The organism is Pedobacter metabolipauper (genome assembly GCF_004362715.1).
Taxonomy (GTDB): domain Bacteria; phylum Bacteroidota; class Bacteroidia; order Sphingobacteriales; family Sphingobacteriaceae; genus Pedobacter; species Pedobacter metabolipauper.
In genome coordinates, this window is sequence record NZ_SNYC01000003.1 from 249,601 (window position 1) to 480,286 (window position 230,686).

Genomic DNA, 230,686 nt, shown 5'->3' on the forward strand with positions numbered 1-230,686 from the left:
GATATTTAAATTGAGATCATTTATTTTCATTGTAATTGATCTTTTACCAAGGCTAAGCATAGGTTGATTTTGAATCATTTATAAAGACGGAGATATTTAAATTGAGATCATTTATTTTCATTGTAATTGATCTTTTTGTCCGGGCTATGCAGAGAATGATTTGAATCAATTAAAAAAGAAAAAAAAATTTAAATTGAGATCATTTATTTTCATTGTAATTGATCTTTTTGTCCGGGCTATGCAGAGAATGATTTTGAATCATTTATAAAGGCAGAGATATTTAAATTGAGATCATTTATTTTCATTGTAATTTGATCTTTTATCAGGGCCAAACAAAGAATGATCCTGGTTATTATACCTGAATAACTTTTCCTGGTGTAATGGCATAAAAGCGGTCGCCTTCTTCTGGCTTTAGCATCTTTAATCCTGTAAATACACTAAAGGCTGGTAATACTGAACAATGCTCGCCGAAATAGAAGCAGGGAAACTTTAATTGCTGCTTTGCCTTTCCATAGATCGCCACACCTGGGTGTATATGGCCGGATATGTTGTAATACTCATCAAACACGGTGGGCTTATCATGTATAAACCGGAATGGTTTACACAACAGTTCTTTTTGGTGTACCTCAATGTTTAAGTCCGCATAGTCTGAATTTTTAAGCGCATCATGATTGCCCTTAATCAGGATTACGCTTAATTCAGGAAAGTTTTTTCTCCATACTGAAAAGGCGAGTGCATCACTGTTGATCTTGTTGTGAAACATGTCCCCGGTAACCAATAGTATTTTGGGTTTAAATTCTTCCAGAAGGGAACTGAGCCGCTGCAGGTCTGTCGTGCCGACAGTATCCGGCACCTGGATGCCCGATTTTCTAAAATGTGCTGATTTGCCAATGTGAAGGTCGCTGATGATCAGCATGTGTTCCCTTTCCCAGTAGATGGCCCTCTCTTTACTCAATACTAAACTTTCCCCGCTGCAATTAACGATCATTCTTCTTCCTGGTATTATTCTTTCTGGTATTTATTCTTTTTGGTATTTATTCTTTTTGACGTTTCTTTTTTCTGCTTCAGCAGTCATTCTTTCAATTCTCTGGCTCAGTTCTTCTGAGCTTAAGGTATCCCTTAAACTATCTACCTTGATCGGAAAACAAAGCGGGGTATAACTTTGTGCTTTGACAATGATCACCTTACTGGCTTGAATCCGGTGCAGGGCAGCTGCTAACCTGGGCTCTTCTATCTGCTGGTAAAATGCTTCATCATATGCCTGGCGCAATAATAAGTTATGTTTGTCATAATCACTAAAAACGTTGAAAAATAATGCTGCTGACGATTGCAGGTGTTTATTGGCGATATACTTTCCTGGATAGCCTTGAAATACCAATCCAGAGATACAGGCTATGTCCCTGAATTTGCGTCGTGCCATTTCTGTGGCATTAATGCTCGCTACAATATCTTCCGACAGGTTTTTAGGGGTAAACAGGTCTTTAATATTTTCCTCGTCCAGTGGTATTTCCTGTTCACTGAGCAGCTCAAATCCATAATCATTCATGGCTATTGAAAAGCTGATCGGCTTGATGCGGCCTAGCCGGTAGGCAATTAATGAGGCCATAATTTCGTGCACCTGACGTCCTTCAAATGGATAGGCAAAGAAATGATATCCATCCCGGGTATGGATCAGTTCTATTAAAAATTCATCACTTTTGGGTACATGCGATACCTTGGCCTGGCGCTCAAATAAAGGAAATATGATATCCAGCTCTTCATCGTCATGCGCTTTGTCCAGCGTCTCATTGTATTTCTTTCTCAGGATGCTGCCCAGGTTTGCTGTTAATGAGATACGGCCACCCATCCAACTCGGACTGATTGCTTGTTTGAGCTTACTTTTTCTTACCAGTGCCATCATATCTTTGATCATGATAAATTCCAGAACCCTGCCTGCAAGCGTAAAGCTATTGCCCGGCTTAATGCGGGCAATGAATGATTCTTCTACCATCCCCACAAATCCGCCACTGATGTATTTTACCTTAATCATTGCATCACTTACAATGGTTCCGATATGCAGGCGGTGACGCATCGCGATCTGCCGGCTCTCTACCTTCCATAGTCCGTCCACTTTTGTTACTTTACTAAACTCGTTATAGGCGGTTAGACTGTCGCCACCTGTAGTTATAAACTGCATGATCCAGTTCCATTCCTGCGGTAAGAGTTCTCTGAATGCATGGGTTTGTTTTACCTCAAAAAAGATCTTTTCATCATCAAACCCATCGCCTACGGCTAAAGTAACCAGGTATTGGATGAGGGTGTCGAATGCCATGACCACCGGTTCGCGGCTTTCTATATCCTGTGTTCTTGCGGCTTCTTTTATCGCTGCTGCCTCAACAAGTTCCAGTGCATGGGTAGGGAGGAAGTAGATCTTTGAAGTTTCGTAAGGGGAGTGACCGCTTCGGCCTGCACGCTGTAAAAATCGTGCAACGCCTTTTGGTGATCCAATTTGGACCACGGTATCTACCGGCTTAAAATCTACACCCAGATCCAATGATGAGGTGCTTACCACTGCTTTAAGGGCCCCGGTATGTATGGAATCTTCAATCCAGTTTCTCAGTTCAAAATCTATGGATCCGTGGTGGATGGCGAGCAGACCCGCCAGGTTCCCATCTTTAGCCAGCAGGGTCTGGTACCACATTTCTGCCTGGCCGCGGGTATTGGTAAATATCAGCGTCGTTTTACTTTTACGGATAATGGGTAATAGCTTGTCGGCTAATTTAAAACCTAAATGGCCTGCCCATGGCAGCATGTCGATATGATCTGGTAATATAGATTTAATGACGATCTTCTTTTCGATATCGGATCTTATGATTGTTTTTAACAGATCTTCATAGGGCACCAGTACATCCATGGCTTGCTCCATATTGCCAATTGTTGCAGAAATGCCCCAGATCCTTAACAGGCGTTCCGGATTCTTTTCATTTATAAGCCCTTTGATCCGAGATATGGCCAGTTCAGTCATTACGCCACGCTTACTGCCCAGCAGTTCATGCCATTCGTCTGCAACGATACATTGCAGTTGTTCAAAATAATTAAAGGTGCTTTTTTGTGCGAGTAAAAGGTGAATGCTTTCGGGTGTAATGATCAGTACTTCCGGCATTTGCTTTTTTTGCTTTAACTTTTCATTTTGTGTAGTGTCGCCATTGCGTACGCCTACGTGCCAGTCTAATTCCAATTGTGCACAGACTTCTGTCATGGCTCGGGCAAGATCTTTGGCCAGAGAACGCAGCGGGGTGATCCAGATCAGTTTTAAACCTTCCGGTTTCTTCTTTTTTGAGCCTGTTGTTTTCTTTGCTGGTTTTATCTTTTCAAGGTCTGCCCTGGTATTCAGTTCGTCGATTATTACGGCCAAAAAGATGGAAAATGTCTTGCCAAAGCCTGTTGGGGCATTTACCAAGCCGGAATATCCTTCTGCATAGTACTGCCAGGCATCGGTTTGAAATTTAAAAGGTTTCTTGCGGCTAAGCTTAAGCCATTTAATAACCTGTTTATATCCCTTGCTTGTTTCTATTCCCATATTCAGCGTATTCCTATCCGGTTGTTAAAGCGTATCCCTGTAAGGTTATTAAAAAGTAGATTGCAGCAATTGTCTCAAGTCGTCAAGCGTATTGATCTCATCGGCTTTTTTATCTTTCCTCCATCTTGCAATCCGTGGAAACCTGAGTGCCAAACCTGCTTTATGTCTTTTGCTTTCTGCAATCCCTTCAAATGCAATTTCAAAAACCAATTCTGGTTTTACGGTACGTACCGGTCCGAATTTCTCTACGGCATTCTTTTTTACAAATGCGTCTACTTCTTTAATTTCTTTATCTGTAAGTCCGGAATAAGCCTTGGCTATGGTAATCAGCTTTTCGCCATCCCGTACGGCAAAAGTATAATCTGTAAAGAAATTGGCTCTTCTGCCGCTCCCTTTTTGCGCATAGATCATTACCGTATCTACCGTATAGGGATTAATCTTCCATTTCCACCAGTCGCCGCGCTTCCTGCCGGAATGGTACAGGGAGTCTAGCTTTTTTAACATAATGCCTTCACTGTTGATCTCTCTTGCACCCTGGCGGATCTCTGCCAGTTGTTCCCAGTCGTTGAATTGAATGACTGGCGACAGGAGCACTACCTCATTGTTTTTAAGGCCTTCAATCACTTTTACCAGCAATGACCTTCGTAAGTTAAGCGGATCTTCTCTGAGATCACGTCCTCCGTGTTCCAGCAAATCATAGGTATAAAAGCCTATTGGTGCATCATTTAATTGTGATTTGTTGATGGTTTTACGGTTTAGCCGCTGCTGTAAAATGCTAAATGCCTGTACTTTTCCATCTTTTATGGATAAGATCTCTCCGTCCAGTACGGTACCATCCTCTAGTTCATTTAACAGGAAATGCAGTTCAGGGAATTGATCGGTTACCAGCTCTTCGCCGCGTGACCAGATGAAGAGTTCGCCATTTCGCTTTACGATCTGTCCGCGGATGCCATCCCATTTCCACTCTGCCTGCCATGCGGTAGCAGGCCCTAAACTTCCGGGTTCTGCTTCAAGTGCATAGGCCAGGCAAAAGGGGTATGGCCATGAATTGTCTGTATTTACATGGGCTCCGGCTATCAGGTCCAGATAACTGATCTCCGATGGCTGCCATTTACCCATAATGCTGTGCATGATCTTGCTGCTTTCGGTATCGCTTTGTTTGGCCAGGGCGTTAACCAGCATTTTATTGGAAACACCAATCCTGAAATTTCCCGAAATAAGTTTGTTGAATACAAAGCGTTCCTGAGTTTCCAGGCTATTCCAGGCATTTAGGATAAACTCTTTTTTAGCGTCGTCATCCTTTCCGTTAAGCAAAGCAAGGTCAATGATCCATTCATGCAGTTTGCGGTTGCTCAGATGCTCTGCAGGAGGTAATACAAGTGCAATGGTTTCACTGAGGTCGCCTACACTGTGGTAGCTCTCAGCGAAAAGCCAGTCGGGGATGCCGCTTAGTTCGATAGCCCAGTGTTTGATTAGCGCAGTGGCCACCGGGCGCCTGGGTTTTTTACCGGTAAACATCGCAATGACATAGGGTTTGTCCAGATCATCTGCTTCATTAAAATAATCGACAAGGGCAGCGATCTTATCATTCGTCTTATTGCTCATTTCCAATTGCTGGATCAATTCTGTAAAGCGCCTCAAGTGGTTTCCTCCTTATCGGTTATGTGACCCGGTACAACATTCCCTATACCATCTTGTACAACTTCTGCTTTTTCTTCTTCCTCTTCGTTTCCGTATTGTGTTTTTACCTCTTCCGAATCGATACCTATACTGTTCAGATACTTAGAAAATGTAGCGGTATAGCCATGTGTTACAAATACTTTTTCTGCTTCTGTGGCCTTGATGGCTGATAGCAAGCCGGGCCAATCGGCGTGATCGCTCAATGCAAAGCCGGCATCTGCACTTCTCCATCTCCTGCTGGCCCTTACCTGCATCCATCCGGAACATACGCCGGTAGCTGCCTGGGTTAGGTTTTTGATCCATCGTCCTTCTGCAAGGGCAGGGGGTACGATTACAATTCCTTTTTGTAATTGTTCCTTTTTCGTTTCTGGTGTAATGCGGATGGTTTCAGGAATTTTGACTCCGGCCCGGATAAAGCCTTCGTTGAGGTTCGCGATAGAATTGTGGACATAAATGTCACTATATCCATCAAGGCCATTGATGAGCCTTTGTGCTTTTCCAAGGCTATATGCTACCAGTACGCTGGTTTTATTTTTATCATGATTGTCAGCGATCCAGTCTTTAATCTGCGAGAAGATCTTTTCCTGGGGTGCCCATTTATAAATGGGCAGGCCAAATGTACTTTCCGATACAAAGGTATGGCATTTTACAGGCTCAAATTCTGTGCTGATGCCATCGTATTCTACCTTATAATCACCAGAAACTACACAAACTTCCCCTTTGTATTCGAGCCTGACCTGTGCAGAACCAATGACATGCCCTGCGGGAAAAAGGCTGATCTGTACCCCGTTGATGGTAAGTGTTTTGCGATAAGGCAGGGTTTGGATGTTCAGATCTGCTCCAAGCCGCTGATCCAAGATGGGCTTGGTAAGGTCATGGCACAGATAGGCTTTGTTGCCCCATTTCACATGATCTGCATGGCCATGGGTAGTTACTGCTAAATTAACAGGCTGCCAGGGATCAATATAAAAATCACCCTGTTTACAATAAATTCCTTTGCTGGTAAATTTGATCAGTGCCATGGATGATTAACACCATCCACGCACATAAAGTTTTGCGGAGACTATCTTCGCATCAAATCTTTTAACCGAAGTAATCTCGACTCGTTTTTATTGAGATCATTGGTTACATCGTTCAGCAGGTCTTTTAAAAATTTATCGTTTGATATTTCTACCAGGGATGTAAAGATGCTGATGATCTTTGTTTTTTCTGCTTCAAAAAGTTTCTTTAAGCCTTTGGTAAAGGCCAGGCGGGTGTTGTTCTTTAAGGTATTACGAAGTTCAACATCATATTTGATCGCAATGTTGCCTGTTGTTAGAATGTATACAATGTCTGCAACTCCGATGGGCATTGAACTGAGTACATAAGATTCATAGGTTACCTTGTTCCTGGTTGATGAGGTAAAGAAATCTTCTATTTCATTGTAAGTAGTCAGTACTGTTATTGTTCTCTCCAATTCCCCTAAAAGTTCATTGTAATACGCTTCGTAATCCATAATTATATTTTGTAATTGCAAAGGTACGCTTAATAAAGCCTGTATTTGTTATTAATGATTTTAATACTTCGGTATTGGTTAAATCTTTTCTATTTTTACCCGGACACGATGTTGATATGCTTTTTACCATTAGATTTATAGGGATACTTTTTTTTGTTATTGCAGGTTTTCAAGTTTCTCTGGCACAGGGTAAATTTATAATAAATGGCGTGGTTACGGATTCGGCAACCGGAGAAACCTTAATTGGTGCAAGCATTAAACTGACCGGTAAATCAACAAGCGGCTCTGTCAGCAATTCATATGGCTTTTACTCGTTGAGCACCGATCCTGGTAGTTATGAACTTTCTGTTAGCTTTGTTGGCTACAAGACAGTTAAGCAACCCATTGATGTTAATAAAGATGTCCGGATCAATTTTGTTCTGGAAGAAGATAACCGCCTTAATGAGGTTGTCATTTCTGCTGTAAAGCGAAATGAGAATGTAAGCAGTCCGCAGATGGGCCTTCAAAAGGTAAATGTCAGAGAAATTAACAATATTCCTGTGCTGCTTGGGGAGCGCGATGTGCTTAAGACGCTGCAGCTGCTTCCGGGAATAAAATCTGCCGGTGAAGGAAACAGCGGGTTTTATGTGCGTGGCGGCTCAACCGATCAGAACCTGATCCTGCTGGATGAAGCCCCGGTTTATAACGCGTCGCATCTACTTGGCTTCTTCTCTACCTTTAATTCTGATGCAATAAAAGACTTAAGTGTTTATAAAGGGGGGATGCCTGCTCAGTATGGCGGCAGACTGGCTTCTGTGCTTGATATTAAGATGAACGATGGTAACCGTAAGGGCTTTACTGCCGAAGGGGGCATTGGCCTGATCTCATCCAGGCTAAAAGTTGAAGGCCCAATTGTTAAAGATAAAGGTTCTTTTATGATCAGCGCCAGAAGAACCTATCTGGATGCATTTTTAAAGCTTTCCTCCGATAGCTCCATCAATAGCAATACGCTGTTCTTTTACGATGTAAATGCCAAGGCCAATTATCAGATCGATGATAAAAATACCCTGTTCCTTTCGGGTTATTTTGGAAGGGATAAACTGGGGATCTCTGATTCATTTGGCTTTAACTGGGGAAATGCAACGGTTACCATGCGCTGGAACCATTTATACAGTAACCGCTTATTCTCAAATACCTCACTGATTTACAGCAATTATAATTATGTGATCCAGAACCTGATGGAAGAGAATAACTTCGAAGTGAACTCCGCTATTAAAGATTTTAACATCAAACAGGATTTTGAATACAGCATCAGCAATTCTCATAATTTAAAGTTCGGCATCAATGCCATTCATCACACCATTGATCCCGGCAATCTTACCTCAACAGCGGCATCAAGTGTTAATGAAACTGATTATGAGAACAGAAATGGTTTGGAGCTTGCTGCTTATATATCTGATGAGTGGACAGTTAATGAGAAGATGAATGTTGTTTACGGACTCCGGCTAAGCAGTTTTTCTTTACTTGGCCCCGGAAATTTTAAAACTTATGATGCCGATGGGAATACGATCAATACCACTCCGTATGGTTCTGGCCGGTTTGTAAAGAACTATTTTAACCCTGAGCCACGTATCTCTGTCAGTTATCAGTTAACGGGTTCCAGTTCTATAAAGACTGCTTATACGCGGAATGTTCAAAACATTCACCTGATGTCCAATTCGACGTCTACATCACCAACTGATCTTTATATTATGAACAGCAATAATGTAAAGCCTGAAATTGCTGATCAGTTTGCTGCGGGATATTTTAGAAATTTTAACGACGATAATTACGAGTTTTCTGCTGAGCTTTATTACAAATGGATGCAGAACCAAATTGAATACAGAAGCGGAACTGACCTTCGCGGAAATGGGAACGTTGAGGCTGACCTGCTGTATGGTGATGGCCGTGCGTATGGCATCGAACTTTTTATTAAAAAAAGATTTGGCAAGTTTAATGGCTGGGTTGGTTATACGCTGTCCCGTACTGAACGTAATTTTGATGCAATTAGCGAAGGACAATGGTTTTATGCAAAGCAAGACCGGACGCATGATCTTTCTGTTGTAGGAATCTATAAAGCCAGTGCACGGTGGACCTTCTCTTCTGTTTTTGTTTACAATACAGGAAATGCGGTTACCTATCCGAGTGGAAAATACCAGATCAACGGACGTACCGCTTTTTATTATTCTGAAAAGAATGGCTACCGTACGCCGGAGTACCACCGGTTGGATGTATCTGCAACACTTGAAGGAAAGCCCAATAAGAAATTCTATTCCAGCTGGTCTTTTGGGATCTATAATTTATACAACCGCCAAAACGCATTTTCCATAGATTTTAAGGATGATCCTGATGATGCTTCCAAAACCCAGGTTGTTCGTACTACCTTGTTTGGGATCATTCCTTCTGTAACCTGGAACTTTAAATTTTAACCCATGAAATTAACCCATCGCTTATTTATAATGGCCGGCATACTCATGCTGATGTTTACCGGGTGTGAAAAGGTAATTGACCTCGAACTGGACAATGCGAAACCCCTGGTAGTGATTGATGCGGGGGTAAGTGACCAGGTAGAAAACCAGATTGTAAGGGTATCGAGAACGTATAGCTTTACCGAACCTAATAAATTTAATGGGGTAGAAGGAGCAAAGGTTGTTCTAACAGGTGCTGGCAGTAATCCAATTACCTATACTGAGATATCTCCCGGAGTTTACAGAAGCACACGGTTTCGCGGCAGGCCTGGAATAAACTACACACTAAATGTTACGGTGGATGATGTAACGTATACCGCAAGTTCGATAATGCCGGCTAAAGTTGTCCTGGATTCTTTAAGCTTTAGAGATTTTTCTTTTTTTGGTGAAACAAATACCTATGTAGCTGCTAATTTTATTGATCCAAAAGGCATTCAGAATCAATACCGGTACATTATGAAATTAAAGGATAAACTGGAAGAGGATGAGGTGAGTGACGACCGGTTTAACGATGGAAATAACGTAAGTAACGTAATTTTCTTCGAACTTGGAGACCTCGTTGCCGGCGATGTTGTTGAGGTTGAATTTCAATGTATTGACAGAAATGTATATACCTATTTTTACAGCCTTAACCGGAATTCTGGCGGTGGCGGGCCTCCTGTTGCCCCATCAAACCCGCCCTCAAATTTCAACAATGGTGCCCTGGGTATTTTTAGTGCATATACGTCAAATAAGAGAATGGCTGTAATTCAATAGCTTTATTTAGAAGCAGACTACGGACCATTTTCGCTGCCATTCTGAGCCTGGTGCCAGTTCTATGATGCCTTCCTTGTTTTTAAGGTCCTGATTGTGATCGATGCCATCTGCAATTCCGCACCAGGGCTCTAAACATACAAAATCTGCATCTTTCGCTGCCCAGATGCCAAAGAAAGGAAACTGCTCAAACTGAAAGGTAAGCCCATGATTGTTCTTTGTGTTCTTTATAGAGATAAGATTGCTTTTTAAGTTTTTAAATACCAGCGCGTCCTCATAAAATAATTCATGTTTTAACGGTAAGGTTTTGTTGGTTAATTTTATAGTCATGGTTTCATTGTCGATCAGGTCGCCTTCAATCTTATGATAAACCAATTCATCATCTGTATTAAACTCCAGAAAGTAATCTGAATATTTAAGCTGTTCTGTGGCTGGAAGGGCAAATGCCGGATGTCCGCCAATGGAAAATAACAACCCATTGGTGTCATCTGGATTGGATACGGCATAGGTGCAGGTTAATGTGTTATCTTTTAACGCATAACTGATTTTCAGGCTGAATTTAAATGGATAGATCTTTAGGGTTTCCGGAGTATGTCTAAAGGTAAAGCTGGCTTCAGTTGTGCTTACCTGCGTCACCTGAAACTCATGATCCCTTGCAAAACCATGCCTGCTTAACTGGTACTTCTGATCTTCAAAATAATAGGTGTTATTTTTTAATCCCCCTACAATGGGGAATAATACCGGGCTATGTTTAGCCCAAAAATCAGGATTACCATCCCATAGGTATTCTTTGTCATTCTGCTTGCTTTTTATACTTTGCAATTCTGCACCTTTTGATGCAAAAGATACTTTTAGATATTCATTTTCAAGGTTAATCATAGATGTGTGTTAAATTGCTAATGTAAATAAAATCAGATAAACGATTTAAATATCTTTTGCATAATTGTATTTTATTGTATAAGTTTATTATCTGTAAAATTTAGATAAAACACCTCTATTATTTATATTTCCGGGAACATTAATTTACTTGTGCTGTATTTATCTGATGGATCTTGAACAAAGACTTACTGCTGTAAATGGCTGGTTATTAAAGAAGCCAAAAGTTGCCGGCATTGTTGTTTTTTTGTTCTTTGTGCTGCTGATCGGTTTTATCAGCTATCAGCGGTACCGGATCCTAAAAGAGAATGCCCATAAAGAAATGAACAGTGTGTTAAATGTGATTGAGCAAAATATTGAACAATCGCTTAAAAACAGCTATACTGCGGCACTTACCCTTGCTTTAACCATTAACTACGATGGCGTTCCTGAAAATTTCAATGAAGTTGGCGCACAGCTGATTGATTCGAACTCAAACTTCCAGGCGGTACAGCTGGTACCAGACGGGATCATTAAATATGTTTATCCGGTTGCTGGGAACGAAAAGGCCATAAACTACAATATTTTTAATGGATTTAAAGATAATGTTGTCCGGGCAAGGGAAGCCATTAAGTCGAGAAAAATGTACTTTCTTGGGCCTGATAAATTGCAGCAAGGCGGGATTGGCCTGGTTGGCAGGCTGCCGGTTTACCGAAAAAATAAATTCTGGGGATTTTCTGCTGTTGTAATTAAGCTGGATACTTTTCTAAAAAGTGCGGGCATTTATAATGCAAAGGATAACAATTACTTTTTTCAGTTTTCTAAGTTTAATGTGCTTACCCAAAAGGAAGAATTCTTTTTACCTGGAAATACTGATTTTTCTGGTTATATGTACGAAACTGCTACTTTTCCGGACGGAAACTGGAGGCTTTACCTGGTTGCTGCAAACAGGTACGATACCTGGTACCAGATCATTTCTCCTGCATTATTTGGGCTGCTTCTGGCAGTACTCTGCAGCTTGCTCCTGGTTCAGCTGTTAAGAAAAACATTGAAACTACAAATGCGTGTTCATGACCAGGCTTCTGAACTACTGATCACTGAAAATAAATTTAAGACTATCTTTAATGAGGCCGCCATAGGTATTGCATTGGTACGATCTGACAATGGCCATTTTTTACAGGTCAATAAAAGGCTGGTTGATAGATTAGGCTATAGTGAAGAGGAGCTTTATGAGTTAAGTTTTCAATCGATCACCTATCCGGAGAGCATTTATGCCGAACTCGATGGTCTGAAAGATCTGAGGTCTGGTTTGATTAATGAACTGAAAATTCAGACGCGATATATCCACAAGGACGGAAGCATTAAATGGGCTAATGTAGTAGAAACACCCCTGATAACGGGAGTGGGTAAGGCTGAAAGCCATATTCTGATCGTAGAAGATATTACGGAGCGTAAAGCATCTCAAAAGGATCTTAGTGATTCTTTTAATTTGTTAAACGAACAAAATAAGCGCCTGATGAATTTCTCTTATATCGTTTCGCACAATCTAAGATCCCATTCCAGTAACATTCAGGCCATCACCAATTTGATCGACATTTCGGAATCCGAAACAGAAAGGCTTGAAATGATCAAGCTTTTAAAGGTAGTGTCTGACTCCCTGAACGAGACCATGATCAATTTAAACCAGGTAGTTAATATTCAAACGAATGTTAATATCGTTAGTGAACCATTAAATTTGAGGAAATACATTAATATTGCGGTATCTATCCTGAATGATCAGGTTGTGCTAACGGATGCAGATATACGGAATCATGTTCCTGATCATGTCATTGTTAATTATAATCCAGCTTATCTCGAAAGCGTTCTTCTTAATTTTATTTATAATGCGATACGTTACGCCCATCCGGATCGTTTTCCGATTATTGAACTGAGTACTTTTATAGAGAATGACCAGATTGTACTTCAAATTTCAGACAATGGAATTGGAATTGACCTGGACAGGTATGGAAATGAATTATTTGGCATGTATAAGACCTTTACAAGTAACCCGGACTCAAAGGGAGTAGGGTTATTCATCTCAAAAAATCAGATCGATGCGATGGGCGGCAGTGTCACTGTAAAGAGTACATTAAACATAGGTACCATGTTTAACATCTATTTTAAGTAAAACTGCTTCAGTTCTATGGATTCTTTTTAGCGGCCTCTGCTTCAGCTTTTGCTTTTTTCTTAAAGAAGCCCCTCAACAGGAAGTTACTTTGTAAAGCCTCTAAGTTTTCATCCAGCTTTTGGCTGCTTGTCTCCATGTTCTTCATGATCATTTTTACCTGTTCTGCTGTTTTTTGATCATTCAGCAATACACCTACCGCATTATCAGTCTGATTAAGCTTTGAAGATGCCTTATTCAGGTTTTCTGTAAGCATGGCTGCTGATCCTGCTGTCTTTTTTAATTCATCAACAGAAGCCTGCAATTTAGCAAATACAGCAGTATCGGTAAGAAGCTTGTCTGTAAGTCCGCCTTTCGTATTCAAGGTTTTTGAAAAAACATCCAGCTCTGCTGCCATCTTATTAGCAGATGCGGTAGTACTTTTCAGGTTACTTACAATTGCTTTAAAGTCGTTCGCTATTTTTTCATCTGCCAGTAAAGCACCTGCAGTGCCTTTTCCTTCAACCAATCCACGGGCTAATAATTTAAAGTCTGCGGTTACATCAACCAGGTTTTTATTGTTTACCTGGAAAGTTTTCATGATATCATCTGTAGACAGGGTGGTGTTTACCTGCAGCTGGTCGCCATCTTCAACAAATGGAAACTTTGGGGTTCCGCCGGTGATCACAATGATCTTGTTTCCGATTAACCCGTCAGAGCTGATACTTGCTGCTGCGTTCTTATGGATGTATTTATGGGCTTCTTCTTCTATGTTCAGGAACACCTGTACTTGTGAAGTTCCATAAAACTGGATCTTTTTAATGGTACCGATCTTTACCCCTGAGAACCAAACGTTGTTACCTGTTTTTAATCCCTGGATATCGTTGAATACTACGCTCACAGAAAAGCTTTTTACAAAGGCTTTTTTCTGACTTCCTAAGGTGAAGACGCCGATAACGAATATCGCTAAACCAAGGAGAATAAATGCGCCAACTGTTATTTTACGGCGATTGTCTGATGCCTGCATAATTTCTATTGAATAAAATTGTAATCGTAAAATGGTTTTACCCGTTTATCACTGGTATTAAATACTTCTTCAAACGTACCCTGGCGTTCAAATTTGCCATCCAGTAACATGGCTACACGGTTTCCTACTGCTTTGGCGCAGGTTAGATCGTGGGTAATGATAATGGAACTGGTATGAAAACGGTCCTGTACTTCATTGATCAGGCTATTGATCTCCAAACAAGTGATTGGATCCAGACCGGCTGTTGGTTCATCATAAAGCATGATCTCTGGCCGGAGAATTAATGTACGTGCTATTCCAATTCTTTTTCTTTGTCCGCCAGATAATTCTGAAGGCATTTGATTGATGGTCTGAAGCAGGCCTACTGCATCCAGCATTTCTTCTACGGCACTGTTTACTTCTCCTTTGGTCAGGTTTCTCTGATTCCTTACCAATGGAAACTCCAGATTTTCACGAATCGTCATACTGTCGTACAAGGCACTATTTTGAAAGGAGAACCCTACTTTTAAACGGAGGTCCAGCAGGTCTTTATAAGTGATCTGGTCAACGATCTGATCAAGTACTTTAACCTCGCCCTGATCTGGCGTAAGCAAGCCAACTACAATCTTAATAAGAACTGATTTTCCTGTTCCTGATTTTCCAAGCACAACCAGGTTTTCTCTTTTATAAAGATCAAGGTCTACACCCTTGAGCACGTGGTAGTTTCCGAAAGATTTAAATAATCCTTTAATTTCTATGACTTTTTCAGCTGTTGCTGTTGGTTTCTTTTGTTCCATAACGATTATGTTCTAAATAAACCAAAAAACTGAACTGAAACTACTTCTTCAATAAATATGAGGAACATACCGATTACAACGGCTGAGTTTGCGGCTTTACCAACACCTTCTGTTCCTTTTGATGAATTATATCCCTGGTAGCAGCCCACCATGCCAATGGTAAAGCCGAAAATTACAGCTTTAACGGTAGATGCTGTAATATCCAAAAAGGTAATGGATTCTAATGAGGACTGGAAAAAGGCTTTTGCACTTGTTCCTTCGCTCATGGATACGTTTAGCAGGGCACCCAGCATGCCTACCATTGCGGTATAGAACGTAAGAATGGGAATGGTAATTGTTGCGGCCAGCACGCGTGTGGTTACTAAAAACTTAAAAGGATTGGTGGCAGAAACCTCCATAGCATCAATTTGTTCTGTTACCCGCATGGAGCCAAGTTCGGCACCAATGCTGGAACCTACTTTTCCGGCTGCGATCAATGAGGTTAACAATGGGGCAAGGGTTCTAAGCAAAGCGATCCCTACGAGTGATGGCAACCATGAGGTAGCGCCAAATTCTGCTAGTGAGGGTCTGGACTGTTTGGTAAATACCACCCCAGTGATAAAACCTGTTAAAGAGATGAGGGCTAATGAGCGGTAACCAATGTCGTAACATTGTTTCATAAGCTCCTTACCTTCGTATGGAGGTAAAAAACCTTCTTTAAAAAAACGGCCTATAAATTGAAAAACATCATATAATGTTAAAAACATCCTGGATAACTTACCCGGGCCTTTAACTGCATCCTCTAAAACTACCGGGCTTTCAGCTTTGTTTCCCATGTATATCCGTTATCATATCCTTAATTTAGTAATTGCCCCCTAAAACCTGACAGCGATCTCTAGCTATCAAATTATGAGCCATGATTGCATGAAAACGCAATAATTTGATTATTTACCTCCAGGGGGACAATTTTTCTGTAAGAACTGAGTAAATGTCAGTGCCAAATGTTCTGATGTTCCTGTACCTTCATTAATTGAATGGGTTCTGTTTGGATAAGACATCAATTGGAATACTTTTCGGTTTTTTATTAATTCATTGATCAGCATTTCTGCGTTTTGATAATGCACATTATCGTCTCCAGTACCATGAATATACAATAGATTGCCTTTTAAGAACTTTGCGTAGTTAATTGGTGATCCCTTAGTGTAAGCTTCAGTAGTTTTTAAGGGTGAGCCCATGTATCTTTCCTGGTAAATATTATCATAGGTAAGCTGATTTGCTACTGCGGCAATGGCGATACCTGTTTGATAAATATCCGGATATTGGAACAGCAGGTTTAATGTGGAAGATCCGCCACCGCTCCATCCCCATACGGCGATGCGGTTTTTGTCTACAAAAGGCCAGGTAATGATCTTTTTAGCAGCCATAGCCTGATCACGGATGTTTAGTGTGCCAATCTTTTGGAAAATGCTTTTACGCCATTCTCTTCCTTTTGGTGTAGGGGTACCACGATTGTCAAGCGAAATATAAATATATCCGTCTTTAGCCATGTCGCCGGTATAAAGCCTGTTTTGTTCCACTCCCCAGGTATCTGCTGCCGTTTGTCCCCATGGTTCTCCATATACATAGAAAACAACCGGATATTTTTTTGTCTGGTCAAAGTTGTCTGGCTTTTTCATCCATCCATCCATTTCTACACCATCTTCTGTTGTCACTTTGAAAAACTCTACCTTATTCTTCTGTGGTTTGATCCTGCCAAGCTGGTTCGTTACACTTCCTTCCATCGTTAATGGGGTAAGGGTGGTAAACCGCATCCATTCTGTAAGCGGTGGAATCGTTGAACTTTGATAGGTATGCCTGGCGAAAAGACCATTTGGAGAAATGTCATAATCGTGGCTGCCCGGGAATATTGAAGAGGTTACCATTTCTAATTTTGCACCGCCACCCAGTTTGGTCTTGTATAAATATTTTTGGGTTGCATTAGAAGGGGAGGCCGTAAAATAAAGATATCCGGTTTTTTCATCGATCAGTAATTGCTGGATCACATCATAATCTCCCTTAGTGATCAGCGTTTGTTTTTTTCCGTCTTTACTGATGCGGTATACATGGTTCCAGCCATCTTTATCACTTGTCCAGATAAACTCTTTACCTTCATTGATCCAATCCCAGCCTTTAGTTGGGTCTATCCAGGCTTTATCGGTTTCTGTCAGGATATTGCTGATTGCTCCGCTGAGGGCATTGGCTACATATATTTTACTTTGATTTTGCTCCCTGTTCAATTGCTGCAGGATCACCTCATTGGTATTTGGGATCCATTCCATTCTTGGGATATAGTTTTGAATTAAATCGCCTGGAATTTTTAGCCAGCTTGTTGCTGCTGTGGCAATGTTCACAATGCCTACTTTGCAGGAAGAGGGATTTTCTCCAACCTTTGGATATTCTACAGGAATGGTAAACGGATAGATGGAATCTGTATTGTTGATCATCAGGAAGTTCTTTGTTTTTGCAGCATCCAATTGCCAATAGGCGATGGATTGTCCATCAGGGCTCCATCTGAAACCATCCCTGCAAAAGAACTCTTCTTCATATACCCAGTCAAAAGTACCATTGATCAACCTGTCTGTACCGTCTTTGGTTAACGCTTTACTGCTTTTATCATTCAGATCATCAACATAGATGTTGTTCTTGCTTACATAGGCTACTTTATTGCCATCTGGTGAGAATTTAGCGAACATCAGTGATGAGGCAGGTTTGCCTGCGCCAATTTTAATTACCTGATTAGACTTTAGGTCGGCCACATAATAGTCTCCGCGGGTTTCTTCACGCCACACCTTTTTACTATTGGTGTATATCAAAACTTTAGCACCATCTTCAGAGATCTCGAAGCTTTTGATGTTGGTATTTAGATTTGCAGATGCCAATAAACTGCGGCTTAATATAACCTTACGTTCATTTTTAGGTAGGGTAATGGATACGATCTCACCATTGCTTACCTGGTAATAAGAGGTGCCGTCCTTTGTCCACTTAACACCTTGTGCTCTGGCCTGGCTATAAATACCAATAATTAAAATTAAGCTAAGCTTAACAAAGAGGGTTTTGATGTTCATTTTTTAAAGTTCTATAAATTTCTCATATACACTTTGGAGATATGATTTTGCCTGGGTCAGTGTTTTTGAGGTTTGGGCCTCATCTTTTACATGACTATTGTACAGGATCATCTTTCCTACATTATCAAATGTAACACTTTGTTCGTTATTGATAAAGCCCATACCATTATCCCAGCTAAAAAAAGCAAATGGTTTAACATAAGGGTTAAGCAGGTTCTTGCTCCATATAAATTCTTTGTTACTGATATTTAACTGCGCTAAAAGTGTAGCTGCGATATCTGTCTGACTGCCAATGTTATTGAATTTTTTACCTTTAAATTCGTCTTTAATTACATCTCCATAAAACAGGAGCGGTACATGGTAACGTTGGGGAACATAAATATCATATATGTTCTTTGGGTACACATGACCATGATCTGCAATGAATATAAACAATGTGTTCTTATACCAGCTCTCTTTTTTTGCTGCATTAAGGTACGCATTTATACAGGAATCTGTATAATAGGCGGTACTTTTAAATTTTGCAATGTTATCTGACGTGCCAAATTTATACTGACCTGGCAGTGCAAACGGTTCATGGTTGGTGAGTGTCAGAATGGTGGAGAAAAAAGGTTGTTTTTCTGTTTTTATTTCCTGAAGCTGCCTTTTCAAGACTGCTCCATCAAATTGCCCCCAACTCGTTACCTGACCACCCTTGTAATCATTTTTATCAATTAGTTTTTGGTAGTCATGGCTCAATATAAATGCTTTGTAATTATCAAACTCAGACTCTCCGCCATAGAAGAAGGAATTGTGGTATCCATTTTTATATAAAGATTGTGCGATGGATGGTAGTTTTTGGGTCTTTTCCGGCCATTTAACAATATTAACAGCAGCCAGGGTAGGGAATCCGGAAAGGGTAGCTATAAATCCTTTGTCTGTCCTGTTTCCGGAAGAATATATTTTACTGAAAAGAACCCCTTTACTGATCAGGCTATCAAATGATGGGGTGATGCCATTCTCATTACCGAGTGTTTTGGTTAAATCGGCGGTAAAGCTTTCCACAATGAAAAGCACAATGTTTGGCCTTTCTGTGTTTAAAATGTGGATTGTTGTATCTTTTTTTACTGCATACAGGTCTTTAACCTGAAGCGCTGCTTGCTGCTTATCGAGATATAGGTAAGGATTTGACTTTGTTTTTTTTGCGGCAAGTACACTGGAGATCAGGTTCCATTCTGTATTTACTGCGGCATGATTTAGTATTTGCTCTTTAGAGAAATAAGCCATGCTCTGGTTAATTGGAGCACCATAAAAGCCACCGCGCATCATTAAAAAGGTTATTCCTATTAGCAGGATACTGATAATCCCTCTAAACCATACCGGACTTTTTTCGAACTTTATATTTTTAAGTATGATGCGGTTTTGAAGGAAAAAGCCCATTGCCGCAATTAAAGCCAGTATAGATATAGACAATGCAATGGGAGAGGATGCGCTTGATGCCAGTGCTTCGTTTGGTGTATAAATGGCAAAACCCAATGCTTTTGCGTTGATCTTACTGCCCCATTCCCGGTAAATGTTGAAATTAACTACGGAGATGAGACTAAATAATACAATCAGAATTTTATTATATACCGGAAGCCAGTTCAGGTTTACAACTTTCCTGCCATTTAAAAGCCAGTAGATGTAACTGATCAGCGGAATGATCAGCAGGTAGGCGATCATAGATATATCCAGCAAAAGTGCATGGTAAAAAGTGGCCAGGATCTCTGAATAGGAGATCCTGGCTATTTTGCTGGAATTAATGATTAAGAACAGGAACCGGTCAAGGAAGAAAAAAACAAGCCAGAACAGGATGAACCTGGCAAAGAAGAACGTGCTTTTTAACATGCCTGCAGCTTATTCTCCACCGTTTCTCATGGCTTCCATTTCTGCCATAGTTTTTAGTTCATAACCTTTAGGTACTTCTAAAGTAAATGGTCCTACCTTTTCTTCTTTAACACTTTTTAGCGTTAACACCGTTTTAATGCCTTCATTGATTGCGGTGTATTTTACAGGTGTTCCTTTAAGTTCAGCAAATTCAGGTGGAATTGCACCTGGTGAGAATTTAAGATCGGTACTTACCCAGATTTCATAGGCCGTTCCGTTATTGTCTTTGTAGGTATATTTTTCCGTTTGGTAGCCTGCAATGGTTTGTTTTTCACCGGAAGCCTTAAGGTCAACAAGTTTCATATTACCGGATTGTTTTTCCAGGTCTGCTTTGTTCATCTTTGTAGCAAACTGCTTTTGCATCATTGGTACATCGATCAGTAACAGCGCATTTTTTGCTGCTGCATCCGTAATTACTTTAACCATTGCCATTCCCATGTCGATCTCAACTTTGGAAATGGTTCCGTTAAACTGAACCTTACTTTCTGAGGGCAATACAGAGACATCGATGGCTTTTTTCTGATCCTCTGTAAGTACATACTCAATACCATAAGTAATGGTACCCTGTTCGATTACTTTTTGTGCTTTTGCGATTACAGCTGTGCCGATTAAGATAAGGGCTACTACACTGGTTTTGATGGATTTAAACATAGTTTTAATTTTTTAATTTTAATGGTACCGGTTTATTTAGCAATTGGCATAGGAAGGCAATTGTTCCCTACCAGGTAATTTTCTCTTTGTTAATGAATGAAGCTACCCCTCTTTTAAAGTCTTCGCTATCCCTTACCCGTGCATTGATCTGTACGGCAAGGGACAGGCTTTTCTCCAGCTGCGGATTTGTTGTTTGTCCGACGAGTTGTTTTGTAACCATTAACGAATTAGATGACGCTTCATTGCACAGTTTTAAAGCAAATTCCTGTACACTTTGACTAATTTCTTCTTTATCCGTTACAAAAGTGATCAACCCATATTCCAGGGCTTCCTGCGCTGTAAAAAGAGCACCGGTAAGCAGTATCTTTTTGGCAATCGTTTCGCTGGTCTTACGCAGCAGGAAACAAGATACAATTGCAGGTACGAAGCCAAGTTTTACTTCGGTATAACCATAGCTGGCCTCAGGTACTGAAAATATGATGTCGCAAATGGTGGCTAATCCGCATCCCCCGGCTATGGCATGACCTTCTACCTGGGCAATGACCACTTTTGGAAGATAATAGATTGTAGTAAATAATCGTTTAAGTCGCTCTGAATCGGCCAGATTCTCTTCGTAACTGTTTTGCTGCAGCTGCAGCAAGTAAGCCAAATCTGCACCTGCACTGAATGTGCCTCCAACAGCTTTCAATACAATTACCTTTACTTCATCGTCTTCTGAAGCTTTAAGGAATGTTTCTGTTAATAGATCAACGAGGTCAGGATTTAACGCATTACGCTTTTCCGGCCTGTTTATAGCGATGGTTGCTATCCGCTGACTAACTGAATATAAAACCAAAGGTTCTGTCATACTAGTTGGTTTAAACCAAATCCATTTATTTATTCGATCAAATATGCTTTATTTTTCTTTAAATCATAATTAAGAAGTTGAAATTTATCCATTCTAAATTTTAAAAAAGTAATGGTATTGCCTTTTAATGAAAAGAAGGATGTGGTAGTATCCCGGTTTCCATTTATGAAAATTATCTTTTGTACATGGTCCCGGTCCAGTCCGGGTTTAATAAAATAATGGAATGCCTTTCCGTTTGGGTCGAGATCTGTCATTACTATTGCCCTTTCCGCATATATAAACGCAGTTGCATGATGCTTACGAAGATTGTAAATTATCATTTTTTTCTGCTTTAAGGCTGTAACCCACCCATAACTATGGATGGACTGGAGCATTAAAAAACACATTAGGGAAATATATAGGTGCATTTTCTTAAAGGATGATAACGCAGTTGCCAGTGTTGTTAATGCCATACATAGCAGCAACAGTTCTATTTTATTGAGCCAGATAGATGATAGGTTAGCGCCCGGGAGCGTAGAGATCCATTCCAACCCGCTGTTGGTAAAGTTAATCAGCCATTCAAATGCTGGGCCTAAAAATTCAAACTTACCCAACAGGATCAGGATGCCCAGATACATTAGCAGTGCTGTTGGCAGCATAATAAACAGATTGCTAAGCAGGAAATATACCGGGAACTGATGAAAATAATACAGACTAAATGGAGTAGTGATCAATTGAGCGGCCAGTGATATCGCTGTGGCCGACCAAATCTTATTGATCCATTTATTTTTAATATAAACCCAGTTTTGAATTTTTGGCTGCAGATAGATCAGGCCAAGTACAGCGAGAAAGGACAATTGAAATCCAACATCCCAAATCAAAAATGGTTCATAAACCAGTAAGCAGAATGCAGAAAATGCGATTGTATTGTAACTGTTTGTCCTTCTTGAGCAGGTCTTAGCTATAATAAATACGGATAGCATTATGGCTGAGCGTAGAACAGATGGCGAAAATCCGGTTAGTAACGCATACATCCAGATCAATGCCAGGATCAAGAATGTTTTGATATACTTCATCAATTTACTGCGGTTTAAAAACTGTAATGCCCAGTTTATGATCAGGTAGATTAAACCTACATGCATTCCCGATACGGATAGCGCATGTATGGTTCCTGTTTTAGAATAGATGCTTAATGTTTCTTGACTTAAATCTGCCCGGTATCCCAGGATCAGCGTTGAAGCCAGTGCAAAAGCATCATCTCCTTTTATGACCTTCCGGTAAAAGCTGACCTGCGCAGCCCTGGTCTTTAGTGCAAACGCTTTGATTATATTACCTGTGTTGCTCTTTGTTTTTACGAGCTGATTCGGATAAAGGTATGCCTGGTGATCGATATGCTGTGCCGCCAGCCAGAACCTGTAATCGAATTCTGATGGATTAAATGGTGGATCTATTGTGTTTAATTTTGATGGAATGACAAGTTGATCTCCATAGATCAGATTGATGGGCTGCCTGATGTTTGTCCTGACAGCAATTAAGATCGTTCCTGTTGCTGTATTTGTCGTGATCTTTAATAATTGATCATCTTCCTGAGAACGTTGAGAACCTTGAGAGCGTTGAAAACCTTGAGAGTGTTGAGAGCGTTGATCGAATTTAGCGTTTATAGAATAATGATCAATTTGATTTTGCGTAGTGGATGGATAACTACACTGGTAAGCACAGATTACTTTTGCCTTAAACTTTAGAATATGACCTTTTAGCTGGGGTTCATCATCAACCATAACCTTTAAGTAGTTTGCTTTCTGGTGTTTATAATGATCTGCTGCTAAAGGTTGTTTATTGATCACACTACACAGACCACCAAGACTAAAAATGAAAAGGTATATGATCAGTCCGTTAATTCCTTTAAAACGGTAGGCCTTTAAACGCTTGTAAAAAATGTGCACGAATAATACAATGAGCAACAGGAATGCACATATGCGATATAACCAGGTTATCTGTTCCAGATGATCTACCGGATAAAATAGAAAGATCCCCAGGGCGAAAGGCGCTAAGATCCTTACAAACACAAATTCTGATCTTGTATAATTAGGTCTCAAAGCTGATAGCGTATTTGAAAATTAACTGCTGATTTTTTATTTCCTTTAATCTCGTCCAGCCCCGAACCAATGCTTGCTACATCACTGTATAGGTAGATCCCGTATCTTGTCCACAAGTCGATTTGCTTGTTTAACCGGTATCTTAGATTTATAAAGGTTCTGATGCCTTTTCCACTATAAATTCCTGAGCTTGCCCCATATAGCACGTTATCCTCATACGCATAAATTCTGCTGTTATACGATGGCGTTGCAAAGCAGGCTATCCGCATATTGGCAGATAATTTTGCAGACATCGGCTTATAATTTATATCAGAATAGATTAAGCACCCAATTTCATTTCTTAATTTACCTTTTTGATATTCAGAAAGTTCCAGTCGCTGCTGAAAGTTAAACTTCTTATCTAATTTCCAGTTGCATTCTATTCTTGCAGTTTGTTTTTTGACTTGTTCAAGCTGGCTGTCATCATCTGCATTCTGTTGTTTGATCTCTTTTTTATAACACAGAATAAGTTTGAAGGTCTTTGTTGGTGTATAGGCTATCTGACCCAGGGTTTCATAACCGGAAGAGGGGGAGTCTATACGGTATTTTAACCAGGGAAATTTAAAATAATCACAATATATTGAATAAGTCCACCTCTTGCTGGCTGCATAATTTAGCCCCATATACCAGCCTCTTTCGTTATTGATTTCCGAACCTTCACCAATTCCATTGCTGTAGAAATTGTGATAATCCTTTGCATAATTTCGGTAGAGCATTATCATTGACATGGTTTTCGATAAACTGATCATTGCAGCATTGACTACAGCCCATCCGCTGGTAAGACTGTGGGCTGCTTCTGCATAGAGATACATGTTTCTGTACGTATAATTATAATGAATTCCTCCGTTTGTGAGCCGGTTACCGGTAAAACCATATCGGTTATATGCTTGTGTTCCTGTGATAAATTCATGCTGATACCTTGTGTGATATCCAATTAAACCAATTTGGAGGTTATTCTTTGTGTATTGAACTGCAACTCCATAGATTAGCTGTTTCAGGGTTTTTTGGTTCTTCAATTCATTTTGAGTCCGGTGTAATCCGCTTAAAGTAATATTCTGTAGCGTTGGGTTGTGATCTTCCGTATAGGTTAAACTGGCATCCAGTTTTCTGAATGAAATAAAGGAGGTGTAATTTATGCTATTGGATATGGCTATTGTAGCTGCAGCACCTCTAAAGAAAGAAACTTCGTTGGCAGAGCTATACGGCTTTATTCCGCCGTCTTTGGCTGCAACACTGGTCACATCTGAACCTTTCCCGAATGCAAAGCCCGACCATAAAGTTAATCCTTGTCCAAATTGCAGCGAATAATCCCCTAGAATGAGCTTTTCAATCTTCCCGATATGACCAATCCCTATGTTGCCGGATATATGATCTGCACCTGTTTTTTGTGATAAAAGATATTCTCCTGCATCTTTTTCAGCAATTAGGGTTGCTGATAAGGTATTAGAAAAAGAGTACTTGTATTTAAATAATAGTTTCTCTGGAGTACCCTGGTATTTGCTTCCTGGTAAGTTTGTGAACCCTTTCTGCGTTTCCAATATTCGTCCGTACCTAAATATAAGATCATGATTTCCTTTTATAAATAGTTCTTCAGGCTGCTTTCCGGATAGTTCTGAAGGTATTTTAAGTGTAACGAACGGCAATAATCGTTTGATCGTTTCTGAGTCAAAACCTTCAATACCCTGAAGCTCCAAAAGATCCAGTAGCTTTCCATTGGTTGTGAGGTGGTTGAATAAATTGCTGATCTGTAACGCAGATAGAAATATCAGATCATTCAATTCCTGCCTGTTTGTTTTATTGAGGTTAATTGGGTTTTTTATATGATAATTAAGCCGTTCTGCGATTTCAGAAAGGTCGTAATCTTCCGGCAAGGACTCTGCAATTGCTTCAATGAGCTCTTTTACGAATACATCTTCTTCCTGTGCCCTGGCTTTTAGAAACAGGAACATCATGATCAGGAGGATTGCTATAATTTTAGTGTTTGGCATAAATCAGCCAAATCACCAGAATTTATTTTAGATGAACCAAGTATTATCCGGTTAAGTTGAAATATTTTTTTGCGCTTAGAGTACGGGTGTTTGTAGGTGTGTTATTGGTTTAAACGGAAATTCGCTATATAAAAATTTTAGAATTGCTTTTTGACGCTGTAATGGGCATAATTACTAAGCCTACCATAATAACAATTGAAATTGGTAAGAAAGACAGCAGGAGTGACACAGACCTTTTGAAAGTTAGATCTCGTCATTAAGCTTCAGTAAGAAGTCTTTTAGTTTTTCTAAAGAGGCAATGATCTTTTGGTTTTCTTTGACTTCTCCACTATTATTCTTTAAATGTTCTTTAGCTCCTTTTAAGGTAAAACCCTTGTCATCTACCAGGTGAAAGATGATCTTTAAATTGTCAATATCCTCTGGGGTAAATAAGCGGTTTCCCTTTTTGTTTTTCTTAGGCTGCAGTACATCAAACTCCTTTTCATAAAATCGGATCTGCGATGCATTTACGCCAAACATTTCGGTTACCTCACCCATTGTATAATACATCTTATTGATTTCCCGTTCCTTATAAGGCATATTTTGGTATTGATTATTAGTGGTTTATAGCTTTTATTTAAAGTAGTCAAACTTAGATAAAATTGTTTATAAATAAGGCAAAAATATCTAAGTTTGTTCACCATAAATAAAGAGAAGGATGACAGCTAAGGAAATAAGACAGGCGTACTTAAAATTTTTCGAATCAAAACAACATCACATTGTTTCATCTGCACCAATTGTAGTTAAAAACGATCCGACACTGATGTTTACCAACGCCGGAATGAACCAGTTTAAAGACCTGTTCTTAGGTGAGGCGCCGATAAAATATCCAAGAGTTACAGATACCCAGCGGTGTCTGCGTGTTTCCGGGAAACACAATGACCTGGAAGAGGTTGGTATTGATACCTACCACCACACCATGTTTGAGATGCTTGGTAACTGGAGTTTTGGCGACTATTTTAAAAAAGAAGCCATTGCATGGAGCTGGGAGCTGCTTACGGAAGTTTATAAAATTCCTAAAGATAAATTATATGTATCCATTTTTGAAGGCGATGATAAAGAAGGGCTGCCTAAGGATACTGAAGCTTACGAGTTGTGGAAGCAGTATGTTCCTGAGGAGCGCATCATCCTGGGAAATAAAAAAGACAATTTTTGGGAAATGGGTGATACCGGTCCCTGCGGACCATGTTCTGAGATCCATGTAGATTGCAGACCGGATGATGAGCGTAAGGCCGTTGAAGGTAAATCACTGGTTAATGCCGATCATCCACAGGTTATTGAGATCTGGAACAATGTTTTTATGCAGTTTAACAGGCTAAAGGACGGTTCGTTACAACCTCTGCCTGCTCAGCATGTTGATACCGGGATGGGTTTTGAACGGTTGGTTCGCGTACTTCAGGGTAAATCATCCAATTATGACACCGATGTTTTTCAACCGCTGATCCAATTTATTGCAAACCATGCAGGTATCGTTTATGGTACCGATGAAAAAACAGATATCGCCATGCGTGTTATGGCCGATCATATCCGCGCAATTTCATTTGTTATTGCTGATGGTCAGCTTCCGTCTAACAATAAGGCTGGTTATGTAATTCGACGCATTCTTCGTCGCGCAGTCCGTTATGCCTATACTTTCCTTAATTTAAAAGAGCCTTTTCTAAACCAATTGGTGCCTGTATTGGCTGAACAGTTTAAAGGTGTTTTTGAAGAACTGGTTTTACAGCAGGATTTTGTACAGAAAGTTGTTCTGGAAGAAGAGGTTTCTTTTCTCCGCACCTTAGCAACCGGTATTCAGCGCTTTGATCATTATACCAGGAAACAGGGTGAATTGCTTATGGCCGAAAATGCCATTGAACTGGAGAAATCATTTGAAGATGCATGGGTACACAGTATCCTAAAAGATCAAATGGTGATTTCCGGTGAGTTTGCATTTGAACTGCAGGATACTTATGGGTTTCCGATTGATTTAACAGAACTTATGGCCAGAGAACAACGCTGGTCTGTGGATATGGAAGAATACGGCCGTGAACTGCTTAAACAAAAGGAACGTTCGCGTGCTGCTACTGCTATTGATACGGGCGACTGGGTAATTGTGAATGGCAACCTTGAGGTTGAGTTTGTTGGTTATGATGATTTTGAAGCCGAAACTGAAATTGTTAAATACCGTAAGGTTAGTGCTAAAGGTAAGGAACAGTACCAGATCGTTTTAAGCAAAACCCCGTTCTATGCGGAAAGCGGTGGTCAGGTTGGTGATACTGGCAGGCTGGAAGATCACAGCCGGCTCTTCTTTGTTGACATTACGGATACCAAGAAAGAGAATGGTGTTATTGTGCATTATGCTGATACCTTGCCTGAAGATCTGGATGGTAGTTTCTGGGCGGTGATCGATGAAGATAAACGTTTATTGTCTCAGGATAATCATACCGCTACGCACTTATTACATGCGGCCTTAAAAAAGGTTTTAGGTACTCATGTAAACCAGAAAGGCTCAATGGTGAACCCAGACTATCTCCGTTTTGACTTTTCACATTTTGAAAAGATCAGTGAAGAGGACCTGGCTAAAATTGAGCACCTGGTTAATCAAAAAGTAAGAGAAAATATTCCATTAAAGGAACAACGTTATGTTCCTTATGATCAGGCCATTTCAAGTGGTGTGACCGCGTTGTTTGGTGAGAAATACGGCGACCTGGTACGGATCGTTACGTTTGATGATCATTATTCTAAAGAGCTTTGTGGTGGTACCCATGTACAGGCTACCGGACAGATCGGTTACTTTAAGATCATTTCTGAAAGCGGTGTGGCTGCTGGGGTAAGGCGTATTGAGGCAATAACGGCTGATAAGGCCGAAGCCTTTGTTTTATCTCAGAATAGAGAACTTAACGAGTTGAGGTCTCTGCTAAAAGGCAATAAAGATCTAACCGCTGCAGTAAGCGCACTGATTGAAGAAAATAACAAGCTTAAGAAAGAGGCTGATAAAGCGGTAACTGAGCAGTCTGCAAATCTGAAGCATGAGATTGTTCATCACCTTAAAACCATTAATGGTGTGAACCTGATCGCTACGCATGTTGACCTGCCAAACGCTGATGCGGTTAAGAATCTTGCTTTTGCAGTTAAAGATCTGGTTGATGACTTGTTTCTTGTGTTTACTACGTTGATTGACGATAAACCTGGTATCACCGTGATGCTGTCAGAAAACCTGGTTAAAGATAAAGGATTAAATGCATCAAATATTGTTCGCGAATTGGCAAAGGATATACAAGGTGGCGGAGGCGGTCAGCCTTTCTATGCTACTGCTGGTGGTAAGAATAAAGAAGGGCTGTCTGCTGTGTTGTTGAAGGCTGAGGAAATGTTGTAATTGACAAAAAAAGCGTTCTCTTCGAAGGCGGCATTAATTCCGATGAAGAATCGGAAAGAACGCTATGCCTTCTCTGAGAAGCTATTTTTGTTCCTTAAAATTTAGTAGCAGGGTAAGGAGGTGATTAGGAGATCATTTTTAGATGGTTAGTTAGCTTGTTTAGAGGCTATTTTCTAGATGATTAGTTAGCCTTGTTGATTGGTTATTCTTTAGGTGATTAGTTAGCTTGTTTAGAGGCTATTCTTTAGATGGTTAATTAGATTGTTCTTTTAGGTGATTAGTTAGCTTGTTTAGAGGCTATTCTTTAGATGGTTAATTAGATTGTTCTTTAGGTTATTAGTTAGCCTTGTTGATTGGTTATTCTTTAGGTGATTAGTCAGATTATTTTTAGCAGGATTAGGATATAATTAAAAAACCGTTAAGGTTGCAGTTTCGTTGGAACGGCAAACCTTAACGGTTTTGTTTTTTGATAGATAGTTTTATGGTTATTATGCAGCGAGTTTCTTTTCGTTTTCAATAGATAGGATGCCGTCACCTTCGATAAGGAAAGTGATCAGTCCAATTAGAACGACGCTGGATAACCAGAATTCTGAATAGGGGCTTAAAACGTTTCCAGGAAGATTTACGAAGAAAACAGCTGCGATAAGAATTGGCAGGTTGAGCAAACATACAAAGCGGGTATTGGTGCCTAAAGTAATGAACAGTCCGCCGAGGATGTGAAGCACAATGATGAGGTGAGCGATCAGGCTGATGGATACTGCTAAGCCCAATCCGGCATTTTCCATGAGATTTGTGAAAGCATGAAGATTTGAGGCGAAATTAATGCCTTTCCAAATGAGTATTAGCCCCAATAGCATTCTGAAATAATCGAGCCATTTTGGGTGATGATGATCCCCCCAGTTCTGAATTTTTGTGAGTAACTTCATAGTATTTTATATTTGGTCTAATAAATTTACGAAAAATACTTTGGTATTTCAATACTGATTTTGTGATTATATATTGCTGGCTAATGAGCTTTTTCGGATTGAATTGAAAGTTCTTTAATGATTATTTGATTTGTGTAATATTTAATATAAAGTCTATTAAAGTAGTAGACTTTATTATCTTTGCAGCCTAGATAACAATTTTGTGAGTGTAGTCAATTATTTGATAATATATGGTTTAAAGTGTATATTAGACACACAAAATGTTAACGTTTATAGGGATCGTTAGCGCTCTCCTTGATTTTTTTAGGCTGTTAATTAATGAAAGTGGGAACTTTCATTTGGGGATGTAGAATGAGTAGAAGTCTTCTTATAAGTGATGATGATCTTCTTTCTTTATTTAAGGAAGGGGATAGGGATGCATTTAAAATGATTTACGAGCGTTATTGGCAATTGCTTTTTGTTTCTGCCTGTAAAGTTCTTAAAGATGAAGATGAAGCGAAGGATGTGGTTCAGGAAGTTTTTATGTCTTTCCTGAATAGAGGGAAAGACATTGAGATAAATTCGAGCATCTCTGTTTATTTATATTCTGCAGTTCGTTATAAGGTATTCGATTATCTAAGCAGACAAAAAGTAAGGGATAATCATAAGGAATCGGTCATTAATTACGTGTCTCAAGTTAGTTACTCCACAGATAGAACGCTTATAGAGAAAGAAATCATCGCCGAAATTGAAAAGGAGATTAAAAATTTACCTGAAAAGATGCGTGAGGTGTTCGAGTTGAGTAGAAAAGATGAACTTTCTTATAAACAAATCGCTGAAACATTAAATATTTCTGATAAAACTGTGAAAAAGCAGATCAGCAATGCGATAAAGCTATTAAAACCTAAGTTTACGAATTACTATTCTTTGGTATTTGTAATTTGTTTTAAGTTTTTTTAATTTATTTCATTTTTATCTACTACCAAAGGTTCTTTTGGCCGACATATATAAAAGCGAATTCAGCTTTTGTAAAAAACCAGGATGAAAAACACTTTCTCTAAAGATCTTTTTGATAAATACATTAAAGGAAATTGTACTGCCGAAGAAAAGGCAATAGTTGAAGCCTGGTATCTTAGTGAGTTAAAAAATAGCACATATACTCCTTCTGCAGAACGGATCGAACTGCTTAAAAATGAAGTTTGGAATAATTTAGATCCTGATGCCGCAAAAGAGTCTCCCAGGTCGATAGCTCCATTGGTAAAGTGGTTCTCTTACGCCGCTTCATTTATTGTTGCCATACTGTTTGTATATCTGTATCAGGTACGGTCGCCAAAAACTGTGGTTACACAGCAACATATCGCGAAAGCTAATATTTTGTCTGCTTCTAAAAGTGAGAATAGCATGATGAAATTGTCAGATGGCAGTATCGTGATCCTCGGTAAGGGAAGCAGGCTCATCTTGTCAGATGCATTCAACAAATCTGATTCCAGAGACGTACAACTAATCGGTAAGGCATTCTTTGACATTAAGCACAATGAAGCCAAGCCTTTTATTATACACTCCGGTTCTATCAAGACAACTGTTCTGGGTACCTCATTTGATATTGATGCCGATCCGAAAAAAAATAAGGTAACGGTAAATGTAATACGCGGGAAGGTTAGGGTAGAAGACCTTGACAGCCATCAGCTGGGAGTTTTGACCCGGAATATGCAGATCACCTATGATGATGATGCAAATAAAGCCATATTAAGATCCATTGATGCAGTAAAGGAATTGTCCTGGAATAAAAGAGAAGATCTTGTATTTAATGACAATTCACTAGCAGATGCCAAAGCACTTTTACAAGAACGTTTCGGGGTAAAAATAATCGTAAATGATGAAGATCTTAACAATCAGAAGTTTACAGGGTCAATGGGAGCAGAGGAAGAATTAAACCATTTTCTGGAAAGTATCTGCTACCTGATCAATGCTAAATACACCATCAACAACAAAACAAAAGAAGTATCAATTAAACCATTAAACCAATAGACAAATGAAGAAACTTTACCCAAACCAGAAAAATTCAACGTAAAAAAAGGTAAGGAGATTAATTAATATTACGAGTATTAAGTAATCCACCTTACCTCCGGGCAACTCATTTAGAATGAGTGCTCTTTCATGTAATTCCAAGCAACGAGTTTAGTAATCACATTAAAAAACTAAAATATGAATTTTTCTGCAGAAGCAGCAAGAAACGGAGATTCTATTTTCCGGAAATACCACCACTTCTTAATTTACTGTATGCGAATAACCTTACTTATCTGCTTCGTAACAACCCTCTCACTCCAAGTTGTTTTCGCTACGGCAGCAAATGGACAAGGTATGGCGAATGTTAACGTAAGCATTGAATTGGATAATGAAGATCTGATAAGCGCCATTAAAAAAATAGAGAACAGCACCAACTTTCGTTTTCTATACAAGCCAGCCGATGTTAAAGACATCAATCATCTTAATTTAAATTTGAGATCAGTTAGTGTTGAAGGTCTAATGAAACAGCTGTTAGCCGGATCATCGCTTACCTTTAAGCAGATTGATGACCGCATTCTGATCACTAAGAATGCAAATTTGACCAGAAAGCAGATTGCTGCCAGTACCGGATCATTAGTTGTTGCGGATACCATTATTAGTGGTACTGTATTCGATGCGAAAACAAAAGATCGCATTACCGGTGCTACCATATTGCAAAAGAACACCAAGAATATGGTGCTTACTGATGGCAGAGGTAATTTTAGAATTTCGTCTTCTTTGGGTTCTGTATTATTGATCAGTTACATTGGTTATGAAACACAAGAGGTTACCATTACCCAAAAAGTATTGGAGATCAGATTGTCTGAATCTGCTCAATCTCTTAAAGGGGTAGTTGTTACCGGTATCTTTGCGCAGTCCAAATCTACATTTACAGGAGCCGCAAGAACGTTCAATGGTGAGGAGCTTTCTAAAGTATCAAATAACAATGTACTTACTGCATTAAAATCTCTTGACCCATCCTTTCAGATGCCTGAGAATCTTAATTTAGGTTCTAATCCAAACGTGTTGCCTGATGTGGTTTTGCGTGGGGGGAATACGCTTGTTGATACACGGCAGGCAACTGCTACGGCTGATCCGTTTAATTATCAGAGTGCTCCCAATGCGCCGCTTTTTATTCTGGATGGTTTTGAAACTTCACTCCAGCGGATAAATGACCTGGATATGAATCGGATTGCGAGTGTAACGATCCTTAAAGATGCAGGTGCAACAGCGATCTATGGATCCAGAGGTGCAAATGGAGTTATTGTTATTGAACAGGTTAGACCTGTTGAAGGTAAACTTAGGTTTACTTATAATGCGAGTACAGTAATTGAAGCACCGGATATTACTGGCTATGATTTGTTGAATGCCCAGGAGAAATTTGATCTGGAAGATCGTTCAGGTGTTTTTAGTAATACGTTTAATACCACTCAAAATGCGCTGGACCTGGTTCGGTCGAATCGTTTGGCAGCTGTTAAAAGTGGTGTAAATACCCATTGGATCTCTAAACCATTGCGTACTGGAATTGGGCAGAAGCATAATATTTATGCGGAAGGCGGGGCAGACGCCGTTACTTATGGATTAAACCTGACCTATGATCAAAAATCTGGAGTAATGAAAGGTTCTGACCGTACTACTACTACAGGCAATTCATTCATCTCTTACCGTCTTAAAAACTTTCAGTTCAGGAATGATCTGACTTTGTCATTTAATAAGGCAAATAATTCACCTTATGGTTCATTCAGGCAGTATACACAATTGAATCCGTATTGGAATCCTTATGATGCCAATGGAGACCTGAAGGTTTACCTCGAAGAAGTTATTGATCCGCAAACCGGTCTGAGAGTAGGTCCTAATTTAACCGATTATTATAATAACTTAAATGGTTATGTTGGCAGACCCGTAAATCCGTTGTATAATGCCTCGCTAAATATTAAAGATCAAACCACTTACAAACGGATCAGCAATAACTTTGAAACCAGATGGCAGGCAAAAGAATGGCTTCGTTTAACAGGTAGATTATCTTATACACAACAATCTGATGAATCGGATATATTCTTACCTGCTCAGCACAGTTCATTTGCAAATATAACCACTTTTGAGAAAGGATCTTACACAAAAGGTTACGGTGAAACGCAACGTATAGAGGGTTTCTTTACCGGAGAGGCAAATAAAAACTTTGGTAAACATTTTGTTTCCGGTTCAGCAACCTTTAACGTTCAGGAGAATTCTTACAACAACCAGTCATTCCGGGTGGTTGGATTCTCTAATCCAAACCTTGATGAACTGGTATTGGGAAATCAATACCCTGCCAATACAAGACCGGCTGGTTCAGAAAGTGTTTCCAGGTCTATTGGTACATTGGCACGTGTGGCTTATGCCTATGATAATCGTTACTTATTTGATGCAACCTATCGTTTGGATGGATCTTCCTTGTTTGGATCAGACAAGCGTTTTGCACCATTCTGGTCATTGGGAGCAGGTTGGAATTTACATAATGAAGAATTTTTAAAAGATAATAGTGCGGTAAATGAATTAAAATTGCGCTATACCATTGGTACCACAGGATCTCAAAGCTTTGAAAGCTATAAAGGAATCACAACGAGTTTGTATTATACGGACCGTGATTATCGTGGCGTAATTGCTTCTTATTTATTGGGGTATGGAAATAGCGCATTGGCATGGCAAAAAACGTTAAAGAATAACGTTGGCCTTGATTTTACGCTGTTTAACAGATTCTCTGTAACTGCCAATTATTTTGCAGATCGTACCAAAGGTAGTATCGCTTTCATTTCAAGCGCACCATCTTCTGGTTTCCCTGGATACTATGATAACATGGGCGATGTTGTAAATAAGGGTTATGAAGTTTATGCACGTTATAATTTAATTGCAAAGCCTGCCAACCGTAATAACTGGTCTGTGTTTACGAATCTGGCACACGTAACGAATAAGATTGAGAAAATATCCTCTACTATCCGGGCACTTAATAACCGTGCAAATACGTCACTGTCAGCAACGCCACTTCCACGTTATGCTGAAGGACAATCTGTAAATGTAATCTGGGGAGTACAGTCACTGGGTATTGACCCGGCTTCTGGTAACGAATTGTTTAGAAAACGCGATGGTAGTATCACTACTACTTATGATCCGGCAGACCAGGTTATTATTGGTGATGCTACTCCTAAGTTTAGAGGTAATATTGGAACCAATCTGGAAATTGATGGTATAGGGTTCAATATTTACCTGGCCTTTAATGTTGGTGGTGATACTTATAACCAGACTTTAGTAGACCGGGTTGAAAATGTAAATGTAAATCAGTACAACGTAGACAGAAGAGTTGCTGAAAGCCGCTGGCAAAAACCAGGTGATGTTTCCCTTTATCGTGCTATCGTAAACTATGCGGGTACAACAAGTCCTCCAATCACGTATGTGACCTCAAGATTTGTACAGAAAAATAATTTTATAGCCGGCGAAAGTGCATCACTATATTACCGTTTTTCCAATCAGCTGAATAAGCGTTTAGGACTGCAAAATACAAAAGTGACATTATTTACCAGTGATGTATTCAGATTAGCAAGTATTAAACGGGAACGCGGTTTAGATTACCCATTTAGCCGTAGCTACACGATACAATTACAGACAACTTTTTAATTGACCATATTAATTTAAGATCATATGAAACACATAAAACAACTTTTTCCAGCATACATATTTGGTTTGCTGTTGTTGTTTTCCTCTTGCAATAAATGGCTGGATGTAACACCGAAAACGCAGGTAAAAGAGGAAGCCCAATTTAGTGGCAAACAAGGATTTATTGATGCTTTATTCGGTATTTATCAAAATTCTGCCCGCCAGACAGGATACGGAAGAAATCTTACTTATGGATTGCTGGATATTTTAGCTCAACGCTATGAAAATAAGTCTATTGCCAGTACTTTATATGCTAAGTTGTCAACCTATCAATATACTGACAGTGAAGTTCAAGCAGTTGTTGATGCTGTTTTCACAAATTCTTACGGCAGTATTGCACAAACAAATTATGTGCTTAAGAATGTGGACAATGGCATTTTGGATGAAACAAGCCGCCGCATTGTAAAAGGCGAATCTCTTGGAATGCGCGCATTTTTGCATTTTGACCTGATCCGTCTTTTCTCTGATATCTATGCCAGCGGTGCAAATGCTTCCACCCCTTCCATTGCCTATTTAAGAGAATTTACGGTAACTTCAAATGCCAGGGTATCTTTGGGTGCTGCACTTGATCTTTGTGAAGCTGATCTGAAAGCTGCAGAAGAATTATTATCTGTTAATCAGAATATAGACCTTATTCCTGACAACCAGGGTAGTACAAATGCCGATCTTTTTCTTCAATACCGTCAAAATCACTTAAATTATTGGGCAGTTAAAGCTACACTAGCAAGACTTTATCAATTTAAAGGTGACAAGGTTAATGCTTTAAAATACGCTACAGAAGTAATCAACAGTCAGAAGTTTAAATTTGTTAATCAAAGTACTTTAATTGTTGATCCTGTACAGGTAACTTCTGATCTTACATTCAGCACTGAGCATATCTTTTCTATCTACGTGTCTGACATAAAATTGGCTGCTGATGATGTGTTTAAAAATACAGTAGCTGCTGGAGAATCAACCGATCTATGGTCTACAAGAACTTCTCTAAATGCTGTATACCAACCAACATTAGCAAACCATGCTTCTGATATACGTTCTACTACAGCTTCTAAAAGCTTATGGAATGTAGTATCCGAGAACATCATCTACACCAAAAAGTACTGGAATGAAAATGCCGCCAACGTAAAACAACGTTTAATTCCTGTAATTAAACTGGCAGAGATGTATTATATCGCTGCAGAATCGTCAGCAACATTAGAAGATGGTACCCGGTATTTAAATGTGGTAAGAACCAATAGGCTGATTCCTGAAATTCCTGTGCCTGCCAGCAGTGCAGCATTGGATACTGAAATTTTGTTGGAATACCGTAAGGAGTTCTATGCAGAAGGCCAGTTGTGGTTTTATTATAAGCTTAAGAATCTGGCCACCATTCCCAACGGAACAGCTACGGTTACGATGAGTAAAGCAAAGTATATTTTTCCATTACCTAATACGGAATTAGAGTTTGGATCATCCAATTAATTTTAAACCTATGATTATGAAATTGATTATAAAAAAAGGCCTTTTGATGTTGGCAGCCGGGTTGCTGTTTGCATCTTGTACCAAAGATAAAGATCTGTTGTTTAATGAGCCTACTGCTATTTATGTAGTAGCGCTTCCAGATAGTGTAGATTTTTCATTTGCTACCACGCCAACCAGTGTTATTTCTGATACCCTCTTTATGACTTACCGGATCATCGGAAATGCAGCTCCGCAAGATCGCACCATAAATCTGGTTGCAAGGGATGGCGCCACTGCAAAAGCCGGTTATCATTACAAACTGGGTCCAGCGGTTGTAAAAGCTGGTGAGTTTGCCGCTGAAGTTCCTGTATATGTTTATCGTAAAGCCGGCCTTAAAGACAGCACAGTACAGGTAATATTTGATATTAAAGAAAATGCAGATTTTAAAACGGGTTTTCCTACCAGGTTGCGGTATAAGTTAACGCTTACTGATATCCTTCAAAAACCATCCAATTGGGAAACCACCTGGAAAACTTATTTTGGAGAATATTCTGAGGTTAAATTCAGGTTCCTGCTTTCTGTTACCGGCAGAACGGTTTGGACTGGCGCTGTATATCCCGGAGACTCCCGTTTCTTAGCTGGAAGAGCTAGAAATGCATTGTTAGAATACAATCAAACCTATGGTGCGCTGATTGATGAAAACGGTGTTGAAGTATCTTTCCCTTAATTATTTATTCTTTAATTATTATATAGTACTAAGAAGATGAATTTTAAAAATAATAAAATATTAAGTGCCTTATTGCTGTTGACATTGACGTATACAACAGGCTGCTATAAGGACAAAAGCAATGATGGGCTAACCCCGATCAATACTGTACAAATAACAGATCCATTAACAGCTGGTACAGTTACCGTTTTTCAGGGTGATGTTTTAAGGTTAAAGCCAACACTTACCTTAAGTATGACTGAAAAAATGGATAAGCTGGAATTTTCATGGTTGGTTTATAATAGCAACGGACAAATCAGTTTAGCTTCTCCCAGAGCCGTAATTTCTAATCAATATGAGTTAAATTATCTAATCCAGGGAGAGCCATTTATATTGGGTGAACCTTACATTGTGCGTTTAGCAGTTAAGGATACAGAGACCGGTGTGATCTCCTATATCAATTATAAAGTTTCTATAGGTAATAAATATGGAACTGGATGGCTTGTTTTAGAAGATAAGGCTGGTAATGGAGACTTGTCGTTTATTTTCCCGGATAGCACTGTTGAACATCAAATTTATTCAAGCAGAAATACAGCCCCGTTGGTTGGTCCTAAAAAATTAGAACTTACACCATTTGTCATCACTGATGGAATATCTGATGTTGGAAAGAGACTATATATTCTGGCTGAAACCGGAAGTCAGGAGTATAACTATCTGACCATGGTTAAGAAATTTGATTACGGATTTGAGTTCTATATTGCGCCAACCATTCAGAAACCTACTGTTATGACCTGGTTAAGTACCACTTCTGGAAGTACAAGGTCTGCAAATATTGGTATCGTGATCAACAATGGCAAAGCGCATTCGAATCTTGTAGGTGGTTTTCCCGGTACTAAGAAATGGGGTGATATTGCGTTGACCCCTCAGGGGACTACCAACTACTCATTGGCACCTTATGCCGTTGGTGGTCCTGGCGTTGCAGCAATGATCTATGACAATACTTCAAAACGCTTTTATAATATTATCGCGTTTAGCAATACACCTGGGGCAGGATCTCTTACTGCGTTCCCAGCTATTGCAAATACACCCGGACAATTTGATCTGAACAATGTTGGTAAGACCATGATATTTCAGGATTCTTCTGATGTGGTACATACCTACAACTCAGTGATGAAAGGTGACGATAATCTGCCGTATTTATATCGCTATAAAACGGCAAATACCTCTACAGCTACACCTAACTTGTCGATTAGCAATATTCAGATGAACGCTCCTGGTATTTTAAACTACACTGCTGCAGCCAGCTCTACTAATACCGGCCATATCTATTACAGTAATGCCAATGTAATCTCGAGATATGAGGTTGGTTCTAATTCCATTGTTGAAACATATACTTTCCCCGCCGGTGAAAACGTGACCGCCATAAAATATGCGAAGTACAATTTTAATGACAAAGAAGCCGTTAAGAGAGCAAGATTAGTTGTTGGTACATGGAATGGTACTGAGGGTAAACTCTATTATTTTGCACTCAGTCAAACCGGTAGCATTGGTTCATATACCAAACAATTTACTGGTTTTGGAAAGATTGTAGATCTTGCCTACAAATACTAATTATAAAAATACCCCTCATCATAAACATCATGCAAATGCAAATACAAAAGATTAAAAGCAGACTTTACAAAAAAGCATGCCTTACCGTATTAAGCCCGTTCCTGATTATTGGAATGGCTTCAGCGCAGAAATCGGGAACTTATGAAGTTACCGGTAAGCTGGACGGGCTTGGCAATGAAATGGTTTACCTGACTGGTGATTACGACGGTAAGAAACTTGCCGACTCCGTTCTCGCTGCTAATGGTGCATTTACCTTTAAAGGTACTACTCCAGGTGCTCTTTTTTATGGTTTACGCTTTGGTAAAAATAAATACATGGCTTTACCGCTGGATGTGAACGAGAAGGTTCAGATCACCGGTAATATTAATAATTTAGCCGCTGCAGATGTTAAAGGGGCAAAAATGCTTCCTGTGTGGAAAGAATGGACCAAAGGATGGGGTGCTATAACTGCCCGTGCTGGTCAGCTTTATCAGATTCTTGACAGTGTGAATAAAGTTGGAAAAGATGGCGACAGATCTTATGCTGATGCTGAATTTAAAAAGCTGGATCAGCGCCTTGTAGATTCTGTAGAATCTTTCGTGAAAAAACATCCTGAATCCCCGGTTTCTGCCTATGTAATTATTGATCGCTTTATCAATTATCCAAACCCTGAAAAAGCTGCAAGCACGTATGCCGCATTAGCTCCCGCTGCTAAGAATTCTATTTATGGTAAACAACTGGGCGAATCATTAAGAATTAGCGCTAAAACCGGTATTGGCATGAAGCCAGATTTCACCTTGCCAGACAGAGATGGGAAGCCTTTAAAACTTTCTTCTTTAAAAGGTAAAGTGGTATTGGTTGATTTCTGGGCAAGCTGGTGTGGTCCCTGCCGTAAAGAAAATCCAAACCTGGTAAAAGCATACGCAAAATACCATGATAAAGGATTTGAAATTGTTGGCGTTTCATTAGATGATAAAAAGGAAAACTGGTTAAAGGCTATCGATGCCGACAAGTTAACCTGGCTTCATGCTTCTGATCTTAAAGGGTGGAAAAGTGACCTGGCTGCTGAATATGGTATTAAATCTATTCCAGCGAGTTTCCTTGTTGATGCAGACGGAAAGATCATTGCCAAAAGTCTTCGCGGTGAAGACCTGGAGAAAAAACTGGCATCCATATTTAAATAAACGAAATTACTGTTCCAAAGTACACGCCCCCAAAAAGTTAATTGCTATTTGGGGGTTTTGTACTTAATATGGTGTCCTTTTTAATTCCTCAATTTATAATTGCTCCGGTAATTAAAACATTAACTGTAATTGCTGCGGCAATTGAAAAATTAATCCTATGAAATACCTAAAGTCCTTATTTTTAATATTCGTCATTCTTTCTGTTCAGCAGATCAATGCACAAACGGCTAAATCTGCCGATCCACTAAAAGCCCATATGGACAGCTTACAAAAGGGTGTAGAGAATGAGAAAGATCCTGCCAAAAAGGAAGTTCTAGCCCTTGCTTTCATTAAAAAATTATCTGGAGAAACAAAAGAAGGTATTGCTATTCGGGATAATATCAATTTGAATGTGGCGATGGCTTATGCGAATGCAAAGAATCCGGATAAAGCATTGGCCTACGCCAGCAGCTTTGAAACTACAAGCTGGGTGGGCGAGGGGCGCTCAAGGGTTGCCCTGGCACTCATCAGGAATGGCTTAATAGATCCGGCCGGCCTGTTGCTTAAAAAAGCAATAGAATCTACTGAACCTTTTTTAAAGGTTGAGCGGACTACTGATTATGGCAAATTTGCCGCCGCCTCTGGATACCGGTATTATTGTACCGACTATGCTGATGTACTTTTCCGTCAGGGTAAATATGAAGAGGCCCTAAAGTTTATTAAAATTGCACATGCCGCTTTTCCGGAGACAAAAGGTTCTGTAAATGCTATCTATGCCCAGACTTTGGTAAAACTGAACAGGTATCCAGAAGCTTTTACCCTTATAGATGAAGCCGTAAAGCGCGGGCAGGCAACAACGGCTATAAAAGGATTGATGAAAGAAGTGTATGTTAAAGCCAAAGGTTCTGAATCAGGTTATGCAGCTTATGAAGCAGATGTTAAAAAACTGTTTGCCGAACAAACAAAAGCCCAGCTGGCTAAACAGATGTTTAAAGAAACTGCACCAACCTTTTCCTTAAAAGACCTTGATGGTCATACCGTTTCTACCGAATCACTAAAAGGTAAAACCGTTGTTCTTGATTTTTGGGCTACCTGGTGCGGTCCTTGTAAAGCCTCTTTTCCTGCTATGGCGATGGCAGTAAAGCGTTATGAAAGTGATACTACCGTTAAATTCCTGTTCATACACACTATGGAATATAGTGATCAGGCTACAGAAGAAGCAAGAAGCTATATTAAATCAACAAAATATCCTTTTCAGGTACTTATGGATCTTAAAGAAAAAGGCGTAAAAGGAAATAAGGTTGTTGACAGCTTTAAAACATCTATGATCCCTGCAAAATATGTGATCGATAAGAATGGTAATCTGCGTTTTAGAATGATCGGTTACCATGAAGGGGATGATGCAACACTGGAACAGATTACGGCAATGATTGAATTGGTCAAGTAATTAATTATAAGCAAATAAAGCATTTCTCTTCTCAGGCTGCATTAATTCCGATGAAGAATCGGAAAGAACGCTAGGCCTGCTCTGAGAAGCTGTATTTGCTTATCAAATTCTTACATTGTTAGGAGGATAGTTAAAAGCTGATTTATGATGGATTATTAGGTTCATGGTGGATTGTCAGTGTATGATTATTAGTGCGTGATTATGGTGGGGTGTTAGTGCGTGATTATGATGGATTATTAGTTCATGATGGATGTTAAGTTCATGATTATGTTGGATTGTTAGTGTATAGTTATGATGTATTATTAGTTCATAATTTATATGGAGCATTGTTATTCTGAAATTTGATCGGATCCTTTTTGTCGATTAGTAAACAGCTTCTGTCGTTTTATTTTTGTTCTTGGTAGTTGGGTGGCTTTTCGGTATGATCTGCGGCATGTGGTTTGAATTATCCTTGACAGATAACAAACACACATATTATGAAAAGAATCATTTTAGCTGTTATTTTTGGAGTAGCTTCATTAAGCAGCATCAGTACTAAAGCTCAGATTAATTTGAGTATCAATATTGGTTCACAACCACAATGGGGACCATCAGGTTATGACCACGTGGAATATTACTATCTGCCAGACATCGAAGCTTATTATAATGTTCCTGCCAAACAGTATTATTACCAGGATAATGGCAGGTGGATCCACACCAGCAGCTTGCCGGCAAGATACAGGAGTTATGATTTGTACAGAGGTTATAAAGTAGTGATGAATTCCCCTAAACCTTACTTATCTCATAACAATAATGTTAAGCAGTATAGTAAATATAAAGGCAACAATGGTAAACAAATTGCGATCCGTGACAGCAAGAAGAATAGCAATGACAGAAATCACAGCAGCTATGCAAATGGAAGAGCGCAAAGACCAGAGGTTAAAAGGAATGATGACAGAAACTCAGGTAATAATAATCAAAAAGGTAACCGTAGGGGATAGTTAAGACATATCAACTAAGTTATATTAAGCAGGTGCTGGAAGGTGCCTGCTTTTTTATTGGTAATTTATCAGCTGGTTTTATTGGTGAGCTTTTTGTTATGAGTCAATTATTTAAAAACCCAGTAGCCCAATGCCAACCAGATCAATCCCTTGATCAAAAAGAATAAAAATCCCCAAACTCCAATTCTTTTCAACCATTTTAACACGGCAGTTTTTTTATCAGGTGAAGGTTTCGTTTCCATAATACGTTATAAAAAATGATTTTACAGCTATAGCAAAAATAGGTAATTTGTAGATTAGTTGTTGGTTGTGATTAGGAAATTATTGATGGCGTATTCAAACACGATTTCGCAATAGCTCCCCCAGTGGAATTCAATTGATGGAGCCAGCCTAAACTTAAACGGTGCTTTCGGATATCAATCCAAAAGCACCGTTTAAATCAACTGATATTAAGAAGTACATCTAAGTTTAACTTATCTTATATAACGCTGTTAATCATGATCTGACTGATTAGATTAACCACGTCCTCTTCTTCCGTCATTTCTATTGTTATGGTTATTTCTTCTGTGGTTGCGACCATCATCTTTTTTTCTGTAGCTGCGGTTGTCGTTATTTCTATAGTTCTGGTTGTGAGATCTGTAAACTTTTTGTTTAACCGAATAATGCCGCCTGTCGCCATTCCAGTTGTGCCCGGCATTGTATTTTGCCTTATAGATATGGTGGCTTGCATATGGCCTTGGCTCGTTGATTACATATTTGCGACCTGAATGCAGGTTATAGCTGCGGTATCTGGATGGCAGGTTTCGGGCATGTACCCAACGGTTGCCACTGTAATAAATGAATTTTTTAGTCGGCACATAGTAATAACTTTCTACATCCGGCAGGTAATAATAATCTACATGGTCGTAACCCCGTGGTCCCCATTGTGGTTGAGAACCAATATTAATGCTCACATTGATCTGAGCTTTGGCAGGAACAGTTAAGGCCGTTGTTGCTGCAAATCCCAGCATGCCTAATAAAACTAGCTTTCTCATTTTGTATGAATTAAGGTTTCAAATGGTTATGGAACAAGCAAGGCTGCGTTTCATAACGTTAATTATTGTGTGTGTAATATTAAATTCAAACTTGGTGCCATAACTATAATTGTAGCCCCAACGCAGTATTAATAACGCACAAATGGTTATGTTTGTATTTCAAATACATGTTTAATAAAGTTAACCACTGACTATAAATGAGTACGAAAGCTCCAATTTCTCCATCAGAATTCGAATTGGTATCTGGTTTAGAAATCCACGTACAATTAAATACACAGACAAAAATATTCTCTGCAGACAGTGCCGCATTTGGTGCAAAGCCTAATGAACACATCTCTGCTGTAAGCCTTGCCCTACCCGGTGCATTGCCTAAATTAAATAAACAAGTAGTAGCCAAAGCGGTGAAAATGGGGCTGGCTTTAAACTGTACCATTAACCAGGTTAACTACTTTGACCGTAAAAATTATTTCTACGCAGATCTGCCTAAGGGATATCAGATTACGCAAGATAATAAGCCGATTTGCCAAAATGGATACCTGGTAGTTACCCTGGCAAACGGACAAGAGAAACGAATTGGTATCAACAGGATCCACCTGGAAGAAGATGCCGGCAAAAGCCTGCACGATCAGGATGATAAGTTCTCGTATGTAGATTTAAACAGGGCAGGGGTTCCTTTAATTGAAATTGTTACTGAGCCTGACATCCGCAGTTCTGAAGAAGCCTCTGCATTGCTGATTGCAATGAGAAAGCTGGTACGCCACCTGGATGTAAGTGATGGAAATATGGAAGAAGGCAGCCTTCGTTGTGATGCCAATATATCCATTCGTGAACACGGAACTACCGTGTTTGGTACCCGCTGTGAAGTAAAGAACCTAAATTCCATTCGCAATGTGCGCAGGGCGATGGATTTTGAATTTAACCGTCAGGCAGCTGTAATTACAGCAGGAGGAAAGATCATACAAAGTACATTGAATTTTGATGCCGATCAGGGCAGTACATCGCCAATGCGAAGTAAAGAAGAGGCCAATGACTACCGTTATTTCCCGGATCCTGATCTGCCGCCGATACATATATCTGATGAATGGCTGGCTCAAATCAAGTCGGAAATGCCTGCCTTGCCCGAGGAGATTGCTAAGCAGCTGGTTGATAAATTAGGCATCAATGCGTCTGAAGCATCGATGCTTGCTGATGATGCAGACCTGCTTCACTATTTTAACCAGGCCTTACCAGCGGTAACCAATCAGAAAAGTTTGGTAAACTGGCTCACAGGCTCTATAAGGGCCTTATTAAACGAACAGGAAATTATCATTTCGGCTTTTGAAGTTAGTCCGAAGCAATTGGCAGATATAATTAACCTGGTTGATGGTAAAAAGATTACCCAGCAGATCGCATTGCAGCAGCTCCTGCCAGCCATACAAAAAGCACCGGGTGCAGGCGTTAATCAATTGGCAGCGGAACTAAATCTGTTAATTGAAGAAAATGGCGATAGTCTTAGTACATTTGTAGATGAGGTATTAACCAAATATGATGCCCAGGTACAGGCCTATAAAAAAGGGAAAAAGGGTGTGTTGGGGCTCTTTGTAGGTGAAGTAATGAAGCTGGCAAAGGGTAAAGCAGACCCGCAGAAAATAAACGAACTGCTGCAGGAAAAATTAAAGTAATAAACAAAATATTAAATACCAGCCCTATGAAAACGATAGTAAAAAATATAGGTTATATACTGATACTGGGTATCGCTTTAACCGCATGCGGCGACAAGAGTAAGTTTACCATCAACGGACAATTTACCAATGCTGTGCCACAAGGTAAAGTTTACTTGTTTGACATACAAAAGGAGAGTGCTGTTGCAATAGACTCTACCGTATTTTCTGAGAAAGGAGAATTCACTTTTTCTCACAGTACTCCAGGAGTAGACTTTTTCAGGATTTCTTCTGGAAATCATGAATATATGATCATTGCCAAAAATGGAGATGTAATTAAGATAACGGCAGATCTTAGTGATAAGAATCTTGCTTACAATATCTCTGGTGCTATGGAAGCAGATAAACTTCAGGAGTTTAACACAACCAGGCATCAATATATCAGCCGCATGTCTGCAATACAGGCTCAGTTTGAAGAGACCGTAGCCGCACAACCGGATAAAAGAGAGATGATCCGCCAGCAGGTTGAACCAAAATATATCGAAGAACTACAGGGCTTAAATCAAAGCACTTTAAAGTTTGCCCAGGATAATCCACAGTCGCTTGCAGGTTTCTATGCCATCAATTTGCTAAACCCTGCTGAGTATGAAAATGAAATGGTAGCCTATTCAGATCAGATTAAAAGTTCTTTTAATGACAATAAGATGGTTACAGAATTTTTAAAGAGAATGTCGGCTTTAAAATCCCTGCAGCCAGGACATGCTGCGCCAGATTTTACGAGTACCAGTATCGATGGCAAGTCTGTCAAGCTTTCAGATTTTAAGGGTAAGTATGTATTACTCGATTTTTGGGCATCCTGGTGTGCACCTTGCAGACAAGAGAACCCCAATATTGTTAAGGCTTACCAAACGTTCAAAGACAAGAACTTTACCGTATTGGGCGTATCACTGGATAAAGACCCGGTAGCCTGGAAAAAAGCGGTGGAAGCAGATCAGTTAACCTGGAACCATGTGAGTGAGCTTAAAGATTTTGAAGGATCAACCGTAAAATTATATCAGATACAAAGTATTCCTGCATCATTCCTTATTGATCCAACAGGTAAAATCGTTGCTAAAGGGCTGCGTGGAGCAGCACTGGACGAGTTTTTAAATAAAACTTTACGATAACCCTAATTCCATGTTAATACTCTTTACGGTGTTAACAATTTGTTAACGTGGTTTTAACGCTATATTATAATTGATTACCTAATTTCGTAACAAATAATTAAAGCTATGAGTACCGTAAAACAGAAGATACTAATTGTAGATGATGAACCAGATATTTTAGAGTTAATCGAGTATAACTTAAAAAAAGAAGGTTACCAGGTTTTCTTAGCCAATAATGGTCAGGAAGGAATTACACTTGCTAAAAAGGTTCACCCGGATCTGATCATTCTTGATATCATGATGCCTAAGATGGATGGAATTGAAGCATGCCGTTTAATGCGTGCCATTCCGGAATTTAAAAATACATTCATGGTTTTCTTAACTGCACGCAGTGAAGAATATTCTGAAATAGCTGGTTTTAATGTGGGTGCAGACGATTACATCGCTAAACCAATTAAGCCAAGAGCTTTGGTAAGCAGGATCAATGCCATACTCCGTAGAAATTCAAGTGCAGATGAGGTTTCAGATAACAAGGTAGAAATTGGCGATCTGGTTATTGACAGGGAGGCTTACCTGGTTTATCAGGGTGGACAAAAAGTAGTGCTGGCAAAGAAAGAATTTGAGTTGCTGTATCTTTTAGCGTCTAAACCAGGTAAAGTATATACCAGGGAATCTATTCTAAAGAACATCTGGGAAGACTCAGTAGTAGTAACTAACCGTACTATTGATGTTCACATCCGCAAGCTTCGTGAGAAGCTGGGAGAGACCTATGTGGCCACGGTAAAAGGAGTAGGCTATAAATTTGAACTTTCATAAAGTTTTTTTGTGCAAAATTTTATCTAAGTTTGCACGAGAAAACACATCATATTGAAATATCCTTCTTTTAAAGACCTTATTCTATTCGAAAATGACGATTATATCGTTGTAAATAAACCACCCTTTGTTGCTTCTCTGGATGAACGGGGTGGTTCTGGTGAAGTAAATATCCTGCGTCTGGCAAAACAATACAGTGATGACGCACAAGTATGTCACCGGTTGGATAAGGAAACCTCCGGTGCTATTATTATAGCCAAAACTCCTGATGCCTATCGTTCTGTTGCCATGCAGTTTGAAAAACGAAAGGTAAATAAGATATATCATGCTGTTGTTGATGGTCAGTTTACGTTTAAAGAACTGTTCATTGATCTTCCAATCTTAAATGATGGTAATAAAAATGTAACCATCGATAGGAAAGAGGGTAAACGTGCAGAAACCATTTTTAACTCCATTAAGAATTACAGGCATTATACCCTGGTTGAATGCAAGCCAATTACCGGACGCATGCACCAGATCCGGATTCATTTGGCCACACAGCGTGCTGCCATTGCTGGTGATGACATGTACAGAGGTAAGCCGGTATATTTATCCAGTATAAAAAAAGGGTACCGTATCGCTAAGGATGATGAAGAACAGCCGATCATGAAACGTTTTGCACTGCATGCCCGGTTTGTAACTTTTAAAGGTCTCGATGGACAGGATATCTTTATTGATGCACCTTACCCAAAAGATTTTGCTACGCTGATAAAATTGCTGGACAAATTCGACGCTTAAAAATCCATAAACTCTTAAGATATAATAAAGCCGCTATACATATTTGTAAAGCGGCTTTATTATTTTTATAACCAGCAGGCTAATATCTTATTTATTCCTATTCAACGGTTCTTTTTAATCCAAACTTTTCAATTTTACTGTATAAATGACTGCGTTGAATGTCAATATCATCAGCAGTTTTAGACACATTCCAGCCATTTTTCTCCAGTTTAAATTTGATGAATTCACGTTCCGCATGATCCTTATAATCCTGGAAATTAGTGAATTTGTCGTAATTTACAACCGGACCTGAAGAGGCAGGGATAGTTCCGTTACTGGCTGTTGAAGCGCCAATGTTGGTACCCCCGCCAGGGTTTGCAAATGCCGTAACATCATGTTCTGTGATTACTTTATCACTTAAAATGATCAAACGTTCAATCATATTGTGAAGTTCACGAACATTACCGGTCCATGGCAGGTTTTGTAAAGCGATCATTCCATCGGGACTGATCTTTTTAACAGGCATACCATAATCCTTACAAATATCTTCGAGGAAGTTTTGGGCAATTTCAGGAATATCTTCAATGCGTTCCCTTAAGTGGGGAACGTGAATATTAATTACATTCAACCTGTGGTATAAGTCCATCCTGAAGTTACCGTCTTCGATTTCCTTCATCAGGTCTTTATTTGTTGCTGCAAGAACACGAACATTTACTTCCAGTTCCTTCTCACCGCCAACACGGCTAATTTTATGCTCTTGTAATGCACGCAATACCTTTGCCTGTGCAGAAAGGCTCATATCGCCAATTTCATCCAGAAATAACGTTCCGCCATTAGCCAGTTCAAATTTACCGATCCGTTGTTTAACAGCAGAAGTAAATGACCCTTTCTCATGACCAAAAAGTTCACTTTCGATCAGTTCAGAAGGGATTGCGGCACAGTTTACTTCAATAAGCGGGCTTTCAGCGCGATTAGATTTTTCATGTAACCAGCGGGCAACCAATTCTTTACCACTACCATTTGCACCAGTAATCAATACACGGGCTTCAGTAGGGGCAACACGTTCAATGGTTTCTTTGATTTTATTTATGGTTTCAGAGTTTCCAAGTATTTCCCTGGTTTTGCTGGCTTTTCTCTTTAATACTTTAGTTTCGGTAACGAGTGTACCTCTGTCCAGCGCATTTCTAACCGTAATTAACAGGCGGTTTAGATCCGGCGGTTTAGATATAAAATCAAAGGCGCCTTTTTTACTGGCTTCAATAGCAGTTTCTACCGTTCCATGCCCGGAAATCATAATGAATGGAAGATCAGGGCTATACGCAAGGGCTTGCTCAAGCACTTCCATACCATCCATCTTATTCATTTTAATATCGCAAAGAACAAGATCAAACTTTTTCTTCCTGATGAGTTCTAAGCCATCAATTCCATTGTCAATATCGTCAACCTCATAATTTTCATATTCTAAGATTTCACGTAAAGTGCTTCTTATTGCTCTTTCATCGTCAATTATTAACAATTTCGCCATAGGTAATGCTTCAATTTTTATTAAGGATGCTAATATATTACTTTTCTCACGTAATACGAATATGCCCCGGATTTCCCGAAGCAAAGATATAAAAAAATGCAAGCCTGTAAGCCGGGTTCTGTAATGTTAATAAATCAACATCTTCTATCATTAATCCAGTATAAATGTTGCCATTTATCTCTAACGACCTACCCACTAACATCGAACGAGCAGCCCTACATGCGTTAGCCTATTTGGTCTTTCAACTCCCGGGGTTTACCAGTTCTCCGGTCGCCCGGAAAAATCGTGAGCTCTTACCTCACGTTTTCAACCTTACCTGTGCTTAAAAGCCATCGGCGGTATGCTTTCTGCGGCACTTTCCATAACCTGGGCATTCATTCCCAGGCCTCTTCCCGTTAGGAAGCGGGATGCTCTGTGTTGCCCGGACTTTCCTCTCCGATTAAATCGCAGCGATAGAACGGCTTGCATTTTGTGCAAATGTAGGATAAATAAGCAAAAGTTGCTTTATTTTGATGGTTTAACAAATAAACAGTGATCTAACTGGCTTTAAAAATTATATTTTATTCTATAAGTAACCTTAAGTCAATAATTTTCAATATGTTTAATTTAATGTTCTTCAAATTTTATATTCGATCTCAATAGTTATGTCTGGTAAAAAAAGGGTAAACCGAAAAAATACGGTACTGAATGATACCAAAGTACAATACGAACATTTTAAGCATGGTATAAAAGTAATATGCGATTCCTGGGTGGATGCCGATTTTTATAAGCTGTTTCCAGAACTTGCTTTACTTGAAATGTTTGGCTCACAATACCGGACTTTAAAAATAATAAAAGCAGGGAACGATGTTCCTGATCATTTGTTTCAATCTTTTAAAAATGCACTGGAACAGTTATTAAATGGTGCTGGTTTTCCAGATGAAGAAGGTCAGTTATTACCGCTTAAGAGTATATTAAAGCACGGCTTAAGCCTGATGTACTACGTAGAAGACTTAAGTCCGGATGCATTTCCTGCAGCTGCAGAGATTAAAGAAAAGCTAAAAGACTATGAGTTTTACTCTGAAAACTATTGTACGATCTACAATTTGCTGGAAGGTTCATTTCTTTTTGCCAATATTGAAGTCAGCAATTTTGAAAAAGGTATTTTATGGGCAGAACATGCGCCAATGACGGATGATGAATCTTATACCCGTGAAGACCATGAAATTGTGGTTCATTATAAAAAGATACTGCCCCTAAAAATCAATTGCGATGAACATACACGCGGGGCTTTGCCTGTTGGCTGGGCCTTTAGTTCACTTCATTTTACTGAAGTGATGAAGCGGCCATCTGATATTGGATTGAAGGATATGGGGAGTGACGAGCCTGCACCTGTTTACATACAGAGCCATGCACTGTGGCAACTGGCAAACCGGCTGGATCAGCCCGCTGGTCTGATGCACTACCTGGTATTTGATGCACTTACGCGCAATGTTAAATATACCGTTAGGCACGATGGGAAAACATTGGTAGAATTTAGGCTGGTGGATAAGAAAGCGAGGTATTTGTTAATCTGTATGACCGGCGGTAAGATGCTGATCCAAACCTTTCTATTTTTAACCAATGACGGCTGTCCGGAAGGAAACCGGTTCAATGAAATTGTACGGCTCACCAAAGCAGAAAAAAACGAATATTTGCTGGATACACTTAATGGTATAAATTCTATAAAGCCTGAAGATCTTAAGCGGATTGCACACATATTTCATGATTCCGGATGTGAATCCCTGCTCAGTTTACGTGAGGCCAGACCGCTGGCACAGCATCCAATCGGAGATCGGGACTCAACCAGGCTTGAAAATCATATCAATTATTTGAAGAGTATAAAAGTCAATAATATGCATAAACGAAATAACCGGGATCAGTAATTTATCCTGAATATAATACACTATAAATAGATTTCATTTGCAAATAATTATCAATGATTTGGATTAGCTTCCAAATCATTTTTTATTTATATAATCTATTGATTTTCAAGTCAAAACAAAGTTTTTTTAATTATAAAAAGAAGGTATATCTTTAGTGTATGACTAAGATTTATCTGTTTTATTAACATTAAGAAAATGAAAAAAAGAACACCTAAACCCTGTAAAATCAATGGGCCTGTAATTCAAACTTTGAATGAGCTGGATATGTCTGCTACCTATTCTTATGCCCATTATTTAAGGTGGAGATTTGAAGAGCGTGTAGAGCTAATCCGGGGTAAGGTTTTTAAGATGGCTGAGCCGGCTACTTTACACCAGCAAATATCCTGGGAAATTGGCGGGGCATTTTATAATTATTTAAAAGGGAAAATAGGTAAGGCATACGCTGCCCCATTTGACGTGCGTTTTCCGAAAGGATCTCATGCCAACAAAGATATATTTACAGTGGTACAACCAGATCTGTGTATAATATGTGATGTACATAAAATTGATCATAAAGGATGTATTGGAGCACCGGATGTAGTGGTAGAGATCCTGTCTCCTGGAAATAACAATAAGGAACTGGCCATTAAATATGGGCTTTACGAAGAATTTAAAGTAAAGGAATATTGGATTGCAGATCCCCGGGATCAATCTATTTTAAAGTATACATTAAATGAAAATGGACATTTTACCGGGGGAGAATATTATATCCGGAATGATAAGCTAAGATCAGATCTGCTTCCTGGTTTTTGTTTACCGGTAAGCGATGTTTTTGCATTAAAAAATTAAGGATATGAAAAAAGAAAAGAATAATAAGAAAAGATCTGACCGTTACCAGGTGAAAGAAACAGTACTCCATTCATTAAATGAGATAGATGCGTCTAAAAGTTATTCTTATGCCGCATATTTAAGCTGGCAATTTGAGGAGCGGGTAGAGTTGATCAGAGGTAAGATCTATGAAATGTGTGCCCCAACAATGGATCATCAGGATGTAGCCGGAAACCTTTTTGTTAAACTGTCCGTGTTTTTAGAACAAAAGCAATGTAAAGCATATATCGCACCATGTGATGTCCGTTTTCCAACCGGATCTACCAAAGATAAAGATATTTATACCGTATTGCAGCCTGATCTGTTTGTTCTTTGTGATAAGACCAAAAGAGAACCACTTGGATGTATTGGTGCACCCGATCTGGTTGCAGAGGTACTTTCCCGCGGTAGCAGCAGTAAAGACAGAAAGCTTAAGTTTGATATATACCAGGAATTTGGAGTTCGGGAATACTGGGTTATCAATCCATTTAAAAGAACCCTGGTTAAGTATGTACTTCAAAAGGATGGGCTTTATGATGCAGGTACGGAGCTTTTGGCAGATGGCCTTTTAACTTCATCGGTATTACCGGGTTTTATGGTCTCTCTAAGGGAGGTGTTTAACTTTTGGAATTAAGTACGATCCGGTATCTTATCGTTCTGAAATATGTACGCCATATAAATAGATACCATTTACTTGTATGCTGCTGAAATACATCTTATGTTTACAATCGTGCGCTGACCAGGAATAATGGCTGGCGTTTCATTATAGCATATGTAAGGTAGTAAAAAATGAGTTATGAGTTTTTTAACAGCAGAGTGGAGAAAACTTGCGATCGTAAATTATGCGATCGACAAAGATATATTGATGCCATATTTACCAGTAGGAACAGTACTTGATCTATGGAATGGGACTTGTTATGTCAGTTTAATCGGTTTTCTGTTTAAGGCAACAAAACTATTGGGTGTTTCAATTCCGTTCCATTCTAATTTTGAAGAGGTAAACCTGCGTTTCTATGTAAAGTATAAAGATGGTGAAAACTGGAAAAGAGGAGTAGTCTTTATCAAGGAAATTGTACCAAAATTTGCACTGTCCTTCGTTGCCAATACCATGTACCGTGAGAATTATGAAGCAATGCCTATGACACACAATTGGTCTGATGCAGGTGGAGCATTAACGGTGGAGTATGGGTGGAGATATAAAAAGAATTGGCAATCCTTTAGTGTAAGATCAGAAAATGTGCCAACAGAAATTGAAGCTGGGAGTGAGGCAGAATTTATTACAGAGCACTATTGGGGATATACAGCATATAATACACTTAAAACGTATGAGTATGAGGTAAAACATCCTAAATGGCAGCAGTATAAAGTAAATGGTTATCAGCTTTCTGTTGATTTTGGACTTACTTATGGAGATAATTTCAAGTTCTTAAATCAGGAAACCCCGGTATCTGTCATGTTAGCAGAAGGCTCAGCAATTTCGGTTGAAAAGAAAAATGTAATTCATTGCTAACCTCATGCTGCATCTTTTCTTTGTCACAATAAAAATGTATAATGCTTTCAGTAATCGGATCCGGATCTTTCTAAAAAGTATGCAGCGAATAAAAGCTAAAAATATAGGTTCAAAATCCATAGCTTATTTATTTTCGTTTATTTGTGTAAGAGCGCAACTGAGGAAATATTGAGTTGGGAGATGTGAGAAATACACATAGTGAGTTTTGGGAAAAATGTGGAGGAATGTAACCCGGGAACTAAAGTTTCCGGGTTTTTTTTATATTTACAGAGCAGGTATCGCTAACTACTAAATCAGATTCACATACTTTAAACATCCAAAGTCCTTTAAGAAACTTGCAATCCTTTGTATCAAATGGCACTATTGCGTCTTATTTTTGCCATAAATTTATTTTGTCTTGTTTTTTCATGTTTCCTCTGGCCATATTTGCCAAATTCGGGATGAGTGTTTCGTCTAACCAGTAAAGAACAAAAACTAGAATGATCAAAAGTTTAAGCAAAATACTTTTCTCTACCCGTACAATGGGTACCCTGTTATTAATCTATGCACTTTCAATGGCAGTGGCAACATTTGTAGAGAATGATTATGGAACAACAGTAGCCAAAGCATTAATTTATAACTGCTGGTGGTTTGAGTGTGTAATGCTGCTCCTGGTTTTAAACTTTATTGGAAACATCAAAAGATATCAGCTTATCAAGCTAAAAAAGCTTCCATTACTGGTATTTCACCTTGCCTTTATCATCATATTTATTGGTGGATATATTACAAGATATATAAGCTATGAAGGCTCTATGCATATCCGTGAAGGAGAATTTAGCAATGAGGTCATTTCAGATGCTACATTTTTCAAAGTACAGATTGGTAAAGACGATCGGGCACTGGCTTATGATGATGTACCGGCATTATTAATTTCTAACCGCGTTCCAGCTTACTTAAAGCCATTTAAAAAAACCTTTGTATCCGAATATGACTATAACGGAACACGCGTTAAAATGAAGGTTGTCGATTTTTATGCCAGGGCACAAGATTCATTGGTGCGTGAACCATCCGGCAAACCGACCCTACACCTCGTAGTGTTGGAAAATGGGAAAAGGGTCAATAAATTCATCCAGTCTGGAAGTGTGCAGCTCATTCAGAATATGCTGTTTACTTACAATAAACAAACTACAGGAGCAATCAATATTGACGACTCAAATGGGTCACTTCAAATGGTTTCACCCTACCAGGGAGATTACATGGTAATGGCAACACAGCAAAAAATACCTGTGGCAGAAAATATTGCACAGCCTTTTAACTTAAGAAGCCTGTATACCATTGCCGGCCTGGCCTTTGTGGTTCCGGAGATGCCGCTAACTGGCCGGATCATTTATTTTGAAGGAAATAAGAACACACATGAACATGATCCGGATCTGGTTAAAGTAGAAATTACCACATCAGGTGTTACAGACACGGTTTCATTTTACGGTGGAAAGGGAATGACCAACTTTCAGCACCAGAGTGAAATCGGAGGATTAAGAATATCTCTTGCATATGGATCAAAAATATATAAGACCCCATTTGATCTTAAGCTGGTCGACTTTAAAATGGAGAAATATCCAGGCAGTACGAGTCCGGCAGCTTATTCATCTGATGTGATGATCATGGATGCCGGAACAGAAACACCCTATAAAATATTTATGAACCATGTACTGGACCGCTCAGGTTACAGGTTTTTTCAAGCCAGTTTTGATGAAGATGAAAAAGGGACGGTGCTCTCTGTTAATCACGACAGTTGGGGAACAAATGTTACCTATGTGGGTTATACCTTTCTGTTTCTTGGTATGTTTGTTACACTATTCTGGAAAGGAACACACTTTTCCAAATTAAATGAACAGCTTAAAGCCCTGTCCAAATCAAAAACACTAATCCTTCTATTTTTGCTGTTTCCTGTCAGTGCCGCATTCAGTCAGAAGATCGATATGCACGGAAAAGAAGGTGCGGAACATACCCACCAGCATGAACCTGCAGAAGATCATGCACATGATCATGGGGCGCCCGAAGTAAATATGGCAGAACTTCAGCAATTCCTAATGGCTAAAAACGTAGATGCAGCAGGGTTTGCTGCTTCTATTCAGATCAATATTGATCATGCCGACCGTTTCGGACATTTATTAGTTCAAAATATAGACGGACGGATTGAGCCTGTTAATACCATGGCACTTGAGATCTTAAGGAAATTGCATCGTAAAGACAAGTTCTATTCACTCAATGCAAACCAGTTTTTCCTGTCTATATCTACACAGCCATTTAATTGGTTCAATGTTCCGCTGATTAAGGTTGGAGCCAAAGGCGGACCAGGATTGCTTAAGGCAGTAAAGGGAAATGAAGCAGGGTATACATCCATGATCAACTTGTTGAAACTGGATACAGATGGTTCATTGGTATTCGTATTAAAGGAGGACTACTTAAAAGCATTTTCTAAGAAACCAGCAGAGCAGGATAGCTACGATAAAGATGTGATCGATCTTAATGATAGGCTGCAAGCAATGCAGCAGCTGGTAGATGGGCAGTATTTACGTATTCTTCCCGTAGCCGGTGATGTTAACAATACGTGGATTGCAATGCCTTCACTTCCTGCAGACAGCAACCTGACCATGCCCAATCCGGTAGCACGATACTTTAAAAGTATTCAGGGTGCACAACAATCTGGGAACTGGACAGCTGCAGATCAGGAACTAAACAGTATAAAAGACCTGCAAATAAAATACAGTAAAGATGTAATCCCATCTGATGCGAAGATCAGCTGGGAAATCAGCTACAATTCATGGAACATATTCTTGAATTTAATGATCACTTATGCCCTTTTAGGTGCTGTGATCCTTGCACTGGCATTTTTTAAATTATTTAAGAACTCGAAGTTATTAGACCGGCTGGTTACTTCATTGCTGGTGCTGATCAGCATTGCTGCAGCGCTTCAGGCCATAGGACTGGGTGTAAGGTGGTACATTTCCGGACATGAGCCATGGAGTAATGGCTATGAGGCCGTATTGTTCATTAGCTGGATCGGTGTATTGTCTGGTTTACTGATGTACAGGAACAGCAATGCCTTTATACCAGCAGCCGGATGTTTAATTGCGGTCATCCTGATGGGCTTTGCACATGGAGGTTCACAAATGAACCCTCAAATAACACCATTGGTGCCTGTGTTAAAATCTTACTGGCTAATGATCCATGTGGCTATCATCACCTCAAGCTATGGTTTTTTTGGCTTAAGCGCGTTAATTGGAATGGTGGTATTGGTGCTTTATTGTATTGATGGAAACAAGATTCATGCTAAGGTAAAGGCATCCATAACTGAGCTGACCATTGTAAATGAAATGTCTTTAACGGTTGGCTTGTTTTTGCTAACCATAGGTACATTTTTAGGAGGTATCTGGGCCAATGAAAGCTGGGGGCGTTATTGGAGCTGGGATCCAAAAGAAACCTGGGCATTTATTTCAGTGATCATCTATGCATTTGTGATGCACGTTCGTTTAATTCCAAATTTAAAAAGCAAGTACCTGTTTAACCTGTTGTCGTTGTTAAGCTTTTCAACCATAATCATGACTTATTTTGGTGTAAACTATTACCTCACCGGATTGCATTCTTATGCACAGGGTGATCCGGTGCCTGTTCCATCCTGGGTATATGTAACGGTTGCTGTTATCTTTGTGCTGGCAGTTGTTTCTTACAGACGTTACAAGCTTAGAAATAAATAACCATATAAATTAAAGAGCGGGAATCAGATCCCGCTCTTTAATTCTCAGATTTGATATAAGATTTGAGAATATTTATAGAATAAAAGAAGTGCTTTACAACTTAAGCAGTTAAACCAGCATACAATTTAAAATCTTCTGCTTCTGCATACGCTTTAAAGTTTTGAATGTCTTCCCGGATCATTTTCTCAAACAATCCATTAAATAAAGAAGTAATTCCTCTTCCTACACTACCCGCAGGAGGGAAGTAGTCAATCTCAATATGAAGTTCTGTTCCGGTACCATTTAAGGTATCTCTAAATTCAACCTTTCCGGCATTATCAACCATAGAGCCTTCAACAGATTGCCAGCCAATATAAGAACCTTCATCTTCCCTGGTAATTTCAGCATTCCATTTCAGGTCAACCAGATTACCCGGTGTGTTTGCAACCCAATGCGATTCTGTATCACTGATTTCGGAAATGCTTTTTAAGTGGGTCATAAATTTAGGAAGGTTTGAAAGGTTTCTCCAGAATTCATAAACCTTTTCCCGTGGTGCATTAACGACAATATCTTCGGTAATATTAATCGCTTCAGGATCGGTTGTGTCTTTTCCGAGCTGCGTATAGATCGGACACACACCAGTTGCGCCGCGATAAATTAAAAGGCCACCTGCAGCAGCCCCTTGTAAACCTAGAAAAGGATGTTTAATCAGGTTCTTCAGACTTTTATATAACAGGTAAGATCCGGCAACAACAGATAAAGCACGCTCTCCCTGGTCAATATTTTCCTTTCCTGTTTTGTTAATGCTCAGCTCTTTTAAGCCGCCAATAATTTTTGTTGTCAATTCGTTGTTCATGTTGTTGTTTTTCTAAAGAGCAAAGCTCCGGGTAAGGCAATAGATGTTTTTAGCAGTATATCCTAAATGGAAATGTTGCTGACTACTTAACAACGATTAGCCTTTCTGGTTTTTACGTATTGAAATTAGGGTATATCACCAGTCATTTTGCGTTAAATACAAGCAGGTTCTGGTATGCATATTGCAATTGATTGATTACGAAAAACAATTGAACTATTTACCATAATATTGATCATCTACCTATGACTAACATTACATTAAACACGGAGATCTGCAGCCACAGATCATGTTTAGAAGCCTTTGCGCTTAAATTTACCAATGATGTTGAAAATGCCAATGATCTGGTACAGGATACCATCATTAAAGCAATCCGTTACCATTCTTTATACAAAGAGGGAACAAATTTAAAAGGGTGGTTGTATACCATAATGAAAAATACGTTTATTAATGACTATCGTAAAAATGTACGTAGAAATACAGTGGTAGAAATTTCTGAAGATCTGTCTTCTTATCAGCTTCATAATAGTGCATCAAACAACCTTGGTGAAAATAAATTCATGATGGACGATATTCAAAAAGCACTAAGTAAAGTGCAGCCTGAATATTCAATTCCATTTCTAAGATATTTTGAAGGATATAAATACCATGAAATTGCTGAAGAAATGAACATTCCGTTAGGTACCGTAAAAACGCGGATCCATGTAGCAAGGCAGGTATTAAAAAGCCATTTAAAAATGTACAGTAAAGATTTTAGAAAAACTGCATAAAGAAAAGCGGGAGTTTTATTATTTATTCAATACATAATCAAACGGAAGTGTCTGACTAAAATCTGTCGCATACCAACGATCCGGATGCCCCGCATATTTAACAAAATCATATACCGTGATCAGTGGCAGCTGTATATTACCAAGATTTTGATTTTTATCATTAAACGCAGACACCATTGCTGTAACACGTGTTACTTCTTCCATGTCTGGATTATCCTGCCTTAGAACTGCGTAGTAGCATTTGCCAATTCGAATATGCGCATGATGGGCTTTCAAAAGATTAACCAGCTCATCGCTATGGTGATCTTCTAATGCTTCCTGCGCCTGTTTGTCCGTAGGAAAATCTTTTGCAGGATCTAATTTTGTAAAATCTGTTCTCCTGAGCAATGCCATTTCCTCTTTTACGCCATCAGGAATATAATCACCCCTCTGAATACTCGCGGCCCACATGATGGTATCCAAAGGCATTAAAGGTGGAGGTATTTCTACTATATTTTGAGCATCTGCAATAGCAGCCTGTTCAGCAGGTGTTAGTTCTGCATCGTGACGTGTTGTAAATACCGAAGTAGTCAGATACCATAAATCCCTTAGGTGCATTGGAATATGTTGAAATCCAAGCCAGTTTGCAAAAGCCAAAAGAAGAAGTAGAAATATGGAACAGCCAATGATAGTTTTTTTGAATCGCTGAAAGAAAGAGCGCTTTTTTGTCATAAAGGAATATCTAAAATTACGTAGATGCAATTTTTATGCCTTAATCAAATTGTTGTTGGTTAAAATGGTTTTTATTACTGTCTTTTCTAGGATGTATGGAGAACATCTAATTCATATCTAAAAGAAAGAATTGGATATTCCAAAAGAACATCTGGGTGTAATACCATAATTGATTACTAATACATGATCCCCTGAAAAGGGTTTAAAATGGGTTAAGAAAACCCGGATGTCATTTAAAAGTAAACGATGGATGAAGCCACATCTGTTTAGTATTTTCTTTCGTTAATTAAACAGAAGCGAGGGAGAAGGGTTTGAATTTGTGAGGTTGAGTGAGGTAGATAACACAGATGGGACGGATTGAGTGAGGAAGGATGAACCCAGGAGCTGTAAAGGATCCTGGGTTTTTTTTATTACTTAAAAATTGATCTTATGATTTTTTAGAAGTCGATAAAAGGATCACTCCGCCAATCAAAAAGATTCCGCCGGCATAAGGCGGCCAGTTTACAGATTTCTCTTTGTCTGCTGAAATTTGTATCGGTCCGGCATCAACTATTTTTTCTTGTTTTGTATACGTAAATCCGGTCCAGATGAGCATTGCCGCTCCAATAACTATCAATATAATCCCCAATGGTCTTTTCATAATTCCATAACAATTAAATGGTAGTTTAGTTCATTATAATTAATGCAGAGTTTTAAAGCGGTACCGGGCATTTTGTTCGTTTGCGAACGTTACGTTCGGTTCCGGTATTTTTTACCCGGTCTTATGTTCAGCTAAATAAAGTGTTATTTTTATAAAATCAGTCTTTTTAGTCTGTTAAACTGCGATTTTAGACAAATAAAGTAAAAAAATATTTATGGCACAATTGGTGTTTAGCTGTTCCTGCATTTAAAGAAATAAGAAGAATGAAAAAAATATACCAGATTCTGTACGTGATATTTATGCTTACAGGATGGTTTATTTCTGCCCCGGCACAAGATAACCGTCAAATTGCTGATGAAATTACAGATTCCATCATATCCCGATATAACCGCAATGATTATAAAGGAATCTACCAGTTGGCCGATACCGCATTTTCCAATCACATTACCTTTGCACAACTGGACGGGTTTTTACGTACCAACCGTAACTCTGGAGATATTCTAAAAACCATATTCTTGTCAGAAACGAATGGTAAATTCAGCTACCTGCTTCAAGGTCAAAGCAGGGATATGAAAATGAGTTTGCAGGTAACTCCGGCTAAAAAATTTACTGGCTTTGGTTTGCTGAACGTAATACCGGAACTGCTGGACAAGCCAATACAAGTTAAAACCGATAATCCATTATTAACACCACTTCAGCGTTCTGTGGATAGTATAGCCAGGGCATACTTTCGCAATCCAAATGCCCGGAGCCTGAGTATAGGCTTAATTAAAAATGGACAACGTTATGTTTTTAATTATGGTGAGGTCAAAAAAGGAACAGGAGTACTTCCTTCATCCCAAACTACATACGAGATCGGGTCCATCACGAAAACCTTTACCGGAACGTTGCTTGCACAAGCTATAATTGAGAAGAAAGTCTCATTAAATGATGACATCCGTAAATACCTGCCAGGTAAATACCCTAATCTAAGCTTTAATGGTAAACCACTTACTTTACAAGATCTTGCTAATCATACATCGGGCTTACCCGGACTTCCGGATGATATGGGTAATCAGGTGCCGTTTAACCCGCTCAATCCCGAACATAACTATTCTTCAGCACAGTTTGAAGCCGCACTCCAGCGCGTAAAAATTGAAATCCTGCCTGGCTCTAAATACAATTACTCCAATTGGGGAGTTGCCTTATTGGGGAACATTCTGGAAGGTATATTTAAGCAATCTTATGCCAGCCTGATTAAAAAATACATCACCAAACCGTTCGGGATGAAAGATACCAGGTATAACCAAACGGCACTCCAAAGCGTGCAAACAGCTGTTCCTTATGGAGAAAATGGTCTGGAAGTGCCTTTTCAGGAAGAAGGGGTAATTGGGCCAGCCGGTGGTATCCATGCCAGTATGAACGATATGCTTAACTATCTCGATCAGCAAATTAAAGAAACCTACCCGGCTGTTAAACTAAGTCATCAACCCACTGCCGGTAACGTTGGGCTCTGCTGGGGTATAAGAAATGTAAATGGGTTACGTGATATTCAACACAATGGAAGCACCATAGGCTCTTTATCACACATCTCTGCCTTTCTTGAACTGGGCAGCGGATGTGTCATCCTAAGTAACCAAAAGTCTAACCTGAATCCGGTAATCAGCAGCATTCAGAAAATTGTAATGAGAAAGGACTTATTTTAACAATCAACTATTTTATCCACCACTTTGAAGTTGGCATAATACTGTCTAAAACAACCTGTTCTCCAATCTTTGGAGTAATCACTTTGATATTTAAGACTTCTGCTTCTTTAATGACCCGGTTTATAGACTCGTCCCAGGCATGTGTAGCCAGCGAGAATTTCCCCCAGTGTACTGGAAGCAGAACTTTGGCTTTAAGATCAACGGCCGCTTTTGCCGTTTCTTCAGGCATCATGTGAATATTGGCCCAGAATGCATTGTACTGACCATCTTCTAAAATTGCAAGATCAAAAGGTCCATAAGTATCACCTATTTTCGCAAAGTGTTTGTCATAGCCGGAATCACCACCCAAATAGATCGAATATCCCTTAGTTCTAAAAATGAAAGAAGACCACAGTGTTTTATTGCGGATGATGCCACGGCCAGAAAAATGTCTTGCCGGAGCCGCAGTAAATTCAGTATCGGCATTAATAGCCGTACTTTCCCACCAGTCGAGTTCTTTTATTTGATCAGCAGGAACACCCCAGTATTCCAGGTGCGCACCCACACCCAATGAGGTTACAAATACACCAACTTTATCCTTTAACTTTTTTATAGTTTCATAATCCAGGTGATCGTAATGGTCATGTGTAATTAACAGCACATCAATCCGTGGCATATCTTCAACCTTATACACATCAGCACCATCAAAGGCCTTAGTTCCAGCATAACTAACCGGAGAGGTACGACCGCTAAAAACAGGATCTACCAAAATATTAAGGCCGTTAACCTGGATCAGGTAGGAGGAATGGCCAAACCAGGTAATCTCTGGCTTTAAAGCAGGCTGCAGTTTTAGATCACGTTTAACAGAAGGTAAGGTATAATCCGGGGTCTTACGCTCATGTGTAGCGAATAGAAAGTCCGCCATAACCCCGAAAAAAGTACCGCCTCCGGTAAATGTCGGGGTTTCGGATTGGTTCTGAAATGCGCCGTCAATGTATTGAGGAGACTTTTTAATCCGTTCCAGCCTTAATCCCGAAGGGGCTTTACCAAAAGAGGCTTGCTGTAAAAATAAAAATACTACTAAAGCCAGTACCCCAAGTATTACCGAAATTGTTATCATCGTTCGTTTAAGTATTCTTTTTAATCTCATTTTATAACCGTTGATCTTCTACAGCTGATGGGTTCAAAAGTACACTTAATTTCATTACTTCGCTTTGTTATAAAGCCCTCGTTTATTTGCTGAAAAGACCATTGTCAATAGGATTTATGATAATGGCAGATATTGGTCTGCTTAACATCGCCCTGAGCATGAAAGGCCAATGGCTTTCTATACCTGATAAAGGAATATTATTGATGCAGCAATAGCACTGATCGGACTGTATAATATAATAGTTACCAGGAACAGTTGATTAAATGGTATTTCTAAAAATGGCCGTTTGATGATAATTATAAACCAAAGTATAAATACCTGTGTTTAAAGTATAAATACGGTTTTATTCAACGATTTTGATTATACCTTGCAATAAGTCAGTACATTAGCCCTTGGCGATTAGGGCGTCAGAATTCATAGGTTAAGTTGGCATCATCTGTGTATAGTAATTGGTATACCTGATGGTTAAATAGCGCTCCATCTATCAAGCAGGATTAGAGGGGCAGAACATAATGAATTTCATCAAACTATTTTATAAAGAATTATCAGGTAAAACAGAAACAAATTTAATGCAGGCACGAATCTTTCACCGGATTTGTATAATATCAATGTTATTCATTCCAGTGGCGCTAACCGTTAATCTTTTTACAAAGATCCCGTTTGTTTCGCCAGTATTGTGTACTTCATTTTTGCTCACCGTAATTTTGTATTACAATTCCAGATACCTTGGCAACCTAAGAACCAGCGTAATCCTTTTTAGTGTAATCCTGCACGTTTTGCTGCTTCTCAATTATTTCTTTAATTCAGGTGTACAAGGACCAACGCTAGTGCTGTTCTTATTGTCTATGATCTTTATCATAGCGGTAATGCCAAATAGACAATACTTGTTTTGGGTTCCGTTAAATGCCTTTCTGGCTATCCTGTTAATTGGTATCGAATATCAATATCCATGGCTGATTAAAAACACATATTCATCCCGGATCGGCTTTTTCACAGATACGGCATTTACCTATCTCATCTCCTTAATAGGCATCTCAGTCGTCTTAACATATATTTTAAGAAGCTATCAGACGGAAAAGAAAAATGTGATTGCAGCATTAAAAAATGTAAAAAAAGCAGATGAATCAAAGGTCAAACTGCTGTCTATACTTTCTCATGATTTGAAGGCACCACTAAATACAATCGAGGGATTTTTAGAAATGCTGGTTAACTATGAACTTGAGGAAGATGAAAAAAAAGCCATTAAAAAAAGCTTGCTCAAGGAAACGAAGAACACACAAACTATGCTTTTTAACATGCTGTCATGGACAAAATCACAAATGGAAGGTGGAATACATGTTAATCTGCAGCATTTGAATTTACAGGAAGCCTTAAATGTGGGCATTGAAATTCAGCAGACTGCTGCATTAGAAAAAATGATTACATTAACAACCCGGATTGATCCGGATGTTTGTATTATTGGCGATATGGATATGATCAATCTGGTTGTGAGAAATTTACTGAACAATGCCATTAAGTTTACGAATGAAGGCGGCGAGATCCAGCTTACAGGTAAATCTGTCAAAGGCTTAGCTATGATCACGGTCAGGGATAATGGAATAGGAATAGCACCCGAAAAACAGCAAAAGTTATTCTTTTTGAATTCCGGAACAACCTATGGTACTGCAAATGAAAAAGGCGTTGGCCTCGGACTCATGCTTTGTAAAGAATTTACGGAACTTCAGGGCGGAAAAATTACTTTTAAAAGTAAGCCTGGTATTGGAACAGAATTCCAGGTATCACTGCCATTATGTGATCAGAAAGTTTACACCATACCAAATCATTTTAAGGAAGAAGCAGTTAACTAGCAGGTGTACAAAGCGAATAAACCATGGTGTAATAATAACCAGGATTTTAGTCAATGTGATGCATGCAGATTAATTTGAATTTATGTTTTGCACTTACATTTAACCATTAGGTTTGATTTGCACATCGGGTATATAAAGTTCCATTATTTATTATATTTGGGCTCTTCAATAGCTAGATCATGCATAACTCTCTGTCCGGTACGTTAAAACATAAGTGGCATTTTATAACTGGGGATCATGATAAGTATCCTTTTGAAAATAGGATGTTTCACAAAATTTCACTGATAGGGATTTTCTTTGCATTGATCCTTGCAATCCATAATTTTTCAACTACCCTGCTCTTCGCAGCGGTCATTTCCATTTTATTTGCCATTGTCCAATTTGTTCTATTTTATATCAGCAGGTTTAAAAACCAGACCTCCAAAGCAATCATCTTTACGGCAATACAAGTGAATTTGATATTTGCTGCCGGTTATTTTTATAATGCTGGTATATCCGGGAGTGTATCCCTTTTATTTTTAATGTCACTTTCCCTGCTGATCTTAGTTAGCCCGGCAAAATCATGGAAATACTACCTGACAACAAATATCCTGATGGTTATAGGCCTCATGTTGGGTGAGTATTATAATCCTGATGTGATAAAGCAGCAATATAGTACCAGATGGGAGATGTTTGGAGATCAGATGTTTACCTATATGATTGCCGGTATACTGATGTACATCTGCACTTCTCAATTGCGTAGAAATTACGATTTACAGCGTAAGTTTTCTGAAGAGAAAGCCGTACGACTTGAATTGCTCAATAAAGAGAAAGACAAACTGTTTTCTATCATTGCCCATGATTTAAATGCGCCGTTGAGTTCATTAAAACAATATTTGGATCTTCTCAACGTCATTGATTTTAGCGTGGAAGAACGAAAAGATATGGAAGTAAAGCTTGGTCTGTCGGTTGATGGTATTCAGGAACTTCTTAAAAATTTATTGTTCTGGGCCAGAAATGAACTCAATGAACTACCCGTCAATCTGCAGCCAATCGTGCTCGGAGATCATCTCATACCCACCACCCAGATGTTTACACTTCTGGCCAGTCAAAAAGGGATCACATTAATCACAGAAATACCAGAATGCATCACCATTGTAGCAGATCATAATATGATAGATCTCATTGTTCGTAACCTGTTAAACAATGCCATTAAGTTTAGTACGGATAAAGGTGTAATCAATTTGCTGGTAGAAAGATCCGGTACAAAGTGTATCATCACGGTTAAAGACTTTGGTGTAGGGATCCCTGTAGAACAACAGAAATTTCTGTTTACACGTAATATAAAGCCAAGTTATGGAACATCCCAGGAAAAAGGTACAGGTCTTGGACTGGCACTGTGCAAAGAATTTGTAACTCTGCAGGGTGGTGAGATCAGTTTTTCAAGTAAACCCGGACAGGAAACCGTATTTAAAGTAATTTTACCATTGTTTCAATAAATTAATCTGTGTTGAGATAAAATAAGTCACGAGATCAGGAACCTAAGGAAAATGGAAACTAACCTTCAGCAATTTAAAAACTCATTAAAAACGGAACAGGTACCTTTTAATCTGTCGCTTCAATTACAGGCACTTTGGTACGATGGTAAGGGCAACTGGAAAACTGCACACGATCTGATCGATCAGGAAAGTGATCGGGTATCAGCTCATGTACATGCGTATTTACACCGTAAAGAGGGAGATCTGTGGAATGCTGATTATTGGTATAGCCGTGCAGGAAAATCAAGACCAGACCTTTCATTAACAGAAGAATGGGAACAACTCGTTAGTCTTTTTCTTAAATAAATGGGAGCGGCTAATTAACTCTTTTCTTAAATAAGAGATTATCGAAATAGACAGATTAATGATTTGGATTCAAAAGTCCATAAATTTCACTGTCTAAGAACTTTCCGTTAACATAATAATCCTGCTTAAAATATGCTTCCTTAACAAAACCATTTTTGATCAATATCTGCCTGGAAGCATTGTTTTCGGGGTTAATATTGGCACTGATGGAATGTAAATTTATCGAATCGAATCCGAAGTTAACAGCTTGTACCAATGCTTCAGAGATAATTCCTTTTCTCCAGTACTCCGGGAGTAGCATATAACCCAGTTCAGCCCTGTGATTTGCTAAATCTGTTCTGTAATATCCGATGTTACCGATCATCACATCAGGCTGTTCTTTTAACACAATGGCCCAAACCAGGCTTTCTCCGTTTTTGAAGTTCTTGTTCAGCGTTTGGATAACTGCTTTAGATTCATCCACATGTTTTGGACGTACACGGTCAATATACCGCATCACCTGATCGTTTGTACGCAGTGCATAAAGTGCTGCTGCATCAGATTCGTTTTGCCCGCGTAAAATAAGCCGCTGCGTTTCAAGCACCGGAAAAAGAGGAAGGTTTAAACTTAACATATATGAATTTAAGATTTTATTAGAGATCTGCACTCATTTTTACGAATGTATCTTTCTATAAAAAGTCTTTATGTTCATAAAGCTTTGGTGATAAAGCCCGATTAAGTAAAAATTATTGATTGTTGACCTCAAAGCCACCATATGAAACCATATCTGCATTGTGGTTTACGGTTAGCTTAAGTTTCATCCGCTCAATCAGGTCTTTCGCAAAGGTAATGCTTCGGTGTATATCTGTAATCCCTCTAATTTCTATTCCGTGGGCCAGTTGCTTGAACTTATTAGGCTCAAATTTATCAATGAATTTTTGAAGATCGGTACTCATGTTTGTAGGTGTCTTTTTCATATCGTTCATTCCACTCAAAAGGAATTACCCGTTATAAGAAATTTCAGGCCCAAATGTTTTAATCTATTTCTTAATGTGGATAAAAAGCCTGTTGTTGATAAAAAATTAAAAGAATACATACCTTTAAGCCTTTAATCAACAAGACTATGAAAATGAAACTATTTTTAACCATCTTAATCTGCTGCTGCATTCAATTTACATTCGCTCAAAAAAAATCAGACTTTGTATCAGTTACCAAATCAACTGCAGCTGTGGCAGACAGCACTTTGCTGAAAATGGTAAAGGGGATCAATGAGGTAATCCGGGCAAGGGTCAAAGCTGCTTTTCCACCTGATGTCATCGCATCATATCAAGACTACGCAGTAATCGACCAGGAAGGACGCATACCTATAGACAGCCTTTTAAAATATAACATCAAAGATTTTAAGAACATCACGGTATCCTTTGGCGAGCCTGTATCGCTTTATTCAATTAAATCATTGTATGGTGTGATTATGCTGTACAGAAAGCCGACTCAATAGCATCTGCCACCTCCAGGCAGATGCTGCCTGATCTTTCTAAAAGAAAGGAAGTACCGAGAAACTAAAGTTAACGTAAGGTGCATTGCTGATTTTGTTGTTCAGAAAATACTCGTCTGAAGTTTTAGTGCGGTCAAAAGCCCGGGCAGAGAGTGGCGTCAATATGCCACCGTTCATGCCAAAAACAAACTTCTTCCCAATTCGGTATTCAACACCAATACCGGTTTTTAAATCAATGGTCGTATAGTTGGCATCATGCGGTACATTCGGCTGGTTCAGTTCAAAAAATGCGAGAGAGCCAGATAAAGACGTTCCTGCGGTCGCCGAAAGCCGGTCTGACAAACCTTTTCTAAATGCAATTTGTGAGGGCAGGTTCAAATTAAACTCCAGGTCGTTCTTAAATTTATGCCAGTAAGTAAACAATAAAAAAGCAGGTATTTTAAGCGATGGGTCAATATTTATAACCACACCAGCAGAATACCGGGTAGTAGCCGTTTGCTTAATTGGAAATAGCGCCGTACCCAGGTAACTGAGCTTCTTAATGGAACCTGCGTCATTGGTAACACCAGAAACACTTGCCATATAAAAAACGGGTTTGCCGAACAGGGAATCCCGCCGTTGAAATGAGGCGGTCAGGCCAACTGTTGATTTGTTGAAGATCACATCATCATTACTCAATCCCGGCTGGAAACTCTGCACCTCGTCTACCTTCAACCGCTGCTGAAAATAGCTGATTGATGTCGATACTGAATTTTTTCCCCATGATTTGACTGGTACATTAAACAGGGCAGTAGTGCGTACTGTACTGGCTTTGCCCTTAAACAGCGGATCGCCATTGATTTTCCCGCTGATGTCACCACGGGTAATGACATCCGTTGAGATGTTGATTTGCCGCAAAACGGGATTTCTAAGTGCAGCTTGTTCCATCTGCATTTTTCTGATGGAATCTATAGCCAGACCTTTAGATACCTCCGAAATGGACTGTGCCGAACAAAAAGTTGCAGCCAGTAAGAATACTGTTGTTGGAATCAGATAATGTTTCATCGTTGCTTATTAAGAACAGCCTACAACTGTTCAATGGCATAAAGGTCATTACTTAGTACCTTTGCAAAAAGAATAAAAGAAGTGAAATGGACAAAGCCATGGGGGGAACGGACAAATTAGCGGTTAAGCAGAATTGAACTAAGAGATCTATCTCGTGAGAAATCAATTATTCAGCGTTTGCCAGCCATTCTAAAAAAGCAGCCGTTCTTCCCTTGCTAACCGTAATCCGTTCTGTAAGCACTATAGAAAGGTTTAAAGAGAGCTTTCGCGAGAAGAAGCTGGAAACATCAATGATTGCTTTACGGCAGACCAGGAACTGACGGTTCGCCCTGAAAAAATGATTGCCAGTAAGCCTTTCCAGTTCGTCGAGGTTTTTATTGGGGTAATAGACCTTTCCGGAAAATGTATGCAGTTGAACCACATCGTTTTCCAGTTGAAAGAGTGCAATTTCATGAAGTTTTATCGGCTTGATCCGGTCCTGATAATAAACCAGAATGGAAGCGGCCTTAGCCTGATCACGATTTACAAGCAGCTGCATCAGGTTATTATATTGCTGGGGAGCTGTTACTGCAAAGATATCTTTTAGCTGACTATATTTTTTCAATGCAGCCTCCAGGGTTTGACGGGTAAAAGGCTTTAAGATATAATCAATTCCGTTTACCTTAAAAGCCTCAAGTGCATATTCATCATAGGCGGTGCAAAATATAATGGGTGCGGTAAGCTGTGCGGCAATAAAGATCTCAAAGCTAAGGCCATCACCCAACTGTATATCACTAAATATGATATCAGGCTGCGGTTCGCTTTTAAAATAAGCAACAGACTCCTTTACCGAACGCAGCTGAATAATCCTGACAGGTCTATCAATAAGCGCTATGATATTCCTTTCCAGATCTTCCGCTACAACTCTTTCATCTTCAATGATCACTATATCCATTTTCCAGTAATTTTATGCTCACCAGGAACTGGTGCTGCGATTCTTTAATGATAACCTCGTCTCCCGACCAAAGCCTGTAGCGCTCTGCAAGGTTGGCAAGGCCATTATTGGTTGATATTTCACTAATTTTTTTCTTCTGCAGGTTGTTGGTCACCACCACCCGGTCGCCTTCCTGGCTAATCCATACATGGAGCGGCATTTCTTCGGTCAGCTCATTGTGTTTAATCGCGTTTTCCAAAAGTGGTTGTAAAGAAAATGAAGGGAGATAAAATGAATTCAGACTTTCATCCGGAATCATTATCGTGCAGTTCAGTGCTAACTCAAAACGGATTTTCTGCATTTCAAGGTAATCATTCAAAATCTTTAGTTCGTCTCCAAGCTTAGAAACATTGGCCCCATGATTAAATGTCGATGCCCTTAAAAAATTAGCCAGATGAACCATATAAGTATCTCCGGTATCTGTATTTATGCGATAAAGAGATTTTAGCATATTAAGGGCATTAAAAAGAAAATGAGGCTGTATTTGCTGTCTTAAAAGCAAATTTGCGGCTTCGGCATGTGCAGCTTTGATTTTGGAAAGTTCCAGGTCAGACTGTGCCTTTTCATCCTTAAGCAGGATATGGTTGTGCAGAACAAGGATAAGCGTATTCACAACAGCACTGGAGCAAAACAACATGAAAAAATTAAACCCATCTAAAAATGACCATTTCTGATGCCCCAGTGTAGCGAAGATGGGCCAGATGATCAGATAGGCAAGCGCACTTACCAGGTAGGTAAACAGATACCGGTACCGTTTAAATTTTTTAATGTTGTTCCCAAAAATGCGTCTCAGTCTAATCACGATCAGGATATTGGCAAAGCCGATCAGTGAAATAACGAGAAATGTCATTAATGTAAACAAGAACCTGTTGTTCTGATTTTTATCCAGAAAGAGAAATACAAAGACATAACCACTCATGACGAGTGAAAGCAAGAAATTTATACGTACAAGGTTCTTAACAGGCAGTTTTACTTCCATACGGATTACATCAGGCACGCAAAATAATACAATCTAACCGATTGTAGGGCCATTAACTTACCGAAACGGACAAAAGAAGTGGCAAGTGGCCTATTTTAAATGTAAAAGGAAAATTAACTTCTATTTATGCCTGACATCAGGTAGTCAAAATTCTCAACATTAAATCACTTATTTTATTCCTCTGTAATTGAGCAGGTAAGGGGCAGTATTGCTGTTTTTGATCTTTGAAAATTCTGATGGAGTACCACATGCCATCACATTTCCTCCCTGGTCACCAGCACCCGGACCTATTTCAATGATCCAGTCGCTTTTAGAAATGATATGCATGTCGTGTTCAACTACAATAATGGTGTTACCCTGATCAACAAGCTGCTGCAGCTGCAGCATCAGCTTCTCCACATCAGAAGGGTGCAATCCTGTAGTTGGCTCATCAAGGATGTAAAGGGTATTTCCGTGCTGTGTACGCTGCAGCTCCGTAGCGAGTTTAATTCGCTGTGCTTCCCCTCCGGATAATTCGGTAGCGGGCTGTCCGAGTTTTAAGTAGCCAAGACCAACCTGCCTTACCATATCAAGTCCGCGTTGAAGTGCCGCATCAGATTCAAAAAATGCCCATGCAGCGTCTACCGTTAACTCAAGTACCTCGGCAATATTTTTATTCTTATAAGTAATTTCAAGGGTTTTTTCATTATATCTTGTTCCTCCACAGGTAGGGCAGGGTGTGTAAACGCTGGGTAAAAACAGCAATTCCACCATAACAAAACCTTCACCCTGGCAATGGGTGCACCTGCCCTTAGCCACGTTGAAAGAGAAACGGCCGGCATCATATTTTTTCTTTTTTGCCCCGGGTGTAGCTGCAAATAGTTTACGGATCAAATCGAATAAACCGGTATAAGTCGCCAGGTTTGATCTTGGAGTACGTCCAATCGCTTTCTGATCTACCTGTACCAACCGTTTAATAAAAGTTGCTCCTTCAGTAATCCTGCCCCCTAAAGTAAGAATGGGGTTATCTTGTAAATCATACTCATCTTCAGGATCCGGTGGAATGACATGCTGACCAAGCTGTTTTGAAACCAGTTCTACCAATACCTGGCTAACCAGACTGCTTTTTCCTGATCCCGATATTCCGGTTACACTGGTAAATGTACCCAGCGGGAAATCTACATCCAGTTCGTTCAGATTGTTGCGGGTTAGGCCTTGTAATTTAAGCCAGCCTTTAGGAATTCTGGGTATCTTCTCCTCTTGCTCCTGGTTCCCGTAAATAAAATGCCTGGTCTTAGAAGATTCAATATTTCTGAGCCCTTCCGGAATTCCGCTGTATAAAATATGTCCGCCATTTTCACCTGCGCCAGGGCCAACATCTACAATCCAATCGGCATGGCGGATTACATCAATCTCATGCTCTACAACAAATATAGAATTACCTGCATCCTTAAGTTTGTCCAATGCGCGAAGCAACGAACGGGTATCAGCAGGATGCAGACCGGCAGAGGGCTCATCCAAAACATATACCACACCAAAAAGATTAGAACGGATCTGTGTAGCAAGGCGCAATCGCTGCAGTTCGCCTGGCGACAAAGTGGGTGTATTTCTTTCCAAACTCAAGTAACCAAGCCCTAAATCCAGCATCACATCCAAACGTGCAACAAGATCTTCAGCAATGCGACTGGTAACGACGGCCTTTTCAGGGTGCTCTCTTTTTGTTTTACTGCTTAACCGATAACCCGGATCGGTATACTTTTTAAACAAGGAATGTAATTTACTTAGCGGCAGCCGGGAAAGTTCAGTAATGTCGAGTCCATCGAATTTGATAGAAAGTGATTCTTTTCTTAATCTTTTGCCCTTACAAAGCGGACACTCACTGCTAAGCATAAATTTGCCTGCCCGCTTTTTCATCAACTGGCTCTGGCTATTTGAAAACGTTTGCATCACATAGCGTTTTGCACCGGTAAAGGTACCCATGTAATCAGGCTGTATCTTATTTTTAATTGCTTTTTTTACCTGATCCGCAGTGTAACGCGGATAAACCGGAACAACAGGCTGTTCATCTGTAAATAAGATCCAGTCGCGGTCTTTTTTAGGCAAGTCCTTCCAGGGAACATCTACATCAAAACCCATCGTGATCAGAATATCTCTCAGGTTCTGACCCTGCCAGGCGGTAGGCCAGGCGGCAATTGCTTTTTCCCGGATGGTTAATGAATCATCAGGTACCATTGACTGCTCCGTAACTGTATATACACGGCCTAGCCCGTGACATTCCGGACAGGCACCTTCAGGAGTATTTGGAGAAAATGACTCTGCATAAATGATGGATTGCCCTTTCGGATAATCACCAGCCCTGGAATAAAGCATGCGAAGCAGGTTGGAAAGCGTAGTTACACTACCAACAGATGAGCGCGAACTTGATGATCCGCGCTGTTGCTGTAATGCAATTGCTGGCGGCAGACCTTCAATTTCATCAACCTCCGGTATAGACATCTGGTTAAAAAGTCTGCGTGCATATGGTGAAACCGATTCCAGATAGCGCCGTTGGGCCTCTGCATACAATGTTCCAAAGGCAAGAGAAGACTTTCCGGAACCAGATACACCGGTAAATACAACAAGCGCATCGCGCGGTATCACCAGGTCTACATTCTTCAGGTTATTTTCCCTGGCACCTTTAACGCTAACATATCCGGAAAATTCTTTGGACTTGGGCTCTGACTGATTCTTCATGATGCAACTGGCAAGGGAATATTAATGCAATTAAAACAGTGGTTAACAGTTATAGTTTTAATGATCTAAAATTGTATCTTAATACAAACTTTAGCAAGCTGGTTATCAGAAAGCAACTGTATTTGCCGGGATTCAAAATTGATATTTAAATTAAGCTTACAGGTTGCCTGGTTTTGTTTTTTAAAAATTAAAAACTTATATAAACCAGGGGTGTTGATTTAGAAGATGCCAGCAGGTGGCAAACTAACATTACAATAAAAGATTATGGAAACAGGTAAAGAAAAAAACAAAGATACAACGGCTAAGACAGGAGTAGTGCCGGAAGATCAGCTTCAGGGCAGCGATGCGGATTTGGCCTATAATGAGGATGCGGAATTTGAAAAAACCGCTGAAAATATAAAAGGCAAAGACAATACTTCGGATAAAAATGAAAGTACTTCAAATAAACAAAAAGGTGCAGATGCAGACACTGATCAAAGCAGCGTTTCTTAATGAATATGGAAGATCACAACCTTGAGCGATTTGTTGCAGCCCAGAAGTCAGTTTTTCAAACGGTACTGTCTGAATTGCAGAATGGAAGGAAGCAAAGCCATTGGATGTGGTATGTCTTTCCCCAAATTCAGGGTCTTGGCTTCTCAGAAACATCTAAATTCTACGCAATTCAGGATATGAACGAGGCTGAAGCATACCTTAACCACCGCGTACTTGGGCCCCGGCTCATTATGGTTTCCGAGATGATCTTAAAACTGGAAGGCACCAATGCCTACCAGATATTCGGGAGCCCGGATGATGTAAAACTTCATTCCAGTATGACACTTTTTGCATCAGTACCAGGCAGCCATCCTGTTTTCGAAAAAGTTCTAAAACAGTTTTTTAACGGATTAAAGGATTGCAAAACATTAAAAATTATTGGGCTGCTGAAACATCAATAAGTTATTGCCATTCCCGATCTGTCATCATGCTGATCAGCATTACTCCATTGCTTTTTTAATAATTTCGTTGGTTTTATCAATACCCGAAAAACCAATATGATCGTAGATCACATTTCCTTTTTTGTCGATAACGAGGTAAGCAGGGATGCCTGTAAATCTATATTTTATTTTCAACAAGTTCAATACTTTGGAGTCCATCCTGAAATGCTCTCCCGGGATTTCCCGGATCATATTTTGCCATAGCTTAACCGGCGAACTTTCATCGGTCAGATAAACAAAAGCAACATCGGCCGTTTTAAATGATGCTTTAGATGGCTCATATTGCTTCATGGCGGCAATACATGGACCGCACCAGGTAGCCCAAAGATCAATGTAGATTGCTTTCCCGTTAAACTTACTGGTAATCTCCTTAAGCAGTGCATCTGCGTCAGTTGTGGACTTACTGATCTCATGGACACGGAAATCGGCAACAGCCGTACTGGAAAGTCCATTGAGGATCTTTTTATCGAGTTTTTCGATATAAGCGCGTATTGCAGGATCTTTGATCTTCGCAATGGCAGGCAAGTCATACCGGTTTAGCGGCGTATTTTGTCTCACCATTTTCTTGGTGAAGATCCGGCTGATCGAAAGGTCAAAGAAAATGCCGGTATTGCTTCCAATAAGTGGCGGCATAACAGAGAAAAGGTCATCCATAGCTTCGTTATTCCGGAAACTGGCAGTTTCCTCTGCAAAACGTTCATCAAAATTGTCCATTGTGATCGGATCCACGCCGATCAGATCATCTTCCTTACCCGTATAATCAGCAAGGGTTGGCAACCTGATCCCCAATGGATCCAGGTTAAGGCTAATATCAGCCATTTGATCAAGCATTCTCCTTGCGCTTACAGTTGGAGACTTAACCAGAACATCAAGTTTAACGATCAACGGATCCATGTTATCTGGTAAATTTTCCTGCTGCCTGATCCAGGAAAGCTGTTGGGCCGCCACATTTTTTAACCATTGTTTATGACTGGCAGACCAGTTATCAGGGTTTCTTTTTTTGTTGATCAATAAGACTTCTTTCTCCTGATCAGATAGCCTGTAATCTGCATTCAGACGTTCCAGATTTTTATTGCTTACATACCGGATTTTAACGAAATGACGGTTTACCAAATCGGGGATCCCATTTCCATTATTTATAAAGTCTGAAAATGAACTTGTGTATAAAGATTGGTAATGATTAATATCCAATTCTTTGAGCGCGGAATATAAATGAGCATTAAAGTCAGGCAACTTTATTTTACGGTTTTGTTCCTGCTCAATTCTAAAAATTAAATCCAAGTTCGCCAACCAGTTCGCGCCTCCCGTTTTCAGGTCGATTTCGGCAAGCTGACGGGTTTTAAGAAACAGGGCTGTATTGCCTTGCAGATCTTCGATTCCTTTTTTAACTTGTTCAACAACATAGCTACGGAGCATCTCGGAAGTGGTTCCGGGCTGGTCTATAAATTCATAAATTCTTTTGGGAGATAAAAACCTATGCCTGTGGTTAGATAAATCATATCTGTAATATTGGTTATTGACGTCGGCGTAGGGGCCGGTAAAAATGATCCGTTTACTTTGATCGGTCTGGTCAAGGTCGGCATATAGCACGGTTTCTTTTCCAGGTTCCAGTAAGATCTTTCCGTTGTAAGGCGAAAATTTCCAAAACAATACTTCGGTAGCAGAAACAACAGGCACACTGACCTTAAAATTTCCTGACGGGTCAATCGCCAGATTGACCTCCACATGTTCGCCGGTTATCGGATTATCATATATCAACAGCGGTTTATCTCCTGCCTTTGGATGGTAGCCTTTCAAATGACCGGACAGCATTGCGGCCTCATCCTTAAAACGCGGAACGGGCAGGGGCTTTCCATCATCTTTGAGCGATAGAGCAGCAGCGATGACCTTTCCAGGGATTGAATCTAATTTGGCAGGTTGAGAGGCTAAAGCTAACGGAATATAAAAAACTGAAGCAGCACACAGTAACAGAACGGATCTGGAATATTTCATTTGGTTTGGTAGATAACTTATAATTATGTCGAATATACCTTAATTAAACAAATTATCAAGATATGAATTCACATTAACGATACTGCATTATTCGGGATAATTCTAGCTAATTATTTGGAATTATTCCATATAATCTACTATTTTGCAATGCGGTATCTTTATGCTGCTCAACAGGGATTATGATTAAATCAGCAATGCCATTTCTGAAGAGGCCGTTTGTCAGGCTGACCGGTTTACAGCAGGTGGATTTCACCATTGAACAATACTCCAAATTGGAAAGAAACATTTCATACGATCGTAACGGACTCCTGTTGTTGAAACTACAGATCAGCAATAGTCAATTAAGTTCAAAGCCATGAGCAGGCAGATAAAAGCAACCATTAAGAATAGAAAACTAAACTTCGGAACCGCAAAGCGTGCAGCGATCTGGATTTTCTTTATCCTGCTGGCGCTAAAAATGATGTTCTGTCTGGGTGTGTTGTGTAATCTGTTTAAAGATTAACAAGCCTGAAAATATTCATGCCGGCCAACTCAATTTGTGAACCACTCCCAAGCCTGTACCTGTTTGCTGCGTGATATAAAAGAAATGGGAATAAGAATGCCGTTATTGGATTTTATACGGATAAAAGCCATTGACTGCATTAAAAACCAAATAAGATCAGCATAGAAAATCCCCAGATGATGATCGTGGTATTGGCATGCTGCACATATAACCGCAATAGCCTCAGGGCTTTTCGCATGTGCTGTTCAACCGTATTTTCAGATATTTCCAGTTTTGCGGCAATTTGTTTGTTCGATAGATATTCCTGCCGGCTCAGTTTAAATACATGCCTGCATTTTGCCGGCAGCTTTTCAATCTGCATACCCAGTTGGCTTTCCAGATCCCTGGAGTCAATATGCTGCTCGGTAGAATGGTCAAGCTCGCTGGCCTCAAGAATAATCCGGCTTTCATATTTTTGAAATTGTACTTCCCGGCGGTAATGGTCAAGTATCTTATTTTTGGAGATCGTAGATAGAAATGCAGGAAGGTTAACGATCTGATCGGCAGAACTGCGCTTATTAAAGAGAATCATAAAAGTTTCCTGTACCACTTCAGCTGCAACCTCACGGTTCTTGATCTTGCTCATCGCAACAGCAAGAAGCCGAACTGCATGTCTCTTATAAAGCAGCTCAAAAGCACGATCATTACCACGTTGCCACGATAAAATCAGTTCCTGATCACTTATTTCTGCAGACATTTTAGTCATATTTGGGTTAACCTAAATCCATTAGAACAATCACATTCTTCTTTTTTTGCACGGGATAGTTCTTGAATTGCCGATTAGTTAACCACGAATTTAATTTTTATAAATTGCCCAACTGTCCTTGTCTGTCCTGCTCCAAATCCTGAATCCGGTTACCATATGGTTAAGAGTACCTAATTGAGCTGGCTATATCGGTTACCGGAGCCGTTTTTATAAAATTCTGTATGCCTGGGCTTGTCGTATTTAATCAAAAGTATCAAGCCTTTTACAATTGGCCCGGAAATCAATTGATCACAGCTTACACAAGCAATTCATTTTCATATTTTTTAGAGTGGGGGATAACGGTTTCAATTTCTTTATACGTCTTCCTGGTATACAGTAAACATTAAACAGAGAAAAAGCATTTAGGCGGTACTCATAAGAATAAGGCAATACTACATGAAGAATGAACGACTACAATACCTTTTAGAACGTTACCGAACCTCTAAATGCAGCGATCAGGAACTGAAAGAGATCAATGACTGGTATGAAGAGATAAATGCAGGCAGCCAGGATCTGGAAGAATGGATTGAAGAGGCAGGTGGAAGCCAGTTTCTGGCAGATCAGCTTTACAACAATTTCGAAAAGAAAAGGAACCAGTCACGAAGAATAACAGGCATTATCGGTAGTCGCTGGAAAGCTGCTGCTGCAATCTTACTGGTGCTGGGCAGCAGTATCGCATTTTATAGCTATTTACAGCAGGCAAACCCCGATGTTAACGCGCAGCAGGCCAAAGTTCTTCCGGGTAAAAATAAAGCAGTGCTGGTCCTTGCTGATGGCAGGCAGATCGATCTCGATGCGGCCGCAATTGGAATTATCGACCGGCAAAATGGAATGATGATTACAAAAACAGATAGCGGACAGCTAATCTATACCGTTGATCAGAAATACACAGCAAAGGCAACAGATAAGATTGCTTACCATACCTTAAAAGTACCTCGTGGCGGACAGTACAGGATCGTGTTGCCCGATCAGAGTAAGGTTTGGCTAAATGCCCAGTCTACCCTTAATTTTCCGGTAACATCAGCATCAACAGGCAGAAATGTACGTTTGGATGGTGAAGCTTATTTCGAAGTTACACCAATGAAGCACCAGCCTTTTTCTGTGCTTACCGGCAATCAGCAGGTACAGGTATTGGGTACGCATTTTAATGTCAAAGGTTATCCTGGTGATCATGAAATACTGACCACCCTGCTCGAAGGGCGGGTAAAAGTTAGCCAGATCACTTCAGCGCAAGGAAAAATACTACATCCGGGGCAGCAGTCAGAAGTACAAACACAATCAGACCTTATTGCGGTGCGCAAAGTAAATACCGATCAGGCAGTAGCCTGGAAAAATGGATATTTCATCTTTGATAACCAGGACATCAGGAGCATCATGAAAGTCATCAGCAGGTGGTACAATGTAGATGTGGCCTTCCATAAGGTTTCATCAAACGAACATTTTGGTGGAACTTTTTCAAGAAATGCTGACCTCTCAGAGATCCTGAACAATTTGCAGGACCTGGGTAATTTAAGGTTTAAGATCGATCAGAGAAAAGTAGTTGTTTCCCAGTTAGATTAAGCAGAACAGTTTTGAACAGATTACTTTACATATTCATTGCTTTTAGCTTGCTTCATGTGAGTTCCCCGGCCTTTGCCCAAAAAATAAGTCTTTCTGTTACCAACGCGTCCATCACCGATGTGATCTCTGAAATCAAAAAGCAAACAAATATTGATTTCCTATACAACAACAGGGCATTGAAAAATGCAAGGCCGATCAGCATCCATTGCGTAAACATGGAACTCAGACCTGCGCTGGACCTGTGCTTTGAACAGCAGCCATTTGAATATAAGATCAAAAATAACACCGTAATGATTACCCGTAAAAAAAACCGGATGCAGGCAGCAGACCCAATCCTGGAACCGTGGCTGCGCCTTCAGGGAACCGTAAAGGATTCCGTTACCGCTCAAATTCTTGAAGGCGTATCCATTTCAGTAGAAGGAACAGGAACAGGTACCAGGTCTGACGCCATGGGAAACTTTATAATCAGTGCTCCTGAACAACAGCAGGTAATAGTAGTATCCTATTTGGGATATGCTACACAGCGGATTCAAGTCAGTTCCAGGTTAAATATGGAAGTGAACCTGGTCAGGGAAGATACGCGTTTAAACGAAGTCGTGGTTATTGGATATGGAACCAGCCCCAAAGGAAGCGTTACCGGGGCCATATCAAGTGTACAATCCGCTGTTTTTGAAAACAGGCCCTTAAACAATAGCCTGGAAGCACTGCAGGGAACAATTCCCGGACTTACCGTCACCAGGTCAAGCGGACAGCCAGGAAATCAGAATTATGCCGTTCAGATCAGAGGTTACTCTTCAATCAATGGAAATATACCCCTTATTTTGATCGATGGTATTCTTGGTGATATCAATACCATCAATCCCAATGACATTTCAGAAGTTTCTGTCCTTAAGGATGCAGCAGCATCGATCTATGGAGCCCGGGCAGCAGACGGGGTAATGCTCATCAGTACAAAAAATGGACGTAAAGGTCCGCCAGAAGTTTCCTATACGATGAATACCGGAATCAAAGAACCGTCGTATCTGAGAAAGATCAGCAATACACTTCATTTTGCCGAATTTATGAATGAAGGACTTTTAAATGTAGGTATGACCGGTTTTCCCAGGGATGTTTTTGATAAAATAAAAGCCAATGCAGCCCCAGACCTAAATGGGGGCTGGAATTATGGCATCACCAGTTATCCGGGTTTTTATGGATATACAGACTGGAATAAAGCAATCTATAAAAACTCCCTGCAGCAGCTGCATAATCTTTCCGTCTCCGGCGGCACAGAGAATAACAGTTACCTGGTATCTTTAGGGTACAATCAGGACGATGGTGCAGTAAAATTCGGAGAGAACAGATCTGACCGCTATAACATGCGCCTCAATTATAATTTCCAGCTGTTTAAAGACCTGACATTTGAAAGCAGAACAAGTTTTGAAAACCAGGCCATCGTAAGTCCAACCATGCTGGCCAATGCACTGACCAATGTTACACGTCAGTTTCCTTATCAGCCGGTTTACAATGCTTTAGGACAGTTTTATGGCTACCAGGGCTATGAGAATCCAGCACAGACCCTTCAGGAAGCCGGAGATCAGCATGCCAATCATTCCCGGTTCAATACCAATCTAAAGCTGGAGTATAAGTTGCTTGATGGTCTGAAATTAACCGGACAGGCAGCTTTTAAACTTGATTATACCAATGATAATGCCATCAACAGGACGTTTACACGCCACAATTATACAGGAGAAATACAAGACATTAGAAATACACCCAACTCTGCCTATTATGCCAATGCAAAAATGCTCAACAAATCGTACCAGGTTTACTTTGACTATGACCGGCAGCTGGCTCATGATCATCAGATCACTTTAACCGCTGGAGCTTCACTGGAACAGACAAAAAACGAAGGACAGGCCATTATGGGCTATAATTTTCCCGGAAATGATATATTCACTTTAAACCTTGCAGACCGTACCAAAGTAGCCTATGCTGATTTTACCGGTAATCTCAATAACCAGGCACTTGCATCTTACTTTGGCAGATTGAGGTATGCCTTTCGGCAAAAAATGATGCTGGACCTGACTGCCCGGGCAGATGTCAGTTCTAAATTCGCAGCCAGCAAGCGCTGGAGCGCAATATTTCCATCAGCGGCATTCGCCTATAACTTGTCAGAAGAACGCTTTATCAAAACATTGAATACGTTTGATCAGCTAAAATTCAGGTTGTCCTGGGGAAAGGCAGGGAACCAGGAGATCGGAAACTTGGGCCTTTATGATTATGTATCCCTCATCTCTATCGTTACCAACGGATCGAATAATCCGCTGTCCTATCCAATTGGTTTCCCAAATGCGGGACTTGTTGGCGCGGTATCCAAACCAGCTTCTCCCAACCGGACCTGGGAAACCATTGAGAATAAGAACATCGGAATTGACGGCTCTGTATTTCGCAGCAGGCTAACCTTCTCTTTTGATTATTTCAATAAGATTAATTCTGATATGCTGGTAGACATTGCATTGCCGGCAACATTTGGCGGCAATGTGCCATCCTCTAACCAGGGTAAACTGGAAACAAAAGGTTTTGAAACCATATGGTCATGGAAAGACAACATAGCAGATTTTAAATACAGCATCTCCTTACAACTCAGCGACAGTAAAAATAAACTGGTGCAGCTCAGAAACAGCGATAGTTACCGGGAAGGCTTAAACCGTTTCAGGCAGGGTTATTCCATTTATTCGTATTTCGGATACGTATACGAAGGTATCATCAAAACCCAGGATCAATTGGATCGTTACAAGCAGCTGCTGGGCGTTCCATCCAGGATCGGTATTGGTGATGTGATGTACAAAGATGTGGATGGTGATGGTAAACTTACCGCATTCGGTGATCTGTCGAAAGGGCTGAGCGGAGATATGACCTATCTGGGTAATTTATTGCCGAGGTATAATTTTTCGTCCAATATCAACTTGAGCTATAAACAAATGGACCTGGGTATCTTTCTTCAGGGTGTAGGTAAACGAAATGTGCAGTACGAAGGGTCGATCAGTACGCCAAATGCATTTTTCTGGCCCTCTCTGGAATATTATTATGGTAAGACCTACAGTCCGGAACGGCCCAATGCGGAATATCCCCGGTATCTGCCCGGGTCAGTAGGTTATGATGACATCAGGGAATACAATTACCGGACCTCAGCGTTAACCATGCAGAATGTAGCCTACCTGAGGTTTAAAGTCATCACATTAGGGTATAGCCTTCCGGCAAGAATGGCTTCAAAGATAAAAATGAAGTCGCTGCGGGTATACCTCAGCGGACAGGATTTGTTCACCTTGTCCAAAGGTACGCTGGGAGGGAACTTTGACCCGGAAGACGGGTACCGGAATGAAGGCACCTATCCCTTTAGTAAAGTGTATTCATTTGGCTTAAACCTAAAATTTTAAAGATCATGAGTAAAATTCAAGGATTCATCTGCATTGTTTTGTTCTTTAGCCTAAGCTGTAAAAAGCAGCTCAGTACAGTTGTTCAGGACAGCATTACAGATGAAACATTCTGGAAAACACCAAATGATTTTAAATTGGCCGCCAATCATTTGTATAATGGACTGGACCGTTTCGGATTTGAAGACACCGAATCTGATATTGCGTTTAACTTTCCCAATTCAATCAGCAACGGCAATTTGCAGCCTTCAGAAACTTCGTCAGACTGGACAAACAGCTATAGCTATATCCGTTCTGCAAATAACATATTGGAAAAAGGCGCATTAAACTCCGATGCAGAGATCAAAAGATACCTGGCAGAAGCCAGGTTTTTCAGGGCCTGGTATTATTGGAAGCTATTGAGAATCTATGGAGGTGTTCCGCTAATTACCCGGGTACTGGATGTGGATGATCCGGCACTTTTTGCGGCAAGGTCAAGCCGTACAGAAACGGCAGACCTCATTTTAAAAGACCTCAATGAGGCGGTAACAGATCTTCCGCTGCAGTCTGCTCTGCCGGCATCTGATGTCGGCAGGATCACCAAAGGGGCCGCACTTTCACTGATGGCACGCGTAGCGCTTTTTGAAGGAACCTGGCAAAAATTTAGAAATGGAACCAGTGCCGGTAAGTACCTGGATGCTGCAATTGCTGCATCCGGTCTGGTTATGAACAGTGGAGGATATAGCCTGTATGCTGGAAATGCAGACCAGAGCTACCGGTATCTTTTCCTGGAACAAGGAGACGATTCCAGGGAAACCATATTGGACAGGAGATATGCGAGAGATATTTTAGGACACGATATGCCCTATCAATATGATGAAACGGGCTATAACCCGACCAAGAAAATGGCAGATATGTACCTGGATAAAAACGGTCTGCCAATTGGTAACCCAGGTTCGCTGTTTCATGGTTATGCTACCTTTTCTTCCGAGTTCCAGGATCGTGATCCACGGATGACCATGGTCATGACCATTCCCGGGACGCTCACAAACCGGGTGTTCTTTCCGGTAACTAAAATCGCCAACTGGCCGGATAAACCGCAAAGAAACTTCAATACCGGCTATATCTTATATAAGTTCATGTCAGAAGATCCATTTGCCAACAACACCGGACAGTATGGAGACGAAAGCAAGTTTGACTACGACCGCCACCTCATCCGCTATGCAGAAGTATTGCTGATCTATGCAGAAGCCTCTTTTGAAAAGAATGATGCGATAACAGATCAGGAGTTGAATGAATCTGTCAATAAAATTCGTGACCGCGTACATATGCCGCATCTCAGCAACGCATTCATAGCAGCAAATGGACTGGACATGAGGACAGAGATCCGAAGAGAAAGAACGGTAGAGCTGGCACTCGAAGGATTCAGGTATGACGACTTGCGCCGCTGGAAAACAGCAGAAATAGAATTGCGCCAGGACATCAAAGGAATTAAGATCAGGGGAGCCGAATGGGCAAGCAGGGCACCATATGGAGACCCGGCATACCTTGGAAGAATAGATGCAGAGGGCTTTCTGATCGCAGAGACAAACAGGAGATTTGATGCTGGCAAAGACTATCTCCAGCCTTTGCCAGTTAGGGAAATTGCTTTTTACACGGCGAGCGGCTATAAACTGGAACAAAATCCGAACTGGTAACCTATAAAAGAACTATTATTAAAATCACACATAAATGAAAATCAGAATCAAAAACAAACTATTCGAAATCAAATTGGGGCTCATTAGCCTTGCGTTCATTTTCTCATCACACACCTCGTTTTCTAAAAACTCAACGTTCTCAGCGTTCTCAACGTTCTCAACGCGCGCTCAATACATATCGTTGTCTGAGCGTCCGGCTATTTCAGTACGTCCGATGTTTTCTCAGCATTCAGCACCAGTTCTTACAGCAAAACCAACCGAGCCAAAGCTGGTTAATATTGTCAATTTTATCCGCTTGCTGGAGCCAAGAGATCCCAAAATTACGCAGGACGTATTGTATCAGACCGTAGTAAAACAAGTAGAATTGATGAAGCAATACAAGCTGAGTGGTACATTTTTGCTGCAATACGATGCGATGATGGATTCCAGGTATCAAAAATTGCTGAAAAGCCTGCCAAAGGGAACTTTTGAAATAGGAGCGTGGTGGGAACTTCCGCAACCGCTTATAGAAAAAGCAGGACTGAAGTGGAGAGGACGCTATGCCTGGGACTGGCATGCAGATGTAGGCTTTGCAACAGGCTACACACCAGAAGAACGTGAAAAGATCATAGACGTCTACATGGCCGATTTTAAACAGATCTTTGGATATTACCCAAAATCAGTAGGATCGTGGTTCATAGATGCACACACGCTGAACTACATGTCAGATAAATACAAGATCGTAGCTTCTAGCAACTGTAAGGACCAATATGGTACAGACGGATATACCCTGTGGGGCGGATACTGGAACCAGGCCTACTATCCGAGTAAGATCAATTCATATATGCCGGCACAAAATAAAGAGAACCAGATCCCGGTACCGGTTTTTAGAATGCTGGGAAGTGATCCGATCCGTCAATACGATACAGGCATCAGCAGCAGCAGACAAGGGGTAATCACACTCGAGCCTGTATATCCGGCTGCAGGAGGGGATGCCACCTGGGTAAACTGGTTTATGAAAGAATTTGTAGAAGGAGAATCTATGGAATTCAATTACACCCAGGCCGGACAGGAGAATTCATTTACCTGGGACGCCATGAAAAAAGGATTGGAAATCCAGTTTCCGTTACTGGCAAAGTTAAGGGACGAGAAAAAGATCAGGGTAGAAACCATGGAGCAATCCGGACTGTGGTTTAGAAAAAACTATAAGGTTACCCCGGCAACGGCTTTCACCGTCAATGATGACCTTGGAGATAGCGACAAGAAGACCGTATGGTTCAACAGCCGATTTTTTAGGGTTAATCTATTATGGGAGAACAGCAATTTAAGGATCCGCGACATTCATTTATTTGATGAAAAATTCCCTTCAGTATATACCACCCAAAAAGCAACCTCAAATGAATGTACATTCTTTACCCTTCCACTGGTAGATGGCTATCTATGGAGCAAAAGAAACAATCTTGCAGGATTACGCTTTAAAGCACTGATTGATGGCAAAGAGACCTTACTGGAAGGGGGAGATCCAAAGATCACCAATAACGTTACGGGCAGGCTGCAGGTTTCCTGGCCGCTAAAAAATGTACCGGGCAGTATTGAGATGGATCTCAATGAAGGCAGTATGGTGATGAAGCTTACCGGCAATGGATCATTAAACTGGTATCTGGATCTGACGGTTGCTGAAAATGCAAAACTACCGTTTAAAGAAATTACAGAACACCGCGTAACGGCAGAATTTGAACAAATGCCCTATGCCGTATCTGCCGCATCAGGTAAATTTTCAAACCCGGGCAACGGATCCATATTCAGGATCTCTCCGGAGAAAAACAACATCACCTTAAATTTAAAGAATGCGAATTAAAAATAGAGTAACGGTAACGAATTTTTCATTCGTCATATGATTATGAACACCATTTTAAAAGCGATGAAGACCACTATAAAAAAAGGAAAGGAGGAGTGTTATAAATAAGTAATCAAAGAATGATGACACTCAAAAAAATGACCAGGGATGTACCACCATCCCCGGTCGTTTGCTTACCAATGTGTCAAATTAAATGCCTGTCAGCAAATAACCAATTAACCAAGTAAACTAAAACAAATGTACAAATTATACCATAACTTTAATGGCATAAGTCTAGCGCCTGCGCGACTAAAAGATCTGCTTCGAGCAACACTCACTCTCCTCATATTCCTGTCGCTAAGTGCCTTTAACAGTGCCTACAGCCAATCCATTTTTCCTGTAAAAGGATCAGTAACCGATGAGCAGGGTAAACCCCTGCCGGGGGTAAGCATCAAGATCAAAAACAGCAATGTCGGGGTCATGGCAGATCCCAAGGGCAATTACCTGATCAATTCACCATCAGACAGCCAAACCATCATCTTCAGTTCAATAGGCTTCATCAGTCAGGAAGTAGAGATCAAAGGCAGGGCCCTGATCAATGTGATCCTGATAGAACAAAAAAATGACATGTCCGAAGTAGTCATTGTCGGATTTGGTCAGCAGAAAAAGATCACCACCATTGGTGCCCAGAGTTCCATCAAGCCGGAAGATCTGAAGCAGCCCGTTGCCAACCTGTCCACATTGATTGCCGGACGGGTAGCTGGCGTTGTAGGGGTGCAGCGAAGCGGCGAACCCGGATATGACAATGCAGAGATCTACATCAGGGGGATCTCTACATTTACCAGCAGCTCCCCGCTTATCCTGGTAGATGGAGTTGAAAGGTCTTTTAGTAACGTAGATCCGGAAGATATCGCAAGCTTCAGCGTATTGAAAGATGCCTCAGCTACCGCAGTATATGGGGTACGCGGAGCGAATGGGGTAATCCTGATCCAGACAAAAAAAGGAACAGCAAGCTCCCCGGTAATCACCGCTCAATACGACCAGGGTGTAACCCAATTTGTTAAACTGCCCGACTTTGCCGATGGCGTAACCTATATGGATATCGCCAATGAGGCTTACAAAAACAGTTTCCCTTTAGAAACCCTTCCCCGCTATTCGGCAGAGCGGATCCAGAAAACAATCGACGGTTCAGATCCTGATCTGTATCCAAATGTAAATTGGTTCAAAGAACTGTTCAACAAAACAGGGCAGAACCGAAGGGCAAGGATCAATGCAAATGGAGGTTCCCAGAATGCACAGTATTACCTGTCATTGGGTTACTATGATGAAACAGGCCTGTTTAAAACAGATGAACTCGCCAACTATAATTCTGCACTCAACTTTACCAGGTACAATTTTACATCTAACCTAACGCTTAATGTAACCAAAACGACCAAGGTTGAATTTGGGGCATCCGGCTGGGTCAGTAACGGAAATTATCCCGGAAATTCTACCGCAGGGATCTGGGCGGCAGCCTATGTGCTTCCCCCAATCGTTATTCCGGCAAAGTATTCAAACGGCCTCTTCTCGCAGATCAGAACCGGTGATGTCTCAAATCCATACACCTCACTCACCCAATCTGGCTATGTAACCGAATTCAGAAGCCAGCTGTGGAGCAATATCCGCGTCACGCAAAGCCTGGATTCCTGGTTAAAGGGACTATCGGCCACAGCAATGTTCTCGTTTGATAATGCCAATACCCATAGCATACAAAGAACCAAATCTGTAGATGGTTACCTGGCCAGCGGACGCGATGCGGATGGCAATTTGATACTGGAGCAAACCAGAATTGGAACAAATTACCTGGGATATGGAAGAACGAACGGCGGAACCAGGCAATTCTATACAGAGGGATCTGTTAATTACAACCGGACTTTCGGAAAACATGACATAACAGGAATGGTACTGTTTAACCAAACCGACAGACTGGATGGGTTTGCAGGCGATTTTATCAGTTCTATCCCTTACCGGTATATGGGATTGGCCGGACGTACCACTTATGCGTATGACAATAAGTACCTGCTCGAAGCCAACTTTGGCTATAACGGATCTGAGACCTTCGCCCCACAAAAGCAGTTTGGATTCTTTCCATCATTCGGGCTCGGTTGGGTCGCGTCACAGGAAAAATTCTTTGAACCTATAAAAGAAGCCATATCCTTTATGAAATTGAGGTTTTCTTATGGGGTAGTCGGAAATAGTAACATCGGCGGACGCCGATTTGCGTATATCTCAACCATTGCAAATGTTACCGGCTATGGATATGGTCAGAATGGTACAAGCAATGATCTTGGCGGACTTGATTTTGGTGATTATGCAGTGGCAGTAACCTGGGAGCGCGCCAACAAATATAATCTCGGCTTGGAGATCAAGACCTGGAAAGATGCGATATCATTAACGGCAGACTTTTTCCGGGAGTACAGAAGGGGGATCTTTCGCCAGCGCGGAGATGTACCTTCATATTCAGGAATTAGAAGTCTGCCTTATGCAAACTTAGGAGAAGTAAACAATAAAGGGGTTGATGCAACCCTGGATATCAATAAAGCAGTGGGCAGCGGATGGACACTCGGTTTTAGGGGAAACATCAACTGGAACAGGGCAATCATTATTAATGATGCCAATGCCCCATGGCCATATCCATGGCAGCAGCGGATCGGCAGAAAACTTGGACAGCGATACGGTTATATCGATCTCGGACTTTTCCAGAGCGATGAAGAAGTAGCAAATAGTCCGCTGCAGCCGGGAACCACTAAAGCAGGTGACATTAAGTACAAAGATCTGAACGGAGATGGAAAAATAGATTCTTACGATCAGGCAGAGATTGGCTATGGATCAATTCCAGAGATCGTATATGGATTCGGCCCAACAATAACCTGGAAAAACTGGTCAGTAGCAGGATGGTTTAAAGGCATCAGCAATGTAGACATCTCCTTAAATGGCGATGGCTTGCAGCCATTCAGACTTGGTGGAGAAAGAGGAAATCTACTGGCTCAGATCACAGATCACTGGACACCAGATAACCCAAATTCCAGACCATTGTATCCTAGAATTACTTATGGTAATGACAATATGAACTATGAGGATAGTTCCTGGTGGGTAAAAAATGGTGCTTTCCTAAGATTACAAACTGCCCAGCTAACCTATACCCTAACCAATAAGCCATGGCTCAGCAAGGCAGGAATATCTAACTTAAACTTATATGTAAGTGGATATAACCTGTTGACATTTAGTGATTTCAAAATTTGGGATGTAGAGTTGGGTGATGGGCGGGGTGCTCAGTATCCGCAAATGAGAACCTACAACTTCGGACTGAGGTGCGTATTCAAATAAAAAATACTTAAGATCTATAATTATGATTACAACTATAAAATCAAAGTCTTTATGGCTGCTGGCACTGGCATTTTGCATGTCGTCATGCAGTAAATACCTGGATCAGGTACCAGACGACCGCATTACTATTGAGGAGGTTTTTAGAAAAAAAGCAACTTCAGAACAATACCTTGCCAATGTTTATAACTACGTACCAGATGAATCCAATCAATGGGAATACAATGGCTGGCTGGGCACAAGCGACGAAGTCGATGTAACCTTTTCAGGCTCCGAGAACTACGACATTAATGTAGGTAACTTTAATGCTTCAAATGTTCATTTCGACAAATGGAAAAACTATTATGATGGCATACGTGCGGCCACTTATTTCATTAATAATATTGATCAGAACATAGAGATCCGTCAGCTAAACGGGCAGGAGCTTATCGATCAGTACAGGGCAGAAGCACGCTTTTTAAGGGCTTTTTATTACTTCCTTTTAATGCGCCAATACGGGCCGGTAGTATTGATGGGCGAAGAAAACCTGGCTCCGGATGCCACAGCACTGGATATGCAGAAACCAAGAAGCAGCTTTGATGCCTGCGTGGATTATGTAAGTTCTGAATTGGATAAAGCTGCAGAAGTGCTGCCGCTAATCCCGCAAAGGAATGGTCAGGCCAGTGATTTGGAATATGGAAGGGCAACAAAGGGAATGGCATTGGCAGTAAAGTCCAGACTGCTGCTCTATGCTGCAAGTCCGCAATACAATGGAAATACCGAAGTGGCCAACTTCAAAAATGCTGAAGGACAGCAATTGATCTCACAAACAAACGATCCCCAAAAATGGCGTAAGGCAGCAGATGCGGCCAAAGCAGTATTAGATCTTGGGCTTTATCAATTGTATAAAGATCCATCAGGAAATGTGCTTAAATCACTGGAAGGAATTTTCTTTCAGGGTTGGAATACAGAACAGATCTTTGTGCGTAAAAATAATAACCTTCCTTTATGGGATGTACACTGTACACCGAGGCAAGGCGGGGGATGGTGTGGAATTGCGCCGACCCAGGAAATGGTAGATTCTTATTTTATGGCAGATGGTAAGCTGCCGGCAGAATCTGCACAATATTCGGAAACAGGCTTTACAACTGTAAGCGGTGTGCAGGTCTCTAACATGTATATGAATCGCGAACCCAGATTTTATGCAACTGTAACCTATAACAACAGCATCTGGCAAGGTGGTACCATGCGTGCTCCGGCACCCATTACTTTTTATGTTTCCGGGCCAAATGGCCGTAACGGGCACCCTACCGACTTCAGTAAAACCGGGTACCTGGTGCGTAAGAACGTAGGTCCGCAAACGAATATCGGTTCAGGAGGTAACGGACAAAGACAAACGCGTCCGCTGGTATTGTTCCGCCTCGCAGAGATCTATCTAAACTATATAGAAGCGCTAAATGAAGTAAGCCCGGGCAATGCCGATATCATGATCTATTTGAATAAGATCCGTGAAAGGGCAGGAGTTCCGCAATATGGAACCGGCACCAATCCACTGCCTTTGCCATCCGGTCAGGGAGACGCACGTACAAAAATCTGGGCAGAGCGAAAGGTAGAGCTGGCTTATGAATCACATCGGTGGTTCGATACCAGAAGGTGGAAGATCGTAGCTTCAGTAATGGGAGACATGCATGGCATGGACATCAATAAGGACGGGAATGACTTTTATAAAAGGGTAGTAACAGCAACACCGCATCTTTTCAGGTTCTCTTACTATTGGTATCCGATCTCACAATATGAACTGGATAGGGGAAGACAAATTGTTCAAAACCCAGGTTGGTAATCTATAAATAGCACATCATGATGAAGAATAATCTTTTAAAAAGTCTGATCGCAATTGCATTGCTGTCAGTTCATACCGGCTGTAAAGATGAGGTAGAATTACCCGATCAGCCTTTGTCAAACTACATGCAGATCTATATGCCCCAGGCTGTAAACAGTCCGGTAAATAAAACACTAAGCGTTGCACAAGAGCCCCAGGTGCTTATATACGGTGCTAACTTTGGCGGGCAGGACTATCCGGAACAGGATATTCCAGTAAAATTTGTAGTAGATCCTGCATTGGTAACAGCCTACAACACCGCGAATAATACCAATTATGAATTATTACCGGCATCTGCCTATACCTTGAGTAGTACCGAAGCGGTGATCCCAAAGGGAAAACTAACAACAGGACCATTAAAAATAGCAGTGAAAACTACCGGCACGGATGCAGTGCCGCTTTTTAAAACGTTTCTGCTGCCGGTAAGCATTTCCGGAACAGACTTTAAAGTAAATGAAAGCTTGCGGACAACTTTATTTGTAGTGAAAGTACAGCCCAATTTTGCAGACTATCCAAATTATGACCGGACCAGCTGGAAGATCGCTGCATTTTCATCACAGGAAGCTGAAGGTGAAGGGGCAAATAATGGAAGGGCAGTTTTTGTACTGGATGGCAACATCAGTACGTATTGGCACTCTCAGTGGAAAAATGGCAATCCGGGACCACCGCATTCCCTTACCATAGATATGGGAGAGGTAAAGACCCTGCATGGCATCAATGCAACGGCACGTCAGGTTGATGGAAATGGAAAGCCAAACCAGGTCAGTATAGAAACAAGTACAGATAATGTGACCTGGAAAGTTTCCGGTGCATTTAACCTCGCTGCTACAAAGGATGCCCAAAAACAGTTTCTTTCAGCGTTTGTACCAGCCAGATATTTCAGGTTCGTTGTGATCTCTGCATACGGATCTACCAATGTGCACCTTGCAGAACTGGGCGCATTTTAATAAACTTTTAATCACTATGGTCAGTTTGATTTGTAGCGGTTAGTTGATTTGGTTAACATTGCAGTATCCCGGATGGGAACTGCAATGTTTATAATTTATGCTACGATCTTTTCATCTTTAAGGGAAAGATAACTTTCAATTGCCATTAGGTAAGACATTGGAACATGGTCACAATCTTTATTTTCTAATGGGTGCAGTCCATTCTTTTGTACTTCAATAAAAACATCGGAAGAGGAATTGAATTTCAAATAACCCAGGTCAAAGAAAAACTCCTGCACCGAATTGGAGCAATCGCGGGCCTTAACATTTAAAGGACGAACAGATAGATCTGTCTTATTAACCAGAAACCAATTTTCGTTTTTAGGCCAGGTATTTTCCATAGAAAAACTATGCTTAATCTCCAGAATGCAGAGGTTTTTATTATCTAAAAATGCGTGGCAATCAAAGTTGTGGTGTCTGGTCATTTTTCGAAAGTTTGTAGGTTGTATCTCCTTGTTATTCAAAGCATCAATTGTGCCAGATTATTAGTTTAGATGGATGCGCTGATTTTTTTACATACACATTGAATAGGATGTTATGCCGTTAACTTAGAATTCCTGAATTGATCGCTATACATTTTCAGCTGTCCTTTTAAAAACTGGCGGGCTACATGGATCCTGGTCTTTACCGTTCCCAGCGGAATTTGCATTTCATCGGCAATTTCATGGTACTTATATCCTTCAAAATACCTTAGAAAAGGAACTGAATATTCAGGCTGCAGCTTGTCCATGGCTTTGGTAATGTCCTGAAGTATAAATTTATTCTCACCATGATTCTTATCTGCACTGCGGGAAAGCTGAACGGAACTCAGATCTTCAGTAGTATGAATTACCGCACTTCTCCTTAAATCTTTTCTGTAGTCGTTGATAAAAGTATTTCTCATGATGGTATAAAGCCAGGCTTTTAGATTTGTCCCTTCTTTATACAAATTATGGTAGCGGATGGCCTTGATGAGGGTATCCTGTACCAGGTCGTTCGCATCATCCATATTGCGGGTAAATTTTAATGCAAAACTTTCCAGGCAAGATTTGTGGTTGCAGATTTCATGGTTTAAAGTGGCGTTGTTCATAGGTAGATGTTTTTCTGGTTTAATAATCAGTTTTTTATAGGTTCTTAACTAAATACAAAACATATACCAGTAATATAAAAGACGATAGTAATTATCGTATTCAAGTAATATCTATGAATACTTTAGGTGTTTATACTTGTTATTTGCGTAAAATACGTTCAAATACGCGTACAAATCCTGTTACTTATTTTCCCGTTTTATTCTTTTATGCATTATCTTTGAAGCTTCAATTTTAATTGATCAGATCTTTGTCCAAACTATCTCTATTATTCCGCAACAATTACAGAACTGCCTTTGCGGTGATCTTTTTGGTTCTCGTATTCTATTTCTCAAAGATTCAGGGCTACATTCTTTTCCATACATTCGTAGAACTGTTCTCGATCGTAGTGGCCTTTGCCGTATTCATTGTCACCTGGAATTCAAGAAGGATGCAAGACAATACGTTCTTGCACCTCGTGGGGATCTCCTATATTTTTATTGGTGGATTAGACCTGCTCCATACGATAACTTATAAGGGGATGAATGTGATCTCAGTTCCCGGATTTCCTGCAAACCAATTTTGGGTGGCTACAAGAGCGCTGGAAGCACTAACCTTACTTGCCGGACTTTTAATCATCAAAAGCGTAAAGAAACTCAACTCTGACCTGATTTTTTTAGGTTATTTTTTGGTGTCACTGCTCATTATCCTATCGATATTGGTCTGGCAGAACTTTCCGGTCTGTTTCATTGAGGGACAAGGACAGACAGACTTTAAGATCTATGCAGAATATGCAATTATAGCTGTTCTGCTTACGGCCGGATTTTTACTGATCAAAAACAAACAGAGGTTTAGCCTTCCGGTTTACCAGTTATTATTAACCTCGGTCATATTTACCATTTTAAGCGAGTTCTGCTTTGCAATTTATATAAGCAATTCCGGACCGGTCAATGAAATTGGTCACTATGCGAAGCTGATTTCATTTTTTCTGATTTATAAGGCGAACGTAGAGACCGGCTTCATCCGGCCAACAGATACCATCTTCAAGAATCTAAAGGACAGTGAAGAAAAGTACAGGACACTTGCTGAAAACCTGCCGGGGCTGGTATTCAGGTTTGATCAGGATTTAAATTGCATTTACTCCAATGGGCCGGATCAGGATGCCATGCAGTTCAGTACAGGTAATGAAGCTGCAGCAGACCGGCCACAAACCTTATCAGATCAGTTAAGGCCCATATTGTCCAGGGCACGTCAGACCGGAGTAATCCAGCAGGGCACATTCGATGTAGATATGCCAGTAGGAAAGCAGTTCTATTCGGTACAGGTAATTCCTGAATATGCTTCTCTGGAAGAAGGAGGCAGTTACCTGGTGATCTGTCAGGATGTTTCCGGATTAAAGCAAACAGAACAACAACTGCAGGCACTCAATGAAACTAAAGATAAGCTGTTTTCAATTATTGCCCACGACCTCAAGAACCCATTTGCATCGCTGTTATCTTATAGCGAACTGATCCATAAGAAGGCAGAAACGCTCGAAAGGGTTAAAATAGCACATATGGCGGAGCGGATGAATACCTCGGCAAAACAAGCCTATGCACTGCTTGAAAACCTGCTGAACTGGTCGAGGATTCAGACCGGATTGTTAAAGCCATCACCAGAAGTGATCTCCATAGCGGAATTATTTATCGAAATAGCCAGCCTTACAGCACCAATGGCACTTAGCAAGGGCGTCATCCTTCAATTGGCTGAGGGGAAAGACCTGACAATTACTGCAGACCGCCAGATGACCTCTACCGTACTTCGTAATCTGATTTCCAATGCACTCAAGTTTTCTTATCAGGGCAGCTCAGTTAAAATCGATGCGCAGGAAAAAGAAGGTTTTGTCTTATTTTCTGTTGAGGATACTGGTATAGGTATAGCTCCGGAAAACCAGGATAATCTGTTGGAAGTAGGAAATAAGTTTTCTTCACCAGGCACGGCAGCAGAAATGGGCACCGGACTTGGGCTTGTACTGTGCAGGGAATTTGTAGAGGCCAATGGCGGCAGGATATTCCTGCAAAGCGAATTTGGCGTGGGAACAACTTTCTATTTCACGCTGCCCCGTTCGTAATTTTTCCTTGCTTTATCCATAAATTTCAGATTCTAATCTATCATTTTTAAGAATGATAACCCGATTCACAGCTTAACATACTTTGCCTGGCGTATTTTGTATGAAGTGATATTGATATTTTTCAATCGCGGCAGCTGTACTAAACATTTATGATATAAATTTTCAAATAAATTTGCGCAATTAAATGATTGCATTTATATTTGCAATCAAATAGTTGCATAATGAACACAAGAAGAGATGTATTTCAGGCCATATCAGACCCGGTAAGACGGAACATCATACAGCGGCTTTCCAAAGAAACGCTGAACCTGAACGCGATAGCAGGGGAGTTTGAGGTTAGTCGCCAGGCCATATCCAAGCACATTCAGATCCTCTCAGAATGCGGACTTATCGTCATCACACAAAACGGCCGTGAGCGGTTTTGTGAAGTACAGCCTGCAAAGCTGAAAGAAGTTACGGATTGGGTGGATGAGTTTAAAAAACACTGGATGGGCAGATTAGAGAAATTGGATCACATTTTAAAAGAAATTAAAACCAAAGAACATGGAACAAAATAAAAAAGAACTACAGATTACCCACGTATTTGATGCTCCGGTTGAGCTGGTCTTCAACGCATGGACAGACCCTGAAATATTGGTAAAATGGTATGCTCCGGATGGCTGTACCATTGAGTTTAAATCACTTGAAGTAACAGAAAATGGCTCCTTTCATTCCTGTATACATGATCCCGTTCACGGCGATTGCTGGATTACAGGCGTATACCGTGAAGTAACCTTTCCAGAAAAACTGGTGTTCTCTATGGTACTCAGCAATGAAGCCGGAGAATCCGTGGGTTCACTTGATGCCGGAAAACCAGAAGACTGGCCAAAAGAGATCATGACAACGGTACGGTTTACTCCCGTTGGAGATCAAACGGAGCTAACCATTCATCAAACAGTTAATGAAGAAGAAGCAAAACAAACCGGTGCTTATCAAAGCTGGATCAAGATGTTTAATATTTTAAACAGGTTGATTTCCACATCTAAGATCTGATGCGCACTGTCTGATCTCTGATAATTTATGATTCGGCGCTGAAACTGGATAGTCACATAAAAAGCCTTAGAGAATCTAAGGCTTTTTATGTGAAATCATCAATCCTATAATTATCAATCCTTTTTAAAAAACTGCTTGGCATCGCCAACCGGAACATCAAACTGGTCTTTTTCTAAGGCCAGCAACAATTCATCGGCAACTTCTGCCGGCGGAATCCCATCGGCACCACCAATTCCAGCAGAAAATTCCGTATTTACCAGTGGGGGATACAATTCGTAGATCTGGACATTCTTCTGCGCTTCATACGTTTGTCTCAATGCAACGGTATAATTGTGCAATGCCGCTTTAGACGCACCGTAGGTAGGCAGTACTTTGTGGGCACCAAAAACTACGATTGAAGAGACATTGATCACGGCTGCGGCCGTCTGCTGTAGCAAATGCGGCAACAATAATTCCGTGAAATGAATGATACTGAAATAGTTTGTATTCATTTCTTCAGCCGCTTTTTCATGCGCGTTTGTAGTTTCATTAAGGATATACGCAAAGGCTGCACCGGCGTTATTGATGATGACGTTTACCTCAGGATGGTTCTTCTTTAATTCCGTTGCAATGCGGATCCTGTCTGCTTCTACAGATAAGTCGCCCTGAATGGCAACCGCGTTGTCCAATTCTTTTAACGCATTTTGCAGACGTTCTTCATTGCGGCCATTGATTATTACCTGATTGCCTGCGGTATTTAATTTTTTAGCGATCGCTAATCCTATTCCGGCGCTTCCGCCACTAATGAATATGGTATTCCCTGTTGTTTTCATGTGATATATACGTGTTAAAATTATGTTACTGTTGCTGGTTATTTTATACTTTTTAGTCTATTTTATAATGTGCTTTTTACTTCGTTTAAAATATACTTTTTAGTCTATTATTGGGTAAAAAAATTATACAGCGTATTGCTCCAGTTCAGCCTTCAGGCTTTTCACCAGTCCATGCATCGGTTTGATGGTATCCATCACCCTGCACATGACCATTCCGCCTTCAACTGCCGCTACCATTTTAAAAGCAAAGATCATAGGATCCAGGCGATCTGAAAATTCACCGTTATCAATTCCTTCCTGTAGTATAGCTGTAATTTCTTCCTGACCAGTTCTAAATACCCTGGCTACTTTGCTCTTCAGTCCCGGGTGATTATCATCGGCCTCTACGGCAGCGTTAAATATCGGACATCCTCCGGGGATATAGGTTTCGAGCGGGTTTTTATAGAAATCTATAAACGCAAAAATTTTACCCTTCGCCGTTTTACTTTTCAACATCCCCGCCTTTACTTTCTCAGAGATCGTTCTAAGGGATAAGTCAATAACTTGTTCAGACAAGTCTTCCTTGTTTTCAAAATGGCCATACAGGCACCCCTTGGTAAGCCTGGTAGCCTCAAGAATATCATCTATATTTACTCCAGAAATACCTTTCTCGTTATATAGCGGTAATGCAGTTTCTAATATAAATTGTTTGGTCTTTTCCGCCTTAGTGAGCATGCTGTTTAAATTGATATGCAAATATACTAAAAAGTATATTATTGAAGAAAGTACATTGACATTTGACGGTAATTTTTATCAATATGCCATTTGGCATTACTGTACGCTTACGATATAAAAATTTGATATTAAAGGATAATGAAATACTTTTTGCTGGTAAAAAAAAATATCTAAAAAGAATTCTTATTATTGTTGATTAATTAATAATAGGTATATTAGATCTTTATAGTTATGGAAGACTTACAGGAACTGATTGAAACTGGCTTGCTTGAATTGTATGTCCTCGGAGATACAAATGAGCAGGACAATCTTCTTATTGAAAAAATTGGCGCTGCTAATCCACAGTTGTGGGCAGAAGTAGATGCCATAGGTCTGGCGCTTGAAAAATATGCGCTGGATAATGGCATTGTATCCAATCCGATCATACTCCCATTTCTTATGGCAACCATTGATTTCTCAGATCGAATGCAGGCAGGCGAAACTCCGGTTATAGCTCCAATACTTCATGAAGGTGCTGTGGCCGCAGATTACCAGCAATTTCTGGAACGAAAGGATATGATCATGCCTGATAACTTTAAAGATGTCTTTGCCAGGATCCTGAGTTATACACCCGAAGCCATCACTGCTATCGTCTGGATTAGTCAAATGGCACCGCAAGAAGTACATGATCATGAATATGAAAGGTTTCTAATCCTTGAAGGTACGTGTGATATTCACATAGAAGAAGATATCTTTCATTTGGTGCCCGGAGATTATTTACAGATCCCGCTGCACAAAAGTCATCATGTGATGGTAACATCTAAGATCCCATGCAAAGTGATCCTGCAGCGCGTAGCCGCCTAAACTTTTTTATCTACTAATTTCTCTTTTACAAGGTTGTCAACGCGCTTCATCAGCAAAATGCTCAATATGGAGATCCCAACAATGGTATAGCCCACAATGTTATAGTTTTCTAATGGGGTTCCTGTTCCTTTTTGTGTTACAATAAGTCCGGCAACTGCGGCAGCAACACCACCGGCAATTTGCTGCAGCGAAGAGTTAATACTCATATAAGCACCACGGTCCTGCATTTCAGGTACTGCACTGGTTAGTGCAGAAGACGGGATCGTGCGGCTCATAATCCCCATCATCATCAGGATATTCAATACAATTACAATCCCCAGCGGGGTAATACCCATATTGGTATAAACTACACACATGATCAGCATCCAGAGAGAAGCTGCAGTAAAAATCTTAAACTTGTCTATACGGTCACTCAGCCGGCCGATTAGCGGCATGATCACCAGCGAGCTAACACCCGATACCATGAACAGCATAGGCAACTGGGCATTCGTTAAACCCAGGTTATTAACGGCAAAGGCACTGCCAAAAGGCATCATCATAAAACCGCCTAAAGATAACAAAGCGGTTGCTGTAAAGCCGATGCGGTAATTGCGTTTGGCAAGCGTATGCCACAAGTGTTTAAATGCAGATTTGTCATTTTGCAAGGCCAAATGCTGGGTAACAGGCCGCAGGCGTAGAGCGATCAGCAGCGCAATGGCAATACTTAATACAGCCACCAACCAGAATGGAGCTTCCCATCCCCATATATTAGCCAGGTATAAACCAATAGGAACACCTAAAACCTGGCTGCCGCCAAATCCCATTTGTACATAGCCCATTACCCGGCCGCGTTGCTGCAAAGAAAAAAGATCGGTAATAATGGCCAACGATATAGAACTGATCACACCACCAAATAAACCGGTAACAATTCGCGCAGCAAGCAATACCGGGTAAGTATGCGCCATTCCACAGAAAATGGTACCGGCAATAAAGCCGATGTAGAAGAACAGCAACAGTTTTTTACGGTCAAACCGATCTGCAAAACCTGCGGTAAGCAATCCGGATATCCCGGCACTAAAGGCATACGCAGACACCGCAAAACCGAAGGCCTGTGGTTTCAGTGAAAGTGATCTCATCAATATGTCGCCAAGGGGAGACATCACCATGAAATCCAGGATCACCGTAAACTGGGTGATCGCGAGTATGAATATTACAAATTTTTGATAGCCGGAAAATGGTACGGTTTCTTGTGCTTGCATGGTTTATTATGTTAATCTTTTTCTATCGTATTGAACCGCTAAGGAATCAACTATAAGCTATTTTTTTGGATACAGGATTCTTAAGGCATTAAAGACGGCTTGGTGGCTAATCGTAGCATGGTCTTCATCAGGTAAGTAATCGAAAAACACCGTTACGTTTTTAGATTTACCCTGACCGATCTTTGCAGCCAGCAATTTCGCATCTTCTTCCATGATGTGGTTCTTAGAGCCGTCTATAGAACCTTCCTTTCCAACCCCAATATAAATGGCCGTTGGATTGGCATAGCTGCTGCTTAGGATCGCAGGATCTTCTTTAAGCAGGTAACCATCTTTCCACCAGAGACTCGGACTAACGATGATATATTTATTGAACAGCTGGGGCTTCTTAAACAAAATTTCTGTAGCTAAAAGTCCACCCAATGATTGTCCTATTAAAGTTCTGGAATGATTTCCTCCATATTTTTTATCTATATACGGCTGCAACTCTTTTTCGATGAATGCTATAAAATCAGCAGAGCCGCCATTCTTTGGGATCAGCTTTTTGTCACTTTCCCTATTGCTTAATGAAGTGAAATTATATTTGCGGTTGGTGTTGGCAATACCGACGACTATTGATTTAGGAATTCTGTTGATCCAGGAGAACGTATTGAACTGAACCAGTCCGGCAATATGAATAAAATCTTCATCTGCAGCGCCATCTAATAAATAAATGACAGGATAGATTGATGTACTATCATAATCTTCCGGCAGGTAAATGTTCAAAATCCTGTCCTCCTTCAAAATGTTAGAATGCAGGGTTTCAATTTTACCCAGAACAAAATCACCGGTGTTTTTAGCGGGCAGCGTATTTTGTGCACCAACAGAAAAAGACAGGATACAAAGCACAATTAGTGCAGATAATTTCATGGGCATATTTAACAAATATAATCTTTTACTCCAGGTGCTGACCAAACATAACCATCAATTTTTTTAGTCCGTCAGGGGAGTGCATAAATTCAGTATTGTCTAGTGTTTCCCTGCCAATATCTGCAAATCTAGCAAACATCTGTCTTTCGTAATGCGCTATTGCAGATCTGATGTCCGTAAAGTTTTCGCTGGTTAAGCTTTGGCTCAATTGCAGTGCATCAAGCATGGCCATATTTACACCTTCGCCAGCATAAGGGGGCATCAAATGCGCGGCGTCGCCAATAAGGGTGATATTTGGTTGGGCATCCCAGTGTTGATCTAAAGGCATACAATATTGAGGTCTTGGAACAAATATGGTGTTTTCAGCCTCAAATAATTCAAGCCAGATACTGTCCCAATTGACATATTCTTTTTTAAACCATTCCAAAACCTGCTTATTATTTTTAAAATCTATGCCGCTATCGGTAAGCCAATTTACATCTGCATTCCAGCCCGCATAAAAATCCAGGCTACCGTCGCCTTTGGCACTAACAGATATTGTTTTTGAATCACCCAGCGCCATAATTTTCCCACCTTGTAATACGGTGTTAATTTTTTTGGCGTTCTTTTCAGCATCATAAATATTGCCTTCTAATACGGTAACACCTGAGTAAAATGGTTTAATCGGTGTAACGAATGGACGGATTTTAGATTTGGCGCCATCAGCTCCAATTATAACATCTGCAATCACCATGTTGCCATTTTGAAAAATTATTTCCCAGGTATCGCCATGTCTTTTAAGAGAAACAATATGACTGTCCCACACCACGGTATCAGGCAGCAAAGAATCCAGCAGCATATTTCTCAACGGGCCACGGTCAATTTCCGGCCTGAACCATTCATCGCCGAAATCACCTTTTGCTGTTTTTGAATGTTCATCAAAGAAAATACTTGCATGTTCATCCATAATGCGGAGCCGGTCAGCATCCGGTCTGTAATTTGCTCTAAAGGCGTCCATTAAACCAGCTTCTTCCAATGCCCTTAATCCCGATTCAAAATGCAGGTCGAGCGTTGCACCCTGTACCCTCACCTCCCTGCTTTTATCTCTTTCATAAACTTTTACATCAGCCCCCTTAAGTTGTAAAAGCCTTGCAAGTGTCAATCCGCCAGGCCCGCCGCCTATAATGGCTACTTTTTTATTTTGTAATAACATATCTTTCGTTTTTGATGACACAAAATTATAGCTACATTTAGAATTAAAATAGCCGGTATCGTTATAAAAACAGTCGTAAATGAAAATATCAGTTACTGATAAACAAGGATCAGGGATCATGCTGGAGTTTGCCCGGGCTATTGGAGCCATCATTGACGGGCGCTTTATCCGCATTCCGGAAAGTAAGGGTGCGGGCTATATTACCGGCTTTTCCTGGGGAACTGAATTGCGGATGATGCTTCGAAACTATTATCTGAACGAGGAAATTCTGATCGACCGTACCAATGAACTGGCAGAAGGGCAGGACTATGTTATTTTTTTACTGAGCGGTATTTTCCCATCCCCGTTAAAGGCAGAACATGGGATGCAGCCAGAACAGGCCAATGTATTCATTTGCAGGCAGGCCATTTCTTCGTTACTCACCATGCCTTCAAACACATTTTTCAGAAGTATCACCATTGCAGTTTCCAGGGAGTACCTGCGCCAGGTCTTTGGCAATATACTTCATCCTGTTGTGGCGAGCATCTTACAGGCCAAAGAACAGTTTGCATTTGAGACAGTTATTTCACCAGAAATGGTTAAGACGGCAAGCGAAATGCTAAATCAGTCCATGCCCGAAAGTATGGAGAGCCATTATTATAAACTGAAGTGCGAGGAATTGCTTTGCTATATTTTTACCTTGCTGGCGCAGCGGGAGGCATCCCCAACGAGCGGTATGCATATCGAGGATATCAAAGCCATTTATGCGGTTAAGCTGCGTCTGCAATCAAAACTGGATTCACCACCTGATATTGCTTCATTGGCCAGGGAAGCAGCCATGAGTGAACCTAAATTGCGCAAGCTTTTTAGGCAAACCTTTGGAAAGGGCGTTTTTGAATATTACCAGTCAATGCGGATGCAGGAAGCAGCAAGGTTGCTGAAGGAAAATAGGCTAACAGTTTCAGAAGTCGGATACCAGCTGGGATTTACGAACCTCAGCCATTTTTCAAGGGTTTTTGAACAACATACCGGCATGAAACCAAAGAAGTATTCGGTTCAGCTCCAGCATTGATTGCTAAGAAATTTAATGCCAGCCTTCGATATTGATAAATATCAATGAGTTTCGGAATTGATGTAGATAGTTTTGTCCCATTCCATGGAGGACATTAATAATTAAAACTATAAAACATGAAATTCAATAACCGAAAATCAATACAAGCCCTTATAATCCTGCTATTTATGATTTTGCCCGGATTGGGCTTTGCACAGGGCTACATCGAAGGCGTAAATATAAGTTACGAACACCTGCCAATGAAGATCGAAACGCCGCTTGGTGATCAGAAATTTACTGGCAGCAACCTTAAAATAGCGACTTCCATTCCCATTTTTTTAATCCCGAATAAATCCAAATACCTCATTGCAGGGGGCAATTTCGAAGCATTTAACTTTTCCGGTACGCATCCTGATTTTGAAGTTAAACGGGTTTACAGCATTTCGCCAACATTAGGCTATAGCACAATGGTCAGTAAAAGCTTCAACTTAACGGCTTTACTTACCCCAACCATGAATAGCGATTATAAGGAGATCAAAAGCACAGATATTAAATTCGGTGCCATCCTGCGGGGAAGCTGGAAGGTAAGTGATCATCTTACCTGGAAAGGGATCATTGGTTACCGAACGCAATTTTACGGGCCCCAGTATATCGTATTGGTAGGCATGGACTGGAAAGTCAATGATAAATGGCAGATCTTTGGCGATCTCCCGCACAACGTTACCGCCAGCTATGCGGTAAACGAAAAAGTAAACACCGGCTTCAACCTGTTTGTACAGCAGTCAACCTACCGGTTGAAGAATCAAGACCGCTACTTTGAATACAATACCGTGAATCCTGGTCTTTTCGCTGAATACTATGTTTCTTCCAAATGGGCCATTCGCGGGACTGCTGCCTATACACTGATCAGGAATATGGAGATCTATCATAAAAATGACAAGACGGATGGCTTTATTGACTTTTATGAATTGGGAGACCGAAAAGACCCCATCAATCCAGAAGTAGCCAGCGGTCTGTCTTTTAAAATAGGATTGAGTTACAGAATTGTTCCCGGCAAAAAGTAATCCTTCATCTAAATATTATCATCATGAACAGAATATTAATTGGTTTGCTCATTGGCAGCCTCCTGCTGATCTTGGATTTTTATCCGGCACATTCCCGCTTTTTACCATCACTGGAGATCTTAAAAAACCGTAAACAACTCCCTAAAACCATTACCGGTCGGATCGCCGAAACAACAGTCCCAAAAAACACCTTACAGATTTTAAAATCACCGGAGGAAGCACTTACACTCAGCAGGTTTGCCAAAGGTGGTCAGGTGCATACGCTCGCCGTTCTCGAAGACGATGGCAAAAATGTAACCGGTGTAGATCTAAGCTCTGAATTAAAACGATACGACCAGAATTCATTTGAAGTCATCAAGAACCTGGGCTTCGATGATGTGGTTAAACTGATCCGCACAAGTACAAAAAAGGTTACCGTAAAATATCAGGACCTTTTGCCTGGTGTAGCTGGCGATAAACATTTGGCCATAGGGATAAATTATGCGGAACATGGCAAAGAAACCGGACAGGTCAAACCTTTTATGTTCCCCAAATATGTGAGCACAGATCCGGCAATTCATCAGTTAACCTATACCAAGGGCTGGCTTCTGGATCATGAAGTAGAACTGGGTATTGTATTTCCGGAAGCAGTCTGTTCAACGGCCGACCTGAACCACATGCTGATCGGATTTTTAGTGGTCAATGACTTTACCGACAGGGCAACGCTTATGCGTAAAATGGATAGCCAAAACGTAACAGGAGGTAGGGGGTTCCCCGATGCCAAGAGCAAGAAAGGATTCCTGCCGACTGGTCCTTACCTGGTCGTTCCCAGGAATTGGCGGAAATTCATAAAAGAATTAAAACTCAAACTTTCGGTCAACGGGAGCGTTCGTCAAAATGGAAGCGCAAAAGACATGGTGTGGGATCTGGATAAGATCGTAGAACGGTCATTGTCGGTAAAGGGCGAAAAAAAGAGCTATTATCAGGGTAAAATGGTTAAGTTGTTTGAAGGAAACTGTATTCCGGCAAATAGCATCATCATAACAGGAACACCATCAGGCGTTGTATTTAATGCCCCAGCTAAAGGCTTTATTTTTGGTGCAGTCACTCAATATATATTTACCGGTGGATTTTTCAGCGCGAAAATGCACCCTTATATTTTACAGAAATACCTGGAAAAGGAAATGACAAATCCCCGTTATCTTAAACCAGGGGATGAAGTAAAAAGCTCGGTTAACTTTTTAGGAACGATAAAAACGAGCGTCAAAGAATAGTTGAACCTCATGCTGCTTTTAGTTATATTAGATAGGAATTCTGATATTCAGAATTGAAGTTCTCCCTTAATGAACGATAAGCTTAAAGTAAATTAAATGATAAACCCAGAGTCCCTGATAAAAATAGAAGCCTTTATAAGAATGCTCGTTCAGCCAAATGAAGAAGAGTGGTCGGCATTTACAAAGATCGTGCAGGCTAAAAAATTGAAAAAGAAAGATCTGCTATTGGAGGAAGGGCATGCATGTAATTTTATAGCTTTTATAAATCAGGGTGTGTTGCGTGAATATTCTTATCAGAACGGAAAAGAGGCAACTGTTGATTTCATGGGCGAGAATCAATTTACCAGTGATTATCAAAGCTTCATCATGCAAACTCCTTCAAAGCAATACCTGGAGGCACTGACGGATGTAGATCTGCTCATTCTAAAAAAAGAAGCCATAGATTCTTTATACAATAAGTACAAGATCTGGGAACGGTTTGGCAGATTGATCATTGAAAGGGTTTTTTGCAGTGCCGAAGAGAAACGAAAAAGAATCATTTCCACCACCCATGATGAGCAGTATCGCGATTTCGCAACTGCTTATCCGCAAATTGTTCAGCAAGTTCCTCAATATTACATTGCTTCCTATCTGGGCTTAACCCCGGAGCATCTGAGCAGGATCAGAAAGAAATGATCCGATAGCAAATCTTAAAAATATAACTTGTTTATTGTTGTCGTGATTACTATATTTGCGACAACAATAAAGTAATGTATATGAGAAAATTAGAATTTACATCTCTTCAAGTAAGAGATTTAGAGGTGTCAAAAGAGTTTTATACCAATAAACTAGGCTTTGAGCTTTCAGATGCTACAAATCCGGCAGCTTGTATTTTTAAGTACAATCAAGGCGAGGCTAGCTTTGCGATCAGAAAACCAATGGGTAATTTGGACAACAAGGAATTAGGAGTAGGTGTATCGCTTTGGTTTGCCATTGATGGAAATATGGAAGATCTGCAGACCGGGCTTTTAGAAAAAGGCGTTGTTTTGTTAGGTCCAATTCAGAATACCCCTTTTGGAAAAACGATTATTGCAAAGGATCCGGATGGTTATAACATTACTTTTTTACAGGCAAACCAATAACCATTTAGATGATAACAATCCAGCAAAGTATTGGTGATCGTGGCTTCAAAGAATTTCTATAAAAATGCTATTAGATAATGAATAAAGACATTGAATTTCACTTTAAAAGTCCGGAGGACAGCCCAGGTTATCTCCTGGGTCAAATGACCGTTTTGTGGCAACGGAAGGTCAAGCGCGCGCTTGACCCATTAGACCTTACACAAACACAATTTGTGCTTTTAGCTGCACTTGCCTGGATTTCAAAAGAAAAGGATTCGGTAACCCAGATTGATATTGCCAATCAAGGGAATGCGGACAGAATGATGGTTTCTAAAGTGCTTCGTACCTTAGAGGAGAAGAAGTTTTTGACAAGAAAGGAGCATCAAACTGATACAAGGGCGAAAATCATTAAAATGACCACATTGGGAGCATCGGTTCTTCAAAAAGCACTTTTAGCTGTTGAGACTGCAGATCTGGAGTTTTTCTCTATGCCCGATCTGGATCTTTCCGGATTTAATTCTACGATGTCAAAATTGATTTCTAAAAATAAATAATGATAACAATCCGTTACCATGATCTCTATACAGAGGTTTATACCTACCTTACCTGAATATTTTTAGAACATCAACAATCAATTGGGTATGCAAAGCGAAAAAGAACGAATCAATACACTGATTGAACTCAATGATGAACTGGAAAATTATTTCCGTAATACAATCATTCCACAGCTTTTTGTAGATGCTCACCTGATCCTCAGGAAGTTTACACCTCCGGCGATGAAACAGTTTAAACTTAAAGCTGAACATATTGGGCAGCCTTTAGCGAATGTCAAAGAAAATTTCCGGTTTCCGACCATTCTGGAAAATATCCAGCAGGTGATCGATACCAGCGAAATTCTGGAAAAGGAAATTCAAACTACTGATATGCGTTGGTACCAAATGAATGTATTGCCATACATCGTTGAAAAAGGTAATAAAACCAATGGGGTAATCATTACTTTTATGGATATTACTGCAAGGATCAAAGACCTTAAAGAGCAGGAAAAGCTCATCGCTGAACACGAATTGCTGCTGGATACGATTGCCCATGACATTAAAAATCCATTGACCTCGCTTAGCTTGACGATTGAGCTGCTTAAAAAACTTCCTGAAAAAGGGATGGCCAAGTTCCCTGTGCTGCTGGGAAATGTGGAAAATAGCCTGGTGAAAATGAAAGACATCATTTCTGATCTCGTACAAAGTCGCTGGCAAGACCAAAGATACCAGGCGCATGAAGAACTTCTGGATTTGCAAAACATTATGGAGGATGTCCGGTTAACCCTGGCACCGCAGATCCAGGATGCTAAGGCTATTTTAAAGTTCGAAGTTGGGTTATCAGAGATCACTTTTTCCAGGCGTAAGTTACGTAGCGTATTGTATAACCTGTTAAACAATGCGCTTAAATACAGCGCAGAGGAAAGGAGACCGGAAATTCTAATTAAATCCTTCCAAGAGGATGGTTACCTGGTGATTAGCGTTACTGACAATGGTATTGGTATTGAAAAGCAGCACCTGAATTCCATTTTTGAAAAATACCAACGGATAAACAGGGATATTGAAGGAAATGGTGTAGGCTTATATCTGATCAGGCAGATCCTGGAAACTGCAGGGGGCAAGATTACCGTGACCAGCCTGCCAGGTGAAGGTTCTGTATTTACCGTGTTTTTGCCGATTGAACAGGATACGAAATAACCTCATTAAACTGGAAATTTACCTGCATCTTCACAAAGGGCAAACTCTGCGACAATCCGGCCGGCCGTAGCACTTTCCGCAAAGGCAATGGTGAGATTTTTCTGGATAAGTAATTCTGCACAGGGTGCTCAAGTAAACTTCAGATTAATGCTGCAATCACCAGGGATTTTAAATTCCTGGTTTCCGCCAGTCACTTTTTTGCCTTTTGCCGGATGCTTTTGTCCATTGATCGATATTTCAATTTCGGGTATTTTACTGCGTCCCGTTTTCACAAGCATCATGCGGCATTCCAGCTCTGAGCTTCCCAGGACTGAAAATGAAACAGGCTTTCCTTTTACTGCGTTCAAATCTGCTATTGGGTAATCCACGTAAACCATGAAATCCCTGCCGGGAATTCGTAAATAATGGCGGGGTAAGATGCCGAAGGCATTTCCTGCGCCATAAACCTCTTGTCCCACAGTTCCCGATTTTAGCCAGCCATCCTGTAAATCTTCCAGGGCGATCCATAATTTAGGATCAACTTCGCCGGTTTTAGGGTCTTCTTCCAGCATATCAGGAGGAAGCATCGGAGGATAATAGTACACAGACCTGTCCACAACATATCGGATAAACTCAGCGAGTAATAATTTTACAGATGGCAATATCTCTACACCCTCAGCGTGTTTAAGGTAATCGTGGATGGCGCAAAATACCTCCTGCTCTTCATAGGCGGCAGTGTAAGGCGCATCATTTAAGGGATAAAGGGCAAAAAATTTCGGAAAATTCTTCCCGTAACCATAATTGCAATCCCAAAGCTGTGTGTTGCGGAATATACTGGCCAGGCACATATAGCTCAGGCCGAGATAATCCTTATTACCAGTGATCTTGAACAGACGGAGTAAAGCGCCAGCCGAAAACGCAGTATTATTAGCCTGATAGAAGATGTCAAATCCATATCCTTTCAGGGTCTTTGCAGCATGTTCTGCTTCAGTAAGGTATTTTCTTTCTTTGGTAAGCTCAAAAGCCTGGAGCATGACATGTGCATAAAGGCCGGCCACATCTTTCTCGCCGCCCTTACCTTCTGCTGTCTCTGCTTTGATAACTTCCAGGGTGTCCATTTTATAAAATACAGGCCATATATATTTAAAGTGCCTTGCTACCCTGATGGCGAACGGTAAGGAATTTAAAAATAACGCTTTGGCAATTTTATCGCCCTTTAATGCCAGGCGCGATAAGTTCAATAGTGGGTGGTGTAAATACCAGGAATCCATTACCATTGGCATTTTCTGTTCCTCTTCCCCCTTAAGTTTGTCTTCAGCTGCGGGAAGCCACCGCATAATGGTGCCAAGTTTTTCATTGTAAAAATCAGGCAGCCCTTCCTTGATGGTCTGCATAACCTCCAGTTTGGTGCCGCTCCACTCTACGTAATCCAGTAAGGGTAATAGTATAGCAAGTTGAACCATGATCTCAGGTGGTGTATCATAATCACTTACGTACGCATTAAAATATTTGTGCCCTGCAACCTGCGACCAGCAACCCGGACTCTCTGTCAAATCCTTCAGACCATTCTGTAGAATCTCCGGCCAGGGCTTATATTGCGTATCCGGTAGCGGCATCAGCAGATAAATCCTGGCAAGAAGATCAAGATAACAGGTCATAACCTCAGCCTCAGTTTTTGGTATAACCGTGCCGAAAGCTATAAAGGCGTCTGAAATGGTTACTTCTTTTCCGGCTTTAAGCGGCTTTTTAGACGCAGGAAGGGAAAATCCAAGTTCGGGCCATTCTCCGCCTACCGTATCCCCCAAGGAGGTTTCTGTCTGCTCACAATAGGCAGAAATGGCACTAAGGTTTTGCAGATAAAGTAACGGAGCAGCTTTAGGACGGGTAGGGCTCATGTAAATAAAGCCTGTTCTTGTACCCCACTGACTGGCATGGATTTTTCCGGTTGAGTTTTCAGAAATTCGGGTTTGGGCCGTAAAAAGCATGTCTTTAGGCCAGTATGGAATAACCAGGTCTGCTTTTGGTTTAAGCGTAGTTATATAGCGAAGTACTGGCACTGGTTTTTGTGTATCTACTAAGATAGCCACAGTCTGCCTCCCGTAAACGGTATTCAGTATCAGGGTAATTCCGCTTTCGCTTGTATGCTCATCGCTCACCGTAAATCCTCCGGGACTGTATGCGCAACGAAAATTGCAAAGTATTTTTCCTGGCAGGGTGGTACTGATCCATAAAGAATCAATGGTCATAAAAACCTGGAATAAAAAATTCTGATAATCAATTGAAAATAAAGGCTTTTCCGCTTTGGCAAGATCAGTGCCTGCCAATAGCGCCCATGGTGACAGTGAGTTCATAACAAGTGTTAAAGGTTAATTTTATGCATTAACAGGATGACTTGTTTTTTGTTTTATCGCATGAGGTTTAAGGTATATGTTCAGGAATTTTCAGGTATTGTTAACATAAATGCGTGAAATACCCGTATCACCTCAGGTAAAAATAGAACATCGCCTTAACGAGTTGGCTCATTGATCTTTTGCCGGTCACCCAATCTGAAATACTTTCCCGGTCAATCCCGGTTTCAAAAGCTATTTGCTTGATCCGTACTCCTTTTTCCTGCATTTTTTTATCAATCCATGCTGCGTTTACGACACTGGATGGTGAAGCAAGAAAGGTTTCGGTGCTGACATTAATTTTGAAGTTGGGCAGGCTTTTTCTGAATAGGTCTTCTGTTCTTTTAACCAGGGTTGCCTCGCTTGCATACTTTCCAGATGGTGTCTCTGCCTGAATGATTTCCACATCAATGGCTTTATCACTTACGGACTGGATCTTAAAACCAATGTTTGACTGCATTGCATGCCGGTCTGCTGCTTTTTTCAGTTTGATGAGTTGTTCGGTGCTAAGGTAATTTTCAAGTTGCTCTATATCCTGGATCGTGCTCATAAGGTTTGTAATTTCGTTAATATCAGAATGGCCGCAGAAGCGGCCATTCGGTTAAACTTGCGGCAGGTGGCCTGCTTTGATGTCAGCGGTTGCCGCTTTGGCTTTTTCCAGCCACTGTGGTGCCTGTTCTTTGATCTCATCAAATTTAGAATTGCCTAAGGCATCTTTCTTAGTGAGGTATTTGATGGCTTCGTAGATTGCGATGCCAACAATTGCGTTTTTTATAAATCCCATATTCGTTGTTTTTCTGTCTTAACAGCATGGAACGTGATTTGGTTTTTAGTTTTTTGGATTGTCGGTATCTCCAGAATGGACTTCCATCGGATTTGTCATAAGCGGTGCACTAAACAAAATCATAATTTTTTTGTTAATTTGACGTCGTTAAAACCATGAAAACCGCCTATGTACCTAACCAACGGAGAAGAACTGCATAAAATCATACTGAATGCACCTATTGGAATTTGTATTTTAAAAGGTAAAGATCTGGTTTATGAATTGGTAAATCCCGCATATCAGCGTATCCTCCCGGGTCGCAAGTTACTCAACAGACGGATCTTCGAAGCCTTTCCGGAATTGGCAAATACGCAGATAGAGGAAGCCATGCGCCACGTTTTTGAAACAGGTATTCCTTATGAAGTCAACAATCTGCTCATACCCGTTGCAGAATACGAAGGTGGCCAAACCCGGAACCGCTATTTTACTTTTAGCTTCCAGGCATGGCGCAATGGAAATATTGAGATAGACGGAATTGTCAATACCGTACATGAAGTCACAGAAAATATAAAAGTTCAAAACGACCTGCGCGACGCCAGGGAAATGGCCGATCAGCAAAAAAGGGTTTATGAAACTATCACTTCCGGTACGCCCGATCTGATGTATGTTTGGGACCTCAATTACCGGTTTACCTATGCCAATGCCGCCTTACTGACCATGTGGGGTAAAACCTGGGAAACTGCCATTGGCAAAGGCTTGCGCGAAAACGGCTATGAAGAATGGCATGCAGCTATGCACGAGCGTGAAATTGATCAGGTAAGGGCTACCAAAACTACGGTTCGGGGAGAAGTATCCTTCCCGCATGCCATATTGGGAAAACGTATATATGATTATATCCTGATTCCGGTTCTCAATGAGGCTGGCGAGGTAGAAGCAGTAGCCGGAACCACGCGTGATGTTACGGAACGTAAACAGATGGAATCTGCCCTGGCCCAAAGCTCAGAAGAATTACAGGCAATTAATGAAGAAATGGTTGCCACCAACGAGGAACAGGCCGCATCTAACGAAGAATTGCTCGCTACCAATCAGCAACTGGCCAATCTAAACGAAGAATTGTTAGCTGCCCGGCAAAAAATAGAAGAAAGTGAGACTACGCTACGCTTAGCCATTGATGCAGCCAATTTCGGCACCTGGTTTATCCATTCTGTAACGCGGGAGTTTATTACCGATGCCCGCTTAAAAGAACTGTTTGGCTATTATCCGCAACAAGAACTTTCCATTGAACAGGCACTTGCCCAGATCACCGATGAATACCGGGAGTTTGTGACGAATAAATTAGAAAATGCGATCTATAACGGTGGCGACTATGATGTCACTTATCCGGTCATCGGTTTACATGACAAACGCTTGCGCTGGCTTAGGGCAATAGGCAATTTAAAGGTCGATCCTTCAGGTGCCTTTTCTGCATTTACAGGTGTAGTCATGGATGTTACGGAGCAGCACATGGATGAACAGCGCAAAAATGATTTTATTGGCATGGTAAGCCATGAATTAAAAACACCGCTCACTTCGTTAACGGCCATCGTGCAGTTGAGCAATAGTAAATTGAAGCATAGTGAAGATGCATTTTTAGCCGGGGCGATGGACAAAGCCCACTTACAGGTAAAGCGCATGACCAATATGATCAATGGTTTCCTGAACGTTTCCAGGCTGGAATCTGCTAAGCTGATGATTCAAAAGACGTCGTTCAACTTAGAAGATCTGATCGATGAGGTCATCCAGGAAAACGCGGCAACCATGTCCAGCCATGTAGTGAAATTCGAACGTTGTCAGCCGGTTTTGGTCAATGCAGATTATGATAAGATCGGCTCGGTAATCACCAATTTGATCAGTAACGCGGTTAAATACTCACCCGAGCAGAAGGAAATCGTGGTCAAGTGTGAAGTGACCGGGAATGAGGCCCATGTAAGCGTACAAGACTGGGGAATGGGGTTAACATCCGGCGATAAAGAAAAAGTTTTTGACCGGTATTATAGGGTAGAAAGCAATAATACCCAGCATATCGCCGGTTTTGGCATCGGACTTTACCTAAGTGCAGAAATTGTCCGCGGGCACGGTGGTGAAATTTGGGTGCAAAGCGAAAGCGGGGTAGGTTCAACGTTTTATTTCAGTTTGCCGCTGAAAACCTAAGCTTTTCTGGATCTTAATAAAAAACTGACATCATAACGGAAATATCAACCTGGTCTTATCTATTTAAAAAGAAACCATTCATGATTTTGATAAATTCTTCCGGTTTATCTAAATGCACAACATGAGAAGCATCAATTTTTTGGTATTCCGCATTGGCAAGTAATGCCATTGCCATTTGTGCCTCGTCCTTACTCATGGCTCCATCTAAAATTCCATCTGGTCGAATCTCGAAATTAGCTTGCAGCAATAGGGTGGGGCATTTGATTTTTTTCAGTGCTTCGGCATGGTCAAATCCCCGGTTCCATTCGCCAGTATAAAAGGCATCTCCAAAATGCGGGTCAAAGCTGCTTAAGCCCCTAAAAAACATGCGCAGCATATCCGGAAGAAACCGTAATTCTACAGGTTTTCCGGGGTTAGCGTCCCTATATGTTTTTATCATCCATAGCAGTCTTGGTGCTGCTTTATCTCCCGCGTATTTAGCAATGAATGGACGACTTGCTTCGATCCAATAAGTAAGAAAATCGGTATTATTGCCTGATTCCACATAGGTATGACAAGAGGTAAAAGAATTAAAAGCTATGGTTTGTTTCACTCTTGGATATTCAGAAGAAAATAACGGCGGGTCTTCCAATAAGATCGCTTTTACCAGTTTGGGTTTATTGGCCGCCAGCCAGGTTGTAAGTAACCCCCCAGATGAATTGCCTGAAACAAAAGCTGGTTCTTTAATCTCAGTTTCCATAAATGTGACCAATATATTACCTATTGCATTGGCATTCATCGTACTGGCAGGAGCAGTTGTCTTTCCATGGCCGTTGTAATCTACCACAAAAATATGATAGGATCTGGAAAGCTCGGGCAATACCCTGCTGTAATCAAACCAGTCCATTAATTGGGCATGTAACAGCAGCAATGCCGGCCCATTGTTTGGCCCTTCCACATAGTAGAGGTTTGTCTCAGCAATTTTAACTGATTTTTCTACAAATCCGGCCTCTTTAACTTTACGGTGGTAGGGGTCTGTATAGTCCCTCACCATTGGATTGACAATCATTTTGCATCCGCTGAATCCCATGGTCAAAAGTATTCCTGCTGAGCAGAACAGAGCAAATGGAATACCGATTTTGAGATTAAATCTTTTCAACATATAAAGTCTTATTGGATGTGGAAGATAAGACTTGTATGGTTCATTTGTTCAAATTAATAAAAATTCGATCCATTGATCTGTCTTTCTGCCAGAAGGCAGCGAAAATCCAACTGCCAGTCATAGCTTTATTTACGCTGGCAATAGCAGGACGGGAAATTATCGCACATACTTTTGCCTTACCCTGGTAAGCGTTTCACGAGATACACCCAGGTAAGAAGCAATCATATGCAACGGTACACGTCTAAAGAAAGCAGGATAGGACTTGATGAAATTCTCATACTTTTCTTCGGCACTTTCACTGATGTTGCTCAGGATCCTGTTTTGGCTTACATCGAAACTTTTGGCTTCCAGTCGAGTTATAAAGCTTTGAAAGTTAGGGATCTCTTTACACAGGGCATCGAAATTTTCCTTTTTGATCAGTAATAACTCGCTGTCTTCAAGCGCATCGATATTGCCTTTTGCAGGAAGTCCCGAATTATAGCTTTCATAATCACTCATCCACCAGTTTTCAACCCCAAACTTTAAAATATGCTCAGCGCCGTCCGTACTTACCCTAAACAACCGGAGGCAGCCCTTGGCAATGAAGCAATTGTAATGGCTGATATCGCCTTCCTGCAGCAGGTACTGACGCTTACGGAGTTTTTTAACAACCGTTACGGCTTCTACCAGTTTCAGTTCCTCATTGTTGAGACCGGCTTTTTCCCTTAAATAAGCAGCGAGAATTTCAAACATTTTGAATAGCTTTTTTAACAAAGCTATTCAAAATTCTTTTCCAAAGATTACTTTATTTCATCAGGCTGATGGTTGTCATCCCACCATCTGAAATAATCTCGGTACCGAGTATGAACGATGATTCATCCGATGCAAGGAACACAGCGGCTTTACCAATGTCAGACGGTTGTCCGATTCTTCCGGCAGGTATCAGATCTACCCACATCTTTTTCACCTGCTCCACCTGGTCTTCAGGTACCAGTTTATCAAAGGCAGGGGTATCAATCGTGCCTGGCGACAGCACATTCACCCTGATTTTTCTGGCCAATAGATCCAGCGAAAATCCCTTGGCAAAGGAGATCACGGCAGCTTTAGCTGCACCATAGACAGACATTCCCGGTGCTGCACGATGTGCGGCGGTAGAACCGATCAGCACAATCGAACTTCCATCATTCAGATATGGAAGTGCTTTCTGAACTGTGAAGTAAACACTTTTTAGGTTTAGGTTCATGTATTTATCGTAACTAACTTCTCCAATCTCTGTTACTGGTCCCATTTCTGCACCTTCAACAGTGCCGCCAGCGTTAACGACCAGGGCATCTATCTTTCCGAATTTGTCAAATGTCTGTTTAAAGATCCTTTCCAGATCATCCATGCTGGTCACATCACCAGCAATTCCGATAAAATCATTTCCAAGCTGCTGAACTGAGCTGTCGAGTGTTTTTTGGGTTCTGCCTGTGATCGTACCAACTGCACCTTCGCTTTTAAAAGCGGCTGCAATACCAAATCCTATCCCGCTGTTACCCCCGGTAACAACTGTTACTTTATCTTTTAATTTCATGTTTTTATTGATTTTTACGGTTCAAATTTCAGATACTTTTGCGAGTCAGTCCAAGGACATTTGACGCAAAATTTAGGTGATAAATGTCACGGTCACAGCATCCAGGTGCATGATTCCATAATCTGCGTAACAAAATCGTAAGTTGAGTATGCTTCAATTCCGTAAAATGTTGCAGCTTTGTACAAAAGGTAAGTGTAATGCACATTAGAGTAGCAGCGCAACTGTTATAAATAAAACTATAGTCAAATGAAAATATATCATAAACTGCCGGTTATTTTTGGGGCCCTTTCACTGATCGCTTTAATAACTGCGTGCAATACCAATAAAAATCCGTCCGCTCCAAAGAAAGTACGCCTTTCAAAATTAGTTATTGATAGCGCACAGCTGGAAAGGTATAAAGTCTTTTTAAAAGAGGAAATTGAAGCTTCTGTAAGCAAAGAAGCGGGTGTACTGACTTTGTATGCTGTCTTTGAAAAAGAAAAACCCACACATCTGACCATACTGGAAATGTATGCTACTGAAGAAGCTTACAAGTTGCATATCAAAACACCGCATTTTTTGAAATATAAAAATAGCACATTGAGCATGGTAAGGGAACTGGAGCTTATTGATACAGATCCACTGATCCCTGAGTTAAAAATCAAATAATACAAGCCACCAGATCCCATTTGCACACAAATCCGGAAGAAGGGTATAGTAGATTGGCTCGAACCGGTTACTGATGAGCAGTTATGATAAAGGGGAACGGAAAAAGAATAAACGTCCTTATATTTGCAGGGTATTAAAACCACCAGCCTATGCAAATTCAATTCACCAATTACATGGACAGATTAAATCAGTACAGAAGGCTGAAGATCTCAAACCGTAATTTTTTGATCATCCTGGCCATTGTAGTGGGTATATTGGCTGGACTTGCTGCGGCACTATTGAAGGGCCTCACGCACCATATTGAGGATTTTTTGCAGTCCGGCTGGCAGTGGAAGTACAAGTATTACCTTTACCTGTTCTTCCCGCTTATCGGAATTTTCTTAACCGTGCTGTATGTCCGCTACTTTATCAGACGGTCTAAGTTTGAAACAGGCTTAACACCCTTGTTATACGCCATATCCAGGAAGTCCAGTAAGGTAGAGACACACAATATATACTCACAGATCTTTACCTCTGCAATAACGGTAGGGTTTGGCGGTTCAGTTGGATTGGAAGCACCAATTGTAACCAGTGGTTCGGCAATAGGCTCTACCGTTGGACGCTTCCTTGGTCTTTCCTATAAGGAAGTAACCATGTTACTGGCTTGTGGAGCGGCATCAGGTATTGCCGGCGCTTTTAACAGTCCGATTGCAGGTATTGTCTTTGCAATAGAGGTACTCTTACCAGAGTTTAGCATCCCTGCATTTATCCCATTGCTGCTTTCGGCTGCAACGGCGGCAGTAGTTGCGAGGTTGTTTTACAATCAGCAGCTCTTTTTTTTGGTGACTGAAGGATGGGCGGTCAATGCGGTTATATTCTATGTTTTGCTTGCCATATGCATTGGCTTCTTTTCAATTTATTTTACTAAGGCAAATTATTTTGTTAAGAATTTCTTCTATAAAATTACCCACCCTTATAAGAAAGTAGTGATCGGTGGATTGATGTTGGGACTCATGGTTTTTCTGTTTCCAACCTTGTATGGAGAAGGTTACATCACCATTAAAAACCTGTTACGGGGCGATTACGTCAGCGTCATCAACAACAGTATATTTGCGGGCTACAATCAGTTTCCGTCCCTTGTCATTCTCTTTACAGTAGTTACGATCTTTGCAAAATCAATCGCTACACTGGTTACTCTTGGAGCCGGAGGAAACGGAGGTACTTTTGCACCCAGTTTGATCATGGGGGGCTTAATGGGATTTATATTCGCTTACGCGGTAAATCTTACCGGTTTCATTCACTTAAACACGGCCAATTTTATCGTTGCCGGAATGGCAGCAGCCCTGAGTGCAATCATGCATGCACCATTAACCGGTATCTTCTTAATCGCAGAGATCACAGGCGGGTATGTACTGATGGTGCCATTGATGATCACCTCTGCCATTTCTTACCTGATCAACCGCAGTTTTCAGAAACACTCTATTTATACCAAGGCTTTGGCAGACAAAGGTGAACTGCTCTCTTATGAAGATAAGGATACCACGGTACTGAGCCAGATGAAATTACGGTACCTGATCGAAAAGGATTACCTGCAGTTGAACGATCATGATCTTCTTTCGGCGAAGATCAATGAAATCATCCATTCTAAACGCAACCTGTGTGCTGTTTTGGATGGTAGTGGTGCATTCAAGGGGTTACTGTATGTAGAAGAAGTATTCAGTGAGATGATGAAAAATCCGGACAAAGACCTGCTCACTGCAGATCATTTGCTGCATAGAACCCCGGCCCAGGTTAACGTTACAGATGATCTTAAATCTGTTCTGCTGAAAATGGAACGGGAGCAGGTATGGGTGCTTCCTGTAATCAACGCCGATCACAGTTTCATGGGATTTGTATCAAAGACCTCCATCTTTAATAAATACCGCTCCCTGTTAATGAGACAAGCAGATTATATGGATTAGCCTTTACCCTGCCGTTTGATCCGGATCTAAATCCTCTTTTGGTTCCCAAAGCTCAATGATGTTTCCTTCCGGATCAAGCACATGGACAAATTTGCCATAATCATACTCAGAAATCTCATCAACAATAGTCACATTGGCCTTTTTTAATTCGTCTACCAGCATCACGAGATCTTCCACCCGGTAATTAATCATAAATGGCTTGTCAGATGGATTAAAGTATTTGGTGTCCTGTGGAAATGCACACCAGGAGGTGGATCCTTTTTTTGATGGATCATCGGCCTGCCACCATTCAAAGGTTGTTCCGTAAGCACTGGTTTCCAATCCAAGATTTTTGGCGTACCATTCGTTCATACTTTGCGGATTATCGCATTTAAAAAATACACCGCCAAGACCCGTTACTTTTTTCATGTTTAATAAAATGTTTTTATGAACAACCTGTTAAGCAATTTCCATCTATTTTTGGACATTACCAAATTTGCCATAAAATCATATCCTTCTTTCTTAATTGAGCATCCGGTATTCATTGGGTGAATATCGTACATGCCGTTTACTTAAACGATTGCCTATACTCAACCGGTGTCTGGCTAGTCTTGTTCTTAAACAATTTGCTGAACGATTGAGGGCACCCGAAACCCAATTGATACGCAATTTCACTCACAGAGAGTGCTGTGGAAGTTAACAGATCTTTGGCTTGTTCAATCAGCTTCTCATGGATCAGTTGCTGTGTGGTTTGTCCGCTAAGCTGCTTTAAACAATCACTCAGGTATTTAGGCGATAAGTTTAATTCTGACGCCAGATAACCAGCAGTAGGTAATCCAGTATGATCCTTATTTTCAAAATAAGTGTTCAGTAATTGTTCAACTTTACTCAGCATCTCGCTATTGTTTACTTTGCGGGTAATGAACTGCCTGTTGTAATACCGGTTGCAATAAGAGAGCAATACATCAAGATTAGCAATAATCACATCCTGACTAAAATTATCTATCGGTAATTGATATTCCTTCTCAATCTGCTCAAAGATATTTTCCATGGACCGTTGTTCTTCATCAGAAAGGATCAAAGCTTCGTTAATTACATAATCAAAAAAGCCATAGCTTTTTATTTTCAGTCCTAAAGGATAGGTTCTTAAAAAATCAGGATGTATAGATATCTGCCAACCTGAAGTGGCAAAAGTAAAATCCTTATCAATAAAGTTTACTTGTTTTGGTGCAAAACAAGAAATGATTCCTTCATCAAAGTCAAATACCGTTTGCCCGTACTGCATTTTACAGGGACATTCCTTCTTTAGTGTGATCTGATAAAAATCAGAGATCAGTTTTATACGCCCCTCATTTTTTATTTTAGGAAAATCTTCAAAGCGGATAATACTAAATAATGGATGCTTAGGTTTAGCTATTCTCAATAACTGATGCTGATGGGAGATGGTCTTAAAATGTATAGTCAAATGATCGTTGCTCATATCAACTCAAATTTACACATTACATTTTTAATCTTTTCCGGTACAATTTGGCAAAGTTCCGGGTAATAAATGAATTCGGGATAAGTGCGAGCACATTTGCACCCAACCGGTTCATTCTTCCTGATACCGCAAATTGTTTTCTTTGATCCAGGGCTTTTACTGCTTCATCTGCGACTTGTTCAGGTGTTTGTGCAGGTGCATTTTTATAGTCTGAGCTAAGACCAGCTCCTTTCTCATTATCTATACCTGCTGCAGCGTTAAAATTGGTTTTGGTTAGTCCCGGGCAAAATAGCAGTACATGAACATTGTAGGGTATACATTCCTGAGTGATAGCCTGGGTAAACGAACTGACAAAAGCCTTGCTGGCCGCATAAGTAGCCATATAAGGAATCGGCATAAATGACGCCATAGACGCAATATTGACAATCGTACCACTTTTTCTATTTTGCATCTGGGGCAAAAATAAATGTGTGAGTGCCACCAGAGATGAAATGTTCAATTGGAGCAAATCCAATTCCGATCTTAACGACAGTGCTGAAAATTCTCCACCTGAACCGATTCCTGCGTTATTGATCAGCATATCTATCTCCAGGTTCCGCATTTGTGTTTCTTCAAAGATCTGTTCCGCAGTGTCAGGTTTTGACAGATCAGCTGCGATAAATTGAGCGTTGATCCCGAACCTTTTGGACAGTTGAATACATTGTTCTTCAAGCTTTTCGGCATTGCGGGCAATGAGCAAAAGGTCTTGCTTCCGTTCAGCAAGCCTGTTTACAAGGGCTTCACCAATTCCACCTGATGCTCCGGTTATTAATGTTACTTTCATTTTTATTAAAATCTATGGAACAAAGTTGCTGCAAATCATAAACTTAAAAGTATCCACATGTCCGGAGATTGTGTTTAAAAGTCGGTTAAATCAAATAACCATCCAGTTTGGACACAACTAAACACCATTTGGCAACATGGAACCTTTGCCTTTTATTGAAATTTGTATTCATAATTTAAATTCTATAAAATGCAAAAGTCAGTTAAATTTAAAAATAGAAGCTGGGATGTGGCAGCCAATCTTCATTTGCCAGATCATTTCGATGAAAACAAAAAATATGCTGCGATCATCTGTGTACATCCCGGAAGCAGTGTAAAAGAGCAAACCGCAGGTCATTATGCTAAAAAGCTAGCTGAAGATGGATTTTTAGCCCTTACATTTGACGCCTCTTTCCAGGGAGAAAGCGATGGAGAACCCCGGGATCTGGAAGATCCTGCAACGCGGGTAGAGGATATCAAATGTGCGGTAGATTACCTGACAACATTGGCTTATGTGGATGAAGACCGGATTGGTGTACTGGGTATTTGTGCAGGCGGTGGTTATGCGGTCAATGCTGCCCTTACAGAAAAACGGATTAGAGCCGTAGGAACCGTGGTCGCATCTAATTTTTGCCGCGCTTACCAGGAGGGGGAAACCGACCCTATACAAATGCTGGAAGCTGTAGGCAGACAACGCACAGCGGAAGCCAATGGTGCAGAGCCGATGATTGTAAACTGGACGCCGAAATCTCCTGAAGATGCAAAGCAAGCGGGCATTACAGAAATGGATATGGTACAAGCTGTGGAGTATTACAGAACGTCAAGGGGAGCACATGAAAGGTCTGCTAACAAACTACGCTTTACAAGTATGGGAACTACCATCGCATTCGATGCATTTAATTTGGCTGATTACCTGTTAACACAGCCTTTGCTGATTATCGTTGGAGATCAGGTAGGCGCCTTTGGTTCTTACAGGGACGGGTTTACCTTGTATAATAAAGCAGCTTCTAAAAATAAAAGCATCCATGTGGTTAAAGGAGCAAGTCACTATGATCTGTATGACCAACCCCAGGCCACAACAGAAGCGCTTGCCAAACTGGCACCTTTTTTTAAGGAGAATTTGTAAACAATTAGTGTTCAGGGAGACAACTTCTTTTTTGACTTTGTCTTTCTTAAATTTGTAAAAAGAAAAGAATGAATAGCATTGATTCCATATTGCAGTTCCACCGGTTATTATCGGTACCAGACCCATTGCATCCCATGATCAGTGTTGTTCATCTTGAAGATATACGGTTTAAAAATGATGACCTTTTAAAAAGGTTTTCTACAAATTTTTACAGCATATCCTTAAAAAAAGATGTTCAGGCCAAGATGAAGTATGGACAAAACTATTACGATTTTGATAAAGGAATGTTAAGTTTTACTGCTCCAAAACAGGTTCAGGTACTGGATTTAATAGAACCCAATTTGCCAAATAATGGAGCAGGAACAGGATACGTGCTGATGTTCCATCCTGATTTTCTCTTTAAACATCCGCTTGCGGCAGCCATCAAAAGTTATGGGTTCTTTTCCTACATGGTCAATGAAGCACTTCACCTTTCGGAAAGGGAAGAAAGGAACATTGAAGATCTTTTCCTTAAAATAGAAGAAGAATATCAGCATATCGACAGGAATACCCAGGATATTATGCTCAGTCAGATTGAGCTGTTGTTAAACTACAGCACACGTTTTTACGAGCGGCAATTTATAACCCGAAAGGTGAATAACCATGATGTCCTGTCCAGGATGGAACAATTGCTGAACGCGTATTTTGAAAGTGAAGAAACCTTAAAAGCCGGACAACCCAGCGTTGAATCCCTGGCCAATCAGCTTAACCTGTCCCCGCATTATTTAAGTGATCTTTTACGTTCACTTACCGGGCAAAGTGCCCAGCAGCACATTCAGGAAAAACTGATCGAAAAAGCAAAGGAATACTTGTCTGTAACCAATCTGTCAGTCGCTGAAATTGCGTATCAATTGGGTTTTGAATACCCGCAGTCGTTCAATAAGCTGTTTAAAAAGAAAACCAGTATCTCCCCATTAGAATTCCGGCAAAAGTTTAATTAACCGCCTGACAGAACCTCTCATTTCGAAACGATGGAGCCATGTGTTTTTAATGATGGATATGCTTTTCCCTTTCAAATAGTTCAGTTGGTGTCAGTCCGAATTTTCTTTTAAAAGAATGAGAAAAATGCGAGAGGCTTTCAAATCCAAGGTCAAGGTAAATTGCAGATGGTTTCCGGTGCTTTTTTTCTATCAGGTGACAGGCTTCTAACAACCGTTTGTCTTGTAACCATTGCCGGGGTGCCTTATCGAATATTTTTTGAAAATCACGCTTAAACGCGGCAAGGCTTCTTCCCGTGAGCCGGGCAAACTTTTCAACAGGTATATTGAAATGAAAATTGCTGAGCATAAATTTTTCCAGATCCATCTTATAAGGCGCTGAAAAATCAAACAGAAAATCCTTAAGTTCAGGCATGGTATGCAGAAGCAGCTGTACGGCCTCTTTTACTTTTAGCAGGCCTACTGCATTGGTTACCTTTTCATCCGGATGGCGCACATAAGGCATCACCGATTGAAAGAAAGCACGAAGAAAATCATTTCCGGGAATGAGGATGTTGAGGGGACCGGTGTATTTCCCCCCGATTTCTATTTGCTCTTCAAGCGCGATTTGCCGGAGCAGATCTTCTTTCAAACAAATAACAATGGTTTGATAGTCTTCGCCATTCAGCGGAGTCTTGGTGAGTTCTCCCAATTGATTCCTATGGATTAGCAGCAGCTCTCCCTGTTCCATAGAGAACCTTTCGCTGGCAGTTTCCATGGTAAAACGGCCTGAAATCTGCATAACCAGGATGTTGTGTTCCAGAAATGCGACCTTTTCCTTCCGCATAGCTGCATAATAGGAATAGAATAATACACCGGGAACAACTTCAGTTGGATTTATCATTACGTAAAGATATAAAAAGACGGGGCTTATAGACAGCCCCGTCTGTTAACGCTGCAAGTAGGTAGCGCCAAGTATCGACCCGGAAGCAAAATTCGTGTTCAGGGTATTCAACTCATCCGCATTGAAGGTGATGTCCATTGCCTGTGTGTTTTCCGGTAACCGGGATCTGCGGCTCATGCTTACCAATGGCATGATATGATCACCCTGTGCATTCACCCAGGCAATCGCCAGTTGGGTAGGGGTAAAACCTTTTTCCTTTGCCATAGCCTTTAGTACTTCAACTTTCTCCAGGTTTTTGATCAGGTTCTCTCCCTGAAAACGCGAAAAATGGTTGTGGTAGTCGCCGGCAGCAAGGGGAGCCTTCATCTCACCGGTAAGCAGTCCTTCGGCAGTATTGGCAAATGCGACTACACCAATGCCCAGTTCTTTTGCCGCAGGAAGCAGTTCACTTTCTATCTGGCGGTCGGCTAAGGAATAGCCAATTTCCAACGCAGTTACAGGATATATGCTGTTCGCCTTGCGCAGTTGATCTGCAGTAATTTCAGACACACCGAGATGACGTACCTTTCCTTCTTTGATCAAATCGGCAATAGTGCCAATCACATCTTCAAAAGGAACACTGTCATCCAGTCTGCAGGGCTGATACAGGTCAATGGTTTCTATACCTAAACGTACCAAAGAATAGTTGATGAAGTTCTTGATGGCTGCAGGACGGATATCCAGGCCAATCCATTGGCCATTGTAAAAGATTGCCCCGAATTTAACACTAATGAAAGCATCGTCCCTCCGGCCTTTGATGGCCTTGCCTACCAGCAGTTCATTGTGACCGGCACCATAGAAGTCGCCTGTATTTAAAAAATTTATACCGCTATCCAATGCAGATTGGATGGTGGCGATACTTTCACTTTCCTCATTCATCGGGCCTCCCCAAACGGAAGACATGCGCATGCAGCCTAATCCGAGTTTGGACACCAATGGGCCATTATTGCCGAGTTGTATTTTTGATATTGTTTTCATGGCTGTTGTGTTTTGAATTAACAATACAAAGATGAACGATACAGGCAAGGGCCAATTTCTTCCATGGCTCAAATTACTTGTCTGTACAGCTCAACTTATTCGGGTTAGCTTAGAGGACTGCCGTATGTTTTTTGTTCAATACACTAAAACCATAAGCGCATAACAAAAGCAAAGACGCAAGGCCGATCCAAAGCCAGTTATATCCCAGTTCTTTGGCAATGTAGAATCCCGACATGGGGCCAATCACCTGTGCAAAAGACCAGCTTAACGTATAGCCTGCAGCATATAAACCCCTGTTGTGTTCATTGCTTCTGCTGATCACCACCGTATTTATAAAAGGCAGCACAAACATCTCTCCGATAGTAAAGACAACAATGGTAAGTACGGCTGTGGCTACATGAAAAATAACAGGCGCACTGAGCAGGAGGTAAGATACGGCAAAGAAGACAGCCCCAATGATGATGAAGAACATGGGTGATCTTTTCTTCTCGATCTTGTTGATCAGGATCATTTCAAACAACGCGATGATCGCCCCATTTATTCCGATGATGATCCCGATTGCGAGTTCATCAATATGCCATTGCTCCTTAAAGAAAACGGGAACCACCCTAAACATCAAAAAAGCACAAGTGATGAATAAGGTCGTTAACAGAATAAATTGCAGGTAAAAGGCATCCTGCCAGGGTTTCAGGATGGCGATCTTTTGTTTGTTTTCTTTGGCTTGCTTCATAAAGCCGGTCACTTTTGGCAGCAATAAGAAAATGGAAAGCCCAACCAAAATGCTTACGCCACCCTCAACAACAAACAGAAGTTTATAATTGAAAGAAGCAATGATCCCCGCCAGGCTAATACCCACCGACCAGCCAATATTTACGGCAAGCCTGTTTAAGGAATAGGAGCGGGTTATGGTATCCTTTTTTGCATAGTGGGCAACAGCCGTAAAGTTCGCCGGACGAAAGGCCTCAGAGAAAAAGCTGATGACTACCGATAAAATACAGAGCGCAGGGAAATGTGTGATGGTTGAGAATAAGATAAACAATACCCCTCCAATAGCGGACGATAAGATCTGTACAGGTCTGAATCCGATCACATCCGTCAGCTTTCCACCAATTGCAGAACCTAATATTGAACCTACGCCAAACAAAGTAATGATCAATCCGGCATCGATCTGGCTTCTGTGCAGACTTTGAGTAACATATAAGCCCATAAAAGGAACCGCCATACTGCCGCACCTGTTGAACATCATGACAATACTCAAAAGCCAGGTTTCTTTGCTTAGGCCGGTAAATGATGTTTTGTACGTATGGAAGATTAGCCTGAACATGGATGTTTATTTGGTAGGCAAAACTACCAAAAAACAAAAGCAATAGACCTACGGCATTGAATTTAATTACTTTTTATGCGGTATGGCTGCCACTGGTAATTGGGATCAATCATCAATGCATCTTCGATTTTTCTAATATTGGCTTCTATCAAATTGATATTTAAGTCCTCATAATGATCGATTCTGTATTGTAAAAGCTCAGGTAACCCATCTTCTCCTTTTCTAACCAGCTCATTGATGAAAGTTAAGGCATCAGCTTTTGCATTTTCCAGTGCTAAAATTAAGCCGGCGTAAACGCGATAAGGAGATTTCTGATCTTTATTCTTTTTCGCCTCCTTAAAATCATCTATTGAAATTTCAATGATTGTGGTATCATACCGGTCTACCCGGTAGTACTTTAGAATCTGTTTACTTTTCATCATGTATTTATTATTTCACCATTTATCCGGCATTCAAAATTCTTAAATACTTGATTAGGAAATGATGCGCAGCATCACATTAATTATTGATAATCAATATGTTTTGCTGTTACACAAAACCCTACGAAAACAGTGGTTAACTTGCTATATCGGGTTAACTATGCAGTGGCAATTGAGCATGGACAGCAATATTTATAGAGGCCCACCGACTAGTTAAACGGATCGATTTATCATTTTTTAAACCAGTGATTAAAAACGGGATCGTATTTGATGATCTGATTTTAATTAATTTAAACGCAAATACATAAATGCTTAATCGACATCAATTTGAGATTGGAATTTGTTTATCTCAAATAGGAATAACGAGATCAATAGGTATTTGAATCCAAAAGTAACGAGCGGTCTCATTCCAGCTAAATTCTGTAAGACAGGACATAGTCTGAAGGCATACGTCCTGCACATGAGTGTACATTAAATCCATGTGCTATCCATGTATTTTTCATGTTCCTTCCATGTATTCCCGTAAATACTTGGAATCAACCTGGATTTAACCTATATTTTACTTGAATTCAATGTAGCCCAATGTCCAACACGTGTGCCTCCGATCTGCTGCCAAATACAACCTGATCTTACAGGTGTTCTAATGTGTTCTGAAAGGTACTTTGCCAAAGGCCGGGATGAAAATGTGATTTTCTTGTGAGTTAATAGGAGAGGTTAGGCAACAGGCAGCGTAAACCAGAACGTGCTGCCAACACCGATCTCACTTTCAGCGCCGATCAATCCATGATGCTTCTTGATAATTTCAGCGCAGATATATAGGCCAAGCCCTAAACCCGTGTATTCGCTTCCGCCATGGTTAATCCGATAGTAACGGTCAAAAAGAAAACGAAGATTTTGCGTAGGAATACCCGCACCTTTGTCAATTACAGAGACTTTTGCCATGCCGGCCTGCTGTTCAACCCTAACCTCAATCTCTTTAGAATCCGGGGCATACTTCATCGCATTGTTGATGAAATTGATCACGATCTGTTCGGTGCGGACAACATCTGCATAAACTTCCAGGGTTGGATCGCCTTGAACATTGATTTTGAAAATACCGTCACCGGATAAATTTTCACAACATTCAGTAATGATTTTTAACAGGTTAAACTTGATTTGTTTAATTTGAAGCTGATCCTCATTTTCCTTGCTGGTATTTAAGAGATCCTCAATAAGTACATATACTTTCTCCAGACTTTTGTTGGCCTGGGTAATCAGCTTGGGGAGCATGGTCTGACTAGGATTGTCCTTCATCTTATCCAGCAACTGAAGGGAAGCCTTCAAGGTCGTTATGGGTGTTTTTAATTCGTGACTTGCTATACTGATGAAATCGTCCTTGTGTTGCTGTAGTGCTTTAAGTTCCTGTATGTCTGTAGCTGTTCCAACCCATTGTCTGGTCCGGCCATTCACGTTCTTAATGGGTATTAAACGGATCAGGTGCCACCGGTACTCGCCGTCTGTACGTCTGGCACGGATTTGGAACTCCCCGCCATCAACGCTCTTGCGGAGAAAACCGAACTGATTTAAGCTTTCTTTCAGATCATCCGGATGGATCACCGAAGTAAGACCGCTCAACCGGGTTTGCGCATCGTCAAGTCCGGTATAATCGTACCAGCGCTGGTTGTAAAAATCAACTTCACCCTTTACGGTATTTGTCCAGGCAATTTGAGGAATGGTTTCCATCATGTTACGGAAACGAATTTCACTATTTGCCAAAGCCTTTGTACGGGCCGCAACCCTGTCCTCAAGTTCCGTGTTTAATTTGGAGAGTTCCTGGTTGACCCGCCTAACCTTTTCCTTTTCATCAATGAGCAGTTCGTTTGCCCTGCGCAGTTCCTGTGTCCGTTTTTCCTTTTCTTTATTCTGGAGCAGAAGTTCCCGGTTGGCAACCATCAATTCTTCTGCCTGGACCTTTGCTTTCTCATCAGAGATTAATTTTTCCCTGATGATTTCTGCGTCCTTTAGAGCTCTGTGGATTTTAGCAGAGAGTGTAAAGAGATTGCTTTTGGAAACGTAGTCGCTTACACCACTGTTAATCAGTTCAACTGCATTTTCTTCACCAATAGTTCCGGAAACAATGATAAAAGGGGTAAGCGGAGATAAGGATTGTTTGATCTGAAATGCAGTAACCGCATCAAAGGAGGGAAGGGAGTAATCTGAAACGATAATATCAGGCAGGAATTCTATAAGTGAAGTCTCATATTCATCTTGTTTCTGAACGATTTTAGGAATGAAGTTTAAGCCTGATTTTTTCAGTTCGCGACAAAGTAAATCGGCGTCATCTTCATTGTCTTCAAGAATCAGGACTTTGGAAACTTTGATCATATTTTCAGACATCTGCTTAATTGGTTTATCGCTAATTTTTCGGATGACAAGTTAATGAGCTGGCTGACTTAATATCATCCAGTAAAAGCCGATCTCTTTAATGGCATGAAAGAAGTTATCACTGTCCACAGGTTTTACGATGTAGCTGTTCACACCCAGTTCAAAACATCTTTCTATGTCGGGCCCTTCGTTTGAAGACGTCAGCATCACCACCGGAATGGATTTAAGATCAGGATCTGATTTAACGATTTCCAGTACCTGGATTCCGGATACCTTTGGCATTTTAAGATCAAGCAAAACAAGTTTTGGATGCTGTGCTTTATCCCTTTCTGAATAAATTCCCCTGCAGTACAAAAAATCCAACGCTGCCGCACCGTCCACTACGTGATGGAGCTTATTGGTAAATCCACTTTTTGAAAGCGCTCTTATCGTAAGTATGGCATCATCCGCGCTATCTTCCACGAACAAGATCTCCACATTTTCGTAATTCATATCTTTATATTTTAAATGATTTTGGTAAACTGAAATAAAACGTAGTGCCTTCATCAACGACTGATTCCGCCCAGACTGTTCCTTTATGTTTCTCTATTATTTTTTGGACAATGGCCAGGCCAATTCCTGTCCCCTCAAATTCCTGCTGAGAATGCAGGCGCTGAAATACGCCGAAAAGCTTATCGTAATATTTCATGTCAAATCCCGCCCCGCTATCCTTCACGTAATATACCATGAGGTTATCCTGCTCATAGGCGCCAATTTCAATTTGAGTCGTTGGCTTGTATTTGGAGTACTTGATGGAATTAGAAATTAAATTTACCCATACCTGTTTGATCAATGATTTATCACCACTGGCAGCTGGAAGATCATGGATGTTAAAGACTGGAATATGATCCCCTTCATCAAATACCAATTCTTCAATAACCATCTTTACCAGATCTATCATATTGGTTTCCAGAAGAATGACTTGTTTTCTTCCAAGTTTAGAGAATGCAAGCAGATCATCAATGAGTATGCCCATTTTCTTGGAATTGTTGATGATAGAAGCGAGCATTTTGTTCCCATCATCATCTAGCTTGTTGCCATAATCCTCTGCAATGATCTTGGTATATGCATTAATGGCGCGAATTGGGGCACGCAGATCATGAGAAACAGAATAGGAAAATGAGCCCAATTCTTTGTTTACGTATTCCAGTTCCCTGTTAACAGATTCTAATTCGGCTGTTCGGTCGATTACTTTTTGTTCTAAACCTTCGTTTAGTTTACGGATGTCGTCCTGTGCGTTTTTGAGTTCCTTGTTGGCTATTATTAATTCCTGGGCCCTTTTTTCCTTTTCTACGTTTTGGAAAGCAAGTTCATTGTTCGCAATGATCAGTTCAGCCGCACGCTTTTCTTTTTCTGTATTTTGAAAAGCGAGTTCCTTATTTGCAATAACCAATTCAGCCGCCCTGCGTTCCTTTTCTTCATTTTGAAAGAGCAGTTCTTTATTGGCAATGATCAGTTCAGCTGCACGTTTTTCTTTTTCGGTATTTTGAAAGGCGAGTTCTTTATTCGCGATGACCAATTCGGCCGCTCTTTGTTCCTTTTCTTCATTCTGGAAGAGCAGTTCCTTATTGGCTATGATCAGTTCAGCTGCCCGATCTTCCTTTTCCTGGTGCTGAAACGCGATTTCCCGGTTGGCAATAGATAATTTGTTAGAGTCTGTTTCTTTCATGGCCTGTACTTGTTATAGATAAATAGATCCGTACAGGATGATGAGGGTTTCTAGCGTCCTTTCTGTAAAGTGTATAAAGCTAACATAATATAACGAAACTTGGTGATTAACTTATAAGAGCCCTGTACTGGAGATGCCTGGCATCTATTCTTTTGGTACTTGCAACTTAACAGATTTAATTGGTACTTGCTGTGGCTTTTTCGCTTGTTTTTCAGTTAGCTTTTATAGGAAGTAAAAAATAAAATGTAGATCCTTTTCCTGCTGAACTCTCAACTTCAATTTTGGTGTGGTGATAACGCAGTATTTCAGCCACAAGATATAAGCCGATCCCAAAGCCGGTGGTATGTTTGGTAGCATGGTTTTCAACCCGGTAAAAACGTTCAAATAGACGTTTCTGATCTGACTCCTGAATGCCAATACCCTGATCGCGAACATAAATTTTTACCTGAGTTCCATAAGGCTCGTAACCGACGGTGATTGTGCTTGATTCCGGTGAATATTTTATCGCGTTGCTGATCAGATTGATCAATACCTGACCCAATTTAGCGTGGTCTGCTGAAATATACATTATTCCGCTATGGGAAAATTGAATATTGTGCGTGTGGCTGTTCAGTTGTATTTCCTGGATTACCTGCTGGATTAACAGGTGAAGTTCCAGACGCTCAAGATTAAGTGTGACTTTAGCTTCTTCCAATCGTGACATGTTCAGAAAGTCATTGATCATTTTGGTCATACTTTTTGCCAGGCTTTCTGTTCTGCTTAAAGCCTGGCTAAGGAAGGTATCGTCAGACTTGCTATATTTGGAAAGCATTACTTGTATGTATGACAGGATGGAGGTCAGTGGTGTTTTAAGCTCATGGCTGACCATGGAAACAAAATCATTTTTGCGTTGCTCTTCCAGTACAATCGGTGTAATGTCCCTGGTGAAGCAGCGGGTATGGATAAATTTTCCGTCTCTTGTTAACACGTTGGAGCTGATCAGCACGTGTTTGATCGTTCCGTCTTTACATTTAAGCCGGGCCCTGTAGTTGTGCAGGGTTTCATTGTTTTTTAGGCGGGAAAGAATGTCGCCAATGACATGCTGGTCTGCATGGAACTTACTGATCGGCTGCCCTATATATTCGTCTTTATCAAAGCCCAGTGCTGTGAGCTCAGCCTGGTTCGCCCATGTAATGATCCCTTCGCCATTTACCCAGTGTAAGGGAAGCGCAGCGTTTTCAATAAAATCAACAAGTTCTTCATTCACCGCTTCCAAATCCTTTATGCGGGTTTGGGATGCAGCGGCTTGTTGCTGAAGCTCTTGATAGGAGGTGATTTTCACGTTCATTAATTTGTTCAAAATTACAACTAAATAATTTAACAAAAGAAAACCGTTCTGGTACATCGTCTTTCATCTAAAGGGTTTGCCGCGTCACTGCAATTGCAGGTGCCACTGTTTTATTGACCAACTGGAAAGGCAGGACCAGTTAATGAATGAAAGGGATTTATTGTACGATTATATTGCTGGTGCCAAACTTTTTTTTAGCAAATAAGTTGTATGGCTATGGAAATTTCTGAAAACAATCAACGAACCACGATTAGAAAAAAATTATACCATTACCAAGAAAGTGACATTACATTGCTGCTGGATAAGCTGGAACAAAATAAAGCCGGTTACCGCCTGCTTTATCAGCTGCCTACCGGCGGTGGTAAGACCGTGATCTTTTCGGAAATTGCTGGAAGGTTCATCAGGAAATATCATAAGAAAGTAATTGTACTTACCCATCGTACGGAACTATGCAGACAGACATCTGCTGCGTTAAAAATGACGTCCATTCGTAACAAGGTGATTGACAGCTCGGTCAAAAAGCTGGCGGCAAAAGACGGCTATAGCTGCTATGTGGCGATGGTTGAAACCCTTAAAAACCGAATTAAGGATGGCGTGATCAATACCGATGATGTAGGTTTAGTCATCGTTGATGAAGCGCACCACAATTCCTTTCACAAATTGCTGGGTAAGTTTACCGGGGCATCTGTTATTGGGATTACTGCTACTCCTTTCAGTTCAGATGTTAACCTGCCAATGCGTAAAAACTAAGATGAGCTGGTAACCGGCGAGCCAATTCATTCACTTATCGGTCAGGGCTTTCTCGCCCGACCTATGACCTGGCGGTACGATGTTGAATTGAATACATTAAAAACAGGTATTCATGGCGATTTTACGGTAAGCACCTCCGATGAACTATACAGTTCGCAGCCTATGCTTGACCTGCTCGTCCATGCTTATGAAAGCCATGCTAAAAATAAGAAAACGCTCATTTTTAATAATGGGATATTTACTCCAGAAAAGTAGAGCAGGTATTCTCAGCCCTGGGTTATCCGATCCGCCATCTGGATAATAAGACCAGCAGCGCGGAACGGGAAGAGATCTTAAAATGGTTAAAGAAAACAAAGGGGGCGATCCTGACTTCGGTATCTATATTAACTACAGGTTTTGATGAGCCTACAATACAGAACGTGATTCTGAACCGGGCGACAACTTCGCTTACCTCATACCACCAGATGATTGGAAGGGGTTCCAGAAGGCTGCCTCAAAAGAAGACCTTTGGGATCATTGACCTGGGAAATAATACTGACCGTTTTGGAGAATGGACTGCGCCGATAGACTGGAAGCACGTATTCGAAAACCCGGAAGCTTATCATGAAATGCTGAATACCAAAACGAGTTATGAAGCGCATCAAATGCCCTCCGATATGCGAAGCAAATTCCCCGCAAGCAGGGAAATTTCCTTTGACGTTCAGTCGGCTCACCAGTCAGCTATAGAGAATGGCCAAAAGGCTAAGATCGTCATTCGCGATTCGATCCGCCAACATGCACTTATGTGTGTTGACAATAGCAGCACTGTTGCCGGGGCGCTGGAGCTGACTACCGAATTAGATAAAGAAATTGACTGGCGGATTAAGCAATATGGGAAGTGCTTGGGTAAGGTGACTAAGAATTATACAGACTGGCTGAAGGAAGATTACCGGTCAAAACTCAAAAAACTGGTACAAAAAATTATGGGGCGCAGGGTGCTGATTAAAACCGCAGTATAAAACAAATGGAACACACCTTTATGAAATTCTTATCATAGATCAATGCCGGTATGAAATGCGAATGCTACTTTTGTATCCACTTAAAACAAGAAAAATGAAATTAAAAATCACTTCAATTTTTGCATTCGTAGCTATACTTGCATTGTCAGCGTTTAAAAATGGCGCTAAACCAGTTACTTATACGGTTGATGCAGCCAAATCTTCTATTACCTGGATCGGTAAAAAAGTAACCGGTTCTCACAATGGAACGATCGCTTTAAAATCAGGATCATTAAATGTTGACGGTAAAAACGTAACAGGCGGTTCATTTGTAATTGACATGACTGCGATTAAAGATGCAGATGGTAGCGACAAGTTAGAAGGTCACTTAAAAGCAGATGATTTCTTTGGTTCGGCTAAATTCCCTACGTCAACTTTCGTGATCACTAAAGTTGCTGGTTCAGGTGCAAACCTAACCGTTAGTGGTAATTTGACCATCAAAGGAATTACTAAACCATTAAGCTTCCCTGCTTCGGTAACTACAAATGCCGATGGTACGGTTTCTGCACTTGCAGGTAAGATCACTGTAGACAGAACCAAATATGACATCAGATATGGTTCAAAATCATTCTTTGACAGCATTGGCGACAAAGCTATTGATGATAATTTTGAGATCGGTGTGAAACTGGTAGCTAAAAAATAATCTTTCCTTAATGGAATGTGGAAGGCCTGCTCATTTTTGAGCAGGTTTTTTTTTGGAGAAATTTCCAGTATTTTCTATTCGGGACTAAGATTCACGTTTATAATTTTGGTATTTGCAGGTGTTTTTTGGATGTTATAAAATTTAAAAGATTATTAGATTTTGATGTGTGGCTTTTTGATTCTATTTTAGATTATAATTAACTAAGGTTTAATATATAATGTATCCATGTTTATCATAAGGTTGAAGCCGTCATTTCTATTAGTTTTATTGTTTTCTGCAGGTTTTGCAACCGCTCAGGAACTCCCCGGGGCCTATAAGCAAGATATAAATGGTACCAAGCTATCTTTTGAAATGCAGGGCATAGCAGGCGGTCAGTTTGTTATGGGAAGCAAAAAAGGAAAAGCTGATGAACAGCCGGTGCATGCGGTTAAGGTTGATCCGTTCTGGATCGGAACCTATGAGGTAACCTGGGATATTTATGAACCCTTTTTATATAAAGATTTTGAAGCCTCTAATAACATAGGTGCGGTGCCTGCAAATGTTGATGCGGTAACCAGGCCTACCAAGCCCTATCTTGACATGACTTTTGGAATGGGTAAGGAAGGCCAGCCTGCGCTGGCAATGACGCATTACAATGCCATCCAGTTTTGCAAATGGCTTTATGTGCGGACAGGAGAATTCTATCGACTGCCGACTGAGGCGGAATGGGAGTATGCCTGCCGGGCAGGGACAGCTACCGAATATTCTTTTGGAGATGATGCATCCAAGCTTGGCGACTATGCCTGGTATGATGCGAACAGCGAAGGAAAGACGCACAAAGTTGGCGAAAAAAAGCCAAACCCGTGGGGATTGTATGACATGCATGGCAATGTTGCAGAATGGACCTATGATCAGTATCTGCCAGATTTCTATGCAGCTGTAGCTAAAGACAAGGCCGCTAACCCAATTGCCGTACCTGAAAAGCTCTATCCCAATGTGGTTCGGGGCGGAGCCTATAATGATATTGCGGCTGATTCCAGATCGTCTGCAAGGCTTCCTTCAGATCCGGTATGGAAACAGCTTGATCCCCAGATCCCTAAAAGTAACTGGTGGTTTCCTGAAGCACCTTTTGTCGGCCTAAGATTAGTGAGGCCCTTAGTTAAGCCGTCTAAAGAATTTATAGATGCGTATTACAATAAAGCACCAATTAAAGACTTTTAAACCAACATCGACGATTGAATCAATAAAGACGATTAGAACCATTAAAGATTATTAAACCAACCACATATAAACCTAAATTACAATGAATACTGAAGAAATGGGCGCCAATGAGCGCCGTGAGTTTTTAAAGAAATCGGTTCTGCTGACCGGGGGAGTCCTGCTGAACGGAATTGCGTTTGCCGGTGCCAATACATCCGTTGACGATACCATAAAAATTGCGTTGATTGGCTGCGGCGACCGGGGAACCGGAGCGGCATTCCAGGCACTGAATACCAAAGAGAACCTAAAATTGGTGGCTATGGCTGATGCCTTTAGTGACCGGCTTGAAGAAGCATACAAAAACCTTTCTACAAAATATGGCGCAAAGGTGGACGTTCCTAAAGAACGCCGTTTTGTTGGTTTTGATGCTTATAAACAAGCCATTGCGCTTGCTGATGTCGTAATTTTAGCTACGCCTCCAGGATTCAGACCAGGCCATTTTGAAGAGGCTGTTAACCAGAGTAAACATATATTCATGGAGAAACCGGTTGCCGTAGACGCTCCAGGCATCCGCAGGGTACTTGCAGCCGCTAAAATTGCTGAGCAGAAGAAATTAAATGTGGTGGTGGGGCTTCAGCGCCGGTACCAGACCAATTACCGGGAAGGGATGCAGCGCATCCAGGATGGAATGATTGGAGATATTACCGGCGGACAGGTATACTGGAACAGCGGTGGGGTTTGGGTTAAGAAACGTCAGCCTAATCAGACGGAAATGGAATACCAGATGCGCAACTGGTATTATTTTAACTGGTTATGCGGCGATCATATTGTAGAGCAGCATGTCCATAACATTGACATTGCCAACTGGATAAAAAATGCACATCCGGTATCTGTACAGGGAACCGGCAGCCGCGCCTGGAGAACGGGAAAAGATTACGGTGAAATTTATGACAATCACTCTGTAGAACTGACCTATGCGGACGGTGCGGTAATTCATAGCCAGTGCCGCCATTTTGAAGGCATTGATAACCGCGTGGATGAAAGTTTCCAGGGAACAAAAGGCCGCGTTCTTTTTGATGCAGGCGGCAATGTTGGAAGAATTTGGGATTCCAAAGGAACCGTATTGTTTAACCATAGCCTAAAGGTGAACCCCAATCCCTACCAGGTAGAGCATGATGAACTTTTTGCGGCTATTGCCAAAGGAGAATTTAAATATAAAGATGCCGAGCGCGGTGCGATCAGCTGCATGACATCCATTATTGGCCGTTATGCGACTTATTCAGGTAAAAAAATCAAATGGGAAGATGCATTAAATGCAGACAACAGCTTGTTTCCAGATGAGTTGAGCTGGACTGCCATGCCTAAGGTAGTACCTGATGCAAATGGTTTATACCCAATTCCGACACCGGGAAGAACGAAGGTGATCTAAACGTTATTCAGGTAATGTTTTTCACCAGGCCAACCTTTATTCTGGCTATACTGCTGCTGACATTTCTGTTAAAGAAGAATCAGCGGCAGTATACCATACACGGTTATGCGCAAGGTACCGACTATACGGTAAAGTACTTTGCAGCCGATAGCCTGGTTACCAAAGGTACTGTGGACAGTATTTTGCTCCAGATTGATTCTTCCATGTCGCTCTATAAGCCTTATTCCCTAATTAACAGGTTTAATGCGGCCGAAACTGGCATGGAACTCGATCCGCATTTTAGTGCCGTGATGCGTAAAGCTTTTGAGGTATATCACACTACAAAAGGTAAGTTCGACGTAACGGTGAAGCCATTGGTACAGGCCTGGGGATTTGGAGCCCAACGGGTAACATCGTTTCCGGACACTGCCGCTATTGAGCAGATGATGGCCTGTGTTGGAATGGACCGGCTAACCCTGAAGGGAAGTTTTCTTCAAAAACAAGACCCCTGTTTGCAGGTAGACCTCAATGGCATTGCCCAGGGTTACAGCGTGGATGTGGTTGCAGATTATCTTTTAAAAAAAGGGATTAAAGCTTTCGTGGTAGAGATAGGGGGTGAGATTAGGGTTAGAGGGCCAAAGCCTGACGGAACTTCGTTTAAGATCGGCATAGAAGGACCGGCAGATCATGGCCAGGAAGAACCTGTGATCAAGCACGTTGTAAACCTCAGCAAAGGAGCAATCACTACTTCAGGCAATTACAGGAAATATATTCAGCAAGGCAGTAAGCGGATATCTCACCTGATCGATGCCAAAACCGGCTATCCCTTAACCACGAGCATGATCAGTGTTACAGTCTATGCCAAAGATGCAATCACTGCAGATGGATACGATAATGCATTGATGGCTATGGATATGGATGAGGCCATCGCTTTTGTGAATCAACAAAGAGGAATGGCCGCCTATCTGGTGTACCATCTGAAAGATGGCCGGGTAGCGGATACGTTAACTGCAGGCTTTAAAAAAATAATATCAGATAAATCATTAAATTAGTTACTGACCAATTCAAACCAAACTTATGAACAGGATAGATTTTCTAAAAAATAGCTTCATGGCCACAGGTGCCCTTGTTGCGGGATCTTCGCTAACGGGATCGGCTGCTATAGATTCAGCAGGACCGCTGACTGCTGCTGGTAAAACCTTTAACCTGGATTATGCGCCGCACCAGGGCATGTTTAAGAACAGTGCAGGTGATGCTTTCCTGGATCAAATTCAATTTATGTATGATCAGGGGTTCCGTTCTATTGAAGACAATGGCTATCTGAACAGATCTATCGAAGAGCAAACTAAAATAGGAAACCTGCTTGCAAAACTCGGAATGAGAATGGGCGTGTTTGTTGTTGATGGTGGTGACAACTGGAAAACGGCTTTAACAACTGGAAAAAAGGAGTTCAAGGATAAATTTGTGGATACCTGCAAACGTTCTGTAGACGCAGCCAAGCGCTGTAATGCGAAGTGGTTAACCGTAGTTCCGGGATTTTATGAGCGCAAGCTCCCCTACGGAAATCAATTTGCCAACGTTGTGGATGCCATGCGTGCCGGTGCCGAGATCTTTGAGCCTCATGGGCTGGTGATGGTGCTCGAAACGCTAAGCGATACGCCAGAACTTTTTCTGCAGCAGACCCATGAAACCTTTGCGGTTTGTAAAGCGGTACAAAGTCCGGCCTGTAAAATCCTGTACGATATTTATCACATGCAGAAAACAGAGGGACAGCTGATTGTCAATATGGACCGATGCTGGGATGAAATTGCGTACATCCAAATTGGTGACAATCCGGGAAGGAATGAACCTACTACTGGTGAAATCAATTACAAAAACCTTTTTAAACACATTTACAACAAAGGTTATAAAGGGGTTATGGGCATGGAACATGGCAACTCTAAACCGGGTAAGGAAGGGGAGCAGCGGCTAATCCAGGCCTACCGGGAATGTGATGCCTTTATGTAGACTATTGTCCGGATGCAGGTTGTTGAACGGATGGCTTTAGTATGATGCGTTTTAAGATCAGGGACAATATGGACGAATAGACCACATAGCCTACAAAGATGAAGTATCCGGGCTGCAAGCTCGTATTGTTTTGCGTAACCGTAGATAACAACTCTTCCTGAATATTGAGATTGGAGAGCTGACTTTTTAAGATTCCGTTTAAGCCGATGTAGGTCATGGCGATTCCGACTACCATCACATCGGCCATGTCCCACTTACCCAGGTCAAAAGCCAGGTATCTGATAACCTTGTTTTCGGAATATTTGTCCCTGCCCCAAATATGGATACCCTTTCCAATCATTCGCAGGATCGGGAGGATGATCACAAAGAGCAGGATCAGTATGCCAACCACAACCGCATCGGGTTTAGGTTCTTCAATTAACGCGGTAATGATGCCCAGGATACTCTTGCTTTGAAAAAATAATACCTGGTTTGAAAATGCAAGTTTCTCTTCAAGAAGGGTAAAGTTGAGCGACTGGATACGCGCATCGACCTCTATAATGGTAGATGTGATCCCCACCAATAGCAGGATGAAAGCAAACAAAAGGGACATGATATAAAGCGTGGTATACAGACGCACCTGTTTTCTCATGAGCAGCCAGAGACAAAGGGCCAAAAGCACACAGCCAAACATGGCATACATGTACGTATAGATTTGTGTATGTATGGCGGCAAGCTGAGCACTGATCGTTTTCTCAAAACCGACGGTATTGGATACCTGGTATTTGCTGTAAATGTTTTCGCTTACCGTAGCACTCGCTGGCTTGGTATTGTCGAACGTTTCTTTTTCGAGCTGGTCAATTTTGCTGGTCGCGATGCTTTTGAGCCTTTTTTTACTGGCCGGGCTATTGACTCTGCTGATGATGGTACTGGCAAAAGTTGGTACTTGCTCATAAAGGTCATCGGCATCGACAAATGCGTTAAAAGCGAGTTTTTTCAGTTTGCCGCCAATGCTTTTCTGCGGTTTGGTAATCTCTGCTACCGCCGTACCGATCAAACCGTTTAGCTGTTTCTCTACTTTTTTCTGCAGATCCTTTTTCTGTGCTGCAGTCATTTCGAAATTAGTGACTTTTCCGTCTACGATCAGTGCGATCTTCTCGCGCCACTGATCTACGGAGAAAATGCCAAAGGTGATGTTATTGGCCACACTATAATCTTCCTTGATCTCTTTCTGCTGTGCAGATAGCGCAGCGATGTGGTAGCCGCACCAGGCCGCCCCGCAAAGCAGGATACTCAATCCGGCGATCAGCAGGATGTTGGGCAGGATCGTTTTTTTAGTGGGACTCATGTGGGGTGATGAATTTTAGTATGGTCGACAAAACAAGTCCGTATAATACAAAACTGATAAATATGATGAAACCGGGCTGCAGGGCCGTATTGTTGGTGGTGATGACAGTTAGGAGGTCGCTTTTTATATTCAGGCTTTTCAGCTGGCTTTCCAGCAGTCCGTTTAAACCGATGTAGACCATGAGTATCGCGATGACAATGACATCAGCCATGCTCCACTTGCCCGATTGAAAGGCAAAATATTTAATGACCTTATTTTCGGCAATCTTCTTTTTGCTCAGCAGGTGGATACCCGTGGCACTCAGCTTCATGATGGGGAAGAGGATGCTGAATACTAAGATTAAAAGTCCTACCAGTACCGAATCTATTGCGGATTGAGACATCAGTACCTTTACCACATCCAGGATACTTTTGCTTTGGAAGAACAGCACCTGGTTCTCAAAGATGACATGTTCCCCAAGGAGCATGAAATCCAGCGATGCGATTCGGGCATCAACTTCGATCATGGATGCCGTTAGGCCGATGGCCAGTAATATGAATGCAAACATCAATGACATGATGAAAAGGGTGGCATGCAGCGCCCTTTGTTTTCTAAAGATCCACCACAGCGAGAGCACGATGACGATGCAGCCGAGCATGGCAAATGAGTAATTGTAGGTTGCCGTTTTGATGCGAGCAAGTGAGGAGATCAGTTTCGTGTTTAATTCTTCGGTAGAGGAAACGCGATATTTTTTATAGACCTTATCCGTTGCTGCCTTGGTTGCGGCAACAGTACTGTCCAGGTATTCAGCACGTTCGAGGGCATCAAACTTTGACATCGCCATTTTGCTCATTTGCTTTTTGTTGTCGGGATTGTCGACCTTAGCAATGATTTTCGTGGCGAAGCTGGGAACTTTTGCCTTGATGCTGTCTGTATTGACGAACGTTTTGATGGCGAATTTCTTGATTTTTCCGCCTATGGTCTTTTTCGGTTTATTGACCAGAGCTTCTGCCTTATCGATCAGTGTGAGGAGGATGTCTTCCACTTCCTTTTTAAGTTCTTTCTTTTGTTGAGGTGTCAGGGTAAAATCACGAATCTGATGATTGACGATCCCGGATACTTTGTCGCGCCACTGCTCTACGGAGAACAGTCCAAACGTAATGTTATTGATGTTGGAATACTCTTCCTTGATCTGTTCCTGCTGTTCTGAAAGTTCGTGCAGCTGGTATCCAAAATATCCTTCAGCGCATAGCAGAATGCTGAGACCGAGGATCAGCAATAGTCTTAGCACATGTGGTTTCTTCTCCAAATTTGTTTGATTTTCATCATTAACAGTTGTAAGCGCTAAATGTTTATACTTTACGAACTTGTCATGAGAAATATGCCAAATAAATTAATTACGAAAATATTCGTAGATGTTTTGTAATTTAGTTCAACTAAAAATGCAGAACATTAAAATCAACACAACTCATGAAAGATTATAGGAAATTGGCGATAGTTATAGGCATCAAGGTCATTTTAATGGTGTACGGTGCAACTGCATTTGCGCAAACAAGATCGGTTCGTCTTGACAGCCTTTTTACGATGCGCAATAAAGGAGGAATGTTTAATGGAAATGTACTTATTGCCGAAAATGGCAATATTGTCTATCAACAGGCATTTGGGTTTGCAAATTTGGAGAGGAAAATTGCCAATACAACATCTTCGCGTTCGGACTTAGGTTCTGTGAGCAAGCTTTTTACAGCGGTTGCAGTATTGCAATTGAAGGAGGCCGGCCGGATCAAACTGGAAGATCTTGTAATTAAGTACCTTCCAGACTTTCCATATCCAAATATTAGGATCCGGCACTTGCTGACACACACTTCAGGGTTGCCCGATTTTCAAATCTTTGATCCCTATTATACAGATGACCCGCATCGGATACTTACCAATAAGGATGTTATTCCGGGTATAATAAAGTTTGGCAGATTGCTATTTGAACCTGGAGAAAAATGGAGTTATTCTAGTCCGGGAATGGCGCTTTTAGCATCGATAGTGGAAAAAGTGAGCGGATTGGCATTTGAAAAATATTTAACCAAATATATTTGGAAGCCTGCAGGTATGTTTCATACTTACATCAATTCGTTAAGTGCGCCGGTAAAAGATACAAACCGTGTGGAGAATTATGCTACGTCTGATTTCTTTTCTACAAGTTTATATCTTGCGGATACGATGCGGACACATATACAGTTTTCGCAGATTTCAGGTGCGTTGTTGGGCCCGGGATTGGTTGCTAGCGATACGCGTGACTTATTTTTGTTTGATCAGGCCCTGTATTCTGGTACGTTACTCAGTCAGTCTACCATGAAGGAAGCATTCACACCAATAAAATTAAATAATGGTGAATATGCGATGCCGGAACCTTGGTTGGGACAAACCCGTTTTGGCCTCGGTTGGTTTATACTGGAAACAAATCCCGCCGAAAAAATGGTACTCCATACGGGGAAACATGCAGGTATCGTCACCGTTTTTATCAGAAATCTCAGTACGCGCCAAACCCTGGTGATGTTCGATAATGCGGGGAGTTATGGATTGAACAACACCGCACTCAATGCTTTTTATATCTTAAACAGAAAGCCTCTGATACCACTTAAAAGATCACTTGCCAAATTATACGGAAGGGCACTTACTGCAAAAGATATAGACTTCGCAATTTGTCAATTTAATGAATTAAAGTCAGATACCCTGAATTACTATCTAAATGTTCAGGAAATGGATTATGCAGGTCATCTACTGCTGAATCAGGGGCATAGGAAAGAGGGTCTGGAAACACTGAAGCTACTTACGTTGATAGACCCTGCAAATTCTTTTCCTTACTACAGTTATGGCCTGGGCTTGGAACAAATCGAAAAAAACAATGAGGCGGTTATGATGTATAGAAAAGCAATTGCCGTAAATGCAAATGATAAATATGCTATAACTGCGTTAGAACGTCTTTTGAAGAAATTATAATCAGATTGTTTAACCAAAATTGCGATTGAAATCATGATGTGTATAGTTGGGGCCGGGCTTTTTGACAAACGAACTTAGGGCTTTTCAACAAAACAGTTTCTTGAATTGCGGGCGATCTTTGTTTAAAAAAAGACATGAAAAAAGTATGGTTTATTACAGGCAGTTCCAAAGGATTGGGCAAAAGCCTGACAGCAGCAGTTTTAGAAAGTGGTGATTATGTGGTGGCTACCGCAAGAAACCCGGAACAGTTAAATAATTTGGCAGAAAAATTCCCTGATCAGATGCTCGCATTACCATTAGACGTAAGTGATCATCTTCAGATCCACACCGCTGTAGTGCAGGCTTTGGCGCATTTTGGAAGAATTGATGTGCTGGTAAACAATGCCGGATTTGGCATTACCGGAGCTGCCGAAGCTTTTACAAATGAACAGGTACGCAGTCAGCTGGAAGTAAACCTGTATGCACCAATTGAAGTGACGCGTGCTGTTTTACCGGGTATGCGTAAACAACGTTCGGGACATATCCTGCAAATTAGCTCAGTTGGCGGCAGGGTTGGTAATGCGGGACTAAGCATGTACCAGGCTGCTAAATTTGGTTTGTCTGGTTTTTCTGAAGCACTAAGTAAGGAAGTAGCTCCTTTAGGAATCAAGGTCACTTCTATAGAGCCAGGTGGTTTTCGTACCGATTGGGCAGGTGCGTCTATGAGTTTTGCGGAAGATATTGAAGGATATGAGGAAAGCGTTGGCGGTATTAAACAATACCTGCAATCCGGACACTTTGTACCGGTAGGAGATCCTGATAAAGCTGCCCAGGTAATGGTTGACCTGGTGGCTCATCCTGAACCTCCTGTTCATTTGGTGCTTGGCAGCGAAGCAGCTACTATTTTAAAAAGTGCCGATGAACGCAGAAAAGCTGAATTTGAAAAATGGCTTCCGGTAAGCAGATCTACAGATCATGATGACGCTTCTGATATGTTTGGCTCGGACGAAGGAAGAAAGTTCTTGTCTCAAAAGGGGATATTTCCTAAAGATAAGTGATGATGAGCGTAGGATATTGAAATTTATTTCTCTTTAATAAAGATATTATTAAATTTATAGGGTCTGCTTGCCTTATTAAAATGAGAAATACTACTTATTCCCGAATCCTGTTATTTTTTGTCCTATTAATCATCTGCTTCCAGGGCTTTGCACAAACGACAGATTCTTCAGCATCCGATACTGTTGTGTCCAGGGAAAAAATAGATTTTGTGACCAGGATGCAAGCTTTTGCCAGGAAGTCGGCAAAGGAGAGTGCCGAGGAATTCAATGCCGACAAAGCTACAATTGAGCAAAATAAAACACTGGATGAGATTAAAAAGACCATGCAGCGTGCAAAAAGCTATCTCAGGACCAGTGTAGATACTGCCGGTACCAGGGCTCAGCTTGCGATAATCCAAAAAGACTTTGCCATTGCGGGCGACGGCGTACTGACTGGTAAAGGAACATCGCAGACCTTTAGAAATTTAACAGCTACTTCAAAAATACTCAACGAATTGCTTAGTAAGGCGATTGACCGTAAAACCAGGCTTGATCTCCATCAGCAGGAACTGACCAGCTTCCGTTACCAGCTGGATTCCCTGCTCAGCGTACCGGCACTGTTTAAATTTTCAATTGATTCAGCGGTACTGAGAACCTACATGCAGCAGCTTGTTGTGGTTGCCTACGAGGTTCATCCGGTGGACAGTGCGCTGAAACAATCCAGTCATACGGTACAAGGTCTTCTGAACCAGGTGAACATGCAGGTATTCAATTTACAGACGAGTCTGGAAGAAATTGAAGGCCATCAGAGTGCTATGGCTGAAAATATATTTAAAAGAGAATTTGAAAACATTTGGGGCGAGGTAGGTTATTACAGGCCGTTTAAGGAAATATTGGCCCAGGCCAAGGCAAAGGGTTTACTTACACTCGTGTTCTATATTCAGAATAACATTGGAAAGCTGGTTGTTCTTTTCCTGCTGGTCATTACCGCTTTTGTTTACCTGCGTTCACTGAAGAAAATTTATTTGGAGAATAAGCTCATAACGGCAGATTTTGAAGGACAGCTTGTGCTGCGCTATCCGCTTGCCTCTGCGCTGCTCATTACCATTAATCTATTCCAGTTCCTGTTTTTTTCTCCTCCGTTCATTTTAAGTGTAATTTTCTGGATCCTTGGATGTATTAGCCTCACCATTATGTTCCATAAGTTTATTGTGCGTTACTGGATGAATGTCTGGCTGATCATGGTAAGCTTATTTTTAATTACCGCCTTTGACAACCTGATTCTTCAGGCTTCCCGTACGGAACGAATTTTCATGCTTATTTTATCGCTATTGGGCACTATTACAGGAAGTGTGATCTTATTGAAGGGACGCAAGGAAGAACTCCGGGAAAAGCTGATCTTAATTGCTATAGGGCTTATGGTTGTACTCGAACTTGGTGCTGCACTGGCCAATGTTTTTGGCCGGTATAATCTTTCCAAAGCCTTATTGATCAGTGGATACTTGAATGTAGTAATTGCTATCCTCTTTCTATGGACGATTCGGTTGATTAATGAAGGCTTATTTCTTGCCTTTAATGTGTATACGAAGCAGGACCTTAAGCTTTTTTATCTGAACTTTAATAAAGTGGGCCAGAAATTACCGGTCTTATTCTATTTTCTTTTGATTTTTGGATGGGTCGTTTTATTTGGGCGCAACTTTGCAGGCTTTGATTATATCGCCGGGCCTTTAAGGGAGTTTTTTGGAAGAAACCGGGTCGTAGGTGATTATACCTTTACCATAAATAGTCTGTTATTGTTTATCGCCATTATGGGAATAGCGGTTATCACCTCCAAAATCGTTTCATTTTTTGCTTCAGATAAACACTTGCTATCTGGCAAGGACGAGAAACACAACATTCAGGGAATTGGCAGCTGGTTACTGCTCATCAGAATTTCTATTTTGAGCATTGGTCTTTTCCTGGCTGTTGCTGCGGCAGGTATTCCGCTGGACAGGATTACTATTGTTTTAGGCGCTTTGGGCGTAGGTATCGGTTTTGGATTGCAGGCACTGGTTAACAATTTGGTTAGCGGATTGATTATCGCTTTTGAAAAACCTGTAAATGTTGGCGATGTGGTTGAAGTTGACGGACAGGCCGGCACCATGAAATCAATAGGTTTTCGCAGCAGCGTAATTTCTACCTGGGATGGTGCGGATGTAGTGATGCCCAATGGAGACCTTTTAAATTCCCATCTAACCAACTGGTCGCTCGGAGGCAGCCGCCGCAGGATGTCAATTGTAATCGGTATCGCTTATGATACTGACCTCGAAAAGGCAAAAGCCTTGCTCATTGGTATCCTGGATGAAGAACCACGTGTCATGAAAAATCCCCAGTCGGTTGTACAATACGAGCACTTTAATGATAGTTCTATTGATTTGAGGATCTTTTTCTGGACAAAAAGCCTAAAGGATTCTTTTGTTGTAAAAAGTGATCTCATCATGGCAATCACTACAGGGTTCAAAATTAACAATATTGCCATCCCCTTCCGTCAGCATGACGTACATATTCACCATATAGATAACGCTGAAAATAAAGAGAACAAATAATCGGCTATTCATACCGTCAATAGCTAAATCTTTTATATTTGTTATATCTAAATATCATCCTATGAAAAAAATTTATGCCTTCTTTATTTTAAGCTTGAGCTTAATTTCCGCAAACCTTTCTGCCCAGACCGCAAATAACACGAAACCAGACCTTATTCAAAAAGTTAATGGTGAAGAAATGAAGGGTAAAGTGATCCGGATTACGGACAACGATGTTACCTTCATTTATACTGGTGAAACTGCTGAATACGTGATTAAAAAATCCGAGATCGCTAAGATTGTCCATTCCAGCGGCAGGGTAGAAGCGTTCGGATCCCAAAACCTTCCTTCCGAGAACCGGCTGAAAGACCAGGTAAGCATGTCTGCTTCTCCTGCTGATCACCACAATAAAATTGCCATCCTGCCATTTACCTATTTAATGGACAATCAACCGGGCGCAGATGCAATTGGTTATAAGGCACAAGAGGATACCTATGGGTTCTTATCGCAGCATGCTGCCGGTTATACGATCCTTGATCCCAGGACGACTAATGCACTTTTAAGTAAAGGAGGCGTAACCAGGGATAAAATGATGAACTTCACAATGAAGGAAATCTGTGATATCCTGGGTGTTGAATATGTGGTAGATGGTGTAGTTACACAGAATAAAGGCTATCAAACCAGTTCTACCACTGATGCTTCAAACACAAAAATTAAAAGAGACGGGGATAAGGATCTTAAGGGAATCTCTTCTTATGGTTCAAGTTCCAGCAATGCCGTGCAGCGTTATGATGTTTCTGTAGGCCTGCATATTTATATGGATAATAATGCCAGTATCTATAATCAAACACATAAGGCATTTTTAAGTAGTACAGATGGTTCCTACAGTAGTCCGCTGGAGTATTTGCTCAAAAGAAGTCCCATTTACAGAAAATAATCTAAACCCTATAAATCAAAGACCATGAAGCAAATTTTAGTCATCCTGACACTTTTTTTAATTTTTCCTTTAGTTACACTCGCTCAAAAGGGAAGCAATTTTTTACAATTATCCGGACAGGCGGCTATTCCTACATCCGATCTTTCTGATGTGGTTAAAACTGGCTTTGGTGGAGCACTTAAGGGAATGTATGGATTTAGCAGTAAGCCCCAATATTTGACCATTGAAGCTGGTTACAATAGATTTGCTGTCAAGGGCCTGTCTTCAAGTACATCTGCACATTATTCGGCCTTACCTGTATATGCTGGTTACCGGGCCAATCTTAGCGGGGTCATCCTGGAAACACAGGCTGGAGTTTCCTTTAACCGGATTGCAGGGTCAGGACTTGGTGGATCTGCAAGTGCGAACCAGACTGCGTTTGGCTGGGCGCTTACCGCAGGTTATATCTTTAAGGATCTTGAACTTGATGTGAGGTATCAAAGCTCGGAAGGGGATGACGATACTTATATTATCCGGTTTGTCGGCATTCGCCTGGGCTATAATTTTGCATTGTAGTATTGTCATAGTTTAACGGATATCACTATGATCTCAGAAATTTACGGGGAATATGCTGGTCTGAGGATCCGGCAAATTCCGGTCATTGCCGGCATCATCATATTAATTAGTTCCTGCCAGAATGCAAATACACCCGTTAATACGTACGGTGCTTCTGCAGATACGGTTATTGAACTTCATCAAAAGCCTTTAAGAGAAAAGGTATTGACTGCGGCGGAGCAGCGTGCATTAACTCCAGACCTGGTGATCCAGCGGTTAAAGGAAGGCAATAAACGCTATGTTGAAAACGACCTGACTGCCCGTGACCATTCGGTAATGGTTCGGAATGCCTTAAAGGGACAATATCCTAAGGCTGTAGTCATTTCCTGTTTGGATAGCAGGGTACCTGTGGCTGATATTTTTGATAAGGGGATAGGCGATCTTTTTGTGGGCCGGGTTGCTGGTAATTTTGTCAATGAAGACTTGCTCGGCAGTATAGAATATGGCTGCAAGGTTTCAGGGGCGAAGCTGGTATTGATTATAGGCCATGAGTCTTGTGGAGCCATAAAGGCGGCGATTGACGATGTGAAAATGGGAAATATCACGGCAATGCTTAAAAAAATAAAGCCTGCTGTAGCCATTTCCCGGGATTTTAGGGGAGAAAAGACGGCTAAGAATGACAAGTTCGTTGAATACGTTGCAAAAAACAATGTCTTGCAAACCATAGAAACGATAAGAGCTAAAAGCCCGATCTTAAAAGAAATGGAGGCCAAAGGAGAAATAAAGATTGTTGGGGCCTATTATGAGCTCAGTACCGGAATCGTTCAGTTTCTCTAAACTACACTTAGTTGGTTCTTAATCAGATCTTTTTATAATTCGAGTATTCTGATATGGTTTCCATAGGGGCGAGCTGGCCAAGAAATTTCACCATCAGATTCAAATCTTCGCTTACTGTGAAGTAGCGTTTTTCCTGTTCATTGTAAGTAAATTTAACGACCAGATCCAGTTTTTCTGCATTGAAAATTTTGATTTTTAGCGGTTTTTCATTGAGTGACTGCAGCTTTTCCAGTCTTTTGGTTTTGAGGTTAATGATCATATAAAGCTTGCAATCTTTCATAAATAATGCTTCGGCAGGAAGGGAGGCGGGATCTTGTTTGTAGGTAATCACCAGGTATTCTGCATTCTCCTTTTCAATCTTGTAAGTACGTTCGTCTGTCTTTGCGCTTACGGGAGACTTACTTTGATTTTTACGAAATGACTTAATGTCCGATGTACTGGGTTTTTTACCTTTTACGGAGATTACGGTCCACTGTTCTTCTTTTGGTTTTGATGGATCAAATTTGGCTAATGTAATTTTTTCCTTGTCTCCCGTTACCGAAGTATATTTATAATCAAACTTATAGTTCTGAGGCCATTCTTTGGATGCTGGGTCGAGAATGGAAGGATCAATACCGTGTTTCTTAAAGGCGTCAAGCACTACAGATTTTTGTGCGGACGACACCAGCACTGATAGATTTAGAAAGGTTAGTAAGAATAGTTTTTTCATAGGGGGTGAGTTTTGCTTTTAACCTATTTTTCTCAATAAAGTTATCAATATTTTAATTATTAACGGAAAAACAATAGCTTTAAGGTAACAGTCTAAACAACCCTATATTATGAAATTAAAAATTTTAACAGGTTTATTGATCGCAGCAGCTACCAGTTTTGTATTCACTGCTTTCCAGTCGCAGGAGAATGGCCAGGTTTATTTTATCCGTTCTACAAACAGTGTAGGATCTATGGTGGCCTATAAGGTGTATATTGACGATATATTGGTGTGTAATTTAAAAAATAAGCGGTATTCTTCACACAGTATTGCGGCTGGGGAACATACGGTATCTGTTCGGAATACGGGAATATCCAGCCATACCAAATCAAGGCCGTTAAAGATCAATGTTGCTGCCGATAAGAATAATTATCTGATCGTTGTGAACGGACCTAATATTTATCTTCAGGAATCCGTTGAATCCTCGGCCCAGGAATTATTGAAAAAAGTAGCAGCGACTAAAGAATGTCTGCCCTCAAAGAAAAAGAAATAAATACCATTTTGAAGAGCAATAGTTAGGATTACATTTTTAGCAGCACCTTGATTGAACTTCTTCTTTGTTTTGATATAGGTATCTTTCGACCGGTGTAGTTCATAATCAGGTATCCTGAATCTTCATTGAGAATACTTGTTACATGTATTTTATTGACCAGGTGAGATTGATGACAACGTATAAAACCGTAAGGACTTAATAATTCATCGTACTCGTACAGGGGTTTAGAAATGAGATGTTCCAGTCCGCTAGTTAGAAAGAATGTCGTATAATTATTTGAAGATTCACATCTGACAATATCTTTGACCAGCACCAGGTAAGTTTCTTTCAGTGTTGGTAACGCTATTTTCTGGTTATCATCTGAAGATCTCTTATCTAATAATTGAAAGAGGTTGTTCAATCTGGAGTTTTGTTTTTTGGTAGCTACCGATTGCTGGATCCTGTCCACAGTGCTTTTAAGTTCTGTAATATTAATTGGCTTTAGCAGGTAGTCCAGCGCCGAAAATTTGATAGCCATAATCCCGTAAGCATCATAAGCGGTTACGAAGACCACATCAAATTCAGGATCTTTAAACGACCTTAAAAGATCAAAACCATTTTCTCCGGGCATCTCAATATCAAGAAAGACTACATCAGGCTTAAGGTTCAAGATTTGTGCGCTTGCTTCAGCGGCCGACAGGGCTGTGGCTACCACATCGATCTCTTTGCAATGGCGGGTAAGCAAGGCCTTTAAGTTGTTTATATTGATGGATTCATCATCAACAATTATTGCGCTTATCATTTAATTATTTATCCAGTTATGAAATGTTAAAATAGCTTCTGTACCTGATTCTTTATTGAAATCAAGAACGATTGCTTGTTCTTCTTTGATTTTATTGATCGCAAGTATTCTTTCTGCTGTCAATGAAAGGCCATATCCTGAATCGGATTTTTTATCCAGCCATGTTCCATTATCCCCCACTACAATTACAAAAGTATCCTTTTTTTGACCTGGTTTACAAACAATGAACAGTTGCCCTTTATCGCCAAGAGGGGACAGACCGTGTTTGATGGCATTTTCGATTAATGGCTGAAGGAGCAATGTAGGTATTTCTATATCGGATGTGCTGAGTTTTGCAGAGATCTCTATATTCCAGGAGAAATTGAAGCGCAACGCTTCCAGGTGGATATAGGTGCGCATCATTTCAAGTTCCTGATCAAGACTATTAAAAACATGCTGGCTATTGGCCAGTGTTTTTCTTAGTAAAAAACTGAATTCCTGTAAATATTGGTTTGCCTCGTCAATACGATCGGTATTCATCAGACCCTGTATGGAACTGAGCGCATTGAATGTGAAATGTGGATTGAGCAGGGATTGTAATCTGATTGCTGCTGCTTCCATTTTTTGCTGTTTCTTTTCTGATGATTTGAGTTTGTTTTTAAAGAATAGCGTCACCAATAAAAAGCCTGTGGCTACGAACACGATCAATAGAACCATATAAGTGATCGTGGATTGATACCAATAGGGTTTTACCCGGATATAAATAAGGCGTACACTTTCTTTTTGCAGCACATAATTAAACCTCCATTCATATTCTGTATTCGCGGCTAACTTTAAAGGTTTAAAGCCGGTTTTGCTAATCTGATATTCGGAACGCTTTGTTTTTAAGTTTACCAACGTGTATTCCACTTCCAGATCTTTAAAATCGGTTCGCGCGGCAACATCGATTTCTAATGGTTCTCCCGGCGATAGGCTAAGTTCACCCTTGTGATCAGCGGAAGATGAAATGTGTAAGGGCTGGCTACTTTTGTCTTTCTGGCTGCGCAACTTAATTTCGGGTATCATCCCGGGTCTTTTAATGATATACCTCGTCAATAAAGTATTGGTATTTTTGTCCAGTATATCCACTGAGGCTTCTTGTGCGGGAAGTAAATAAATAGAAGAGCTATTTCCCTTTAAAGCGAATTCTGTTATTTTGGACTGTGCCGGCTTACCGTAAAAATTACTTTGTTTAAAGTATGCCCGGGTGTAAAATTTAGGGTACATGTTATGGAGCGCGCTTGTTGGATAGATATTTAAACTGCCCCCAACCGTATAGACAGTAACATTTTTTCCTTGTGAGATTTCTTTAATTTGATTACCGGGCAATCCTGCAGCTTCAAAGTGCAGATATGATGGTGCTGATTCATTTGACTGCTGGCCATAAACACAACTAAAATAGCTGATAAAGAATAGGGCTGGCAGATATCGTTTACGTTTCATTCTTGTTCCGGGTAATTGATTGTGGCTTCTTATCTCCAATGCAATATAAGTTAATATCCTTGTACAGACACTTATTGTTCTTTGGCAATCGCGATCATAGCTTCCAGTTCGTTGATTACTTCTGTATCTGTTGTGAACCCATTTGTTGAAAATCTAAGATTGCCATGCCTGTCGATCACGATCTTTGCAGGGATGCCTGTCAGCTTATAGGCAGCTGCGGCCTGGAACCTTTTATGATCAGTTAGATAGTTATCCATTAGCACATGCATGGGGAATTTATTCTTTTTAACATAGGTACTTACACGTGCTCTTGCTTCAGCATCCGTTCCATTCTCGCCGGTCGCGATGAATAGGAATACCACTTCAGGGTGCTGACTGCTCAGTTTCTGCATGGCCGGCATAGAAGCGATGCACGGAGCGCACCAGGTAGCCCAAAAATCAATGACTACGATCTTTCCTTGCAGATCGGCCAGGGTTACACGTTTTCCGCTCAGATCCGTCAAACTGAAATTGGGTGCTTCCTGGTTGGCAATCATTTTCTTTGCGGTTTCTGCTTTGAGTGTCTTACTGATGTTTTTTTGAAGCGCATCTAAAAAAATGGATGTACTGTCTTCGCTGCCTGTTCTTTTGATAATCAGCTTTTTAAGCTGATCATTCATCGCTAAACTCGACTTTCCAATTTTTGCCATCTTTAGCAAGAGGTCATATGCTTTGTCTTCTTGTCCAACGGATTCCAGAAGTGTGGTATAAAGTGCTATTGACTGTGGCATGAGCTCTTCCACTTGATGATCTTTTAATGCTTTGCTGATGTAAAAAAAGGCCAGCTCGTCTTTGCCATTGGCATGAAGAATTTCGGCATAACTCTGATAATAAGGGTATGCGGCCATCCTCATAAACCGGTTCCAGTCTTCTACAGGGAAATCTGCTGGTCTGGCTGTTGGATCATTTTTATAAGAATCGTATAGCCCTACTGTTTCTTTGGCTAAAATTTCTGTATAATGCCGATGTGCTCCACTCCTGAATAAGATGTCGGATCCCATATTCATAAAACTGGTTTGATTAAACTTGTTTTTGATCTGCTGGATATAGGTTTCAAACTTTGGAAAAGCTCCGTTATGGAGATAGGATAGGGCTACTTCACCGTTCATGATATCAATATGGGCTGCATCTTTTATCGTGTCCAGCTTAAAATCTTTTATGATGCGGTTCATGGCAGTCCTGCTTTTTTCCGGATCTTTTTCAGCGGCCATAGATTTCATTCTGCTTGCCAATGTTTCGGTGTTTTGAGCATTTGCATTCCATGCGACGCAGATCATCATCATGAACCATAATGTTGTTATCGTTTTCATATCTTTTCTTTCTTTGGTGCCTTAATGGCTTGTGTGATTTTATTGGTTGATCATTGAGGTCAAAATTAAATGCAGTGCAGCTAAGAAAGATGTGTTGATGTGAAGATGGGTGATCCGGGTGTGAATTTGGAACATACAGGTTCATCAAAATGAAATTAACCTTACCATTTTGATAGGGTGCGATAGGGCTAATTTATAGCTTGTAAATATTTTATTAGCCTTTTTGAAGTGTTCAGGGCTGTTTAGTAATCATATTTTGATTGTGGCTTTGCTTTTGAACCACGCGGGCTAATCAAGATTCAAAAACATGAACAATCAAATGATATTTGTGCGTATTGCTACCATAAATGATATCAAATACGTTGACGAAATAATTCGTGAAACAGCTGCCTCGGCCATTGCCAGGGGAACCGGGATTGCGAAACGTACACCGGAATCTGTTGCACAAAAAATGCGCGCTGGTAAAGCGGTCATCGCCTTAACCAGCACTGGTAAATGGGTAGGTTTCTCTTATTTCGATGCCTGGGAAGATGGAAAGTTTGTTTCCAACTCCGGCCTGATCGTTGCCCCAGAGTACCGCAATTCTGGCGTGGCCAAATCCATAAAGGACCGTGTATTCAGGATTTCCAGGAGAATGTACCCTGACGCAAAGATTTTTAGCATTACCTCTGGAACCGCAGTGATGAAAATGAATGCCCAGTTGGGCTTTCTGCCTGTAGCTTTCCCGGAAATTACCCATGATGTACTGTTTTGGGAAGGCTGTAAAAGCTGCCCCAACTATGACATCCTGGAACGTAAGAACAAATGCAACTGCCTGTGTACTGCGATGCTCTTTGACCCTTTGGTCTCTGTTAACCACAGTATCCTTCCCGGACATGATCTCTCTCAACGGTATGCACTTCAAAAAGCCATCAATGAATAGTCAACCTTTAAAAAATATACGATGAAAAAGTTATATGAACAAGCGGTAGTACTGCTTGGAAAATTAATTAAGATCCGTTCCTTTAGTGGAGAAGAAAATTTAGCAGCAGATCTGGTAGAATCGTTTTTAAATGAGAACGGTGTAGTTACCATCCGAAAATTCAACAACATCTGGTGTTACAATAAGCATTTTGACCCGGTAAAACCAATCATTCTGCTTAACTCACACCTGGATACGGTTAAACCGAACTCACAATACACCAATGACCCTTTTAACCCAATCATTAAAGACGGAAAGCTCTATGGTCTTGGAAGTAACGACACCGGAGGCTCCCTCGTTTCGCTCATCTCTGCCTTTCTTTACTTTTATGAACGTAAAGACCTTCCGTATAATCTTTGTCTGGCGGCCACTGCCGAAGAAGAGAACTCCGGACAGAAGGGCATAAAATGTATACTGGATGACTTGATGGCCATCTCTTTTGCCATTGTGGGTGAACCTACAAATATGCAGATGGCCATTGCTGAAAAAGGATCAATGGTATTGGATTGTGTTTCTACAGGTCGATCGGGACATGCGGCGCGGGAAGAAGGGGACAATGCAATCTATAAAGCCATCAGAGATATCCACTGGTTTTCAACCTATGTTTTCCCGATAGAGGAGAATCAGCCGAACCCGGTAAAGATGACGGTCACCCAAATCAGTGCCGGTTTGCAGCACAACATTGTTCCGGGAGAGTGCAGCTTTACCGTTGACATCAGATTTGACCACAGCTATAATGTCAAGGAAATTGTCAACACCATTAAAAATCATACTTTCTGCGATACCACCCTTCGTCCCAATATACTGACGCCCTCTTCAATCGACCTTGTGCATCCCATGGTGAAAGCAGGTATTGCCATCGGCAGAAAAACGTATATGTCGCCAACCAGTTCTGACCAGGGCTGGCTGGAAATGCCATCCATAAAAATGGGACCCGGTGAATCGGCACGTTCCCATACCGCCGATGAATTCATTTACCTTGCTGAGATCAGCGATGGGATTACCATTTATACAGATCTTCTGGAATCTATAATTCCACATCTTGAGAGCGTTGAGAACGTTGAGAACGTTGAGCGCGTCAAGAGCGACGAGAACGTTGGGAACACTAAAAGTATCGAAAGCGTTGAGCGTATTGAGAACATTGAACGTATCGAACGTCTTGAATGTGTCAATGTCGATCACAAACTTGCCCTGAATACTCACGAAGCTCAGCACAATCATCTGTAATAATTGTGTAGCTGCAATTCTCTAAAAATTCTTTCCGGCAGTTCCAATATGATAAAAACCCTTCCAAAATGGAAGGGTTTTTATCATTCAAAAAAGGTTGTTTTTATTTTTATTGACCGTAATTGTTTGATAATAAGCTATTTGTGTGTTTGTTGGTTGTTGGTGGCATATAGATTGGAACAGGCGGATTATAAATTTAAATATATCATGTTAACAATCGTATTATTTCTGGCCCTGCTGATACTCTGCTGGGTAGTTTACAAATCCATCGACTGGTTCGAAAAAATCTAAAAGTTATGATCGCATTATTCATTATCGCAGTCGCCGTTTTCATTTATATGATCTACGTGCTGATTAAACCCGAAAAATTTTAATTAAACACCACCATGAACACAGAATTACTTGGAATTATAGCCACTTACGCGCTTACGCTCGTAATTGCTATTCCGCTGGGCAAGTACCTGGCTAAGGTATTTGCCGGAGAAAAAGTCTGGACAGACTTTTTAAAACCTCTTGAATCCGGAATCTTTAAGCTTTCCGGAATTAACCCGAAAGAGGAGATGAACTGGAAGCAGCATATGAAAGCGCTTCTCACCATCAACCTGGTTTGGTTGGTCTACGGTTTTTTTGTCCTGATATACCAGGATAAATTGCCGTTAAACCCAGATGGAAATCCTGGAATGACACCGGATCTTTCCTTCAACACGGTCATCAGTTTTGTAGTGAACTGCGATTTGCAGCACTACTCTGGTGAAAGCGGCGTGACCTATTTAACCCAGCACGTGGTGATGATGTTCCTGATGTTTGTAAGCTGTGCCACTGGGATTGCTTCAGCAGTGGTATTCTTTAAAGCATTTAGAGATAAGACCACCGTTAAACTGGGTAACTTCTGGGACTTTTTTGTAAAATCAATTACCAGGCTGTTATTACCATTGTCGCTGGTTGTTGCGCTTATCCTGGCCTTTAACGGAACCCCAACAAGTTATGAAGCCAAAGACCAGTTTATTTCTGTTCAGGGTGATACGGTTAATGTATCAAGAGGACCTGCGGCAGGTATGATCGCCATCAAACATTTAGGTACTAACGGCGGCGGATGGTTTGGCGTGAACTCTGCACATCCATTGGAAAATCCGAACTACCTTACCAATTCTGTGGAACTGATTGCCCAGGTGATCATTCCCATTGCCATGGTGATTGCATTCGGGATATTTATCAGACGCAGAAAACTGGCCTGGATCATCTTTGGCGTGATGACCATAGGGATGTTCCTGCTCCTGATCCCGACGGTAAGTTCTGAATTGGGTGGTAATCCTGCATTAGCAAAAATGGGAATCTCTCAGACTACAGGTGCCATGGAAGGTAAAGAAGTTCGTTTCGGGCCAGCGATATCCGGCTACTGGAGTACGGTGACAACGATTATATCAACAGGTTCTGTAAACAACATGCACGACAGTACCATGCCGCTAACCGGAACCTGGCAGTTATTGGGCATGATGATCAACTCGTTTTATGGAGGCTGTGGTGTTGGGATACTAAACTATTTTATTTACCTGATCATTGCGGTATTTATATCCGGATTAATGGTGGGAAGAACACCGGAGTTTCTTGGACATAAGGTGGAAGCACGGGAAGTGAAAATTGCAGCGCTGATTACCTTGCTTAGTCCGTTTCTGATTTTGGCCGGTACTGCGATTGCCAGTTATGTGTTTACAAGTCATGGTGCGGCCGACTGGGCGGTACAACCTCAAAACTGGTTAAATAATCCGGGCTTTCATGGGTTTTCAGAAATGCTTTACGAAGTAACTTCTTCGAATGCCAATAACGGATCTGGTTTTGAAGGCTTGGGCGATAACAACATTTTCTGGAACGTATTAACGGGCTTCGTCCTGCTGATCGGGCGTTTCCTGCCGATCATTGGCCCGGTTGCCATTGCAGGTTTGCTTGGTGCTAAAAAATACATTCCTGAATCTGCGGGAACACTTAAAACAGATACTTTGACTTTCGGTCTGATGACTTTTGCCGTGATCATTGTATTGAATGCCCTTTCTTATTTCCCTGCCCTGGCTTTAGGCCCGCTGGCAGAATATTTTACCATGCTTAAATAGATTACCATGAAATCTTCATCAAATAAATTATTTGAACCTGCTTTAGTGCAAACTGCACTAAAACAATCCTTCATCAAACTTGACCCCAGGGTAATGATCAAAAACCCGGTCATGTTTACCGTAGAGATCGGTACGGTCATTATGGCTTATGTTACGGTATACTCGATCAGCCATACCGGAGAGGGATCTCCTATATATAACTTTGTTATTTTCCTGGTCTTATTGCTGACGGTTCTCTTTGCGAATTTCGCGGAGGCCATTGCTGAGGCCAGGGGAAAGGCACAAGCCGATTCGTTAAGAAAAACGAGGGAAGAAACCCCTGCCAAAGTAGTTTTGGCAGATGGTAAAACCGAGATCCGCTCATCCAGCCTGCTTAAAAAAGGCGATGTCTTTATCTGTGAAGCTGGTGACACGATTCCAACTGATGGGGAAATCATTGAAGGGATTGCTACCATTGATGAATCGGCCATTACCGGTGAATCTGCTCCGGTGATCCGGGAGTCTGGCGGTGATAAATCGTCGGTTACAGGTGGTACAAAAGTACTTTCTGACCAGATTAAAGTTCAGGTGAATACCCAGCCTGGTGAAAGCTTTCTGGATAAGATGATTGCGCTTGTAGAGGGTGCATCACGCCAGAAAACACCAAATGAGATTGCGCTTACGATCTTACTGGCGAGTTTTACCCTGGTATTTATCATTGTATGTGTAACCTTAAAACCATTTGCAAACTATGCAAATACGCCAATTACGATTGCTGCGCTAATATCGCTCTTTGTTTGTTTGATTCCCACAACTATCGGTGGCCTGTTATCGGCCATTGGTATTGCGGGGATGGACCGGGCATTAAGGGCCAATGTGATTACCAAATCTGGTAAGGCGGTAGAAACTGCTGGTGATATTGACGTATTGCTATTGGATAAAACAGGTACGATTACGATTGGTAACCGTAAGGCGACCAACTTTTACCCGGCTCCTGGCATAGATACTAAGGATTTTATTGATGCTTGTGTGATGAGTTCTCTTGCTGATGAAACCCCTGAGGGTAAATCTATATTGGAACTGGCCATTACGCAGGACTATAAAGTAATGCCTGCACCGGCAGGATCTACCTTCATCAAGTTTACTGCAGAAACCCGTTCCAGCGGTTTGGATACTTTAGATGGCAAAAGAACGCGTAAAGGTGCGTTTGATTCCATCCGGAATATGGTATTAAAAGCGGGAAACCCGTTTCCTGTAGAAACAGAAGATCAGGTTAAGGCCATCTCTAACAATGGCGGTACCCCGCTTGTGGTTGCCGTTAACGAAAAAACGATGGGCGTGATCGAATTGCAGGATATCATTAAACCGGGCATCAGTGAACGTTTTGAGCGTCTCCGTAAAATGGGTGTGAAAACGGTGATGGTTACCGGAGATAACCCGCTGACTGCTAAATTTATTGCAGAGAAAGCAGGTGTGGACGATTTTATTGCGGAGGCTAAGCCTGAGGATAAAATGAATTACATCAAAGAAGAGCAGGCTATGGGTAAACTGGTTGCCATGATGGGTGACGGTACCAATGATGCTCCGGCTCTTGCCCAGGCAGATGTTGGCGTGGCCATGAACAGTGGTACACAAGCCGCAAAAGAAGCTGGTAATATGGTAGATCTGGACAATGACCCAACCAAGCTGATCGAGATTGTGGAGATTGGTAAACAGCTGTTGATTACCAGGGGTACACTGACTACGTTCTCTATTGCCAATGATGTGGCCAAGTATTTTGCGATTGTACCGGCCTTGTTTATTGGATCTATCCCGGCATTGCAGAGTTTAAACATTATGGGACTTCATTCTCCGGAGAGTGCAATTCTTTCTGCCGTGATCTTCAATGCGATCATCATTCCGATCCTGATCCCCCTGGCGCTGAAAGGCGTGGAATATAAAGCGATTGGTGCGAGTGCACTATTGCGCAGAAACCTGCTGATTTATGGGGTAGGTGGTGTTGTTGCCCCATTTATTGGGATCAAAATAATTGATTTACTGGTCGGCTTATTCGTTTAAGCATTTAAAATTAAAGTTATGAAAAAGTACATATTACAATCTATACGCTTAACTGCAGTCTTAATGGTACTGCTGTGCGTAATCTATCCATTAATTGTTGCGTTTGCCGGCGGATTTTCTAAAGGTAACGGTGGAGGTGAGAAGATCACTAAAAATGGAAAAGTTGTGGGCTATGCATTGCTTGGCCAGTCCTTTACCCAGGCTGAATATTTTTGGGGCAGACCATCCGCCGTGGGTTATAATGCAGCAGGTTCTGCAGGTTCAAATAAAGGGCCATCCAATCCGGATTACCTGCAGCAGGTTTCTGACCGCATTGATACGTTGCTGAAATACAATCCTTCGTTGAAAAAAGCGGATATCCCTGCGGATATGGTTACTGCATCAGGCAGCGGACTTGATCCGAACATCTCTGAGCAGGGTGCAATCATCCAGATCAAAAGGATTGCTGCTTACCGTAAACTGGATGAAAAAACAGTGGCCGAACTGGTCGTTAAAAATACACAAGGCCCATTGTTCGGACTGTTCGGTCCTTCGTCGGTTAACGTGTTGAAACTGAACCTTGCCCTGGACGAATTAAAGAAATAAAAAAGAATATAATCCTCATCACAATGAATTCCGGACCGCTGCCTGACCCATTAGCGTTTGCCGACCTCAGGAACAGGCAGCTCAACGGACCGGAATCTTATTTAAAAAAATAATTACAATAAATATATGAAAAAACTATTAGTATTAGCTGCCGCATTAACCACAGGTTCTATTGCCTATGGACAGGAAGAACCTAAGATCAAAGTAACCGGTTATCTGGAAACTTATTTCGGTTATGATTTTAATAAACCGGCCGACAACAACAGACCTGGGTTTATCTATTCGCATAACCGTCACAATGAGATGAACCTGAACCTTGGCTTTATTAAGGGCAGCTACGAAAATGGAATGATCCGGGCAAACCTGGCTGTAATGGCGGGTACTTATGCCAATGCCAATCTTGCCGCTGAACCTGGTGTATTGAAAAACATCTTTGAAGCCAATGCTGGTGTGAAACTTTCCAAAACTGCCAACCTATGGCTGGATGCAGGGATCTTCTCTTCACATATTGGTTTTGAAAGCGCGATTTCTAAAGACTGCTGGGTACTGACCAGGAATATATCTTCTGAAAATACCCCGTATTATGAGTCGGGCGCAAAGATCACCTACGGAACAACTGACGGGAAATTTACTGCTGCTGCATTTTATTTGAATGGATGGCAAAGAATGACCCGTCAGAACGGGAACAGCCAGCCTGCAGGAGGTGTTCAGCTAACCTGGAAGCCAACTGGTAAGATCACTGTAAATTACAGCAATTATCTGGGAACCGAAGGTGCTGATTCTATCCGTGTAAGACGTTTGTACCATAACGTGTATGGTATATTCCAGGTTACAGACCAATTTGGTGTAACGGTAGGATTTGATTACGGAACCCAGCAAAAAGAAAAGGGAAGTGACGACCGCAATGAAGTATTGTCACCGGTTGCCATTGCCCAATATAAGTTCAGCAGCAAATGGGCCATGTCCGGAAGAGTTGAATATTATGAAGATAAGAACGGTGTATTTATTGGCACTGGTACACCAAATGGCTTTAAAACCACTGGTTATTCTTTAAATATTGACTATGCACCAATTAGCAACGCAGTATTGAGGCTGGAAGGTAAGATGTACAGCAGCAAGGATGAGATCTTTGTAAGGAACTTTAACCCGGTTGACAACAACGCGGCAGTAACAGCAAGTATCGCAGTTTCGTTCTAGTTGTTTAATTAAGGTTTAACCTATGGGATTTGCATGATTTCATGTAAGTCCCATAACTGCTTAAAAGAATGAAAATGAAGGTATTACTTCTGCTTACTGCTGGAATATTTGCATTTGGGTTATGGTACTTAACCCATAATGGATATGTTATATTAAAATGGTAAATTAAATAGATGATGGAAGAAGACGATAAAGCAGGATCTGTAAAAAAGTTCCTTGACCTGGTTAAAAAATCCAGAAGAGGAAAATTTAAGGTGTATATCGGCATGAGTGCAGGTGTAGGGAAGACCTACAGGATGCTGCAGGAAGCCCATGCACTGTTGAAGAATGGCATTGACATACAGATCGGCTATATTGAAACACACAACCGGGAAGAAACGCATGCCCTTTTACATGGGATTCCGCTTATTGAGAGAAGAAAGATCTTTTATAAAGGTAAGGAACTTGAAGAAATGGATGTGCAGGCAATCATCAATTTGCATCCCGAGGTAGTGATTGTCGATGAACTGGCCCATACCAATATAGAGGGCAGCAAGAATGGCAAGCGCTGGCAGGATGTGGCCGATATTCTGGATGCTGGCATCAGTGTGATCTCTGCGGTAAATATCCAGCATCTGGAAAGCATGAACGAGGAAATTGAGACCATTACCGGCATTCCAATTACAGAGCGGATAACAGACAAGATCCTGGAGACGGCTGATGAAATTGTTAATATCGATCTGACGGCTGATGAGTTGATAGACCGGTTGAAAGCGGGCAAGATCTATGACCGTTCAAAAATTGAGCGGGCACTCAATAACTTCTTCCAGCCGGAAAGGATCTTGCAGCTGCGTGAGCTTGCACTCAAAGAAGTGGCGCACCATCTGGAACGGAAAATAAATGTAGAAGTACCCAAACAGATCAAGTTGCGCCCGGAGAAGTTCCTGGCATGTATTTCTACCAACCACCAGACGGCAAAGATCATTATCCGTAAAACAGCAAGGCTGGCCTCTTATTACCGTTCTCCATGGATCGTGCTTTATGTGCAAAGAAGCCAGGAAGGTGGTGACCGGATTAAGCTTGACCTGCAGCGGCACCTGATCAATAATTTTAAACTGGCTACAGAGCTTGGTGCTGAAGTACTGAAAGTGAAAAGTGAAGATGTTACCGATACCATCACAAGGATTGCTGCGGAGAAGGAAGTGACCACGATTTGCATCGGTAAACCCCACCTTAACCTGTTCCAGGTGATTATGCGGACGGCCATATTTAATAAACTTTTAAAAAAGATCTCTGAAACAGAAACTGACCTTGTCATCCTTTCCTAACGCCAGCAACTGAGAACGCCGAGAACGCCGAGAACGTTGAGAACGTTGAGAACGTTGAACGTTTGAGAAGCAAGAGCATTTGAGAGCGTTTGAGCGCGTTGACAACGAACTATAATTATGAAGCGAAACGATTTTTTTAGGCCTCTCAAACACCATCACGATTTTTTTTGATTAAAATTAAGTATATACAGATGAAAATAAAAACTAAACTGCGCCTGGGATTCGGATTCTTATTCCTGGTTGTCCTCATTTTTGGAGGGTTGTCCCTTTATTATATGAACCGGATCTCGGTGAGTGCAAAGGTGGTTTTAAAGGATAATTATAAGAGTTTAAAATACAGCGGAAAGATGCGTGCTGTTCTCGAAGACCATGCCATACCGCTGGCTCCTGATAGCGAAAGGCAATTTGCGGAACAATTGCTGCTCGAAGAAAAGAACATTACAGAACCTGGTGAGCAAAAGGCGGTAGAGATGCTGAAGAAATCTTTTAAGCAAATGACTGATCCATTGGCTTCTGTTGAAGTAAAAGCAGCTGCTCTTGCTAACGCAAGGAAATTGCTAAGGGCTATAGATGATTTGAACATGGATGCCATTGTGAGAAAGAACGATGCTGCACAGCTTGGCGTTGAGCAGGCTGCAACCTACCTGATCTTTGCGGCTTCCATGTGCTTCCTGGTCCTGTTCTCCTTTGTGGTAAACTTTCCGGGTTTTGTAGCCAATCCTTTAAGGGAGTTTTCTGAAGCGATCAAAGAGATTAGCAGGAAAAACTATAAACAGCGTTTGGAGTTTAATGGTACGGATGAATTTGCTGAATTGGCGAAAGAATTCAATGCGATGGCAGCCCTGCTTAATAAATGGGAAAACAGCAACCTGGCCAAACTGCAATCGGAGAAATTAAGGATTGAGGCGATCATTGAACAGATGCAGGATGCGATCATTGGTCTCAATGAAAAAAAAGAGATCTTGTTTTTGAATCATGTAGCCAGTCAGCTCCTGAATTTAAATGAACAGGATGTTATTGGGTCGGATGTCATTGAGCTGATGAAAAAGAATGATCTGCTGAACAGGATGCTGCAAATTAACAGCAGCGATAAGCCGATGAAGATCTATGCCGACGGTAAAGAATCTTACTTCCAGCTGGAACGCAGGGAGATCATGGTTCCTGCCTGGGAAGACCAGCAGGAGCAGGTGATGCGGGAAACCCGAAAAACTGCAGGAGAGGTATACATCCTTAAAAATATTACCAGGTATAAGGAACTGGATGAGGCCAAAACCAACTTCATTGCCACGGTTTCACACGAACTGAAAACACCGATCTCGTCGATTAAAATGAGTTTGAAGCTGATGGATGATGAGCGTGTAGGAAGTATGAACCCGGAACAGAAAGAGCTTGTGCAGCACATTAAGGAAGATTGCGGACGGCTGCTGAAGATTACCAGTGAGCTGCTGGACCTTGCCCAGGTGGAAACGGGAAACCTGCAATTGAATTTTGTGAAATCCGACCCACGTAAGATTGCAATTTACGCCATGGATGCCGTACGTTTTCAGGCAGAACAGAAGTCCATCGAGCTGGAACTGATCAGTAAGAACAATTTGCCTAAGGTAAATGTGGATACTGAAAAAACAGCCTGGGTGCTGGTTAATTTCTTATCCAATGCACTTCGGTATAGTCCGGAGAAATCTAAGGTAATGATCCAGATTACAGAAATTGGAGATAACATGGAGTTCTCTGTGCGGGATTTTGGTAAGGGGATTGATGAAAAATACCAGAAGCGTTTGTTTGACCGCTATTTCCAGGTACCTACTGATGGCAATAATAAATCGGGCTCTGGTCTTGGTCTGGCCATATCCAGGGACTTTATTGAAGCCGAAGGCGGAAAGATCTGGGTAGAGAGTGCGATAGGCGAAGGAAGCAGGTTCTGTTTCCTGCTTCCCATAGTTGAATAAGATGTCTTCACTTATTTACTGTCTATGTCAGCCTTTTCGCTCTTATAATATTTTTTCCTAAACCAGAAGGCCAGATTTACCAGTGCAATAAGAGCGGGAACTTCTACCAATGGCCCGATTATACCAACGAATGCCTGACCGGAATTGATACCAAATACTCCAATAGCTACTGCTATTGCCAGCTCAAAATTATTACCAGCGGCTGTGAATGCAATTGAAGTGCTTTGTGAATAATCGGCACCCATCTTTTTCCCGGCAAAAAAGCTAATTAGAAACATAATGGCAAAATAGATAACCAGCGGAATGGCAATACGAATTACGTCTAATGGTATTTGCACGATCAACTCTCCTTTAAGGCTAAACATCACTACAATGGTGAATAGCAATGCAATCAGGGTAATGGGTGAAATAACCGGTATATACTTTTGCTGAAACCAGTGTTCTCCTTTGAGTTTGATCAAAACGTAACGGCTGACCAGTCCGGCAGCGAACGGAATGCCCAGGTATATACCAACGCTTTTTGCAATTTCGGCGACCGTAATGTCTACATTCAGACCATTAATACCAAACATCGGTGGAAATACAGTAATAAATAAATATGCATAGAAGCTGTAAAGCAATACCTGAAAGATGCTGTTAAGGGCGATAAGACCTGCCGCATATTCCCTATTTCCCTCAGCAAGGTCATTCCATACCACCACCATTGCGATACAGCGGGCAAGACCGATCAATATTAGTCCGGTCATGTATTCAGGATAACCCTGTAAAAAGACGATAGCCAATATAAACATGAGTACCGGACCAATGATCCAGTTTAACAACAGCGAAGCGCCCAGTACTTTAGTATTGCGAAAAACTTCAGCCATTTTTTCATATCTGACTTTGGCAAGAGGCGGATACATCATTAAGATCAGCCCTATAGCAAGCGGCACGTTTGTGGTTCCGCTTGAGAATGAGTTGATAAAATCCGATGAAGAAGGAATAAAATAACCAATCCCTACGCCAATGGCCATTGCAAGGAATATCCATAAGGTCAGGTAACGGTCCAGAAAGCCAAGCTTTTTCCGGTTGTTTGCAGGGGCACAGTGGTTAGCTGACATGTTAGTTCTTCAGGTTTTCGTTTACGAAGTTCTGTGTATATTTCCTGATCATTTCCCGCACTGCTCTGAACTGTTCAATTACTTCTTCTTCAGAGCCTTTGGCTTTTGCAGGATCGGGGAAATTATAATGTAGTTTGACAGCATGGGTTGGAAAATAAGGGCAGTTTTCCTTTGCATTATCGCAAACTGTGATCACGAAATCAAAGTCAATCCCAGTGTATTCATTCACATTGTTGGAAGTATGATGGGAAATATCGATGCCGTCTCTTTGCATAATCTCAATGGCCCTGGGGTTTACGCCCTGCGTTTCAATGCCTGCACTATAGATCTCAGCGGAATTACCAGCGAAATGCCTTAAATATCCCTCAGCAATTTGACTGCGACAACTATTGCCAGTACATAGTACGAGTACTTTTTTCATCTTTTATAATAAAATTTGTGTTTTTATAATTGTTAAACCACAGATATTATTGGTGCTTGTTTGATCTCAGTGATGTGATAAGATGCATCTACCCATTTCCCTTCCGCATATTGAAACTGTAAGGTTAAGCTTGGATATTTTTCTAATGTGGCTTTAAACGTCTGCCAGGTGGTTAATTCTGTATTATTCATAATATTGCAATTTAACGATTGATTTAAGTAAAAAAAGGTCAACAGCAGGTGGTCTCGCCTTTGTAAGAACCTAAAAATCCCCCAAGCTGTTCTTCCAAAAGTTTCCAGGTTTTAGGATTGATGCAGTAACAAACACTCACGCCTTCAATTGTGCCCTGGATAATTCCTGCTGTTTTCAGTTCTTTTAAATGTTGTGAAATGGTTGCCTGCGCCAAACCAAGTTCAGTCACTAAATCCCCGCAAATGCAGGTGTTTGATAGGATGATCCTTTGTAGTATAGCGATACGGGCAGGGTGCGCAATTGCCTTCAGCAACGTGGAAAGCTGGTTCTGCTCGGCGGTAAATATTTCTGATCTGGTAAGTCCCATAGTTGTATATTGCAATATTACGATCATATTATGGTAATGCAAAATAAATCCGATTTTTTGATAAAAACTATACTCTGGCTGAGGGTTATCCGGAGCAGGGTAGGAATTACTTTGCAAACCTGATCTTCAATTACTAATTTAGGGAAATCAGATCATTGGATGGCAATAACCGAAAATATTAGCAGCAGGTACAAATCTTATTCTCGTAATTTTTGTATTTTCCTGACGTTCTCAGTTTTTATAGTGGTCATGTTATCCTCCTGGACGGACGATGATGAGGTGCCGAAAGGGGAGTACAAGTTTGTTTATCCTGCTTATTTTGGAAACCGCATCCAGCAGGCTGAGGATAATCCCGCAACCAATGCAGGGGTCTATTTAGGTCGAAGGCTTTTTTATGAAGCCCGCTTATCAGCAAATAATTCATTGTCCTGCGGAAGCTGTCACATGCAGGAGAAAGCCTTTACCGATGGCCAAAAATTAAGTAGGGGTGTTGATGGTACTTTTTCTGACCGCAATGCGATGGCGCTTGTAAACCTGCTGTGGGCCAGGAAATTATTTTGGGACGGCCGCTCTGCATCTCTGGAAGGGCAGGCCAGTGTTCCTATGATCAACCCCCATGAAATGGGGCAGTCGCTTTCTGCCTCGGCAAAGAAACTGCAGGAAACGAGTTATTATCCACAGTTATTTAAGCAGGTATATGGTGATGAGCAGGTTACCGGAAAACGCATCGTAATGGCACTTGCGCAGTTTGAACGCACGTTAATTTCTGCGAATTCCCGTTATGACCGCTATCTGGAAAGCGTTGAGAACGTTGAGAACGTTAAGAACATTGAGAACTCCAAACGCATTGATAAGATTAAGTCCATTGAGAGAGTAAATAATGGCGACAACGTTGATAAAATTATCAAGAACGCCAATCTCTCTGCGGAGGAAATGCGGGGAATGCTCTTGTTTAATACCGCTCCTGATCCGGAAAAGGGAATCCGGGGCGCCAACTGCGCCCATTGTCATGGCGGTCCAAAGAACTATTTGGAACTTTTTCACAATAACGGTCTGGATCTTCGTTCTAAAGATGCCGGCATCGCCTTGCTTACAGGGCAGAAAACCGACCATGGGAGATTTAAAGTGCCTACCTTGCGAAATATAGAATTGACTGCTCCTTATATGCACGACGGAAGGTTTAACACGCTTGAAGAAGTTATTGAACATTATAGCGAGCATATGGAGCAGCCGGAATCACTAAGTGCCTTTTTACAGCACGAATCAAATATTAAAGGAGGGACTTCCTTAAAATTAAGATCCAACGAAAAGAAAGAACTGATTGCCTTTTTAAAAACCCTTACGGATTCAACCTTTATTGCTGACCCCAGGTTTTCGAATCCTTTTTTAACTGCAAAAACAAGTACAAAATGAGAAAATATCTATTTATAGCGTTGATCGGATTGTTTCAGATGGCCGTTAGTCCGGACGCTGCAAGCGCACAGGCATTAACTGAACCTGGTGTTAAGATTACCGGAGAGGTTACTGCAGCTCAGACCATTCATGCTGCAGATTTGAAACAGTTTAAACAGGTTACTGTGATCCGAAAAGACCGCGATGGTAAGGATCATACGTATTCTGGTGTTAAGCTATTTGATCTGTTATTGAAAGCCGGAGTAACACTCGGAAAGGATCTTCGGGGTGAAAATCTGACCAAATTTGCGCTGATTGAGGCCAGTGATGGTTACCAGGTTATCTTTACGCTTGCAGAACTGGACAGTGAATTTACAGACCGTGCCATTATTCTTGCTGATAGGGTGGATAACCAATTGCTTCCGGTTGCTGATGGTCCTTTCCGGATCATTGTTCAGGATGAGAAAAAACCAGCCAGATGCATTAAACAGGTTACTGCAATTAAGATTGCTTTTGCTAAATAAGATGCTGCCTTGTAAGGATTATAAAGCCAACAGGTTGATATCATTAAAATAAAATGGATGAAATTTAAAGGCAATAATGCACTGCTAATGTTAAAAGAATTAAAGATTATTTGCCTCGGTATTTTTTGCTGCCTGATTTTTCATGGCCAGCTGTATGCACAGACCTTGAGGATTGCTGTTGCTGCCAATGCCCAGGGCGTAATCAAAAAGCTTCAGGCTGATTTTAAAAAGCGTACCGGTATTGAAACGGAGGCCATCATAGGTGCGTCGGGTAAATTGACGGCCCAGATTATGAATGGTGCACCTTATGACGTATTTCTCTCTGCAGATACTGAATTTCCCGAGAAATTGTTTGCTGCCGGTTTCGGACTTAAAAAGCCAAAGATCTATGCCTTAGGCAGTCTGATTATTTGTGGAAATATACGTGGAGACATCAGCAACTGGAAAAAACTGATCATTAGTGATCAGGCTAAGAAGGTAGCCATTGCCAATCCGAAAACGGCTCCTTACGGAAAAGCTGCAGAAGAAGCCCTTCGGTTTTACAGTTTAATGGATCAGGTGAAATCCAGGCTTGTTTATGGTGAAAGTATTTCGCAGGTAAACACCTACTTGCAGACCGGCACCGTAAGTATTGGTTTTACAACAGAAGCCTTTCTTTATGAAAACAACAATAAATCTCTTAAATGGGCAAGGATAGATAAAGAAAGTTATGACGAGATTGCACAGGGAGCCATTCTGCTGGCTTACGCCAAAAAGGGAAAGCTTACAGCGGCATCCAAATTCTTCGACTACCTGTCTACCGATGCGGCAAGAAAAATTATCAGCAGCAGCGGATATCATGTACCTCTAAACCCGAAAAAATAGTATGGATCTGGAACCGATTTGGCTGAGTATAAAGCTTGCCCTGCTGACCACCTTTATTTTACTGCTGATCGGAATTCCAATTGCTTACTGGCTATCCCGTAAGCAAACCTTACCTAAATTGGTTATTGAGGCTTTTATTACCATGCCGCTGGTACTGCCCCCGTCTGTACTCGGCTTTTATTTGTTACTGGCCTTTAGCGCGAATAATGCGCTGGGCAGATGGCTGCATGAACATTTTAATGTCCAGCTGGTCTTCTCTTTCGAAGGACTGGTCATCGCTTCGCTGATCTACAGCCTTCCCTTTATGATCAGCCCGGTTAAAGCTGCTTTTGGACACTTGCCAAAATCCATTGCTGAAGCTTCTTATACAATGGGTAAATCACGAATGCAGACCTTTTTTTATGTTTTACTGCCCAACATCAGGTCTTCTGTATTTACTGCTGCGGTGCTTACGTTTGCACATACCCTGGGTGAGTTTGGTGTGGTGCTGATGATTGGCGGCAATATTCCTGGTGTAACCAAAGTGGCGTCTATTGCTATTTATGATGCGGTGGAAGAAATGGATTACGCAGCTGCAAATGATTACGCACTCATCCTGTTTGCGATCACCTTTATCATTGTATTGGCTGTATTTATATTCAATAGAAACGCCGTAAAAAGTCCTTTCGAATGATAGAGATCAATATCAATAAGCAAATTAAAACCTATAAAGGCGTTCTTGAACTGAAGATAAATACAACATTTCAATCTCAGTCTGTTACGCGGATCTCTGGTCCGTCAGGTGCAGGCAAAACGACACTGCTGAAGATCCTTGCTGGCTTGATTACTCCGGAAGCGGGGATGATCCGGGTGGACGGTTCGGTATGGTTTGATTCAGTAAAGAAGTACTCAAAACACACGCAGGAGCGGAAAGTTGGCTTTGTGTTTCAGGACTACGCGCTTTTTCCGAACATGACTGTTGAGCAGCACCTGCGTTATGGGACGGATGATCTGGCTTATATCCGTGAACTGTTATCAATAGGAGAAATGGAACCGTTGATAAAAAACTATCCGAGGCAGCTTTCTGGCGGCCAGCAGCAGCGTCTTGCAATTTTGAGGGCGCTATGTACCAAACCAGGCTTATTGCTGATGGATGAGCCTTTTTCTGCGCTCGATCAGCAGCTAAAGACCAAAATGACAGGCAGTTTGAAAACGTTGTTTTCAGCGCAGGAAACTACCGTTCTTTTAGTGACCCATAATGAGCATGAAATGAGCGAAGTTTCTGATCTGTCTTTTGAAATGGAATAACAGGAAAATTAAAATCGGCATCATAAAATAATTACATTTGTTATTGGTGTGATTTGACATTTAGTGCAGATCACGCAGCATTGTTTTAATTATGGTAACTGAAAGTACAGAACAGTTTCTTTCCGGCGGTGGAGAGATGGGTAAGTTGATCCGCTCGATGGATTGGTCAAAAACAGCATTAGGACCAATAGAATTCTGGCCGCAAAGCTTACGGACTTCCGTGAGTTTGTGTTTATCTTCTACCTTTCCAATCCTCATAGCCTGGGGACCTGAAACCATTCAAATCTATAACGACAGTTACCGGCCAATATGCGGGGCGATGCATCCGGACTCTATGGGGCAGAATTTCAGGATTTGCTGGGAATCTGCACTGGAAGTAGTGGGTGATAAGTTTACACGCGGGCAACAGGGGGAAGGTACTTATATTACCGATCAGCAGATGTTCCTGTTCCGGTATGGTTACCTGGAAGAGGCCTTTATGACCTTTTCATTTGCTCCTATACGTGATGAGTCTGGTGGAATAGGTGGTATTTTTCATCCCATTACGGAAACGACAGACAAAATGCTCAGTGCCAGACGTACCCAATTGTTGAGGGATCTGGGTGCAGCAATGGGTAAAGCGAAGACGATTGAAGAAATCGGGATTCAGACTGCAGATAAATTTGCAGGCTTTGTGGGCGATTTGCCTTTCCTGCTTTTTTACAGATATAATCCTGAAACAAATACTGCGGTGTTGATTAGTTCTGAAGGTTTGGAAGAAGCCGGACAACTTGTACAGGTACAAATTGATTTGAACGCAGCACAACCCGGGTTTTGGCCACTGGCAGAATGTGTTAAGAGCGCTGAAGCCTATATTGTTGATGACTTGAAAGGCCTGTTTGGTGATTTTAGTTGTCTGCCTTACCCTGAAGCTCCGCAAAATGCGGTTTTACAGGCCATTTACTTGTCTGGCCAGCAGGAGCCTTTTGGGTTCCTGATTGCAGGTGTCAGCTCAAGAAGAGCATTGGATGAATCTTATCTTGGTTTTTATGACCTGCTCGGCAATACCTTTAATACCGCGGTATCTAATATTTATGCCTATGAACAGGAACAGAAACGTGCGCAGGCACTGGCTGAAATTGACCGGTCTAAGACCGCCTTTTTCAGTAATGTGAGCCATGAGTTTCGTACACCACTAACGCTGATGCTTGGCCCGCTGGAAGATGTTTTACGTCAAAATCCTGAGGCCGCGATTAAGGCACCTCTTGAAGAAACCCATAGAAATGCGCTTAGACTGCTTAAATTGGTCAACAACCTGCTGGACTACAGCAGGGTAGAAGCTGGTCGCGCTAAGGCTGCTTATCAGCTGGTTGACTTTTGCGAACTCAGTGCAGATCTTGCCAGCAGTTTCCGCTCTATCATTGAAACTGCCGGTATGAAACTGGATGTAAATTATGTACCATTTGATACTCCTGTTTATGCCGACCAGCAAATGTGGGAGAAGATTGTTTTGAACCTGCTGTCTAATGCCTTTAAGTATACATTGGAAGGAACGATCAGCGTTCATATGGAGCAGGAGGGAAAATGGGCGGTTTTAAGGGTGGAGGATACCGGTGTTGGTATTCCGGAAAAGGAATTACCCCACATGTTTGAACGTTTTCACCGGGTAGAGAATACGGCAGGGAGACCAAATGAAGGTACCGGGATTGGGCTTTCACTGGTCCATGAGCTTGTGCTGCTGCACGGTGGTAAGATCTCTGTAGAAAGCACGGAAGGAAAGGGAAGTACATTTACGGTAAAAATTCCTACAGGAAAAGCACATTTGTCTGCTGATCATATATTTAAAGAATTAAAGAACATCGGTTCGGAAGCGCTTAAGGATGCTTTTTTACTGGAAGCAGCTTCCCTGCTTCAGGATGAGCATGGCCATAAGCCAATAGAAATTTTGGAAGATGCCGGAGGTTCCGGCTATGCTATTGATTCTTCATTGGTTGGAGATAAACGCATTTTGATTGTGGATGACAATGCGGATATGCGCGCTTACCTCAGTCGCCTGCTTAGCCCTTACTTTACCATTGAGACCGCTGGAAATGGACTTCAGGCACTCGAAATGATTAAGGAGTCTAATCCTGACCTCGTATTGAGTGACATCATGATGCCGGTGATGAATGGCAAGGAAATGCTTGGACACATTCGAAGTATGCACAGGACAGCAAGGCTGCCTGTAATTTTCCTGTCTGCCAGGGCTGGTGAAGAAGCCCGAATTGACGGGCTTGAAGCCGGTGCTGATGATTATCTTGTAAAGCCTTTTTCTGCTACTGAACTGCTGACCAAGATTAAAACCCAGATTAAAATAAGTGACACGCGCAACCACGCGGAAAGGCAGCTCCGCAAATTTTTTAGTGAAGCTCCTGTTGCTATAGCCCTTTATCGTGGCCCGGATCACATTATTGAAATGGCCAATGACCAAATGCTGCAATACTGGGGAAGAACGGAATCGGAAATTATCGGCAATCGCTTAGCAGATGCGGTTCCGGAACTGGAAGCCCAGGGCTTTGTAGCGATTATGGACAAGATTTTCCAGACGGGTGAACGGTTTGTATCCGGAGAAATACCTGTTCAGCTTTTCCGGAATGGAAAAACCGAGACCAGCTTTATGAACTTAACGGTAGAAGCGCTACTGGATGAGCATAACCGGATTACGGGTATGACCGCCGTTGCAGCTGATATTACAGAGCAGGTGAATGCGCGCATTGAACTGCAGAAAGCAAAGGATACATTGGAACTGGCAATGGACGCATCAGGAATGGGAATCTGGCAGCGAAATATAAAGACGGGAAGTTTGAAACTATCTGAAAAGGCGAGGATCATCCACGGTATTCCTGTAGAAATTGACCATACCTATCTTTCAAGTTCTGAGATGATTATATCTGAGCACAGGGAAAGGGTATTGAATTCTATAGAAACAGCTATAAAAAATAACGAGGGCTTTAGCGAAGATTATCAAATTGCTCCCATGGATGGCGGTAAGCTGAAATGGCTGAATACAACAGGAAAAATAGAGGTGGATGAAAATGGCGATCCTGTGTCTGTGATTGGTACCATTTTAGACATTACTGAATCAAAAGAAGATGCACTTAGGAAGGATGACTTTATTGGGATGGTTAGCCATGAACTAAAAACCCCATTAACCAGTTTAAATGGTTATGCACAGCTGCTGGAACGGAATGCGAAAAAAGGCGAAGATCAGTTTGCACAGCGTGCTCTGGAAAAAGTGGTCGGGCAGATCAAAAAGATGAGTAATATGATCAATGGCTTTCTCAATGTATCCCGGTTGGAATCTGGTAAAATAAATCTGGACAAACAACCCTTTGAGTTTAATGAATTGGTTGCAGAGGTTATGGAAGAGGTATCATCTATTTCTTCAGGCCATGAAATCCAATTTGTACCTGGTGTTGAAATTAACCTGGTAGCGGACCGTGATAAAATTGGATCAGTGATCTCCAACCTGCTCAGTAATTCTGTAAAGTACGCCAGGGAGAAAACGCCAATTGTGATCAGTTGCATCTTGGATAATCATAAAGTTGTACTGAGCGTAACAGACCAGGGAATGGGAATTAGTCCTTCAGATGTTGAACGGCTTTTTGACAGATATTACCGCGTAGAAAATGCAGGAACGAAAAATATCTCAGGATTTGGTATCGGATTGTACTTGTCTGCTGAGATCATTCGGCGCCATAACGGAAAAATTTCGGTACAGAGCGAAGTTGGTAAAGGTTCTGTATTTCAAATTGAAATACCCTTAATATAACTGGAAAAGTTTAGAAAAATATCTGGATTTCTTATAAAAGAATAGCGGGGCTGAATCTGGCGATCCACTCCCCGCTTTCTAAATTAACGCTCTCATCTATATAAACGGAAAAGCAGGAAAAAGGTTTTTATTTTTTTATTTTATTTCTGGCTAAAGCTAATCATCCAGAAAATGGCATACTTGTCTTTAAAGCTTCCAAAGTAATCGCCCCAAAACATATCTTCCATCGGCATTTCAATGGTGCCGCCTTCGGATAGGCCATCAAACAGGCGTTTCGCTTCTTCGCGGCTGTCTGGATGGAGGCACAAATGGGTGGTGTTGCCTTTAACTAGTTGATGTCCGAAGGATGGTAAAATGTCTGAAGCCATCAGAATGGTATTTGGACCAATTGGCAGCGCAATGTGCATGATTCTTTCTTTTTCATTGTCGGTTAGATTTTCTGTGCCAGGACTTTCGCCTACTTTTTTTACCATCGTAAATTCACCTCCAAATATAGATTTGTAGAAATTGAATGCTTCTTCAGCCTGACCGTCGAAGTTTAGATAAGGATTTATTATAACCATAATCTGTTTTATTTTGATTACCCTAAATTAGGAAATGTATCCTGGTGTCGTGGTGTGTACTTGCGACAAATAGCAGGGTGTAACGGGACTATTCTTCAACAAAAGATTAGGATAATTTAATTTTGTTCATTTTTATAGGTGATTTCAGAAATTTTTTCGCTAAAAATGATTAATGTTCTTTCAATTTTAATGGTTAAGGTTTAATTTTTCTAATTTTCGCCTCATGAAAATCTTTGATCACGTTTCGGGGAGTTATCTTGACCATCAAGGCGCAAGAATTTACTACGAAGTTGCTGGCAATCCGGATGGTCCGGTTCTTTTAGTTATCCATGGCGGCTTTGGTCACCTCAGAAATTTCAATTACATTATTCCTGAATTATTTAGCCACTATAAGGTGATCGGAATGGATACCCGGGGGCATGGGAAATCTACTTGTGGCGGTAATGGGTTGAGTTACGAGCTGATTCAGCAGGATGCAGAAAAGATCATTGCACTCCTTGAGGTTAAAACCTTATGTATTATGGGCTTTAATGATGGAGGTACTGTTGCGTACCGTTTGGCTGCCAAAGCCAAATTGTTTACTGTAGAAAAGATAGTGACCATTAGTTCGCGCTGGCGATTAAAAGATGCGGAAGACTGTGAAGAGTTGCTTAGAGGGATTAACTCTGGTGATTATAAGTCTAAATTTCCAGGTATCTATGATTTGTACCAGTTACAGAACCCGGAACCCGATTTTGAATCTTTTGCGGAAGACCTGATCCGGATGTGGTTTGATGCGGAACCCAGCGGATATCCGGACGAAAACGTGAATGCAATCGGTTGCCCTTTACTCATGATCAGGGGAGAGAAAGATCTTATATTGACACAGGAAAGCGGATCGGAACTGGTTGCCCTGCTAAAAAATGGAAAGCTGGTCAGCATTCCATCTGCCGGCCACCAGGTATTTAGCGACCAGCCAGAGTTGTTTAATAACGTCGTATATGATTTTTTACGTCCGGCACCTTTATCTAATAGGGTTGTTCAGTCCTAATGATCTGTTTGGATTTATTTATTTTGGGTTAATGCTACTGGCGCATCTAAAACCAAGATTGTTGCTGGCACTGCTTACTTCTCCTTTGCCGCGGCTGCCAGAGATATACCGTTCACAATAATCCGGATTACATAGAAATGAGGCACCCCGCTGTACGCGTTTAACCATTCCTGGCTCTTCCGGGTCATAACTCTCAGCCGGCCCCTTTGGGTTGTTTGCGGGACTGACCGCATAATAATCCGGCCGGTAAAAATCTGAACACCATTCCCAAACATTACCATCCATATCGTAAAGACCGTATGCATTGGCTGGAAAGGATTTGACCGGTGCGGCACCAATAAAGCCATCTTCGCCGGTATTGGTAACCGGGAATTTTCCCTGGTAAATATTTGCCTGCCAGCGCCCGCCGGGTTTTAATGCATCACCCCAATAATATTTGCGGCCTGCTTGTTTTGCCCGTGCAGCATATTCCCATTCTGCTTCTGTAGGCAAACGTTTTCCTGCCCATTTGGCGTAGGCTTCGGCATCTTCATAAGATACATGAACTACCGGCTCTTGTTCTTTTCCTTGGATACTGCTTTGTGGTCCGGATGGATGTTTCCAGTCTGCACCGTTAACATATTGCCACCATTGCAGGTAATTGTCCAGGTTAACGCTCTTTTTAGGAGGTGTGAATACTGCCGAACCTGGTTTTAGTTTATCCGCAGGCACACCAGGATAGTCTGCCGGGTTTAATGGTCTTTCCGCAACGGTTTGGTAACCTGTGCTTTTTACAAACCGGCTAAACTGCGCATTGGTTACTTCATGCTCATCGATCCAGAAATCGTTTACCGTTACCTTATGGATTGGCTGGGCATCTGTAAAATCTGCACTGCCCATTTGGAAGGTGCCGCCTTTGATGTGCTTCATGGATACGCCATCAGACCCATTTGCGGTTAGGGTATCTTTGACATCAAATATAGCCCTTGCGCGGGACGGCATTCCGTCTGACGCACAAACAGCCACTTTAGCATTTAACTTTGCATTGTCTTCCTTTTTTTTTGACGTGCAGGAAGACACTGCGATCAGCAGGCTGAAAACTATTGCGGTATGTTTTTGATTAAAGAAGGACTCCATTAAAACAAATATAAGAACCCAATGATTAAAAGCGGTTAACAGGGATCAGATTTATGGTAAATACTCATTTCTGCAATATATTTTAATCTTGTCAAAATGTTGATAATGAGATCAAAACAAAGTTTTTTTTATGTAGAGAATAGGTGATATATTTATGTAATATAGAGCCTGCTAAACCTATTCTTTATGATCAATACGTACATTACACAACAAATAAATACACGCTATCGTGTAAATACGCTGAAATTAAGTAGTGTTCATGAGGATGATGCTTCAGGTTCCTATACGTATGCACATTACTTAAAATGGGATTTGGTAGCGCGGGCAGAACTGATTCGGGGTAAACGCTATAAAATGAACGGTACGGCTTCCTTACATCAGCGGGTTTCAAGAGAAATAAATTGGGAATTATATAATTATTTAGCCAATAAACCTTATGAACTTTTTGCCGCACCATTTGATGTGCGCCTTTGCGGTAAATCTGATTCAGACCAGGAGATCCTTACCGTTGTACAGCCTGATCTCTGTATTATTGGTGATCCCTGTAAAGTAGATGAAAAGGGTTGCCTTGGTGCTCCGGATATTATTATCGAGATCTTATCAGCCGGCCATATGAAGCACGATCTGCAGGTTAAATACAAACTATACCAGGAGTTTAAGGTTCCTGAATATTGGATCATTAATCCTTTTAAAAGCTCCCTGTTAAAGTACAGCCTTAAAAAGAACGGGTTATATGATGCCGGGCAGCTGTACACCATGGTTGATGTATTCAAATCCGATCTCCTTCCGGGTTTTAGCTTAAACCTGCAGCAGATATTTAGCAGGGTTAAGCATTAGCCTTTTATGGTTTAGAATTTCTTTCTTAATTCTTTTATCGCCAGTCTGATTTTAGTTTTGATGGTACCCAGTGGAATATTTAGCATTTCTGAAACTTCAACCTGGGTATATCCCTTAAAATAAACAAGATCAAGGATCTGAAAATGATCCGGACTGAGTACTTTAACCAGATCTTTGATGCCAATGGTATCTGTATTAAATACGACTTTCTTTTGCGCATTTATTTCTTCTGTATACCCGTTCAGGCTGATGTTGCTATTGGATCGTCTAAAGGACTTAGAGCGGTAAACATCGATGGCATGGTTGCGGGCTATGGTTGACATCCAGGTAAAGAGCTTGCTTTTATTTGGATCATAGGAACCAGCATTATTCCATATCTTAACAAATACTTCCTGTAAAACATCTTCGGCTTCTTCGTCGTCCAATAATCTAACGATCATACCGTATAAAGGAGCGGAATACCGATCGTAGATCGCTTTTAGCGCAATTTGATCCTGGTTTTTTAATGCAGCTACCAGTTTTTCTTCTGTACGGAACAGTTTGTAATATGATTTCAAGTTTCCCATCTTCGAACGTTTCAAGAGTTTATGATCTATATCGCAAATGCGAATAAATCTTAAATTACAATTGAGGTCGTAGGATACCTGAATAGAATAATTTTTTTATTGTTAGTTATTTTAAATAATTACTGATTCGAAGATAGTTGTATTTTATTAATATACAAAATAATTTTTCATTATTATATTCTATAATTTTGATATTATTAATATTATTTTAGGATAATTTGTTAAGATTTATTAATCTGTCATTTTGATCCATTCTTTGATTAGATGCTGTAAAGCCTCTTTTTTGACGGTTACATCGGCCACATCCTTTATGGTTATGATCTTTCTGCCATCTTTAGTATTAATTCCGGGTAAATTACCACTGTCTTTTATTTTTGCTCCGGTAGGGAAAACGAGTGTGATCTGATCGTTACGCAGGTTAAATACCACCAGGTCCCGCTTGTATGTTTTGGGGTCGAAAGGTTTCATATCACCGGTATAAAAATAGCTGGGACTATTCCATTTGATCCGCTCATCAATTAAGGGATCTGTATTTAAGATGAGCTGACGGATGGTTTCAATGATTGCCGCTAATTCCGGAGCCAGCTTTTTAATATATAGATCAACCCCTTCCGTATCATTGATATCTTTTGTCTTTACCATATATTCAGATTTTATGATTCGATAAAAATAAGAAATAGGAACAGGTAAAACAGTGGGTGGTTATGACAAGGATAGGGGCTGATCAGGACATTATCTGCTTCTGTTTGTGGCAATAATATACACCGCTTTGGTATTTCCTTTTATCGTTTTAACTTTTCCAAAAAGCCGGTCGCTGTCGAATTTATTGAAATAGGTAACTTTAACGCCTCCAACTGTTTTTACCTTTCCCTGTGGATCATGAATGTCAAACGTATTGTAATAGGTCAGTTTGATTGCGCCAATTGTTTTCAGGTTGCCGGGCTGATCATGGATATCAAATGTATTATAATAGGTAAACTTGATGTCTCCAATGGATTTGATATTGCCGGGCTTATCGTGAATGTCAAATGTACTGTAATAATCGATCTTTAGCTTTCCGATCGATTTAAGCTTTCCAGCTTTGTCTTTATCGAAGTCGCCATAGTATTCAAATTGTTTATCTCTTGAATAATCCACGTCGTTATATTCCCGGCCGTCATAAGTGTCTGCCGAAATTAGCTCTCCAGAGCCACTGATCATTACGACCGTATTGCTATCGATAACCAATTCTACCGATCGGATTCCCTTGCCATGATCTGAAATGATGAATTTGGCGCTGGTGATGCGCTGCGCTTTACCCAACAGGCTACAGCCTATTAATGCAAAAATTAGAAATGTGTGTTTCATATTTGTGTGTGTTTACTTAACCTGTACTAAGCTATATAAAAATTGAGCCGGTTTTTGCAGGTTCAATTAAAACCATAGAATTAATAAGTAACATTTTTAAAGCTGCTTCTTATTGAGGATTCTGAGTTCTGATTAAATAAGTACACTGCACACAGATTATTAATGATTATGTTTAGTTTAGAGAAATTTTACGCCAGGCTAATTTCTATGAAAAGATATTATACAGCGTTTACGCTTTTACAATCATAGATATATTGCCGCTTATTAATCACCTCATGTTAAAAACTTTAAAACCAAACTTTTCGACTTTAGATGGTATTCGCGGCATTGCTGCATTCTATGTTGTGATTAATCATTGCAGGGGACATTTATTAATTGGAGGGGGTGAATTAGCTAAAATAAAGCCTGTTGCTGAATGGACAATGCTGGAAAAAGTTTATTATACCCTATTGCAAGCTACCGCATTAGGATCTGAGTTTGTCATTTTATTCTTTGTATTGTCTGGCTTTTCTATTGCTTATTCACTTAGAAATCAACAGGCGTTAAAAAGCTTTTATTTAAAGCGTTTCATTAGGCTTTATCCGCCATATATAGCCGCACTAATTTGGGCCGCATTTACATATCATATGATTGATAAATATTTTCATGCGCTTAACGGGGAAAGTATTTCAGTCTTTGAGGACTTTAATACAACCATTAGAAATCTATTTTACATAACAACGGGTGATTATATTGGTCAATTTTGGTCCCTAATTCATGAGGTATTCTTCTACTTGCTGGTGCCATTTGCCTTACTGAAAAAGAGGTGGTATTATATAGCCTCTGTAGTGTTATATTTAGTCGGGATATTTATTCCTGTTGATTTCCAATACTTAAATAAGTTTACAGAATTTTTATTAAAATATAATATCTATTTCACGGTTGGGGTTTATCTGTACTACAATTATGACAGCTTTAAAAAGTATTTTTTGATATCAAAGAGCTATGTCTTTTACGGGATTTTGTGTTTCTTGTTCGGTTTAGAAGTCATTTTGAATTATCTTATTGATATCAATGAGATCAGCTTTTTTATCGCATCAATTGCATCAATTCTATTGATCGTTAATTTCCTGGAAAAGAACATCACCAATATGGTCATTCGAAAATTAGGCGAAATGAGTTATACAATTTATATTATCCATTTTGCAAGTATGTATATTTTCTATCTGATCCTGCTAAAAGTTGGGGTAACGAAAGATGTTGATAAGATTATGGTTTGGTGGGTATGGCCCACTGGCGTTGTATTCTGCCTGATTACAGCAATTCCTTTTTATTATCTAATTGAAAAAAACACCAAGAAGATACTTGAGTATTTGAGAAAGGATAAACAGAGCAGTTGATTTAATTTATTTCACTCAATTACGAGATGAAGATTTAACATCTTGTTCACATTGTAGTTTTAATTTTGGGGCATGCTTATAAACGGTAGGAATGATGAAGAGTTGGTTCAGCACTTAAAAGACGGAGATGCTGCTGCCTACGATTTACTGTACGAAAAGTACTGGAAAAAACTCTACATCCAGGCTGTTAACCGTATTAAGGATGAAGAAGCCGCAAAGGATATTATCCAATCGGTATTTATCAACCTTTGGGAGCGTAGAGAAAATATTAATATCAGCAGCAGCCTGGAGCAGTTCCTGTCCGGCGCTGTTAAATTACAAGTGCTTAATTTTTTCCGGACTGAAAAAGCGGAAGGCAAGTTAATGGACCATACGCTTCAAAAACTTGAAGCTGCATCTGTATCTATCCATGAGTTATCTGATTATCTGGATCTTGAACATTTGATTGATGCAGAAGTTAAAAAACTGCCCGAAAACATGAGGCATGCTTATTTGCTGCGCCATGAACTATTGTCCACTTCTGAGATTGCCCAAAAGCTGAATCTTGCTGAACAAACCGTCTCTAATCACATTTCTGAAGCCATGAGACGCATCAGAATGCGTGTTAAAGATAAATTCCCTGAACGTTCGATTAGTTAACAGAAGCTTAACAATTATTAAAAGTAGTTTCTGCCCTTAGCGGGTACTTGTATTAAAAGAAGTACTAGTTTTGAAAGCAGATCAGTTTAAAGAGTTATTAGCACGTTATGCCGCTGGAACGGCAAATGATAAAGACAGGAAGATTATTGACTCCTGGTACGACAGCTATGACGATGATACTGCTTTAACTGAATTTCAGGATGCTGGTCAGGAATCGATGATTAAAGCACAAATGCAGGAGATTATCCAGGCCAAACGTAATACTGAAATCTTTGCTCCGAAACTGTCTCTCAGACCCTATTATAAATATGCTGCCATTGTAACGCTGCTGATCCCTGCCTTATTCTTTTCAAGGTCTATTTTCAAAAGGACCGATGCCGTTAAAGAACTGCCGGATGCATTTGATGTCTATCTGACACACTATGGTGAATATAAAAAGTTAACGTTGCCTGACCATTCTGTGGTTCACTTAAACCCGAACACTACCCTGCGTATTTCACAATCTTTTGGGGACAGGATTCAAAGGAATGTATATCTGGACCAGGGTGAGGCTTTCTTTGAAGTAGCTAAAGATCCTGCCCATCCTTTTATTGTCCACACGGCAAAACTATATACCAAAGTACTGGGTACAAAATTCGCTGTGCACACACAGCCTAAGGGGCTTACAGAAGTTAGTGTGAGCGAGGGCAAGGTAGAAGTGGGTAACAGTAAAACTGTTTTCGACGCCTTACTGCCCGGTAAAAAGTTACGGTACTACTCAAATGATAACCATTGGAAGGTATCGGACTTTTCTACAAATGCACACAATCAATGGTTTGAACAGGTGGTTAACCTGGACCATGCCACCTTTGATGAACTGGCCAGCCGCATGAAGATCATCTACGGGGTACAACTTCGTACCAATGCCGCTAAAACGGATGCTTATATATACAATATGCAGATCCGCTCGTCGAGATCATTGGATAAAACCTTAAAGATAATCTGTTCAATTCACGAAAATAAATACAGGAGGACCAGTAATGAGGTAGTGATCTACTAAAATAAAAAAACCGGATCTGCAGCAGACCCGGCATGTAATTCAACAGAAATAGCTTGAGACCCTCTTCCGTTGGATCCTAATCAATTTTATTAATCAATTATATCAAATATATGAAAAAACATTTACTGCCATTGCAGAAAGTTATGCGTTATACCCTTCTTGTTTATTCCATCATGATCGCCAGTTCGCAAATCTTATTTGCAGGCATCACCAATGGTCAGGTTCTGAATAAAAGGATAGATATTTCCTTTGAGAATGAGAACCTTTTACGTGCAATCAATAAACTGCGGACTAAGAGCGGTGTTGATTTTGCATACGACCCGGCTGTTCTTAAACTGAACAGATTTAAAACTTCCAGTCAGGATTTCGATAATGAAAAGATCGAAGTGATCCTTAATGCAATCCTCAATCAAACTAATGTGACTTACAGAGAGGAAGTTGCAGGCATCATTACCCTGGTAAAGAATCAGGATCCCGGTAAAATAACCGGTAAGATTGTAGATGAAAAAGGTATTCCATTACCTGGTGCCAGCATTAAAGTGTTAGAGCTGAATAAAGGCACGCAAAGTGCTGCCGATGGTTCTTACAGCATCAGCGCTGCTCCTGGTATTTATACCTTAACCATTAGCTACATCTCTTTTACCAGTTCTACGCAGACTAAAGTAGTGGTTAAACCAGGTGAAAGCACAACGTTAAACGTGTCTTTAACTGCACAAACCGGTACCTTAAATGAAGTGCTTGTTGTGGGTTACGGAACGCAGAAAAGAGAGAACTTAACCGGTGCCGTTGATCAGATCTCTTCTAAAGCTTTGGAAAACCGTTCTGTTTCTAATCTTGCACAGGGTTTACAAGGTATGATCCCGAATTTAAACTTAACCATGGGTGATGGTAAGCCAACACAATCGCCATCATTTAACATCAGGGGTACAACTTCTATTGGCCAGGGCGGTAATGCATTGGTTCTTGTGGATGGGGTAGAGGGTGATCCTTCCAGGATCAATCCAAATGATATTGCCAGTGTTACTGTACTTAAAGATGCAGCATCAGCATCTATCTATGGTGCCAGGGGTGCTTTTGGTGTGGTTTTAATTACCACTAAAAATCCGGTTAAAGAACGGACTTCTATTAACTACAGCATTGCCCAGTCTATTAAAAAGCCAACTACAGTGCCGGATTACGTGACTGATGGTTATACTTTTGCGAATATGTTTAACGAGGGGTGGTCTGCATGGAATGATTATTCTCAGACACCTCAGAATGTAAATAAATCCGTTAAATTCTCTCCGGCATACCTGGCTGAATTGAAACGCAGATCTGAAGATCCAAGTTTGCCCAAAGTAGAAGTGAACAGTGCCGGTGAATATGTGTATTATGATAATACCGACTGGTACAAAGAGCTTTATAAAAGCAATAACAATGCAACTGAACAAAACCTGTCCTTATCTGGCGGCAGCGGTAAAACGGATTTCTATGTTTCCGGAAGATCTTTCAGACAATCTGGTTTATTCCGTTACAATTCTGATGACTATCAAACGTATAACGTTAGGGCTAAAGGATCTATCGAATTGTATCCATGGTTAAAGGTATACAACAACGCCGATTATTCAGCTTCTAAATACCATAACCCTTTAAACGTTGGTGAAGGCGGCGGGATCTGGAGAAACATTGCCGATGAAGGTCATAACATGGCCCCGATGTATAACCCGGATGGAACATTGAGTTTCTCTGCTGCATATACAGTGGGTGATTTTGCCTATGGTAAAAACGGCATTGATATGTTTAAAAAGGTATTTCGCAATACAACCGGCTTTACGTCGAACTTCTTTGATGATAAATTCAGGGTTAAGGGTGATGTGACCTTCCAAAATACCAATAATGATGAAACCAGGATCAGGGTTCCTGTTCCTTACAGCAGAAAACCGGGTGTTATTGAATACGTTGGTTCTAACTACAATGACATTCAGCAACTGGACCGTACTACTCAATATTTAGCAACCAATATCTATGCAGAATATGAGCCCCGCTTTAGTGAAGATCATTATTTAAAGGTTCTTGCTGGTTATAACTACGAGCAAAGCACATACAAACGCTTTGAGGCCGTACGTAACGGATTGATCTTTGAAGATGCCAAAGATCTTAACCTTGCACTTGGCCAGTCTATTACTACTGGTGGCGGTTATGAGCAATGGGCTATTTTAGGTGGTTTTTACCGTTTAAATTATGCTTACAAAGATCGTTACCTGGTTGAACTGAACGGCCGTTATGACGGTTCTTCTAAATTCCCAACCGATCAGCGTTATGCATTTTTCCCTTCTGTTTCTGCAGGATGGAGAATCAGTAAAGAGTCATTTTGGAATGTAGATCCGAAAACAATTACAGATGTTAAGATCAGGGCTTCTTATGGTTCTTTAGGTAATGGTAACATTGCTTCTTATGCATTTCTTGAAAAATTTGGGATCTCTCAATCGGATAGGGTACTGAATGGTGTTCGCCCGCAGCAAAGCAGTCAGCCAGGTGTAATTCCTGAAGGCTTAACCTGGGAAACATCTACCACACAAAATATTGCTTTAGATATCGCCTTCTTAAACAACCGTTTAAACTTTAGTGGTGATGCTTACATCCGTAAAACGACAGATATGTTCACTGTGGGTATGACCTTACCATCAGTTTATGGTATCGGTGTTCCTAAAGGTAACTATGCTGATTTAAAAACCAAAGGCTGGGAAGCAACACTTTCCTGGAATGACAGGTTTGATGTTGGTGCCAAGCCATTTAATTATAACATCCGTTTAACGCTTGCCGATTATACGGCTAAGATCTTGAAATTCAACAATCCGGATCAAAGGCTTAGTGATTATTATGCCGGACAAACGGTTGGTGAGATCTGGGGTTTTGAAACTGATGGTTATTATACTTCTGCTGAAGATATTGCAAATTCTCCTGTTCAAACGTTATATAAATCGTCCAATACGGGTAAGAGCTTGCCGGGCGATATTAAATTTAAAGATCTGAACGGTGATGGTGTGATCAACAATGGTTTAAATACTGTTGGCAGTCCGGGCGACCGTAAGGTAATTGGAAATTCAACACCTCGGTATACCTATGGTATTTCTCTTGGTGCAGACTGGAAAGGCTTTTTCTTCAGCACTTTCTTCCAGGGTGTTGGTAAAATGGATTGGTACCCGGGTACGGAGAACGGAACATTCTGGGGACAGTACAACCGTCCGTACAACAAAGTTCCTGAATCTCAACTGGGTAACATCTGGAGTCCGGAGAATCCAAATGCCTATTTCCCAAGATACAGAGGTTACATTGCCCAGAACGGTTCTGGTACCTTGGCGCAGGCCCAAACCAAATACCTTCAGAATGTAGCCTACATCAGGCTTAAAAACCTGCAGGTAGGTTATAACCTACCTCAAACTTTCATTAAAAATGCGGGATTGAGTAACGTTAGATTGTTCCTTACCGGTGAAAACCTTTGGTCATGGTCGCCTTTATACAAGATTACCAAAGACCTGGATATTGAAAGTATAGGTGGTTCTGACCGTGTATTAACCGACGGTACCAATGGTAATGGTAACAATTACCCAATATTGAAAAGCTTTAGTATGGGTATATCGGCCACATTTTAATTGAGAGAACAGAAATGATTAAGAATATTTTAAAATATACAGAGATGAAGAAATTCTTTTTATGGTTTATTCCGGCAGCAATAATATTTGCTGGCTGTAAAAAATTAGACCAGGTACCTGAAGATACCGCAACCAGGGGTGCTGTATTTGGCAGTGAGAAAGGTTTGGAATTGTATGCAAATTCATTTTATCGCTTATTGCCTAATGCCAGTGATGCACATAAAGGTGATGCCATGTCTGATTATGCAGCGAGAAGTCAGGCCCCGGACTTTTTAATAGCCGGTGCGTTTGGTCCGCGTCAGAGTAACGGATGGGACTGGGACGGTTTGAGGAATATCAATTACTTTTTGGAAAATAACAAGGATCCTAATGTTCCTGCATCTGTAAGACAGCAGTATACTGCACTTGCCAGGTTCTTTAGAGCTTATTTTTACTATGCAAAGGTTAGAAGGTTTGGTGATGTACCATGGATCAATAAAACTTTTAAGGTTGATGATCCGGATCTGTACAAAGGCAGGGATACCAGGAGCCTGGTGATGGACTCGGTACTTGCCGATTTGAACTATGCGTGTGATAACATTACCAGAACTTCTGATAATTCACGCTCACTGATCACCAAATATGTAGCACTTGGTTTTAAATCCAGGGTATGCTTATATGAAGGTACGTATCGTAAATACCATACAGAAGCAAACTTAGCAGGTTCTGCGGCACAATGGCTTGGAGAAGCTGCAAGTTCAGCTGAGAAGGTGATGAACGAAGGTGGTTTTGCGTTGAACACTGCTGGTGGTGACCTTTCTTACCGCAACTTGTTTATCAGTACCGCTCCTGTGGCTACTGAGGTGATGCTTGCATCCGTTGTTGATGCCAATCTTGCCGTTTATAATGATGCAAACTGGTGGTGGACAAGTGCCACTTATGGTTCAAGAATTAGCTTTACCCGTACTTTTATCAATACCTATCTGAATATTGATGGTACTCCTTTTACGGATAAAGCCGGATATCAAACTATGGTGTTTAAAGATGAAGTTAAGAACAGGGATAAAAGACTGCAGCAAACCATTAGAATGGGTGATTATAAACGGATCAATGGTGGTACTCCTGAAGCTGCCCCTCCAATATTCTCCTATACCTACACCGGTTATCAGCCAATTAAATGGGTTTTGGATGATACAAAATATGATGGTGGCGGCTTAAACATCAACTCTATCTCTTTAATGCGCTATGCAGAAGTACTGTTGAACTATGCGGAAGCCAAATCTGAACTTGGAACCTTTACAGATGCAGACTGGGCTAAAACCATTGGTGCCTTACGTCGCAGAGCTGGTATTACCGGTGGTTTAACCACTAAGCCAGTTGCTATAGATCCATATATGCTGGCCAATTATTTCCCGGCAATTACAGATGCATCTTTGATGGAAATCAGAAGAGAACGTGGTATCGAGCTTACTTTAGAAGGCTTACGCTTTGATGATATTGTTAGATGGAAACGTGGTGAGCTGATGACCAAAGTTTGGAACGGATTTTATGTTCCGGCCTTAAATGTACCAATGGACTTAAATGAAGATGGTAAGCTTGATGTTTGCTTTTACCAGGTAATGCCGGCTAATCCGGTTGCTGGTGTAACGTACATTAACGTTGCTGCAACCATAAGTGCCGGTCAGAACCCACAACGTTTATCGAATGATACTTCTGGCGAGCTAACCTGGTTAACGGGCACACAACGTGTGTTTACAGATAAAAACTATCTCTACCCAATTCCTGAAACTGACCGGTTATTTAACCCTGCTTTGGGACAAAACCCGGGCTGGACACAATAACCCTGCTAAATACCGTACAAAATACCGGGGCTGTTTTTACAGCTCCGGTTATTAAATTTGATAACTTTAAATAAATATAGATTCAGATGAAAATTAAACACCTTATATTTTCGGTAGCACTGGCCGCAGCAAGCTTTACCGCCAATGCCCAGAAATACACAGTAGGCTCTTTCAACGTACGCTACGACAATGCTGGCGATACTGGAAACCGTTGGGAACAACGCGGACCTGTTAGTGCCAATTTAATCCGCTTTCACCAGTTTGATGTATTCGGAATCCAGGAAGGACTGAAAAATCAGGTTGATGACCTGGGGAGACTGCTTCCCGAATTTGAACATTATGGTCTTGGTCGTGATGACGGTAAAGATGCCGGTGAGCATTCGTCTATTTTCTGGCGTAAAGATAAATTCAAAGCGCTGAAAAAAGGTGATTTCTGGTTATCAGAAACTCCTGATGTACCTGGAAAAGGCTGGGACGCTACCTGCTGTAACCGCATTTGTACCTGGGTTTATTTAGAAGATCTTAAAACCGGTAAGAAGTTTTATTACTTCAATGCCCATTTTGATCACCAGGGAAAAATTGCCCGTGTGGAAAGTGGTAAACTGATCGCTAAAAAGATCAAAGAAATTGCAGGCACTGTTCCGGCAATCTTTACAGGCGATCTTAATGGCGGTCAAAAAAGCGATTGGTATTTGACTTTAGCGAATTCTGGAATCCTGACAGATACCTATACCCAGGTAAAATACCCTTATGCTAATAATTCTTCGTTTAATTCTTTTGGTAAAAATGTTGACGGTTATGAGATCATTGATCATGTGTTCGTAACTAAGGGCTTTACCGCACAGAGATGGGGGATCTTAACAGATACTTACCATGCTAAGTTTCCATCAGATCACTTTCCAATCCTGGTTGATGTAGTGTTAAAATAATTATTTTACTGTTCCCGGTAATTTGGAACAGGTATAAAAAGAGGGTTCATGATCGTTTTGATCATGAACCCTTTTTACGTTAATATATTTCGATAATTTCCATATAATTGGTATTTTATTCTAAATAATTATAATAATTTTCTTTTATTTTAAAATAATATTTATTTATACTTAAATTTTGTTTAGTATTGTATTGGATTAAAATTTGAAATCATGGAAATCATACAAACGTTGGGTACGTTAGACGCACTAACACTAGCAGATTATATTTTAAAGAATTATGGCCCGATGTCTCATTTGAAATTACAGAAGCTGGTGTTTTATTGTCAGGCCTATCATTTGGGCTATTTTAACAGCCCATTAATTGAGGATGATTTCCAGGCTTGGGTCCATGGTCCGGTATGCAGAAGGGTTTTTGATGACCAGCAGGATGTTTCTTTGCTGCACTGCGATATCAGGTACAGCAATTATAAAAATGAGGATCCGGATGTGGTGTTCTCAGAGGCATTGATATCTTCTCAAAAAGAATTTATTAAAGATATTCTTACTGATCTGGCAGCCTGGACAGGATTGGAATTGGAAGCCTGTACCCACAGAGAAAAGCCCTGGATTATTGGAAGAATAGGGTATGGGCCTGCAGATCGTTGTGAGGTTATTATTTCTAAAGAATCGATGCGTGAATTTTATTCAAAAGAACTAGTTAGCTGGTGGCCAAATTAAAGATTAAAACACTTTCTAGTGTTGATACCGGCTTGAGTTCAAGAAGAAATCATTCAATCAATGGGAATTTCAAGGTTTCGTTTCAATATTTGGATAAGACCCAGCAATATGGATCAGACTTTAAAGACTGGCAAAAGGAAGGTTTATTATCTAAAGCCATGGAAGTACTCCAGGGCTATTGCTGCAGTCCTTTAGTCGATCAGATCGATGGTCATAAATTCGCGATATATGGCAGATTTCCTAAAATAACACATACCAGGTTTGAATTACCGAAAAATATATCAGAAGATGCGGTTTGGGGTAGGATCCATGTTACAGGGATAGCCATATTAGCTGGTCATATTATTGAAGACACCTTTTATATTGTTTTCTTAGATAAAACCCATAAGTTTTATATTACTCAAAGAAACCGTACAAAGAAAGATCAATAGGACTGCATTGATCCATTTATCTATAAATAATAGACGATAAATAAAGCAATCAGATGTTTAAATGAGATGCGTAAATGCTTCAATGCACGGGTAAGCTGATTCTCAACTGTTCTTTTATTAATTCCAAGCTTTTCTGCAATTTCATCATTGCTCAATATCTGGATCCTGCTTAAGACAAAGATCTCACGGCATTTCTTGGGTAAAATCTGAAGGTAAGCATGAAGTTGTTGCTCCAGGTCGTATGAAGCCAATTGGGTGTCTCCCTCATTTTTTGAATATTGAACAGAAAGATCGGCTACATCGTCTTTGTAAACGATTGGGTTTGCTTTCAATGCTGCGATATGTTTATATACCCGATACCTGGCTGCTGCAGTTAAATACCCAATAAAAGATGCGATCTGTAATGTTTTTCGGTTTGTCCAGATGGTTAAAAAAACGTCATGCACAATTTGTTCGCAAACTTCCTGATCCTGGATATACGCATAAGATTTAGCATATATCCTCGAAGAATAACGATGGAAAAGTTCCGAAAAGGCCCTTTCATCATCATCACTTATGGATCTCATTAAATCTGCATCGGTAGTCATATTCCGAAAATTATATCTGGTTACAACTAAATTAGATTATTTAAATGATTTTAAAGTGCTTTTAAAAATATTTTTTTAAAAGTATGTGTGTGCAGTCCCCTTTAAGGTACTCTATACCTAACCAAATAGTATGACCAGGGAAGAATACATCACATTGTATGAAAAATACCTTTCAGGCGAATGTACTGAAAGTGAAATTCAACAGCTCGAAGCATTTAAAGATGACTTTTCACTATCCGATATGGAGTGGAATGACCTTCATTTAGGTGATGAGCGAGAGATCATGAACCGGATTCATCAACGACTGGTCTTCAGCATTAAAGACCGTCCTGTTCAGCGATTAAAGAGATATAGAATTTCTATTGCTGCAGCATTGATCCTCATCAGCCTTTCCGCTGTCTTCTATCTCTATTCAAACCAACAAACGGAAATTTTAGAGCAGTCGGCCGCAATTAATGTGGCTCCTGGCAGCAATAAAGCAATATTAACATTGGATGATGGATCTACTATCGTATTGGATCAATCCAATGCTGGTGTTTTAGCACAGCAGGGTACTGCCGTAATCCGTAAAGAAAGTGGGGGTAAGCTCGTTTATAATGCTTCTGCTCAACACCCAGATCAGCCTGTTAAGTACAATTCAATAGTTATCCCCAGGGGAGGACAATACCAGCTTGTCTTACCAGATGGAACCCTGGTTATGCTGAATGCCGAATCTTCATTGAGATTCCCTGTTATTTTCAATGGAAACCATCGCCAGGTTGAACTTAAAGGTGAAGCCTATTTTGAAGTAGCTAAAAATAAAGCAAAACCTTTTAAGATTAAAACCCATGGCGTAGACATTGAAGTTTTAGGAACCCACTTTAATGTCAATTCTTATCGAAATGAAATCAATACCACTCTTTTGGAAGGATCTGTAAAGTTAAAAAGTGCAAAGGATGCAGTTGTTTTAAAACCCGGACAATCCGGAGTTCTGGAAAATGGCAGCCACCTGGTGGTTAAGGTTGCCGACCTCGAATCGGTGATGGCCTGGAAAAATGGCTATTTCGTATTCCATGATGAAACGGTAAGAAGTATAATGGAAAAAGCTGCCCGATGGTATGATGTTGATGTAGAATATAAAGGGGACGTAGCTGATCAAGAATTTTATGGGAAGGTTTCCCGCTATGAAAATATTTCTGAACTGTTAAAAAACCTGGAACTAACCGGTATGGTAAATTTTAAAGTGATACCAACTGGCGTTTTAGGCAAAGGAAGGAGGGTAATCGTTATGCCATAACAGGTCTGTTATGAACCAGAAACATTACCAGAAAAAAGGTATCCCGGTGGTTGCGACACCAGGAGTACCAATGAATTGGTAATACAATGACTCTTTAACCACTTATAAACCAATAATCAAATGTATAAATTTTATACGGTAATCCTTTGTGGGTTAAAATCCCGCGTGCTGACCAAATTTCTGCTGACTATGAAACTGTTTTGTATTCTTCTGCTCGCTTCCATTATGCAGGTATCTGCATCTGGCTATGCCCAAATGGTCAGTATGAAGAAGAAAAATGCCCCGATGACTGAAGTGATCAATGATATTCAAAATCAGACTGGCTACAGTTTTATCATCAGTTCTGACCTGCTTAAAAGAACAAACCCGGTATCTGTAACGTTAACTAACGTGGCATTAAAAGATGCCCTGGATCAATGTTTTTATGGTCAGCCTTTTGACTACGTAATTAACAACAAAACCATTGTAATCACCAATAAGCGGTCTCCCGCTCTGATCATTCCTAAAGTACAAATCATAGTAACGGGTAAGATTACCGATGAAAAAGGCTTGCCCTTAATTGGTGTTAACATTACCATTAAGGGAACGCAGACCGGAACCTCTACAGATGCCAATGGAAACTATAAAATTCCGGTAACTGATGCGAATACGGTATTGGTTTACACACTTGTGGGTATGTCTCCGCAAGAAATTTCTGTAACGAACAGAACTACGATCAACGTTACCCTCAGAGAGGCGCAGACGGGTCTTAACGAAGTGATTGTAGTTGGATACGGTACACAGGTTAAGAAAGACATTACCGGTGCCATATCATCTATAAAAGACAGGGATCTGCATGAAAGACCAATAACCAATATCACTCAGGCCCTACAAGGGAAAGCCGCCGGTGTCTATGTAACTATGAAAACGGGAAGCAATAACGGCAATGAGCCAGGTGCCAATCCGGCGATATTAATCCGCGGCAGGCGTTCTCTGGATGCGGCTAATGATCCGTTATACGTAATTGATGGGATTCCAATTAATGGAGGATTTAATGATATCAATCCGGATGATATTATATCGGTAGACATTTTAAAAGATGCTTCGTCTACCGCAATTTATGGTTCGCGCGGCTCTAATGGGGTCATCATCATCACTACCCGCCGGGGTAAACTTGGTGCTGCAAGTGTTAACTACAATACGTACGCTGCCATAGGCGCCATTGCCAGGTACATTGATGTAATGACAGGGCCTGAATTTGCAGAATACAAACGGGAATCCAGACGGGCAGCAGGTACTTATGTTGATGGTGCTCCGGATGCAGACAGCAAGCTTTTTGAGGCTACTGAACTGGCATCCATTGCCAATGGATCTACTACAGACTGGCAAAGACTCATGCTGAAGAATGAATTTCGTCAAAACCATGAACTCAACATTAATGGAGGCACGGAGAAAACGAAGTATTCTGTTTCATTTGGCTTTATGGATGATAAAGGCTATAACCCTACACAGAGCTACAAACGTTATAGTTCCAGGATAAACCTGGATCAGGATTTGGGTGAGCGCTTTAAAGTGGGCGTTTCTACCCTGGCTACGTTTAGTAAGGGTAATAATGCGAATTCCTATAATACCACATTGGTTTCTAACCCGCTCGGACAACCCTATGATGCGAATGGTATGCTTTTGTTTTTACCTACAGCCGATGCGCTGCAGCCAAACCCGCTATCGGATCTGGTGGATGGTGCAGTGATCAGCAGAAACAACCGCTTCAGGATTCTAAGCAGCTTTTATGGGGAAGCTAAAATTGTTGATGGCTTAACCTTACGCATGAATTTTGGTCCGGATCTGGTTGAAAACAGGAGTGGTTCTTATTTTAGTCCGAATACGACCTATCGAAACCTGGCACAGTCTACCGCTTCCGTTTCTGAAGATTTTGCATTTCTATACACCTGGGAAAATATCATCAACTATAAAAAGACCTTTGCCAAAAAGCATAAGATTGACCTAACCGGTCTGTACAGTGTTTCTTCACGGGTATTAGAAGCTACCGGATCATCAGCGCAGGGATTACCGCTGGAGTCTTTTGAGTATTATAATATGGGTGCCGCAGGTACCATTACCGGAATCAGCAGCAGTTATGAGAAATGGTCTATTCTGTCTTATATGGGGCGTGCAAACTACTCGTTTAATGATAAATACCTGCTAACTGTTACGGCTAGGGCAGATGGCTCATCCCGCTTTGGTGCCGATCATAAATGGGGATTTTTCCCTTCTGCAGCGCTGGGATGGAATATCATGTCTGAAGATTTTATGAAAAATATTGAAGCCATCAGCAATCTGAAGCTTCGTGTAAGTTATGGTAAAATTGGTAATACTGGCGTAACTACTTATTCAACCCAGGGAAGGCTGGGGCGTACCCAATACGATTTTGGCGGCAGCGATGCATTTGGATACCGCCCGTTAACGATTCGTAATGACGATCTCAGGTGGGAATCTACCACGGCCTTAAACCTTGGGCTCGACTTCGGTTTGTTAAACAGCAGGATTGCTGGTGCAATAGAAGTCTATCAGTCTGAGACCAACGATCTATTGCTTCAAAAGGTGCTGCCTGCATCCGGAGGGTTTGGTTCTGTGCTGCAGAATATTGGTTCGACCAGGAATAAAGGGATCGAGTTCTCGGTTTCCACACAGAACATCCTTCCCAAATCAGAAAATGGATTTTCATGGAGTACAGATTTAAACCTGTTTGCCAGCAAAGAACGAATTACAGAACTATCTCAGGGTAAAGTAAGTGATATAGGTAGTGCCCGTTTTATTGGTCAGCCAATTGCTGTTTTTTACGATTACAAAAAAATAGGGATCTGGCAGACTGGCGAAGCTGTTGAAGCGGCAAAATACTCTTCAGCTGTAGGACAGGTGAAAGTACAGGATACCGATGGAAATGGTAAAATTGATGCCAATGACCGGGTGATTGTTGGTACCGACCTGCCGGATCTTACTGGTGGTATAACCAACAGGTTTACCTTTAAACGTTTTACACTATCCGCACTCGTAATTGCCAATTTTGGAAATACGTTTGTTAGCCCAATCTATGAGAATGGAAATAATGTGTTTGCATTTCAGGGCCGTTATAATAACCTGAACGTTAATTACTGGACTAAAAACAACCCAACTAATGATTTCCCACAGCCTAATAATGCGACTTCCGGACCATTATTTTCGAGTTCATTGAAGTATTTTGATGGCTCATTTGTGAAGATCAAGAACTTAAGCCTTGGGTATGAGTTCGATTCTAAGTTTGCGAAAAAGATTGCTGCAAAGTCGCTCCGCATTTATGGAAGCGTTCAGGATCCGTTTGTATTTGCACCATATGTACGCAATTACAATGGTACTGATCCGGAAATACCCGGCAGACCTGCTTTAGTAACCTATACGTTTGGACTTAACGTTTCCTTTTAATTATATCTGTTATGAAAAAAATATATCTAGCCCTAATATTTTCTGCTGTATTGTTCAGTACTGCGTGTCAGAAAGAACTTATAGAAGATAGCCGATCACAGGTAACTGATGATTATATCAGCACACCTGATGGTTTTCAAAATGCCGTAAATGCAGCATACAGCTATCTGCGTTACTACTATGGAACAGAACTGGGATCTAACTTAAGCGTGAGCGGTACCGATGAATATACCGTTGGATCTGATGGCGACCGTGATTATAATGCTTACAATACGAATTTGAATCCTGCAAAAGGCAATTTTACCGACGCCTGGAACAGGTTATACGAGGCTATTAATACCTGCAACGCTGTGATTAACAGGGCACCGTTAATTGCTGGTATTGATGAAACCTTAAAAAACACCAGGGTGGCGGAGGCCCGATTTTTACGTGCCCAGTTTTACTTTATCCTGGTTCAAACGTATGGACCGGTTCATTTGACACTAACTGAAACCAAAGGTGCCGTTACTACCGCTTCAAGAACTCCTGTTGCCGACATTTATAAGGCCATTATTGCAGATCTTGATTTTGCTGTTTTAACGTTGCCGCCAACTACCACCAATTACGGAAGAGCCATAAAACCTGCTGCCGAACATTTGCTGGCTAAGGTTTATTTAACCCGAGCAGGGATCAGTAATGATCAGGCAGATTATGCCAAAGCTGCTGAACTTGCTAAAAATGTAATCAACAATTATGGCCTTAAACTGCTGGATAACTTTTCCGATGTATTTGCTCAGGGAGCCGGCGAGCGCAATAACGAAGTGTTTTTCTCCGTGCAGTATAGTACCAATATACTAACCAATGGTGACGGTAATAAACAGCATTTGTATTATACTTTTCCTTACGATCTGCAGCCTGGTATGCAACGCGATCTGGCCAATGGCCGTCCCTTTAAGCGGTATAAACCAACGGCGTATAATTTAAATACTGTATATAACCACACGTTTGACGGCAGGTTTGATAAGACCTTTAAACGCGCTTATTTCTGTAATAAACCAGGAACCTATACCATAAATGGTCATTCTGTAGCCATGAAACTTGGGGATACGGCGGTATTTTTTCCGGATGTCGAGTTAACACCCGCACAGATCGCAGCCAAAAATTACTCGGTGTATCCGCCCAGTAAGGTAACCGAATTGTTGTATCCAACCCTGACCAAATATATAGATCCATTGCGGAAAGATGTAAATGATGAGGCAGGAAACCGTGATTTTATCCTGATGAGGCTTGGTGAAACTTACCTGATTGCTGCTGAAGGATTGCTGATGAGCGGACGTCCGGATGAAGCTGTTACCTTTATCAATACCTTAAGAAGGAGAGGGGCAAAAACGGGTGCCAATGCCACAGAGACGGCTGCCAATAAATTGGCGATGGAGGTTACTTCCGGACAATTAAACCTTGATTTTATCCTTGATGAACGGATGCGTGAACTGAATGGTGAACATCAAAGATGGTTTGACCTGGTGCGTACCAAACAACTGGTTGCCAGGGTGAAATTATACAACCCGCTTGGTGCAGTAAATATTAAAGATTTCCATATGCTGAGACCAATTCCTCAATCACAAATTGACCGGACTGATGGTGGAATTGCTGCTTTTCCGCAAAACGAAGGGTATTAATTACTGCATTTTTTGAGATCGGCAGCAACTTGTTCCGGAGTGTACATGCCTTGTTTATTGCCAAATGAATTTGTGACATAAACGATCAGCTGTGCAAGGTCAATATTGGCCAATGTATTAAAATCAGGCATTTTGTCTTCAAATTGCTGACCGTTAATGGTGATGGTACTGTCCATACCATATTTGATGATACAAGCGATCTTTTGCTTATTCTCTTTTAAAAATATGCTGTCTGTAAGGCCGGGGGTTAGTGCACCTAACCCCTCGCCATTTACACCATGGCAATTCTGACAGTTCTTAATATAGATGTCCCTGCCGTTGGTGTAATAAATATCCTGTTTAAGCTGGTCTGCGCCCTGGCAGGAATAGATCATGGATGCTATAGCAGCTATGAAAATCAAACTTAGTACGGTTCTGCGCATGGCTATTTATTATCTTCTGCCAGCAATACGGGCAAATCTTTTAGCAGCTGTGCTACCTGATCCGGGTTAGTACCGTCATATGCACCGCGGATGTGTTTTTGCTGATCTACCAGGATCAGATAACCCTCGTGTACATAGTTTTCTTTTTCTTTGCTGTCTTCAAAAACGGCCACCAGGTAGTCTTTTGCCAATTGGTAAACCGGCTCTTTTTCACCGTAAGCAAATTGCCACTTGCTGGTATTTACGCCTAATTTCTTTGCGTATCTCTTTAACACATTTGGTTTGTCGTATTTAAAGTCAATGGTATGTGAAAGGAACATCACCTTCGGATTGTCTTTATACTTCTCATAAATATCCTTCATATTCCGGTGCATAACCGGACAGATGCCTGAGCAGGAGGTAAAGAAGAAATCAGCAATGTAGATCTTATCTTTAAACGTGGCGTTATCAATGTATACACTATCCTGATTTAAAAAGCGAAATGCCGGGATAGATTGATAGAGGGTATCAATGCTTGTGCTTCCATCCGGGTTTTTAACGGTTATAGCTTCCCGTTGTCCATAAACAGGCAGTTTTCTGTTTTCCTGGCAAGCAGAAAAAAGAAGAATAAAACAAGATAAAAGGGTGTAAAATAGATAGGCTCTGGACTTCATAATGCAATTTTATTTCGGGGCAAAAGTACATCATTCGAAAAATTAATGGGTAATGTACAGGTAATAAAATTGTTTTTATCTAAGTTTGCAATTCATAAGTTCTTTACTTTATTTCTTCATCAACCGGAAAAGGTTCTGCTTAATTGCAGATTAATAGGGAATCGTGTGTAAATCACGAGCTGTCGCGCAACTGTAAGTAGCACATCAGTTTTTACCAGCATATATATCCACTGTTTCAATCATGAAATGGGAAGGATGGTAAAAATGTTACAAGTCAGGAGACCTGCCTTCACCGAATTGACAATGCTTTCGCGATCTGAAGCATGGGTCAGGTATGATGTACCAGGCAACCGCAATTCTTAAGAATGGCTGTTGGCATGCACCTGTACCTCTATCTTTCTTATTCTTTTCACGGCAGTATTGTGAAGTTCAGCAACAAGGGCTTTTAACTGATTTTTTCAATTAAATGCAAAAGAAAATGCTAACAAACAATCTAGGCTATCCGCGAATTGGTAGCAACAGAGAACTCAAAAAGGCCTGCGAGAGCTATTGGTCGGGCAAATCAAGTATTCAAAACCTGGTACAGACTGGCAGGGACATCCGTCAGAAAAACTGGAAACTGCAGCAGGAAGCCGGTATAGACCTGGTCCCAAGTAACGATTTCTCGTTCTATGACCAGGTACTGGATCTTTCATTAACGGTAGGGGCTATCCCTAAGCGCTACCATGAAGTGATCTTAAATAAAGCGAATACTGAGCTTGATCTTTACTTTGCTATGGCCAGGGGCTATCAGAAAGAGGGCCTGGATATTACCGCAATGGAAATGACCAAATGGTTCGATACCAACTATCACTACATCGTTCCAGAGTTTACAAAAGATCAGCAGTTTAAACTGTTCTCTACTAAACTTCTGGATGAGTATAATGAAAGTAAGCGCCTGGGTATTAAAACTAAACCGGTAATTATTGGCCCGGTAACTTATCTTTTGCTCGGTAAAGAGAAAGAGGCCGGCTTTGACCGGATAGACCTCATAAGGAACTTGCTGCCCGTTTATATTGACATTCTTAAAAAATTGGAAGACCAGCATGTGGAGTGGGTTCAGTTTGATGAACCTTTCCTTTCCATGGACCTTACTGAAAAGGATAAAGCTGCGTTTAAATATGTTTATGCGGAAATTAAAAAGCAATTTCCAAATCTTAAAACCTTGCTGGCTACTTATTTCGAAGCACTGAAAGACAACACGGAGCTTGCTGCTTCGCTTCCGGTTACTGCGTTACACATTGACCTGGTCCGTAATCCGGAACAACTGCAACCTGTTTTAGATGCCATTCCCGATCATAGGATGCTTTCTGTTGGTATTATTGATGGCAGGAACATTTGGAAGAATGATTTTAAAACTTCACTGGATCTTCTTGAACGTTCACTTTCAGTTTTAGGCAAGAACAGGCTGATTATTAGTCCTTCGTGCTCTCTCATCCATTCGCCTTGTGATTTAGACCTGGAAACCAATGATGCTGTGCTGACCCCTGAAATTAAACAGTGGTTATCTTTTGCGAAACAAAAGATTGCTGAGCTTGCTGCCTTAAAACAATTGCTGAATAAAGAAGAAGCTGCCGGTTCTAAACTTCTTGATAATATCCAGGCCAATGAAAACCGTAAGCATTCTGCATTGATCCACAATCCTGCCGTTAAGGACCGGGTTGCTCAAATTACAGAGAAAGATAAGAACAGGGCTAATGTGTTTTCTATCCGTAAAGTAGCACAGCATAGTGCTTTAAAACTCCCTTCGTTCCCTACAACGACCATCGGTTCTTTTCCTCAAACCCCGGAAGTGAGAAGCTGGAGAGCTAAATATAAAAAGGGGGAGCTTACCGCCGCTGAATATGATGCCCTCATTGAAAAAGAAACTGAAGAAACTATCCGCTTTCAGGAAGAAACAGGTATCGATGTATTGGTTCATGGTGAATTTGAACGCAATGATATGGTAGAATACTTTGGTGAGCAGCTTGCCGGCTTTTCTTTTACCAAAAATGGCTGGGTTCAGAGCTATGGAAGCCGCTGTGTTAAGCCCCCGGTAATTTATGGTGATGTTCACCGTCCGAACGCAATGACCGTTAGATGGTCTGCCTTTGCCCAGTCATTGAGCGGGAAATGGGTTAAGGGAATGCTTACCGGTCCGGTAACGATCCTGCAATGGTCGTTTGTACGTAATGATCAGCCGCGCGCTGAAACCTGCACCCAGATTGCCCTTGCCATCCGGGATGAAGTGGTTGATCTTGAACATGCCGGCATTAAAATTATCCAGATTGATGAGCCCGCCATTCGTGAAGGTTTACCATTGCGCAAGGCCGACTGGCAAAATTACCTGGAATGGGCAGTTACGGCATTCCGCATCTCTGCAAGCGGTGTTGAAGATGAAACCCAGATCCATACCCACATGTGCTACTCCGAATTTAATGACATCATTCAGAATATTGCTGATATGGATGCTGATGTGATCACCATTGAATGCTCACGCTCTCAAATGGAACTGTTGGACGCCTTTGCTGATTTTAATTACCCGAATGAAATTGGCCCGGGTGTTTATGATATCCATTCTCCGCGCGTTCCTTCTAAAGAAGAGATGGTCCATTTGCTGGAAAAAGCAAAAAATGTAATTCCTTCTGAACAGCTTTGGGTGAATCCTGACTGCGGTTTAAAGACCAGACATTGGGATGAAACGAAAAAAGCTTTGATAGAAATGGTCGCTGCTGCAAAAGTACTGCGGGAATCTGTGGAAGAAGCCGTAACTTTGTAAAAAATTAGGGCAGATAATTGTCTGCCCTTTTTTACAGAATTACATAGACACGAATGAGAATAAGGAAAAATGCAGTGATTACTGCGGTTGGAGGTTATGTTCCGGATACCGTTTTAAGTAATCATGACCTCGAGAAAATGGTGGATACCAATAATGAATGGATAATTTCCAGAACAGGTATTAGAGAAAGAAGGATCGTTAACGATCCGGAAATCGCAACATCGGATATGGCAACTTATGCTTTAAAGAGGTTAATGGAAGACGGAAATGTGAGACCGGATGAAATTGATTGTGTAATTGTATCAACTTCAACACCCGATTATGTGATGGTATCTACCGGTAGTATGGTCTGCGAAAAAGCAGGACTTACCAATGCCTGGGGTATAGATACCAACGCAGCATGCAGTGGCTTTCTATACGCGCTTACCTTAGGGGCCAGCATGATTGAAAGCGGCCGCTGTAAGAAAGTTGTCGTTATTGGTGCCGATAAAAATAGTTCTATCGTTAATTATTCTGACCGCAATACCTGTATCCTTTTTGGTGATGGTGCCGGTGCCGTTCTTTTAGAGCAAACCGAAGAGCCTGTTGGCCTGGTTGATAGCTTTTTTAGAACCGATGGTTCCGGTAAAGAGAACCTGATCGTTACCGCCGGAGGTTCTAAATTCCCCGCTTCTCAGTCTACCATTGATGATAAACTGCATTTTGTGCGTCAGGATGGCCGTGTGGTTTTTAAAGCCGCAATACAAGGCATGACGGATACCTGCAACGAGATCCTTCGTGCCAATGACCTGGTTAGTTCACAAATTGACTACCTGATTCCGCATCAGGCCAATCTAAGGATCATTCAATCCGTTGGTGATTATCTGGGTTTAACGGAACAACAGGTAAAAGTAAATATTGATAAATACGGTAACACGACTGCTGCAACCATTCCGCTGTGTTTATGGGACTTTAAAGACGATTTTAAATACGGCGATAAATTGATGCTGACCGCTTTTGGTGCTGGGTTCTCCTGGGGGGCTACGTATTTGAAATGGGGGAATTTGAGAAGCAATAAGTAAAAATTGACCGTTCTCTTCCAAGGCTGGAATAATTTCGATGAAGAATCGAAATGAATCCTAGGCCTTTCAGAGAAGGTAAATTTTTAACCAAAATTGCCGGAAGGAAGAGAATTACATTGCAGGATTCATAGCGGGGTTGGTTAGTTTGATTCATTGCAGGATTTATTAGCAGGATTCATAGCGGGGTTGGTTAGTTTGATTCATTGCAGGGTTTGTTAGCAGGATTCATAGCGGGCTTGGTCAGTTTGATTCATTGCAGGGTTTATTAGCAGGATTCATAGCAGGGTTTGTTAGCAGGATTATAGATAATCAGAAATAACCAAATTTAAATCAGGATGTAGAGTGTGTATTGTAGTTATTAAACTGCAAGGGCTGCTGTATTGGGTTTTGGTTAGATTTTAAAAAAGAAATAATGACAATAGAAGAAAAGATCCAGGCTTGTGAAACGAGAATTTTCAAGGCCGTGTTTCCAAATACCACCAATCATTACGACACCTTGTTTGGCGGTACGGCCATGATGATGATGGATGAGGTTGCCTTTATTACCGCAACCCGTTTTAGCAGACAGATCATGGTTACCGTGAGTAGTGACCGTATAGATTTTACGAAGCCAATACCGGCAGGAACTATTGTTGAGCTAATTGGTAAGGTGATCCATATCGGTAATACCAGTATGAAGGTAAGCGTAGAAATTTATATCGAACAGATGTATTCTGAACATCGTGAGAAGGCAGTAACGGGAGAATTCTCCTTTGTTGCAATCGATGAATATAAAAAACCAGTGTCGATTATTAAATAATTAATGGGAGATAGGTTTCATGCGCTTCGTTACCTATATTTGCAGCGAAATGTTACTTAAACCTATTTCTTTCGTACTTCTGTTCAGTTTGCTCAGCGCAAACTGTTCCAGTTTATTCGTTTTTTTAGGCTTTGAAGTCAACCAAAAGTACATTGCTCAAGAACTTTGCGTCAACAAAGAAAAGCCGGAAATGCATTGTAATGGTAAGTGCTATTTAATGAAGAAATTAAAGCAGGCACAAGACAAAGAACAAAAGCAGGAACGGCAGTCGCAAAAGACACAAGTTCAGGATGCCATTGTTGTAAATCCGTTGGTATTTAGACAATATGCATTCGCGGAAATCAACTTTCACATTCCTTTTTCTACAGGAATGCCGCAAAGCATTAGAAATTCGATCTTTCATCCACCACAATATTCTTAACCTTTATTTTTGTTTTACCGGTTACAGAATTGACAGAAGCACAGTGATCAACTGGTTTCTCAATTTCTGAAATATCAAGGTAATTCAATCCGCGTACGTGTCCCGTAATTTTTAAGCTATGCTATATATAATAGTTGAGGTTGCCATACGTGCGCTTGTTTTAGAAGTAGTTATGCTTTGTCCGCCTTCAAGGTTTGGGCATACATCCTGCTGTCATTTACATAAGTTAAATTTTATAGCATGAAGAAGTTAATTGGGCTGGTATTTATACTCGCTGCAGCGATTGGCTGTACACAAAAACAAGGTCAGAAAGATTATAAATCAGTGCGTGATGAAGTGATGCAATTTCATGATTCGGTAATGGCTGATCACAATAAGGTGGTTAGTAACCAAATGAAACTGGATACGCTGCTTAAAGATTTGAAAGGATTAAAAACCACACATCCGGAAGTAGATACCCTTCAGGAAAAAGTAGCTATAACGGCATTGATCTCTGACCTGGGTAGGGCGGAAGACCGCATGAACGATTGGATGCACAAATTTGAACCGGATGTTACCGGGAAATCAAACGAAGTGGCCGTTCAGTATTTTGAAAATGAAAAGGCAAAGGTTGCTGCTGTGGATAGTCTTTATAAAAAGGAGATCAAATCTTCTGATGCCTATCTCAATAAATTTAAAAGGCAATGAGAAGATCGATAGCTTATGTGTCTCTGATCGGTTTATTCTTCTTTAGCTGTTCAAAACCAAAGCGACTGCCATTTTTACAAATGGAAATGACCGAGCGGTTTGAAAATGGAAAACGGATAACCGATACCACCTTCAGAACGATACCGGCATTTAAGCTGCACAATCAGGATAGTACCGTTGTCACAGAAAGAGATTTCGACAGAACGATCTATGTAGCCGATTTCTTTTTTACTTCCTGCCCAACCATTTGTCCGGTAATGCACCGTAATCTGATGAAGGTCTATAAAAAGTATGAAGGCAACCCCGAAGTTAAACTGGCTTCGCATACCATTGATGTTAAGTATGATACGCCATCAAGAATGAAAGCCTATGCAGATAAGCTTGGGGTAAAGGGCACGCAATGGGAATACCTGTGGGGCACCCGTGATGAGATCTATGCATTGGCAGAACGAAACTACATGGTAGCTGCAATGGAAGACAGTAAGGCCCCGGGTGGCTTTGTACACCAGGGATACCTGATTCTTGTAGATAAAGAAAAACGGATTAGAGGTGCTTACGATGGTACGCTTGATGAAGACGTTAAGAAGCTGATGAGCGACATGGATGTATTATTAAACGAATATAAAAAATAACAAGTGAAGCCATCATGATCTTTCAAAATCACCATGGGATGATTAAGATCATGATCGCTTCATCACAAATAAAAACAAATTATAAATAGATGAAAAAATTATCAACGAATATATGCCTGTGGGCAATCATGAGCCTGATGGCTGTCTTATTTTCTTCATGTGCTAAAAATGAAGATGATGCACCTGAATTTTCTGAAGCAAACCTGGCTCCGTTCTCTGTTGAGTTTGACAACATTGTGGGAGACCGTACATTAACCCTTAATAACACGGGCAGCCTATATAAAAATGCAGCGAATGAGCAGTTTTCGATCTCTACACTGCAGTATTTTATCAGCAACATTAAGGTAGTAACTACAACTGGCAGAACGTATACTGTAAATCAGGACAGCAGTTATTTTCTAATCAATGGTGCTGATAAGGCTACGCGTTTTGCAAAGGTAAAAGTACCTGAAGGCGATTATACACAGGTCATATTTACACTAGGGGTAGATAGTTTAAGAAGTACCATGGGTGTAGATAAACGCACAGGGGTTTTAGATCCTGCTTACGGTGGCGGACACGATATGGGCGGGATGTACTGGGGCTGGAACTCCGGTTACATCTTCTTCAAATACGAAGGTAATTCTGCCGTGATCTCGGATGATGCCAATGGTGATCCTACCGGAAAGAAACAATTTAAGTATCATATCGGTGGCTTTGGCGGTTATTCTGCCCCAACCATCAACAACATTAAAACAGTGACCATTGATTTGGGCAGCGGTGGTATTGCAAAGGTTAGAAAAGACCGTCAAAGTAACGTGCATTTACTGGTAGACGTGATGAAAGTTTTTAATGGAACGAAAAGCTTTTCTATTGCAGCGCATCCTACCGTGATGTTCAGTACTTACAGTACAGATGTTGCCGTAAACCTTGCTGAAATGTTTAAGCACGATCATACCGAAAATTAAACAGCATGAGAAGAAAGCACTGGATGGTTCTTTTAGTACTTGGACTATTTATACTGGCTTGTAAAAAGGATAATCCCATTAAAGAAGAGATTGAAAAGTTTCTTGGGTTTGTAAAGCCTTCAAATTTTCCGGAACCAGTTTATAACCTGGCAAACAACCCGGTAACAAAAGAAGGTTTTGAACTTGGAAGATCCTTATTCTATGAACCGAGGTTATCACGCAACAACACCATAAGCTGTGGTTCCTGCCACATTCAGTCGGCAGCTTTTACACAGCATGGTCATGATGTGAGTCACGGAATAGACGACCGGCTCGGGACACGGAATTCACCACCCATTATGAACCTGGCCTGGAATAAGGCCTTTATGTGGGGCGGTGGGGTATTTGATCTGGATCTGCAGCCCATTGTGCCCATTACCACGCATGAAGAGATGGATGAAAGCCTTGAAAATGTATTGGCTAAACTGAGGTTACTGCCTAAGTATACCAGCCTGTTCAAAAATGCTTTTGGTACAGAAGAGATCAATACCGCACGGTTTATGAAGGCACTGTCGCAATTTATGATCATGTGCATCAGCAGCAGCTCCAAATATGACCAGGTAATGCGTAAAGAAAATGGTGCTGTATTTACAGCAGATGAGCAGGAGGGATATGTACTTTTTAAAGACAAGTGTGCATCCTGCCATTCAGAGCCTTTATTTACCGATGGTTCATTCAGGAACAATGGTTTGGGGATAAGCCCGATCAACGATCAGGGTTTGTATACGGCAACGCTCCAGGAAACAGATAAATATAAATTTAAGGTGCCCTCATTGCGAAATTTGCAGTTTACAGCTCCATACATGCATGATGGCCGTTTTTTAACCCTGGCAGGTGTTTTAGAACATTATAATGCAGAAGTTCAGCACACACCAAACCTGGATCCGGTATTGAATGTATCCGGTAAATTGGGAATAGGTTTAACTGAAGCGCAGAAAACAAAGCTTACTGCTTTTTTAGCTACACTTAACGACCCTGCATTTATTAATAATGCCCTGCTGGCTGAACAATAGGGATAATAAAGAAACAAATGAAAAAGAAACTGATCATCGGATTTTTACTGATCCTGTTTAATGGTACAGCAGCGCTGGCATGTGACATCTGCGGATGTGGCGTAGGCAGTTATTACCTGGGTATTTTACCAGAATACAATAAACGGTTTATTGGATTGCGTTACCAGCATAAAAAGCTGAGTACACACTTAGGGCCTCTTGGAGAGCGCACACCCATTACTGCTGATGAAACCTATCAAAGCGCAGAACTTTGGGGCGGATGGAACATTGGTCAAAGGTTTAGGGTGCTGGCATTTGTACCCTATAATTTTAATGAGCGTAAAAGCCAGACCGGTGACGGAAGTAAGAACGGCCTGGGCGATATTGCCATTATGGGCTATTACAAATTGTTTGATAAGATGGGTACCGTTGGCAGCAAAATGATGGTACAGTCGCTATGGATTGGCGGCGGCATTAAAGCACCTACCGGAAAATACGAGCCATCGGAACGTTTGGCCATCCAGGAATCTCCCAATAATTTTCAGCTGGGTACAGAAAGTACTGACTTTACCCTCAATGCAGCGTATGACATCCGGTACAATGATCTTGGTTTAAATGCCAATGTGAATTATAAGATGAATACAGAAAATAAGTATGATTACCGTTACGGGAATAAATTTACATCCAATGTAATCGTTTACTATAAGATTAGGATAGCGGAGAAAGTTACTGTTGCTCCCAATGCCGGGGTGCTTTATGAAACTGCAGATAAAGATGTGGAACTTAAGAAGTACGATGTGGCGGTATCCGGCGGATATTCCCTGTCGGCCATTGCAGGGGTAGAGGTGGGTATGAAGGGGTTGTCCTTTGGTGCCAACTATCAAAATGTCCGTTCGCAGGAACTGGCAGGGGGACGGGCATATGCCGGAAACCGCGTGATGGTACATCTATCGTTGCCATTTTAATACTTTTTGTCGCTATCTTTAGTGCCGGTATTTAACGACTAAATGGATAAAAACGATTACAACCCAGAGGAAATTGATCTGTCAAAACTGAATTCAATCCTGCAGCCCAAGAAAGCTTTTAAACTGCAATCTTCTGGTGTAATCAATACACATAAAATGGTGCTGGTATTTAGCCAGCACCGTTTTTACAGACATTTGGTCATTGAGCTTGCTGAGGCTGAACTTACCCTGAAAGGTCAGCCTAAAAATCCATTGAAATTTATTGATCCTTCAGATCTGATCTGGAAATCCGATCAGCAGGACGTGTTAAAATTTTACAGTGGTATTTCCAAGTTTCAGAATAACTATGATGCCGGTAAGTCTGAATCTGATCTGGAAGGGTTAAAAGCCTTAGTGAAAAATCCGCTAAAGCTGGATGTATATGTGCATGATGAAAAGAAATCTTCTACCATCAATGCGGCATCTATTGTTCCTGTGCAGCTTAAAGTACTTAAAGCAGACCTGATACTTACCGTTGACCAGCGGGCAGACTTTTATGAAGTTTCAGGTAAGCTCATGCTGGAAGATAAAGCTTTTTCTTTGGAATTGCTTAAGATCAGGTACCACTATTTTGTAGAATTTAAGCATACCCTGTACCTGATTGATAACCCTGGGTTTTTAAGTGTGATTGATTTCTTTAAGCAGTACAATGATACGATCCAGATCCATCAGTCTAAATTTGAAGCATTTCAGGAAAACGTACTTTCAAAATTGGAAAGCCGCATACGGATCAATTATTCTTATTTAAAGCAGGCTACCAAAAAGCAGATCGAAGAGAAAGGTTTTGACCTTGAAAATGATCAGATTGTCTACCTGTCCGAATCAGAAGACTTTGTACTGATTACGCCGGTGGTGCGTTATGGCAACCTGGAAATTCCCGTGATATCTAAAAAGCAGATCCGTACTAAAGACAAGAAAGGGAATACCTTTACTTTAGCACGTGATGAATCTGCCGAGCTGCAGCTGATCTCAAATATTGCAAGAGAACATCCTTTTTTCTATGAGCAGCTGCTGGAATTTCCTGAGCAGGCACATGCCGATTGTTTTTACCTGCATAAAAAGCGTTTTATTGAAGGCAATTGGTTTTTAACGGCATTTGAAGCCTGGCGGGCAAAGCAGATTACGATACTTGGGTTTAATCAATTAAAGAACAACAAACTAAATCCTTATAAAGCAAACATATCCATTCATGTAATTAGCGGGATTGATTGGTTTGAAACTGCCATAAAGGTGACGTTTGATCAGCAAACCGTTTCATTAAAGCACCTGCACCGGTCTATCCGGAATAAAAGTAAGTTTGTGCAGCTGGATGATGGCACTACGGGTATTTTACCCGATGAATGGATAGAAAAGTTTACCAGTTATTTTGCGGCAGGTGAAGTTGTAGAAGAGGTGATCCGGACTGAAAAGATCAACTATTCTGTAGTAGAGCAGTTGTACGAAGAAGAACATCTGGATGAGATCGTTAAAGATCAGCTTGTCTTTTACCGTGCTAAGTTATCTGCTTTTGAGTCCATAAAGGATATCCCAGTGCCGGAAGGTTTAAATGCAACCCTTCGTGAATACCAGAAGCAAGGGTTAAACTGGCTTAATTTTCTGGATGATTTTAATTTTGGTGCCTGCCTGGCAGATGATATGGGTTTAGGTAAGACCATTCAGGTTATTGCTTTTATACTTTCGCAGCGTGAGAAGATACAGCTGCTGGCAAAAGACCGGCACAATACAAATCTCATCATTGTTCCTGCATCACTTATTTTTAACTGGCAGCAGGAAGTTGCCAGGTTTGCACCCTCCATAAAAATACTTACCCTTTACGGAACGGAAAGGAATAAGATCGTTCATGATTTTTCGAAGTATGAGATCATCCTGACCTCCTATGGTACCTTACTTTCTGACATCCGCTTTTTAAAGGAGTACCGGTTCAACTACATATTTCTGGATGAATCGCAGACGATCAAGAATCCGGAATCACAGCGTTATAAGGCTGTTCGGTTATTGCAGTCGCGTAATAAAGCCGTGCTCACAGGTACACCCATAGAAAACAATACGTACGACCTGTACGGACAATTGTCTTTCGCTTGTCCGGGTTTATTGGGGACAAGAGAACAGTTTAAGCAAATTTACTCCGTTCCAATTGACCAGTTTAAAGACAGCAGGCGTGCGCAGGAACTTCAAAAGAAGATAAATCCCTTTATACTCCGGCGTACCAAGCAGCAGGTAGCAACCGAATTGCCGGATAAAACAGAAATGGTCATCTACTGTGAAATGGGAGCGGAGCAGCGTAAGGTTTATGATGCATGCAAGCAGGATATCCGCGACTTTTTAATGGGCAGATCTGAAGATGAACTGGCTAAAAGTACCATGCACGTGTTACAGGGCATTACTAAATTAAGACAGATTTGTAATTCTCCGGCATTGTTAAAAGATGAAAAGTTTTACGGTGAGTCTTCTGCCAAGATGGATGTTCTGATGGAACAGATTGAAAATAAATCGTCAAATCATAAGATCCTCGTTTTCTCCCAGTTTGTATCCATGCTGGACCTGATTAGAAAAGAGCTTGAAAAGAGAGGCATTGCATTTGAGTATTTAACCGGACAAACGAGAAACCGGTCTGCAGTGGTTACATCTTTTCAGGATAATCCGGATATCCGGGTATTCCTGATCAGCCTGAAAGCAGGAGGGACGGGATTAAACTTAACGCAGGCAGATTATGTGTACCTGGTTGATCCGTGGTGGAACCCGGCAGTGGAGAATCAGGCCATTGACCGGACTTACCGCATTGGGCAGCAGAAAAATGTGGTTGCAGTACGGTTAATTTGTCCCGATACCATTGAAGAAAAGATCATGACCATGCAGGATTCTAAAAAAGGACTGGTAACGGATCTGATCAAAACTGAAGAATCAATCTTTAAGTCGCTGACTAAGAAAGATCTGTTGGATCTGTTGTAACGCTTTTTAACTGAGCGCACCGCAGGAAATGTATTAATCAGTTTAGCACTTTTTATTTAGAAAAATATTAACCAGGAATGATCTGGTTAATATTTTTCTAAATATTTAAGACGTATCTGATTGTAAGAGATTTCAGCTTAAGTTATGCGGATTGATTGATTGTCTTCTGTAAAAAACGTTAGTTCTGAGCAGCTAACCAAATTTATATTTGATCATATCGTTTGATTGTTGACCTTTATTACAGCCTCATCAAGGTCTTTAGCGGATGTTTCCAGCATATCAACCAGTTCAACAGGATCGTCGTCGTCACTCAATGCTGATTTTAATAACGGGATTAAACCCATTACGTTGCTCAATGGCCTCCTGATCTCGTGCGAATTAAGCCAGGCAATTTCTTTCAGCTGCTTATTCTGGATCAACAACTTCTTCTCGTATCTTACCTGTATGTCAATGTCCTGAATGGCGCCGATCATTTTAACCGGTTTTCCGCTTTGATCAAAGATCACATACCCGCGGTCTGAAACATACTTGTAAGTGTCGTCAGCACATCTGTACTGATATTTTGCATTCCACCGCTGCTCTTTATGTTCTAATAAATTTTTGAATGCATTGACAACCCGTTCCTGATCATCCGGGTGGATCTTACTCATATTCCAAAATGAATTATACACAATAAGTTCATCATCGTAACCGAAAACCTCCTTATAGCCGCTCATCCATTTTAGCTGGTCATTCAGAATGTTATATTCCCAGATAACATCGTTTGTTGCTTTGGTAACGGTTTCATACAGGGCCAGCTGCTGGTTAATCTCTGTCTCGTGAGCAGCAAGATTGTTTTGTAGAACCCGTTCTGCTTTTAATAGGCTTTTGTAATGGTTGTTTAATATAAACAGTGCAACAAGGGCAGTAGCAATTAAAAAGATCAGGTTCTTGATATAATACAGACCTCCAAGATCTGTTAACGGATATTTTTGATCAAACCAGGTGATGAGTTTATCTCCGAGTAAGAGCCATGTCCCTCCGATCAGGATATAAAAGACGATGGTTTTAAGAAAGGTCTTGTTTCTCAAGGGGTTCAGTGGTGTTAAATTTGGTTTATTGCCGTAAATCTAACAAAAAATATATTTAAAATACCAAAAGCTATTTAGAAACAGGACAAAAACCCTTACCCTTTAAACGATAACTACTCACGCGCTCGTACTCCTTGTGCTTACCAACTCAAGTGCTAACCGTAGCCAACTGATCAGTTTAACCTGGCATCTATAAAACACTGACCTTTAATTCTGCCTGTATCAATTGGGTATACATCTCTTGTACAGAAAAATTGGTGTGTAATTTTAGTTCCGGGACCAGTTCTTTATAATAATTAATCCCATTTAACAACTGCTCTTTAAACTTCGAGAAATACCTGGCCTTTTTGGTACTCAATTCATCCAACTGAGATGCAATGTCTTTCTTTAAATAATCAATGTATAAATTTAACTCATTGATGAATAGATTTGGACGGTTTACCGAGCCCAATATATTTTCTCTGCCATATATGTGGTTAACCATTTCTTTGAGACTATACTTTCCGGAGAAATAGGCCAGGTTTGGTCCCGGACAAATACTCACTGCTGTGCTTTCTTTAGGCTTGATGATGTCATTTTTTAAATAAGCAGATGCACACAGACCTTCACAAAGACAGATTTTCTCTGTAATGGAGTCGAACCGCTGCTGGTATTCCTTTGCGGTAATATCCAGGCTTTTCAATTCCTTTATCTTATGGTTCTGATATTCCCTGGATGCGGTGCAGATGGGCAACGCGGTAAATTCGGTATTGGTACTTAGAAATTTCTTGGTACACGGGCTTCCTGGTCGTCCTTTTTCTATGCGTTCCAACCGCTGCTGCTCCATGGTGCTTTTTTTAAAGTTATTAAACAATACACCCAAAGGGGATGAATTGCTGATGTAAAAATCACTTTGATTGGCAGTAACCAATGCATCTAAGGTATTGTCATCCACATTTGTGGCTTCTGGTACCAATAAGAATGGACTTCCCCAACCGGCGGCATCCAGCTGATAAAAGTTGATTAGAAAATTATGCTCTTCGGCTGTTCCTATTCCGCCTTGTGCTGAAATCCGCTGTACGGGTTTTTCTCCCGCTTCAACTCCCTTAGCAGTCAATGCAGCAGCATAGATTCCGTACAATTCATCAGACAGTTCGCTGCGTTTTTCTTTAAACTCTTCTAAGATCGGACCCAATAAGAAACCTTCAGTTGCAAAAGCATGTCCGCCGCAGTTAAGACCCGATTCTATTCTGAATTCTGAAACCCATAATCCTTTTTTTGCCAGCATCTTAGCCTGGATCATCGCAGAACGGAAGTCGCTCACTTTAAGAATGATCTGCTTCGTTCGTTCCTGTCCTTTTGGTGGATAAAACACCGGGCATTCTTCCATATAAGCATACAATCTAGGGTTTAAACCTGCTGATATGGTAACTGCAGAATTCAGGTCGCTATTCGCAAAACCCCGCATCGCCGCTATGGCATCTGTATACGCATCACCAAGGGATTCGTCATTTGCATCATAATTGATTTTATCAACCTTGGACATGATATTTACATCTATGGCACCTGGTTTCATCAGTTTCTTCAGGTTTAACTGTGCTTCTTTTTTAAGTCCGGCATCGTCAATCTGCTGCATTTTCAGGTATTGAGATTTAAGAACGGAATGGTCCGGCAGAAGTTCAAAGTAGGTGTTCAGATATTCACTGCGTTCAAATTCTTCTTCCTGTAATGCTGCAAACTGTTTGTTTACCAGGGTATTCAATAAGTTCAGATAGGCCGTTATTCTTAAGGCCCTGCTGTCTGGCGCCTTTTTATCTATCAGCACGTAACTTTCACCGTTCTTTTCTGCATGATACTTCCGCATACGTTCTGTTAGCTCGTCATCTACAATAGAAACGACAGATGAAATGCCGTATTTTGCAACCTTCAGTGGTGTATCAATGGAATAGCCCAAGCCTAAAACAGGAATATGAAAAGTATGGTTCATGTGTTCTTAATGAAAATTTATAACCACAAAAGAGCAGACTATTTCAATCGCAAAACATGATGAATATCACTTTTTAATGTGACCGCGGAAACAAATCAGGAATACGCTATATTCGTATGTTTGTAAAAAGTTGTCTATGGAGAATGCAAGGTTACTAAAAGCGATTATTGAAACGGCGATTGATGGCATCATAACCATTGATAATCGTGGAATTATAGAAAGCCTTAACCCTGCAGCACTTAAGCTATTTGGTTATGATCAGGAGGAAGTAATAGGCAGGAACATCAATATGCTGATGCCAGAACCAGACCAGACCAATCATGATAATTATATCGGGCGTTATCAGCATACCGGTGAGAAACGCATTATCGGAAAAGGAAGGGAAGTGAAAGGGCTAAAGAAAGACGGTTCCACTTTTCCATTCAGACTTGCGGTTAGTGAAGTTCAATACGAGAACCGGATTATTTACACTGGTTTTATTCACGATCTTTCTAAAGAGAAAGAAGCTGAAGAGCGCCTTCGCGAGTATGCCGCCAAATTAGAAGGGCAGGTTGAAGAACGAACGCTATCCCTCAAAAAGACCGTACAGGCTTTAAGTGATGCCAAGGAAGAAGTCAGCTTATCGCTGGAGAAGGAAAAAGAACTGAACCAGATGAAAAGCAGGTTTGTATCCATGGCCTCCCATGAATTCAGAACACCTTTAAGCTCCGTACAGCTCTCTTCAACGCTTATTGAAAAATATGCCCAGCCTTTTGAAAATGAAAACATTACCAAGCATGTGGGCAAGATCAAGAATGCCGTTGGCAACTTAACGACTATATTAAACGATTTTTTATCGCTCGAACGACTGGAAGCAGGAAAGGTAGAGCCCACATTCAGTGCTTTTGACCTGGTTAAACTGTCTGAAGAAGTAACTGAAGAGATGCAGATGATTGCCAAACAGGACCAGCATATTATTTATCAGCATACGGGTTTAGAGAGTATCGTTACCCTCGATCTTAACCTGATTAAAAATTGTATGATCAACCTTATTTCTAATTCTATAAAATACTCCGGTGAAAATACGTTTATTGAATTTAATACCGAGGTTAACGATGAACAGATCATCGTTATGGTTAAAGACAATGGCATCGGAATTCCGGAAGCTGACCAGGTACATCTGTTTCAGCCGTTTTTTAGAGCAAACAATACCGGTAACATTCCAGGTACCGGTTTGGGATTAAATATTGTTGGACGGTACGCTTCTTTGATGAAAGGAACCCTCCATTTTGAAAGTACCATCAACAAAGAAACTACGTTTAAACTTTCTTTTAACAAGTAAATGAATAAAACAAGGATACTGATCATTGAGGACAATGACGACATTAGAGAAAGCACGGCTGAGATCTTAGAGCTTGCAGGTTATGAAGTGATGCAGGCTGAGAATGGTAAAATTGGAGTAGAAGTTGCGACCAGGAACTTGCCTGATCTGATCTTGTGCGACATTATGATGCCTGAGCTTGACGGCTATGGCGTTCTGTATCTTGTAAATAAAAATAGCCAGACGGCCGCAACACCTTTTATTTTCCTTACCGCTAAGGCCGAACGGCTGGATATGCGTAAAGGAATGGAAATGGGAGCGGATGATTACCTGACCAAGCCTTTTGATGATGTTGAATTATTAAATGCCATTGAAAGTAGACTGAGTAAAAAAGAAAAACTGCAGCAATTTTATAGTCAGTCGCTCGACAGGTTAACCCACCTGCTCGGTAACACGCCCGGTATTGCTGAACTGCATAAAATGATTGCCGGCAGAAAAGTAAGAACAGTGAAAAAGAAACAGGTGATCTATTATGATGGTGATACCGTTTCCGGGATTTACCTGGTTTTAAGCGGTAAGGTAAAAACAACCAAACTGAGTGAAGATGGCCGTGAACTGCTAACGGGTATTTATAGTTCTGATGAGTATTTTGGTGTACCCGCCCTCTTATTAAATGAACCTTATACTGAAGCTGCCGAGGCTTTGGAAGACAGTACCATCTGTTTACTTCCTAAAGAAATGATGGAAGAACTGCTGAATAAATATCCCGCTGTTGGAAAACAATTTATTCAGATCCTCTCTAATAACCTGATCGAGAAGGAAGAGCAGCTGCTGCAGCTGGCTTACCACTCTGTGCGTAAAAGGATGGCTGAAGTACTAATCCGCCTCTGCAACCGCGAAGAGCGTTCAGAACGTTCAGAGCGTGGAGAGCGTTTAGAACGCACTGAACGTTCCAAAGTTGGAACGCGGCAGGACCGGGAGGAAAGTAGTAAAAAGAATAACGAACATCCGGATAGCCTGGAACAATCAACGGGTTTGATACTCAAAGTATCCAGGGACAACCTCGCTGCAATGGCAGGTATGGCTACTGAAACGGTAAGCCGCATATTGAGTGATTTTAAAGATGAAGAGATCATTGAACGGAAGGGAAGCCAGATCGTGATATTGGATCAGCTTCGTCTGAAAAACATGAAAAACTGATTAGAATCACATTTCTGTCTGACCAAACTCATTCTCCGGCGACTCGAGTAGTGCTAATTTTGATTATTAAATCATTTACGCATGAAAGTAGTAGCCTATAGTATCAAGTCTTTTGAAAAAGAGCCATTGGCAATAGCCAATCATAAGAAGCATGAAATCACTTTAATTTCAAACAGGCTTGGCGCGGAAACTGTAAGTTACGCAGCAGGTAAGGAAGCCGTAATTGTTTTTGAAGAAGATGATGTATCTGCGCAGGTTGTAAATCAGCTCGCAGATCTTGGTGTAAAATACATTGCCACCCGGTCAACTTCCTCACAGCACATCGATCAGGAAGCTGCCGCAATACGAAATATAAAGATTGCAAATGTACCGTTGATGGCTCTTGCGGGTATCGCAACTGCAGCACTGCCTATGGCACTTGCCGAAGAAACCATAATTAACCTCAATAACTGGCAGCACAAAAAGTGCCTGGGTTCTGCATGTGTTTGTTCCAGATCATGCGATCAGATCCATGATTTTTCAAAGGCTAAAGATAAAGGTCATTCTCATGAGCACTAATGATCTGGCTAATAAATACCTCGTTGCTGCTCCCCGGTATACCAGTTATCCAACAGTGCCCTATTGGGATGCCAATATGTTTACCGTTGATGCATGGCGTAAATCGGTAGTTCAGTCTTTTAATGAAAGCAACAGCAGCGATGGAATCAGTCTTTATATACACCTTCCTTTTTGTGAAAGCCTGTGTACCTATTGCGGTTGTAATACCCGGATCACTAAAAACCATGCGGTAGAAATCCCTTATATACAAACGGTATTAAAGGAATGGCAGCTTTATCTCGATCTTTTCGAAGATAAACCCGTCATCCGGGAAATTCATCTGGGTGGCGGAACACCTACCTTTTTTACTGCCGAAAACCTGGAGCTTTTAATTAACGGTATTTTAGAAAATGCATTGGTTCATGAACAGGCAGAATTTAGCTTTGAAGCCCACCCGGCAAATACCAGTGAAGCACATTTGATTACGTTAAACCTTCTTGGATTTAAGCGAATTAGTCTGGGGATCCAGGATTTTGATCCGAGGGTACAACTGGCCATTAACCGCATACAAACAGTTAAAGAAGTTAGGGACGTTACAGAAATGGCCAGAATAAACGGATATCATTCAGTAAATTATGACCTGATCTACGGTTTGCCTTTGCAATCTGTTTCCGGATTGGCAGATACCATCCATGAGGTGTTGAGCTTAAAACCAGACCGCATTGCTTTTTACAGCTACGCACACGTGCCCTGGGTTAGACCCGGCCAAAGGCGTTACTCTGAAGTTGATCTTCCAAATGCAGAAGAAAAACAGGGATTGTATGAGCTGGGCAGACGCTTACTAATAGAAGGCGGTTATGCAGAGATCGGAATGGACCATTTTACATTGGTTACCGACAGCTTGTACCAGGCGGATCTTAAAGGAACACTTCACCGTAATTTTATGGGTTATACACACCAGTATAGCCAGCTTATGATTGGCCTGGGTGTGTCATCCATTAGTGATACCTGGTCTGCCTTTGCTCAAAACGTGAAGAAGGTAGAAGATTATATGGCACTGGTAAATGGGGGAGAGCTGCCTGTATTTAAAGGACACATCCTGAATGCGGAGGACCTGGTAATCCGTAAGCACATCATCAATATCATGTGCAGGGGATATACTTCCTGGCATTTGTCTAAAGAAAGAAATAATGCCCTAACGGAAGGGCTTGAAAGGATGCGGTTGCTGGCGCAGGATGGCCTGGTGTTGTTATCTGCCGGTGATCTGCGGGTAACGCCGCTTGGGAAAGGTTTTTTAAGAAACATCTGTATGGCCCTGGATGCCAGGCTATGGAGAAACCAGCCGCAAACGCAGTTGTTCAGTATGTCTGTTTAAAAGTATTTAGTTTTGTTTAAGTTTATGCTGAATGATCAGGGCAATTGAATCTGCCCTGATCATTGCATTTTCTGCTACCGGGCCCCTGAACTTTTCTGTGATTGTCTCTTTCCAGATCTTCATCCATTGTTCAAAATGTGCCGGATCCAGTGTAACGGTACGGTTCAATTCCATATGTTTACGCATCGGGTTTCCAGAATAGGTGATCACATCCAGAAGTATCGTTTCCCAGAATGAGATCATAACCGGAATATGCGCTGCCAGCGAGAAATTTGCGGCTTTAAATACCGGGCCAAGCTGGGCATCATCTAAAGCTTTTCCATAAAATGTGCGGATCAGATCCTCAATATCTTCCCTGGTACTTATATCTTTTGTATTCATGTCTTTTTTGTCATTCATTTTATCTGCAGTCGGTAACTTCCTGGCTTGCCTTTGCCGGACTCAAATAGGGGATGTTGAGTTCCATGCCCCTAAATATAAACCAAATTCCAAGGCAGAGCATCATATACGGAATAATCCGGTTGATCTTACGCCTGAATAGATTGCCGGTAAAGCTCACGCTTATGGTGGCAATAAGCATAAGAGGCAGCGTACCCATACCAAACCAGAACATATAGGTAACCGCGTGAGATACGCCTTCCGTATTTATGGCTCCGGCAAGAGCCAGATATACAAATCCACATGGCAAGAATCCATTTATGATCCCGATAATAATATGATTTGCTTTATGTTTTAGCGCATAATTAAACAATTTGTTGAAAGGTTTAAGAAACAGGGAGTTTCCTTTGATGGTCCGGAGTTGAAAGATCCTGGAGCATGCAGCAGCAAGGATCAGGATCCCGCTGACGATGCTAACGCCCTGCTGAAAACCGGCCATCCAAATCTGTCTGCCGATAAGGCCTGCAAGTATTCCCAATAAACAATAGGAGATGATGCGGCCAAACTGGTACGTTAGCTTGTCAAATACCACATAAACCCAGCCTGGTTTTACAGAAGGTACTGCAAAAGCAAGCGGACCGCACATGCCAACACAATGTACGCTCCCCAGTAAGCCAATCATAAAAGCCAGTTTTTCCGGACTCATCGGATCATGACCTCCTGCTCATAGAGATAGTTCTTTTCATCGCTTAACCAGTTAATGATCAGTTTCCATTGTCCCTTAGCAACTCCCGGGAGCGGGATGTTTACCCGGTTTAAAGAGTCGGTACCCATGCTGATGCTTTGATCCATTCGTTTGTCTGAATTCCGCACCATCCTGATCTTGCCGGTAGCAGGCTTCTGAAAAGTAATCCATAGTCCGTCGTCACCAACGTAGATCGCAGGTGCTGCATGGTCTGCCTTTACCTGTTCCTTAAGTTTGTAATCTGCATTGTAGTTTAACCCCTTTTCGTAATAGTCGGTGTCTACCAATGCATCTGTTTTACTTCTGAACATGCATACTGCCAATACGATGATGAAGGTCATAAATGTGGCCATTCCAATTACTAATTTTGTTCCCCAGTTCATATCTTTTAATTAGGTGGTGCAATAAATGTAGTTTTAAAACGATCAGCTTCCTTGCCTCCGGATAGGAGCTTAAAGCCAATGTCTGTTTTGTAAGTTTTAATTTTACGCCTGGGCATAATGACAAAAAAGGTGATCTTAACCGCTTTTCCATATTCAATACTATCTTCTTTCTGAATGTATTGGATCTTTGCAGAAGCATCCAGCGGTACAATCTTAAACTTAACTGGTTTGTTGGTTTTGTTGATCAGCTCTGCTGTATATAAGTTGCTAACTGTTTGATTGTTATCTCGCATCTGATATAGCGTTCCTCCAGCTCTTAATATAGTGGTTTTAATGTCGCTGCGGGTTAACAGCAGATAAGATAATACGCTCATTAAAACCAGGAGTACGGCAGAATAGGCATATATGCGCTTATTGATGGTAAACGCAGACCTGTTCCTGATCTCATCATCTGATTTAAACCCGATTAAATTTAAAGGACGATGGATTTTTTCCATGACCATGTTGCAGGCATCAATGCAGGCCGTACAGTTTACACATTCCATTTGAGTACCGTTCCGGATGTCAATGCCCGTCGGACAAACGTCTACGCACAGTTTGCAGTCTACACAATCGCCGGCAGGCACTTCTGAAACTTTAATCCGCTTGCCCCTGGGTTCTCCGCGTACATAATCATAGGCCACAATAATACTTTGATTGTCCAGCAATACACCCTGCAGACGGCCATAAGGACAAACTACGGTACATACCAGTTCCCTCATTTTAGAGAAAACCAGGTAAAAGACGAGGGTAAATACACAAATGGAAATAAAACCGGAAACGTGGTCGGTAACGGGTTCAGTAATGATCCTGATCAGTACTTCAGAACCAATCAGGTAGGCCAGGAAAATATTGGCGATAAAAAAAGAGATGCCGAGGTACAAGCTGTGCTTAAATCCTTTTTTAAGGACTTTTTCTGTCGTTAGCGGTCCGTCATCCAGCTTTTTGCGCTTAAACTGATCGCCTTCTATCCAGACCTCAATTTTGCGGAAGATCATTTCCAGAAAGATGGTTTGCGGACAAGCCCATCCGCAGAACACCCTTCCAAAAACAACCGTGAATAATACGACAAAGACAATAAAGGTCAGCAGGGCCAATACGAACAGGTAAAAATCCTGAGGCCAGAACACAATGCCGAACAGTACAAACTTACGTTCCATCACATTGAAAAGAACCAGCTGCTCGCCATTCAGTTTAATAAATGGAGCCGCAAATAAAAGCGTTAAAAAGAAGTAGCTAACCAGTGACCGATATTGGTAGAGTTTCCCCTTAATTATTCTCGGATAAATCCATTTGCGGCTTTTTCCATCATCTGTGAGCGTAGAGATCTGATCTCTAAAATGCTGCGGGTTCTGTGACATTATTCTTGTTTTTTACCCTGCGGTGCTTTCGCTCCTGCGGGTTTACTTCCCTGAAGGGATAAAATATAGCTCGTGAGATCAGAAATTTGTTTGGCATTTAACGATTTCTCCCAGGCAATCATTCCTTTGTCAGGAACGCCATACTTAATGGTTTTAAATACGTCGGTAACCTTGCCGCCATGCAGCCAGAATTCATCCGTTAAATTGGGGCCAACAATACCCTGGGCTTTTTCTCCGTGACATGGGGTACACGCATTTTTAAACAATGCCGCTCCAGTCTGTATTACTGCGGGATCTTTGGATTGAACCACATTATTCTCGTTGATCTTATTGGCTTTATTGCCTGGCTTTTGAAGGTAAGCGATCTTGTCTGTTTCTGCCTGCTGCAGTTCGGCCACATATTCATCTTCCTGTAATTTACCCCATCCCAATACGTGATAGTTTAAAAGATAACCAACGGCAAAGATGATCGAAGCATAAAATAAAACCATGAACCAGGCAGGGGTAGGGTTATCCAGTTCTGCAATGCCATCAAACTCATGTTCCATCATGATGTCCTTCTCTTCAGAAATGGGTCTTAAACCCATTAGTTTGGTTAGCAGTGATGGTTTTGCTTTTCTTTCTCCTTCTATTCTTTCTGCTTCAATTCGGGCCAGTTCTTTCTCTTCTTCAGTGGCAAACAGACTTGGATTTGTACTTTCCTTTACATAGATCTTGATTACTTTCAGTACCTGTAAGGAAACAATGAGTACGATTACAGCAGTAATCAGCAAGGCCCAGATTAGGATATCGTTCATTGTACATCGTCATTTAAAGGTAGCTCACTCATATATTTAACTTCACTCTTTTTCATGGTAATCAGTAATACGGCTACCAGGATAAAGAAGAGCATAAAAATGCCCAGTGAAGTGATCAGGTAAACCTGGTTTCCGGTCGCTTGATCTAGAAATTGCTTAAACATGGTGTTTGGATTTTAGGTGTGTTTACTTTGCTTTAATATCGGTACCCAGACGCTGCAGGTAGGCTATGATTGCAATGATCTCTTTGTTGCTTTTTACGGTTACATTATTTTTCTGCAGATCTGCTGCAATTAATTTTGCCTGCTCATCAAGGTCGGTGTTGGCTTCATGCTCATATCCAGCTGCATAAGGAACGCCAAGGGTACGCATGGCATTGATCTTGGCAATGGTAGTTGTCGTATCCAGATCCTGGTTGATCAACCATTCATACGGTGGCATGATACTGCCTGGCGACATGGTTTGCGGATCCAGTAAGTGGTTAAAGTGCCACGAATTGCTGTATTTACCACCCTCACGCTGCAAATCCGGTCCGGTACGTTTTGATCCCCATAAGAAAGGGTGATCATAAACAAACTCACCAGCTTTGCTGTATTCACCATAACGCTCCGTTTCAGAACGGAATGGACGGATCATCTGAGAATGACAGCTTACACAACCCTCACGAATGTAAAGATCCCTTCCCTGCAATTCTAACGGAGAATAGGGTTTAACACTCGCTATGGTAGGAATATTGGATTTGATGGTAAATGTTGGCATCATCTCGATCATTCCGCCAATTAAGATCACAATCAGGGAGAGTACCAGGAATACCATCGGTTTACGCTCCAGCATGCGGTGAAGTTTCCTTTCAGAACCGACAGGAACATAATCCTTAGCCAGTGGTAAAGCCTCTGCGGCTTCATTGGCAACAAGATTACCAGCTTTAGCTGTTTTGATCAGGTTGTAGGTCATGGCAATAACGCCGATCAGGTACATCGCACCACCAATGGCTCTGAGTATGTACATGGGGATGATCTGTAAAACCGTTTCCAGGAAGTTTGGATATTTCAACATCCCGTCTTCAGTAAACTCTTTCCACATTAATCCCTGGGTAAAGCCGGCAAAGTATAAGGGAACGGCATAAAAGATGATTCCCAGCGTACCAATCCAGAAGTGGAATGCGGCCAGTTTTTTAGAGTATAACGAGGTTTTGTAAATTCTTGGAATTAACCAGTATAAGATCCCGAAGGTTAAGAAACCATTCCATCCAAGTGCACCTACGTGAACGTGTGCAACGATCCAGTCGGTATAGTGGGCAATGGCATTAATTTGTTTTAAGGCCAGCATTGGTCCTTCAAAAGTGGCCATACCATAAGCGGTAATACCAACAACCATAAATTTAAGGGTGGCATCTTCCCGTACTTTATCCCAGGCCCCACGCAGGGTAAGTAAGCCATTGATCATACCGCCCCAGCTTGGTGCAATGAGCATGATAGAGAACGCCACCCCTAATGATTGTGCCCAGCCAGGCAATGAGGTATATAACAAGTGGTGTGGCCCTGCCCAGATATAAATGAAGATAAGCGACCAAAAGTGCAGGATACTTAGCTTATAGGAGTAAACAGGGCGTTGTGCCATTTTAGGTAAGAAGTAATACATCATACCCAAATATGGCGTGGTTAAAAAGAACGCAACAGCATTGTGGCCATACCACCATTGTACCAGCGCATCCTGAACGCCAGCGAATAAATAATAACTTTTAAATGCAGATATAGGTAACTGAAATGAATTTACAATGTGCAGAACGGCTACCGTAACAAAAGTGGCAATGTAAAACCAAATGGCCACATACATGTGCTTTTCCCTTCTCTTAAGGATGGTACCGAACATGTTTACACCAAATACCACCCAGATCAGTGTAATGGCAATATCAATAGGCCATTCCAGCTCAGCATATTCATGAGATGAAGTGATGCCTAAGGGTAAAGTAATTACAGCAGAAACGATAATGAGCTGCCATCCCCAAAAGTGGATCTTACTCAATACATCACTAAACATCCGCGCTTTAAGCAGTCGCTGAAGGGAGTAATAGACCCCCATAAAGATCCCGTTGCCTACAAAGGCAAAGATAACCGCATTGGTGTGAAGCGGCCTGATGCGGCCAAAAGTGGTGTATTGTGAACCTAAATTTAATGAAGGGGTAAAGAGCTGCATGGCAATAAGCAGCCCGACAGTCATACCGATGAGCCCCCATACAATGGTGGCTGCGGCAAAGTTTCTGACGATCTTGTTATCGTAGTAAAATTTTTCAGTCATGTTGAAATAATGAATGGTTTATGGATGTAAAAGTACTTTCAGCCTGCTTTGCAGAGTATGACGATTGTTTGTCTTAAACATGATCTTCATCACTTTTTTGTTCAGGATCTGTTCCCGTCGTTTCATCGTCGAAAAGGATCCGCACCGCAGGCGTGTAGGTGTCGTCATGTTGTCCGGTTCTGCTGGCCCAGAAGAATGCGGCCAGAAAGATCAGGGCGAGCAGAATGCTGCAGCCGATCAGAAAATAGATCATGTTCATAATAAGTTGTTTTTACGGGCGTATAACCTGGCGCTGATACTGGTAAACAGGATGATGGTAATGGTGCTGACCGGCATGAGTATAGCAGCTATTAGAGGTGACAGGATACCTTGAACGGCAAAGAAGAGTCCGATGAAATTGTAAGTAAGCGAAATGATAAAACTCATGTGGATTACCCGGACGGCATCCTTTGCCTGCTGTATAAATAACGGGAACTTATGAAAGGATGTTCCATCGAGGATGGCATCACAGTCCGGAGAAAAATTGTTGATGTTATCGGTAACGGCTACACCAAGATTACTCTGCTTTAGTGCCCCTGCATCATTTAATCCATCTCCAAACATCAGCACTTTCCTGTTCTGACTTTGAAGCACCTGAATATAATCCAGCTTATTCTGCGGACTTTGTCCGAAGTGCATTTGACGGGTGCCCGGAAAGAATGGCGTTAAGCTTTGCTTGTCACCATCCTGATCGCCAGAAAGCAGGTGCAGGTCTGCCCGTTTCCCCAATTTAAAGATCAGGTCCTTAAAGCCGGTGCGCCATTGCAGTGCCGAACTAAAAAAGCCCAGATGCACATCGTCGATCACGATATATACCGTAGTTGCAAGTGGCTTATTTAGGGTTTTAATCCCTACAAAGGATGCACTGCCGAGTTTAACGTGTCTTCCATGAACAATTCCGCTTAAGCCACGGCCAATCTTTTCCTGGTACTGATCGGTTGGATACTTCGGACTCATTTTTAGCCATTTTACCAGTTCCCGGCTTAAAGGGTGTCCGGAGTTTCTGGCAAGATCGCTAACCAGTTGCTGCTCTTCATCGCCTATCGTTCCATTGAAGCTGAAACCTGCAGCCTCCGGATTGGTGATGGTGCCCGTTTTATCGAAAACGAACGTGTCTATCCGTGCAAGTTCTTCCACTACAGCGGTACTTTTTAAATAGAATTTATTCTTATCAAATATGCTCAGCACTGCTGCAAGGGTAAAAGGTGAGCTTAACGCTAGGGCACAAGGACAGGCAATGATCAGTACCGCAGTAAATGAAGCCACTGCTTTACTGCTTTCACCATATAACATCCAAAAGCCAGCGGCAGAAAGGGCAACAACCAGCAGGGCTATGCTGAAATATTTACTGGCCGTATCGCTAAACGTTTTAATGCGGTCTTTCTGACTAAAAAAGGCTTCGTTGTTCCACAGCCTGGTCAGGTAACTTTGCGATACCGGTTTAACAACTTCCAGCTCAATAGCACCCGAAAGTTGTCTGCCTCCCGCATAAACAATTTCTCCATAGGTTTTTTTAACAGGCTGTGACTCTCCGGTTACAAAGCTAAAGTCAATTTCTGCTTCTCCTTTTAGCAGGATGGCATCTGCAGGAATGATCTCATTGCTCCGGATCAGGATACGCTGGCCCAATTCGAGTTCGCTTAACGGAGCGGGCTTTTCCTTTCCGTTGGTAATGATGGTTACTGCAACCGGAAAATAGGAGCGGTAGTCGCGCTCAAAAGAAAGATGGTGATAAGTGCGCTGCTGCATCCATTTTCCAATTAAGAGGAAAAACACCAGTCCGCACAGGGTATCTACAAAGCCGGCTCCGGAATTGGTGCTGATCTCTGCAATAGAACGGATAAACATTACAGCAATACCCAGGGCAAGCGGGAAGTCAAGATTTAAGACTTTATTCTTTAAATTGAGATAGGCAGAAGTGAAATAATCACGCCCGCTATAAAAAACAACAGGTAGGGAGAATGCAAGATTTAGCCAGCCAAAAAAGGTCTTAAATTCCTGTTCCAGGTTAGATAGACCAAAATAATCAGGAAAGCTAAGCAGCATCACGTTGCCAAAGCAAAAGCCCGCTACAGCTATTTTAGCGATTAGCTTTCGCTCTGAGTGATCGGATTTTTGTTTCTTTACAACGTCCTGTAAACTGATGAGGGGTTCATAACCCACGGATACGAGGGTTTCGACCACTTTTCTTAATGATGTTTCATCATTTTTAAAAGTAATTGCAACCTGTTTTTTAAGGAAATCTATCCGGGATTGTACAACGGAAGGTTGGATCTTGTGCAGGTTTTCCAGCAGCCAGATACACGAACTGCAATGTATGGCAGGAATATATAAGGTGATTACGGTTACCTTTTCATCAGTATAGTCAATCAGGTCTGCCAGTATGGTAGGCTCATCCAGGTACTCAAAGTGTTTTGAAGGGAGCTTTTGGGATTGTCCTGGAACGTCGTTATAGGCATAATAATTGCAGAGGTTATGACTGGAAAGGATCTGGTAAACACCTTTGCAGCCAAGGCAGCAAAATGGTTTATCATCCAGTAAATAAGGACTTACCGGAAGGTCGTCTCCGCAATGATAACACTGCGTTTCTGTATCAATGGTGATTTGGTTTGACATATCAGAAAGTATATGTGACAAAGATCAGTTTCAGGGAAGTAATTAAATATGACAGGAGTCAGGATGGAAAGTGACGGCCGTCACTTTCCTAAGTAAATTATAATCCTTTAGTAAGCTTTGAAAAAAATGACCATTAGCAGAAAATATAAGAATTAAAAGCCTCATATTTATAACATGAAACAGACCTCAGTAATAATGGGGTTGCGTTTATAAAAACAAGATATTTTAACAGATGCAATACCGGCAAATTCTAGAAGAACTTCGATCCCATGTAGCTAACCTTTTCCTGTCTCACAAAGATGAGCGGTTTACCTATCACAATTTAAACCATACCGAACATGTGGTTGAAAATGTGATTAAAATTGCCAATCATTACCAGCTGTCAGACCGCGATTTTTTTGTTACTGCAGCAGCAAGCTGGTTTCACGATATAGGTTATCTGTATGATCCGGCCAATCATGAAGCCAGGGGGATGGAACTTGCTACTTCATTTTTGAAGAGCAAAGATATGGATGACAGCATCATAGCTGATGTTAAAGGCTGTATCCTGGCAACCAGGATGCCTCAAAATCCAGAAGGATTACTGCAGCAAATTGTTTGTGATGCAGATCTTTACCATTTAGGAAGCAATAGCTTTAAAGCCCGCAATAAACTAATGCGCCAAGAGGTAGAAGCCTTTAAAGGTCATGAGATCGATAAAAGCGAATGGAGGGCCAAAACCATTTCACTGTTTAAAGCACATCATTACCATACCGACTTTTGCCAGCGGCTGCTCAACGAGAAAAAAGCGGAGAACCTGGCAGAAATGGAACTTAAGCAAATAACCAAACACACCGTGGAAACACCTGAAAAACTTCCTAAAGAAGAAAAAAAGAAAAAAGACGACAAACCAGAACGCGGTGTAGAAACCATGTTCCGGATCACGTCGACCAATCACCAGCGGTTAAGTGATATGGCCGATAATAAAGCGCACATCATGATCTCTACCAACTCGATCATCCTGTCTGTTATTTTAAGTTTATTGCTGCGTAAGCTCGAAGATAATCCGCATCTGATCATACCTACCTTATTGCTGCTGATCATTTGTGTGGTAACTATGGTGTTTTCTATCCTGGCTACCCGTCCATCTATTCCAACCGGAATATTTACTAAAGACGACATTGAAGCCAAACGCGTAAACTTGCTTTTCTTCGGTAATTTTTACCGGATGAGCCTGCCGGATTATGAAAGTGGAATGAACAAATTAATGGAAGACCGTGATTTTTTATATGGCAGTCTGATTAAGGATGTTTATGCCCAGGGCGTAGTTCTTGGTCGTAAATATCGCTTACTGAGAGTGGCTTATAATGTATTCATGTTTGGTATTGTGGCTTCCGTTCTTGCGTTTATCATCGCTGCAGCGGCAGTAACTATCTAAGTAATCTATGGTAAAATCTGTTTTCTTTAACAGGGATCTAAGCTGGCTCAGTTTTAATGAACGCGTACTGTTAGAAGCAGCTAAAACTACGGTACCGATCCTGGAGCGCATCAAGTTCTTGTCTATCTATTCATCAAACCTGGACGAATTTTATCGGGTTAGGA

The 230,686-nt window shown here is 41.1% G+C and carries 197 protein-coding genes, 1 other RNA gene, 1 pseudogene and 1 riboswitch (1 of these 200 cut by a window edge); of the genes and pseudogenes, 113 read left to right on the forward strand and 86 right to left on the reverse strand.

The features are described 5' to 3' along the window. Positions 1–352: 352 nt before the first annotated feature. From pdeM to ATK78_RS01180, 5 genes are read right to left on the reverse strand one after another with little or no spacing between them, the layout of a single operon-like run. Entirely contained in the window at positions 353–988 is a 636-nt protein-coding gene (gene pdeM / locus ATK78_RS01160) for a ligase-associated DNA damage response endonuclease PdeM (protein WP_133574230.1), read from the reverse strand. Positions 989–1,018: 30 nt separating this feature from the next. Then, positions 1,019–3,559, reverse strand: a complete 2,541-nt coding sequence (locus tag ATK78_RS01165) for a ligase-associated DNA damage response DEXH box helicase (protein ID WP_133574231.1) — start codon at positions 3,557–3,559, stop codon at positions 1,019–1,021. A gap of 48 nt (positions 3,560–3,607) precedes the next feature. Further along, positions 3,608–5,200 (reverse strand): ATP-dependent DNA ligase, encoded by a 1,593-nt coding sequence (locus ATK78_RS01170; RefSeq protein ID WP_133574232.1) that lies wholly within the window; start codon positions 5,198–5,200, stop codon positions 3,608–3,610. Beyond that, a complete protein-coding gene (locus tag ATK78_RS01175; RefSeq protein WP_133574233.1) occupies positions 5,197–6,261 on the reverse strand; it encodes a ligase-associated DNA damage response exonuclease in 1,065 nt (354 codons plus the stop codon). The genes ATK78_RS01170 and ATK78_RS01175 overlap by 4 nt, the downstream gene beginning before the upstream one ends. A 41-nt stretch (positions 6,262–6,302) precedes the next feature. Next, positions 6,303–6,734: a hypothetical protein gene (locus tag ATK78_RS01180; protein WP_133574234.1), complete on the reverse strand. Its 432-nt coding sequence runs from the start codon at positions 6,732–6,734 to the stop codon at positions 6,303–6,305. Between the two features lie 116 nt (positions 6,735–6,850). On the opposite strand from ATK78_RS01180, the gene ATK78_RS01185 reads away from it, so the two are divergent. Then, complete coding sequence (locus ATK78_RS01185; protein ID WP_133575239.1) at positions 6,851–9,181, forward strand: TonB-dependent receptor; 2,331 nt, start codon at positions 6,851–6,853, stop codon at positions 9,179–9,181. Positions 9,182–9,184: 3 nt separating this feature from the next. Then, positions 9,185–9,976: a DUF4249 domain-containing protein gene (locus tag ATK78_RS01190; protein ID WP_243732400.1), complete on the forward strand. Its 792-nt coding sequence runs from the start codon at positions 9,185–9,187 to the stop codon at positions 9,974–9,976. A 6-nt stretch (positions 9,977–9,982) separates the two neighbouring features. Here the strand turns inward: ATK78_RS01190 and ATK78_RS01195 are convergent, their stop codons facing one another. Beyond that, entirely contained in the window at positions 9,983–10,852 is an 870-nt protein-coding gene (locus tag ATK78_RS01195; protein WP_133574235.1) for an aldose 1-epimerase family protein, read from the reverse strand. A 166-nt stretch (positions 10,853–11,018) separates the two neighbouring features. On the opposite strand from ATK78_RS01195, the gene ATK78_RS01200 reads away from it, so the two are divergent. Next, positions 11,019–12,995 carry a sensor histidine kinase gene (locus ATK78_RS01200; RefSeq protein ID WP_133574236.1) on the forward strand — a complete coding sequence of 659 codons (1,977 nt, stop codon included), beginning with the start codon at positions 11,019–11,021 and terminating at the stop codon, positions 12,993–12,995. Between the two features lie 13 nt (positions 12,996–13,008). Here ATK78_RS01200 and ATK78_RS01205 read toward each other — a convergent pair whose 3' ends face one another. From ATK78_RS01205 to ATK78_RS01250, 10 genes are all read right to left on the reverse strand, one after another. Then, complete coding sequence (locus ATK78_RS01205) at positions 13,009–13,998, reverse strand: MlaD family protein (protein ID WP_133574237.1); 990 nt, start codon at positions 13,996–13,998, stop codon at positions 13,009–13,011. 5 nt (positions 13,999–14,003) lie between these two features. Next, positions 14,004–14,774: an ABC transporter ATP-binding protein gene (locus tag ATK78_RS01210; protein WP_133574238.1), complete on the reverse strand. Its 771-nt coding sequence runs from the start codon at positions 14,772–14,774 to the stop codon at positions 14,004–14,006. A gap of 5 nt (positions 14,775–14,779) precedes the next feature. Next, positions 14,780–15,589 (reverse strand): MlaE family ABC transporter permease, encoded by an 810-nt coding sequence (locus tag ATK78_RS01215; protein ID WP_133574239.1) that lies wholly within the window; start codon positions 15,587–15,589, stop codon positions 14,780–14,782. Positions 15,590–15,697: 108 nt separating this feature from the next. Then, a complete protein-coding gene (locus tag ATK78_RS01220) occupies positions 15,698–17,857 on the reverse strand; it encodes a S9 family peptidase (RefSeq protein ID WP_133574240.1) in 2,160 nt (719 codons plus the stop codon). 3 nt (positions 17,858–17,860) lie between these two features. Continuing rightward, complete coding sequence (locus ATK78_RS01225) at positions 17,861–19,723, reverse strand: LTA synthase family protein (protein ID WP_133574241.1); 1,863 nt, start codon at positions 19,721–19,723, stop codon at positions 17,861–17,863. Positions 19,724–19,732: 9 nt separating this feature from the next. Further along, complete coding sequence (locus ATK78_RS01230; protein WP_133574242.1) at positions 19,733–20,413, reverse strand: DUF4412 domain-containing protein; 681 nt, start codon at positions 20,411–20,413, stop codon at positions 19,733–19,735. 67 nt (positions 20,414–20,480) lie between these two features. Next, positions 20,481–21,260, reverse strand: a complete 780-nt coding sequence (locus ATK78_RS01235; RefSeq protein ID WP_133574243.1) for an enoyl-CoA hydratase/isomerase family protein — start codon at positions 21,258–21,260, stop codon at positions 20,481–20,483. Between the two features lie 29 nt (positions 21,261–21,289). Further along, complete coding sequence (locus ATK78_RS01240) at positions 21,290–23,335, reverse strand: ComEC/Rec2 family competence protein (protein WP_133574244.1); 2,046 nt, start codon at positions 23,333–23,335, stop codon at positions 21,290–21,292. Beyond that, positions 23,332–25,362: a general secretion pathway protein GspK gene (locus ATK78_RS01245; protein WP_243732401.1), complete on the reverse strand. Its 2,031-nt coding sequence runs from the start codon at positions 25,360–25,362 to the stop codon at positions 23,332–23,334. Before ATK78_RS01245 ends, ATK78_RS01240 begins: the two co-directional genes overlap by 4 nt. Before the next feature lie 243 nt (positions 25,363–25,605). Next, the gene (locus ATK78_RS01250) at positions 25,606–25,941 is read right to left on the reverse strand and encodes a MerR family transcriptional regulator (RefSeq protein WP_133574245.1); all 336 of its coding nucleotides are present in this window, start codon (positions 25,939–25,941) and stop codon (positions 25,606–25,608) included. 118 nt (positions 25,942–26,059) lie between these two features. On the opposite strand from ATK78_RS01250, the gene alaS reads away from it, so the two are divergent. Next, positions 26,060–28,756, forward strand: coding sequence for an alanine--tRNA ligase (gene alaS, locus ATK78_RS01255; protein WP_133574246.1), 2,697 nt, complete (start codon positions 26,060–26,062; stop codon positions 28,754–28,756). A 488-nt stretch (positions 28,757–29,244) separates the two neighbouring features. Here alaS and ATK78_RS01260 read toward each other — a convergent pair whose 3' ends face one another. Beyond that, positions 29,245–29,682 carry a DoxX family protein gene (locus ATK78_RS01260; RefSeq protein WP_133574247.1) on the reverse strand — a complete coding sequence of 146 codons (438 nt, stop codon included), beginning with the start codon at positions 29,680–29,682 and terminating at the stop codon, positions 29,245–29,247. A gap of 351 nt (positions 29,683–30,033) precedes the next feature. Here ATK78_RS01260 and ATK78_RS01265 point away from each other — a divergent pair, with 351 nt between their 5' ends. The 9 genes from ATK78_RS01265 to ATK78_RS01305 all read left to right on the forward strand — a co-directional run bounded on the left by ATK78_RS01265 (position 30,034) and on the right by ATK78_RS01305 (position 42,720). Then, positions 30,034–30,621: an RNA polymerase sigma factor gene (locus ATK78_RS01265; RefSeq protein WP_133574248.1), complete on the forward strand. Its 588-nt coding sequence runs from the start codon at positions 30,034–30,036 to the stop codon at positions 30,619–30,621. 81 nt (positions 30,622–30,702) lie between these two features. Next, positions 30,703–31,689 carry a FecR family protein gene (locus ATK78_RS01270; protein WP_133574249.1) on the forward strand — a complete coding sequence of 329 codons (987 nt, stop codon included), beginning with the start codon at positions 30,703–30,705 and terminating at the stop codon, positions 31,687–31,689. A 177-nt stretch (positions 31,690–31,866) separates the two neighbouring features. After that, a complete protein-coding gene (locus ATK78_RS01275; RefSeq protein WP_133574250.1) occupies positions 31,867–35,358 on the forward strand; it encodes a SusC/RagA family TonB-linked outer membrane protein in 3,492 nt (1,163 codons plus the stop codon). 24 nt (positions 35,359–35,382) lie between these two features. Beyond that, on the forward strand, positions 35,383–36,855 hold the full coding sequence (locus ATK78_RS01280; RefSeq protein ID WP_133574251.1) for a RagB/SusD family nutrient uptake outer membrane protein: 1,473 nt from the start codon (positions 35,383–35,385) through the stop codon (positions 36,853–36,855). 16 nt (positions 36,856–36,871) lie between these two features. Next, positions 36,872–37,561 carry a DUF4843 domain-containing protein gene (locus tag ATK78_RS01285; protein WP_166664790.1) on the forward strand — a complete coding sequence of 230 codons (690 nt, stop codon included), beginning with the start codon at positions 36,872–36,874 and terminating at the stop codon, positions 37,559–37,561. 36 nt (positions 37,562–37,597) lie between these two features. Then, complete coding sequence (locus tag ATK78_RS01290; RefSeq protein WP_133574253.1) at positions 37,598–39,151, forward strand: PKD-like family lipoprotein; 1,554 nt, start codon at positions 37,598–37,600, stop codon at positions 39,149–39,151. A gap of 35 nt (positions 39,152–39,186) precedes the next feature. After that, positions 39,187–40,314: a TlpA disulfide reductase family protein gene (locus ATK78_RS01295; protein ID WP_166664791.1), complete on the forward strand. Its 1,128-nt coding sequence runs from the start codon at positions 39,187–39,189 to the stop codon at positions 40,312–40,314. Positions 40,315–40,471: 157 nt separating this feature from the next. Continuing rightward, on the forward strand, positions 40,472–41,740 hold the full coding sequence (locus ATK78_RS01300) for a redoxin domain-containing protein (RefSeq protein ID WP_133574255.1): 1,269 nt from the start codon (positions 40,472–40,474) through the stop codon (positions 41,738–41,740). 476 nt (positions 41,741–42,216) lie between these two features. Then, complete coding sequence (locus tag ATK78_RS01305; protein ID WP_133574256.1) at positions 42,217–42,720, forward strand: hypothetical protein; 504 nt, start codon at positions 42,217–42,219, stop codon at positions 42,718–42,720. 515 nt (positions 42,721–43,235) lie between these two features. Here ATK78_RS01305 and ATK78_RS01315 read toward each other — a convergent pair. Next, entirely contained in the window at positions 43,236–43,754 is a 519-nt protein-coding gene (locus tag ATK78_RS01315; RefSeq protein WP_133574258.1) for a hypothetical protein, read from the reverse strand. 197 nt (positions 43,755–43,951) lie between these two features. On the opposite strand from ATK78_RS01315, the gene gatB reads away from it, so the two are divergent. From gatB to ATK78_RS01335, 4 genes are all read left to right on the forward strand, one after another. Further along, positions 43,952–45,415: an Asp-tRNA(Asn)/Glu-tRNA(Gln) amidotransferase subunit GatB gene (gene gatB / locus ATK78_RS01320; protein WP_133574259.1), complete on the forward strand. Its 1,464-nt coding sequence runs from the start codon at positions 43,952–43,954 to the stop codon at positions 45,413–45,415. Between the two features lie 26 nt (positions 45,416–45,441). Next, positions 45,442–46,560 (forward strand): TlpA disulfide reductase family protein, encoded by a 1,119-nt coding sequence (locus ATK78_RS01325; protein WP_243732402.1) that lies wholly within the window; start codon positions 45,442–45,444, stop codon positions 46,558–46,560. A 105-nt stretch (positions 46,561–46,665) separates the two neighbouring features. Beyond that, a complete protein-coding gene (locus ATK78_RS01330; RefSeq protein WP_133574260.1) occupies positions 46,666–47,355 on the forward strand; it encodes a response regulator transcription factor in 690 nt (229 codons plus the stop codon). Between the two features lie 51 nt (positions 47,356–47,406). After that, the gene (locus ATK78_RS01335; RefSeq protein WP_133574261.1) at positions 47,407–48,129 is read left to right on the forward strand and encodes an RluA family pseudouridine synthase; all 723 of its coding nucleotides are present in this window, start codon (positions 47,407–47,409) and stop codon (positions 48,127–48,129) included. Between the two features lie 97 nt (positions 48,130–48,226). Here the strand turns inward: ATK78_RS01335 and ATK78_RS01340 are convergent, their stop codons facing one another. Continuing rightward, the gene (locus tag ATK78_RS01340; RefSeq protein ID WP_133574262.1) at positions 48,227–49,633 is read right to left on the reverse strand and encodes a sigma-54-dependent transcriptional regulator; all 1,407 of its coding nucleotides are present in this window, start codon (positions 49,631–49,633) and stop codon (positions 48,227–48,229) included. Positions 49,634–49,724: 91 nt separating this feature from the next. Then, an RNA gene (rnpB, locus tag ATK78_RS01345) (RNase P RNA component class A) lies at positions 49,725–50,102 on the reverse strand. 175 nt (positions 50,103–50,277) lie between these two features. Here rnpB and ATK78_RS01350 point away from each other — a divergent pair. The 5 genes from ATK78_RS01350 (at position 50,278) to ccsA (ending at position 57,630) form a co-directional block, all read left to right on the forward strand. Next, positions 50,278–51,537 carry a hypothetical protein gene (locus ATK78_RS01350; RefSeq protein ID WP_133574263.1) on the forward strand — a complete coding sequence of 420 codons (1,260 nt, stop codon included), beginning with the start codon at positions 50,278–50,280 and terminating at the stop codon, positions 51,535–51,537. Positions 51,538–51,732: 195 nt separating this feature from the next. After that, complete coding sequence (locus ATK78_RS01355) at positions 51,733–52,365, forward strand: Uma2 family endonuclease (protein WP_133574264.1); 633 nt, start codon at positions 51,733–51,735, stop codon at positions 52,363–52,365. A 4-nt stretch (positions 52,366–52,369) separates the two neighbouring features. Beyond that, positions 52,370–53,017: a Uma2 family endonuclease gene (locus ATK78_RS01360; protein ID WP_133574265.1), complete on the forward strand. Its 648-nt coding sequence runs from the start codon at positions 52,370–52,372 to the stop codon at positions 53,015–53,017. A gap of 162 nt (positions 53,018–53,179) precedes the next feature. Further along, entirely contained in the window at positions 53,180–53,893 is a 714-nt protein-coding gene (locus ATK78_RS01365) for a YqjF family protein (RefSeq protein ID WP_133574266.1), read from the forward strand. A gap of 479 nt (positions 53,894–54,372) precedes the next feature. After that, the gene (gene ccsA / locus ATK78_RS01370; protein WP_243732403.1) at positions 54,373–57,630 is read left to right on the forward strand and encodes a cytochrome c biogenesis protein; all 3,258 of its coding nucleotides are present in this window, start codon (positions 54,373–54,375) and stop codon (positions 57,628–57,630) included. A gap of 100 nt (positions 57,631–57,730) precedes the next feature. Here ccsA and ATK78_RS01375 read toward each other — a convergent pair whose 3' ends face one another. Then, positions 57,731–58,465: an SRPBCC family protein gene (locus ATK78_RS01375; RefSeq protein ID WP_133574267.1), complete on the reverse strand. Its 735-nt coding sequence runs from the start codon at positions 58,463–58,465 to the stop codon at positions 57,731–57,733. A gap of 242 nt (positions 58,466–58,707) precedes the next feature. Here ATK78_RS01375 and ATK78_RS01380 point away from each other — a divergent pair, with 242 nt between their 5' ends. Beyond that, on the forward strand, positions 58,708–59,232 hold the full coding sequence (locus tag ATK78_RS01380) for a sigma-70 family RNA polymerase sigma factor (RefSeq protein ID WP_133574268.1): 525 nt from the start codon (positions 58,708–58,710) through the stop codon (positions 59,230–59,232). 18 nt (positions 59,233–59,250) lie between these two features. Here the strand turns inward: ATK78_RS01380 and ATK78_RS01385 are convergent, their stop codons facing one another. Together ATK78_RS01385 and ATK78_RS01390 are read right to left on the reverse strand one after the other, a co-directional pair. Further along, a complete protein-coding gene (locus ATK78_RS01385) occupies positions 59,251–59,829 on the reverse strand; it encodes a hypothetical protein (protein ID WP_243732404.1) in 579 nt (192 codons plus the stop codon). A gap of 541 nt (positions 59,830–60,370) precedes the next feature. Further along, positions 60,371–60,583 (reverse strand): hypothetical protein, encoded by a 213-nt coding sequence (locus ATK78_RS01390; protein WP_133574270.1) that lies wholly within the window; start codon positions 60,581–60,583, stop codon positions 60,371–60,373. A gap of 263 nt (positions 60,584–60,846) precedes the next feature. Between ATK78_RS01390 and ATK78_RS01395 the strand changes: the two genes are divergently transcribed. Continuing rightward, positions 60,847–62,268, forward strand: coding sequence for a serine hydrolase domain-containing protein (locus ATK78_RS01395; protein ID WP_133574271.1), 1,422 nt, complete (start codon positions 60,847–60,849; stop codon positions 62,266–62,268). A gap of 7 nt (positions 62,269–62,275) precedes the next feature. Here the strand turns inward: ATK78_RS01395 and ATK78_RS01400 are convergent, their stop codons facing one another. Further along, on the reverse strand, positions 62,276–63,367 hold the full coding sequence (locus tag ATK78_RS01400) for an MBL fold metallo-hydrolase (protein WP_243732405.1): 1,092 nt from the start codon (positions 63,365–63,367) through the stop codon (positions 62,276–62,278). A 638-nt stretch (positions 63,368–64,005) separates the two neighbouring features. Here ATK78_RS01400 and ATK78_RS01405 point away from each other — a divergent pair. From ATK78_RS01405 to ATK78_RS01415, 3 genes are all read left to right on the forward strand, one after another. Beyond that, the gene (locus ATK78_RS01405; protein ID WP_166664792.1) at positions 64,006–65,244 is read left to right on the forward strand and encodes a sensor histidine kinase; all 1,239 of its coding nucleotides are present in this window, start codon (positions 64,006–64,008) and stop codon (positions 65,242–65,244) included. Between the two features lie 263 nt (positions 65,245–65,507). After that, positions 65,508–66,722, forward strand: a complete 1,215-nt coding sequence (locus ATK78_RS01410; RefSeq protein WP_166664793.1) for a sensor histidine kinase — start codon at positions 65,508–65,510, stop codon at positions 66,720–66,722. 51 nt (positions 66,723–66,773) lie between these two features. Next, the gene (locus ATK78_RS01415) at positions 66,774–67,067 is read left to right on the forward strand and encodes a hypothetical protein (protein WP_133574275.1); all 294 of its coding nucleotides are present in this window, start codon (positions 66,774–66,776) and stop codon (positions 67,065–67,067) included. Positions 67,068–67,122: 55 nt separating this feature from the next. Here ATK78_RS01415 and ATK78_RS01420 read toward each other — a convergent pair whose 3' ends face one another. Then, a complete protein-coding gene (locus ATK78_RS01420; protein WP_133574276.1) occupies positions 67,123–67,680 on the reverse strand; it encodes a GNAT family N-acetyltransferase in 558 nt (185 codons plus the stop codon). A gap of 112 nt (positions 67,681–67,792) precedes the next feature. Further along, positions 67,793–68,023, reverse strand: a complete 231-nt coding sequence (locus tag ATK78_RS01425; RefSeq protein WP_133574277.1) for a hypothetical protein — start codon at positions 68,021–68,023, stop codon at positions 67,793–67,795. 146 nt (positions 68,024–68,169) lie between these two features. On the opposite strand from ATK78_RS01425, the gene ATK78_RS01430 reads away from it, so the two are divergent. Further along, a complete protein-coding gene (locus tag ATK78_RS01430) occupies positions 68,170–68,544 on the forward strand; it encodes a hypothetical protein (RefSeq protein WP_133574278.1) in 375 nt (124 codons plus the stop codon). Positions 68,545–68,580: 36 nt separating this feature from the next. Here the strand turns inward: ATK78_RS01430 and ATK78_RS01435 are convergent, their stop codons facing one another. The 4 genes from ATK78_RS01435 to uvrA form a co-directional block, all read right to left on the reverse strand. Further along, complete coding sequence (locus ATK78_RS01435; protein WP_133574279.1) at positions 68,581–69,585, reverse strand: DUF6268 family outer membrane beta-barrel protein; 1,005 nt, start codon at positions 69,583–69,585, stop codon at positions 68,581–68,583. A 166-nt stretch (positions 69,586–69,751) separates the two neighbouring features. Continuing rightward, a complete protein-coding gene (locus tag ATK78_RS01440) occupies positions 69,752–70,519 on the reverse strand; it encodes a LytR/AlgR family response regulator transcription factor (protein ID WP_133574280.1) in 768 nt (255 codons plus the stop codon). After that, a complete protein-coding gene (locus ATK78_RS01445) occupies positions 70,500–71,537 on the reverse strand; it encodes a sensor histidine kinase (protein WP_133574281.1) in 1,038 nt (345 codons plus the stop codon). Before ATK78_RS01445 ends, ATK78_RS01440 begins: the two co-directional genes overlap by 20 nt. A 168-nt stretch (positions 71,538–71,705) precedes the next feature. Continuing rightward, complete coding sequence (uvrA, locus tag ATK78_RS01450) at positions 71,706–74,249, reverse strand: excinuclease ABC subunit UvrA (RefSeq protein WP_133574282.1); 2,544 nt, start codon at positions 74,247–74,249, stop codon at positions 71,706–71,708. Positions 74,250–74,513: 264 nt separating this feature from the next. Here uvrA and ATK78_RS01455 point away from each other — a divergent pair, with 264 nt between their 5' ends. After that, positions 74,514–74,741 (forward strand): hypothetical protein, encoded by a 228-nt coding sequence (locus ATK78_RS01455; RefSeq protein ID WP_133574283.1) that lies wholly within the window; start codon positions 74,514–74,516, stop codon positions 74,739–74,741. 5 nt (positions 74,742–74,746) lie between these two features. Then, positions 74,747–75,181, forward strand: coding sequence for a DUF1810 domain-containing protein (locus ATK78_RS01460; RefSeq protein WP_133574284.1), 435 nt, complete (start codon positions 74,747–74,749; stop codon positions 75,179–75,181). Between the two features lie 39 nt (positions 75,182–75,220). On the opposite strand, the gene ATK78_RS01465 is transcribed toward ATK78_RS01460, so the two are convergent. After that, positions 75,221–77,212 carry a TlpA family protein disulfide reductase gene (locus ATK78_RS01465; RefSeq protein ID WP_133574285.1) on the reverse strand — a complete coding sequence of 664 codons (1,992 nt, stop codon included), beginning with the start codon at positions 77,210–77,212 and terminating at the stop codon, positions 75,221–75,223. Between the two features lie 355 nt (positions 77,213–77,567). Between ATK78_RS01465 and ATK78_RS22650 the strand changes: the two genes are divergently transcribed. Further along, positions 77,568–77,714 (forward strand): hypothetical protein, encoded by a 147-nt coding sequence (locus ATK78_RS22650; RefSeq protein ID WP_166664794.1) that lies wholly within the window; start codon positions 77,568–77,570, stop codon positions 77,712–77,714. 139 nt (positions 77,715–77,853) lie between these two features. On the opposite strand, the gene ATK78_RS01470 is transcribed toward ATK78_RS22650, so the two are convergent. After that, positions 77,854–78,450 (reverse strand): RNA polymerase sigma-70 factor, encoded by a 597-nt coding sequence (locus ATK78_RS01470; protein ID WP_166664795.1) that lies wholly within the window; start codon positions 78,448–78,450, stop codon positions 77,854–77,856. Positions 78,451–78,894: 444 nt separating this feature from the next. Between ATK78_RS01470 and ATK78_RS01475 the strand changes: the two genes are divergently transcribed. From ATK78_RS01475 to ATK78_RS01505, 7 genes are all read left to right on the forward strand, one after another. Beyond that, the gene (locus ATK78_RS01475; RefSeq protein ID WP_133574287.1) at positions 78,895–80,058 is read left to right on the forward strand and encodes a FecR family protein; all 1,164 of its coding nucleotides are present in this window, start codon (positions 78,895–78,897) and stop codon (positions 80,056–80,058) included. Positions 80,059–80,069: 11 nt separating this feature from the next. Beyond that, complete coding sequence (locus tag ATK78_RS01480; protein WP_133574288.1) at positions 80,070–83,477, forward strand: TonB-dependent receptor; 3,408 nt, start codon at positions 80,070–80,072, stop codon at positions 83,475–83,477. Between the two features lie 5 nt (positions 83,478–83,482). Continuing rightward, entirely contained in the window at positions 83,483–85,150 is a 1,668-nt protein-coding gene (locus ATK78_RS01485; protein WP_133574289.1) for a RagB/SusD family nutrient uptake outer membrane protein, read from the forward strand. A gap of 34 nt (positions 85,151–85,184) precedes the next feature. Further along, positions 85,185–86,987 carry a hypothetical protein gene (locus ATK78_RS01490; protein ID WP_208112282.1) on the forward strand — a complete coding sequence of 601 codons (1,803 nt, stop codon included), beginning with the start codon at positions 85,185–85,187 and terminating at the stop codon, positions 86,985–86,987. Between the two features lie 237 nt (positions 86,988–87,224). Continuing rightward, entirely contained in the window at positions 87,225–90,332 is a 3,108-nt protein-coding gene (locus ATK78_RS01495) for a SusC/RagA family TonB-linked outer membrane protein (protein WP_133574290.1), read from the forward strand. 22 nt (positions 90,333–90,354) lie between these two features. Continuing rightward, the gene (locus tag ATK78_RS01500; protein WP_133574291.1) at positions 90,355–92,148 is read left to right on the forward strand and encodes a RagB/SusD family nutrient uptake outer membrane protein; all 1,794 of its coding nucleotides are present in this window, start codon (positions 90,355–90,357) and stop codon (positions 92,146–92,148) included. Between the two features lie 17 nt (positions 92,149–92,165). After that, positions 92,166–93,134, forward strand: a complete 969-nt coding sequence (locus ATK78_RS01505) for a BT_3987 domain-containing protein (protein WP_133574292.1) — start codon at positions 92,166–92,168, stop codon at positions 93,132–93,134. 95 nt (positions 93,135–93,229) lie between these two features. Here the strand turns inward: ATK78_RS01505 and ATK78_RS01510 are convergent, their stop codons facing one another. Both ATK78_RS01510 and ATK78_RS01515 read right to left on the reverse strand, forming a co-directional pair. Next, the gene (locus ATK78_RS01510) at positions 93,230–93,598 is read right to left on the reverse strand and encodes a hypothetical protein (protein ID WP_133574293.1); all 369 of its coding nucleotides are present in this window, start codon (positions 93,596–93,598) and stop codon (positions 93,230–93,232) included. 110 nt (positions 93,599–93,708) lie between these two features. Then, positions 93,709–94,242, reverse strand: a complete 534-nt coding sequence (locus tag ATK78_RS01515; RefSeq protein WP_133574294.1) for a sigma-70 family RNA polymerase sigma factor — start codon at positions 94,240–94,242, stop codon at positions 93,709–93,711. A gap of 248 nt (positions 94,243–94,490) precedes the next feature. Between ATK78_RS01515 and ATK78_RS01520 the strand changes: the two genes are divergently transcribed. The 3 genes from ATK78_RS01520 (at position 94,491) to ATK78_RS01530 (ending at position 97,361) form a co-directional block, all read left to right on the forward strand. Further along, positions 94,491–96,329: a sensor histidine kinase gene (locus tag ATK78_RS01520; RefSeq protein ID WP_133574295.1), complete on the forward strand. Its 1,839-nt coding sequence runs from the start codon at positions 94,491–94,493 to the stop codon at positions 96,327–96,329. Positions 96,330–96,550: 221 nt separating this feature from the next. Then, entirely contained in the window at positions 96,551–96,886 is a 336-nt protein-coding gene (locus ATK78_RS01525) for an ArsR/SmtB family transcription factor (RefSeq protein ID WP_133574296.1), read from the forward strand. Then, on the forward strand, positions 96,873–97,361 hold the full coding sequence (locus tag ATK78_RS01530; protein WP_133574297.1) for an SRPBCC family protein: 489 nt from the start codon (positions 96,873–96,875) through the stop codon (positions 97,359–97,361). The genes ATK78_RS01525 and ATK78_RS01530 overlap by 14 nt, the downstream gene beginning before the upstream one ends. Before the next feature lie 113 nt (positions 97,362–97,474). Here ATK78_RS01530 and ATK78_RS01535 read toward each other — a convergent pair whose 3' ends face one another. Both ATK78_RS01535 and ATK78_RS01540 read right to left on the reverse strand, forming a co-directional pair. Beyond that, entirely contained in the window at positions 97,475–98,173 is a 699-nt protein-coding gene (locus ATK78_RS01535) for an SDR family oxidoreductase (RefSeq protein ID WP_133574298.1), read from the reverse strand. Between the two features lie 123 nt (positions 98,174–98,296). Further along, positions 98,297–98,887: a TetR/AcrR family transcriptional regulator gene (locus ATK78_RS01540; RefSeq protein WP_133574299.1), complete on the reverse strand. Its 591-nt coding sequence runs from the start codon at positions 98,885–98,887 to the stop codon at positions 98,297–98,299. Positions 98,888–99,118: 231 nt separating this feature from the next. Here ATK78_RS01540 and ATK78_RS01545 point away from each other — a divergent pair, with 231 nt between their 5' ends. After that, a complete protein-coding gene (locus tag ATK78_RS01545; RefSeq protein WP_133574300.1) occupies positions 99,119–99,730 on the forward strand; it encodes a cupin domain-containing protein in 612 nt (203 codons plus the stop codon). On the opposite strand, the gene ATK78_RS01550 is transcribed toward ATK78_RS01545, so the two are convergent. From ATK78_RS01550 to ATK78_RS01560, 3 genes are read right to left on the reverse strand one after another with little or no spacing between them, the layout of a single operon-like run. Then, positions 99,727–100,968, reverse strand: coding sequence for an MFS transporter (locus ATK78_RS01550; RefSeq protein ID WP_133574301.1), 1,242 nt, complete (start codon positions 100,966–100,968; stop codon positions 99,727–99,729). The two genes, ATK78_RS01545 and ATK78_RS01550, sit on opposite strands and share 4 nt — an antisense overlap. A gap of 57 nt (positions 100,969–101,025) precedes the next feature. Further along, positions 101,026–101,874, reverse strand: coding sequence for an alpha/beta hydrolase (locus ATK78_RS01555; protein WP_208112283.1), 849 nt, complete (start codon positions 101,872–101,874; stop codon positions 101,026–101,028). 25 nt (positions 101,875–101,899) lie between these two features. Next, positions 101,900–103,066: an FAD-dependent oxidoreductase gene (locus ATK78_RS01560; protein WP_133574303.1), complete on the reverse strand. Its 1,167-nt coding sequence runs from the start codon at positions 103,064–103,066 to the stop codon at positions 101,900–101,902. 79 nt (positions 103,067–103,145) lie between these two features. Between ATK78_RS01560 and ATK78_RS01565 the strand changes: the two genes are divergently transcribed. The 7 genes from ATK78_RS01565 to ATK78_RS01595 all read left to right on the forward strand — a co-directional run bounded on the left by ATK78_RS01565 (position 103,146) and on the right by ATK78_RS01595 (position 109,243). Beyond that, positions 103,146–104,117 (forward strand): AraC family transcriptional regulator, encoded by a 972-nt coding sequence (locus ATK78_RS01565; protein ID WP_133574304.1) that lies wholly within the window; start codon positions 103,146–103,148, stop codon positions 104,115–104,117. Positions 104,118–104,233: 116 nt separating this feature from the next. After that, entirely contained in the window at positions 104,234–105,160 is a 927-nt protein-coding gene (locus tag ATK78_RS01570; RefSeq protein ID WP_133574305.1) for a DUF6268 family outer membrane beta-barrel protein, read from the forward strand. A gap of 23 nt (positions 105,161–105,183) precedes the next feature. Continuing rightward, positions 105,184–106,413, forward strand: coding sequence for a fumarylacetoacetate hydrolase family protein (locus tag ATK78_RS01575; protein ID WP_133574306.1), 1,230 nt, complete (start codon positions 105,184–105,186; stop codon positions 106,411–106,413). Positions 106,414–106,509: 96 nt separating this feature from the next. Further along, positions 106,510–107,088: a Crp/Fnr family transcriptional regulator gene (locus ATK78_RS01580; protein WP_133574307.1), complete on the forward strand. Its 579-nt coding sequence runs from the start codon at positions 106,510–106,512 to the stop codon at positions 107,086–107,088. 80 nt (positions 107,089–107,168) lie between these two features. After that, positions 107,169–107,534 (forward strand): VOC family protein, encoded by a 366-nt coding sequence (locus ATK78_RS01585; protein WP_133574308.1) that lies wholly within the window; start codon positions 107,169–107,171, stop codon positions 107,532–107,534. Positions 107,535–107,611: 77 nt separating this feature from the next. Further along, complete coding sequence (locus ATK78_RS01590) at positions 107,612–108,067, forward strand: MarR family winged helix-turn-helix transcriptional regulator (RefSeq protein ID WP_133574309.1); 456 nt, start codon at positions 107,612–107,614, stop codon at positions 108,065–108,067. Between the two features lie 87 nt (positions 108,068–108,154). Continuing rightward, positions 108,155–109,243 carry a sensor histidine kinase gene (locus ATK78_RS01595; RefSeq protein ID WP_133574310.1) on the forward strand — a complete coding sequence of 363 codons (1,089 nt, stop codon included), beginning with the start codon at positions 108,155–108,157 and terminating at the stop codon, positions 109,241–109,243. Positions 109,244–109,248: 5 nt separating this feature from the next. Here ATK78_RS01595 and ATK78_RS01600 read toward each other — a convergent pair. From ATK78_RS01600 to ATK78_RS01615, 4 genes and pseudogenes are all read right to left on the reverse strand, one after another. After that, positions 109,249–109,353, reverse strand: a pseudogene (locus tag ATK78_RS01600) (CinA family protein); the annotation flags it as partial. An 18-nt stretch (positions 109,354–109,371) separates the two neighbouring features. Next, positions 109,372–111,573 (reverse strand): hypothetical protein, encoded by a 2,202-nt coding sequence (locus ATK78_RS01605; RefSeq protein WP_133574311.1) that lies wholly within the window; start codon positions 111,571–111,573, stop codon positions 109,372–109,374. A 127-nt stretch (positions 111,574–111,700) separates the two neighbouring features. Then, positions 111,701–112,159: a helix-turn-helix domain-containing protein gene (locus ATK78_RS01610; RefSeq protein ID WP_133574312.1), complete on the reverse strand. Its 459-nt coding sequence runs from the start codon at positions 112,157–112,159 to the stop codon at positions 111,701–111,703. Positions 112,160–112,210: 51 nt separating this feature from the next. Beyond that, positions 112,211–112,393 (reverse strand): YtxH domain-containing protein, encoded by a 183-nt coding sequence (locus ATK78_RS01615; RefSeq protein ID WP_133574313.1) that lies wholly within the window; start codon positions 112,391–112,393, stop codon positions 112,211–112,213. A 168-nt stretch (positions 112,394–112,561) separates the two neighbouring features. On the opposite strand from ATK78_RS01615, the gene ATK78_RS01620 reads away from it, so the two are divergent. After that, the gene (locus ATK78_RS01620) at positions 112,562–114,562 is read left to right on the forward strand and encodes a PAS domain-containing protein (protein WP_133574314.1); all 2,001 of its coding nucleotides are present in this window, start codon (positions 112,562–112,564) and stop codon (positions 114,560–114,562) included. 55 nt (positions 114,563–114,617) lie between these two features. On the opposite strand, the gene ATK78_RS01625 is transcribed toward ATK78_RS01620, so the two are convergent. From ATK78_RS01625 to ATK78_RS01635, 3 genes are all read right to left on the reverse strand, one after another. Then, positions 114,618–115,703: an alpha/beta fold hydrolase gene (locus ATK78_RS01625; protein ID WP_133574315.1), complete on the reverse strand. Its 1,086-nt coding sequence runs from the start codon at positions 115,701–115,703 to the stop codon at positions 114,618–114,620. A 156-nt stretch (positions 115,704–115,859) separates the two neighbouring features. Further along, positions 115,860–116,435 (reverse strand): Crp/Fnr family transcriptional regulator, encoded by a 576-nt coding sequence (locus ATK78_RS01630; protein WP_133574316.1) that lies wholly within the window; start codon positions 116,433–116,435, stop codon positions 115,860–115,862. 52 nt (positions 116,436–116,487) lie between these two features. After that, a complete protein-coding gene (locus tag ATK78_RS01635; protein WP_133574317.1) occupies positions 116,488–117,255 on the reverse strand; it encodes a glucose 1-dehydrogenase in 768 nt (255 codons plus the stop codon). A 246-nt stretch (positions 117,256–117,501) separates the two neighbouring features. On the opposite strand from ATK78_RS01635, the gene ATK78_RS01640 reads away from it, so the two are divergent. Then, positions 117,502–117,903 carry a putative quinol monooxygenase gene (locus ATK78_RS01640; protein ID WP_133574318.1) on the forward strand — a complete coding sequence of 134 codons (402 nt, stop codon included), beginning with the start codon at positions 117,502–117,504 and terminating at the stop codon, positions 117,901–117,903. A 149-nt stretch (positions 117,904–118,052) separates the two neighbouring features. Then, on the forward strand, positions 118,053–119,843 hold the full coding sequence (locus ATK78_RS01645; protein WP_133574319.1) for a chloride channel protein: 1,791 nt from the start codon (positions 118,053–118,055) through the stop codon (positions 119,841–119,843). A 3-nt stretch (positions 119,844–119,846) separates the two neighbouring features. Here ATK78_RS01645 and ATK78_RS01650 read toward each other — a convergent pair whose 3' ends face one another. The 3 genes from ATK78_RS01650 to ATK78_RS01660 all read right to left on the reverse strand — a co-directional run bounded on the left by ATK78_RS01650 (position 119,847) and on the right by ATK78_RS01660 (position 122,125). Further along, on the reverse strand, positions 119,847–120,251 hold the full coding sequence (locus tag ATK78_RS01650; RefSeq protein ID WP_133574320.1) for a VOC family protein: 405 nt from the start codon (positions 120,249–120,251) through the stop codon (positions 119,847–119,849). A gap of 139 nt (positions 120,252–120,390) precedes the next feature. Further along, positions 120,391–121,302, reverse strand: a complete 912-nt coding sequence (locus ATK78_RS01655; RefSeq protein WP_133574321.1) for a helix-turn-helix domain-containing protein — start codon at positions 121,300–121,302, stop codon at positions 120,391–120,393. Between the two features lie 19 nt (positions 121,303–121,321). After that, positions 121,322–122,125: an SDR family NAD(P)-dependent oxidoreductase gene (locus tag ATK78_RS01660; protein WP_133574322.1), complete on the reverse strand. Its 804-nt coding sequence runs from the start codon at positions 122,123–122,125 to the stop codon at positions 121,322–121,324. A gap of 189 nt (positions 122,126–122,314) precedes the next feature. Between ATK78_RS01660 and ATK78_RS01665 the strand changes: the two genes are divergently transcribed. Together ATK78_RS01665 and ATK78_RS01670 are read left to right on the forward strand one after the other, a co-directional pair. After that, entirely contained in the window at positions 122,315–123,229 is a 915-nt protein-coding gene (locus ATK78_RS01665; RefSeq protein ID WP_133574323.1) for an alpha/beta hydrolase, read from the forward strand. 68 nt (positions 123,230–123,297) lie between these two features. Then, positions 123,298–124,209, forward strand: coding sequence for a helix-turn-helix domain-containing protein (locus tag ATK78_RS01670; protein WP_133574324.1), 912 nt, complete (start codon positions 123,298–123,300; stop codon positions 124,207–124,209). A 46-nt stretch (positions 124,210–124,255) separates the two neighbouring features. Here ATK78_RS01670 and ATK78_RS01675 read toward each other — a convergent pair whose 3' ends face one another. From ATK78_RS01675 to ATK78_RS01710, 8 genes are all read right to left on the reverse strand, one after another. Continuing rightward, positions 124,256–125,089: a helix-turn-helix domain-containing protein gene (locus ATK78_RS01675; protein WP_133574325.1), complete on the reverse strand. Its 834-nt coding sequence runs from the start codon at positions 125,087–125,089 to the stop codon at positions 124,256–124,258. Between the two features lie 45 nt (positions 125,090–125,134). Continuing rightward, on the reverse strand, positions 125,135–126,106 hold the full coding sequence (locus ATK78_RS01680) for an aldo/keto reductase (RefSeq protein WP_133574326.1): 972 nt from the start codon (positions 126,104–126,106) through the stop codon (positions 125,135–125,137). 109 nt (positions 126,107–126,215) lie between these two features. Next, on the reverse strand, positions 126,216–127,430 hold the full coding sequence (locus ATK78_RS01685) for an MFS transporter (protein ID WP_133574327.1): 1,215 nt from the start codon (positions 127,428–127,430) through the stop codon (positions 126,216–126,218). Positions 127,431–127,492: 62 nt separating this feature from the next. After that, entirely contained in the window at positions 127,493–127,852 is a 360-nt protein-coding gene (locus tag ATK78_RS01690; RefSeq protein ID WP_133574328.1) for a hypothetical protein, read from the reverse strand. A 711-nt stretch (positions 127,853–128,563) separates the two neighbouring features. Next, positions 128,564–130,225 (reverse strand): ATP-binding protein, encoded by a 1,662-nt coding sequence (locus ATK78_RS01695; protein ID WP_133574329.1) that lies wholly within the window; start codon positions 130,223–130,225, stop codon positions 128,564–128,566. A gap of 39 nt (positions 130,226–130,264) precedes the next feature. Next, entirely contained in the window at positions 130,265–130,705 is a 441-nt protein-coding gene (locus ATK78_RS01700) for a response regulator (protein ID WP_133574330.1), read from the reverse strand. 4 nt (positions 130,706–130,709) lie between these two features. Next, positions 130,710–131,921: a sensor histidine kinase gene (locus ATK78_RS01705; protein ID WP_133574331.1), complete on the reverse strand. Its 1,212-nt coding sequence runs from the start codon at positions 131,919–131,921 to the stop codon at positions 130,710–130,712. A 211-nt stretch (positions 131,922–132,132) separates the two neighbouring features. Then, complete coding sequence (locus ATK78_RS01710) at positions 132,133–133,248, reverse strand: PAS domain-containing sensor histidine kinase (protein WP_166664797.1); 1,116 nt, start codon at positions 133,246–133,248, stop codon at positions 132,133–132,135. Positions 133,249–133,464: 216 nt separating this feature from the next. On the opposite strand from ATK78_RS01710, the gene ATK78_RS22940 reads away from it, so the two are divergent. From ATK78_RS22940 to ATK78_RS01740, 8 genes are all read left to right on the forward strand, one after another. After that, on the forward strand, positions 133,465–133,998 hold the full coding sequence (locus tag ATK78_RS22940) for a DEAD/DEAH box helicase family protein (RefSeq protein WP_243732406.1): 534 nt from the start codon (positions 133,465–133,467) through the stop codon (positions 133,996–133,998). 63 nt (positions 133,999–134,061) lie between these two features. Then, entirely contained in the window at positions 134,062–134,253 is a 192-nt protein-coding gene (locus ATK78_RS22945) for a hypothetical protein (RefSeq protein WP_243732407.1), read from the forward strand. Between the two features lie 38 nt (positions 134,254–134,291). Next, entirely contained in the window at positions 134,292–134,996 is a 705-nt protein-coding gene (locus ATK78_RS22950; RefSeq protein WP_243732461.1) for a DEAD/DEAH box helicase, read from the forward strand. A 94-nt stretch (positions 134,997–135,090) separates the two neighbouring features. Beyond that, the gene (locus tag ATK78_RS01720; protein WP_208112284.1) at positions 135,091–135,678 is read left to right on the forward strand and encodes a YceI family protein; all 588 of its coding nucleotides are present in this window, start codon (positions 135,091–135,093) and stop codon (positions 135,676–135,678) included. A 225-nt stretch (positions 135,679–135,903) separates the two neighbouring features. After that, on the forward strand, positions 135,904–136,878 hold the full coding sequence (locus ATK78_RS01725) for a formylglycine-generating enzyme family protein (RefSeq protein ID WP_133574333.1): 975 nt from the start codon (positions 135,904–135,906) through the stop codon (positions 136,876–136,878). Between the two features lie 82 nt (positions 136,879–136,960). Then, the gene (locus ATK78_RS01730) at positions 136,961–138,286 is read left to right on the forward strand and encodes a Gfo/Idh/MocA family protein (protein WP_133574334.1); all 1,326 of its coding nucleotides are present in this window, start codon (positions 136,961–136,963) and stop codon (positions 138,284–138,286) included. A gap of 14 nt (positions 138,287–138,300) precedes the next feature. Continuing rightward, positions 138,301–139,317, forward strand: a complete 1,017-nt coding sequence (locus tag ATK78_RS01735; protein WP_133574335.1) for an FAD:protein FMN transferase — start codon at positions 138,301–138,303, stop codon at positions 139,315–139,317. A 25-nt stretch (positions 139,318–139,342) separates the two neighbouring features. After that, on the forward strand, positions 139,343–140,272 hold the full coding sequence (locus ATK78_RS01740; protein ID WP_133574336.1) for a hydroxypyruvate isomerase family protein: 930 nt from the start codon (positions 139,343–139,345) through the stop codon (positions 140,270–140,272). A gap of 1 nt (position 140,273) precedes the next feature. Here the strand turns inward: ATK78_RS01740 and ATK78_RS01745 are convergent, their stop codons facing one another. Both ATK78_RS01745 and ATK78_RS01750 read right to left on the reverse strand, forming a co-directional pair. Beyond that, positions 140,274–141,599: a paraquat-inducible protein A gene (locus ATK78_RS01745; RefSeq protein ID WP_133574337.1), complete on the reverse strand. Its 1,326-nt coding sequence runs from the start codon at positions 141,597–141,599 to the stop codon at positions 140,274–140,276. Then, complete coding sequence (locus ATK78_RS01750) at positions 141,586–142,887, reverse strand: paraquat-inducible protein A (protein ID WP_243732408.1); 1,302 nt, start codon at positions 142,885–142,887, stop codon at positions 141,586–141,588. The genes ATK78_RS01745 and ATK78_RS01750 overlap by 14 nt, the downstream gene beginning before the upstream one ends. 161 nt (positions 142,888–143,048) lie before the next feature. Here ATK78_RS01750 and ATK78_RS01755 point away from each other — a divergent pair, with 161 nt between their 5' ends. The 6 genes from ATK78_RS01755 (at position 143,049) to ATK78_RS01780 (ending at position 150,457) form a co-directional block, all read left to right on the forward strand. After that, positions 143,049–144,569 (forward strand): serine hydrolase domain-containing protein, encoded by a 1,521-nt coding sequence (locus ATK78_RS01755; protein WP_133574338.1) that lies wholly within the window; start codon positions 143,049–143,051, stop codon positions 144,567–144,569. 134 nt (positions 144,570–144,703) lie between these two features. After that, positions 144,704–145,606, forward strand: coding sequence for an oxidoreductase (locus ATK78_RS01760; protein ID WP_133574339.1), 903 nt, complete (start codon positions 144,704–144,706; stop codon positions 145,604–145,606). Between the two features lie 80 nt (positions 145,607–145,686). Further along, positions 145,687–148,170: a mechanosensitive ion channel domain-containing protein gene (locus ATK78_RS01765; protein ID WP_243732409.1), complete on the forward strand. Its 2,484-nt coding sequence runs from the start codon at positions 145,687–145,689 to the stop codon at positions 148,168–148,170. Positions 148,171–148,231: 61 nt separating this feature from the next. Then, positions 148,232–149,086, forward strand: a complete 855-nt coding sequence (locus tag ATK78_RS01770) for a hypothetical protein (protein ID WP_133574340.1) — start codon at positions 148,232–148,234, stop codon at positions 149,084–149,086. Between the two features lie 24 nt (positions 149,087–149,110). After that, the gene (locus tag ATK78_RS01775; RefSeq protein WP_133574341.1) at positions 149,111–149,641 is read left to right on the forward strand and encodes a porin family protein; all 531 of its coding nucleotides are present in this window, start codon (positions 149,111–149,113) and stop codon (positions 149,639–149,641) included. Between the two features lie 27 nt (positions 149,642–149,668). Further along, on the forward strand, positions 149,669–150,457 hold the full coding sequence (locus tag ATK78_RS01780; RefSeq protein ID WP_133574342.1) for a carbonic anhydrase family protein: 789 nt from the start codon (positions 149,669–149,671) through the stop codon (positions 150,455–150,457). Between the two features lie 22 nt (positions 150,458–150,479). On the opposite strand, the gene ATK78_RS01785 is transcribed toward ATK78_RS01780, so the two are convergent. Beyond that, positions 150,480–151,166, reverse strand: coding sequence for a hypothetical protein (locus ATK78_RS01785; protein WP_133574343.1), 687 nt, complete (start codon positions 151,164–151,166; stop codon positions 150,480–150,482). Positions 151,167–151,275: 109 nt separating this feature from the next. Here ATK78_RS01785 and ATK78_RS01790 point away from each other — a divergent pair, with 109 nt between their 5' ends. Continuing rightward, a complete protein-coding gene (locus tag ATK78_RS01790; protein ID WP_133574344.1) occupies positions 151,276–151,698 on the forward strand; it encodes a DUF2846 domain-containing protein in 423 nt (140 codons plus the stop codon). 28 nt (positions 151,699–151,726) lie between these two features. On the opposite strand, the gene ATK78_RS01795 is transcribed toward ATK78_RS01790, so the two are convergent. The 3 genes from ATK78_RS01795 to ATK78_RS01805 form a co-directional block, all read right to left on the reverse strand. Further along, a complete protein-coding gene (locus ATK78_RS01795) occupies positions 151,727–152,479 on the reverse strand; it encodes a LytR/AlgR family response regulator transcription factor (protein WP_133574345.1) in 753 nt (250 codons plus the stop codon). Beyond that, on the reverse strand, positions 152,480–153,940 hold the full coding sequence (locus tag ATK78_RS01800; protein ID WP_133574346.1) for a sensor histidine kinase: 1,461 nt from the start codon (positions 153,938–153,940) through the stop codon (positions 152,480–152,482). 71 nt (positions 153,941–154,011) lie between these two features. Continuing rightward, on the reverse strand, positions 154,012–155,289 hold the full coding sequence (locus tag ATK78_RS01805; protein ID WP_133574347.1) for a TlpA family protein disulfide reductase: 1,278 nt from the start codon (positions 155,287–155,289) through the stop codon (positions 154,012–154,014). A 307-nt stretch (positions 155,290–155,596) separates the two neighbouring features. Between ATK78_RS01805 and ATK78_RS01810 the strand changes: the two genes are divergently transcribed. From ATK78_RS01810 to ATK78_RS01850, 9 genes are all read left to right on the forward strand, one after another. Then, positions 155,597–156,211: a GNAT family N-acetyltransferase gene (locus ATK78_RS01810; RefSeq protein ID WP_166664798.1), complete on the forward strand. Its 615-nt coding sequence runs from the start codon at positions 155,597–155,599 to the stop codon at positions 156,209–156,211. 21 nt (positions 156,212–156,232) lie between these two features. After that, a complete protein-coding gene (locus tag ATK78_RS01815; protein ID WP_133574348.1) occupies positions 156,233–157,477 on the forward strand; it encodes a M20/M25/M40 family metallo-hydrolase in 1,245 nt (414 codons plus the stop codon). Positions 157,478–157,773: 296 nt separating this feature from the next. Further along, a complete protein-coding gene (gene kdpF, locus ATK78_RS01820; RefSeq protein WP_133575248.1) occupies positions 157,774–157,851 on the forward strand; it encodes a K(+)-transporting ATPase subunit F in 78 nt (25 codons plus the stop codon). 12 nt (positions 157,852–157,863) lie between these two features. Then, a complete protein-coding gene (gene kdpA, locus ATK78_RS01825) occupies positions 157,864–159,582 on the forward strand; it encodes a potassium-transporting ATPase subunit KdpA (protein ID WP_133574349.1) in 1,719 nt (572 codons plus the stop codon). A 6-nt stretch (positions 159,583–159,588) separates the two neighbouring features. Continuing rightward, entirely contained in the window at positions 159,589–161,619 is a 2,031-nt protein-coding gene (gene kdpB / locus ATK78_RS01830; RefSeq protein WP_133574350.1) for a potassium-transporting ATPase subunit KdpB, read from the forward strand. Positions 161,620–161,637: 18 nt separating this feature from the next. Then, entirely contained in the window at positions 161,638–162,204 is a 567-nt protein-coding gene (locus tag ATK78_RS01835; protein WP_133574351.1) for a K(+)-transporting ATPase subunit C, read from the forward strand. A 126-nt stretch (positions 162,205–162,330) separates the two neighbouring features. After that, positions 162,331–163,401: a porin gene (locus tag ATK78_RS01840; RefSeq protein WP_133574352.1), complete on the forward strand. Its 1,071-nt coding sequence runs from the start codon at positions 162,331–162,333 to the stop codon at positions 163,399–163,401. Positions 163,402–163,577: 176 nt separating this feature from the next. Beyond that, positions 163,578–164,708 (forward strand): sensor protein KdpD, encoded by a 1,131-nt coding sequence (locus ATK78_RS01845; RefSeq protein WP_133575249.1) that lies wholly within the window; start codon positions 163,578–163,580, stop codon positions 164,706–164,708. A gap of 191 nt (positions 164,709–164,899) precedes the next feature. Beyond that, a complete protein-coding gene (locus ATK78_RS01850; RefSeq protein ID WP_133574353.1) occupies positions 164,900–166,654 on the forward strand; it encodes an ATP-binding protein in 1,755 nt (584 codons plus the stop codon). A gap of 11 nt (positions 166,655–166,665) precedes the next feature. Here ATK78_RS01850 and arsB read toward each other — a convergent pair whose 3' ends face one another. The 4 genes from arsB to ATK78_RS01865 are packed head-to-tail and all read right to left on the reverse strand — an operon-like array spanning position 166,666 to position 168,734. Further along, positions 166,666–167,754, reverse strand: a complete 1,089-nt coding sequence (gene arsB, locus ATK78_RS01855) for an ACR3 family arsenite efflux transporter (RefSeq protein WP_133574354.1) — start codon at positions 167,752–167,754, stop codon at positions 166,666–166,668. A 1-nt stretch (position 167,755) separates the two neighbouring features. Then, a complete protein-coding gene (locus ATK78_RS01860; protein WP_133574355.1) occupies positions 167,756–168,175 on the reverse strand; it encodes an arsenate reductase ArsC in 420 nt (139 codons plus the stop codon). 32 nt (positions 168,176–168,207) lie between these two features. Beyond that, entirely contained in the window at positions 168,208–168,366 is a 159-nt protein-coding gene (locus ATK78_RS22655) for a DUF6428 family protein (protein ID WP_166664779.1), read from the reverse strand. Between the two features lie 38 nt (positions 168,367–168,404). Continuing rightward, positions 168,405–168,734, reverse strand: a complete 330-nt coding sequence (locus ATK78_RS01865; RefSeq protein ID WP_133575250.1) for an ArsR/SmtB family transcription factor — start codon at positions 168,732–168,734, stop codon at positions 168,405–168,407. Between the two features lie 249 nt (positions 168,735–168,983). On the opposite strand from ATK78_RS01865, the gene ATK78_RS22955 reads away from it, so the two are divergent. From ATK78_RS22955 to ATK78_RS01900, 6 genes are all read left to right on the forward strand, one after another. Continuing rightward, positions 168,984–170,147, forward strand: coding sequence for a cytochrome-c peroxidase (locus ATK78_RS22955; RefSeq protein ID WP_243732410.1), 1,164 nt, complete (start codon positions 168,984–168,986; stop codon positions 170,145–170,147). Further along, complete coding sequence (locus ATK78_RS01880) at positions 170,144–170,650, forward strand: molybdopterin-binding protein (protein WP_208112285.1); 507 nt, start codon at positions 170,144–170,146, stop codon at positions 170,648–170,650. The genes ATK78_RS22955 and ATK78_RS01880 overlap by 4 nt, the downstream gene beginning before the upstream one ends. A gap of 57 nt (positions 170,651–170,707) precedes the next feature. Then, positions 170,708–171,514, forward strand: a complete 807-nt coding sequence (gene modA / locus ATK78_RS01885) for a molybdate ABC transporter substrate-binding protein (RefSeq protein ID WP_243732411.1) — start codon at positions 170,708–170,710, stop codon at positions 171,512–171,514. A gap of 1 nt (position 171,515) precedes the next feature. Continuing rightward, a complete protein-coding gene (gene modB / locus ATK78_RS01890; RefSeq protein ID WP_133574356.1) occupies positions 171,516–172,187 on the forward strand; it encodes a molybdate ABC transporter permease subunit in 672 nt (223 codons plus the stop codon). Continuing rightward, entirely contained in the window at positions 172,184–172,801 is a 618-nt protein-coding gene (locus tag ATK78_RS01895; RefSeq protein ID WP_133574357.1) for a sulfate/molybdate ABC transporter ATP-binding protein, read from the forward strand. The genes modB and ATK78_RS01895 overlap by 4 nt, the downstream gene beginning before the upstream one ends. A 91-nt stretch (positions 172,802–172,892) precedes the next feature. Then, a complete protein-coding gene (locus ATK78_RS01900) occupies positions 172,893–176,591 on the forward strand; it encodes an ATP-binding protein (protein WP_133574358.1) in 3,699 nt (1,232 codons plus the stop codon). A 140-nt stretch (positions 176,592–176,731) separates the two neighbouring features. Here ATK78_RS01900 and ATK78_RS01905 read toward each other — a convergent pair whose 3' ends face one another. Further along, the gene (locus ATK78_RS01905) at positions 176,732–177,154 is read right to left on the reverse strand and encodes a VOC family protein (protein WP_133574359.1); all 423 of its coding nucleotides are present in this window, start codon (positions 177,152–177,154) and stop codon (positions 176,732–176,734) included. A 223-nt stretch (positions 177,155–177,377) separates the two neighbouring features. On the opposite strand from ATK78_RS01905, the gene ATK78_RS01910 reads away from it, so the two are divergent. Continuing rightward, positions 177,378–178,184, forward strand: a complete 807-nt coding sequence (locus ATK78_RS01910; RefSeq protein WP_133574360.1) for an alpha/beta fold hydrolase — start codon at positions 177,378–177,380, stop codon at positions 178,182–178,184. A gap of 18 nt (positions 178,185–178,202) precedes the next feature. Here ATK78_RS01910 and ATK78_RS01915 read toward each other — a convergent pair whose 3' ends face one another. Next, positions 178,203–179,300: a formylglycine-generating enzyme family protein gene (locus tag ATK78_RS01915; protein WP_133574361.1), complete on the reverse strand. Its 1,098-nt coding sequence runs from the start codon at positions 179,298–179,300 to the stop codon at positions 178,203–178,205. 186 nt (positions 179,301–179,486) lie between these two features. Between ATK78_RS01915 and ATK78_RS01920 the strand changes: the two genes are divergently transcribed. Beyond that, entirely contained in the window at positions 179,487–180,137 is a 651-nt protein-coding gene (locus ATK78_RS01920; protein ID WP_133574362.1) for a Uma2 family endonuclease, read from the forward strand. An 11-nt stretch (positions 180,138–180,148) separates the two neighbouring features. On the opposite strand, the gene ATK78_RS01925 is transcribed toward ATK78_RS01920, so the two are convergent. From ATK78_RS01925 to ATK78_RS01935, 3 genes are all read right to left on the reverse strand, one after another. Further along, on the reverse strand, positions 180,149–180,703 hold the full coding sequence (locus ATK78_RS01925) for an RNA polymerase sigma factor (protein ID WP_133574363.1): 555 nt from the start codon (positions 180,701–180,703) through the stop codon (positions 180,149–180,151). 231 nt (positions 180,704–180,934) lie between these two features. Continuing rightward, entirely contained in the window at positions 180,935–181,345 is a 411-nt protein-coding gene (locus ATK78_RS01930) for a DUF1801 domain-containing protein (protein WP_133574364.1), read from the reverse strand. 90 nt (positions 181,346–181,435) lie between these two features. Further along, entirely contained in the window at positions 181,436–182,050 is a 615-nt protein-coding gene (locus ATK78_RS01935) for a hypothetical protein (protein WP_133574365.1), read from the reverse strand. Between the two features lie 275 nt (positions 182,051–182,325). On the opposite strand from ATK78_RS01935, the gene ATK78_RS01940 reads away from it, so the two are divergent. From ATK78_RS01940 to ATK78_RS01975, 8 genes are all read left to right on the forward strand, one after another. Further along, a complete protein-coding gene (locus ATK78_RS01940) occupies positions 182,326–183,429 on the forward strand; it encodes an acyltransferase family protein (RefSeq protein WP_133574366.1) in 1,104 nt (367 codons plus the stop codon). Between the two features lie 72 nt (positions 183,430–183,501). Beyond that, entirely contained in the window at positions 183,502–184,068 is a 567-nt protein-coding gene (locus tag ATK78_RS01945; protein ID WP_133574367.1) for an RNA polymerase sigma factor, read from the forward strand. 70 nt (positions 184,069–184,138) lie between these two features. Further along, the gene (locus ATK78_RS01950; protein ID WP_133574368.1) at positions 184,139–185,107 is read left to right on the forward strand and encodes a FecR family protein; all 969 of its coding nucleotides are present in this window, start codon (positions 184,139–184,141) and stop codon (positions 185,105–185,107) included. A gap of 110 nt (positions 185,108–185,217) precedes the next feature. Continuing rightward, entirely contained in the window at positions 185,218–188,739 is a 3,522-nt protein-coding gene (locus ATK78_RS01955) for a SusC/RagA family TonB-linked outer membrane protein (protein WP_133574369.1), read from the forward strand. Between the two features lie 44 nt (positions 188,740–188,783). Next, positions 188,784–190,559: a RagB/SusD family nutrient uptake outer membrane protein gene (locus ATK78_RS01960; RefSeq protein WP_133574370.1), complete on the forward strand. Its 1,776-nt coding sequence runs from the start codon at positions 188,784–188,786 to the stop codon at positions 190,557–190,559. Positions 190,560–190,645: 86 nt separating this feature from the next. Then, complete coding sequence (locus ATK78_RS01965; RefSeq protein ID WP_133574371.1) at positions 190,646–191,488, forward strand: endonuclease/exonuclease/phosphatase family protein; 843 nt, start codon at positions 190,646–190,648, stop codon at positions 191,486–191,488. Positions 191,489–191,701: 213 nt separating this feature from the next. Continuing rightward, entirely contained in the window at positions 191,702–192,208 is a 507-nt protein-coding gene (locus ATK78_RS01970) for a Panacea domain-containing protein (RefSeq protein WP_133574372.1), read from the forward strand. Further along, the gene (locus ATK78_RS01975) at positions 192,196–192,639 is read left to right on the forward strand and encodes a hypothetical protein (RefSeq protein ID WP_133574373.1); all 444 of its coding nucleotides are present in this window, start codon (positions 192,196–192,198) and stop codon (positions 192,637–192,639) included. Before ATK78_RS01970 ends, ATK78_RS01975 begins: the two co-directional genes overlap by 13 nt. Positions 192,640–192,659: 20 nt before the next feature. Here the strand turns inward: ATK78_RS01975 and ATK78_RS01980 are convergent, their stop codons facing one another. Further along, on the reverse strand, positions 192,660–193,226 hold the full coding sequence (locus ATK78_RS01980) for an RNA polymerase sigma-70 factor (protein WP_133574374.1): 567 nt from the start codon (positions 193,224–193,226) through the stop codon (positions 192,660–192,662). A gap of 130 nt (positions 193,227–193,356) precedes the next feature. Here ATK78_RS01980 and ATK78_RS01985 point away from each other — a divergent pair, with 130 nt between their 5' ends. The 3 genes from ATK78_RS01985 (at position 193,357) to ATK78_RS01995 (ending at position 199,598) form a co-directional block, all read left to right on the forward strand. Then, the gene (locus ATK78_RS01985; protein ID WP_133574375.1) at positions 193,357–194,502 is read left to right on the forward strand and encodes a FecR family protein; all 1,146 of its coding nucleotides are present in this window, start codon (positions 193,357–193,359) and stop codon (positions 194,500–194,502) included. 120 nt (positions 194,503–194,622) lie between these two features. Continuing rightward, positions 194,623–197,940 (forward strand): TonB-dependent receptor, encoded by a 3,318-nt coding sequence (locus ATK78_RS01990; protein ID WP_133574376.1) that lies wholly within the window; start codon positions 194,623–194,625, stop codon positions 197,938–197,940. An 11-nt stretch (positions 197,941–197,951) separates the two neighbouring features. Next, positions 197,952–199,598 (forward strand): RagB/SusD family nutrient uptake outer membrane protein, encoded by a 1,647-nt coding sequence (locus ATK78_RS01995; protein ID WP_133574377.1) that lies wholly within the window; start codon positions 197,952–197,954, stop codon positions 199,596–199,598. Here the strand turns inward: ATK78_RS01995 and ATK78_RS02000 are convergent. Both ATK78_RS02000 and ATK78_RS02005 read right to left on the reverse strand, forming a co-directional pair. Then, a complete protein-coding gene (locus ATK78_RS02000; protein WP_133574378.1) occupies positions 199,595–200,020 on the reverse strand; it encodes a c-type cytochrome in 426 nt (141 codons plus the stop codon). The genes ATK78_RS01995 and ATK78_RS02000 overlap by 4 nt on opposite strands. A 2-nt stretch (positions 200,021–200,022) precedes the next feature. Beyond that, positions 200,023–200,673, reverse strand: a complete 651-nt coding sequence (locus tag ATK78_RS02005) for an SCO family protein (protein WP_133574379.1) — start codon at positions 200,671–200,673, stop codon at positions 200,023–200,025. 113 nt (positions 200,674–200,786) lie between these two features. Beyond that, positions 200,787–200,978, forward strand: a riboswitch (cobalamin riboswitch). 173 nt (positions 200,979–201,151) lie between these two features. Between ATK78_RS02005 and metE the strand changes: the two genes are divergently transcribed. The 10 genes from metE to ATK78_RS02055 all read left to right on the forward strand — a co-directional run bounded on the left by metE (position 201,152) and on the right by ATK78_RS02055 (position 213,001). Next, positions 201,152–203,470, forward strand: a complete 2,319-nt coding sequence (gene metE / locus ATK78_RS02010) for a 5-methyltetrahydropteroyltriglutamate--homocysteine S-methyltransferase (protein WP_133574380.1) — start codon at positions 201,152–201,154, stop codon at positions 203,468–203,470. Between the two features lie 53 nt (positions 203,471–203,523). Continuing rightward, complete coding sequence (locus ATK78_RS02015) at positions 203,524–204,531, forward strand: beta-ketoacyl-ACP synthase III (protein WP_133574381.1); 1,008 nt, start codon at positions 203,524–203,526, stop codon at positions 204,529–204,531. A 412-nt stretch (positions 204,532–204,943) separates the two neighbouring features. Beyond that, positions 204,944–205,330: an acyl-CoA thioesterase gene (locus tag ATK78_RS02020; RefSeq protein ID WP_133574382.1), complete on the forward strand. Its 387-nt coding sequence runs from the start codon at positions 204,944–204,946 to the stop codon at positions 205,328–205,330. Positions 205,331–205,547: 217 nt separating this feature from the next. Next, positions 205,548–205,751, forward strand: coding sequence for a hypothetical protein (locus ATK78_RS22960; protein WP_243732412.1), 204 nt, complete (start codon positions 205,548–205,550; stop codon positions 205,749–205,751). Between the two features lie 240 nt (positions 205,752–205,991). Next, positions 205,992–206,438, forward strand: coding sequence for a hypothetical protein (locus ATK78_RS02030; protein ID WP_133574384.1), 447 nt, complete (start codon positions 205,992–205,994; stop codon positions 206,436–206,438). Next, a complete protein-coding gene (locus ATK78_RS02035) occupies positions 206,435–207,070 on the forward strand; it encodes an SCO family protein (RefSeq protein ID WP_133574385.1) in 636 nt (211 codons plus the stop codon). Before ATK78_RS02030 ends, ATK78_RS02035 begins: the two co-directional genes overlap by 4 nt. An 89-nt stretch (positions 207,071–207,159) precedes the next feature. Continuing rightward, entirely contained in the window at positions 207,160–208,017 is an 858-nt protein-coding gene (locus ATK78_RS02040) for an MbnP family protein (RefSeq protein WP_133574386.1), read from the forward strand. 5 nt (positions 208,018–208,022) lie between these two features. Beyond that, positions 208,023–209,069, forward strand: a complete 1,047-nt coding sequence (locus ATK78_RS02045; RefSeq protein WP_133574387.1) for a cytochrome-c peroxidase — start codon at positions 208,023–208,025, stop codon at positions 209,067–209,069. A 17-nt stretch (positions 209,070–209,086) separates the two neighbouring features. Beyond that, positions 209,087–210,013 (forward strand): transporter family protein, encoded by a 927-nt coding sequence (locus ATK78_RS02050; protein WP_133574388.1) that lies wholly within the window; start codon positions 209,087–209,089, stop codon positions 210,011–210,013. Positions 210,014–210,055: 42 nt separating this feature from the next. After that, positions 210,056–213,001: a DEAD/DEAH box helicase gene (locus ATK78_RS02055; RefSeq protein ID WP_133574389.1), complete on the forward strand. Its 2,946-nt coding sequence runs from the start codon at positions 210,056–210,058 to the stop codon at positions 212,999–213,001. A 212-nt stretch (positions 213,002–213,213) separates the two neighbouring features. Here ATK78_RS02055 and ATK78_RS02060 read toward each other — a convergent pair whose 3' ends face one another. Next, positions 213,214–214,071: a PAS domain-containing protein gene (locus tag ATK78_RS02060; protein ID WP_166664799.1), complete on the reverse strand. Its 858-nt coding sequence runs from the start codon at positions 214,069–214,071 to the stop codon at positions 213,214–213,216. A gap of 190 nt (positions 214,072–214,261) precedes the next feature. After that, positions 214,262–216,037 (reverse strand): hypothetical protein, encoded by a 1,776-nt coding sequence (locus tag ATK78_RS02065; RefSeq protein ID WP_133574391.1) that lies wholly within the window; start codon positions 216,035–216,037, stop codon positions 214,262–214,264. A gap of 136 nt (positions 216,038–216,173) precedes the next feature. Between ATK78_RS02065 and ATK78_RS02070 the strand changes: the two genes are divergently transcribed. The 4 genes from ATK78_RS02070 (at position 216,174) to hemN (ending at position 220,449) form a co-directional block, all read left to right on the forward strand. Beyond that, positions 216,174–217,358: a PAS domain-containing sensor histidine kinase gene (locus ATK78_RS02070; protein ID WP_133574392.1), complete on the forward strand. Its 1,185-nt coding sequence runs from the start codon at positions 216,174–216,176 to the stop codon at positions 217,356–217,358. Further along, a complete protein-coding gene (locus tag ATK78_RS02075) occupies positions 217,359–218,537 on the forward strand; it encodes a response regulator (RefSeq protein WP_133574393.1) in 1,179 nt (392 codons plus the stop codon). An 81-nt stretch (positions 218,538–218,618) separates the two neighbouring features. Further along, positions 218,619–219,095 (forward strand): Rossmann-fold NAD(P)-binding domain-containing protein, encoded by a 477-nt coding sequence (locus ATK78_RS02080; protein WP_133574394.1) that lies wholly within the window; start codon positions 218,619–218,621, stop codon positions 219,093–219,095. Continuing rightward, positions 219,085–220,449, forward strand: a complete 1,365-nt coding sequence (gene hemN, locus ATK78_RS02085; protein WP_133574395.1) for an oxygen-independent coproporphyrinogen III oxidase — start codon at positions 219,085–219,087, stop codon at positions 220,447–220,449. Before ATK78_RS02080 ends, hemN begins: the two co-directional genes overlap by 11 nt. Positions 220,450–220,455: 6 nt before the next feature. Here hemN and ATK78_RS02090 read toward each other — a convergent pair whose 3' ends face one another. The 9 genes from ATK78_RS02090 to ATK78_RS02125 all read right to left on the reverse strand — a co-directional run bounded on the left by ATK78_RS02090 (position 220,456) and on the right by ATK78_RS02125 (position 229,105). Continuing rightward, on the reverse strand, positions 220,456–220,830 hold the full coding sequence (locus ATK78_RS02090) for a group III truncated hemoglobin (RefSeq protein ID WP_133574396.1): 375 nt from the start codon (positions 220,828–220,830) through the stop codon (positions 220,456–220,458). A 19-nt stretch (positions 220,831–220,849) separates the two neighbouring features. Then, entirely contained in the window at positions 220,850–221,509 is a 660-nt protein-coding gene (locus ATK78_RS02095; protein WP_243732413.1) for a sulfite exporter TauE/SafE family protein, read from the reverse strand. A 20-nt stretch (positions 221,510–221,529) separates the two neighbouring features. Then, positions 221,530–221,955: a FixH family protein gene (locus tag ATK78_RS02100; RefSeq protein WP_133574398.1), complete on the reverse strand. Its 426-nt coding sequence runs from the start codon at positions 221,953–221,955 to the stop codon at positions 221,530–221,532. A gap of 5 nt (positions 221,956–221,960) precedes the next feature. Next, positions 221,961–223,355 carry a cytochrome c oxidase accessory protein CcoG gene (gene ccoG, locus ATK78_RS02105; protein ID WP_133574399.1) on the reverse strand — a complete coding sequence of 465 codons (1,395 nt, stop codon included), beginning with the start codon at positions 223,353–223,355 and terminating at the stop codon, positions 221,961–221,963. Continuing rightward, the gene (locus ATK78_RS02110; protein ID WP_133574400.1) at positions 223,355–224,152 is read right to left on the reverse strand and encodes a cbb3-type cytochrome c oxidase N-terminal domain-containing protein; all 798 of its coding nucleotides are present in this window, start codon (positions 224,150–224,152) and stop codon (positions 223,355–223,357) included. The genes ccoG and ATK78_RS02110 overlap by 1 nt, the downstream gene beginning before the upstream one ends. Beyond that, positions 224,149–224,316 (reverse strand): hypothetical protein, encoded by a 168-nt coding sequence (locus tag ATK78_RS22660; protein WP_166664800.1) that lies wholly within the window; start codon positions 224,314–224,316, stop codon positions 224,149–224,151. The genes ATK78_RS02110 and ATK78_RS22660 overlap by 4 nt, the downstream gene beginning before the upstream one ends. A 22-nt stretch (positions 224,317–224,338) precedes the next feature. Then, the gene (ccoN, locus tag ATK78_RS02115) at positions 224,339–226,450 is read right to left on the reverse strand and encodes a cytochrome-c oxidase, cbb3-type subunit I (RefSeq protein WP_133574401.1); all 2,112 of its coding nucleotides are present in this window, start codon (positions 226,448–226,450) and stop codon (positions 224,339–224,341) included. Between the two features lie 73 nt (positions 226,451–226,523). Continuing rightward, positions 226,524–226,709 carry a cbb3-type cytochrome oxidase assembly protein CcoS gene (gene ccoS / locus ATK78_RS02120; RefSeq protein ID WP_133574402.1) on the reverse strand — a complete coding sequence of 62 codons (186 nt, stop codon included), beginning with the start codon at positions 226,707–226,709 and terminating at the stop codon, positions 226,524–226,526. Beyond that, positions 226,706–229,105 carry a heavy metal translocating P-type ATPase gene (locus ATK78_RS02125; RefSeq protein WP_133574403.1) on the reverse strand — a complete coding sequence of 800 codons (2,400 nt, stop codon included), beginning with the start codon at positions 229,103–229,105 and terminating at the stop codon, positions 226,706–226,708. The genes ccoS and ATK78_RS02125 overlap by 4 nt, the downstream gene beginning before the upstream one ends. Positions 229,106–229,337: 232 nt before the next feature. On the opposite strand from ATK78_RS02125, the gene ATK78_RS02130 reads away from it, so the two are divergent. Further along, positions 229,338–230,522, forward strand: a complete 1,185-nt coding sequence (locus ATK78_RS02130; protein ID WP_133574404.1) for a Pycsar system effector family protein — start codon at positions 229,338–229,340, stop codon at positions 230,520–230,522. A 7-nt stretch (positions 230,523–230,529) separates the two neighbouring features. Beyond that, on the forward strand, positions 230,530–230,686 hold the beginning of the coding sequence (gene ppk1, locus ATK78_RS02135) for a polyphosphate kinase 1 (RefSeq protein WP_133574405.1). The gene runs 1,829 nt beyond the window's last position; 157 of the gene's 1,986 nt are visible here — the first part of the coding sequence; the start codon lies at positions 230,530–230,532; the stop codon falls past the right edge of the window.

What these genes read in the sequence shown, in the direction of transcription:
- ATK78_RS01575 (WP_133574306.1), top strand. Translation starts at nt 105,184, where the DNA reads ATGAACAGAATATTAATTGGTTTGCTCATTGGCAGCCTCCTGCTGATC.
- ATK78_RS01675 (WP_133574325.1), bottom strand. Translation starts at nt 125,089, where the DNA reads ATGATAAATCCAACTGAAGTTGTTCCCGGTGTATTATTCTATTCCTAT.
- ATK78_RS01590 (WP_133574309.1), top strand. Translation starts at nt 107,612, where the DNA reads ATGAATAAAGACATTGAATTTCACTTTAAAAGTCCGGAGGACAGCCCA.
- ATK78_RS01720 (WP_208112284.1), top strand. Translation starts at nt 135,091, where the DNA reads ATGAAATTAAAAATCACTTCAATTTTTGCATTCGTAGCTATACTTGCA.
- ATK78_RS01245 (WP_243732401.1), bottom strand. Translation starts at nt 25,362, where the DNA reads ATGCCAAACACTAAAATTATAGCAATCCTCCTGATCATGATGTTCCTG.
- ATK78_RS01230 (WP_133574242.1), bottom strand. Translation starts at nt 20,413, where the DNA reads ATGTTTAAATCCATCAAAACCAGTGTAGTAGCCCTTATCTTAATCGGC.
- ATK78_RS01815 (WP_133574348.1), top strand. Translation starts at nt 156,233, where the DNA reads ATGAAAAAGTTATATGAACAAGCGGTAGTACTGCTTGGAAAATTAATT.
- ATK78_RS01485 (WP_133574289.1), top strand. Translation starts at nt 83,483, where the DNA reads ATGAGTAAAATTCAAGGATTCATCTGCATTGTTTTGTTCTTTAGCCTA.
- ATK78_RS01620 (WP_133574314.1), top strand. Translation starts at nt 112,562, where the DNA reads ATGTACCTAACCAACGGAGAAGAACTGCATAAAATCATACTGAATGCA.
- ATK78_RS01615 (WP_133574313.1), bottom strand. Translation starts at nt 112,393, where the DNA reads ATGGGATTTATAAAAAACGCAATTGTTGGCATCGCAATCTACGAAGCC.
- ATK78_RS22945 (WP_243732407.1), top strand. Translation starts at nt 134,062, where the DNA reads ATGACCTGGCGGTACGATGTTGAATTGAATACATTAAAAACAGGTATT.
- ATK78_RS01930 (WP_133574364.1), bottom strand. Translation starts at nt 181,345, where the DNA reads ATGGTAAAGACAAAAGATATCAATGATACGGAAGGGGTTGATCTATAT.
- ATK78_RS01945 (WP_133574367.1), top strand. Translation starts at nt 183,502, where the DNA reads ATGCTTATAAACGGTAGGAATGATGAAGAGTTGGTTCAGCACTTAAAA.
- ATK78_RS01900 (WP_133574358.1), top strand. Translation starts at nt 172,893, where the DNA reads ATGGTAACTGAAAGTACAGAACAGTTTCTTTCCGGCGGTGGAGAGATG.
- ATK78_RS01235 (WP_133574243.1), bottom strand. Translation starts at nt 21,260, where the DNA reads ATGACAGAACCTTTGGTTTTATATTCAGTTAGTCAGCGGATAGCAACC.
- ATK78_RS01685 (WP_133574327.1), bottom strand. Translation starts at nt 127,430, where the DNA reads ATGTTCAGGCTAATCTTCCATACGTACAAAACATCATTTACCGGCCTA.
- ATK78_RS01495 (WP_133574290.1), top strand. Translation starts at nt 87,225, where the DNA reads ATGTACAAATTATACCATAACTTTAATGGCATAAGTCTAGCGCCTGCG.
- ATK78_RS01865 (WP_133575250.1), bottom strand. Translation starts at nt 168,734, where the DNA reads ATGGGACTTACCAGATCAGAAATATTTACCGCCGAGCAGAACCAGCTT.
- metE (WP_133574380.1), top strand. Translation starts at nt 201,152, where the DNA reads ATGCTAACAAACAATCTAGGCTATCCGCGAATTGGTAGCAACAGAGAA.
- ATK78_RS01580 (WP_133574307.1), top strand. Translation starts at nt 106,510, where the DNA reads ATGATAAACCCAGAGTCCCTGATAAAAATAGAAGCCTTTATAAGAATG.
- ATK78_RS01490 (WP_208112282.1), top strand. Translation starts at nt 85,185, where the DNA reads ATGAAAATCAGAATCAAAAACAAACTATTCGAAATCAAATTGGGGCTC.
- ATK78_RS01610 (WP_133574312.1), bottom strand. Translation starts at nt 112,159, where the DNA reads ATGAGCACGATCCAGGATATAGAGCAACTTGAAAATTACCTTAGCACC.
- ATK78_RS01435 (WP_133574279.1), bottom strand. Translation starts at nt 69,585, where the DNA reads ATGAAACATTATCTGATTCCAACAACAGTATTCTTACTGGCTGCAACT.
- ATK78_RS01350 (WP_133574263.1), top strand. Translation starts at nt 50,278, where the DNA reads ATGTCTGGTAAAAAAAGGGTAAACCGAAAAAATACGGTACTGAATGAT.
- ATK78_RS22960 (WP_243732412.1), top strand. Translation starts at nt 205,548, where the DNA reads ATGAAGAAATTAAAGCAGGCACAAGACAAAGAACAAAAGCAGGAACGG.
- ATK78_RS01995 (WP_133574377.1), top strand. Translation starts at nt 197,952, where the DNA reads ATGAAAAAAATATATCTAGCCCTAATATTTTCTGCTGTATTGTTCAGT.
- ATK78_RS02125 (WP_133574403.1), bottom strand. Translation starts at nt 229,105, where the DNA reads ATGTCAAACCAAATCACCATTGATACAGAAACGCAGTGTTATCATTGC.
- ATK78_RS01225 (WP_133574241.1), bottom strand. Translation starts at nt 19,723, where the DNA reads ATGTTAAAAAGCACGTTCTTCTTTGCCAGGTTCATCCTGTTCTGGCTT.
- ATK78_RS01510 (WP_133574293.1), bottom strand. Translation starts at nt 93,598, where the DNA reads ATGACCAGACACCACAACTTTGATTGCCACGCATTTTTAGATAATAAA.
- arsB (WP_133574354.1), bottom strand. Translation starts at nt 167,754, where the DNA reads ATGTCAGCTAACCACTGTGCCCCTGCAAACAACCGGAAAAAGCTTGGC.
- ATK78_RS01545 (WP_133574300.1), top strand. Translation starts at nt 99,119, where the DNA reads ATGGAAGACTTACAGGAACTGATTGAAACTGGCTTGCTTGAATTGTAT.
- ATK78_RS01940 (WP_133574366.1), top strand. Translation starts at nt 182,326, where the DNA reads ATGTTAAAAACTTTAAAACCAAACTTTTCGACTTTAGATGGTATTCGC.
- ATK78_RS01770 (WP_133574340.1), top strand. Translation starts at nt 148,232, where the DNA reads ATGAAAAAAATTTATGCCTTCTTTATTTTAAGCTTGAGCTTAATTTCC.
- ATK78_RS02020 (WP_133574382.1), top strand. Translation starts at nt 204,944, where the DNA reads ATGACAATAGAAGAAAAGATCCAGGCTTGTGAAACGAGAATTTTCAAG.
- ATK78_RS01390 (WP_133574270.1), bottom strand. Translation starts at nt 60,583, where the DNA reads ATGAAAAGACCATTGGGGATTATATTGATAGTTATTGGAGCGGCAATG.
- ATK78_RS01665 (WP_133574323.1), top strand. Translation starts at nt 122,315, where the DNA reads ATGCAAAAGTCAGTTAAATTTAAAAATAGAAGCTGGGATGTGGCAGCC.
- kdpA (WP_133574349.1), top strand. Translation starts at nt 157,864, where the DNA reads ATGAACACAGAATTACTTGGAATTATAGCCACTTACGCGCTTACGCTC.
- ATK78_RS01835 (WP_133574351.1), top strand. Translation starts at nt 161,638, where the DNA reads ATGAAAAAGTACATATTACAATCTATACGCTTAACTGCAGTCTTAATG.
- ATK78_RS01660 (WP_133574322.1), bottom strand. Translation starts at nt 122,125, where the DNA reads ATGAAAGTAACATTAATAACCGGAGCATCAGGTGGAATTGGTGAAGCC.
- ATK78_RS01405 (WP_166664792.1), top strand. Translation starts at nt 64,006, where the DNA reads ATGTTATTCATTCCAGTGGCGCTAACCGTTAATCTTTTTACAAAGATC.
- modB (WP_133574356.1), top strand. Translation starts at nt 171,516, where the DNA reads ATGGATCTGGAACCGATTTGGCTGAGTATAAAGCTTGCCCTGCTGACC.
- ATK78_RS01365 (WP_133574266.1), top strand. Translation starts at nt 53,180, where the DNA reads ATGAGTTTTTTAACAGCAGAGTGGAGAAAACTTGCGATCGTAAATTAT.
- kdpF (WP_133575248.1), top strand. Translation starts at nt 157,774, where the DNA reads ATGATCGCATTATTCATTATCGCAGTCGCCGTTTTCATTTATATGATC.
- ATK78_RS01415 (WP_133574275.1), top strand. Translation starts at nt 66,774, where the DNA reads ATGGAAACTAACCTTCAGCAATTTAAAAACTCATTAAAAACGGAACAG.
- ATK78_RS01635 (WP_133574317.1), bottom strand. Translation starts at nt 117,255, where the DNA reads ATGAAATTAAAAGATAAAGTAACAGTTGTTACCGGGGGTAACAGCGGG.
- ATK78_RS01290 (WP_133574253.1), top strand. Translation starts at nt 37,598, where the DNA reads ATGAATTTTAAAAATAATAAAATATTAAGTGCCTTATTGCTGTTGACA.
- ATK78_RS01980 (WP_133574374.1), bottom strand. Translation starts at nt 193,226, where the DNA reads ATGACTACCGATGCAGATTTAATGAGATCCATAAGTGATGATGATGAA.
- ccsA (WP_243732403.1), top strand. Translation starts at nt 54,373, where the DNA reads ATGATCAAAAGTTTAAGCAAAATACTTTTCTCTACCCGTACAATGGGT.
- ATK78_RS01500 (WP_133574291.1), top strand. Translation starts at nt 90,355, where the DNA reads ATGATTACAACTATAAAATCAAAGTCTTTATGGCTGCTGGCACTGGCA.
- ATK78_RS02070 (WP_133574392.1), top strand. Translation starts at nt 216,174, where the DNA reads ATGGAGAATGCAAGGTTACTAAAAGCGATTATTGAAACGGCGATTGAT.
- ATK78_RS01315 (WP_133574258.1), bottom strand. Translation starts at nt 43,754, where the DNA reads ATGAGAAAGCTAGTTTTATTAGGCATGCTGGGATTTGCAGCAACAACG.
- ATK78_RS01190 (WP_243732400.1), top strand. Translation starts at nt 9,185, where the DNA reads ATGAAATTAACCCATCGCTTATTTATAATGGCCGGCATACTCATGCTG.
- ATK78_RS01410 (WP_166664793.1), top strand. Translation starts at nt 65,508, where the DNA reads ATGTTTCACAAAATTTCACTGATAGGGATTTTCTTTGCATTGATCCTT.
- ATK78_RS01305 (WP_133574256.1), top strand. Translation starts at nt 42,217, where the DNA reads ATGAAAAGAATCATTTTAGCTGTTATTTTTGGAGTAGCTTCATTAAGC.
- ATK78_RS02050 (WP_133574388.1), top strand. Translation starts at nt 209,087, where the DNA reads ATGAAAAAGAAACTGATCATCGGATTTTTACTGATCCTGTTTAATGGT.
- ATK78_RS01180 (WP_133574234.1), bottom strand. Translation starts at nt 6,734, where the DNA reads ATGGATTACGAAGCGTATTACAATGAACTTTTAGGGGAATTGGAGAGA.
- ATK78_RS01445 (WP_133574281.1), bottom strand. Translation starts at nt 71,537, where the DNA reads ATGGAAGTAAAACTGCCTGTTAAGAACCTTGTACGTATAAATTTCTTG.
- ATK78_RS01560 (WP_133574303.1), bottom strand. Translation starts at nt 103,066, where the DNA reads ATGTTATTACAAAATAAAAAAGTAGCCATTATAGGCGGCGGGCCTGGC.
- ATK78_RS01595 (WP_133574310.1), top strand. Translation starts at nt 108,155, where the DNA reads ATGCAAAGCGAAAAAGAACGAATCAATACACTGATTGAACTCAATGAT.
- ATK78_RS01670 (WP_133574324.1), top strand. Translation starts at nt 123,298, where the DNA reads ATGAATAGCATTGATTCCATATTGCAGTTCCACCGGTTATTATCGGTA.
- ATK78_RS01785 (WP_133574343.1), bottom strand. Translation starts at nt 151,166, where the DNA reads ATGAAAAAACTATTCTTACTAACCTTTCTAAATCTATCAGTGCTGGTG.
- ATK78_RS01845 (WP_133575249.1), top strand. Translation starts at nt 163,578, where the DNA reads ATGGAAGAAGACGATAAAGCAGGATCTGTAAAAAAGTTCCTTGACCTG.
- ccoS (WP_133574402.1), bottom strand. Translation starts at nt 226,709, where the DNA reads ATGAACATGATCTATTTTCTGATCGGCTGCAGCATTCTGCTCGCCCTG.
- ATK78_RS01385 (WP_243732404.1), bottom strand. Translation starts at nt 59,829, where the DNA reads ATGCACCTAAGGGATTTATGGTATCTGACTACTTCGGTATTTACAACA.
- ATK78_RS01680 (WP_133574326.1), bottom strand. Translation starts at nt 126,106, where the DNA reads ATGAAAACAATATCAAAAATACAACTCGGCAATAATGGCCCATTGGTG.
- ATK78_RS01280 (WP_133574251.1), top strand. Translation starts at nt 35,383, where the DNA reads ATGAAACACATAAAACAACTTTTTCCAGCATACATATTTGGTTTGCTG.
- alaS (WP_133574246.1), top strand. Translation starts at nt 26,060, where the DNA reads ATGACAGCTAAGGAAATAAGACAGGCGTACTTAAAATTTTTCGAATCA.
- ATK78_RS01925 (WP_133574363.1), bottom strand. Translation starts at nt 180,703, where the DNA reads ATGGGAAACTTGAAATCATATTACAAACTGTTCCGTACAGAAGAAAAA.
- ATK78_RS01860 (WP_133574355.1), bottom strand. Translation starts at nt 168,175, where the DNA reads ATGAAAAAAGTACTCGTACTATGTACTGGCAATAGTTGTCGCAGTCAA.
- ATK78_RS01805 (WP_133574347.1), bottom strand. Translation starts at nt 155,289, where the DNA reads ATGAAAACGATAACAACATTATGGTTCATGATGATGATCTGCGTCGCA.
- ATK78_RS02090 (WP_133574396.1), bottom strand. Translation starts at nt 220,830, where the DNA reads ATGAATACAAAAGATATAAGTACCAGGGAAGATATTGAGGATCTGATC.
- ATK78_RS01210 (WP_133574238.1), bottom strand. Translation starts at nt 14,774, where the DNA reads ATGGAACAAAAGAAACCAACAGCAACAGCTGAAAAAGTCATAGAAATT.
- ATK78_RS02100 (WP_133574398.1), bottom strand. Translation starts at nt 221,955, where the DNA reads ATGAACTGGGGAACAAAATTAGTAATTGGAATGGCCACATTTATGACC.
- ATK78_RS01195 (WP_133574235.1), bottom strand. Translation starts at nt 10,852, where the DNA reads ATGATTAACCTTGAAAATGAATATCTAAAAGTATCTTTTGCATCAAAA.
- ATK78_RS01515 (WP_133574294.1), bottom strand. Translation starts at nt 94,242, where the DNA reads ATGAACAACGCCACTTTAAACCATGAAATCTGCAACCACAAATCTTGC.
- gatB (WP_133574259.1), top strand. Translation starts at nt 43,952, where the DNA reads ATGAGTACGAAAGCTCCAATTTCTCCATCAGAATTCGAATTGGTATCT.
- ATK78_RS01555 (WP_208112283.1), bottom strand. Translation starts at nt 101,874, where the DNA reads ATGAAATTATCTGCACTAATTGTGCTTTGTATCCTGTCTTTTTCTGTT.
- uvrA (WP_133574282.1), bottom strand. Translation starts at nt 74,249, where the DNA reads ATGAAGAATCAGTCAGAGCCCAAGTCCAAAGAATTTTCCGGATATGTT.
- ATK78_RS01185 (WP_133575239.1), top strand. Translation starts at nt 6,851, where the DNA reads ATGCTTTTTACCATTAGATTTATAGGGATACTTTTTTTTGTTATTGCA.
- ATK78_RS02095 (WP_243732413.1), bottom strand. Translation starts at nt 221,509, where the DNA reads ATGATTGGCTTACTGGGGAGCGTACATTGTGTTGGCATGTGCGGTCCG.
- ATK78_RS01400 (WP_243732405.1), bottom strand. Translation starts at nt 63,367, where the DNA reads ATGATAACAATTTCGGTAATACTTGGGGTACTGGCTTTAGTAGTATTT.
- ATK78_RS01340 (WP_133574262.1), bottom strand. Translation starts at nt 49,633, where the DNA reads ATGGCGAAATTGTTAATAATTGACGATGAAAGAGCAATAAGAAGCACT.
- pdeM (WP_133574230.1), bottom strand. Translation starts at nt 988, where the DNA reads ATGATCGTTAATTGCAGCGGGGAAAGTTTAGTATTGAGTAAAGAGAGG.
- ATK78_RS01550 (WP_133574301.1), bottom strand. Translation starts at nt 100,968, where the DNA reads ATGCAAGCACAAGAAACCGTACCATTTTCCGGCTATCAAAAATTTGTA.
- ATK78_RS01285 (WP_166664790.1), top strand. Translation starts at nt 36,872, where the DNA reads ATGAAATTGATTATAAAAAAAGGCCTTTTGATGTTGGCAGCCGGGTTG.
- ATK78_RS01655 (WP_133574321.1), bottom strand. Translation starts at nt 121,302, where the DNA reads ATGAGCAACGATCATTTGACTATACATTTTAAGACCATCTCCCATCAG.
- ATK78_RS02035 (WP_133574385.1), top strand. Translation starts at nt 206,435, where the DNA reads ATGAGAAGATCGATAGCTTATGTGTCTCTGATCGGTTTATTCTTCTTT.
- ATK78_RS01690 (WP_133574328.1), bottom strand. Translation starts at nt 127,852, where the DNA reads ATGATGAAAAGTAAACAGATTCTAAAGTACTACCGGGTAGACCGGTAT.
- ATK78_RS01265 (WP_133574248.1), top strand. Translation starts at nt 30,034, where the DNA reads ATGAGTAGAAGTCTTCTTATAAGTGATGATGATCTTCTTTCTTTATTT.
- ATK78_RS01850 (WP_133574353.1), top strand. Translation starts at nt 164,900, where the DNA reads ATGAAAATAAAAACTAAACTGCGCCTGGGATTCGGATTCTTATTCCTG.
- ATK78_RS01250 (WP_133574245.1), bottom strand. Translation starts at nt 25,941, where the DNA reads ATGCCTTATAAGGAACGGGAAATCAATAAGATGTATTATACAATGGGT.
- ATK78_RS02110 (WP_133574400.1), bottom strand. Translation starts at nt 224,152, where the DNA reads ATGAACGATATCCTAATCTGGGCCTTGCTGATTACTGCTGTAATCGTA.
- ATK78_RS01530 (WP_133574297.1), top strand. Translation starts at nt 96,873, where the DNA reads ATGGAACAAAATAAAAAAGAACTACAGATTACCCACGTATTTGATGCT.
- ATK78_RS01355 (WP_133574264.1), top strand. Translation starts at nt 51,733, where the DNA reads ATGAAAAAAAGAACACCTAAACCCTGTAAAATCAATGGGCCTGTAATT.
- ATK78_RS01470 (WP_166664795.1), bottom strand. Translation starts at nt 78,450, where the DNA reads ATGTCTGCAGAAATAAGTGATCAGGAACTGATTTTATCGTGGCAACGT.
- ATK78_RS22655 (WP_166664779.1), bottom strand. Translation starts at nt 168,366, where the DNA reads ATGAATAATACAGAATTAACCACCTGGCAGACGTTTAAAGCCACATTA.
- modA (WP_243732411.1), top strand. Translation starts at nt 170,708, where the DNA reads ATGAAATTTAAAGGCAATAATGCACTGCTAATGTTAAAAGAATTAAAG.
- ATK78_RS01270 (WP_133574249.1), top strand. Translation starts at nt 30,703, where the DNA reads ATGAAAAACACTTTCTCTAAAGATCTTTTTGATAAATACATTAAAGGA.
- ATK78_RS02015 (WP_133574381.1), top strand. Translation starts at nt 203,524, where the DNA reads ATGAGAATAAGGAAAAATGCAGTGATTACTGCGGTTGGAGGTTATGTT.
- ATK78_RS01735 (WP_133574335.1), top strand. Translation starts at nt 138,301, where the DNA reads ATGTTTTTCACCAGGCCAACCTTTATTCTGGCTATACTGCTGCTGACA.
- ATK78_RS01360 (WP_133574265.1), top strand. Translation starts at nt 52,370, where the DNA reads ATGAAAAAAGAAAAGAATAATAAGAAAAGATCTGACCGTTACCAGGTG.
- ATK78_RS01740 (WP_133574336.1), top strand. Translation starts at nt 139,343, where the DNA reads ATGAACAGGATAGATTTTCTAAAAAATAGCTTCATGGCCACAGGTGCC.
- ATK78_RS01775 (WP_133574341.1), top strand. Translation starts at nt 149,111, where the DNA reads ATGAAGCAAATTTTAGTCATCCTGACACTTTTTTTAATTTTTCCTTTA.
- ATK78_RS01650 (WP_133574320.1), bottom strand. Translation starts at nt 120,251, where the DNA reads ATGAAAAAAGTAACGGGTCTTGGCGGTGTATTTTTTAAATGCGATAAT.
- ATK78_RS01395 (WP_133574271.1), top strand. Translation starts at nt 60,847, where the DNA reads ATGAAAAAAATATACCAGATTCTGTACGTGATATTTATGCTTACAGGA.
- ATK78_RS01840 (WP_133574352.1), top strand. Translation starts at nt 162,331, where the DNA reads ATGAAAAAACTATTAGTATTAGCTGCCGCATTAACCACAGGTTCTATT.
- ATK78_RS01430 (WP_133574278.1), top strand. Translation starts at nt 68,170, where the DNA reads ATGAAAATGAAACTATTTTTAACCATCTTAATCTGCTGCTGCATTCAA.
- ATK78_RS01725 (WP_133574333.1), top strand. Translation starts at nt 135,904, where the DNA reads ATGTTTATCATAAGGTTGAAGCCGTCATTTCTATTAGTTTTATTGTTT.
- ATK78_RS01205 (WP_133574237.1), bottom strand. Translation starts at nt 13,998, where the DNA reads ATGCAGGCATCAGACAATCGCCGTAAAATAACAGTTGGCGCATTTATT.
- ATK78_RS01780 (WP_133574342.1), top strand. Translation starts at nt 149,669, where the DNA reads ATGATCTCAGAAATTTACGGGGAATATGCTGGTCTGAGGATCCGGCAA.
- ATK78_RS01525 (WP_133574296.1), top strand. Translation starts at nt 96,551, where the DNA reads ATGAACACAAGAAGAGATGTATTTCAGGCCATATCAGACCCGGTAAGA.
- ATK78_RS02065 (WP_133574391.1), bottom strand. Translation starts at nt 216,037, where the DNA reads ATGAACCATACTTTTCATATTCCTGTTTTAGGCTTGGGCTATTCCATT.
- ATK78_RS01795 (WP_133574345.1), bottom strand. Translation starts at nt 152,479, where the DNA reads ATGATAAGCGCAATAATTGTTGATGATGAATCCATCAATATAAACAAC.
- ATK78_RS01880 (WP_208112285.1), top strand. Translation starts at nt 170,144, where the DNA reads ATGAGAAAATATCTATTTATAGCGTTGATCGGATTGTTTCAGATGGCC.
- ATK78_RS01380 (WP_133574268.1), top strand. Translation starts at nt 58,708, where the DNA reads ATGACTAACATTACATTAAACACGGAGATCTGCAGCCACAGATCATGT.
- ATK78_RS01465 (WP_133574285.1), bottom strand. Translation starts at nt 77,212, where the DNA reads ATGAAATATTCCAGATCCGTTCTGTTACTGTGTGCTGCTTCAGTTTTT.
- ATK78_RS01215 (WP_133574239.1), bottom strand. Translation starts at nt 15,589, where the DNA reads ATGGGAAACAAAGCTGAAAGCCCGGTAGTTTTAGAGGATGCAGTTAAA.
- ATK78_RS01920 (WP_133574362.1), top strand. Translation starts at nt 179,487, where the DNA reads ATGATCAATACGTACATTACACAACAAATAAATACACGCTATCGTGTA.
- ATK78_RS01475 (WP_133574287.1), top strand. Translation starts at nt 78,895, where the DNA reads ATGAAGAATGAACGACTACAATACCTTTTAGAACGTTACCGAACCTCT.
- ATK78_RS01765 (WP_243732409.1), top strand. Translation starts at nt 145,687, where the DNA reads ATGAGAAATACTACTTATTCCCGAATCCTGTTATTTTTTGTCCTATTA.
- ATK78_RS01960 (WP_133574370.1), top strand. Translation starts at nt 188,784, where the DNA reads ATGAAGAAATTCTTTTTATGGTTTATTCCGGCAGCAATAATATTTGCT.
- ATK78_RS01425 (WP_133574277.1), bottom strand. Translation starts at nt 68,023, where the DNA reads ATGAAAAAGACACCTACAAACATGAGTACCGATCTTCAAAAATTCATT.
- ccoG (WP_133574399.1), bottom strand. Translation starts at nt 223,355, where the DNA reads ATGTCACAGAACCCGCAGCATTTTAGAGATCAGATCTCTACGCTCACA.
- ATK78_RS01325 (WP_243732402.1), top strand. Translation starts at nt 45,442, where the DNA reads ATGAAAACGATAGTAAAAAATATAGGTTATATACTGATACTGGGTATC.
- ATK78_RS01810 (WP_166664798.1), top strand. Translation starts at nt 155,597, where the DNA reads ATGAACAATCAAATGATATTTGTGCGTATTGCTACCATAAATGATATC.
- ATK78_RS01460 (WP_133574284.1), top strand. Translation starts at nt 74,747, where the DNA reads ATGGAAGATCACAACCTTGAGCGATTTGTTGCAGCCCAGAAGTCAGTT.
- ATK78_RS02005 (WP_133574379.1), bottom strand. Translation starts at nt 200,673, where the DNA reads ATGAAGTCCAGAGCCTATCTATTTTACACCCTTTTATCTTGTTTTATT.
- ATK78_RS01275 (WP_133574250.1), top strand. Translation starts at nt 31,867, where the DNA reads ATGAATTTTTCTGCAGAAGCAGCAAGAAACGGAGATTCTATTTTCCGG.
- ATK78_RS01915 (WP_133574361.1), bottom strand. Translation starts at nt 179,300, where the DNA reads ATGGAGTCCTTCTTTAATCAAAAACATACCGCAATAGTTTTCAGCCTG.
- ATK78_RS22955 (WP_243732410.1), top strand. Translation starts at nt 168,984, where the DNA reads ATGTTATCCTCCTGGACGGACGATGATGAGGTGCCGAAAGGGGAGTAC.
- ATK78_RS01790 (WP_133574344.1), top strand. Translation starts at nt 151,276, where the DNA reads ATGAAATTAAAAATTTTAACAGGTTTATTGATCGCAGCAGCTACCAGT.
- ATK78_RS01935 (WP_133574365.1), bottom strand. Translation starts at nt 182,050, where the DNA reads ATGAAACACACATTTCTAATTTTTGCATTAATAGGCTGTAGCCTGTTG.
- ATK78_RS01605 (WP_133574311.1), bottom strand. Translation starts at nt 111,573, where the DNA reads ATGAACTCACTGTCACCATGGGCGCTATTGGCAGGCACTGATCTTGCC.
- ATK78_RS01570 (WP_133574305.1), top strand. Translation starts at nt 104,234, where the DNA reads ATGAAATTCAATAACCGAAAATCAATACAAGCCCTTATAATCCTGCTA.
- ATK78_RS01645 (WP_133574319.1), top strand. Translation starts at nt 118,053, where the DNA reads ATGCAAATTCAATTCACCAATTACATGGACAGATTAAATCAGTACAGA.
- hemN (WP_133574395.1), top strand. Translation starts at nt 219,085, where the DNA reads ATGAGCACTAATGATCTGGCTAATAAATACCTCGTTGCTGCTCCCCGG.
- ATK78_RS01300 (WP_133574255.1), top strand. Translation starts at nt 40,472, where the DNA reads ATGAAATACCTAAAGTCCTTATTTTTAATATTCGTCATTCTTTCTGTT.
- ATK78_RS01895 (WP_133574357.1), top strand. Translation starts at nt 172,184, where the DNA reads ATGATAGAGATCAATATCAATAAGCAAATTAAAACCTATAAAGGCGTT.
- ATK78_RS01200 (WP_133574236.1), top strand. Translation starts at nt 11,019, where the DNA reads ATGGATCTTGAACAAAGACTTACTGCTGTAAATGGCTGGTTATTAAAG.
- ccoN (WP_133574401.1), bottom strand. Translation starts at nt 226,450, where the DNA reads ATGACTGAAAAATTTTACTACGATAACAAGATCGTCAGAAACTTTGCC.
- ATK78_RS01905 (WP_133574359.1), bottom strand. Translation starts at nt 177,154, where the DNA reads ATGGTTATAATAAATCCTTATCTAAACTTCGACGGTCAGGCTGAAGAA.
- ATK78_RS22650 (WP_166664794.1), top strand. Translation starts at nt 77,568, where the DNA reads ATGAGCAGGCAGATAAAAGCAACCATTAAGAATAGAAAACTAAACTTC.
- ATK78_RS01745 (WP_133574337.1), bottom strand. Translation starts at nt 141,599, where the DNA reads ATGAGTCCCACTAAAAAAACGATCCTGCCCAACATCCTGCTGATCGCC.
- ATK78_RS01760 (WP_133574339.1), top strand. Translation starts at nt 144,704, where the DNA reads ATGAAAAAAGTATGGTTTATTACAGGCAGTTCCAAAGGATTGGGCAAA.
- ATK78_RS01220 (WP_133574240.1), bottom strand. Translation starts at nt 17,857, where the DNA reads ATGAACATCAAAACCCTCTTTGTTAAGCTTAGCTTAATTTTAATTATT.
- ATK78_RS22660 (WP_166664800.1), bottom strand. Translation starts at nt 224,316, where the DNA reads ATGTTTAAGCAATTTCTAGATCAAGCGACCGGAAACCAGGTTTACCTG.
- ATK78_RS01985 (WP_133574375.1), top strand. Translation starts at nt 193,357, where the DNA reads ATGACCAGGGAAGAATACATCACATTGTATGAAAAATACCTTTCAGGC.
- ATK78_RS01955 (WP_133574369.1), top strand. Translation starts at nt 185,218, where the DNA reads ATGAAAAAACATTTACTGCCATTGCAGAAAGTTATGCGTTATACCCTT.
- ATK78_RS01800 (WP_133574346.1), bottom strand. Translation starts at nt 153,940, where the DNA reads ATGAAACGTAAACGATATCTGCCAGCCCTATTCTTTATCAGCTATTTT.
- ATK78_RS01755 (WP_133574338.1), top strand. Translation starts at nt 143,049, where the DNA reads ATGAAAGATTATAGGAAATTGGCGATAGTTATAGGCATCAAGGTCATT.
- ATK78_RS02045 (WP_133574387.1), top strand. Translation starts at nt 208,023, where the DNA reads ATGAGAAGAAAGCACTGGATGGTTCTTTTAGTACTTGGACTATTTATA.
- ATK78_RS02055 (WP_133574389.1), top strand. Translation starts at nt 210,056, where the DNA reads ATGGATAAAAACGATTACAACCCAGAGGAAATTGATCTGTCAAAACTG.
- ATK78_RS01440 (WP_133574280.1), bottom strand. Translation starts at nt 70,519, where the DNA reads ATGGATATAGTGATCATTGAAGATGAAAGAGTTGTAGCGGAAGATCTG.
- ATK78_RS01730 (WP_133574334.1), top strand. Translation starts at nt 136,961, where the DNA reads ATGAATACTGAAGAAATGGGCGCCAATGAGCGCCGTGAGTTTTTAAAG.
- ATK78_RS01420 (WP_133574276.1), bottom strand. Translation starts at nt 67,680, where the DNA reads ATGTTAAGTTTAAACCTTCCTCTTTTTCCGGTGCTTGAAACGCAGCGG.
- ATK78_RS01910 (WP_133574360.1), top strand. Translation starts at nt 177,378, where the DNA reads ATGAAAATCTTTGATCACGTTTCGGGGAGTTATCTTGACCATCAAGGC.
- ATK78_RS01695 (WP_133574329.1), bottom strand. Translation starts at nt 130,225, where the DNA reads ATGTCTGAAAATATGATCAAAGTTTCCAAAGTCCTGATTCTTGAAGAC.
- ATK78_RS01565 (WP_133574304.1), top strand. Translation starts at nt 103,146, where the DNA reads ATGAAAATATCAGTTACTGATAAACAAGGATCAGGGATCATGCTGGAG.
- ATK78_RS01260 (WP_133574247.1), bottom strand. Translation starts at nt 29,682, where the DNA reads ATGAAGTTACTCACAAAAATTCAGAACTGGGGGGATCATCATCACCCA.
- ATK78_RS01705 (WP_133574331.1), bottom strand. Translation starts at nt 131,921, where the DNA reads ATGAAAGAAACAGACTCTAACAAATTATCTATTGCCAACCGGGAAATC.
- ATK78_RS01585 (WP_133574308.1), top strand. Translation starts at nt 107,169, where the DNA reads ATGAGAAAATTAGAATTTACATCTCTTCAAGTAAGAGATTTAGAGGTG.
- ATK78_RS01965 (WP_133574371.1), top strand. Translation starts at nt 190,646, where the DNA reads ATGAAAATTAAACACCTTATATTTTCGGTAGCACTGGCCGCAGCAAGC.
- ATK78_RS02130 (WP_133574404.1), top strand. Translation starts at nt 229,338, where the DNA reads ATGCAATACCGGCAAATTCTAGAAGAACTTCGATCCCATGTAGCTAAC.
- ATK78_RS01710 (WP_166664797.1), bottom strand. Translation starts at nt 133,248, where the DNA reads ATGAACGTGAAAATCACCTCCTATCAAGAGCTTCAGCAACAAGCCGCT.
- ATK78_RS22940 (WP_243732406.1), top strand. Translation starts at nt 133,465, where the DNA reads ATGGAAATTTCTGAAAACAATCAACGAACCACGATTAGAAAAAAATTA.
- ATK78_RS02080 (WP_133574394.1), top strand. Translation starts at nt 218,619, where the DNA reads ATGAAAGTAGTAGCCTATAGTATCAAGTCTTTTGAAAAAGAGCCATTG.
- ATK78_RS01175 (WP_133574233.1), bottom strand. Translation starts at nt 6,261, where the DNA reads ATGGCACTGATCAAATTTACCAGCAAAGGAATTTATTGTAAACAGGGT.
- ATK78_RS02000 (WP_133574378.1), bottom strand. Translation starts at nt 200,020, where the DNA reads ATGCGCAGAACCGTACTAAGTTTGATTTTCATAGCTGCTATAGCATCC.
- ATK78_RS01540 (WP_133574299.1), bottom strand. Translation starts at nt 98,887, where the DNA reads ATGCTCACTAAGGCGGAAAAGACCAAACAATTTATATTAGAAACTGCA.
- ATK78_RS02075 (WP_133574393.1), top strand. Translation starts at nt 217,359, where the DNA reads ATGAATAAAACAAGGATACTGATCATTGAGGACAATGACGACATTAGA.
- ATK78_RS01700 (WP_133574330.1), bottom strand. Translation starts at nt 130,705, where the DNA reads ATGAATTACGAAAATGTGGAGATCTTGTTCGTGGAAGATAGCGCGGAT.
- ATK78_RS01535 (WP_133574298.1), bottom strand. Translation starts at nt 98,173, where the DNA reads ATGAAAACAACAGGGAATACCATATTCATTAGTGGCGGAAGCGCCGGA.
- ATK78_RS01330 (WP_133574260.1), top strand. Translation starts at nt 46,666, where the DNA reads ATGAGTACCGTAAAACAGAAGATACTAATTGTAGATGATGAACCAGAT.
- ATK78_RS01625 (WP_133574315.1), bottom strand. Translation starts at nt 115,703, where the DNA reads ATGTTGAAAAGATTTAATCTCAAAATCGGTATTCCATTTGCTCTGTTC.
- ATK78_RS01630 (WP_133574316.1), bottom strand. Translation starts at nt 116,435, where the DNA reads ATGTTTGAAATTCTCGCTGCTTATTTAAGGGAAAAAGCCGGTCTCAAC.
- ATK78_RS01165 (WP_133574231.1), bottom strand. Translation starts at nt 3,559, where the DNA reads ATGGGAATAGAAACAAGCAAGGGATATAAACAGGTTATTAAATGGCTT.
- ATK78_RS01505 (WP_133574292.1), top strand. Translation starts at nt 92,166, where the DNA reads ATGATGAAGAATAATCTTTTAAAAAGTCTGATCGCAATTGCATTGCTG.
- ATK78_RS02040 (WP_133574386.1), top strand. Translation starts at nt 207,160, where the DNA reads ATGAAAAAATTATCAACGAATATATGCCTGTGGGCAATCATGAGCCTG.
- ATK78_RS01970 (WP_133574372.1), top strand. Translation starts at nt 191,702, where the DNA reads ATGGAAATCATACAAACGTTGGGTACGTTAGACGCACTAACACTAGCA.
- ATK78_RS01375 (WP_133574267.1), bottom strand. Translation starts at nt 58,465, where the DNA reads ATGAACAACGAATTGACAACAAAAATTATTGGCGGCTTAAAAGAGCTG.
- ATK78_RS01455 (WP_133574283.1), top strand. Translation starts at nt 74,514, where the DNA reads ATGGAAACAGGTAAAGAAAAAAACAAAGATACAACGGCTAAGACAGGA.
- ATK78_RS02030 (WP_133574384.1), top strand. Translation starts at nt 205,992, where the DNA reads ATGAAGAAGTTAATTGGGCTGGTATTTATACTCGCTGCAGCGATTGGC.
- kdpB (WP_133574350.1), top strand. Translation starts at nt 159,589, where the DNA reads ATGAAATCTTCATCAAATAAATTATTTGAACCTGCTTTAGTGCAAACT.
- ATK78_RS01990 (WP_133574376.1), top strand. Translation starts at nt 194,623, where the DNA reads ATGTATAAATTTTATACGGTAATCCTTTGTGGGTTAAAATCCCGCGTG.
- ATK78_RS01640 (WP_133574318.1), top strand. Translation starts at nt 117,502, where the DNA reads ATGAAAATATATCATAAACTGCCGGTTATTTTTGGGGCCCTTTCACTG.
- ATK78_RS01295 (WP_166664791.1), top strand. Translation starts at nt 39,187, where the DNA reads ATGCAAATACAAAAGATTAAAAGCAGACTTTACAAAAAAGCATGCCTT.